Origin of the sequence: Thermoanaerobacterium sp. CMT5567-10, assembly GCF_030534315.2 — a bacterium.
Classification (GTDB): domain Bacteria; phylum Bacillota; class Thermoanaerobacteria; order Thermoanaerobacterales; family Thermoanaerobacteraceae; genus Thermoanaerobacterium.
The window spans coordinates 2,121,543-2,352,228 of sequence record NZ_CP130558.2 but is presented as its reverse complement, the minus strand read 5'-3'; the positions used below and the strand labels follow the sequence as shown (position 1 = coordinate 2,352,228).

225 protein-coding genes, 3 tRNA genes, 5 pseudogenes, 3 riboswitches and 2 other annotated features (1 of these 238 running past the window's edge) are annotated in these 230,686 nt (G+C 33.6%); of the genes and pseudogenes, 35 read left to right on the top strand and 198 right to left on the bottom strand.

The window, feature by feature from the left end:
- The 29 genes and pseudogenes from Q2T46_RS11895 to Q2T46_RS11755 form a co-directional block, all read right to left on the bottom strand.
- On the bottom strand, positions 1-651 hold the 5' portion of the coding sequence (locus tag Q2T46_RS11895; protein WP_311062251.1) for a D-2-hydroxyacid dehydrogenase. Its footprint begins 300 nt before the window's first position; 651 of the gene's 951 nt are visible here — the first part of the coding sequence; it begins with the start codon at positions 649-651; the stop codon falls past the left edge of the window.
- Positions 652-805: 154 nt separating this feature from the next.
- The gene (gene tsaD, locus Q2T46_RS11890) at positions 806-1,819 is read right to left on the bottom strand and encodes a tRNA (adenosine(37)-N6)-threonylcarbamoyltransferase complex transferase subunit TsaD (RefSeq protein ID WP_303265305.1); all 1,014 of its coding nucleotides are present in this window, start codon (positions 1,817-1,819) and stop codon (positions 806-808) included.
- Between the two features lie 11 nt (positions 1,820-1,830).
- Positions 1,831-2,276, bottom strand: a pseudogene (rimI, locus tag Q2T46_RS11885) (ribosomal protein S18-alanine N-acetyltransferase).
- A 24-nt stretch (positions 2,277-2,300) separates the two neighbouring features.
- Positions 2,301-2,984 carry a tRNA (adenosine(37)-N6)-threonylcarbamoyltransferase complex dimerization subunit type 1 TsaB gene (tsaB, locus tag Q2T46_RS11880; RefSeq protein ID WP_303265306.1) on the bottom strand — a complete coding sequence of 228 codons (684 nt, stop codon included), beginning with the start codon at positions 2,982-2,984 and terminating at the stop codon, positions 2,301-2,303.
- Positions 2,984-3,442 (bottom strand): tRNA (adenosine(37)-N6)-threonylcarbamoyltransferase complex ATPase subunit type 1 TsaE, encoded by a 459-nt coding sequence (gene tsaE / locus Q2T46_RS11875; protein WP_303265307.1) that lies wholly within the window; start codon positions 3,440-3,442, stop codon positions 2,984-2,986. Before tsaE ends, tsaB begins: the two co-directional genes overlap by 1 nt.
- 122 nt (positions 3,443-3,564) lie before the next feature.
- Positions 3,565-4,149 carry an ECF transporter S component gene (locus tag Q2T46_RS11870; protein WP_303265308.1) on the bottom strand — a complete coding sequence of 195 codons (585 nt, stop codon included), beginning with the start codon at positions 4,147-4,149 and terminating at the stop codon, positions 3,565-3,567.
- A 61-nt stretch (positions 4,150-4,210) separates the two neighbouring features.
- Positions 4,211-4,337, bottom strand: a riboswitch (FMN riboswitch).
- Positions 4,338-4,400: 63 nt separating this feature from the next.
- Positions 4,401-5,357 carry a carbamate kinase gene (arcC, locus tag Q2T46_RS11865; RefSeq protein ID WP_303265309.1) on the bottom strand — a complete coding sequence of 319 codons (957 nt, stop codon included), beginning with the start codon at positions 5,355-5,357 and terminating at the stop codon, positions 4,401-4,403.
- A gap of 113 nt (positions 5,358-5,470) precedes the next feature.
- Positions 5,471-6,412, bottom strand: a complete 942-nt coding sequence (argF, locus tag Q2T46_RS11860) for an ornithine carbamoyltransferase (protein WP_303265310.1) — start codon at positions 6,410-6,412, stop codon at positions 5,471-5,473.
- Between the two features lie 45 nt (positions 6,413-6,457).
- A complete protein-coding gene (locus Q2T46_RS11855) occupies positions 6,458-7,615 on the bottom strand; it encodes an amidohydrolase (protein ID WP_303265311.1) in 1,158 nt (385 codons plus the stop codon).
- 84 nt (positions 7,616-7,699) lie between these two features.
- Positions 7,700-8,389 carry a TVP38/TMEM64 family protein gene (locus Q2T46_RS11850; protein WP_303265312.1) on the bottom strand — a complete coding sequence of 230 codons (690 nt, stop codon included), beginning with the start codon at positions 8,387-8,389 and terminating at the stop codon, positions 7,700-7,702.
- Between the two features lie 36 nt (positions 8,390-8,425).
- Complete coding sequence (prpE, locus tag Q2T46_RS11845) at positions 8,426-9,169, bottom strand: bis(5'-nucleosyl)-tetraphosphatase PrpE (RefSeq protein ID WP_303265313.1); 744 nt, start codon at positions 9,167-9,169, stop codon at positions 8,426-8,428.
- Between the two features lie 36 nt (positions 9,170-9,205).
- On the bottom strand, positions 9,206-11,344 hold the full coding sequence (locus Q2T46_RS11840; RefSeq protein WP_303265314.1) for a Tex family protein: 2,139 nt from the start codon (positions 11,342-11,344) through the stop codon (positions 9,206-9,208).
- Positions 11,345-11,426: 82 nt separating this feature from the next.
- A protein-coding gene (prfB, locus tag Q2T46_RS11835; protein WP_303265315.1) for a peptide chain release factor 2 occupies positions 11,427-12,525 on the bottom strand; the annotation gives its coding sequence in 2 pieces (ribosomal slippage) (positions 11,427-12,455 and positions 12,457-12,525; 1,098 coding nt in all).
- 28 nt (positions 12,526-12,553) lie between these two features.
- On the bottom strand, positions 12,554-15,241 hold the full coding sequence (secA, locus tag Q2T46_RS11830; RefSeq protein WP_303265316.1) for a preprotein translocase subunit SecA: 2,688 nt from the start codon (positions 15,239-15,241) through the stop codon (positions 12,554-12,556).
- Positions 15,242-15,411: 170 nt separating this feature from the next.
- Positions 15,412-15,819 carry a bacteriohemerythrin gene (locus tag Q2T46_RS11825; RefSeq protein WP_398504069.1) on the bottom strand — a complete coding sequence of 136 codons (408 nt, stop codon included), beginning with the start codon at positions 15,817-15,819 and terminating at the stop codon, positions 15,412-15,414.
- A 62-nt stretch (positions 15,820-15,881) separates the two neighbouring features.
- Positions 15,882-16,394 carry a transcription repressor NadR gene (locus Q2T46_RS11820; RefSeq protein WP_303265317.1) on the bottom strand — a complete coding sequence of 171 codons (513 nt, stop codon included), beginning with the start codon at positions 16,392-16,394 and terminating at the stop codon, positions 15,882-15,884.
- A gap of 43 nt (positions 16,395-16,437) precedes the next feature.
- The gene (locus Q2T46_RS11815) at positions 16,438-17,001 is read right to left on the bottom strand and encodes a DUF5317 domain-containing protein (protein WP_303265318.1); all 564 of its coding nucleotides are present in this window, start codon (positions 16,999-17,001) and stop codon (positions 16,438-16,440) included.
- On the bottom strand, positions 16,991-18,274 hold the full coding sequence (locus Q2T46_RS11810; RefSeq protein WP_311062250.1) for an HD-GYP domain-containing protein: 1,284 nt from the start codon (positions 18,272-18,274) through the stop codon (positions 16,991-16,993). Before Q2T46_RS11810 ends, Q2T46_RS11815 begins: the two co-directional genes overlap by 11 nt.
- Positions 18,275-18,472: 198 nt before the next feature.
- Positions 18,473-19,114: a hypothetical protein gene (locus Q2T46_RS11805; RefSeq protein WP_013298613.1), complete on the bottom strand. Its 642-nt coding sequence runs from the start codon at positions 19,112-19,114 to the stop codon at positions 18,473-18,475.
- Between the two features lie 126 nt (positions 19,115-19,240).
- A complete protein-coding gene (gene hpf / locus Q2T46_RS11800; RefSeq protein WP_303265320.1) occupies positions 19,241-19,780 on the bottom strand; it encodes a ribosome hibernation-promoting factor, HPF/YfiA family in 540 nt (179 codons plus the stop codon).
- Positions 19,781-19,933: 153 nt separating this feature from the next.
- On the bottom strand, positions 19,934-20,656 hold the full coding sequence (locus tag Q2T46_RS11795) for an amino acid ABC transporter ATP-binding protein (protein ID WP_303265321.1): 723 nt from the start codon (positions 20,654-20,656) through the stop codon (positions 19,934-19,936).
- A complete protein-coding gene (locus Q2T46_RS11790; protein ID WP_303265322.1) occupies positions 20,643-21,305 on the bottom strand; it encodes an amino acid ABC transporter permease in 663 nt (220 codons plus the stop codon). Before Q2T46_RS11790 ends, Q2T46_RS11795 begins: the two co-directional genes overlap by 14 nt.
- A 27-nt stretch (positions 21,306-21,332) precedes the next feature.
- Positions 21,333-22,109 (bottom strand): basic amino acid ABC transporter substrate-binding protein, encoded by a 777-nt coding sequence (locus Q2T46_RS11785; protein ID WP_303265323.1) that lies wholly within the window; start codon positions 22,107-22,109, stop codon positions 21,333-21,335.
- A 192-nt stretch (positions 22,110-22,301) separates the two neighbouring features.
- Complete coding sequence (locus tag Q2T46_RS11780; RefSeq protein ID WP_013298618.1) at positions 22,302-22,496, bottom strand: zinc-ribbon domain-containing protein; 195 nt, start codon at positions 22,494-22,496, stop codon at positions 22,302-22,304.
- A gap of 144 nt (positions 22,497-22,640) precedes the next feature.
- Complete coding sequence (gene flgN, locus Q2T46_RS11775; protein WP_303265324.1) at positions 22,641-23,108, bottom strand: flagellar export chaperone FlgN; 468 nt, start codon at positions 23,106-23,108, stop codon at positions 22,641-22,643.
- A 6-nt stretch (positions 23,109-23,114) separates the two neighbouring features.
- Positions 23,115-23,501, bottom strand: a complete 387-nt coding sequence (gene fliS / locus Q2T46_RS11770) for a flagellar export chaperone FliS (RefSeq protein WP_303265325.1) — start codon at positions 23,499-23,501, stop codon at positions 23,115-23,117.
- A gap of 37 nt (positions 23,502-23,538) precedes the next feature.
- Positions 23,539-25,086 carry a flagellar filament capping protein FliD gene (fliD, locus tag Q2T46_RS11765; protein ID WP_303265326.1) on the bottom strand — a complete coding sequence of 516 codons (1,548 nt, stop codon included), beginning with the start codon at positions 25,084-25,086 and terminating at the stop codon, positions 23,539-23,541.
- Positions 25,087-25,097: 11 nt separating this feature from the next.
- On the bottom strand, positions 25,098-25,427 hold the full coding sequence (locus tag Q2T46_RS11760; RefSeq protein ID WP_303265327.1) for a flagellar protein FlaG: 330 nt from the start codon (positions 25,425-25,427) through the stop codon (positions 25,098-25,100).
- A 76-nt stretch (positions 25,428-25,503) separates the two neighbouring features.
- Positions 25,504-25,686: an aspartyl-phosphate phosphatase Spo0E family protein gene (locus Q2T46_RS11755; protein ID WP_303265328.1), complete on the bottom strand. Its 183-nt coding sequence runs from the start codon at positions 25,684-25,686 to the stop codon at positions 25,504-25,506.
- A gap of 217 nt (positions 25,687-25,903) precedes the next feature.
- On the opposite strand from Q2T46_RS11755, the gene Q2T46_RS11750 reads away from it, so the two are divergent.
- Both Q2T46_RS11750 and Q2T46_RS11745 read left to right on the top strand, forming a co-directional pair.
- Positions 25,904-27,178: a putative DNA modification/repair radical SAM protein gene (locus tag Q2T46_RS11750; protein WP_303265329.1), complete on the top strand. Its 1,275-nt coding sequence runs from the start codon at positions 25,904-25,906 to the stop codon at positions 27,176-27,178.
- 21 nt (positions 27,179-27,199) lie between these two features.
- Entirely contained in the window at positions 27,200-27,934 is a 735-nt protein-coding gene (locus Q2T46_RS11745) for a TIGR03915 family putative DNA repair protein (RefSeq protein WP_303265330.1), read from the top strand.
- Here the strand turns inward: Q2T46_RS11745 and Q2T46_RS11740 are convergent, their stop codons facing one another.
- From Q2T46_RS11740 to Q2T46_RS11625, 24 genes and pseudogenes are all read right to left on the bottom strand, one after another.
- Positions 27,935-29,236, bottom strand: coding sequence for an SH3 domain-containing protein (locus Q2T46_RS11740; RefSeq protein ID WP_303265331.1), 1,302 nt, complete (start codon positions 29,234-29,236; stop codon positions 27,935-27,937).
- Between the two features lie 47 nt (positions 29,237-29,283).
- Positions 29,284-30,312, bottom strand: coding sequence for a UDP-2,4-diacetamido-2,4,6-trideoxy-beta-L-altropyranose hydrolase (gene pseG, locus Q2T46_RS11735; protein WP_303265332.1), 1,029 nt, complete (start codon positions 30,310-30,312; stop codon positions 29,284-29,286).
- Between the two features lie 11 nt (positions 30,313-30,323).
- Positions 30,324-31,376 carry a pseudaminic acid synthase gene (gene pseI / locus Q2T46_RS11730; protein ID WP_399388622.1) on the bottom strand — a complete coding sequence of 351 codons (1,053 nt, stop codon included), beginning with the start codon at positions 31,374-31,376 and terminating at the stop codon, positions 30,324-30,326.
- Between the two features lie 60 nt (positions 31,377-31,436).
- Positions 31,437-31,982 carry a UDP-4-amino-4,6-dideoxy-N-acetyl-beta-L-altrosamine N-acetyltransferase gene (pseH, locus tag Q2T46_RS11725; RefSeq protein ID WP_303265333.1) on the bottom strand — a complete coding sequence of 182 codons (546 nt, stop codon included), beginning with the start codon at positions 31,980-31,982 and terminating at the stop codon, positions 31,437-31,439.
- A gap of 20 nt (positions 31,983-32,002) precedes the next feature.
- Positions 32,003-32,725 (bottom strand): 3-oxoacyl-ACP reductase, encoded by a 723-nt coding sequence (locus tag Q2T46_RS11720; RefSeq protein ID WP_303265334.1) that lies wholly within the window; start codon positions 32,723-32,725, stop codon positions 32,003-32,005.
- 42 nt (positions 32,726-32,767) lie between these two features.
- Positions 32,768-33,508, bottom strand: coding sequence for a glycosyltransferase family protein (locus Q2T46_RS11715; RefSeq protein WP_303265335.1), 741 nt, complete (start codon positions 33,506-33,508; stop codon positions 32,768-32,770).
- An 8-nt stretch (positions 33,509-33,516) separates the two neighbouring features.
- Positions 33,517-34,707: a UDP-4-amino-4,6-dideoxy-N-acetyl-beta-L-altrosamine transaminase gene (gene pseC / locus Q2T46_RS11710; RefSeq protein ID WP_303265336.1), complete on the bottom strand. Its 1,191-nt coding sequence runs from the start codon at positions 34,705-34,707 to the stop codon at positions 33,517-33,519.
- Positions 34,708-34,724: 17 nt separating this feature from the next.
- Positions 34,725-35,732, bottom strand: coding sequence for a dTDP-glucose 4,6-dehydratase (locus Q2T46_RS11705; RefSeq protein ID WP_303265337.1), 1,008 nt, complete (start codon positions 35,730-35,732; stop codon positions 34,725-34,727).
- A gap of 15 nt (positions 35,733-35,747) precedes the next feature.
- Positions 35,748-36,743 carry a UDP-N-acetylglucosamine 4,6-dehydratase family protein gene (locus tag Q2T46_RS11700; protein WP_303265338.1) on the bottom strand — a complete coding sequence of 332 codons (996 nt, stop codon included), beginning with the start codon at positions 36,741-36,743 and terminating at the stop codon, positions 35,748-35,750.
- Positions 36,744-36,759: 16 nt separating this feature from the next.
- Positions 36,760-38,535 (bottom strand): motility associated factor glycosyltransferase family protein, encoded by a 1,776-nt coding sequence (locus Q2T46_RS11695; RefSeq protein WP_303265339.1) that lies wholly within the window; start codon positions 38,533-38,535, stop codon positions 36,760-36,762.
- Positions 38,535-38,888, bottom strand: a complete 354-nt coding sequence (locus Q2T46_RS11690) for a hypothetical protein (RefSeq protein WP_209453749.1) — start codon at positions 38,886-38,888, stop codon at positions 38,535-38,537. Before Q2T46_RS11690 ends, Q2T46_RS11695 begins: the two co-directional genes overlap by 1 nt.
- Positions 38,889-39,222: 334 nt before the next feature.
- Entirely contained in the window at positions 39,223-41,928 is a 2,706-nt protein-coding gene (locus Q2T46_RS11685; protein WP_303265340.1) for an AAA domain-containing protein, read from the bottom strand.
- A 169-nt stretch (positions 41,929-42,097) separates the two neighbouring features.
- On the bottom strand, positions 42,098-42,925 hold the full coding sequence (locus Q2T46_RS11680) for a flagellin (protein ID WP_303265341.1): 828 nt from the start codon (positions 42,923-42,925) through the stop codon (positions 42,098-42,100).
- A 123-nt stretch (positions 42,926-43,048) separates the two neighbouring features.
- Positions 43,049-43,276, bottom strand: a complete 228-nt coding sequence (gene csrA / locus Q2T46_RS11675) for a carbon storage regulator CsrA (RefSeq protein WP_094396896.1) — start codon at positions 43,274-43,276, stop codon at positions 43,049-43,051.
- A complete protein-coding gene (fliW, locus tag Q2T46_RS11670) occupies positions 43,257-43,706 on the bottom strand; it encodes a flagellar assembly protein FliW (protein ID WP_303265342.1) in 450 nt (149 codons plus the stop codon). Before fliW ends, csrA begins: the two co-directional genes overlap by 20 nt.
- A gap of 21 nt (positions 43,707-43,727) precedes the next feature.
- A complete protein-coding gene (locus tag Q2T46_RS11665) occupies positions 43,728-44,285 on the bottom strand; it encodes a DUF6470 family protein (RefSeq protein ID WP_099253690.1) in 558 nt (185 codons plus the stop codon).
- Positions 44,286-44,297: 12 nt separating this feature from the next.
- A complete protein-coding gene (flgL, locus tag Q2T46_RS11660; RefSeq protein ID WP_099253691.1) occupies positions 44,298-45,188 on the bottom strand; it encodes a flagellar hook-associated protein FlgL in 891 nt (296 codons plus the stop codon).
- A gap of 17 nt (positions 45,189-45,205) precedes the next feature.
- A complete protein-coding gene (gene flgK, locus Q2T46_RS11655) occupies positions 45,206-46,642 on the bottom strand; it encodes a flagellar hook-associated protein FlgK (RefSeq protein ID WP_303265343.1) in 1,437 nt (478 codons plus the stop codon).
- Positions 46,643-46,675: 33 nt separating this feature from the next.
- Positions 46,676-47,152 (bottom strand): flagellar protein FlgN, encoded by a 477-nt coding sequence (locus Q2T46_RS11650; protein WP_303265344.1) that lies wholly within the window; start codon positions 47,150-47,152, stop codon positions 46,676-46,678.
- A gap of 14 nt (positions 47,153-47,166) precedes the next feature.
- Complete coding sequence (gene flgM, locus Q2T46_RS11645) at positions 47,167-47,445, bottom strand: flagellar biosynthesis anti-sigma factor FlgM (protein ID WP_303265345.1); 279 nt, start codon at positions 47,443-47,445, stop codon at positions 47,167-47,169.
- A 45-nt stretch (positions 47,446-47,490) separates the two neighbouring features.
- Positions 47,491-47,898, bottom strand: a pseudogene (locus tag Q2T46_RS11640) (TIGR03826 family flagellar region protein).
- An 8-nt stretch (positions 47,899-47,906) separates the two neighbouring features.
- Positions 47,907-48,596 carry a ComF family protein gene (locus Q2T46_RS11635; RefSeq protein ID WP_303265346.1) on the bottom strand — a complete coding sequence of 230 codons (690 nt, stop codon included), beginning with the start codon at positions 48,594-48,596 and terminating at the stop codon, positions 47,907-47,909.
- A gap of 111 nt (positions 48,597-48,707) precedes the next feature.
- Positions 48,708-50,921, bottom strand: coding sequence for an ATP-dependent RecD-like DNA helicase (locus tag Q2T46_RS11630; protein WP_303265347.1), 2,214 nt, complete (start codon positions 50,919-50,921; stop codon positions 48,708-48,710).
- A gap of 67 nt (positions 50,922-50,988) precedes the next feature.
- A complete protein-coding gene (locus tag Q2T46_RS11625; protein ID WP_099253697.1) occupies positions 50,989-51,558 on the bottom strand; it encodes a hypothetical protein in 570 nt (189 codons plus the stop codon).
- A 244-nt stretch (positions 51,559-51,802) separates the two neighbouring features.
- On the opposite strand from Q2T46_RS11625, the gene Q2T46_RS11620 reads away from it, so the two are divergent.
- Positions 51,803-52,408: an HD-GYP domain-containing protein gene (locus Q2T46_RS11620; RefSeq protein ID WP_099253685.1), complete on the top strand. Its 606-nt coding sequence runs from the start codon at positions 51,803-51,805 to the stop codon at positions 52,406-52,408.
- Between the two features lie 112 nt (positions 52,409-52,520).
- Here the strand turns inward: Q2T46_RS11620 and metK are convergent, their stop codons facing one another.
- Complete coding sequence (metK, locus tag Q2T46_RS11615) at positions 52,521-53,708, bottom strand: methionine adenosyltransferase (RefSeq protein WP_099253684.1); 1,188 nt, start codon at positions 53,706-53,708, stop codon at positions 52,521-52,523.
- A 72-nt stretch (positions 53,709-53,780) separates the two neighbouring features.
- A riboswitch (SAM riboswitch) is annotated at positions 53,781-53,883 on the bottom strand.
- Positions 53,884-54,136: 253 nt separating this feature from the next.
- Here metK and Q2T46_RS11610 point away from each other — a divergent pair.
- On the top strand, positions 54,137-55,849 hold the full coding sequence (locus tag Q2T46_RS11610; RefSeq protein ID WP_303263384.1) for an IS1634 family transposase: 1,713 nt from the start codon (positions 54,137-54,139) through the stop codon (positions 55,847-55,849).
- Between the two features lie 228 nt (positions 55,850-56,077).
- Here Q2T46_RS11610 and Q2T46_RS11605 read toward each other — a convergent pair whose 3' ends face one another.
- The 5 genes from Q2T46_RS11605 to Q2T46_RS11585 all read right to left on the bottom strand — a co-directional run bounded on the left by Q2T46_RS11605 (position 56,078) and on the right by Q2T46_RS11585 (position 57,678).
- On the bottom strand, positions 56,078-56,581 hold the full coding sequence (locus Q2T46_RS11605) for a rubrerythrin family protein (RefSeq protein WP_099253683.1): 504 nt from the start codon (positions 56,579-56,581) through the stop codon (positions 56,078-56,080).
- 23 nt (positions 56,582-56,604) lie between these two features.
- Entirely contained in the window at positions 56,605-57,105 is a 501-nt protein-coding gene (locus tag Q2T46_RS11600) for a peroxiredoxin (protein ID WP_099253682.1), read from the bottom strand.
- A gap of 275 nt (positions 57,106-57,380) precedes the next feature.
- A tRNA-Tyr gene (locus tag Q2T46_RS11595) sits at positions 57,381-57,466 on the bottom strand.
- Between the two features lie 54 nt (positions 57,467-57,520).
- A tRNA-Val gene (locus tag Q2T46_RS11590) sits at positions 57,521-57,596 on the bottom strand.
- Between the two features lie 6 nt (positions 57,597-57,602).
- Positions 57,603-57,678: transfer RNA gene (locus tag Q2T46_RS11585), tRNA-Pro, on the bottom strand.
- 269 nt (positions 57,679-57,947) lie between these two features.
- Here Q2T46_RS11585 and Q2T46_RS11580 point away from each other — a divergent pair.
- Positions 57,948-60,317 (top strand): phosphodiester glycosidase family protein, encoded by a 2,370-nt coding sequence (locus tag Q2T46_RS11580; RefSeq protein ID WP_303265348.1) that lies wholly within the window; start codon positions 57,948-57,950, stop codon positions 60,315-60,317.
- Positions 60,318-60,341: 24 nt separating this feature from the next.
- On the opposite strand, the gene Q2T46_RS11575 is transcribed toward Q2T46_RS11580, so the two are convergent.
- Positions 60,342-61,010, bottom strand: coding sequence for a hypothetical protein (locus Q2T46_RS11575; protein WP_303265349.1), 669 nt, complete (start codon positions 61,008-61,010; stop codon positions 60,342-60,344).
- A gap of 74 nt (positions 61,011-61,084) precedes the next feature.
- Here Q2T46_RS11575 and yyaC point away from each other — a divergent pair, with 74 nt between their 5' ends.
- The gene (gene yyaC / locus Q2T46_RS11570) at positions 61,085-61,630 is read left to right on the top strand and encodes a spore protease YyaC (RefSeq protein ID WP_303265350.1); all 546 of its coding nucleotides are present in this window, start codon (positions 61,085-61,087) and stop codon (positions 61,628-61,630) included.
- A 13-nt stretch (positions 61,631-61,643) separates the two neighbouring features.
- Here yyaC and Q2T46_RS11565 read toward each other — a convergent pair whose 3' ends face one another.
- The 3 genes from Q2T46_RS11565 to Q2T46_RS11555 all read right to left on the bottom strand — a co-directional run bounded on the left by Q2T46_RS11565 (position 61,644) and on the right by Q2T46_RS11555 (position 65,282).
- Positions 61,644-63,098 (bottom strand): Gmad2 immunoglobulin-like domain-containing protein, encoded by a 1,455-nt coding sequence (locus tag Q2T46_RS11565; RefSeq protein WP_311062249.1) that lies wholly within the window; start codon positions 63,096-63,098, stop codon positions 61,644-61,646.
- 102 nt (positions 63,099-63,200) lie between these two features.
- Positions 63,201-64,595 (bottom strand): ATP-binding protein, encoded by a 1,395-nt coding sequence (locus Q2T46_RS11560; protein WP_303265352.1) that lies wholly within the window; start codon positions 64,593-64,595, stop codon positions 63,201-63,203.
- A gap of 9 nt (positions 64,596-64,604) precedes the next feature.
- Complete coding sequence (locus Q2T46_RS11555; protein WP_303265353.1) at positions 64,605-65,282, bottom strand: response regulator transcription factor; 678 nt, start codon at positions 65,280-65,282, stop codon at positions 64,605-64,607.
- Positions 65,283-65,395: 113 nt separating this feature from the next.
- Here Q2T46_RS11555 and nagA point away from each other — a divergent pair, with 113 nt between their 5' ends.
- Positions 65,396-66,538, top strand: a complete 1,143-nt coding sequence (gene nagA / locus Q2T46_RS11550; RefSeq protein WP_303265354.1) for an N-acetylglucosamine-6-phosphate deacetylase — start codon at positions 65,396-65,398, stop codon at positions 66,536-66,538.
- Between the two features lie 9 nt (positions 66,539-66,547).
- On the opposite strand, the gene Q2T46_RS11545 is transcribed toward nagA, so the two are convergent.
- From Q2T46_RS11545 to Q2T46_RS11535, 3 genes are all read right to left on the bottom strand, one after another.
- Positions 66,548-67,558 carry a LacI family DNA-binding transcriptional regulator gene (locus Q2T46_RS11545; RefSeq protein ID WP_303265355.1) on the bottom strand — a complete coding sequence of 337 codons (1,011 nt, stop codon included), beginning with the start codon at positions 67,556-67,558 and terminating at the stop codon, positions 66,548-66,550.
- Between the two features lie 129 nt (positions 67,559-67,687).
- Positions 67,688-67,822 carry a hypothetical protein gene (locus Q2T46_RS11540; RefSeq protein WP_303265356.1) on the bottom strand — a complete coding sequence of 45 codons (135 nt, stop codon included), beginning with the start codon at positions 67,820-67,822 and terminating at the stop codon, positions 67,688-67,690.
- A gap of 64 nt (positions 67,823-67,886) precedes the next feature.
- Positions 67,887-68,708: an HAD family hydrolase gene (locus tag Q2T46_RS11535; protein WP_303265357.1), complete on the bottom strand. Its 822-nt coding sequence runs from the start codon at positions 68,706-68,708 to the stop codon at positions 67,887-67,889.
- Positions 68,709-68,910: 202 nt separating this feature from the next.
- On the opposite strand from Q2T46_RS11535, the gene Q2T46_RS11530 reads away from it, so the two are divergent.
- Together Q2T46_RS11530 and Q2T46_RS11525 are read left to right on the top strand one after the other, a co-directional pair.
- The gene (locus Q2T46_RS11530) at positions 68,911-69,582 is read left to right on the top strand and encodes a DUF421 domain-containing protein (RefSeq protein ID WP_094045446.1); all 672 of its coding nucleotides are present in this window, start codon (positions 68,911-68,913) and stop codon (positions 69,580-69,582) included.
- A gap of 5 nt (positions 69,583-69,587) precedes the next feature.
- On the top strand, positions 69,588-69,971 hold the full coding sequence (locus Q2T46_RS11525; protein WP_303265358.1) for a DUF4363 family protein: 384 nt from the start codon (positions 69,588-69,590) through the stop codon (positions 69,969-69,971).
- Between the two features lie 36 nt (positions 69,972-70,007).
- Here Q2T46_RS11525 and Q2T46_RS11520 read toward each other — a convergent pair whose 3' ends face one another.
- On the bottom strand, positions 70,008-71,177 hold the full coding sequence (locus Q2T46_RS11520; protein ID WP_303265359.1) for a hypothetical protein: 1,170 nt from the start codon (positions 71,175-71,177) through the stop codon (positions 70,008-70,010).
- A gap of 95 nt (positions 71,178-71,272) precedes the next feature.
- Complete coding sequence (locus tag Q2T46_RS11515; protein WP_303265360.1) at positions 71,273-71,851, bottom strand: HDIG domain-containing metalloprotein; 579 nt, start codon at positions 71,849-71,851, stop codon at positions 71,273-71,275.
- 179 nt (positions 71,852-72,030) lie between these two features.
- On the opposite strand from Q2T46_RS11515, the gene Q2T46_RS11510 reads away from it, so the two are divergent.
- From Q2T46_RS11510 to Q2T46_RS11500, 3 genes are all read left to right on the top strand, one after another.
- Positions 72,031-72,381: a BlaI/MecI/CopY family transcriptional regulator gene (locus Q2T46_RS11510; protein WP_303265361.1), complete on the top strand. Its 351-nt coding sequence runs from the start codon at positions 72,031-72,033 to the stop codon at positions 72,379-72,381.
- A gap of 9 nt (positions 72,382-72,390) precedes the next feature.
- Positions 72,391-73,497 carry a M56 family metallopeptidase gene (locus Q2T46_RS11505; RefSeq protein WP_303265362.1) on the top strand — a complete coding sequence of 369 codons (1,107 nt, stop codon included), beginning with the start codon at positions 72,391-72,393 and terminating at the stop codon, positions 73,495-73,497.
- Between the two features lie 98 nt (positions 73,498-73,595).
- Positions 73,596-74,585, top strand: coding sequence for a hypothetical protein (locus tag Q2T46_RS11500; RefSeq protein ID WP_303265363.1), 990 nt, complete (start codon positions 73,596-73,598; stop codon positions 74,583-74,585).
- A gap of 25 nt (positions 74,586-74,610) precedes the next feature.
- Here the strand turns inward: Q2T46_RS11500 and Q2T46_RS11495 are convergent, their stop codons facing one another.
- Together Q2T46_RS11495 and Q2T46_RS11490 are read right to left on the bottom strand one after the other, a co-directional pair.
- A complete protein-coding gene (locus tag Q2T46_RS11495; protein WP_274893363.1) occupies positions 74,611-74,799 on the bottom strand; it encodes a DUF86 domain-containing protein in 189 nt (62 codons plus the stop codon).
- Positions 74,800-74,804: 5 nt separating this feature from the next.
- Positions 74,805-75,233, bottom strand: a complete 429-nt coding sequence (locus Q2T46_RS11490) for a type VII toxin-antitoxin system MntA family adenylyltransferase antitoxin (protein ID WP_245301122.1) — start codon at positions 75,231-75,233, stop codon at positions 74,805-74,807.
- A 350-nt stretch (positions 75,234-75,583) separates the two neighbouring features.
- On the opposite strand from Q2T46_RS11490, the gene Q2T46_RS11485 reads away from it, so the two are divergent.
- Genes Q2T46_RS11485 through panD form a run of 4 tightly spaced genes read left to right on the top strand, consistent with a single transcriptional unit; the run spans position 75,584 to position 78,447 of the window.
- Entirely contained in the window at positions 75,584-76,429 is an 846-nt protein-coding gene (locus tag Q2T46_RS11485; protein WP_303265364.1) for a Rossmann-like and DUF2520 domain-containing protein, read from the top strand.
- Positions 76,422-77,246 (top strand): 3-methyl-2-oxobutanoate hydroxymethyltransferase, encoded by an 825-nt coding sequence (panB, locus tag Q2T46_RS11480; protein ID WP_303265365.1) that lies wholly within the window; start codon positions 76,422-76,424, stop codon positions 77,244-77,246. Before Q2T46_RS11485 ends, panB begins: the two co-directional genes overlap by 8 nt.
- Positions 77,243-78,094 carry a pantoate--beta-alanine ligase gene (gene panC / locus Q2T46_RS11475; RefSeq protein WP_099252634.1) on the top strand — a complete coding sequence of 284 codons (852 nt, stop codon included), beginning with the start codon at positions 77,243-77,245 and terminating at the stop codon, positions 78,092-78,094. Before panB ends, panC begins: the two co-directional genes overlap by 4 nt.
- Positions 78,094-78,447 (top strand): aspartate 1-decarboxylase, encoded by a 354-nt coding sequence (gene panD, locus Q2T46_RS11470; protein WP_099252635.1) that lies wholly within the window; start codon positions 78,094-78,096, stop codon positions 78,445-78,447. The genes panC and panD overlap by 1 nt, the downstream gene beginning before the upstream one ends.
- Positions 78,448-78,525: 78 nt before the next feature.
- Here the strand turns inward: panD and Q2T46_RS11465 are convergent, their stop codons facing one another.
- The 19 genes from Q2T46_RS11465 to Q2T46_RS11375 all read right to left on the bottom strand — a co-directional run bounded on the left by Q2T46_RS11465 (position 78,526) and on the right by Q2T46_RS11375 (position 100,013).
- Positions 78,526-79,608: a CapA family protein gene (locus Q2T46_RS11465; RefSeq protein WP_099252636.1), complete on the bottom strand. Its 1,083-nt coding sequence runs from the start codon at positions 79,606-79,608 to the stop codon at positions 78,526-78,528.
- Between the two features lie 117 nt (positions 79,609-79,725).
- Positions 79,726-80,943 (bottom strand): tyrosine--tRNA ligase, encoded by a 1,218-nt coding sequence (gene tyrS, locus Q2T46_RS11460; RefSeq protein ID WP_099252637.1) that lies wholly within the window; start codon positions 80,941-80,943, stop codon positions 79,726-79,728.
- A gap of 56 nt (positions 80,944-80,999) precedes the next feature.
- Positions 81,000-81,590, bottom strand: coding sequence for an HD domain-containing protein (locus tag Q2T46_RS11455; protein ID WP_099252638.1), 591 nt, complete (start codon positions 81,588-81,590; stop codon positions 81,000-81,002).
- 86 nt (positions 81,591-81,676) lie between these two features.
- Positions 81,677-83,599 (bottom strand): aconitate hydratase, encoded by a 1,923-nt coding sequence (locus Q2T46_RS11450; protein WP_303265366.1) that lies wholly within the window; start codon positions 83,597-83,599, stop codon positions 81,677-81,679.
- Between the two features lie 18 nt (positions 83,600-83,617).
- On the bottom strand, positions 83,618-84,769 hold the full coding sequence (gene nifV, locus Q2T46_RS11445; protein ID WP_303265367.1) for a homocitrate synthase: 1,152 nt from the start codon (positions 84,767-84,769) through the stop codon (positions 83,618-83,620).
- A gap of 132 nt (positions 84,770-84,901) precedes the next feature.
- Positions 84,902-85,408 carry a PRD domain-containing protein gene (locus Q2T46_RS11440; protein WP_303265368.1) on the bottom strand — a complete coding sequence of 169 codons (507 nt, stop codon included), beginning with the start codon at positions 85,406-85,408 and terminating at the stop codon, positions 84,902-84,904.
- 74 nt (positions 85,409-85,482) lie between these two features.
- A complete protein-coding gene (locus Q2T46_RS11435; protein ID WP_303265369.1) occupies positions 85,483-87,129 on the bottom strand; it encodes a methyl-accepting chemotaxis protein in 1,647 nt (548 codons plus the stop codon).
- A 113-nt stretch (positions 87,130-87,242) separates the two neighbouring features.
- On the bottom strand, positions 87,243-88,538 hold the full coding sequence (locus tag Q2T46_RS11430; protein ID WP_303265370.1) for a pyrimidine-nucleoside phosphorylase: 1,296 nt from the start codon (positions 88,536-88,538) through the stop codon (positions 87,243-87,245).
- Between the two features lie 15 nt (positions 88,539-88,553).
- Positions 88,554-89,723: a phosphopentomutase gene (locus tag Q2T46_RS11425; RefSeq protein ID WP_303265371.1), complete on the bottom strand. Its 1,170-nt coding sequence runs from the start codon at positions 89,721-89,723 to the stop codon at positions 88,554-88,556.
- A gap of 34 nt (positions 89,724-89,757) precedes the next feature.
- Positions 89,758-90,159, bottom strand: a complete 402-nt coding sequence (locus tag Q2T46_RS11420; protein ID WP_303265372.1) for a cytidine deaminase — start codon at positions 90,157-90,159, stop codon at positions 89,758-89,760.
- Positions 90,160-90,175: 16 nt separating this feature from the next.
- Complete coding sequence (locus Q2T46_RS11415; protein ID WP_303265373.1) at positions 90,176-90,898, bottom strand: GntR family transcriptional regulator; 723 nt, start codon at positions 90,896-90,898, stop codon at positions 90,176-90,178.
- Positions 90,899-90,906: 8 nt separating this feature from the next.
- Positions 90,907-91,830, bottom strand: a complete 924-nt coding sequence (locus Q2T46_RS11410; RefSeq protein ID WP_303265374.1) for an ABC transporter permease — start codon at positions 91,828-91,830, stop codon at positions 90,907-90,909.
- Positions 91,827-92,882: an ABC transporter permease gene (locus tag Q2T46_RS11405; protein WP_303265375.1), complete on the bottom strand. Its 1,056-nt coding sequence runs from the start codon at positions 92,880-92,882 to the stop codon at positions 91,827-91,829. Before Q2T46_RS11405 ends, Q2T46_RS11410 begins: the two co-directional genes overlap by 4 nt.
- A gap of 2 nt (positions 92,883-92,884) precedes the next feature.
- Positions 92,885-94,411 carry an ABC transporter ATP-binding protein gene (locus Q2T46_RS11400; RefSeq protein WP_303265376.1) on the bottom strand — a complete coding sequence of 509 codons (1,527 nt, stop codon included), beginning with the start codon at positions 94,409-94,411 and terminating at the stop codon, positions 92,885-92,887.
- A gap of 51 nt (positions 94,412-94,462) precedes the next feature.
- Positions 94,463-95,518: a BMP family protein gene (locus Q2T46_RS11395; RefSeq protein WP_303265377.1), complete on the bottom strand. Its 1,056-nt coding sequence runs from the start codon at positions 95,516-95,518 to the stop codon at positions 94,463-94,465.
- Between the two features lie 207 nt (positions 95,519-95,725).
- Positions 95,726-96,361, bottom strand: coding sequence for a cyclodeaminase/cyclohydrolase family protein (locus Q2T46_RS11390; RefSeq protein WP_303265378.1), 636 nt, complete (start codon positions 96,359-96,361; stop codon positions 95,726-95,728).
- Between the two features lie 61 nt (positions 96,362-96,422).
- Positions 96,423-97,319 carry a glutamate formimidoyltransferase gene (gene ftcD, locus Q2T46_RS11385; protein ID WP_303265379.1) on the bottom strand — a complete coding sequence of 299 codons (897 nt, stop codon included), beginning with the start codon at positions 97,317-97,319 and terminating at the stop codon, positions 96,423-96,425.
- Positions 97,320-97,506: 187 nt separating this feature from the next.
- Positions 97,507-97,962, bottom strand: a complete 456-nt coding sequence (tnpA, locus tag Q2T46_RS11380; protein ID WP_303265380.1) for an IS200/IS605 family transposase — start codon at positions 97,960-97,962, stop codon at positions 97,507-97,509.
- 182 nt (positions 97,963-98,144) lie between these two features.
- Positions 98,145-100,013 (bottom strand): DUF4914 family protein, encoded by a 1,869-nt coding sequence (locus Q2T46_RS11375; protein WP_303265381.1) that lies wholly within the window; start codon positions 100,011-100,013, stop codon positions 98,145-98,147.
- A 595-nt stretch (positions 100,014-100,608) separates the two neighbouring features.
- On the opposite strand from Q2T46_RS11375, the gene nifJ reads away from it, so the two are divergent.
- The 6 genes from nifJ to Q2T46_RS11350 all read left to right on the top strand — a co-directional run bounded on the left by nifJ (position 100,609) and on the right by Q2T46_RS11350 (position 108,437).
- Positions 100,609-104,136: a pyruvate:ferredoxin (flavodoxin) oxidoreductase gene (gene nifJ, locus Q2T46_RS11370; RefSeq protein WP_303265382.1), complete on the top strand. Its 3,528-nt coding sequence runs from the start codon at positions 100,609-100,611 to the stop codon at positions 104,134-104,136.
- A gap of 158 nt (positions 104,137-104,294) precedes the next feature.
- Entirely contained in the window at positions 104,295-105,506 is a 1,212-nt protein-coding gene (locus tag Q2T46_RS11365; RefSeq protein WP_303265383.1) for an NADP-dependent isocitrate dehydrogenase, read from the top strand.
- 98 nt (positions 105,507-105,604) lie between these two features.
- Entirely contained in the window at positions 105,605-106,552 is a 948-nt protein-coding gene (locus tag Q2T46_RS11360) for an AEC family transporter (RefSeq protein WP_303265384.1), read from the top strand.
- A 186-nt stretch (positions 106,553-106,738) separates the two neighbouring features.
- Entirely contained in the window at positions 106,739-106,921 is a 183-nt protein-coding gene (locus Q2T46_RS11355) for a hypothetical protein (RefSeq protein ID WP_303265385.1), read from the top strand.
- Between the two features lie 93 nt (positions 106,922-107,014).
- Positions 107,015-107,122 (top strand): FMN-binding protein, encoded by a 108-nt coding sequence (locus Q2T46_RS15590; RefSeq protein ID WP_399387262.1) that lies wholly within the window; start codon positions 107,015-107,017, stop codon positions 107,120-107,122.
- 229 nt (positions 107,123-107,351) lie between these two features.
- Complete coding sequence (locus Q2T46_RS11350; protein WP_303265386.1) at positions 107,352-108,437, top strand: VIT1/CCC1 transporter family protein; 1,086 nt, start codon at positions 107,352-107,354, stop codon at positions 108,435-108,437.
- Positions 108,438-108,441: 4 nt separating this feature from the next.
- Here Q2T46_RS11350 and Q2T46_RS11345 read toward each other — a convergent pair whose 3' ends face one another.
- From Q2T46_RS11345 to Q2T46_RS11250, 20 genes are all read right to left on the bottom strand, one after another.
- Entirely contained in the window at positions 108,442-108,948 is a 507-nt protein-coding gene (locus Q2T46_RS11345) for a hypothetical protein (protein WP_303265387.1), read from the bottom strand.
- Positions 108,949-108,960: 12 nt separating this feature from the next.
- Positions 108,961-109,572 (bottom strand): J domain-containing protein, encoded by a 612-nt coding sequence (locus tag Q2T46_RS11340; RefSeq protein ID WP_094045533.1) that lies wholly within the window; start codon positions 109,570-109,572, stop codon positions 108,961-108,963.
- The gene (locus tag Q2T46_RS11335) at positions 109,548-110,450 is read right to left on the bottom strand and encodes a DUF5685 family protein (RefSeq protein ID WP_303265388.1); all 903 of its coding nucleotides are present in this window, start codon (positions 110,448-110,450) and stop codon (positions 109,548-109,550) included. The genes Q2T46_RS11340 and Q2T46_RS11335 overlap by 25 nt, the downstream gene beginning before the upstream one ends.
- Positions 110,451-110,528: 78 nt before the next feature.
- Positions 110,529-111,020: a QueT transporter family protein gene (locus tag Q2T46_RS11330; protein WP_303265389.1), complete on the bottom strand. Its 492-nt coding sequence runs from the start codon at positions 111,018-111,020 to the stop codon at positions 110,529-110,531.
- Between the two features lie 66 nt (positions 111,021-111,086).
- Positions 111,087-111,482, bottom strand: a complete 396-nt coding sequence (locus tag Q2T46_RS11325; protein WP_303265390.1) for a PIN domain-containing protein — start codon at positions 111,480-111,482, stop codon at positions 111,087-111,089.
- Positions 111,472-111,687, bottom strand: a complete 216-nt coding sequence (locus Q2T46_RS11320; RefSeq protein WP_094045541.1) for a type II toxin-antitoxin system VapB family antitoxin — start codon at positions 111,685-111,687, stop codon at positions 111,472-111,474. Before Q2T46_RS11320 ends, Q2T46_RS11325 begins: the two co-directional genes overlap by 11 nt.
- 104 nt (positions 111,688-111,791) lie before the next feature.
- Positions 111,792-112,553 carry an adenosylcobinamide-GDP ribazoletransferase gene (cobS, locus tag Q2T46_RS11315; RefSeq protein ID WP_303265391.1) on the bottom strand — a complete coding sequence of 254 codons (762 nt, stop codon included), beginning with the start codon at positions 112,551-112,553 and terminating at the stop codon, positions 111,792-111,794.
- Positions 112,554-112,569: 16 nt separating this feature from the next.
- Positions 112,570-113,139 carry a bifunctional adenosylcobinamide kinase/adenosylcobinamide-phosphate guanylyltransferase gene (cobU, locus tag Q2T46_RS11310; RefSeq protein ID WP_303265392.1) on the bottom strand — a complete coding sequence of 190 codons (570 nt, stop codon included), beginning with the start codon at positions 113,137-113,139 and terminating at the stop codon, positions 112,570-112,572.
- Positions 113,140-113,163: 24 nt separating this feature from the next.
- The gene (cobD, locus tag Q2T46_RS11305; RefSeq protein WP_303265393.1) at positions 113,164-114,213 is read right to left on the bottom strand and encodes a threonine-phosphate decarboxylase CobD; all 1,050 of its coding nucleotides are present in this window, start codon (positions 114,211-114,213) and stop codon (positions 113,164-113,166) included.
- 5 nt (positions 114,214-114,218) lie between these two features.
- Positions 114,219-114,959 carry a hypothetical protein gene (locus Q2T46_RS11300; RefSeq protein WP_303265394.1) on the bottom strand — a complete coding sequence of 247 codons (741 nt, stop codon included), beginning with the start codon at positions 114,957-114,959 and terminating at the stop codon, positions 114,219-114,221.
- 12 nt (positions 114,960-114,971) lie between these two features.
- Positions 114,972-115,457: an ECF transporter S component gene (locus tag Q2T46_RS11295; RefSeq protein ID WP_303265395.1), complete on the bottom strand. Its 486-nt coding sequence runs from the start codon at positions 115,455-115,457 to the stop codon at positions 114,972-114,974.
- Between the two features lie 2 nt (positions 115,458-115,459).
- A complete protein-coding gene (gene cbiB / locus Q2T46_RS11290) occupies positions 115,460-116,413 on the bottom strand; it encodes an adenosylcobinamide-phosphate synthase CbiB (protein WP_303265396.1) in 954 nt (317 codons plus the stop codon).
- A gap of 2 nt (positions 116,414-116,415) precedes the next feature.
- Positions 116,416-117,930: a cobyric acid synthase gene (locus tag Q2T46_RS11285; protein WP_303265397.1), complete on the bottom strand. Its 1,515-nt coding sequence runs from the start codon at positions 117,928-117,930 to the stop codon at positions 116,416-116,418.
- Positions 117,920-119,302: a cobyrinate a,c-diamide synthase gene (locus Q2T46_RS11280; RefSeq protein WP_303265398.1), complete on the bottom strand. Its 1,383-nt coding sequence runs from the start codon at positions 119,300-119,302 to the stop codon at positions 117,920-117,922. The genes Q2T46_RS11285 and Q2T46_RS11280 overlap by 11 nt, the downstream gene beginning before the upstream one ends.
- Positions 119,295-120,095: an ABC transporter ATP-binding protein gene (locus tag Q2T46_RS11275; protein ID WP_303265399.1), complete on the bottom strand. Its 801-nt coding sequence runs from the start codon at positions 120,093-120,095 to the stop codon at positions 119,295-119,297. Before Q2T46_RS11275 ends, Q2T46_RS11280 begins: the two co-directional genes overlap by 8 nt.
- A gap of 1 nt (position 120,096) precedes the next feature.
- A complete protein-coding gene (locus tag Q2T46_RS11270) occupies positions 120,097-121,086 on the bottom strand; it encodes an iron ABC transporter permease (protein ID WP_303265400.1) in 990 nt (329 codons plus the stop codon).
- Position 121,087: 1 nt separating this feature from the next.
- Positions 121,088-122,038, bottom strand: a complete 951-nt coding sequence (locus Q2T46_RS11265; protein WP_303265401.1) for an ABC transporter substrate-binding protein — start codon at positions 122,036-122,038, stop codon at positions 121,088-121,090.
- A 150-nt stretch (positions 122,039-122,188) separates the two neighbouring features.
- A riboswitch (cobalamin riboswitch) is annotated at positions 122,189-122,361 on the bottom strand.
- Between the two features lie 373 nt (positions 122,362-122,734).
- A complete protein-coding gene (locus Q2T46_RS11260; protein ID WP_303265402.1) occupies positions 122,735-123,397 on the bottom strand; it encodes a hypothetical protein in 663 nt (220 codons plus the stop codon).
- 85 nt (positions 123,398-123,482) lie between these two features.
- A complete protein-coding gene (locus tag Q2T46_RS11255; RefSeq protein ID WP_303265403.1) occupies positions 123,483-124,331 on the bottom strand; it encodes a hypothetical protein in 849 nt (282 codons plus the stop codon).
- 257 nt (positions 124,332-124,588) lie between these two features.
- The gene (locus tag Q2T46_RS11250) at positions 124,589-125,428 is read right to left on the bottom strand and encodes an Rpn family recombination-promoting nuclease/putative transposase (protein ID WP_303265769.1); all 840 of its coding nucleotides are present in this window, start codon (positions 125,426-125,428) and stop codon (positions 124,589-124,591) included.
- A 176-nt stretch (positions 125,429-125,604) separates the two neighbouring features.
- Between Q2T46_RS11250 and Q2T46_RS11245 the strand changes: the two genes are divergently transcribed.
- Entirely contained in the window at positions 125,605-126,045 is a 441-nt protein-coding gene (locus Q2T46_RS11245) for an HTH domain-containing protein (RefSeq protein ID WP_192404432.1), read from the top strand.
- A gap of 168 nt (positions 126,046-126,213) precedes the next feature.
- On the opposite strand, the gene Q2T46_RS11240 is transcribed toward Q2T46_RS11245, so the two are convergent.
- The 21 genes from Q2T46_RS11240 to Q2T46_RS11140 all read right to left on the bottom strand — a co-directional run bounded on the left by Q2T46_RS11240 (position 126,214) and on the right by Q2T46_RS11140 (position 145,058).
- On the bottom strand, positions 126,214-126,717 hold the full coding sequence (locus Q2T46_RS11240) for a hypothetical protein (RefSeq protein ID WP_192404434.1): 504 nt from the start codon (positions 126,715-126,717) through the stop codon (positions 126,214-126,216).
- Positions 126,718-126,978: 261 nt separating this feature from the next.
- Positions 126,979-127,782 (bottom strand): Rpn family recombination-promoting nuclease/putative transposase, encoded by an 804-nt coding sequence (locus tag Q2T46_RS11235; RefSeq protein ID WP_192404447.1) that lies wholly within the window; start codon positions 127,780-127,782, stop codon positions 126,979-126,981.
- 422 nt (positions 127,783-128,204) lie between these two features.
- A complete protein-coding gene (locus Q2T46_RS11230) occupies positions 128,205-128,849 on the bottom strand; it encodes an ATP-binding cassette domain-containing protein (RefSeq protein ID WP_303265404.1) in 645 nt (214 codons plus the stop codon).
- 12 nt (positions 128,850-128,861) lie between these two features.
- Positions 128,862-129,659, bottom strand: a complete 798-nt coding sequence (locus Q2T46_RS11225; protein WP_303265405.1) for a hypothetical protein — start codon at positions 129,657-129,659, stop codon at positions 128,862-128,864.
- Between the two features lie 2 nt (positions 129,660-129,661).
- On the bottom strand, positions 129,662-130,462 hold the full coding sequence (locus Q2T46_RS11220; protein ID WP_303265406.1) for a hypothetical protein: 801 nt from the start codon (positions 130,460-130,462) through the stop codon (positions 129,662-129,664).
- Positions 130,455-131,279, bottom strand: coding sequence for a hypothetical protein (locus Q2T46_RS11215; protein WP_303265407.1), 825 nt, complete (start codon positions 131,277-131,279; stop codon positions 130,455-130,457). The genes Q2T46_RS11220 and Q2T46_RS11215 overlap by 8 nt, the downstream gene beginning before the upstream one ends.
- Positions 131,280-131,362: 83 nt before the next feature.
- Positions 131,363-131,755 (bottom strand): hypothetical protein, encoded by a 393-nt coding sequence (locus Q2T46_RS11210; protein WP_094396948.1) that lies wholly within the window; start codon positions 131,753-131,755, stop codon positions 131,363-131,365.
- Positions 131,756-132,067: 312 nt separating this feature from the next.
- A complete protein-coding gene (locus tag Q2T46_RS11205) occupies positions 132,068-132,772 on the bottom strand; it encodes a hypothetical protein (protein ID WP_303265408.1) in 705 nt (234 codons plus the stop codon).
- Between the two features lie 15 nt (positions 132,773-132,787).
- Positions 132,788-133,423, bottom strand: a complete 636-nt coding sequence (locus tag Q2T46_RS11200; protein WP_303265409.1) for an ATP-binding cassette domain-containing protein — start codon at positions 133,421-133,423, stop codon at positions 132,788-132,790.
- Positions 133,424-133,437: 14 nt separating this feature from the next.
- Positions 133,438-134,238 carry a hypothetical protein gene (locus tag Q2T46_RS11195; RefSeq protein WP_303265410.1) on the bottom strand — a complete coding sequence of 267 codons (801 nt, stop codon included), beginning with the start codon at positions 134,236-134,238 and terminating at the stop codon, positions 133,438-133,440.
- A gap of 1 nt (position 134,239) precedes the next feature.
- Positions 134,240-135,013, bottom strand: a complete 774-nt coding sequence (locus Q2T46_RS11190; protein WP_303265411.1) for a hypothetical protein — start codon at positions 135,011-135,013, stop codon at positions 134,240-134,242.
- Between the two features lie 17 nt (positions 135,014-135,030).
- On the bottom strand, positions 135,031-135,843 hold the full coding sequence (locus Q2T46_RS11185; RefSeq protein ID WP_303265770.1) for a hypothetical protein: 813 nt from the start codon (positions 135,841-135,843) through the stop codon (positions 135,031-135,033).
- Positions 135,844-135,998: 155 nt separating this feature from the next.
- On the bottom strand, positions 135,999-136,652 hold the full coding sequence (locus tag Q2T46_RS11180) for an ABC transporter ATP-binding protein (RefSeq protein WP_311062248.1): 654 nt from the start codon (positions 136,650-136,652) through the stop codon (positions 135,999-136,001).
- Between the two features lie 219 nt (positions 136,653-136,871).
- A complete protein-coding gene (locus tag Q2T46_RS11175; RefSeq protein ID WP_303265413.1) occupies positions 136,872-138,089 on the bottom strand; it encodes a transposase in 1,218 nt (405 codons plus the stop codon).
- Positions 138,090-138,213: 124 nt separating this feature from the next.
- Complete coding sequence (locus tag Q2T46_RS11170; protein WP_303265414.1) at positions 138,214-139,017, bottom strand: hypothetical protein; 804 nt, start codon at positions 139,015-139,017, stop codon at positions 138,214-138,216.
- Positions 139,007-139,852 (bottom strand): hypothetical protein, encoded by an 846-nt coding sequence (locus Q2T46_RS11165; RefSeq protein WP_094044468.1) that lies wholly within the window; start codon positions 139,850-139,852, stop codon positions 139,007-139,009. The genes Q2T46_RS11170 and Q2T46_RS11165 overlap by 11 nt, the downstream gene beginning before the upstream one ends.
- 1 nt (position 139,853) lies before the next feature.
- On the bottom strand, positions 139,854-140,273 hold the full coding sequence (locus Q2T46_RS11160) for a hypothetical protein (protein ID WP_218822735.1): 420 nt from the start codon (positions 140,271-140,273) through the stop codon (positions 139,854-139,856).
- Between the two features lie 600 nt (positions 140,274-140,873).
- Positions 140,874-141,512: an ABC transporter ATP-binding protein gene (locus Q2T46_RS11155; protein WP_303265415.1), complete on the bottom strand. Its 639-nt coding sequence runs from the start codon at positions 141,510-141,512 to the stop codon at positions 140,874-140,876.
- 3 nt (positions 141,513-141,515) lie between these two features.
- Entirely contained in the window at positions 141,516-143,882 is a 2,367-nt protein-coding gene (locus Q2T46_RS11150; protein WP_303265416.1) for a DUF1430 domain-containing protein, read from the bottom strand.
- 77 nt (positions 143,883-143,959) lie between these two features.
- Positions 143,960-144,097 (bottom strand): hypothetical protein, encoded by a 138-nt coding sequence (locus Q2T46_RS11145; RefSeq protein ID WP_303265417.1) that lies wholly within the window; start codon positions 144,095-144,097, stop codon positions 143,960-143,962.
- A 211-nt stretch (positions 144,098-144,308) separates the two neighbouring features.
- A complete protein-coding gene (locus Q2T46_RS11140; protein ID WP_303265418.1) occupies positions 144,309-145,058 on the bottom strand; it encodes a LuxR C-terminal-related transcriptional regulator in 750 nt (249 codons plus the stop codon).
- Positions 145,059-145,347: 289 nt separating this feature from the next.
- Between Q2T46_RS11140 and Q2T46_RS11135 the strand changes: the two genes are divergently transcribed.
- Complete coding sequence (locus Q2T46_RS11135) at positions 145,348-145,905, top strand: RNA polymerase sigma factor (RefSeq protein ID WP_303265419.1); 558 nt, start codon at positions 145,348-145,350, stop codon at positions 145,903-145,905.
- Positions 145,902-146,654, top strand: a complete 753-nt coding sequence (locus Q2T46_RS11130; protein WP_303265420.1) for a DUF4367 domain-containing protein — start codon at positions 145,902-145,904, stop codon at positions 146,652-146,654. The genes Q2T46_RS11135 and Q2T46_RS11130 overlap by 4 nt, the downstream gene beginning before the upstream one ends.
- A gap of 296 nt (positions 146,655-146,950) precedes the next feature.
- On the opposite strand, the gene Q2T46_RS11125 is transcribed toward Q2T46_RS11130, so the two are convergent.
- The 3 genes from Q2T46_RS11125 to Q2T46_RS11115 all read right to left on the bottom strand — a co-directional run bounded on the left by Q2T46_RS11125 (position 146,951) and on the right by Q2T46_RS11115 (position 150,526).
- Positions 146,951-148,411: an amino acid permease gene (locus Q2T46_RS11125; RefSeq protein ID WP_303265421.1), complete on the bottom strand. Its 1,461-nt coding sequence runs from the start codon at positions 148,409-148,411 to the stop codon at positions 146,951-146,953.
- A gap of 164 nt (positions 148,412-148,575) precedes the next feature.
- Positions 148,576-149,715 (bottom strand): class I SAM-dependent RNA methyltransferase, encoded by a 1,140-nt coding sequence (locus tag Q2T46_RS11120; RefSeq protein ID WP_303265422.1) that lies wholly within the window; start codon positions 149,713-149,715, stop codon positions 148,576-148,578.
- Positions 149,716-149,791: 76 nt separating this feature from the next.
- The gene (locus Q2T46_RS11115; protein ID WP_303265423.1) at positions 149,792-150,526 is read right to left on the bottom strand and encodes a class I SAM-dependent methyltransferase; all 735 of its coding nucleotides are present in this window, start codon (positions 150,524-150,526) and stop codon (positions 149,792-149,794) included.
- 161 nt (positions 150,527-150,687) lie between these two features.
- Here Q2T46_RS11115 and Q2T46_RS11110 point away from each other — a divergent pair, with 161 nt between their 5' ends.
- The 3 genes from Q2T46_RS11110 to Q2T46_RS11100 all read left to right on the top strand — a co-directional run bounded on the left by Q2T46_RS11110 (position 150,688) and on the right by Q2T46_RS11100 (position 153,276).
- Positions 150,688-151,545 (top strand): DUF2156 domain-containing protein, encoded by an 858-nt coding sequence (locus tag Q2T46_RS11110; protein ID WP_303265424.1) that lies wholly within the window; start codon positions 150,688-150,690, stop codon positions 151,543-151,545.
- A 79-nt stretch (positions 151,546-151,624) separates the two neighbouring features.
- Positions 151,625-152,113, top strand: coding sequence for an Lrp/AsnC family transcriptional regulator (locus tag Q2T46_RS11105; RefSeq protein ID WP_303265425.1), 489 nt, complete (start codon positions 151,625-151,627; stop codon positions 152,111-152,113).
- Positions 152,110-153,276, top strand: a complete 1,167-nt coding sequence (locus Q2T46_RS11100; RefSeq protein WP_303265426.1) for an aminotransferase class I/II-fold pyridoxal phosphate-dependent enzyme — start codon at positions 152,110-152,112, stop codon at positions 153,274-153,276. The genes Q2T46_RS11105 and Q2T46_RS11100 overlap by 4 nt, the downstream gene beginning before the upstream one ends.
- 16 nt (positions 153,277-153,292) lie before the next feature.
- Here the strand turns inward: Q2T46_RS11100 and Q2T46_RS11095 are convergent, their stop codons facing one another.
- Genes Q2T46_RS11095 through Q2T46_RS11085 form a run of 3 tightly spaced genes read right to left on the bottom strand, consistent with a single transcriptional unit; the run spans position 153,293 to position 155,514 of the window.
- Positions 153,293-153,445, bottom strand: a complete 153-nt coding sequence (locus Q2T46_RS11095; protein ID WP_303265427.1) for a FeoB-associated Cys-rich membrane protein — start codon at positions 153,443-153,445, stop codon at positions 153,293-153,295.
- A gap of 16 nt (positions 153,446-153,461) precedes the next feature.
- A complete protein-coding gene (feoB, locus tag Q2T46_RS11090) occupies positions 153,462-155,252 on the bottom strand; it encodes a ferrous iron transport protein B (protein WP_303265428.1) in 1,791 nt (596 codons plus the stop codon).
- Positions 155,253-155,286: 34 nt separating this feature from the next.
- On the bottom strand, positions 155,287-155,514 hold the full coding sequence (locus Q2T46_RS11085) for a ferrous iron transport protein A (protein WP_013298737.1): 228 nt from the start codon (positions 155,512-155,514) through the stop codon (positions 155,287-155,289).
- A 226-nt stretch (positions 155,515-155,740) separates the two neighbouring features.
- Here Q2T46_RS11085 and Q2T46_RS11080 point away from each other — a divergent pair, with 226 nt between their 5' ends.
- Genes Q2T46_RS11080 through Q2T46_RS11065 form a run of 4 tightly spaced genes read left to right on the top strand, consistent with a single transcriptional unit; the run spans position 155,741 to position 158,684 of the window.
- Positions 155,741-156,169 carry a Fur family transcriptional regulator gene (locus Q2T46_RS11080; protein WP_303265430.1) on the top strand — a complete coding sequence of 143 codons (429 nt, stop codon included), beginning with the start codon at positions 155,741-155,743 and terminating at the stop codon, positions 156,167-156,169.
- The gene (locus tag Q2T46_RS11075; protein ID WP_303265431.1) at positions 156,166-157,047 is read left to right on the top strand and encodes a metal ABC transporter substrate-binding protein; all 882 of its coding nucleotides are present in this window, start codon (positions 156,166-156,168) and stop codon (positions 157,045-157,047) included. The genes Q2T46_RS11080 and Q2T46_RS11075 overlap by 4 nt, the downstream gene beginning before the upstream one ends.
- A 48-nt stretch (positions 157,048-157,095) precedes the next feature.
- The gene (locus tag Q2T46_RS11070) at positions 157,096-157,869 is read left to right on the top strand and encodes a metal ABC transporter ATP-binding protein (protein WP_303265432.1); all 774 of its coding nucleotides are present in this window, start codon (positions 157,096-157,098) and stop codon (positions 157,867-157,869) included.
- Positions 157,870-157,883: 14 nt separating this feature from the next.
- Positions 157,884-158,684 carry a metal ABC transporter permease gene (locus Q2T46_RS11065; protein WP_303265433.1) on the top strand — a complete coding sequence of 267 codons (801 nt, stop codon included), beginning with the start codon at positions 157,884-157,886 and terminating at the stop codon, positions 158,682-158,684.
- A gap of 68 nt (positions 158,685-158,752) precedes the next feature.
- Here Q2T46_RS11065 and Q2T46_RS11060 read toward each other — a convergent pair whose 3' ends face one another.
- From Q2T46_RS11060 to Q2T46_RS11010, 12 genes and pseudogenes are all read right to left on the bottom strand, one after another.
- Entirely contained in the window at positions 158,753-158,950 is a 198-nt protein-coding gene (locus Q2T46_RS11060; RefSeq protein ID WP_303265434.1) for a hypothetical protein, read from the bottom strand.
- Between the two features lie 43 nt (positions 158,951-158,993).
- On the bottom strand, positions 158,994-159,209 hold the full coding sequence (locus Q2T46_RS15585) for a VanZ family protein (RefSeq protein WP_399388617.1): 216 nt from the start codon (positions 159,207-159,209) through the stop codon (positions 158,994-158,996).
- A gap of 121 nt (positions 159,210-159,330) precedes the next feature.
- Positions 159,331-159,552: a hypothetical protein gene (locus Q2T46_RS11055; RefSeq protein ID WP_303265435.1), complete on the bottom strand. Its 222-nt coding sequence runs from the start codon at positions 159,550-159,552 to the stop codon at positions 159,331-159,333.
- A 459-nt stretch (positions 159,553-160,011) separates the two neighbouring features.
- Complete coding sequence (locus tag Q2T46_RS11050) at positions 160,012-160,758, bottom strand: endonuclease/exonuclease/phosphatase family protein (RefSeq protein ID WP_303265436.1); 747 nt, start codon at positions 160,756-160,758, stop codon at positions 160,012-160,014.
- A 27-nt stretch (positions 160,759-160,785) separates the two neighbouring features.
- The gene (locus Q2T46_RS11045) at positions 160,786-162,537 is read right to left on the bottom strand and encodes an ABC transporter ATP-binding protein (RefSeq protein ID WP_303265437.1); all 1,752 of its coding nucleotides are present in this window, start codon (positions 162,535-162,537) and stop codon (positions 160,786-160,788) included.
- Positions 162,538-162,568: 31 nt separating this feature from the next.
- Positions 162,569-163,588, bottom strand: coding sequence for a S8 family serine peptidase (locus Q2T46_RS11040; protein WP_303265438.1), 1,020 nt, complete (start codon positions 163,586-163,588; stop codon positions 162,569-162,571).
- 199 nt (positions 163,589-163,787) lie between these two features.
- Entirely contained in the window at positions 163,788-163,937 is a 150-nt protein-coding gene (locus Q2T46_RS11035) for a hypothetical protein (protein ID WP_303265439.1), read from the bottom strand.
- Positions 163,938-163,973: 36 nt separating this feature from the next.
- Positions 163,974-164,636: an ABC transporter ATP-binding protein gene (locus Q2T46_RS11030; RefSeq protein WP_303264761.1), complete on the bottom strand. Its 663-nt coding sequence runs from the start codon at positions 164,634-164,636 to the stop codon at positions 163,974-163,976.
- 69 nt (positions 164,637-164,705) lie between these two features.
- The gene (locus tag Q2T46_RS11025) at positions 164,706-167,273 is read right to left on the bottom strand and encodes an ABC transporter permease (protein WP_303264762.1); all 2,568 of its coding nucleotides are present in this window, start codon (positions 167,271-167,273) and stop codon (positions 164,706-164,708) included.
- Complete coding sequence (locus tag Q2T46_RS11020) at positions 167,266-167,451, bottom strand: hypothetical protein (RefSeq protein WP_303264763.1); 186 nt, start codon at positions 167,449-167,451, stop codon at positions 167,266-167,268. The genes Q2T46_RS11025 and Q2T46_RS11020 overlap by 8 nt, the downstream gene beginning before the upstream one ends.
- Positions 167,432-167,605: pseudogene (locus tag Q2T46_RS11015) on the bottom strand (ABC transporter ATP-binding protein); the annotation flags it as partial. The gene Q2T46_RS11020 and the pseudogene Q2T46_RS11015, both read right to left, overlap by 20 nt.
- 107 nt (positions 167,606-167,712) lie before the next feature.
- Positions 167,713-170,298 carry an ABC transporter permease gene (locus tag Q2T46_RS11010; RefSeq protein WP_311062247.1) on the bottom strand — a complete coding sequence of 862 codons (2,586 nt, stop codon included), beginning with the start codon at positions 170,296-170,298 and terminating at the stop codon, positions 167,713-167,715.
- A gap of 22 nt (positions 170,299-170,320) precedes the next feature.
- On the opposite strand from Q2T46_RS11010, the pseudogene Q2T46_RS15580 reads away from it, so the two are divergent.
- Positions 170,321-170,957 (top strand): annotated as a pseudogene (locus Q2T46_RS15580) (transposase); the annotation flags it as partial.
- A 275-nt stretch (positions 170,958-171,232) separates the two neighbouring features.
- Here Q2T46_RS15580 and Q2T46_RS10995 read toward each other — a convergent pair.
- The 31 genes and pseudogenes from Q2T46_RS10995 to Q2T46_RS10845 all read right to left on the bottom strand — a co-directional run bounded on the left by Q2T46_RS10995 (position 171,233) and on the right by Q2T46_RS10845 (position 204,413).
- Positions 171,233-171,397, bottom strand: a complete 165-nt coding sequence (locus Q2T46_RS10995; protein ID WP_013298752.1) for a hypothetical protein — start codon at positions 171,395-171,397, stop codon at positions 171,233-171,235.
- Positions 171,398-171,471: 74 nt separating this feature from the next.
- Entirely contained in the window at positions 171,472-172,491 is a 1,020-nt protein-coding gene (locus Q2T46_RS10990; protein WP_303265440.1) for a radical SAM/SPASM domain-containing protein, read from the bottom strand.
- A complete protein-coding gene (locus Q2T46_RS10985; RefSeq protein ID WP_303265441.1) occupies positions 172,484-173,734 on the bottom strand; it encodes a radical SAM/SPASM domain-containing protein in 1,251 nt (416 codons plus the stop codon). Before Q2T46_RS10985 ends, Q2T46_RS10990 begins: the two co-directional genes overlap by 8 nt.
- A gap of 153 nt (positions 173,735-173,887) precedes the next feature.
- The gene (locus Q2T46_RS10980; RefSeq protein ID WP_303265442.1) at positions 173,888-174,670 is read right to left on the bottom strand and encodes a LuxR C-terminal-related transcriptional regulator; all 783 of its coding nucleotides are present in this window, start codon (positions 174,668-174,670) and stop codon (positions 173,888-173,890) included.
- A 456-nt stretch (positions 174,671-175,126) separates the two neighbouring features.
- The gene (locus Q2T46_RS10975) at positions 175,127-175,666 is read right to left on the bottom strand and encodes a hypothetical protein (protein ID WP_132776144.1); all 540 of its coding nucleotides are present in this window, start codon (positions 175,664-175,666) and stop codon (positions 175,127-175,129) included.
- A gap of 32 nt (positions 175,667-175,698) precedes the next feature.
- Positions 175,699-176,142, bottom strand: coding sequence for a polymorphic toxin type 35 domain-containing protein (locus Q2T46_RS10970; RefSeq protein WP_303265443.1), 444 nt, complete (start codon positions 176,140-176,142; stop codon positions 175,699-175,701).
- Positions 176,143-176,291: 149 nt separating this feature from the next.
- A complete protein-coding gene (locus Q2T46_RS10965) occupies positions 176,292-176,633 on the bottom strand; it encodes a hypothetical protein (protein ID WP_303265444.1) in 342 nt (113 codons plus the stop codon).
- A 299-nt stretch (positions 176,634-176,932) separates the two neighbouring features.
- Entirely contained in the window at positions 176,933-177,652 is a 720-nt protein-coding gene (locus tag Q2T46_RS10960; protein WP_303265445.1) for a polymorphic toxin type 35 domain-containing protein, read from the bottom strand.
- Positions 177,653-177,859: 207 nt separating this feature from the next.
- Positions 177,860-178,024 carry a hypothetical protein gene (locus Q2T46_RS10955; RefSeq protein ID WP_253667107.1) on the bottom strand — a complete coding sequence of 55 codons (165 nt, stop codon included), beginning with the start codon at positions 178,022-178,024 and terminating at the stop codon, positions 177,860-177,862.
- 121 nt (positions 178,025-178,145) lie between these two features.
- Positions 178,146-178,430 (bottom strand): hypothetical protein, encoded by a 285-nt coding sequence (locus Q2T46_RS10950; protein ID WP_303265446.1) that lies wholly within the window; start codon positions 178,428-178,430, stop codon positions 178,146-178,148.
- Positions 178,431-178,626: 196 nt separating this feature from the next.
- Positions 178,627-179,109 carry a hypothetical protein gene (locus Q2T46_RS10945; RefSeq protein ID WP_311062245.1) on the bottom strand — a complete coding sequence of 161 codons (483 nt, stop codon included), beginning with the start codon at positions 179,107-179,109 and terminating at the stop codon, positions 178,627-178,629.
- 300 nt (positions 179,110-179,409) lie between these two features.
- Positions 179,410-180,705, bottom strand: a pseudogene (locus Q2T46_RS10940) (ATP-binding protein); the annotation flags it as partial.
- A 185-nt stretch (positions 180,706-180,890) separates the two neighbouring features.
- The gene (locus tag Q2T46_RS10935; protein WP_303265447.1) at positions 180,891-181,673 is read right to left on the bottom strand and encodes a YiiX/YebB-like N1pC/P60 family cysteine hydrolase; all 783 of its coding nucleotides are present in this window, start codon (positions 181,671-181,673) and stop codon (positions 180,891-180,893) included.
- Positions 181,674-181,729: 56 nt separating this feature from the next.
- The gene (locus Q2T46_RS10930; RefSeq protein ID WP_303265448.1) at positions 181,730-182,488 is read right to left on the bottom strand and encodes a TSUP family transporter; all 759 of its coding nucleotides are present in this window, start codon (positions 182,486-182,488) and stop codon (positions 181,730-181,732) included.
- 31 nt (positions 182,489-182,519) lie between these two features.
- Positions 182,520-183,491, bottom strand: coding sequence for a tRNA dihydrouridine synthase DusB (dusB, locus tag Q2T46_RS10925; RefSeq protein WP_303265449.1), 972 nt, complete (start codon positions 183,489-183,491; stop codon positions 182,520-182,522).
- 156 nt (positions 183,492-183,647) lie between these two features.
- Positions 183,648-185,702 (bottom strand): 5'-nucleotidase C-terminal domain-containing protein, encoded by a 2,055-nt coding sequence (locus Q2T46_RS10920; RefSeq protein WP_303265450.1) that lies wholly within the window; start codon positions 185,700-185,702, stop codon positions 183,648-183,650.
- A gap of 377 nt (positions 185,703-186,079) precedes the next feature.
- The gene (gene murQ, locus Q2T46_RS10915) at positions 186,080-186,991 is read right to left on the bottom strand and encodes an N-acetylmuramic acid 6-phosphate etherase (protein ID WP_303265451.1); all 912 of its coding nucleotides are present in this window, start codon (positions 186,989-186,991) and stop codon (positions 186,080-186,082) included.
- 4 nt (positions 186,992-186,995) lie between these two features.
- Positions 186,996-188,078: a DUF871 domain-containing protein gene (locus Q2T46_RS10910; RefSeq protein WP_303265452.1), complete on the bottom strand. Its 1,083-nt coding sequence runs from the start codon at positions 188,076-188,078 to the stop codon at positions 186,996-186,998.
- Positions 188,079-188,117: 39 nt separating this feature from the next.
- Positions 188,118-189,491, bottom strand: coding sequence for a PTS transporter subunit EIIC (locus Q2T46_RS10905; RefSeq protein ID WP_303265453.1), 1,374 nt, complete (start codon positions 189,489-189,491; stop codon positions 188,118-188,120).
- Positions 189,492-189,611: 120 nt separating this feature from the next.
- Positions 189,612-190,094, bottom strand: a complete 483-nt coding sequence (locus tag Q2T46_RS10900; RefSeq protein WP_303265454.1) for a PTS glucose transporter subunit IIA — start codon at positions 190,092-190,094, stop codon at positions 189,612-189,614.
- Positions 190,095-190,105: 11 nt separating this feature from the next.
- On the bottom strand, positions 190,106-190,948 hold the full coding sequence (locus Q2T46_RS10895) for a MurR/RpiR family transcriptional regulator (protein ID WP_303265455.1): 843 nt from the start codon (positions 190,946-190,948) through the stop codon (positions 190,106-190,108).
- Between the two features lie 382 nt (positions 190,949-191,330).
- The gene (locus Q2T46_RS10890) at positions 191,331-192,740 is read right to left on the bottom strand and encodes a glycoside hydrolase family 1 protein (RefSeq protein WP_303265456.1); all 1,410 of its coding nucleotides are present in this window, start codon (positions 192,738-192,740) and stop codon (positions 191,331-191,333) included.
- 48 nt (positions 192,741-192,788) lie between these two features.
- Positions 192,789-194,267, bottom strand: coding sequence for a family 1 glycosylhydrolase (locus Q2T46_RS10885; RefSeq protein ID WP_303265457.1), 1,479 nt, complete (start codon positions 194,265-194,267; stop codon positions 192,789-192,791).
- Between the two features lie 69 nt (positions 194,268-194,336).
- Complete coding sequence (locus tag Q2T46_RS10880) at positions 194,337-195,650, bottom strand: PTS transporter subunit EIIC (protein ID WP_303265458.1); 1,314 nt, start codon at positions 195,648-195,650, stop codon at positions 194,337-194,339.
- 246 nt (positions 195,651-195,896) lie between these two features.
- Entirely contained in the window at positions 195,897-196,196 is a 300-nt protein-coding gene (locus tag Q2T46_RS10875; RefSeq protein ID WP_096230757.1) for a PTS sugar transporter subunit IIB, read from the bottom strand.
- Between the two features lie 88 nt (positions 196,197-196,284).
- Positions 196,285-196,614, bottom strand: coding sequence for a PTS lactose/cellobiose transporter subunit IIA (locus Q2T46_RS10870; protein WP_303265459.1), 330 nt, complete (start codon positions 196,612-196,614; stop codon positions 196,285-196,287).
- 217 nt (positions 196,615-196,831) lie between these two features.
- Entirely contained in the window at positions 196,832-199,534 is a 2,703-nt protein-coding gene (locus Q2T46_RS10865) for a sigma 54-interacting transcriptional regulator (RefSeq protein WP_303265460.1), read from the bottom strand.
- A 452-nt stretch (positions 199,535-199,986) separates the two neighbouring features.
- Entirely contained in the window at positions 199,987-201,621 is a 1,635-nt protein-coding gene (locus Q2T46_RS10860) for a peptide ABC transporter substrate-binding protein (RefSeq protein ID WP_303265461.1), read from the bottom strand.
- Between the two features lie 194 nt (positions 201,622-201,815).
- Positions 201,816-202,430 (bottom strand): DUF47 domain-containing protein, encoded by a 615-nt coding sequence (locus tag Q2T46_RS10855; RefSeq protein ID WP_094045858.1) that lies wholly within the window; start codon positions 202,428-202,430, stop codon positions 201,816-201,818.
- 13 nt (positions 202,431-202,443) lie between these two features.
- On the bottom strand, positions 202,444-203,442 hold the full coding sequence (locus Q2T46_RS10850; RefSeq protein ID WP_303265462.1) for an inorganic phosphate transporter: 999 nt from the start codon (positions 203,440-203,442) through the stop codon (positions 202,444-202,446).
- A gap of 104 nt (positions 203,443-203,546) precedes the next feature.
- Complete coding sequence (locus Q2T46_RS10845) at positions 203,547-204,413, bottom strand: aldose epimerase (RefSeq protein ID WP_303265463.1); 867 nt, start codon at positions 204,411-204,413, stop codon at positions 203,547-203,549.
- Between the two features lie 139 nt (positions 204,414-204,552).
- On the opposite strand from Q2T46_RS10845, the gene tlp reads away from it, so the two are divergent.
- Complete coding sequence (gene tlp / locus Q2T46_RS10840; RefSeq protein WP_303265464.1) at positions 204,553-204,822, top strand: small acid-soluble spore protein Tlp; 270 nt, start codon at positions 204,553-204,555, stop codon at positions 204,820-204,822.
- A gap of 52 nt (positions 204,823-204,874) precedes the next feature.
- On the opposite strand, the gene Q2T46_RS10835 is transcribed toward tlp, so the two are convergent.
- The 3 genes from Q2T46_RS10835 to leuS all read right to left on the bottom strand — a co-directional run bounded on the left by Q2T46_RS10835 (position 204,875) and on the right by leuS (position 208,466).
- Entirely contained in the window at positions 204,875-205,198 is a 324-nt protein-coding gene (locus Q2T46_RS10835) for an AzlD domain-containing protein (RefSeq protein ID WP_303265465.1), read from the bottom strand.
- On the bottom strand, positions 205,180-205,878 hold the full coding sequence (locus tag Q2T46_RS10830) for an AzlC family ABC transporter permease (RefSeq protein WP_303265466.1): 699 nt from the start codon (positions 205,876-205,878) through the stop codon (positions 205,180-205,182). The genes Q2T46_RS10835 and Q2T46_RS10830 overlap by 19 nt, the downstream gene beginning before the upstream one ends.
- A gap of 143 nt (positions 205,879-206,021) precedes the next feature.
- Positions 206,022-208,466, bottom strand: a complete 2,445-nt coding sequence (gene leuS, locus Q2T46_RS10825) for a leucine--tRNA ligase (RefSeq protein ID WP_303265467.1) — start codon at positions 208,464-208,466, stop codon at positions 206,022-206,024.
- A 46-nt stretch (positions 208,467-208,512) separates the two neighbouring features.
- Positions 208,513-208,706, bottom strand: a binding site (T-box leader).
- Positions 208,707-208,943: 237 nt separating this feature from the next.
- On the opposite strand from leuS, the gene Q2T46_RS10820 reads away from it, so the two are divergent.
- Positions 208,944-209,456 carry an ECF transporter S component gene (locus tag Q2T46_RS10820; RefSeq protein ID WP_303265468.1) on the top strand — a complete coding sequence of 171 codons (513 nt, stop codon included), beginning with the start codon at positions 208,944-208,946 and terminating at the stop codon, positions 209,454-209,456.
- 12 nt (positions 209,457-209,468) lie between these two features.
- Here Q2T46_RS10820 and Q2T46_RS10815 read toward each other — a convergent pair whose 3' ends face one another.
- The 16 genes from Q2T46_RS10815 to kduD all read right to left on the bottom strand — a co-directional run bounded on the left by Q2T46_RS10815 (position 209,469) and on the right by kduD (position 230,469).
- Positions 209,469-210,662: a M28 family peptidase gene (locus tag Q2T46_RS10815; protein ID WP_303265469.1), complete on the bottom strand. Its 1,194-nt coding sequence runs from the start codon at positions 210,660-210,662 to the stop codon at positions 209,469-209,471.
- 166 nt (positions 210,663-210,828) lie between these two features.
- Positions 210,829-213,402, bottom strand: coding sequence for a transglycosylase domain-containing protein (locus tag Q2T46_RS10810; protein ID WP_303265470.1), 2,574 nt, complete (start codon positions 213,400-213,402; stop codon positions 210,829-210,831).
- 152 nt (positions 213,403-213,554) lie between these two features.
- Positions 213,555-214,724: a pyridoxal phosphate-dependent aminotransferase gene (locus tag Q2T46_RS10805; protein WP_303265771.1), complete on the bottom strand. Its 1,170-nt coding sequence runs from the start codon at positions 214,722-214,724 to the stop codon at positions 213,555-213,557.
- 125 nt (positions 214,725-214,849) lie between these two features.
- A complete protein-coding gene (locus Q2T46_RS10800) occupies positions 214,850-216,010 on the bottom strand; it encodes a sugar ABC transporter permease (protein ID WP_303265471.1) in 1,161 nt (386 codons plus the stop codon).
- A gap of 3 nt (positions 216,011-216,013) precedes the next feature.
- A complete protein-coding gene (locus tag Q2T46_RS10795) occupies positions 216,014-217,531 on the bottom strand; it encodes a xylose ABC transporter ATP-binding protein (protein WP_303265472.1) in 1,518 nt (505 codons plus the stop codon).
- A gap of 63 nt (positions 217,532-217,594) precedes the next feature.
- Positions 217,595-218,689 carry a sugar ABC transporter substrate-binding protein gene (locus tag Q2T46_RS10790; protein WP_303265473.1) on the bottom strand — a complete coding sequence of 365 codons (1,095 nt, stop codon included), beginning with the start codon at positions 218,687-218,689 and terminating at the stop codon, positions 217,595-217,597.
- A gap of 189 nt (positions 218,690-218,878) precedes the next feature.
- On the bottom strand, positions 218,879-219,841 hold the full coding sequence (locus Q2T46_RS10785; protein ID WP_399388614.1) for a sugar ABC transporter substrate-binding protein: 963 nt from the start codon (positions 219,839-219,841) through the stop codon (positions 218,879-218,881).
- Between the two features lie 97 nt (positions 219,842-219,938).
- On the bottom strand, positions 219,939-221,540 hold the full coding sequence (locus Q2T46_RS10780; protein WP_209453426.1) for a response regulator: 1,602 nt from the start codon (positions 221,538-221,540) through the stop codon (positions 219,939-219,941).
- Positions 221,537-223,042, bottom strand: coding sequence for a sensor histidine kinase (locus Q2T46_RS10775; protein ID WP_209453425.1), 1,506 nt, complete (start codon positions 223,040-223,042; stop codon positions 221,537-221,539). Before Q2T46_RS10775 ends, Q2T46_RS10780 begins: the two co-directional genes overlap by 4 nt.
- Before the next feature lie 11 nt (positions 223,043-223,053).
- Positions 223,054-224,061 (bottom strand): substrate-binding domain-containing protein, encoded by a 1,008-nt coding sequence (locus tag Q2T46_RS10770; RefSeq protein ID WP_209453424.1) that lies wholly within the window; start codon positions 224,059-224,061, stop codon positions 223,054-223,056.
- A gap of 156 nt (positions 224,062-224,217) precedes the next feature.
- On the bottom strand, positions 224,218-224,745 hold the full coding sequence (locus Q2T46_RS10765; protein ID WP_209453423.1) for a tryptophan transporter: 528 nt from the start codon (positions 224,743-224,745) through the stop codon (positions 224,218-224,220).
- Positions 224,746-224,834: 89 nt separating this feature from the next.
- Positions 224,835-225,066 (bottom strand) — a binding site (T-box leader).
- Between the two features lie 138 nt (positions 225,067-225,204).
- Positions 225,205-225,369: a hypothetical protein gene (locus tag Q2T46_RS10760; protein ID WP_013298800.1), complete on the bottom strand. Its 165-nt coding sequence runs from the start codon at positions 225,367-225,369 to the stop codon at positions 225,205-225,207.
- Positions 225,370-225,505: 136 nt separating this feature from the next.
- Positions 225,506-226,498, bottom strand: a complete 993-nt coding sequence (gene mglC / locus Q2T46_RS10755; RefSeq protein ID WP_303265475.1) for a galactose/methyl galactoside ABC transporter permease MglC — start codon at positions 226,496-226,498, stop codon at positions 225,506-225,508.
- A gap of 16 nt (positions 226,499-226,514) precedes the next feature.
- Positions 226,515-228,032, bottom strand: a complete 1,518-nt coding sequence (locus tag Q2T46_RS10750) for a sugar ABC transporter ATP-binding protein (RefSeq protein WP_303265476.1) — start codon at positions 228,030-228,032, stop codon at positions 226,515-226,517.
- 91 nt (positions 228,033-228,123) lie between these two features.
- The gene (locus tag Q2T46_RS10745) at positions 228,124-229,212 is read right to left on the bottom strand and encodes a galactose ABC transporter substrate-binding protein (protein WP_303265477.1); all 1,089 of its coding nucleotides are present in this window, start codon (positions 229,210-229,212) and stop codon (positions 228,124-228,126) included.
- 477 nt (positions 229,213-229,689) lie between these two features.
- A complete protein-coding gene (gene kduD, locus Q2T46_RS10740; RefSeq protein ID WP_303265478.1) occupies positions 229,690-230,469 on the bottom strand; it encodes a 2-dehydro-3-deoxy-D-gluconate 5-dehydrogenase KduD in 780 nt (259 codons plus the stop codon).
- Positions 230,470-230,686: the final 217 nt, after the last annotated feature.

Genomic DNA, 230,686 nt, shown 5'->3' with positions numbered 1-230,686 from the left:
ATTTTTAAAGAAATCTTTGCTCAGCAGATGATATGTTTCATCAGTCAATGGAAGGACACAAATTACATAATCAGCTTTTGAAACTGCAAAAATCATATTTTCGTTTGTGTACATCTCGTCTATAAATTTGCTCATATTACCTGACTTTCTGACACCTATTGTCTTCATGCCAAATTCTCTGGCTATTCTGGCTATTTCTTCGCCTATGCTTCCGACACCCAATATACAAACAGTCTTGCCATATAATTCTGAAACTCTTACAGACTTGTTCCATTCCCTATTCATTTGCTTTCTAATAAAGTAATTTAATCCCCTTTCAAATAAAAGCATGTATCCTAAAACTTGCTCTGATATCTGATACTTATGAACTCCTTTTGAATTAGTCAATATGATTTTTCGTTCTTTTAATACATCAAACGGCATTGCATCAGCACCGGCGCTTAACAGGTGAATCCACTTAAGATTTTCGGCGTTATGTATAAATTCAGCGTCTGCATCACCATCAAAACAAACTAATACTTCTGCGTTTTTTATATACTTGTAAGCATCTTTTTTATCATCCAAGCAAATCACATTAAACTGTGGCGCAATTTTTTGCATTTCTTCTATATACTTGCTATTTACTTTTGATAAAAAGAGTATGTCTTTCATCATCAACGCTCCTTTTTAATTTCCATTTCATTACATAATATCCAATGTATTTAAGTTAGTCACAGTATCCACAAAGTTATCCACAGTCTTAAAGCACCACTGTCTGATATTTAAAGACAATTTTCCACAATATGCACAGATTTTTCGCCAACAATCAAAAAAGTTTTAAATATGGAATGGCATTCAAGTCTAATCCTGAAGTTTTCCCACGAATATAGTCAAAATATCCCGCGCTGGCTATCATGGCACCATTATCTGTACAGTATATTTGCTTTGGGTAGTGAAGCATAAATCCCTCTTCACTGGCTAATCTTGAAAGCTTCTCTCTTAAAAGGCTGTTGGAAGCAACCCCCCCTGCTATCGATATCTTATTTATATTCTTATATTTGGCAGCTTCTATAAGCTTAGAAGTCAATACATCCACAACATTCATCTGAAAGCTTGCAGCATAATCTGCAATGTCTATCTGACTGCCTTTCTGTTTCTCTTTGTGCAGTTGATTTATGACTGCCGTCTTTAAACCACTGAAACTGAAATCAAAATTGTCTTTTCCCATGAAAGATTTAGGAAAATTATATTTATATGGATCTCCTTTTTTAGATATCTCATCGATCTTAGGCCCTCCCGGGTACCCTAGTCCCAATGCTCTTGCCACTTTGTCAAATGCCTCACCTGCAGCATCGTCCACTGTCCTTCCTAAAACTTCATATTCGCCATAATCTTTTACGAAGACAATGTGACTGTGCCCTCCTGACGCTATCAAACAAATAAATGGCGGTTCAAAATCGCCATCAAGGTAATTAGCTGAAATATGACCTTCAATATGATTTACACCCACAAAAGGAATTCCTTTTCCATATGCTAGTGCCTTTCCGTACGAAAGTCCAACCAGCAATGCCCCCACAAGTCCTGGCCCATATGTTGCTGCAACAACATCTACTTTATCAAGGTTTATAGATGCCTCATCTAGTGCCTCCTTAACCACTTTGCCAATTGCTTCTATGTGATTTCTAGATGCAATCTCTGGAACAACACCGCCAAATTTCTTATGTATATCTATTTGCGAATATATTACATTTGACATGACCGTTTTCCCATTTTTAACTACGCTTGCAGATGTTTCATCACAAGATGTTTCAATTCCTAAAACAATTATATCTTTTTTCATATAATCTCTCCTTACATATCGTACTTCCACATTATTATTGCATCTTCATTGTTGTCCTGATAGTAACCCCTTCTTCTGCCTACAGGTTTAAAGCCGTATTTTTATAAAGAGATTGCGCAATTAGATTTGATGCCCTCACTTCCAACGTCATAGATGTTATACCTTTTTTCTTTGCCAAATCAATAAGTCCCTCAACAATTGCAGATCCTACCCCTTTTCCTCTGAAATCAGGATGAACGGCAATATTTGTTATATGACCTTCATCTATTACGACCCAGAATCCACCGTATCCAGCTATTTTCTCATCTGCTTCTGCAACTATATAGTGAGCACATTTATTTTTTGTGACTTCCATTGTAAAAGATTCTTTAGACCATGGAACAGAAAAACTTAAGTTTTCAATTTCAATCACATCATCGATATCGCTTTTTGTCATAGGGCGAATTTTAATAACCATATATTATATTAACCCCCAACAATATTAATTTATATTTTCCAAAGCCGCCGGCTTTCTTATATAATATGGCTTAAAATCAATATATGTGCTTAATTCGCCCCTTGCTATTTTTTCTAATGCTATCATCCCAATTGATGACGCCCTCGAGATATTGTTGACAGATGATGCAAAAAACACCTCTTTCGAAGATTCCCTGTTTAAGACATCTTTGTATGGAATTACGCCATCTCCTATGTATATAACATCATCGTTGTATTTATTTACAATGTCTGGCAGTGACTGCACTTCCTTTAATGTTACATCTGATAAAGATGTTAATTCAGCACCGCCTCTATATAAAGATGTATAGACATAACCTCTCAGTGCATCGACTACAGGACATATAATTCCTCTAAATTCCCTTACATTAAATGCAAGGCCATCAAGAGATGATACTCCTACAATCGGTACATTCATCGATTGTGCTAAACCTTTAGCAGTGGCAGCACCTATTCTTAAGCCTGTAAAAGATCCGGGACCTTCACATACAGCAATGTGAGTTATTTCTTCTTTTTTTATCTCAGCCATTTTTAAAAGCTCATCAATCATAGGCATCAATATTATAGAATGCCTTAAATGATTTATTGAAAATTCACCTATCACACCAGTTTCATCTACGAGTGCAGCCGTCGCTGTCTTTGACGATGAATCTATTGCAAGTACCTTCATCACTTCATCTCCTTAACTACTTCATCATATTTTTCGCCATGTGATTCAATCTCTATTGTTCTCTCATCAAAAGTATCACCCATATTCATGCGTATAAATATATTTTCCTTTGGGATAAGGGGCTTTATTTTTTCAGGCCATTCAATAACACATACGCCATCTCCATAAAAATATTCCTCATAACCTATATCGTATAATTCCGTATAATCTTCTATCCTATAGACATCAAAATGATACAGTGGAATATCTCCCAAATGCTCATTTACAATCATAAATGTAGGGCTTGTCACATAATCATCAATTCCCATTCCTTTAGCTATCCCTTTCGTTAAAACTGTCTTTCCCACGCCTAATTCTCCAGATATTAATACAATGCTGCCTCTTTTTAGTAAATTTCCTAATTTAAAACCTATCTTTTCTGTCTCAATAGGACTTTTTGTTTTAAATGACATTTTCATTCGTAACACCACCGTGAAATTTATACAATTATTATATACCAAGTATACCATAAAACAAACGCATAGTAAGTTAGTATTTAAGGCAAAAAAATAACGGATTAATTTCCGCTATTTTAAACACATTACATTTTAAGCATTGGCGACAATTTCTTGTAAATTAGAAATGTTATAATAGATATTACAAATCCTTTTAATATGTTGAATGGGAAAATCCCGTACGCTATCAATGTCCTTAAATCAACTATATGACTGTTTACTGCTTTCCCCATTCCAACAATAGCGCTTAATGGCCATCCCATTATCTTCTGGTACAAGGGTAAAAATACATAGTAATTCAAGACTGATCCAGCAATAGCCATAGCAACTGTTCCAATAATCATTGAAAATATTGCTGATTTCTTTGATTTGTTTCTCATGTATATTACACCTACTGTATACACGTAAATGGAACCAACCACAAAATTTGCTACTTCCCCAATACCAGCAGACTGGCTTACAGGCAAGTGTATCACGTTTTTTACAATTTCTACAAAAATCCCGTATACAGGTCCTAATGCAAATGCTGCTAGTAGTGGCGGTATATCACTGAAATCAAATTTTAAAAAGCCTGGAAATAGTGGTAGCTGAAATTCTAGATACATAAGTACAAATGCTATTGCAGAAAGCAATCCTACAGTTACAATTACTTTCGTCTTGCTGTGTTCCATAAACAAACACCTCCATAATCAAAAATCCTGAAGAATTATCTTCAGGACCATAACAACAAAAATAAATCTTCTTCCATCCAGACTTTACTGTCGGCCTTGGAATCTCACCAAGTCCACCGCATATGCGGGTCGCGGGCTTGCTTACGCTTACCGCCGGTCGGGAATTTCACCCTGCCCTGAAGATATTCTTCACACTTATTAAGTTCTAAATAATATGATGTCATAAAAATATCAATTTGTCAAGTAGCTTTTTAGTCTTTAGCTGTTTTCTCTATGATAACAGTACCTGTTTTCCCACATAAAGCATCATATGCTTTTTCAAGAGATGTTATTATTGCACGCCTTCCATGTTTTGAGTTTGCAAATCTTATTGCAGCCTTAACCTTCGGCAGCATGCTTCCTGGTGCAAAATGGCCTTCTTCTAAATACCTCTGTGCTTCATCACTTGAAATTACATCCAGTGATTTTTCATCTGGCTTTTTATAATTGATGTACACTTTTTCCACAGCAGTTAAAATCAAAAGTATATCTGCATCTAAATCTTCTGCAAGCTTCTCAGACGCAAGATCCTTATCTATTACGGCAGCAACACCTTTTAAGCTGTCATTTTCTTTTACAACAGGTATTCCTCCTCCACCTGCTGTTATGACTACAACACCATTATTTTCAAGCAATTTAATTGTACTTAATTCAACTATTTCCTTTGGCTCTGGAGATGCTACAACTCTCCTGTATCCTCTGCCGCTGTCCTCCACCATTTCATATCCTTTATTTTTTATAAGCATCTCTGCTTCTTCCTTTGAGTAAAAAGGCCCAATTGGTTTTGTTGGATGCAAAAATGCAGGATCATCTTTATCAACAACTACTTGTGTCACTATTGTTGCAGCATCTTTATCTATGTTTCTCTCCTTAAAAACTTCGCCTAAACACTGCTGTATCATATAGCCTATCATACCTTGACTTTCCGCACCGCATATGTCAAAAGGCATCGCAGGTATTATGTTAGAAGCCGTCTCATTTTGTATGACTATATTGCCAACCTGTGGGCCATTGCCATGTGTCACAATCACAGAGTACCCTTCTTCTATGATATCTGCAATATATGAAGCTGTCTTTCTTATCGCATTTAATTGAGATTCTGCGGTGGGCACCATATCTTTATCTTGCAGTGCATTTCCCCCAAGCGCTATAACTACTTTTCCCTTCATCGTATCCTCCTACTTAAGCAAATAATAACATTTTACATTATATCATTTTATTCATGATTTGAATAGTAGGCGAAAATTAAGCCAAGGCATATAAATTTACCTTGGCTTAATTACTATAAAATTGTGGCAATCATGACAGCTTTTATAGTGTGCTTTCTGTTCTCTGCCTCATCCCAAACTCTCGATTGCTTCCCTTCTATTACTTCATATGTTACTTCTTGCCCTTTTACTGCAGGTAAGCAGTGTAAAAATATCGTATCAGATCTTTTTGTCTTTTTCATCATCTCATCATTTACTTGGAATGGCCTTAGAAGCATTTCCCTTTCTTTTTGCTTAGATTCTTCTCCCATAGATGCCCATACATCTGTGTAAATTGCGTGTGCACCTTCCAATCCTTCGCCTGGCACATCTGTTATTGTAAAGCTTCCTCCATTTTCTTTTGCCATATCTTTGATTTCTTTTATGTATTCTTCTGATGGCCAAAGCTCTTTAGGTGAATTTATCACATAATCCATACCCATTTTTGCACATCCAACCGCTAGCGTATTTGCCATATTATTTCTCCCATCGCCTACAAATGCCAATTTTGTACCTTTCAGATATCCAAATTCTTCTTCTATCGTCATTAAATCGGCCAAAACTTGCGTAGGATGATATTCGTCAGTAAGCCCATTGTAAACAGGCACACCAGAATATTTTGCAAGTGCTTCTACAGTCTTTTGATTGAATCCTCTAAATTCTATTGCATCAAACATCCTGCCAAGAACTCTTGCTGTATCCTCTATCGATTCTTTTGCCCCAAGCTGTATATCATCTGTTGACAAAAAAACCGGGTGCCCACCTTCCTCGCCAAAAGCCGTCTCGAATGCACATCTAGTTCTGGTGGAGCGCTTTTCAAATATCAATGCAATAGTCTTTCCTAAAAATCTTTGATGAACTATCCCTGCTTTTCTCTCAGCCTTTACCTGTTTTGCTATATCAAGAAGATATATTATCTCTTGTGGTGTATAATCTTTTAACGTCAATAAACTTCTACCTTTTAAATTAAATGCCATTTATTTTCCTCCTCATTATTGATAATACAATTGCTTATGTTTTTATTATGCTTCATAGACTAATTGTCCATTTACAAATACATACTTTGTCTTTGTTTTTATCTCAATTGGGCTACCGTCCAATACAGCTATATCTGCATCTTTTCCCTTCTCAATGCTTCCTACCCTGTCAGATATGCCTACTATTTTTGCTGGATTTATAGTAATTGCTTTCAGAGCTTCCATCTCATCCATTCCTTCTCTCACTGCAAGACCTGCGCAGATGGGAAGGTAATTTAAAGGAATAACTGGATGATCTGTCATAATAGCCACATCTAACCCGGCTTTTGATAAAATTCCCGGAGTTTTAAAAGTAAGGTTTGAAAGCTCAACTTTTGACCTTTCAGAAAGTGAAGGACCTACAATGACTTTTGCATTCTCCTTCACAAGATAATCCACTATAAGGTGCCCCTCAGTGCAATGGTCCAGCGTTATATCGACATTAAATTCTTTTGCTATCCTTAAAGCAGTGAATATGTCATCTGCTCTATGGGCATGGGCTTTTAATGGTATTTCCCTCTTTAATACTTTAGCCAAGACTTCAAGTCCAAGGTCCCTTGAGGGCCTTTTCTCATCATCGTCAGCGTACTTCTCCATATCCTCTATGTACTCTTGCGCTTTTATGAGCTCTTGCCTCAGCAGTGCGGCTATGCCCATTCTTGTCATAGGCATTTTATGCTGCTCATTGTACACAGATTTTGGATTCTCACCAAAAGCCACTTTAACCGCAATCGGTTCTTTTATGATCATATCATCAATTCTTTTGCCATATGTCTTTATGGCTGCAAATTGACCTCCAATTACATTGGCACTGCCAGGACCTGTTACAGCCGTCGTTACACCTGCCTCATATGCTTCTTGAAAATATTTGTCCATAGGATTTATCCCATCTATTGCTCGCAATTGAGGAGTTATGGGATCCGTCTCCTCATTTCCATCTGCACCTTCAAAGCCAACAGCATTTTCCCACATACCTAGATGACAATGTGCATCTATCATGCCAGGCATCACTGTAAGGCCTGAAACATCAATCACCTCAGCATCAAGCGGTGCTATTATTTCTTCTCCAACGTCCAAAATCTTTCCATCGTCTATAAGAACATCTGCTTTATCGTAATTTTTTCCTGCCATCGTCAAGACTTTGCCGCCCTTTAAAAGATACACCGTAAAACCCCCCTGTCTTAAAACTTATCATAATAAAAAAAGAACCTAAAAGATATTATACTACACTGATAAAAATAGTAAACATCATTCATCAAAGTGATTCATCTTTTTCATTATCTTATCCTTATTAATAATGCCAATAACAAATAAAATTACCGCAATTACTGATATTACCGCTGAAACTATGTAATTTTTATGCTCAATATTTGCACCTATGTACGAGGAAATTACTATGCCAGGAAGTCGCGCTGCTGCCGTTATAAGAAAAAAATTTAAAAATTTCACCGGCGTCAATCCTGCGACGTATGACAAGGCATCCTTAGGGAGGCCTGGCAGTAAAAATACCAAAAAGAGTCCAAACTCCCCTTTCTTGTTGTTTATTAAATAATCAAATTTTTTTAGCTTCTCGTCTGACAGCATTCCACGTACAAATTCATATCCCAATACTCTTGCTATTGTAAAACACAAAAGAGAACCGATAGTAATTCCAATCAGAGAATACAGCGAGCCCAAAAAAGTTCCGTAAAGGTACCCTCCAGCTATTTGAACAACTTCACCAGGTATTACAAATATTAAAACCTGTAATATCTGTACTGCGATAAAAATCAGAATACCTTTTGTGCCAAAGCTCAAGATCCATTTTTCAAACTTAGCAGGATCTTTTAATAGATAAGTTAACTCATCTCCATATCGAAACAGTACCCAAATAAACAAAAATACAAATGCTGCAATAAATAGGCCATTTATCACAAGCTTCTTTTTATTTCTCTTCACCTAATTTATCCTCCTAAAATCCACATATTACAATATTCAGTCATCTAGATCTCTAAATCTACTTTCATCATAAGGCATAGAAGACTTTACGCTAGATACCTTCATCTCAGGATAGCTTAAAGCTGTAAGAGAGCCTCCAAATACGCATCCTGTATCGATATTGACAGTGTTATTTAAAAATCTTGGCTCCTTTACAGGCGTATGGCCGTAGACAATCAAAGATGGGCCTCTATAGTTTTTCGCCCAATCAAGCCTCATAGGCGTGCCGTCAGGATTTTTCTCACCCGTTATATCGCCGTACAAAACAAACCGCCTAACATTTTTTCCATAGTATCCTATGTATTTTTCAGGTATTCCCGCATGTGCTACAATTAACTTTTTATTGTCTAAAATAAGGTACATAGGTGAATCCTCGTACAACTCTTTAAACTGTGAAACAATTCTTTTTCTATGTGAATCGCTTAAAGCATTTAGCTCTTCCACAGTAGTCTCAAGTCCATGTATGATTTTAACATTGTGCCCTAACAAATACCTGTAAAGCTTATTGCAGTGATTACCTGGCGTGTATAGAGCTTTCCTTGATTTTACATTTTTATACACCAATTCTATAACACTTATAGAGTCAGGCCCTCTATCTGTAATATCCCCCAGAAATACAAGTTTTCTATCATCTTTATGTACATATATTCCGTCTTTACATGTGTATCCCAAAATATCGATTAATTTTGTCAGTTCTTCATAACAACCATGAACATCGCCAATAATATCATACGCCGTCAAATTAAAACCTCCATAATATTTAGATCACACCATATATTATTTCATAGAAAGAGATATTCTATTTCTATCTATGTCCACATCAATGACTCTTACCTTTACTATATCACCTACAGAAACAACATCTAAAGGATGTTTGATGTAATTTTGAGACATCTCTGATATGTGAACAAGGCCATCTGTATGAACGCCAATATCTACAAAACATCCAAAGTCAACAACATTTCTAACTGTACCCATTAATTCCATGCCCGGTTTCAGCTGTTCTATCGTCATCACATCTGACATAAGAATAGGCTTTGGAAGCTCTTCTCTAGGATCTCTTCCAGGCTTTTTTAGTTCGCTTACGATGTCATTAAGTGTAGGAAGCCCTATGTCGTATTCTTGTGATAGCTTTTCAAGGCCATATTCCTCCAGTTTATATGCAAATTCCCTCAAAGCCTTTGTATCTAATTTATTAATATCATAATCAAATTTTTTGAGAAGATTCTCTAATATCTCATACCTTTCTGGATGAACACCTGTTGAGTCAAATATATTGTCACCGTTTAATATCCTTAAAAACCCTGCACACTGAGTAAAAGTTGCATCGCCAAGTCTCTTTACATTCTTTAATTCGTTTCTATTTCTAAACTGTCCCACTTCATTGCGGTATTCAACGATATTTTTAGCTATAGACGCATTTATGCCTGACACATACTTTAAAAGCGATACTGATGCCGTATTTAAATCGACACCTACGCTGTTCACGCAATCTTCAACAACGCCATTTAAAGCTTCTCCCAACATCTTCTGGTTTACATCGTGCTGATATTGGCCGACTCCAATAGACTTAGGATCGATTTTAACAAGCTCTGCTAATGGATCCTGCAGCCTACGAGCCATAGATATTGCACCTCTTAAACTTACATTGATGTCAGGAAATTCTTCTGTTCCAAGCTCTGATGCAGAATATACTGATGCACCAGCTTCATTTACTATGACATACTTTAAGTCCCTGTCAACTTCCTTAATAAGCTCTGCTATAAAAAGCTCACTTTCTCTGGAGGCTGTTCCATTTCCCAGTGAAATCAAACCGACATTGTACTTTTCTATCAAATCTTTTAATATCGCTTTTGCTCCATCTACATCATTTTGTGGAGGCGTAGGATATACGGTAGCCGTATCAAGCAATTTTCCAGTCTCGTCTACGACTGCGATTTTACAACCTGTCCTGTAGGCAGGGTCAAACCCCATAACTACATAACCTTTTACAGGTGGCTGCAAAAGAAGGCTTTTCAAGTTCATCTTAAATACTTTTATAGCCTTATCCTCAGCTATTTCAGTGAGTTTATTTCTTATCTCCCTCTCAATAGATGGCTTAATAAGCCTTTTATATGAATCATTTATTGCATTAACATGATAATCTTTAAAAATTGAGTCATTAATAACATTTGACGCAACTATGTTATTTATTATTTTTTCATCATCTACATCTACTTTAACAGAAACATACTCTTCTCTTTCTGCCCTGTTTATAGCCAATATTCTGTGTGGAGGTATTTTCTTTATAGATTCCTTGTAGCTATAATACATCTCATATGGAGATTTTTCATCTTTTAATTTTTCCGTCACAAGAAGTCCATTATTCCATATATAGTCTCTTATGTACTTTCTTATCTCAGCATCGTCTGATACGTCTTCCGCTACTATGTCCATAGCACCTTGATACGCCTCTTCAAGAGTTAAAACACTGTCATTTAAAAATCTTACAGCATAATCATCCGGGTTTCCTTCTCTTAAGTCACCATCAGCAATTAATTTTGCTAAACCTTCCAATCCTTTTTCTTTTGCAGTAGTTGCTCTAGTCCTTCTCTTAGGTCTAAATGGTCTATAAATGTCATCTATTTCCTGCAGTGTTTTACTATTCTCAATCTTTTCTCTAATTTCGTCAGTAAGTTTTCCCTGCTCATCAATCAAGCGTATAGTATCTTCTTTCTTTTCTTCTAAATTTCTTAAATACGTAAGCCTTTCATAGAAGTTTCTCAAAACTTCATCTGATAGGCTTCCTGTTGCTTCTTTTCTGTATCGAGCAATAAATGGTATCGTATTGCCTTCATCAATAAGCTTAATCGTATTTAAAACCTGAAAATCCTTTAGATTGAATTCCTGCTTTAATGTTAAAGCTATCCTATCCATAAAATCTTCCTTTCATTTATTAAACTTAAAAGCCATCCCAAGCTAAATGAATTTAAAATAAGGGATATCCGTTAGATATCCCTTAAGACACTTTCTGCTTTAGGTATGCATTGATAAATTCGTCAATATCCCCATCCATTACAGCGTTGACATTCCCTACCTCAAAATTTGTTCTGTGGTCTTTTACTAGCGTATACGGCTGAAATACATACGACCTTATCTGATTTCCCCATCCTGCTTCCTTGTGTTCACCTTTTAAGTCTTCAATCTTTTCTTTTTGCTCTTTTATCATAAGGTCCATCAATTTAGCCTTCAGCATCTTCATAGCAGTCTCCCTGTTTTGCATCTGTGATCTCTCTGACTGACACTGAACGATAATGCCTGTCGGTATATGAGTTATCCTTATGGCTGATTCCGTCTTATTTACGTGCTGACCGCCTGCGCCAGAGGATCTGTACGTGTCAATTTTTAAATCCTCCGGCCTAATATCAACTTTTATATCATCGTCTATTTCTGGCAAGACCTCAACTAATGCAAATGATGTATGTCGTCTTCCAGCTGCATCAAAAGGGGAAATCCTTACTAGCCTGTGTACACCAGCTTCGCCCTTAAGATACCCATAAGCAAAGGCGCCTTTCACCATTATAGTCACACTTTTAACACCGGCATCATCACCAGGTAGATAGTCCACTGTTTCAACTTCATAATTTTTTGAAGTTGCCCACCTCATATACATGCGAAGCAACATTTCAGTCCAGTCTTGCGCTTCTGTTCCACCTGCACCGGCATGTATTGAAAGGATAGCGTTATTTCTATCGTAAGGTCCGCTTAAAAGCGTTTTTATCTTCATGTCATTTATACTCTTGGTAAGAGACTTATATTCATCGTGAACTTCTTGAGTAAGAGACTCATCTCCCTCCTCAAGTCCTAACTCAATAAGTGTATTAAGGTCTTCCCATTGTTTTTCTAAAGACTCATACTCTGATATGAGTTCCTTCAAATCTTTCAATTTTTTAGACAATTCTTGTGACTTTCGCAAATCATTCCAAAAGTCCGGCTGTGACATCTCTTCATCTATTTCTGCTACTTCTCTTTTCAATCCTTCGATGTCAAAGAGAAGCCCCCATTTCTTTTATAGTGTCTATCAAATTTAAAACTTCTGTCTTATAATCTGCTAACACTGCTTCATCTCCTTATCATTGAAATTTTTTAAAGATTAGCGCCGCAGCATTTTTTGTACTTCTTTCCGCTGCCGCATGGACATGGATCATTTCTTCCAACTTTTTTCTTCTTAACGATTGGCTTTTTAGGTTCATCGTTGCCGCTTTGATTTGTCGCAACAGGTTTCGCCACCTGCTCTCTATGTGGCATATTGTCATTCCTTATTTCTATATGATACAGGAATTTTACTGTATCCTCCTGAATGGAGTTAACCAAATCCTCAAACATATCAAAGCCAATCTTCTTGTACTCAATTACAGGATCTACCTGGCCGTAAGCTCTCAAACCTATTCCTTGGCGGAGCTGGTCCATTTCATCGATGTGATCCATCCACCTTGTATCGACTACTTTTAAGAGAACAACTCTCTCGATTTCCCTCATCTGTGGACCTATTTGCTGCTCTTTCTTCTCATACTGTCTTACAGCTTCTTCATAGATTATATCTGTAAGCATCTCCTTGTCAAGTCTGCCAAAATCCACATCTATCACTACGCTGTCTTTTTCAAGGAACAAATCATATAAATGGTTTAGCAGTCCATCTATATCCCACTCTTCTGGGTATTTACTACCTGCTGTATATATTTCAACATTTCTGCTTATGATGTCTTTTACCATATCGAGGATGTACTGTCTTAAATCTTCGCCCTCTAATACCTTTCTTCTCTCTTTATATATTATCTCCCTCTGTTTATTCATCACATCATCGTACTCAAGGACATTCTTTCTGACGTCAAAGTTTATACCTTCAACTTTCTTCTGTGCCTGTTCTATCTGCTTTGTCAATATCTTGTGCTCAATCGGCTGGTCATCTTCTATACCTAGCGAATTCATCATATTTTTGATTCTCTCAGAGCCAAAAAGCCTCATTAAATCATCTTCAAGGGAAATATAAAATCTAGACTCACCAGGATCGCCTTGTCGTCCAGCACGTCCTCTTAACTGATTGTCTATCCTTCTGGATTCGTGCCTTTCAGTGCCTATTATATAAAGCCCGCCAAGCTTTACGACCTCTTCGTGCTCTTTTTCCGTCTCCTTCTTTATCTCATTTAAAAGCTCTTGGTATCTCTCTCTGGCCTTTATCAATTCTTCGCTGTTTAGAGGGCCAAACCCTGATGCCTCAGAAATAACATCTGAAGCATAGCCTTCTTCTACCATCTTTTTCTTGGCTAAAAATTCCGGATTACCACCTAAAATGATATCCGTACCACGTCCAGCCATATTCGTAGCAATGGTGACAGCACCTTTTCGTCCTGCTTGTGCGATTATCTCAGCTTCTTTTTCATGGTACTTGGCATTTAATACCTGATGCTTTATGCCCAGCTTTTTAAGCATATTGCTTAGCTTTTCTGACTTTTCTATAGTAATAGTGCCTACAAGCACAGGCTGACCTTTCTTGTGATGCTCAACTATATCATCAACAACCGCTTTAAATTTTGCTTCTTCTGTCTTATATATCACGTCAGGATGGTCTATTCGTATCATCTCTTTGTTTGTGGGGATTACAACAACATCAAGGCCGTATATCGCCCTAAATTCCTGCTCTTCCGTCTGAGCTGTACCAGTCATACCAGCTAGCTTGTCGTACATTCTAAAATAATTCTGAAATGTGATTGTAGCAAGAGTCTTGCTTTCTCTCTCTACTTTTACGCCTTCTTTTGCTTCTATAGCTTGATGCAGTCCTTCGCTGTATCTTCTACCATACATTAATCTTCCAGTAAACTCATCAACTATTATGACTTCTCCATCTTTTACAACATAGTCCTTATCTCTCTTCATTATGGCATGGGCTTTCAATGCCTGATTTATATTGTGTGAAATTTCTATATTTTCAAGGTCTGCTAAATTGGCCAAATTAAAAAATCTTTCAGCCTTTTCAACACCTTTTTCAGTCAAGCTTACTGCCCGTGCTTTTTCATCAATCGTATAATCTTCCTCATTCTTTAGTGTCCTTACAAAAGTATCTGCCCTTTTATAAAGGTCTGTTGATTTTTCTCCTACACCAGAAATAATAAGAGGTGTCCTAGCCTCATCTATCAATATGCTATCTACTTCGTCAACAATAGCGTAATTTAGATGCCTCTGCACCATCTCTTCTTTGTAGATAACCATGTTGTCCCTTAAATAATCAAAGCCAAATTCATTATTTGTACCATACGTTATATCAGCAGCATAAGCCTTTTTTCTCTCTTCAGAGTCCATGTCGTGAAGAATCACACCAACACTCATGCCGAGGAATTCGTAGATCTTCCCCATCCAGTCTCTGTCTCTTTTTGCAAGGTAGTCATTGACTGTAACAATGTGAACCCCTTTTCCTTCAAGGGCATTTAAATAAGCAGGTAATGTCGCAACAAGCGTTTTTCCTTCGCCTGTCTTCATCTCTGCTATCCTGCCCTGATGCAATACTATACCGCCTATTATCTGAACCCTAAAATGTTTCATCTTTAGAGTTCTCCAAGCTGCTTCTCTTACAACTGCAAATGCCTCTGGCAATATATCATCAAGTGTTTCACCATTTTTCAGTCTATCTTTAAATTCCTGTGTTTTTCCTCTCAATTCATCATCAGAAAGCTTTGACATCTCTTCCTCATATGACAAAACCTCATCTGCTATCGGTTCGATCCTCTTTACTTCTCTCTCACTGTAACTGCCAAATATCTTCTCTAAAACTCCTAACATCTAATCACCTTCTCAAGGTTATTCTCATTCAAGTATATATTATAACATTTTGACGAATATATATCAACAAAATGAATTTTGATTTAAAATACCTGTATAAAATCACCATTAAACAAGTAAAAATAAAAAAGCCCATGTAATTTTATAACCTCAACATGGACCCTTTCATTTCAATCAATCGGATGTGTTTTTATGTATTCACCGTATTTTTTATCTACTTTGCTTATATGATTTATAAGCCAATCGACTAACTTGCGGTTTAAAGTAGTGATTATTGACACACTTACGCCATTTTCTTTTACATCATCTTCTATCTCTTTTATGTCGTTTACGAAGTTCTCATGAAGTTTTCTATGCTGAGGTAATTCTGGATATTTGTACTTCTCCAGAAGTTTTTCTTCGTCTCCAAAATGTTTTACTGTGTACTCTTTTAGAAATCCCAGTATCTCATAGATTTTTTCCTGCCCTTGCTGCTTCATACATGCATCAAAAACATCATTGACTCTTTTAAATAGCTCTTTGTGCTGCTCATCTATCATGTCAATACCTACAGACAAAGATTGCTGCCACTTTATCAATTCAATTTCACCTCTCTTAAATAAAAAAAATAATTCTTACATAATAATTATATTACATATTTTTATTTAATCAAAAATCCTTTTTCTCCAAGTTTATCTTCTATCCTTTCCAATATTTCATTTGAGTCTGCCTCAATTGTATGCAAATGGACACCCTCAGTAAGAGTAGATAAAAGTAAAGCCTTACCATCCCTTACACACTCCATAAATTTCTCTACGTCATACCTTGAAGAAAGCATCAGAAGTCCTTTTAGTTCTCCGTAGTAAGGATGCTCTACAATCACATCTAGCACCTTTCCACCATTGTCTACAATAATATTTAGCTCTTCTTCCGTTCTGTCAAAATAATGCTTGCATGCTATTACTTTTTTATATCTATTCTTTTCTGCCACATCCAGTATATATCCCTGAGGTGTTGATAAAATCTTCAAACCTTCTGCTCTCAATATCGCTATATCCTGAACTATTACCTGTCTTGTAACATTCATCATTGATGCAAGATAAGTGCCTTTAACCGGCTCTTTTGTTTTTTTAAGTATTTCTTTGATTTTTTTTCTTCTGTCTGACGAATTCATAAAACATCCACACCTTACAAAAATCCATTTTACATATACTATATCATATTTTTACTTTTTTTGAAGCTTTTATCATGGCATTTGAAACCATCAGAAAAATCCCAGTTGCTATAAATAGGTCGCCTATGCTAAAAGTTTTAGGAAGTGGATACGGCTTTGGCAAATAAAGAATATCACATAAAAATTTAAGTTTTGTTGCTGCTGTCATAGCTTGGTGCGTCGGAATCACATTTTTTTGCAGCCCAGGTATTAGATAGCTGATGCCGGCTGCATTAAGAGCCTTTATAGAGACGGGCATCCTCCCTCCATTTGCAAATATGACAATGAAATTTAAGATGATACCAATAGCTATTACTTTCATGTACTTGTTGTGCCTATTGTACCACAGACCAATAAAAAGCATAAGATAATCCAGAAAATGTATATATGCTCTATATGTCATTATTATCGGATACTTATCTGTCAAATTAAGAACTCCAAACTCCAATGCAAACCCTAAAACAAAAAAAATAGGCTTCTTTATGTCTATATCGGCTATACCGCTTAATTTTCCTCTTCTTATTAAAAATCCATATATAAATGAAGCTCCAAGAGAATCAAAAATCATGCTTAAAATCCTCCTTGTTCTTTTCGTATGCTCTCTTGAAGAGTCTTATCACTCTTGGACTAAACTGTGTCCCCTCGCTGTCGACAATGATTTTGTACGCTTCCTCTCTTGTATACGCATTTCGGTACGGTCTGTCAGACACAAGAGCGTCAAAAACATCAGCAACAGAAAGTATCTCAGCCTCCAGCGGTATCTGTCTTCCGCTTATGCCGTCAGGATAGCCATTTCCGTTATACCACTCATGATGATACCTTACCCAATATCTTACATTTTTTAGAAATGGTACATCCTTCAATATCTCGTACCCGCTGACTGGATGCTGTTTTATATAATCGTACTCTTCTTTTGAAAGCTTACCAGGCTTATTCAAAATATTTTCTACTATGCCTATTTTACCTACATCATGCAAAAGAGCAGCTATACGTACCATCTCCGTATGTGCTTCGCTGAATCCAGCTTCTCTGCAAAGATATACAGCTAATTTCTCAACACTTTTAGAGTGTCCCAAAGTATACCTGTCTTTTGCTTCCAATGCTTTTGTAAGAGCGTTTATAGTATCATAATAAGACTGTTTTAACTCCATATTTAATTTAAACATATATCTTACCATGATAAGTGGAACAAAAAAGATTAAAAGTGCGATATAACCAAATTTAACAAACACTGATGTCATTAATATGCCTATAAAGGCAAGAAACAAGAAGTTTTTCAACATCCAACTAAAGTCTTTTGTCCAAGTTTTTAAAAAGGGTTTTTCTAACAAAATTGCAATCAAATTAGTTACCAATAAATTATTTAGAAAATAATATGCAGTAGCTGCAATTATTGATTGAATAATGTAATTTGGATAAACATCACTGCCTATTTTACCGCCCAAATATTCATATACAAAACCACCAACAGCAACGCTTATTGCAATTTGCGATATATTAAATAAAGTTTTATAATACGGAGTATTTAATACATATTTTATTTTCCCATTAAAATTTCTAATCAAAAGCAAATTGCCAATTGAAGCTATTAAAGCACCTTCATAAGGTCCAAACAAAAGCAATGCCATTAAATCTACTGCATAAGCAACTGAAACAGAAACATTTGTATTTATGTATATAGGCAATGATTCACAAACAGCAGCAAAAATAATTAAAATTACGACATCTGGAATATGGTGTGGATTTACCTTAAATATAGAATAAGTTATAAGTGATATACCACATGCAACAATAAACGATATATATAAAATTAACTTTTTACTCACATTATCATCCTCCATAAAAATATACCCAAACCTGTATTACCCCCATGTTAAGTTTGCACCACCAGCAAGTGCTAATGCCAATAAACCAAGAAGTACTTTTATAATTGTTGCTTTTTTCATCCTGAAACCCTCCTTTACCAAAGAAGCTCCTCAGCTCTCAAGCTTCAGGCGAAACGCTACGCTTAATAAAGGTTTGGGTAAAAAGTAAGCTATTTAATTATCAAGTATTGAAATGACACGCCTGTTTAAAGCGTCTAATGTCGCTTTTATCAACGCTTCCCCATCATCTTTTTTCACAATGCTGGAACCTACAAGAAGTTCTTCGTTTTGAGGTGTAGCGTGTGTGACAGCGACAACTGCAATGCGCTTTTTGGCAAAAGAATATATATCAACATCTTCTAAAATGAGATTGTGATCTTCAGGAAGTATTTTAGATACGCATTCAAGTGTAGCATTAACGATTATCCTATTTCTATTTCTCTCAGTGTTGACGCCTTTGTAAACACCTTCATATATTTCTGAACCTTTTGTCAGAGTCACTGTAGCTTCTAAATTTACTCCATTATTGGCAAATGTAAGATTTGTAAACGCAATTCTTTCATCGTTAAAAAACCTACCGCTTGTCTCAATCTGAGCAACGCTTATTATTTTATAATTCACATCCACTTTAAATTCTGCCATCAATACTGATTGTACATCCCTTGCAATTTGTTTTGCATTTCTAGAATTATCAGCCAAAACGTGAATTTCAGCTATTTGATTATTTTCAGCAACAACTCTGCTTGAGATGACGCTTTGTACCCTATTTATCAATTCTTCCATAGAATTGATAACTTCTTTTGTTAATTCAGTCAATGTGCTCACACTCCATTTATTCAATCCATTTTACACATACAGGAATAATATTCTACAAAAAATTCTATTTTCCTTCTTTTACATAAAAAAATTTTGAGGGTTATAAAAAACCCTCAAAATTTTTACTCACATTGTCGGCTCTATCAAGCCATATTTGCCATCTTTTCTCTTATACACAACTGTAAAATCGTCTGTATCAGAATTTGTAAAAACAAAGAAATTATGACCAAGAAGATTCATCTGCAGAATAGCTTCCTGTACAGACATTGGTTTTACAGGAAATCTTTTTGTCTTAACTACCTCAAACTCAGTTTCTTCTGATAAGTCATTTTTTATGTAATCTTGCTGAACGTCAAATCTAATCGATTCTACAGCAAAATTATTTTTTAATTTCGTCTTGTACTTGAGTATTTGTTTTTCAAGCTTATCAACAACGTTATCTATAGATGCATACATATCATCACTTACTTCTTCAGCTCTAAATATCATTCCCTTAAAAGGTATCGTAACCTCTGCAATCTGATTATTCTTTTGAACGCTCAATACTACTCGCGCTTCTGTGTCTTCCGTAAAAAACTTCTCAATTTTGCTTAAGCTTTTCAATGCCGCATTTCTTAACCCATCTGTTATCATTATTCCATTTCTTCCGCTTACTGTTATCCTCATATGATACAACTCCTTTCTTCATGTCTATATTATTATAATTCTACATAAAGAGTAATATTCCTGCATAAGTTCCCATTATATTTTGTGAATTTTGCAAAATATAATTTTCAATTGAAATTGAATAAAAAAGGGTGCCAATGCACCCAGCGATACTTACAGTATTTTGCTGAAAAACTCTTTTGTCCTAGGGCTCTTTGGATTTTCAAATACTTCCTTTGGTGTTCCTTCCTCAACAATTACACCGTCATCAACAAATATAACTCTATCAGCAACTTCTCTTGCAAATCCCATCTCATGTGTTACAACAATCATGGTCATTCCTTCATTAGCCAGTTCCTTCATGACATTTAAGACTTCCTTTACCATTTCTGGATCCAATGCCGATGTTGGTTCATCAAACAGCATCACATCAGGCTGCATAGCTAGTGCCCTAGCGATGGCAAGCCTCTGCTTCTGACCTCCTGACAGCTTAATAGGATAAGAATCCCTTTTATCTTCAAGTCCAACTTTTTTTAGAAGCTTAATTGCAATATCTTCTGCATCTTTTTTATCCATCTTTTTTACCTTTACAGGCGCTAATGTGATATTATCGATGGCTGTCATATTTGGAAATAAGTTGAAATGCTGAAAAACCATACCTACCTTTTGCCTTATTTTGTTTATATCAGCCTTTTTATCGTTGATTTTTTCACCTTCGATGTATATATCGCCTTTTGTAGGCTCTTCCAATAGATTTATACATCTTAGTATTGTACTTTTCCCGGAGCCACTTGGGCCAATGATGACCAAAACTTCACCCTTTTTCACTTCCAAGCTAACGCCTTTTAGCACTTCTAAATTTCCAAAATTTTTATGGAGGTTATCAACGCGTATCACCGGACCTCAACCTCCTTTCAAACTTGCTTAATAGCCTTGAAAATACAAGTGTCATTATGAAATATATAGCAGCTATTATTATAAGGGGTTCAAAAGCCCTATAAGTCACACTTGATACTATTTCTGCTTGTCTTGTAAGATCTGCAAAGCCTATTACAGATACTATAGATGACTCCTTTAACATGACGACAAATTCGTTGCCAAGGGCTGGCAGTATGTTTTTTATTGCCTGGGGAATTATGACATACCTCATAGCCATGCTGTGAGACATTCCAAGTGAGCGAGATGCCTCCATCTGCCCTGGATCAACTGCCTGTATACCTGAGCGGATAATCTCTGCAACATATCCAGCACTATTCATTGATAGTGCTATTATACCTACTACAAATCCGGGAAATTTTATGCCAAACTGTGGCAATCCATTGTATATTATAAGTATCTGCACCAGAAGAGGCGTCCCTCTTATAATCTCTACATACGCTGAGCCGATAAAGCTAATCACTTTCACGCTGGACATCTTCATCAAAGCTACAATCAATCCCAATACTGCACCAATAGCAACAGATATGAGTGTAAGCTCTATGGTCATTATGATGCCATTTATAAAAAGCTGAGTGTATTGTGGCATACTTGAAAAATCAAGATTCATTAATAATTTCTTCTCCTTTCAAGAGATCTATTTTCCCATCCATTTGTTCAACATCTTGTCATATTCACCGCTATCTTTAAGTTCTTTTATCACACTGTTTATTTGATTTACCAAATCTTGATTCCCCTTAGCGACAGCAACAGAATATCCGGGTACTGCTTCATTTATCTCTTTAATGTGTAGCATTTTCATGTCCTTATACTCTTTTAAATATGCATTTGCTATTGTACTTTCCATCAATATTGCATCGACTCTACCATTTTCCAATGAAAGAAATGCATCACCTAAGCGATTTAATTCATTTAAGTTTATCCCTTTTATCTTCTTTGCTGCATCATCAGATGTAGTACCTAGCTGTACCGCAACAGTCTTTCCATTTAAGTCTTTTAGATTATTTATTGAACTGGAGCTTTTGACAACTAAAACCTGCTCTGAATTGTAATATTCATCTGAGAAATCGACGTTCTTCTTTCTATCTGGTGTTGCATTCATGCCTGCAATAGCCATATCAATCTGTCCGCTCTGAAGTGCTGGTATCAATCCTGTAAAGTCTATATCTTTTATTTCAAGCTTTACGCCTAATTTTTTTGCAATAGCATTTGCCAAATCTACATCAAAGCCCATTATGGTATCTTTTCCGTTGACAAGTTTGTGAAATTCAAATGGTTGAAAATCCGCACTTGTGCCCATAACAATGACACCCGATTTTTTGACTCTGCTTAATGTAGATTGTTTTGAGCATCCACTTAAAATGATAGATAACATAACTATCAGCGATAATGATATGATTAGAACTTTTTTCATACTTTCTCCTCCCGCTATATGGATAATTTACTTAATAATTATACTATCACATGTATAATATTGCAACATATTTTTTAATATTACAAAATAATCTTTTGCGGAAGATTTTATAAAAAATTCTATAAATGATTAAAGGGCATTCGCGATTGAATGCCCTTGATAATCCTCTTTACTTCTTACAAGTGAAGGGGATTACTTATTTGCTCCAGCAGCTCTTCCTCTTCTGGAGTTAAACTGATTGTTCCTCTGCTTCTTAGCATCTCTACATGCTTTGCACCTTACTGGTGCGTTTTGAAAACCCTTTTGTGCATAAAATTCTTGTTCACCGGCAGTCCACACAAACTCTGCTCCACAGTCTTTGCAGACCAATGTCTTGTCTTGATACATAATAAATAATCCCCTCACTTTGATTATTAATTTACTGTACAGTCCTATAGACTATACAGTAATATTATACCACCAAGAAATATTTTTATCAATAAATTTAAAAAATTTTAAAATTGTATAAATATTACTCTAAAAATATATGTCTCAACGTTTTTTGTCTACAAAATAGCTGCCGGGTGTATAGTACTTTAAATATTCTATGTATCCTTTTTTCCCTTTAGATAAGTCGCTTAACTTATCTTCAAGATTTTTAAAAGCACTATTTATATCTTCAATATTTTTATCTTCTACATCTTTTATCCTCTCGAGAGTTGACCTTATTTCAATTAATATTCCTTTTAATACGCTTTTTTCTGTGTTATTATTAGGTGTATTAAAAATGCTATCAATCCTATTTACTTTTTTGTATAAATTATACATTGGTATAAATTCCTTGTCTATTTTATCAATATTATTTATAATGTCTTGCTTTCTTCCCAATATGCTTTTTATATCATCAAGATTTTGGGAATTTATTGCTTTATTTAACTCATTATTTAATAAAAGCATGTCATTTAGATATTTTAATTTATCTTCAGCTAACTCTATAAGCTTTTTTACATCACTAATCATATTCTATCAACCTTTTGAATAAACTTTTGCTCGAACTTTATCCATCGCTTTTCCCCACGTATCTTTAAGGTCGCTTACTAATGATTCCACTTCATCCAATGCAACTTTATCTTTTTTTAAATTTGCTTCTATAAGCCTTCTTGATATGTAATCATAAATACTATATAGATTCTTTGATATATCATACTGCATATCAAGAGTTGACATAAGCTCCAATACAATATCCTGTGCTCTTGTTATGCTGTTATGGGCTCCTTCGATATTCTTATCATCTATTGCCTGTTTCGCTTCGTTCACAAAACGGATAATGCCATTATACAGCATCATAACTAGCTCTTCCGGACTTGCCGTCATTATGGAATTCCGTTTGTATTCCAAGTATGGATCAATCATTTATCAATTCCCCTTCCTGCCTATTGCATCAACTTTATTAGCCACTAAGTTGTTGGCTTAACCACTGGCTCTGCGAATTCATCTGTGCCATATACGTCTCTAATTGAGTAAATTGATTATAATACTGCTGCTCAAGCGTATTTAGGTGATCCTGCATATCTGAAATTCTCTGATTTAAATCATTAATCTGTTGTCCTATAAAGCTATTATCATATAGTTGATATTGCCCCCCACCAGCTTCCTGTGTGATAGAGTTTATACCATTATTCACTATGTAGTAAAGCCTTGCTGCTATGCCGTCATTTTGACTGGAGCCAGGTGTCGCATTTAATTCCGTGGCAGAATCAATTTTCGTAAATAAATCCATTACTTCCTGCGGATTTTTTTGTATTGCATCTTTAAGCTTCGTATCATCTATGTAGAGCTTACCGCCTTCATACCACTGCCCAGTAGTTATCCCAATAGAGCTTAAAGTCATCTTCGTCCCGTCAGAAGCAGTCACAGTGCCTGATATGGCATTTCTCAAAGAATAATATATAGATGTAAGTGTACTATTGCCGTTCAAATCACCGCTTCTCGCCTTCTGCTGCCACAGTGTAATGTCATTGTCATTCATCTGCTCTTTCTGCGCATCTGTAAGAGGCTTATAATCATAATACCTCTCCTCTGTTAACTTTGAATTTATCTGAGTAATCACATCATTATATGCATCAACAAAACTTTTTATGCTGTTGTATATCGTATCTGTATCTGTTTGAACGGAGAGAGTTGTATAACCTTTGCCTGTAAGATTAATGTTTATTCCTGCAACTGTGACATTGTTTGAAGATGTAGTCATGTTTACATCGTTAAAAGAAAATGAAGCATCTGTACCAGTGACAGTAGATGTATTTAATTTCAATGTATTCGTTAAAAAGTTAAGAGCATTTGAATCTGTCCCGCTAAAATCGATCTTTGCATTTGACCCTGTTGAATTTGTTATTAAGAATAATCTGTCTGTAGTTGTATCATAAGTCGCATTGACACCTGTTGCATTGCTGCCAGTATTGGCACTATTAATTGCTGAAACAATATCATTTATTGTCCAATCCTTGTCACTACTGCCAAGCGTGATTTGCTTACCATTTAAATTTAATGTATACGTAGTTCCTGAAAGAATTAAAGTTTTATATGTTATACTGCCATCAGAGTTTTTAGTATAAGCACCGATTGCAGAAGTGCTGGCAGAAGTTGCCCCTGTTGCTAATTGATTAACATTTAATGTATACGTCCCATTGACAGCATTTACACCCGCTGTCGCTGTCGCTATAGATGTATTTGATGAAACAGTCTTTGCAAGATACGTCCCTTGCAGTTTCATCTTAAACAAAGTGTTATCCCTAAGGGACAAAAGCTTTGTATTTATGTCCTGAAGATCTTCCTGCTGCCACTGAAGCCACTGCTTTTGCTGTTCCAATTCATAAAGTGGCTGGCTTGCAGCCGTCATAAGCTGCTTCACTATAGAATCCGTATCGATACCTGATGCAAGACCGCTTATCCTCAGTAAATTGCTTGTAGTAGAATTTTGCAAGCTAATAGGATCCATAATATTACCTCCTAAATTTTTCTATCGACAAATAAACCTGCTATTTTCCACAAACCCGCCACTAAATCTAATATTTTTTCCGGCGGTATTTCGTCTATAACTTGATCTGTTTTACTATCTATAATCTTCACTACTATTGTATTTGTCGGCTTATGCACAGAAAATTCAAAATACGTCCCATCGCTAGTCTTTATCTTATTGTTAACGTCATTGATCTCATCTTTGATAGACTTTTCATCAACTGGATTTTTCAAGATATTTTTTACATCATTTAGATTGTCTGTCGATAAACTGTCATTGAACTTTGCCTTTCCTCCTTCTAGCGAAATACTTTGAATCATATATGATACCTCCCAAAATATTTACATTAGTACGTTATTTTCTATATCGGCAAAATATTTGAAAAAATTAGCGAATTCACTTTGAGCTTTTCTTTGTATCACTAGACATATATTCTACAATAAGCTTGTCCAGTTCTTGGCTTATTTCAAGTGCTTTAGGCTTATCGACGATATGCTTATCCAGTTCACTTTTTAATAACTTTATTTTCTCCTCAACAAAATCATTTTTATAATAGTGTTCTTTTATAACCTTTGCCATTTTCCCCTCCATATAAGCTACTTTAACATTTATCCCAAATCTATATATCGGCTTTAAAACAATATTTATTAAATCTTTATCATATTTTTTGATGCTTATTTCAAGTATACTATTTCCAAGAAATTAATCAATGCTTACTTTATGCAAAAATTGTTATTTTACTGAACGTATGTTTGTGTTATAATATTTATATAAATTTATGTCAGAGGTGCGAAATATGGAGCTTTATGATAAGATAAGGATATTAGCTGATGCTGCAAAATACGATGTCTCTTGTTCATCCAGCGGAAGCAATAGAGAAAATAAAAATGGCGGTATCGGGAATGCATCGTTTTACGGAATATGCCATAGTTGGTCTGATGATGGAAGGTGCATATCACTTCTTAAAATATTATTTACAAATATATGCATATACAACTGCTCATATTGTGTCAATAGATGCTCAAATGACATAGAAAGGGCATTATTCACACCTGATGAGCTTGCTGACCTTACGATAAATTTTTACCGCAGAAACTACATAGAAGGATTATTTTTAAGCTCAGCAGTTTACAAAAGCCCGGACTATACAATGGAGCTTCTGATTAAGACAGTCAAAAAACTTAGAGAAGATTATAATTTTAATGGTTACATACATTTAAAAGCCATACCTGGGGCAGATATAAATCTGATAAGATTAGCAGGGCTTTATGCCGACCGCATGAGCGTGAATATCGAGCTTCCATCCGAAAAATCTCTAAAGCTATTGGCACCTCAGAAAACAAAAGAATCAATAATAAAGCCCATGAGCTTCATACACAATCAGCTGCTGGAAAAAAGTGATTCAAAAAAATTAATGCGCTACTCAGATAAGTTCGTACCTGCAGGACAGACAACACAGCTTATAATAGGTGCAACACCTGAAAGCGATAGAACTATACTGAAATTATCAGAAAATCTATACAAGCTTTACAGCCTTAAAAGAGTATATTATTCTGCCTACATACCTGTTTCTAATGGCAACAATATTTCTGGAGTGACATCGCCGCCTCTTTTAAGAGAGCACCGCTTATACCAAGCAGATTGGCTTTTGAGGTACTACAACTTTACCGCAGACGAATTATTAAATGAAAAAAATCCAAATTTCAATATATCACTCGATCCCAAAGTCGATTGGGCACTTAAAAATTTAAGCCTTTTTCCTGTAGAAGTAAACACTGCAGACTACAATACGCTTCTTAGAGTCCCAGGTATCGGCGTCAGAACAGCCAAGCGGATAATCTCAGCAAGAAAAGCATCTTCTTTAAGCTATGACTCTCTTAAAAAGCTGGGAGTCGTATTAAAAAGGGCAAAGTATTTTATAACTTGCAACGGAAAATACTATGGTGGATGTGAAATAGAAACTAACAAAATAAAAAATAAACTTTTGCCAAAAAGCAATGTCTTAGAAGGCCAGCTCAGCATCTTTGACTCATTTTACAAAACAGAAAATAATCTACCTATAATCGTATGATTTTAGATAGGAGTATGTATAATGGTAAACTACATTTTTGATGGGACATTTGACGGGCTTATGACAGTCATATATGTGTCATATTATAATCATCAAGTGCCAAATGATATTTTATCAGAAAACAGTTATCAAAAAAATTTTCTCGGAGATGACATATACATTTCAACTGATATAAATAAATCTAATAAAGTGCAAAATGCAATCAAAAACAAAATATCAAAAGAAGCTCTCAAAAATATTTACTACGTTTATCTGTCTGAACTAGAATCATCATACATGTTGATATATAAATATGTAAGATTGGGATTTAAGATAGGACGAAAAATTAATTATTTTCTTCAAAATGACATAGTGAACGATGTGATTAAATTAAGTCAAAGAATTAATCATGAAGCCTATAAAATGATAGAATTAATAAGATTTAAAGAGATAAAAAATGGATTATTTTATGCTAAAATACACCCTGATTACAATGTGCTGCCTCTCATTGTGCCTCACTTTGCTGAAAGATTTCAAGACCAATATTTTGTGATACATGATGTGAAAAGAAATTTATCAGCAGTTTATGACAAAAAATCTTGGATAATAACTGACATATCTCCTGAAAACACATTGATTACAAAAGAGGAGGAAGATTTTGAAAATCTCTGGAAAATCTACCATAAAAATATCTCTATAGAAGAAAGGAAAAACCTAAGGCTTCAAAGACAGCACATGCCAAAGAAATACTGGGACATACTGATTGAAAAGCAATAACTACATCTCAAACTGAATGGCAGAAGAAAATCTCTCTATAAATGCTATGCCACTTGATGTAGGTAGAAGTGATGATGTAACCATGACTTCATTAACTGGTATGAAGTCATATTCATCTCCATTTTTTTCACCATATCCAGTAAAGTCGTGTATGATGTACGGCACTCCACCATCCATTCCCACGTACATCATAGCATGACCGGGCATATAAATAGCAGCACCGGGCTTAATCTTATCAAAAACCTTTATTCTCCCATCTAATGATAATCCATCAGAAAATTTATGGACTATTCCTAGACATTTTTCCTGCTCATCAGCATTTCTTGGAAGCTTTAATCCAAATGTCTTGTATACATACATGATAAAACTAGAACAGTCCCTACCATTGAAGCTGTCTCCCCATCCATATCTATCTCCTATTAGCTTAAAGGCCTGATTTAAAACATTCGCCCTTGTATATGGAATGTAACCTCGCCTCACATCTTCTTTTATCGATATTAGCCCGTCTTTAAAGACTAGATTGCCTTTATCATCCCTTGACGGCAGCTTTATCACATAATTGCCATAAGTAGATTGATTTGCTACACTATCAGGCATATCCGTTTCCAGTGGTATTCTCGTACCCATGTCAAACTGAATTTCAGATACATCGTCATCATATGGATTTGACTGTGTCATAACATGATTTCCTGTAACAACTATGAAGTCATCTGTATCAAGATAATCAAATACTTCCTCTTTATCTTTTGCAATTGCTATATCAGTAGCTTTCACCCAACCTCTGTAGTTGTACATCTGTACAAAATACCACTTTTTATCTTTACTTTCATAAAGTACGATAACAGGCTCTATCGCATGACACGATGTCTCTTGAAACCTGTCAAATTCGATATCGCCTTTTCTGCTGTATACCGCTATTTCCGTAGGAAAGCTTCTAAGAGATGTCTTTCTTATGGTAATGCCGTACTGTACTGGATTGACTTCTTTTATTTCAGTGATATTTAAATTGTCAGTTATATGATGATAAAAATCTCTTTTTACTATTTCACCATTTCTTAAATACATCTCTTTTTCTGGCAACTTATATGCCCTTATCAAAGACAACAATTCATCGTAAGTAAAACTATCCCTATAGCTTTTTAAATCATAAACGCTATCACATTTTTCTACAATTCTCTTGTTGAACTTCACAATATCATCCTGTGTCATTATAAGGCTATCAGCATCGGCTATTTTCTTTATCCAGTATTCAGCATCAAGCATCTCTAACTTTGTTCCGGGTATAATATAGAACACCTCCATATGTTATTTTTGGTTTTATCAAAATGGAAATATCAAATTTTTTTATATTAACCTACTAATATACTTTTTTCATGTATTATTTTATTTGCACAAATTTTTGCCCCATTCCCGTTTACTAATTTTTGGCACTTTGAACTTATCTCTCTTCTTTTCATGTTATCATATGATAATTTATTAAAGTTTTCTAATAATATATCTTTATTTACTTCAAATCCTAAATTAAGTATACATTCTACTTTTGTCATGTATTCTACATTTTTAATTTGATTATCAGCAGCTATTATAACAATTGTAGGAACACCCGCTGCAGCTAATTCATATAACGTACTTCCACCGGCTGAAATTGCGATATCAGCTTTTATCATTAATTCTTTCATGATCTCCGCATTAACATTGTAATACATTGATATGTTACCATTCATTTTAACAAGTTCGTTAATTTCATTAACCAATTTATCTTCAAAAGACGGTCCTATCACTACATCTATCTTAAGATCTCTTCTTTCTTTAATAATCTCCAAAATTTTTAATGTGAATCCGTTATGGTCACTTCCACCCATAGTTATTAAAATATTTTCTAAGGTATCTTTAATTTCTTTTGGAGGTATATTTCTAAACTCTTTTCTCAATAATGTATATTTAGTACCTAATAAAAATTTTGTTTGTCCATATGTAGATGTATAATTTAGATCTTCTGCATATATATTCCCATTAATTACAATGTCAGATGGATAACTTTCTAATAAGTTTAGATCATCTACGGTTACTAAAAATATACCTCTTTTTTTGATTTCATCAAGATATTTAAAATCAATATCATAAGAATCTGTTATTAAAATATCAAATCCCTTTATTTTTTCTTTCATATAAATAATTTCTTCTGTTTGCAAATCAGACAAAGCAATAAATTTAAATTTTTCTTCTATAAGCTTCTTAGTTACTGCTTCAATATTTTTAGTAATAAAAGTGATATCACAATTTTCATCTTTAAGCTCCTCTGCTAAAGCCAGACATCTGGTTATATGTCCCATACCTATTTTTGATCCACCATCAGCTCTAATTGCAACTTTTAACATATTCCATCATCCTAATCAATTAAATCCCAATTTAAAGGTGTTCCTTTATCTATATCTTTTGCTGCTTTTTTACCCAATATATATTTGTAATATTTAGGGTGTAATCCGAAACCTGGCCTTATTGAGCGCACATTTTCTTCTGTGAATATCTCTCCTTCTTTAACATCCTTAACTACAAATAAAGATCTTGAGAATTCTCTACTCTTCATAGATTTATCAGATAATTCATATGAAACGTCCCCTAATGCTTTCTCTACTTCTCTTACTGACCTAACCATTTGACTAAATTCTTCTGGCTCAAGTGAAAACGCGGCATCTGGTCCTCCCATAGATCTACTTAGTGTAAAATGTTTTTCTATAATTTTTGCTCCAAGTGCAACTGCAGCTACTGGCACAGAAATACCTAATGTATGGTCTGATAAACCAACAATTGTTTTAAAGGTTTCAATCATATTAGGAATTGTCTTTAAATTTACTTCATTTAAAGGTGAGGGATATTCGCTTGTACATTTTAATAATGCTATCTGCTTATTATTCATTCTTATACATGCATTAATAGCTTCTTCTATATCCCCAAGTGTAGCAATTCCTGTAGAGATTATTACTGGTTTACCTTTTGAAGCTATGTATTCTATAAGCGGTATATCAGTAATTTCAAAAGATGCAATTTTATATGCAGGTACGTTCATTTTTTCCAAAAAATCTACTGCTGTTTTATCAAAAGGTGATGAAAAACATATTAAGCCTTCATTTTCTGCAATTTCTTTGAGTTTAGGCTGCCATTCCCAAGGAGTATATGCTTCTTTATAAAGATCGTAAAGTATTCTCCCGTCCCAGATGGTTCCTTGCTTTATTTGAAAAAACTCATTATTACAATTTATTGTAATGGTGTCTGGCGTATATGTTTGCAGTTTTACAGCATCTGCACCAGCTTTTTTTGCTTCTTTGATAAGTTTTACTGCATTATCAAAGTTTTGGTTATGATTAGCAGATAATTCTGCAATTATGAATACTGGATCTATGCAACCTACTTTTTTATTTTTTATTTCAAAATCTGGTTTTATATTAATAACCTCCCTCTCTTATCATAATTTTTCTAAACAAAATAATTATTAAACTTAAACTTATTCAATTTTAATATTCTCATAAACATAGTTTTTTCTTATATTATTCCATTTATCTTTTGTAATACCCATAGTAATCACATCATAAAATTTACCATTCTTAAAAATATGTTGTTTTAATACACCTTCTATTTCTGATCCAAACTTTTTATGTATTGATATTACTTTTTCATTAAAAGATAATACTTCACAACATAACTTATTAAGCTCTAAAATATAAAATACATAATCATATATATTACATTCTAATATTGTAGCTATACCTTTACCTCTAAAAGATGTATCTCCAATATAATAAGCCCAATAGCATCGCTTATTTTTATAATCAATATTATTCAAACTAATTAATCCAATTTTTGCATTATCAAATTTTATTATCCAGTATTTGGAATCATTATCATTAATTATTTGATTAAACCACACCAATTGAGTTTCCATTGTTAGAATCGGATCTGTATACATATATTTTGTTACTTCAGGTTTCATTCTCCAATTCATTATCAATTCTAAATCATCTTGATTAATTTTTTTTAACTCTAAACCCATTATATTCACCTTCTTATTATTTAATAATACCCACCATTAATATTGAAAACTTCTCCAGTGATATAATAACTTTCCTCTCTAACTAGATAAGCTATTAAATTTGCTATATCAATCGGTTTTCCAAATTCTCCAATAGAAATTTTTTTCTTTAATTCTTGTCTTATATTATCTGGTATCTCTTTAGTCATATCTGTCTCAATATATCCAGGTGCTATAGCGTTCACAGTTATGCCATTTTTAGCAACTTCTAATGCTAATGATTTTGTAAAACCTATTATTCCGGCCTTTGATGCCGCATAATTTGTTTGTCCAAAACCTCCCTTTATTCCTATGACAGAAGATATATTTATAATTCTTCCAAACTTTTCATTTATCATTATTGGTAACAGCTCATGAGTAAAATTATATATAGACTTTAAATTAGTATCTATTACAACATCCCATGTTTCGCGATCCATTTTCAAAAAAGTTTTATCTCTAACAATTCCTGCATTATTAATTAGAACATCCACTTTTCCAAACTGGTCTAATATCATACCAGATACTTCTTTAACTCTTGAAAAATCTCTTACATCACATTGAAAGGCTCGAGTATTTTTATTGTTTGTTTCAACTATCTTGGCACCTTCTATATTTCTTAAAAATGTAAAGCAAACATAATATCCTTCTTTAACTAATTTTTCAACTATCGCCTTACCTATGCCTTTATCTCCACCTGTTATTAAAGCAACTTTTTTATCCATGTATTAAATATCCTCCAAATATTAAGTATGCTTTTTTATTTGTCAAATTAATTTCTTTTGTTCAATATTTTTATTTATCTCTGATATTTCCGGATGTTCTTTTATAAAGCTAATTATATCTGTAAAATAAAACAATCTATCTTTGTCATATAAAGCTTGATATATACTTTCTATGACTTTAAAGTCTTCTATCGTATCTAATGTCCATCTATAACTTGAATAATCTATATTATTTTTAAATCCCCCTATTTTAAATATTTCTGGATTTTCATAAATATATGGTGTTACATGCTCTCTCTGGTAAGATTTATCTGCTTCTATAAATGCTTTTTCCAATGATTCAAAAGTAAATATTTCTACATCTAAACCTCTCGGGTACGTTCTTTTTATTGTGTTACTCATATAGTCTATATTATCTTGTTCATATAATTGCATAAATTTATAAATCATATCGTCAATAATTTTCGGATCTATAACAGGACAATCTGACGTTATTCTAATAACTATATCTGCATTGTTTTCTTTTGCTGCATAATAATAACGGGAAAGTACATCATTTTCACTGCCTCTGTAATATTTCACATTTAATTTTTGAGCTTCCTCCACAATAATATCATCTTCTTTTTTAGTGGTTGTCGCTATTATTATGTCATCTATTTCTTTTGAAGCTTTTACTCTGTTTACTACATGTTCTATTACTGGTTTATCCATTATTATTTTCATTACTTTTCCAGGTAATCTCGTTGAACCCATACGCGCTTGTATTATTGCTACTTTTTTCATATCATCACCTATTTTTTGTAATAATTTATTACTTTTTTTACTGCTTCTATAACATCGTTTATATCTTCTTCGGTCATTTTAGGAAATAATGGTAATGTTATTATTCTTTCGTATAAATGCTCAGCATTAGGGCATAGTCCTTTTTTATATCCTAACCTTTGATAGTATGGATGGTAATATACCGGGATATAGTGTACATTTACACCTATATTTTCTTTTAAAAGCGCTTCATATACTTCTCTTCTGCCTACTTTAAGTTTCTCTAATCTTAATTGAAGCACATATATATGCCAGCTTGAATTTGTATAAGGTAATTGATATGGAATTATCAATTCCTCTATATCTTTAAATGCATCATTATACATTTGTGCATACTTCCTTCTTAATTCGAGAAACTTATTCAATTTATTCATTTGACTTATGCCAAGCGCAGCTTGTATATCGGTCATTCTGTAGTTATATCCTAAATATTGTTGTTCGTAGTACCATGGTCCTTCATTTTTTGTTAGTAAGTTCTCATCTCTCGTTATTCCATGTGTTCTAAAAAGCTTTAGTTTTTCATAAAAGTCTTTGCTGTTTGTTAATACCATGCCTCCTTCTCCTGTTGTTATATGTTTTACAGGATGAAAGCTTAATGTCATCATATCAGATTGCGAACCAACTTTTTCCCCTTTATATTCTGCTCCTAAAGCATGTGCACCATCTTCTATAACAATTAAACCATATTGTTTAGCAATTTTGTTTATCTCATCGATATCCACTGGCTGCCCTGTATAATGAACTGGTATTATAGCTTTTGTCTTTGATGTTATTTTTCTTTTTATATCCTCCGGATTAATATTATATGTTTGTGGATCTATATCTGCAAATACTGGTTTTGCCCCACAATATAATATACAATTTGCAGATGCCGCGAACGTCATAGGTGTGGTTATAACTTCATCTCCAGGTCTTACACCTGCAGCAAAGCATGCCGCATGTAATGCCGCAGTTCCATTCGATATTGCAACTGCGTATTTGGTGCCTGTATATGCTGCTACTTTTTCTTCAAATTCTTTGATTTTTGGTCCTGTCGTTATGTAATCACTTTTTAGTGTTTCTATAACTTCTTCTATGTCCTCATCATCTATCCATTGCCTTCCATATGGAAGATATGTTTTTCTTACTGGTTTGCCACCTTTTATAGCTAATCTATCCATAGTCAATACCTTCTTCTCTATGTATTATTTGATTTTATCCATTCTTCTGTCTCTTTAATTCCTTCTTCTAATGAATATTTTGGTTCCCATCCTAATAATTCTTTGGCTTTTTTATAATTACATTTTAATTTAATTATTTCACTTTGCGGATGTATGTGCTTAACATGATTAATTTTTACTCTGCCTTTTGATATCAATTTTGCTAATTCATTTATAGATATATCTCTTCCTGTTCCTGCATTGATTATTTCACCATTTGCTTTATCATTATATCCAGCCATTACAATGAATCTTGCACAGTCTTTTACATATAACAAGTCTCTTGTTTGCTCTCCTGTACCATAGATATTTAAATCTTTCCCATTAAGTGTATTATTAATAAATATTGAAACTACGCCACCTTCACCACCTGTTTTTTGAAAAGGTCCATATGTGTTAAACGGTCTTATGACAACCGTTGGCAACTTATATGCATAATAAAATGATAAAACCATGTTTTCAGCCGCAATCTTACTTCCTCCGTATGGTGATACTGGCTTTGTTGGATGAAATTCATCTATTCCTTCTTCTCCAGCCTTATCATAAACCATACATGTACTCATAAATACGACTTTACATGGATGTGTTACTTCATTTTTATCATTTACGCATTTATCTCCTATCATCTTAGCATTTTTGCCAAACATTTGTGTTTTTGCTTGCAATAAAATATTGAATGTGCCAATAGTATCATTATAAAATGTTGTTTTTGGATCATCAATACTATCTTGTACGTTTATGCTTGCCGCTAGATGATAAACTATATCAAATTTACATTTATTAAATAATTCTGATAAAACTTCTTTATCTTTGATATCACCTTTAATAAGACCTTTAAATAATGAATTAGTACGAAACTCTTCAATATTTTTTTCTGAACCGTTCGAAAGATTATCAAGTACCCATACTTCATGCTTATCATCCAAAAGGTATTTTACTACCCATCTTCCAATAAAACCAGCGCCACCGGTTACTAAAACCCTCATTAAAATCCTCCGTCCTTATATGATATCTCTTATTATATTTTTTATTTCTTCTTTATTAAGTGGTAACTCATCATTTGATGAATAAGAATTTTTATGTGGTCTATTTTGGTATTCGTTTAATATTTCTAATTTATGTACAGGAATTATGGCAAACATGTCTTCATATTCAATTGATTCATTTATTTCTTTACAGCTCATAAGCTCCTCATACATTTTTTCGCCTGGCCTAAGCCCTACAACTTTTTTCTTTATTTCAGCTTTATTTATATCATATTTATAGCATACTTCATCAATCACTTCATCAGCTAAATCACCTAATTTTATAACTGGCATTTTTAAAATGAATATTTCACCACCATTTGCCAATTCACAAGCTTTTAAAACAAGACTGCTTGCTTGATCTATAGTCATCATAAATCTCGTCATGTCTGGATGTGTAATAGTTATTTCTCTTTTCTCTTTGATTTGTTTTATCCACAGTGGTATAACTGATCCTCTTGACCCTATTACATTTCCAAACCTAACACCTGCAAATATTGGCCTATCTCCGCCTTTATAATAATCTGCAGAAGCAATTAACCTTTCAGCTAATAATTTTGTAGCTCCCATCGTATTAGTTGGCGAAACAGCTTTATCTGAACTTGTAAATATTACTCTTTCTACCCTATTTTCTATTGCACATTCAATAACATTTTGTGTACCAATTACATTTGTTTTGACAGCTTCAAATGGATTATATTCTGCAGCAGGGACATGTTTTATTGCTGCCAAATCAAATACTATATCTACTCCTTTCATGGCCCTATTTAATCTCTCTTTATCTCTTACATCTCCTAAAAGAAATCTTAAGTTTTTGTGTTCTATAAATTCATCCTGCATGATAAATTGTTTATATTCGTCACGACTATATATTCTTATTACTTTAGGATTATGCTTTAATAACTTTCTTACAAGAGCTTGTCCAATTGTCCCAGTACCACCTATAATAAGTATTTTTTTATCAAAAAACATTACTATCCCTCACAAATTATTTTTCGTTATTCAAATTATTCATCTTTATTAATAACTTTTCTAATCCATTTTCTGACTTTTCTATCGCCTCATATATTCCTTGATAAAGTGTATATGACATCATTGCAATTCTGAGCTTTTTTTGCTTTTCAGTCTCATCTTTTTCAGGTTTAAACCCCTTTAGAACTTTTGTAGTAACTACATTTAATATAGAAGATATATACAAAAAATCATCTTTTGAGTTTTTTAATCTTTTATCTATTTTATCTAATATAGATATTATATGAGACACGTCTGCACTAACATCCTTCTGATATTCATTATACATTCTTTTTGATAGTTTTGCAGCACGCATACAGTCATTTTTTATTTTTTCTAATTTTTTGATCGCATCTCCAAATTCTTTCGCAAAATCATCTATCTGCCTTTTATCTAATTTAATCTTTCCATCTTTCAATATACTGTCTATCTTATTTTTTACATTTATTTCTCTATTCATAAATAGCTCTATTACTTCTTTAAATCTCATTATTTTAGTTCCTTTTATAAGTGCACCACCTTCTGTCGCATTTATGTATGTCCTATCTGGATGCCCATATATATAATTTTCAAACCATGTCTTAAACGAAAGCAAAACGCGATCGGTCAAAACTTTTTCTTCAAAGTTGCCTTCAACATATATATACTCCTTTTCGTCAGAATTCTCTTTTATTCTGTCCTTTTCATAAGTTGTTCCAGATGCATGTGTCCTATTATCTAAATACGCTAAATCTTGACCTATAAAAACAATAGGATTGCATCCTAACATATATGCAAAATCCAAAGATAAATTAGCAACTGATGGTCCTGTACTTAACTTTCCAAAATCTAACGATAATCTATCACTAAGCAATTTCGTATATGTTGATGCAATCTCTGCAATGATAAATGATCCCCCATATTCTTTTAATATTTTAGGATATAAAGTCAAATCGTACACAAGTGGAGATTTGACTTTATATCCATCAAAATGCTCAAAATTCTTCTCTCCACCATCTATTGATACAACAAAATCCGGTTCAATATTTTTTTGCAAAAGTGCTTTTAAAGCTGTCCCAACACATATAATGACACATTTACCCTTTGCCTCTTTTAATTGCTCAATGTTTTTGTCAAGTGATGGACCAGCAGAAACTATTACTGCAGGAATATTTTTAAATACACCAAAAAAAGATTTAACCGGTACGCTCTTAAAAACATATTCCAAATTCTCCATGAAATTTGATTGCCATTGCTCAGCAAAGTAAAGTGCTGTATTTCTGTTAATTCGCATCGAATTTATCGTTTCAATTAAACATTTGTTAAATATTTCATAATATTTGTTAAAGACCTTAGGATATTGCTTAAATTCCTTATATATAACATTTTCAAAGTTATCCCATGGTATATAAGACTGTAGTATTACATTTAATTTTTCTTCTGATTCTTCACTTATAAAATATAAATTCTCCCTATTTTTAAATCTATCGTAGTATCCATTATTTAGTGCAAATTGAAATATTTCATTTGATGGTTCAACCAATATCAGCCGATTATTGGGTGATAATCTACTTAAAAGATAATTAATATGATAGCCTAATCCTATACCATAAATAATTAATATAGACTCATCACTAATCTCAATAGTATCAACCCATTCTTTTGCTTCTTTGTCTGGATAATATGAACTATGCAAAAAATACCTTTTTCTTTCATTCATATATACCAAAGTATCATTGCCATCTTTTGCTTTAGAAATTTCAAATGAACTCATCAGTTAAGCTCTCCTTTTTTGCAGTGATTCATATATCCATATAATATATCCTTAATCTCATAATTCAGTGAATCGGATATTAATTGATAATCTGAGTTTTCAATTCCATTCATCAATGCACTTAAACTTTCATTCACCTTTACAACATCCAAATCGAAACCATGAAAAGGCATGGTCAATGTTATTGCTTGTATTGACCAATTAAGCCCGTCAATAACACTTATAAGCAACGAATTTGCTTCTGCATACATGCCTTCGTCTATTAACCTTATAACATCGTCGACACCATCAATAAGCCTCGGCACATACTTAAGGCTCTCTGCTACAGTTTCTTTCATCATATCATTAAGCATATAAACCCACCTAACATTTTTACATTTCTACAATGATTATCGGCTTGACAGAATAAAAGTTTAAACTTATATAAATTAACTTCTGAAATGTAGCTAATATTATTATGTACTTATGTTAATCAGGTACAATTAACATAATATCAATGTCATCCTTATTAATTTTAAGCGAACAATAATTCATAGGTCTTAAAATACATCTATAGTTATTTATAAATAAAATACGAATATTATTTATACAATATCTAGTTATAGGCAGACGCGTCCACTTGCGGGGCGTATAGTGTTTTTTTATTAGTACATGTTACATCAATATGCTTTTTCATAAAATTAAAAATCATTTTAATCCGACAGTTCCATTACAATATGGATAACCACTACATCCTAAAAATGTGCTGTATTTTCCTTTTCTGATTATCATTGGTCTTCCGCACTTAGGACACTTTTTGTCAACTACATCGCCAATTCCGTTTGATTTATTTAATTCTAAATTTTTTATGATCTCTTCTGTAACAAATTGACCTTCGTATCTCATCATCTTGCCTTTAACGTACTTACCAGAGAATATATTTACATCACCTTCCCAAATTATAGAGTCAATAATGTATAGATTTATCTCTATTTTTTCTCTTTCGATTACCATTACACCTATTTCTTTAATTTTATCTATTGTTTTTCTGTCATTTATACTATTTTTCTTATATGTCGGACTAGTATATAAAGTTATTTCGATACCGTTTTGTATCATATCTGTAAATCTTGGGATAAATCCATTTATTAACTCATCTAAAACTTCAGGACATATAACAATAAATCGCTTTTTAACTTTAATAAAATCATTAATAAAAGCCGCTAAAAAATCATCTTTAATATTTTCAACTAACTTTGAATCATTGTTAGCTATTAATCTCACTTTGTGTAGATCTAAAATCTCTTCTGACTGAATCAAATTAGCTTTATCTAACAAATAAGAGATGACTTTTTCTACTTTTGAATTTAGAATCAATCTGGACTTTAAATATGCGATATTTCCGACAAAACAAAAATTCATTTTAGCTCTTGTCAATGCCACATTTAACAGTAAATCAGCATTTGTACTATGGTTGAAATCATTTATCAATGGTGACAAGTCTACACCTTCACTGTCAGATAAATCATATATTATAACATCACATTCACCGCCTTGAAATCTATGGACAGTGCTTGCCATTAATTTACCAGATATTTTTTTATCTCTAATTATTTTATTTATAAGACGCGCCTGTGCAGCATAAGGTGTTATAATACCAATTTTCAATTTTTCATTTTTTTCTAAAATTCTTTCAGCAACTTCGATACAAATGAATGCATTGTATATATTAAACCTACTTTTCTTTGCTATCTTATAACATCTAGGATTGGTATTTGATGTATCTATTATTGATATAGTTGGCATTGAATAATCTCTTGTTCTTAAAATGACACTTATATCATCTTTTAATCTTCCATTGTAATAAAATTTATTAGATATTGCAGATAATTCCGGTACCATCCTATATTGTGTATCAAGTAAGCACACATACGGATTAATTATTGCTTTATTTACCTCATCAATTCCAATTATATTAAAAATATTTTTGCCAATTATTTCTTTGGCAAATTGATTATCAGTAATGCATATAGGTGGAAGTTGCAAAAAATCTCCTGCCAGTGTAATAAATCCATAAAGTTTACATCTGCTGAAAACCCAATATAAATGTGGCAGCTGAACCATGCTAACTTCATCAATAATTAAAACATCAAATTTTTCTTTAGCCAATTTATCATCACAAAATGTCTTTGTAACAGTAGTAGCAATTAATTTAGCTTCAGCAATTATCTCTTTTCTTTTTTCTATGATTTCATTGTCTATTTTGCCTATTTTCTCATTAATATCATATATTTGCCTATCAATCTCTTTAAGTCTATCTTCTAACAATTTAATTTGTTTTAATTTTGATTTAGATTCTTTAATTCTTTTGGTTAATTCCATATTTTCTAATTCTTTTTTTTTAATTGTATCTATTAATTTTTCTATGTCTTCATCGGAATTACGATTTTTGCATTCATTAAGATGTGTTTTTAGCACACTTAAGCTTAATTCAATTTTATTGCTGTCATCTTCCAATTCCATAGAAATTTTTTCATAATCTGATATTATCTTATTTATTTTCTCTTTTTCAATAATAAGTGTTGAAATATTATTTTTATAAAGTTCTTTACTTGATAATAATAAGCCGCATTTTGATTTCAATATATTCTCAATCAAAATGTTTTGATAGTTTTCACTATAATAATCATAAAATCCATTTTGTGGATAACCATATCTCAATATTTTCCCTTGATTATATATTTTAAGTTTTTTAAGATTTTTCATAGCATTTTTCATAGCTTCATCAACAGCATTGTTTGAATGAGATATCAGCAATACTCTTCTACCCAATTTTAAATGTTCTTCTATTATTTTTGCCAATGTCTTTGTTTTACCAGTTCCTGGTGGTCCCCATATTATATTGAATTGCTCTGACAATGATTTTTTAACTGCTTTTATCTGCGCATCATTCAAACCACTCTTTGAAAATTTTACTTCATCTGTATAAATTTTTTGAGGAATATTTCCATCAAATATCATATTGCTTAATATAAAATCGCAATTAATTGTACTTTCATCGCAATTTTGATATCTCTTTTTTAAAATTTCTAGCAAATACCATAACCTAAAATCAAGTATTGCTTCTTTTATATTGTGACCCAAAAACTCAGGTATGCTTATTTCTACTTTAGAATCTATCACAGACAAGATTTCTGCTGAATAAACCTCACCGTTTACAGTTATCTTAGCTTTTATTTCCTCAATATCGTAAAACTCATTTTCAAAAGAAAATTTATAAATATTGTTTGATTCATCGTTACGAATATATTTGCCATCATATATTTTTATCACACTTGCTTCATTTTCTCTTTTCATAGCCTTTATTTCTTCCTCTATGGCATATATAAACGAATCTATATATTTTACTGCCACAATAATCCCCCATTTCTACCCATTATATATTATCGAAAATTTTTCATATTTATTGAATAATATCACTATAATTTGGCTAGAAAATTATTAATAATTGGGGCATCGTATGGAAAATAAGAGATCTAAAATCTAAGAATATGATTTAAGGGAGGCTCTGCCTCCCTCTTTATTATCTCAATAATTGTAATACTGTCTGTGGTTGTTGATTTGCCTGAGCAAGCATTGCTGTGGCTGCTTGGTTTAGTATGTTGTCTTTTGTGAATTCCATCATTTCTTGAGCCATATCTACATCTCTTATACGTGAATTTGCAGCCGTCAAGTTTTCTGATGCTGTACCAAGGTTGTTTATTGTATGTTCAAGTCTGTTTTGATATGCACCTAAATCAGCTCTCTGACCTGAAACCTTATCGATAGCAGTATCTATTGTTGAAATTTGATTTGATATGTTCGTTGCTGTAACACTAGCTCCAGCTGATCCCACAAATATCGAATCAACACCTAACGCTACTGCACTCATTGTGCCAATAGCAATAGAAATAGTCTGACTTGCATTAGCTCCAATTTGCAATGTAACATTAGCACTACCAGTTAAAAGATTTTTTTTGTTAAACTGTGTTGTAGAAGCTATTCTATTAATTTCATTTTTAAGTTGTTCAATTTCTTTTTGAATATTAGCCTTGTCTTCATTCGTATTTGTATCATTAGCTGCCTGAACTGCTAATTCTCTCATCCTTTGAAGTATCGATGTTGTCTCATTTAATGCACCTTCTGCTGTCTGCAAAAGTGAAATACCATCTTGCGCATTTCTTTGAGCTTGATCCAATCCAGCTATCTGCGCTTTCATCTTTTCAGATATTGCAAGGCCTGCTGCATCATCTGCTGCACTGTTGATCCTGTAGCCTGATGATAATTTTTGCAATGCTTTTTGTGTGTTTGTGTTGTTTGTCTCAAGTGCTCTCCATGCGTTTAAAGCACTTAAATTTGTGTTGATTACCATATTTTCTTCCTCCTTGAATTTTTATTTGGCATCCATGCCATATCGACCACTAGATTTTTCACAGTTGGCCAACTGTTTATCATTTGTTTTACACTATATATATCGATTTATCTTTTCTTTAGTTTAGTCTTTTTTTATAAGTTTTTCTAATTTTTTAAGTGATGATTTATCTATAAGGGCTGCTTTCTTGTTCTCATCTTTTACTTCTAAAAGCTCTTTTCTCACTACTGATACATCCTTTGGAGCGGATATGCCTATCTTTATATTTTCGCCATCGATGCCTACAACCTTTACTTCAATGTCATCCCCTATAATCAGAGACTGCCCTATTTTACGAGTGAGTATCAGCATTTTTTAGCTCCTTAAGTATAGGATGCTTTATCATGTAATCATCATTGTCAAGAAGTATCTGCATCCCTTTATTGTTTTCTGCATTTATGATTATAGGGGCTTTTAGGTTGGCAGTCATCTTTTCAATTTCATCAGGTATTACGACGATGGCATAAACAAGTGCATGGTTTATATCCTTTATTTCCAATAACTTTGCAATATCTTCATCGATTTCCACTTTATAATCCTTAACTACAACTTTAGGATCGATTATCACAAAAGCTATGTCTGTATCATCGAGGGACTGCAGCCACTTAAAGGGGGTATATTCATCAACGCTTAAAAGAATGAAGCTTTTAAGTCCCTCGAAACCCGGTATACCATCATCAAAGTGAAGCACATCTTCTTCGTTGTAGCTGACAAGCCCAAAGTTTTTCGTCTCTATATCCATCACTCAACCTCTCTTTCAAATTCAAACTATTGTATCCACATTCTGACCTATATAGTCGATTTTTATAGACGGATACTGAAGCATATATATATTTACATTTGCCCTTGTTGCGTATATCTCTGGCTTTTGCGGCTTAACATTTACAGAAACATTTCCCTTCTGCCAATTTATATTCAAATATCCATCAAACCATATCTTAGGCCTCGACTTAGGCATAAGGTCTACATTGAAGTCGATATTCTCTACACCTGCCTCAAATGCCAGCTGTGGTATGACATTCTGATGGTTCTCTATTGATGCCAAGGCATTGCCATCGTCGACGATTTTGGCTATTGCTTCAAGGCCTACTTGATAGCTTCTTTCTGCCTCGTCGTGTATAAGGTCAAATACGCTTTTAAGGCCAGACTCGTAGAAACATTGATATTGATCTATATGAACCTGTGGCAACTTCTGTTCAATCTCTACCTTAAGCATCTCCTGATGTATATTAAGGTCTGCATTTTGATTGTGTATATTAATTACGGCAGGAGTAGTGTCTATACCTATCCTGCCGAACGTTTGATTTATTACTATATCCATAGTACCATTCCTTTACCTCAGGAAATCTACTAGTGATGGTTGAATGATCATGGCACCAGCAGCTAAAGATGCTCTATAAACATTATCATCCATCTTAAGGTTTGTGATAACTTGTGCTATGTCTGCATCTTGATTTTTGGAAAGCAACGCTGTGAAGTTGTAGTTGTCATCACTTAGCCTATTTGCAGTCAAATCAATTCTATTTGCCTTTGCACCTGCATCCGCTCTAATCGCAAGAACATTTTGCAATTGGTTGTCTATATCACCAATTATATTGCTGACAGTCTGATTATCACCCGATTTTAATGCATTTGACAGATTATCCATGACATTGAGAAGCTTAGATGTGCCGGAAGTTACATCAAACACTTTATCGCCTGTCACATTTACTTGAAGAGTATTACCTCCTGCGCCTATCTCAAACTGTATCACACCGTCATCACCAGCGTAGCCATTGCTGCCGTCGCTAAATGGCTTAGTATCAGTCTTATATCCTGCAAATATGTACCTGCCGTTGTACTGTGTATTGCCTACCTGAATTAGCTGCTGTTTAATCTGATCCACTTGTGCTGCAATGCTCTGCATGTCGCTTTGTGTCATCGTACCATTAGACCCTTGCACTGCTAGTTCTCTTGCATTTTGAAGCAAATCTCCTATCTGCCCCAATGCTGTATCAGTTAAACTAAGCCACGACTTTGCATCATCCGTATTCTTTGTATATGCATCATTTCTAGCAATCTCTGTTTTTATCTTTAAAATATTTGCAACTGCGACAGGATCATCTGATGGCTTGCTTACTTTTTTGCCTGTGGATAGCATATTTTGATCTTTTTGCAATCTCTCAAGATTGCTGTTGTAATCACTCATAAAATTCATAACAAGCATATTATTTGTAACACGCATAATCTACACCTGCCTTTTTACGTTACACCCATTTTGTTTATCAATGTATCTAAAAGCTCATCCATAACTGTAATCATCCTTGCTGACGCTTCATACGACTTCTGATACTTAAGCATGTTTGTCATCTCTTCATCAAGGGATACACCAGACACCGACTGTCTGTTGTAGTCCACCTGTTTTACCATAGCGCTTTGATTTGTCTGCATCATGTTAGCCTGCTGCGCATCAACCCCTAGATTTGATATCAATGAGCTTACAAAATCATCAAACGTCCCTCCGTTTAATCCGCTAATTTTTGCATCTCTAAGGGCTATAAGGTTTAAGATATTTGTATTATCTCCAGGTAATGAATTGGGATCAGATGCTGCAGCGATCTTTTGAAGTCCATCATCTGCAAGTATGTCTGACGAAACTTTAATATTTTTTGCATACTCTGCTGTAGGATCATATGTAGAATCCGTGATATTAAAGAAGTTAACACCAGTACTGCCGTCAAGTCCATATCCTGCAGCATGCTGTGCATTAAAAACCGTCGCAATATTATATGCAAGCTTATTCAACTGCTCTTTATAATACGGTATGCCTTTTACACCGTTTGTTCCATCGCCGTCCCTCATGTCAATAAGCCCTTTTAATATACCTCCCGTTGGATTTACAGGCGTACCTGCAAGATCCCACTTTACTGTTCCTGTACTGTCTACGCTCATCGTATACGCATTATTGCCATCAACAAGAGCCTGTCCGCTTATATCTATCCTGAAGTTTTTATTTGAATCCTCATAAGTAGTTATATTGACTATCTCTGAAAGCTTATCTACCAGCAAATTCCTCTGATCTCTCAGGTCATTGGCAGTTTGCCCCGTAAGTTCAAAACGGTATATCTCATTGTTAAGCTTTGATATTCTATCTGCATAAGAATTAATTTCCTGTACGCGACTCTCTATCGTACTGTTTAGTTCATTTTCTTTGTCATCAAGATGCTGGTATACTGAATTAATAGTATCTGTCAAAGCCACGCCATTTTCCCTGACTTCTGCTCTTACCTCAAGGCTTTCTGGATTTTTCGACAGGTCCTGAAGTGAATTAAAAAAATTATCTATGACAGTTGTAATTCCTGTATCAGACGGCTCGTTAAATATGCCCTCTATCGCTGATAAAGTATCTGATTTAGTCTCCCACTCGCCAAGTGTGGTATTTTCTCTTCTGTACTGTTGATCAAGGTACTGATCTCTTATTTGACGGTAACCATCAACATTAACGCCGCCTCCTATGGCTTTACCCCATTGATCGGCCATGCCATAAGTTGTAGGCGGTGCAATGGCAGATAAGTCTATCACTTGTCTCGTGTAACCCGGTGTATTTGCATTCGATATGTTGTGGCCAGTCAAATTTAGTGCCTGCTGACTTGCAAATAGGCCTGTCTTGGCTATCTCCAATCCTTGAAAAGTGGACAATGCGCTCTCATTCCTTTCATTGCAATATTTCATTTAAGCTTTTCTATCAATTATGCTGCTAACATGTTTTACAGAACCATTATCACCATAAATTCCATTATCTTCTATTAAATTATTAGATATAATGCTAAGAGAATAATTAACAAATTCAATCGACTGCTGTAAAAGCGATTTATTAAGGTCATTTCTGTCATTAAGAGCTTTAAGTAAACTTTCAAACTCTTTCTGAATCTTTTTTAATTTTTTAGCATCATCTTCCGGCAACATCTTGCATAATTCACTTATAGTTATTTCACCAGTATCATCGTAGCCACTCAAAATTTTCTCTCTTTCTTCTTCCAGCATTGACAGCTTACATATTATGTTTCCCTCTACTTTTGTCATATTATCAAGTTCTTGTATTTTTCCGTGTATTATCACATCAGTCTTTTTTGTAGATATATCAAGCAGATCTTTATACAAAAGCATTTCCCCATCTAACACGTCAAAGAGGTCATTTATATTTGGCATTGTCTATACCACCCTTATACTTTTTTATCTAGAAAGGCTCCCTTAAGTATCGACTCGGCAATATCATCCGATTTCACATAATATGTCCCGCTATCAACCTTTTCCTTTATATCCTGCACTTTTTTCTCTCTTATCTGTTCATATTCTGCAAAACTTTTATTTATCTTTGACGCATTACTTGATATCTCTACTTTATCAATATTATTTGTCTTTTTTGCATCTACAGCCTTTGAACTTGCTGATTTATACATATCGTAAATATTATTAATATTGATATTGTTGTAAATTTTCATTCTTTCCCACCTTCCCAATATTATATCGGCTAAATAAAAATTCTTTTAATAATTTTTCTTTTGATTGTCTCTTATATATAGCTTTTCATATCTCGAATCTTTTTCTGTAATCCCATCGTTTAATGAACTTCTAAGCGTTTTTTCAAGCTCTTTCGAGCATGATTCGCAATACCTGCCCGATAAAATTTGTTTGCCGCATCTCTCACAAATCAATGTAATATTGGTATTTTTAGAACCCAATATCAGCCTTCCTTCTTTTAAAAAATCCAAAATCTTTTTAACTTCAACTTCTGTTGCTGCTGACACTTCTGCTACTGTCGCCTATGGATTTTTTTCAATGTAATCCCTTATCTTGACAAAATCTTCCTCATCTTTGTTAAAGCATTCAGGGCACAAGTCAAATCCAGTATAGTTGTACAGTTTTCCACATCTTTTACAATTCCTTATATTCATAGTACACCTCACACATTCCTTCCTGTAGCAATTGTCGTTGCAAAAACATCTTTTGCACCGCCTTCTTTTAAGACTTTTGCACATTCATCAAGTGTGGAGCCAGTTGTTAAGACATCATCGACAAGCAGTATAGTCTTATTCTTAATCATATCTTCATAGACCACTTTAAATGCACCTTTTAAGTTCTTTGTCCTCTCTTCTCTGCTTAATGCTGTCTGTGACTTTGTATTTCTGATACGCCTTAAAGGCTTTGACATCATTATGTCAAATCTGTAGGATAGCTCTCTTGCCAGAAGCTCTGCTTGATTGTAGCCTCGCTCATCTAACTTCGTTCTGTGAAGTGGTACAGGTACAATTACATCAAATTTTATATCAGCATCTTTAATGTATTTGTACATATACTCTGCAAAAAACTCAGATAAATTTCTCTCTTTGTAATATTTAAACCTGGCTATCAATGATTTCATAGTTTCATCATATTCAAAAGCACTTATACTGCGGCTAAAAATATGTTCATGCTCCATGCAGTCAGGGCATTTCTCGCCTGTATCAATTGGTTTTCCACATACGATGCACTTATTGCCACTTATAAATGGCAGCTTGCCTTCACAGTCGTCGCATATATTTCCTTCTTTTATCATCTTGCCGCACAGTATGCAATTTGTCTTTGGTGGAAATAACAGATCGAGAAATATCATAGTGCATCCTTCCGTTCAACTATTTAACTTTTATATCGACATATTTTTAAATTTATTTAACTTCTATGAAAAATATTATCTATAAATAGAAATACTGCATGTATTTAACAATTAATTTTTTATCATGAATCTAAGCGCCTTTTTAAGTTTTGGCAAAAGGCCGGAGTATCTCTTTGATATAAGATTATTATCTATCATGTTTTTTAAATATTTTTCTTGTCCCACAATGACAACAAGTTTTTTTGCCCTTGTCACAGCCGTATACAAAAGATTCCTTGTTAAAAGCATTGGCGGGCCATAGCTCATTGGCATGATTACAGCCGGAAATTCGCTGCCTTGACTCTTATGAACAGTTACACAGTATGAGAGGCTTAATTCATCAATATCTGCAAAATCATAAGTAGCCTGCTTATCATCATCAAATAAAACAGTGAGTTCCTGTGCATCATTATCTATAGATTCAATGATTCCCATATCGCCATTAAAAACGCCTTCGCCTTTCTCATCCCCTTTTGTCCACTTCATCTTGTAATTATTCTTTATCTGCATGACTTTGTCCCCGACTCTGAAGGTAAAATCCTTCATTTGCCTTTCATTCAATCCTTTTTTTGGTGGATTGAGACATTTCTGCAGCTCGTTGTTGAGATTTATCACACCGATTAAGCCCTTTCTCATGGGACTTAAAACCTGTATGTCTGAAAAAGGATTAAAGCCGTAGGCCTCCGGCAGCCTCCTTTTGTTGAGATCCAGTATTATTTTCAATATTTCTTCTTGTGTAGCGGCATTTATAAAGAAAAAATCATTTTCTCTATCATTTAATACGGGATATTCACCATTGTTTATCTTATGCGCATTTACTACAATTAGACTTTCTTTACCCTGCCTGTATATTTTATTAAGCCTTATTACCTTAACTAAACCGCTATCTATTATATCCCTCAAAACATTGCCTGCTCCTACAGATGGCAACTGATCAACGTCTCCCACAAGTATCAATCTAGAGCTTAAGGGAATCGCCTTAAGCAAAGCATTCATCAACAATATGTCTATCATAGATGCTTCATCAATTATGATGACATCCTCAGACAATGGGTTTTTATCGTCTTTTGCAAATCCCCTGCCCTCTTCTTCCGTGTAAGAATATTCAAGGAGGCGGTGTATTGTCTTTGCTTCAAAGCTTGTAGCCTCAGTCATTCTTTTTGCAGCTCTACCCGTTGGAGCAGCCAGAGCAACTGATTTTCCAAATTTCATAAATAGCCTTATTATGAAATTTATTATCGTGGTTTTTCCTGTGCCAGGTCCTCCAGTTATTACAAGGATTGAATTTTTTACAGACTCTTCGACTGCAAGCCTCTGATTATCTGCAAGCTTAATACCCATATCAGCTTCTATCTTCGATATTTCGTTTTTTATATCGATGTCACCAGGATTCACATCTGTCAATGTCATATTCATTATCTTATCTGCTGTATTGTTTTCTGCCGTATAATATGGTATATAATAAACACCGTGAGATCCATCCTCAAATGTCTCAAACATTGCCTTGCCGCTCTGAGCCAAAAACACAAGGGAATCATTCACTTCCTCTTCAGATACATCAAGGAGTTTAGCCGTTTCCTTTGATAATAAGTCAAGAGGTACATATGTATGTCCATTTGCAGCGTACTGCATTAAAACGTATTTCGTCCCTGATGAAATTCTGTAGCTTGAATGTGCATCAACACCCATTGCAAAAGCGATTTTATCGGCAGTCCTAAATCCAATTCCAAATATCTCATCAGATAGCCTGTACGGGTTTTGCTTTATAAGATTTATTGAATCATCTCCATACTGTTTGTAAATTTTTATGGCATTTGTGGTAGATATACCGTACCCCTGCAAAAACACCATCACATCTCTTAAGCCTTTTTGCTTTTCGTAAGACTCAGTTATCATCTTGACTCGTTCTTCGCCTATACCCGGTATTTCCATTAACTTCTCAGGATGTGTTTCTATTATATTAAGTGAATCGAGTCCAAATTTTGAGACAACCTTCTTTGCCATAACAGGTCCTATGCCTCTTATAAGTCCTGATGAAAGGAATCTCTCCATGCCGTACAATGTTGATGGTGCTATCATTTCATACTTTGATACTTTTACCTGTTCCCCATAATCAGGGTGTGTCATCCATTCTCCTTCAATCTTTAAAGTCTCACCGATTCCCACGTACGGCATATAGCCCACAACAGTAATAGAATCTGTTTTAGAATTAAGCTCTAATACAGCATATCCATTTTGTTCGTTTTTAAATATTATCTCCTCAACCGTACCTACTATTTCCACCATTCTTATCCCTACTTTGCCTTATTCTATTAACATTGTATATTATTTTTAATTATATTTGAAGCACATATCACATTTTTTCAATTTTAAACTTTATCTTAACGATCTCTTCGTATAAAAGTGCTATATCTGCCTTTGTTGCAGGAAGATTGTACATGGCTTTGTCGTCATAATTTAACGAATCTAAATTAGCAAAAAACGTCTTCATCATAGAAGCATCTCTCATGTGTTTCTCTATTGATGCCTTCTTTTGATAAACTTTTATATTGCTTTCACCTACGTATATTAAACTAAATGATGCACACTCTTCTATCTTCCTTATTTTTTCATAACATATATATCCGTAAGCAGTGTCCTTTGCTACCTTAGGGATCCTCACCTTTAACTGTATCAAAGTAAAGTCACGAGCTAATGGAATTGGAAATGAATTTCTTATGCCAAGGCTTTTCGCATACTTTTCTCTTATAGCACTTAAGTCTACAGCATATCTTTTTAGCGTCTTATTTAAGCAACTTTTTACACTGCACTTTATATACGATACATTACCATCCAAGTCTATAAGTTCTGTTCCATTTCCGTATTCATCTATATAATAAGGTAAAATAGCAAGGTACACATCTGGCATCTCAACATTTCTCATCTCCATTACTCCTTTGTGCGAACTTATGTTTGTATTTATTATATAAGATAATTTTTCCAAAGTCAATAAATAATTATCAAGAATTAATCATAATTTTCTGATTTTTTTTTTTTTTTTTTTTTTTTTTTTTTTTTTTTTTTTTTTTTTTTTTTTTTTTTTGAATTTTATTACAACATATACATTTATTGACTGTTATCAAAATTTATAATATAATAGAAAATGTCGAAAAAAGGAGAAAAAGAATATGAATTATGATGAAGATAAACTTATATCGCATCTTTTGATGTCACTAAAAAACTATAATTATGAGACATACAAACACAGTCTAAGAGTTGCAAAATTATCTTTTAAGATTGCTAATATAATTAGATTGGAGCCAAAGGAACAGATATCAATATATAAAGGTGCACTTCTGCATGATATAGGCAAATTGATGATACCAATTAGCATTTTAGCAAAGCCAGACAAACTTACAGATGCAGAATACGATCTTATCAAATTGCATTCCAGTTACGGTGCAAATATGCTGGAAGTGCTGCCTCCACTTATGTATTTAATACCTGCTGTTTTATACCATCACGAAAGATTGGATGGCTCGGGGTACCCTTACGGTCTTAAGTTTATCCCATTAAGTGCTCAAATAGTAGCTATTTGTGACTCTTTTGATGCTATGACAAATAAAAGACTATACGCTTATAAAAAGGTAAAAAGCTTTAAGGAAGCAATTCAAGATTTAAGAGAATGCGGTACAAAATACAATCAGATGTTAGTTTCAGCGCTGGAAAATGTATTAAAAAACAGCAAATCATCTCTTGATAAAAATAATCATAATAAGGGAATTGCCATCTAATAGATTTTTTAAAATTATGTGTTATAATATTATTAGCGTAGCGTACACATTATTAATGCGGCTATAGATATATAAAAGTGCCGCAAGCCCGGAATTTTTCCGGGCTTAAAATTTATTTATTGAAAGCAAGTTTCTTTAGTATTTCTACTCTATCAGTTCTCTCCCATGTAAGGTCAAGGTCTGTTCTCCCAAAATGTCCGTATGCAGCAACTTGCCTATAAATAGGCCTTCTTAAATCAAGATCTCTTATGATTGCAGCAGGTCTTAAATCAAATACTTTCTTTACAATATCTGATATTTCGTCATCAGGAATCTTACCAGTGCCAAAAGTATCAATATTTACTTCTAATGGTGTAGCAACACCTATCGCATACGCCAGTTGAACCTCGCACTTGTCAGCAAGGCCAGCAGCAACAATATTTTTCGCAACATACCTTGCAGCGTATGCAGCAGATCTATCAACTTTTGACGGATCTTTGCCAGAAAAAGCTCCACCGCCATGCCTAGCATATCCGCCGTAAGTATCAACTATTATCTTTCTACCTGTAAGCCCACTGTCGCCTTGTGGCCCACCGACAACAAACCTTCCTGTCGGATTTACGTATATCTTCGTATCCTCATCAATTAGCTCTGGCGGAACAATTGGCTTTATGACATATTCTTTTACATCATTTTCTATCTTGTCATGGTCAACATCAGGTGAATGCTGTGTTGATACGACTATCGAGTCTACTCTCTTCGGAACATCGTCAATGTACTCTATTGTTACCTGTGTCTTTCCATCAGGCCTTAGATAATCTAATGTACCATTTTTTCTGACCTCTGCCAGTCTACGAGCAAGTCTATGAGCGAGCGATATAGGAAGTGGCATAAGCTCAGGAGTCTCTGTACATGCATATCCAAACATCATGCCTTGGTCCCCAGCACCTTGTTCTTCTAGGTCATCATGTGAAATACCTTTTTTTACTTCCAATGCTTTGTCAACTCCAAGCGCTATATCAGGAGACTGTTCATCAATAGATGTAAGAACAGAGCATGTACTTGCATCAAAACCATATTTTGCGCGAGTGTACCCTATCTCCTCTATGACTTTTCTTGCGACTTTAGGTATGTCCACATAACACTTGGTAGAAATTTCACCCATAACTAAAACCATTCCTGTTGTTACAGCCGTCTCACATGCTATCCTTGCATATGGATCATTTTTAAGTATTTCATCAACTATTGCATCAGATATTTGGTCACAAATTTTATCTGGATGTCCTTCAGTTACAGATTCTGAAGTAAAATATTTTTTCATTTATATCCTCCTTTTTATCTCATAAAAGACCTTAAACAAAATAAAACCTCTCCAAAAGAAGAGGCACAATCACCCTCATCTTTCAGAAGTTACCTTCTGCGAGAATTAGCACCTTGTCATAAAGACAGGTTGCCGGGCTTCATAGGGCTCCTCCCTCCACCTCTCTTGATAAGAGTTTTCGTTATTTAACTTAAAATATAATAACACAGTATATTTAAGAAGTCAACTTAAAAAATTTTAGTCTGCACGTAAAAAGTGCTTGAGTACCCTAGTTTTGCAGCAAAATTTTATGTAGCGTAACCCGGAACCAGCAATTTTACTAACGATTCCGGGTAAAATTTTTTTAAATTTTTGTCATATTTTGGTTGCGGATTATTATGGATTGTGGTATAATATAGTTATATTGAATTTTATTGGGGGAGTTTAATGTGTATTTAAAGAAAAGCAAACGTAGTTCCGGAAGAATATACTTATCTATTGCAGATGGATATCGCGATAAAGAAAGAGGGCATACAAGGACTGTTACTATTAAATCCCTTGGATACCTCGATGAACTTCAAAAACAATACGATGATCCTATCGCTTTTTTTGAACAAAAGGTTAAAGAATTGAATGAACAAAAAGCCATGAAAAAGGCTCCAATTGCTCTTAATTTTTCTCCTAATGAAAGACTTTTGGTTAATACGGATAACCGTAAAAACTTTGGCTATGCTGCATTTAGTAAGATTTATCATGAGCTTGAATTGGATAAATTTTTGAAAAACAGGCAGCGTCATTCAAAAGAAGAGTATGATGCTAATGCTATTATGAAACTTCTCGTATTTTCACGCTTATTGTATCCTGCTTCAAAGAAAAAGACTTATGAGAATAGAGATATATTCTTTGAGAGGTCTGATTTTTCTTTGGATGATATCTACAGATGTTTATCTTTTTTCAATAAGCATAGTGATGCTTTGCAACTTTGGGTTCATGAGCATATTAAGTCTTTATATGAACGAAATACTAATCTAGTTTATTACGATGTTACCAATTATTATTTTGAAATTGATGAACAAGATGAATTGCGTAAAAAAGGCGTTTCTAAAGAACATAGACCAGATCCAATTGTGCAGATGGGATTATTTATGGACACCAATGGTATACCTATTACATATAAACTTTTTCCTGGTAATGCTCTAGATAAAACTACACTTATGCCTATGTTAAGGAAAATACAACATGATTATTCTTTGGGAAGAATTATTGTAGTTGCTGATAAAGGCATCATTACTGGCGATAACATTTGGTATACTTTATCTGCTGGTAATGGTTATGTATTTAGCTATTCTGTTCGTTGTGCGGATAAGGAATTTAAGAAATATGTCCTTGACGAAAATGGATATACATACAGAGGAGATAGCTTCAAGATAAAATCCAGACTTTATCCAAGAGAAATATTAGTAACCACCACTAAAGGCAAAAAAATGAAAAAGGTAGTTGATGAAAAACAGGTTATTTTCTATAGTGAAGAGTATGCCTTAAAAGCAAAATATGAACGAGCTGCTACAATAGAGAAAGCAAAAGACCTAATTAAAAATCCAGCAAAATACAATAAAGCTACATCTTACGGTGCTTCCAAATATGTAAAGAATCTCATTTTTGATGAAGAAACTGGCGAAATATTAGAAAGTGCTCATCAACACTTAGCATTTGATGAGGAAAAACTAAAAGAAGAAGAAAGATTTGATGGATACTATGCAATAGTTACTAGCGAATACAAAGAATCTGATGATAAAATTATTGAAATGTACCGTGGCCTTTGGAAAATAGAAGAATCTTTTAAAATAACTAAAAGTGATATCGAAAGCAGACCGGTGTATTTATCACTAAAAGAGCATATTGATGCTCATTTTCTGATATGCTTTATATCACTTGTAATTGTGAGGATACTTGAATATAGATTAAATGGAAAATATTCTGTTTCAGCTATACTTGAGAGTCTAGCAAAAGCATCCTGCAGTTACATACAAGAAAATTATTACCTGTTTGATTTTAATAATGATGTTCTTGAAGATATAGGTAAAGAATTAGGTATTGATTTTGGGAAAAAGATTATGACATTAGGAGAGATTAAAAAAATTTTAGGAGAAGTAAAAAAATGACATTTCCACTACAACTTATTGACAAAAACAGAAAGCCCGAAAGCCTTCATTTTAAAGGGCTTATGGGCTTTTTTTATCCTTTTTTGCTGCAAAAGTCAGGATATAATAACACAGTATATTTAAGAAGTCAACTTAAAAAATTTTAGTCTGCACGTAAAAAGTGCTTGAGTATTCCCAAGCACTAATAAATTAACTATATATGAATAATGAAGGGGTTATTTTTGCCTTTTAGAATTCAACAAACTTATCTCTTGATACACCACATACAGGGCATTTTTCTGGTGCTGTATCAATTGCAGTATAGCCACATACTGGGCAAATATAAACTTTAGAAATATTTATGTCTTCATTTTTCAATGCTGCAGCTTTTGCATCTGTGTACATCTTTGCATGTAATTTTTCAGCTTCCAGCGCTCCATGAAAACTTCTGTCTGCAGATTTCTCTTCTTGTAAATCTGCAACAGCTCTATATGCAGGATACATCTCTTCTACCTCAAACGTCTCACCTGCTATAGCTTTGTCAAGATTTGCTACAGTATCTCCAATCTCTCCTAATGTCCTATAGTGATTTGTAGCGTGAACCAGTTCTGCGTACGATATAGCTCTAAAAAGCTTCGCTATGTTTGGTTTGCCTTCCTTCTCTGCAACATCAGCAAATATTTGGTACCTCATATGTGCCTGGCTTTCACCAGCGTAAGCATCACTTAGATTTTTTGTCGTCATTTCTCTCATTTCAAATCTCCTCCTTAATTTTTTTAATCTAATACTTTATCCCCCGGTTTCCAGCCGACAGGACAAGCATGGCCTGTTTGAAGTGCGTTAAGCACTCTTAGTATTTCATCGACATTTCTGCCGATTACTGGCTCATGTACAACTTCATAATCAATAATTCCATCTGGGTTAATGATAAATGCTGCTCTTAAAGCAATACCAGCATCTTCAATAAGTATACCATACTGTTTGGTGACTTCTTTATTGTAATCAGATAAAAGCGGAAAATCGACTCCCCCAAGGCTTTCTATCCACGCCTTATGGGAATAAACGCTATCTGTGTTTATGCCTAATAACTCAGCATTAAGTTTGTCAAATTCAGGCTTCATCCTATTAAACTCTGGTATCTCAGTAGAACATACGGACGAAAAGTCGAGTGGATAAAAGAACAATACAACCCATTTCCCTTTATAATCGGATAGAGATATAGGACCTTTAGTGCTGTCTAATTTAAAATCAGGAGCTTTTTTCCCCACCAAAGACATATGTAACCACACCTCTTCACATAAGTTATTATTTAACTACTAAAATTTCGTAAACATACAGGGAAAACTATTAATATCGCCTTTCCATTAATAATCATTTTCCCTTCACAAGTACTATTATACACCATTTATTTTTGATGTCAATATGTTTGTTGAAAATATTTATCACTTGTGATAAAAAAATATCTTCTTAGAACATTTTATTTGAGATTTGAAAATTAATGATAGCAGGAAAAAATGACAAAATAAAAAAAGGCCTTACAGCCTAACTTCTATGGTGGAGGGAGATGGATTCGAACCATCGAAGGCATGAGCCAACAGATTTACAGTCTGCCCCCTTTAGCCACTTGGGTATCCCTCCATGAAATATTATATTCTAAACCAATAAAATTATCCTCTATCGACTTAATAAAAATGGTGGTCGCAATAGGGCTCGAACCTATGACCCCCTGCTTGTAAGGCAGGTGCTCTCCCAGCTGAGCTATACGACCATGTTATGGTCGGGGTGGAGGGACTCGAACCCCCGACCCCATGCTCCCAAAGCACGTGCGCTACCAACTGCGCTACACCCCGGCGTCTTGCGACATATTTGATTATAGTAGAAATCAAATAATTATACAAGATTTATTATTCTCCATTTTGGGCGATTTTTGATAAATAACTCGCTATTTTTTGATATTTTTCAATTATACTCGTTATTGCTCTGACATCATTATTATACTCAAAAATGGCAATAATAATATCAGTTTTTATTATTAATTTATCAAATTGTAACATTGCTGTAATATATAAAAGGTACAATATGGTTATATAAAAATGGAAAATTTTTAGGAGGGATTTCATTGAACTGCCGAAAGCTGATAAGTTTAAGTTTAGTCTCACTACTCATATTTTCTTCTGTTATTATGCAGAGCATTTCTGCAAATGCGTATTCTGTAATCACTACAAATGAGAACCAGCAAGTACTCAGTAAAGGAGTTACACAAAAAAATATTACATATTTCACTACAGATGGTTTTATAAATGTCAATGTTCTTTACATTGACCTAAATGACAGCAATACATCCATATCAACCATCTTCAATCCATCAGGTTTTAAAGATAGGATGAATGTTGAAGACATGGCAAACGGAAATGGTGCAATAGCAGCAGTAAATGGCGATTTTTTTGATACAAAGCAGGGATTTATCATAGGTGCATCAGTTAAAAATGGAAACCTTTTGACTGTTCCTTATTACAAAGGAAACTACGCCACGTTTGCAATTGATAAAGACAACAATCCATCTATAGGCTATTGGAAAAGTACTTCATTAAATATAACACTTCCAGATGGAAGTCAAACACCCATAAGTGCATTAAACAATATTGGTTCATTAAGCAATGGCACATCATGTGTAATCTTTACAAAAGATTGGAATTCAAATACGCCCGGTGTCAGCGATAATTACAAAGATCTTGTTGAAGTTATAGTTGATAGCAACAACAAAGTCGTAGATGTAAGGCAAGGGAAGGGACCCACTTTAATTCCTGATGGCGGCTATTCAATAGATGCTACTGGCAATGTCGCTTCAACTTTATTAAATCTTAAATATGGTGATACTGTAATCAAAAATATATCTACAGACCCTCCATTTGACAATTTCAAAATGGCTGTAAGCGGTGGGACTATTCTTGTATCAAACGGGTCTATCCCACAGCAATTTACTGATAACGTAGACGGCATATACGCAAGAACAGCCATAGGGTATACGCAGGACAGGAAACATGTAATTATAGCGACAGTCGACAATGCAAACACAAGAGGAATGACAGAAAAAGAATTAGCCCAATTGATGATCAATTTCGGTGCGTATGATGCAATGAATTTAGATGGCGGTGGCTCAACTCAAATGGCAGTTAGAGAACTAGGGGACAGCCAGGCAAAACTTCAAAATACCGTACCAGGTTATGAAAGAAATGTTGCAAATGGCGTAGGCGTATTTAACACAGCCCCAGCAGGAAACCTTTATGCACTAAAATTAGAAGCTGACAGCTCAAATGTCTTTGTAGGTACTCACAGATCCATCACAGTAAAAGGTTACGATGAAAATTATCAGCCAGTAAAGATAGATCAAAATAACGTATCATTTTCTATAAATGGCATTGCGGGAAAATTCGACGGAAATGAATTTTTAGCAGAAAGTGCTGGTGATGGCGTAATCACTGCAAGAGTGGGAAATGTTACAGGCACATTAAAAATAAAAGCATTAGATACGCTTGCAGACATTAGATTTAACCCTTATTCATTAAATATAAATAAAGGTTCTACAGTATCTATTTCTGTAACAGGTAAAGATTTAAACGGATATAGGGCACCAATAGAAGACAGAGATATAAATTGGACAGTGTACAATAACGTAGGTACTATAAGTAACGGTGTCTTTACAGCATCCAATGGAGACGTATCAGGTGCATTATCAGCAAATATAAATGGTAAAGTCGGAAATCTTCTTGTAAAAGTCGGACAAGGGTCAGATTTTGACGCATCGCAACTTCCAAAGCCATTAGATTTTGTATCACTTGACAGCAGAAATAAAGAAATGGATGTTAACAATACCAATAATTCATTTAAATTTATGGTATTTGGTAACACAGATTATGACACACTTTTAAGACTTCAAATTTCATTAAAAGCTGCAGATACAGCCAACAAAGATTATCCTCTTATAGTTTTTACAGGTGATGTAAATGACAGAGTTCTAAAATCGTTGAACATTCAATACATAAAAGCAGGTAATTCATACGGAGTATACGATTTTCGAAATTCTACATTTATAACGCTAGATGACACAAAAGGCGGCTTGCTTTCATCAAACAAAGACCAGTGGAGCTGGTTTCTAAATGCGCTAAACAACGTAAAAGGTGATAATTTATTTATAGTTTTGCCTAAACCTGTATGGGGCTCTGATGGATTTAAAGATACAAGAGAAGCTCAGTTGTTTGAAGATACCCTTCAAAAATTCAGAGAAAATACAGGCAAAAGTGTGTGGATAATATATAACGGTAGTGCTCCTTTTTACACAACATTAAATGACAACATAAGGTATATATCGAATTATGGTACAAATTATGGTGGAGGAAAAATGGATATATATACTGATGCAAGGTATATCTCAATAATGGTCAATGGAAAAGATATTTACTATCAAGATAAAAACTTATTCACAAAGTAGAAGATGCGTTTTAAAGCGCATCTTTTACTTTGTGTCTGTAAAATACTTATTTGCAATGCTTTTTAAAAAATTTATATCATCTTCTGAGAGGTGTTCTTTTAGGATATCCATCATTTTATACCCTTCTTCGGCAGTTACCCCATCTTGAGACATCTTCATAATCTCACCAATACCTGATGGTCCTAATTTCATCAATATGCCTATGGCCTTAGATTTTGTGGTAAAATCCATTTCTTTTTGTACGCTTAAAATTTTCTCAGGTGTAACTACAATCCTATTCATGTTTAAACTCTTGTCATTTTCTGTTACCGAACTATTTTCTGTAATCTTCTCAAAATTTCTCTCTCTTTGCTGAATAAGCTTATCGAGAGATTTTTCATTAAAATTCCTTAAGTCACTTTCTTGATTATCTTTTTCTTTTGAATTTTCTTGTTTAATATCAATGCTCTCATTTACATTTTTCACTTCAGAATTATTACTTTTCTGTGATTCATAAGGCGTACTGTTAAACACAGTTTTCTGCAAGTCGTTTTGCTGATATTCTTCAACAGGCAAAGTATATGCATTTTCCTGTGCATAGGTATCCTTTATATGTAATATTGGCTGTTCTTTTATAAAAAGATCCAGCATAAATATAATACTGACAGCCGTAACAGCGAAAATAAATAAAATGTAGGCAATGGTTTTTCTCACGCAATCACTCCCTTCGAATAATTTTATTATTTCTTTCTGCATTGCTTTTAATACAATTTTTGGAGGAAGATTTTATGGATGAATTGCGGGTAAAATATGATGATAGAAATGCTATAAAGCTTATTTCTGCATACTTAGCAGAATACTTAAATTTCGATTCTGTGATACTGTGCATAGGTACAGACAAATGCATAGGTGATTCTTTAGGTCCGATTGTTGGAGATATGCTTTCAAAAATGGTAAATGGCATAAATGTATATGGGACCTTAAAAAATCCTATACACGCCATAAATCTTGAAGAAAACATTGCATACATAAAGAGAAAGCATCCTTACAGCAATATAATAGCTGTCGACGCTTGTCTTGGAGACAAAGATAATATTGGTAAAATATCAATAAAAAAATCACCAATATATCCAGGAAAAGGTGTAGGAAAAGTGCTTCCTGCTGTTGGTGACATATCTATAATAGGCGTCATAGACGCTTTTGATATTATTCCTATACATAATACAAGGCTTGGATTTGTATTTGAAATGGCTGAAATTATCGCAATGAGTATCCATAGAGCCTTTTACTTAAAAGCTTCTATAATAAATAACTCTGACATAAGTCAGAGTTAATTTAACTATTTATTTACTTAAGGTATAAAGGTATAGATACTAGATCTTGGACAGAGCCATCTTTTGGGCTCAAAGAAAATACCTGTAGTGTACCATCCTGTGGTGTCGACAATGGCTTATACTGTATGTCTGCCTCAAAATCTCCCCACGATGGTGCACCTGCACTTGCCTGGACAGATGTCTGGGATAAAATATTTCCATTCGAATCCAAGATCCTAATATTCACAACTGCTTCATAAACTCTAGCCTTCCCTACTACTTTAACAGGACTTGATACGCTATTATTTTTCATAGGTGATAAGACGATTATGTTTGCATTTTGACTAGCAGCAGTAGTAATACTACTTTTATCAGAATCAATAATAGCTCTTGCCTCTTTATTTTTTGTCAAAATCATGCCAAGCTCATCGCCTACTTTTATGTCAGAAAAACTCATATCTGTTTCAGAATATTGGTATCCTCCTTGGCTGTCGTACCCAACTTTCGCTTGGCGATGAATTATAGCATTCGGTAATACCTTAATATCCGGACCTGCTTCATTATTTATATCTCTGGAATCTTGATATTCCCTTTCTATAGTCACGACTCTCGTATCGTAATTTATAGCTTTAACTATACCATAGATAAAAGTTTCTCCTTTTGTCGGATCTGCTTCCGGTATCTTTGTAAACTTAGCTTTGACATTACTTATTACCCATATATTGCCATCCTTATCACCTTCAGGTTGGATAAGTGTTATCATATACGATTTGTTGTCATGTGTAGCATTTATCAAGGCTATGCCATCTTTTTTAGAATCCAACGAAAAATCATCATCAGGTGAGAAACCAACAACTCCGCCTTCCTCTTGCATGACTTTTATTGGATCCAGCCTCCAGGACTCCTTTCCAAGAGATACATTCTCTTGAAGCTTTTTAACTCTTTCCTTGTCGATATAGACTTCTCCTGTTAGCACAGTTCTAGTTAATGGATCTAATCCTATTTTATACCCATACAATGAGTCTATTTTGTTTCCTTCAACTAATATCTGAACACTATTTACATTCGGCAACCCTGTCAGTGTATTTACAAGTGCAGCCACCATATATTTCGCTGTACTTCCATCTATATCTGTTGCTGACATATAATCTTTAGAAAAGTTTACATAAGCAGTTGTATCCTTCAACTGAACAGACAAAAGTTTAGTACTATCCGGAATAATTGGCTTCGAATACTGGTCAGTAGGTCCTTTCATCAATTCAGATATAACTTGTTTCAAAATATCGGCATTCTCCGATATGTTTCTTGTTTCCATATTTAATCCCGACATTTTGCTATTTAGAAAATACAATGAAACTTCTTTAACAGCCTGCACGGTAGATTTCGGACTTATAGGGGCATTTTGTTCCGTTTTATTTTTTGGTTTGTTAAAACATCCTGTTAACGAAATTGCCACGACTAATATCATAATAAGAAACATCTTTTTCATCATTAATCCCCTCCTCAATTATATGATACAGCATTTTTATTACAACTGTATTAACAGAATCTTAAAATTTCTTAAATTTTAATAAATAATCAATATAAATATTTAAACATTTTTAATAGGAACTGTTATGTAAAATTCAGTACCTTTCCCAACAGTACTTTTAACATCAATATGTCCTTTATGAAGGTCTACAATCTCTTTTACAATAGCCAACCCAAGACCAAAGCCACCAGTTTTTTGTGACCTTGCAGTATCCCCTCTTGAAAACCTCTCAAACACCTTAGGAAGTGTTTCCTGACTTATGCCTATTCCTGTATCGGAAATAGTTATGTAGACATTTTTATCATCAGAGTTAAGATTTAGTTTCACAGTACCACCGCTTGGAGTATATTTTATGCCATTTTCAACCACATTATATATCATTCTGTAAAATCTATCTGCATCTACGTCAGCAAAAATATTTTTATCGCTTTCAAATATCAAAGAAACACCTTTTTGCTTTGCTATTGCTTCAAGGTTTTCTACGACATTGTAAGCTATCTCACTAATATTTTCCGTTTTGTTTTCTATTGAACGAATTTTATCAATTCTAGCTAAGACCAGCAATTCATTTACAAGCCTCGTCATTCTATCTACTTCTGAATTTATATCTTTTAAAAACTCTTTATAAACAGATATATCCACATTATCACTGGATATAAGCGGTTCAACAAGAGCCTTTATAGCAGCAAGCGGCGTCTTTAACTCATGTGATGCGTCTGATACAAAACGCTTCCTTTCATCATCAATCTTCATAAGCTTTGTACTCATATCGTTAAATGCATCCGCAAGCTTCCCAATCTCGTCATTTCCGTTCACATCTACTTTGTAATCAAATTTTCCTTCTGATATTACTTTAGTAGCATCTGTAAGCCTTTTTAAAGGCTTTGTAATAAAGGCGGCTACAATCAAGCTTAGTATACTTACAATAGAGCCTATAGCCGTAAATGTATAAATCATCTGCATCTTTATTGAGTACAAAAAATTCATAACATCATCAATTGAAGTAGATAATAAAACACTTCCTACAATTTCGTTTTTTATAGTCACAGGAACTGCCGAATACATTGTCCAGCCAGAACCAGTAATATAATGTATACTAGTAGAGCCGGTGCCTTTAAGAGCTGATTTAACGTCACTATAGCTATTTATATCTTTGCCTTCAATTCCTCCATTGCCAGCCGAATCAACAATTACTTTTCCATTGACATCAGTAAAAAGAATCCTTGAATTTATCTGGTTGGAATAGTCCACAATAGTTGGCTCAATCAAGTACGATGAAACGCCTATAAATTTTGAAACCAAATTAGCAATCATGTTGGCCTGCGTCAAATTAGTGACTCTTTCGTTTGCAAGATAACTTTCATAAATATTATTAAAAAGATAAATGCCTGTCGATGCAAGTGAAACAATAAGAATAATAAAATAAACCGAAAAAATCTTCCATCTTATACTCAATTTATCACCCTATTTCATGTAGTAGCCTGAACCCCACTTTGTAAAAATATGTTTTGGATTTGCTGGATCATCCTCTATTTTCTCTCTAAGCTTTCTTATATGAACATTTACCGTATTTGTATCGCCATAAAAGTCAAATCCCCATATAAGATCCATCAATTTGTCTTTCGAAAACAACTTTCCGGGATTTGAAGCCAGTAAAACTAATAAATCAAATTCTTTATTAGTAAGATCAATGTCCTTGCCATTTTTCTGCACTATTTTATCAGGAACATTGATGGTTATATCGCCTATCTTTATGATATCATGTTTTTTAACAAAAGGTGATGTTGTTCTTCTGAACAAAACTCTGATTCTGGCTATGAGCTCTCTGGTGTTAAACGGTTTTGCCAGATAATCATCAGCCCCCATCTCTATTCCTACAATTTTATCTACATCTTCGCCTTTGGCAGTAAGCATTATTATAGGTATATTTGAAAATGACCTTACTTCCTTGCAGAGAGTAAGACCATCTATCTTAGGCAGCATTAAATCAAGTATTACTAAGTCAAAATTACCGCTTTTGATTTTTTCCAATCCTTCTTCTCCGTCATACGCATAATCAACATAATAACCTTCTTGAATAAGAGACAACCTCAAACCTTTGACAAGCATCTCTTCATCATCAATAATTAAAATGTTTTCCATAGCTAAATACCTCCTTTTTTTAGTATATCATATTCTATGCAAAAATAGTATATATGTATAAAGTTAATTGATTTTATGATTAAATAAGCCTACAATTTAATTGAGGTGATAATATGAGCATATTAATTATTAATGGAAGATTGCTACTTGACAACAATATCGTAGATGACAAAGACTTATTAATTGAAGATAACAAAATTGCCGCAATAGGAAAAGGACTTTCTGGCGACAATGTCATTAATGCCGATGGCAATTACGTATCACCTGGATTCATAGACATACATATACATGGATCTGCAGGCTATGATACGATGGATGGAACTTTTGATGCAATAAATGCCATCTCAAAGTCTATTGCAAAGCGCGGTACTACGTCATTTTTACCTACTACAATGACAGAAGATAAAAACAAAATAAAAAATGCCATTAAAAATGTATATGAAAATAAAAATCATGTTGAAGGCGCCGAAATTTTAGGCATCCACATGGAAGGGCCTTTTATAAACCCGAAGCAAAAAGGCGCACAGGATGAAAAATTCATACTTAAACCTACAATAGATAATTTCCTTGAACTTTGTGGGGACTACTTGGATATTGTAAAACTTGTTACAATCGCACCAGAAATAGAAGGTTCGCTAAATCTTATAAAATTTTTAAAAGAAAAAGGCATAATTGTGTCAGTTGGACATACCGATTCCACTTATGATGAAGTAGCTGCCGGGTTTAAAGCAGGCATAACTCATGCGACACACGTCTTTAACGCAATGAGAGGCTTCCATCATCGCGAAGTAGGAACTTTAGGAGCGATCTTCGATCTTGATATAAGCACCGAATTAATCGCAGATGGCATACACTCTGTCTCCCCAGCCATAAGGACAGTTTTAAAGCTAAAAGGCAAGGAAAACACAAATCTCATAACAGATGCAATGATGGCTGCAAATCTAAGCGATGGAGTATATCAATTAGGTGGTCAGGATGTATATGTGAAAGACGGAGCTGCCAGATTAAAAAGCGGTGTTCTTGCAGGAAGCACTCTTACATTAGATAAAGCTGTAAAAAATATTTTGGCAAACACCGACTTGTCACTTTACGAATCAGTTGCACTCGCATCATATAACAGTGCAAAAGTCATAGGAGTACATGACAGGAAAGGTCTTATAAAAGAAGGATATGATGCGGATATAGTAATTTTTGATGACGATATAGACATTAAAAAGACCATCGTTGGCGGGAAAATAGTTTATGAAAAAAAATAGCCTAAGTGGCTATTTTTTTTCTTCACCATATCCTGTAGATTCCCTAACAATAAGCTGATGAGGCAAAATAACATGCATGTCATCTATTGGTTCTTTCGCAAGAAGTTTCGTCATAAGCCTCATGCTAACAGCACCTATATCGTATGCTGGCCTTTGAATTGTAGTTATCGTAGGCCTAAACATATAAGATAGATATGTGTTGTCAAAGCCAATAACATGAATATCTTCTGGAACGCTGAAACCTGAATCAAATATAGCATTTATTGCGGCAGCAGCCATTTCATCTGAAGCAGCAAAAACTGCATCAACATTGTTCTCCAAAAGTTTTAGCATCGCAAGGTATGCTTGCCTTGCTTTGAAGTTACCCTCTACTACAAGAGAAGATTTAAATCTAATCTTTGCTTCAGATAGAGCTTCTTTGTATCCACTTGTCCTCTGAACGCCTCCAATAGGATCATCAGAAGGGCCTGATATCATACCTATTTTTTTGTGTCCTAAAGAAATTAAATATTTTACAGCATCGTACGAAGCTTTTTTATTGTCTATATTGACATTAGGAAACTCAAATTCTGCATCCTCTGTACCAGCTAAAACTATCGGTATCCCTACATCATGAAGCTGCTGCTTTACTGAATCTCTAATAATATCCCCCATATATATGATACCATCAACCTGTTTTTCGCTTAAAATCTCTATATAATTCATCTCTTTGTCTTCTTTTTGGTCTGTATTGCATAAAAATATATTGTAGGAATACATACTAGCAATGTCCTCAATCCCACGTACGACTTCAGGATAGAAAGGACTTGATATGTCAGGCACAATAAGCCCTATTGTGTGAGTCTTCTGTATCTTTAAACTTCTAGCGAGAGCATTCGGTTTATAGCCTGTCTTTTTTATAGCATCCAATACTCTCTGTTTTGTCTCATCAGTAACAACAGCACTATTATTTAAAACTCTGGATACTGTAGCTATAGAGACTTTTGCTTCTCTAGCTACATCTTTAATTGTAGCATTCACTATTAACCACCTCTAAGTTATCGTTTTCTCATACCTTATGGATATTTTACTTTTTTAATGTAAATTTGTCAATAGATTTTCGCAAAAAATTTACATTGTTTTTCATAAATCAACAAAAAAAGACGAAGATCATTTATCTTCATCTCCATCTTCATCTTTCTTAGAATCTTTTAAAACAAGTAAGGGAATAAACGACATGGCCATGTATATAATGCCTACAACCAAAACTACAAGAATGCTAAGTTTTACAATCAACTGCTCCACAAAAAACCACCTCCGGCACTATAAAACTTAATATATTATATGCACAAGGTGGTTTTCTGATATTCTACACCGCCAAACTTTGTTGCCTTGCAAAAATTTTGTTTATCGCAACAGCAACACCATTATCATTATTTGACTTAGTAACAAAATCTGCCTTTATTTTGACAAGTTCCGGTGCATTTGCCATCGCAATGCCAAATCCAGCATATTCTATCATAGATAAATCATTTAGATTGTCACCAACAGCTGCAACAAGATCTCTTTTTATATTGTACATATTTGCCAGCGTCTTTAATGCATTGCCTTTGCTAACTCCTTTTGCATTTATTTCCAGATGACCGCCTCCTGATGTGGATACCAAAACTATTTTTGATAACTCATCATAAACCTCAGGTTCTACAGGGGCAGGATTTTTTATGTCGCCTATAGCATATATTTTTGCAGTGCCTTTGCCCGTTTTTCTGATGTATTCAGCAAGATCACCAACAGCATCTACTTCAACCCTATTAAAAGACAAATACCATTCTACTTTTTCGTTAATCTCTTCTACAACTAACCTGTCATCAATATAGAGATTTACCTGATAGCCACTATCCTTTAATATATTGATGACCTTAATAGCATCCTCAGACTGTATTGGATTATAATAGTAAACTTTTTTAGTATAGGCATCTTTTATAAGTGCTCCATTGAAGCATATGACAGGTGCATTCACTTTAAGCTCCAAAGCATATGGTAATATTGATGAAAACATCCTACCTGTGGCAATTGTGTAAATGATTCCCTTTGATCTTAACTCGTTTATAGCATTAATATTTGCTTCAGATATTTTATTATTGCTATCTAAAAGGCTACCATCAGCATCTGTTACAAATAATTTACACATATATTTCAACCCCTATATTTATTTTTCTATACTATATTATAACAGTTTGTAAATTTACATACTATATCATAATTTAACATAAAACGTTAACACTGAAAATTTTACATTTTAATTTTTTATTTAACGAACTTTTCTACAATGTATATTTTACGATATTACTCTCAAAATATATTTATGACACATTAAAAGAAAGGATGGGATTATGCTTATAATATTTTTTCGCACGCTAATCCTTTATTTCTTGGTAGTAGTTGTCATGAGAATAATGGGAAAGCAGCAAATTGGGCAGCTTCAGCCATACGAATTAGTGGTAGCAATAATGATAGCAGATCTAGTTGCCGTACCGATGCAAAACAAAGGCATACCGCTTTTGACTGGTATCATACCTATTTTCACTCTGCTTATATCACAGCTTTTTTTGTCGTATATTTCAATGAAAAGCCTTCGTGGTCGGGAAATGATTTGTGGTAAACCTACGGTTTTAATAGATAAAGGTAAAATTTTGACAAAGGAGCTTCAAAAAGAAAGGTACAACATCAATGACCTCTTGGAAGAACTGCGAGTTATGGGCTATCCAAATATTGCTGATGTTGAATACGCAATTTTAGAGACAAATGGCTGTTTAAGCGTAATACCCAAAGTAGACAAAAGACCTGTAACGCCAAATGATTTGAATATAAAGCCTCAATACGAAGGTCTTCCGCTGCCCATCATAATCGATGGAAATATTATACATCAAAACATGAAAATTGCTAATGTAGATATGAAATGGCTCAACGATCAATTAAAGATGTGGAACGTAAATAACATAGAGAATGTAATACTGGCATCGCTTGATCCAAATAAAGTATTGACAGTATATAAAAAGGAGTGACATAGATGAAATATGTAGTTCCATTGATTGTAATGATAATTATATTGATAATCTTCGTAGACATAGCTTCATATAAATACCTATACACTTCATCAAATAGCATGGAGGAAAAACTACATGTTATAGAGAAAGATATAAAAAATGGCAACTGGAAAAGTGCAGAAACATATGTCAATGATTTAGAAAAAACATGGGGCAAAGTAAGCAGCAAATGGGCAATTTTAATTGAGCACAGGGAAATTGATGACATAGACATGAGTCTTTCAAAGCTTAAAAGCTTCATTGACTCCAAGAATAAAGATTTAAGTCTTGCAGAACTAAAAACTCTAAAAGAATTGTACAATCATATACCATCAAATGAAAAACTTACCCTTGAAAACATACTATAAAAACCCGGCATTAAACCGGGTTTTTGAAGAATATACTTAATTTTGTGTTGGAACCGTCAATTCCTTGGCATTTTTCGCATCGTCAGGTAGCACTACATTGACATTTCCGTTAACATTTGAATAAACCATTGAGCCGCTTACCATTTCCCATTTCAATGGCATCTCGACTCCTCCAACTTTTGCTCCTTGCTTATAAGCTATTTTAAAAAGCATATCAAGCTTAAATACCGTATTTGTATTAGTATCTATGTAGTAGACGTATTTTCCATAAACTCCATCAACTAAATCGCTGTACGTCATGCCATTCAAAATATTTCCAAGCCCAAGGGTATTTATCAAATCATCCACTTTTGACATGTCCGTAATTTTAGTGTATGCATATACCACATCTACTGCTTTGCCGTTTAAATAGGTTGTTCCTGCATACCTATAAAGAACATCTTTACTAAAAAGATTATTTTGTTGCTGTAATTTTTCCAAATTCATGATGTTAGACATGCCAGGAACACTCATATAACTCCACTCACCATCAGGTGATTTTACATAAACCTTATCACCCATCATGTACTCTTCAACTGTCATCGATCCGGCATTTTGGATACTCATGCTTATTACTTCATGGATTCCCTGTTCTAAATTATAGTCGGCATATACTTGTGTGGAAACTGTGTCAAATGGCAATGCTACATCATTGTTAAAACCAACATTAACTTTCATATTGCCATTTAAGCTACCACTTTTAACCGTTGTATTCTTAGTACCATCTATCAAATCTTTGACTTTGCTATAATTGTCAAATATCTTTGACAATATCTGCTGTCCTTCATCCTCCGTGACTTTTTCATTCAGCGGAGCATCTTGAGGAATCAAGCCATCTTCTAACGCATAGACATATTCAGGTCCTTCTATTTGATGTGCATCTATCATGGACAGCCCATAAAATCTGCTTAATATAGTAGCCATTTGCCCGTAAGTGATTGGGTCTGAAAGCATCAAGCTTCCTTTTCCATCACCTTCTAATATATGATTGTTTTTCACGTACTGTGAAATATCTTGTCCAGATAAATCAATTCCATATCCTTTTACAAGATCACTTACAAACTCTTGTCTTGTCATGTATGATGACGATGTCTGTGCTGCTAAGCCAAATACTGGTATGGCTGCAACCAACATAACTACTAAAAAGATAGTAATAAACTTTTTCAATAGTACTCCTCCTTGACTATTTTGTTAAGTTTTAATCAACTATATTTTACCACTTTACCATATTTTAATCAATAAAAATTTTCTAAATTTTTGAATCATAGATTGCCTTTTAAACCTATCTCATCTGCCACATTTCTCATGCCTATGATAGTTTCTTCTATCACTTTATCTAAATCCATACCCAATAACTCTGCACCTTCTGATATAACATCTCTATTTACTCCTGCTGCAAAACTTTTCTGCTTCCACTTTTTCTTTACAGATTTAACCTCTAAATCAAGTATGCTTTTGCTGGGGCGCATAAGCGCTGTAGCTGTAATAAGTCCAGTCAGCTCATCAATTGTGTACAAAACCTTTTCCATTTTATGTACGGGTTCTACATCTGTACACAGCTTCCACCCATGGCTTTCTATTGCATGAATGTACTCTTCAGGCCATCCACGTTCCTCCAATATTTCTCTTACCTTTTTACAGTGCTCATTTGGATACATCTCATAGTCAAGGTCATGCAAAAGTCCTATGATTCCCCATTTTTCTTGGTCCTCGCCAAAAAGCTCAGCAAAATGCCTCATAACTGCTTCAACAGCCAATGCATGTGTGATAAGGCTTTCGCTTTTGTTGTACTCCTTTAATAACGCATACGCTTCTTCTCTATTTATAACACCATTCTCCATAATGCAATACCCTCTTTCGTTTAATATTATTTTTAAATAAAATTATACCATAAGGAGAGCTGTTATCAAAATTATATGAATATATAAAAAACATATTGACAAATTAATCTACACGATGTAGAATAAAATTAAACTACATCATGTAGATTCGAAAGGAGTATTTCGAGAAGATGCAAAGAATGTCAGATTCTGAAAAAAAGATAATGGAGTATATTTGGACTGCTGGGCATCCTGTAACAACTTCTGAAATAATTAAAAATCTGCCTGAAGCAGCAGAATGGAAACAGAATACAGTGATCACTTTTTTAACTCGCTTAATAAGAAAAAAAATTCTCAAAGCGACTAGAGTGGGCAAAGCTAATCAGTATGAGCCTTGTATTACTGAAGAGGAATACCGTAATTTTGAAATAAAGCAATTTATAAAAGATGTCCATAAAAGTTCTATATTAGGTTTTATATCCTCATTATGTGATAATGGCGATATAACAATGGAAGACATAGAAAGCCTAATGAAGCGTTTTAAAAAGTAGGTGTTACTTATGATTAGGATTATATATAATCAACTGCTTATAATGTCAGTTGTGGCTGGAGGACTATATTTGATTTTAAAAATTATAAGTCTATTTACTTTTAAATATCTTACTTCAGCCTGGCATTATTACAGTTACATATTTATGTACATGTTTTTCCTAATACCATATCACAGGTTGATATCATGGCTTAATTTGAGCTTTTCACAATACTTATCTTGGTTTATAAATTCTGCTGCCAATGGTATCGTTGCATCAAGACATGAAATACACGCATTATCGCTTTACCTTGATTATATCCCATATATATTGATGGCAGGAACAATAGTAGCAACAATTATAACTATTGTTCAGAATTATAGCCAATACAAACATATTTCAAGCATGTGCCGTTTGACCAATGATACTAAGACTTTAAATGTACTTTCAAAATGTAAGCAAGAAATGTTAATAACAAAAGACATAAAAATATACATCTCTTCCTGCATGACTACACCCTTTCTGTATGGCATCTTTCAGCCTCGCATCGTTTTGCCTGACATTGAATTTACCAAAGAAGAATTGAAACATATTTATCTTCATGAACTTACCCACTGGAAGCGCCATGATCCATGTCTAAAGATTTTATTTTTACTCATTAATTTACTCCATTGGTTTAACCCTTTGGCATATATTGCAAGGCATGACATTGAAAATCATTGTGAACTCTCATGTGACGAAAGTGTTGTAAAATCAATGGACAGCTATGAAAGGAGGCGATATTGTGAGTTAATACTAAATGTGCTCTGGAATGTGGCAAATCAAAATGTCAAGCTGTTTTCCGCATTCAGTGATAAGCAGAAACAGCTGGAAAGGAGGTTAAATAAGATTTTGGGCGAACAAAACTCACCTTACAAGCAAAAGAAAAGATGGGTAGCCATATCTGCAATCTTAATAACATTGATAATAGCAATAATCGGCACAGGTATGGCATATGCCACAGATGAAGTCATTTCTGTGGCAGGAGAAACATCAATCTTTGTACCCAGTGGTGGAGTGGAAGTAACACCTCAATCCCACACTGACATGCCTTTTCTTGTAGAAGGAGAAACATCAATTTCTGCCCCATCACAATAAACAAATAATTTTTCTCCATAATAAGATGTGGTAACTTTCTTCCACATCTTTTTTAAAAAATTGTTATATTTAATATAGAAACGAGGATGATAAATTTGATGAAAAAAAGATTAACAGTTCTATTTTTTATCGTAATTATTATTTTATCTGGTTGTAGCAGTTTCAATAAAAATATTCATAAATGGGATAATTCAAAATACAAAAATTTTCCCAACAGTATAGGAATAAATGTTTATAATGAAAATAGTTTTAATACAGGAATAGAAAACGATCCTAATAGCTATAAAGCAAATCATACATTATATATTTCTGATTTAACCAAGCCAATTACCGTTATGTTTAACAATAATGGAAAAGACAGAAAGTTTATAATGAATGTCTATTATGATTATGAACAAATAAAATTTAAAATAAATTCAAATGGAAAATTTGACCAAAAATATATTTTTAATTTAGATGATGGCTATGAAATTGAACTGCCATTATATCTTCCTCAAAATTTGACTAAGTCTGGATCTCACAAATTGCTTATAACTTTTTGTATTGCCCCGGATTTACACTCATCTGACTTAAATCAAACCATAGACTGGTATGGAAGTGCAACAATTCAAGATATTATTTTTAGTTCGGAAAATATTAATTTTGACAACACAAAAGAATTCGAAGTACCAAAAAATCTTATTAAATCCAGTTATAATTATACGTTAAACCAAGACTATGATTATAGCATACTTAAAACGAAAATCTTGCCTAATCCTCCAGTTGTTTTCACAGTAAAACCAAATCAAAAGTTTAAATTAATCTATAACGTCTCTTCCCCTCCTGCGAAGGAAAACAGTCAAGTTTTATTATTGACAACCATTGGATACAAGCAAGCCTTAATAAATAATAAACCTTATTTATTACTGGAACTTCCAAAAGGCAGTACAGGAATAGGGGAAATGGAATTGACTGCTCCCGATAAACCAGGATTGTATGAGATTATTAGCTATAGCGTATGTAGTCCTTTCAATAAATTTGACGGAAAAAACCTTTTATCTTTCAACATAGAAGCAAGTCAAAGATTTACTTTAAGAGTTAAAGAATGAAACTAACAATTATCAGCATGGCTTCTCATACGCCTATGTACCTGCTTATTATATCCACATATTTGCTAAAATCCTCTATTGCCATCTTGACACTGTTGTACACAATTTTATCATCAATTTTTTCATACTGGTGTACTAGTCTATTTCTTAAACCAGAAGCTGGAGCAATCTTAACTGCAAAATCTACATCCAAAACTCCAGCTTCACGTATCACCCATTTTATTCACCCCTCAACAATTTATCTATTTCTTTTCTCAGATACTGTCTCCTTTGCTCTCTTAAAAACTGAGTATCGGCATACCTGAAAGATGCATAACACTTAAATTCCACAAAATTCTCTGATGAGCCGTAAAGAGGCTTCCCATATTTTGCAATCTGATACAAAAGCAATGGATCGGCCTTTTTAATATTGACAAGATCCACTTTTTCGGTTCTAAAATATAAAGATAAATTTAAAAGCAATTTCATCTCTTCATCGTATGATAATACCTCATAGCTTTCAAAGGCCAGATCTATATCGCTGTTTTCATGATTTAAGCCTTTTGCATAAGAGCCAAACAAAATTAAAAGCTTTAAATTGAATTTTTTTGCTATTGCCTCAATCTCATCATTATTGTCAAAAAGTAATTTTTCATCTATTTTATTCAAACTAACACTTCCCTGATGATAGTATAATTGTAATATTCTAAATTTTAAATCCATCTTTTACAATTAAATCTTACCATTTTCCTTGTATACAATCAATAAATTCGTTGCTATATTAGATGAAATTTTACCATGCAAGTCTTAAGACAAGCAAATTTTCTTGACTTTATTGAATCAAAGTGCTATTTTTATTATGATGGTATCCATAGTGGAACCATACATAAGGCTAAAATTTTAAAAGTTTATACCTCGCCAGGATCATATGACCGGGACGGGAGATAAAATGGTGTATTATGCCTTCCGTGCGGAAGGTTTTTTTGTTATCTCCCACATTTGAAGGGAGTGTTGTTTAAATGAAAGTAGGTTTCATAGGTGCAGGAAAAATAGGCACAGGGCTGGGTATCTTATTATCACATTCTTCAATAAAAGTCTCTGGATATCTAAGTCGAAGTGTAAATTCATCATTGAATGCATCTTCACTTACAAATTCTGCTGCTTTTTCAAAATACGAAGACATTATAAACGCATCGGATGCAATCATAATAAGCACAAAAGACGACTGTATAAAATCCATCGTGGAAGAAATCATAAAGTACAAATCTATTATAAACAATAAAATCTTTGTGCTCTTAAGCGGCTCAATATCTATTGATGTACTAAAGCCTCTTAAAGAATATGGACACACGATGATCATGCATCCTGTTCAAACATGTCCGTCAATAGAAGCTGCAGTTTCTCTGCTTCCCGAAAGTTACTTTACAATTGAAGGAGATGACATTGCTGTAAATGCCGGAATAAACATCGTAAAGGAAATAGGGGCAAAGCCAATAGTGATAGACGGTATTAATAAACCCCTTTATCACGCAGCATGTGTCATGGCTTCAAATTACCTTGTTACACTTATAAAAGCTGCCGATGAACTTTTAAAAGCTTCTGGATTTCCTTTTGACAAGCATCCAGATTTACTTTTGCCGCTTATAAATGGAACTTTGAAGAACATAAGTGAAAAAGGATGTAGTGCATCATTGTCAGGTCCCATTGCCAGATGCGATATAGAAACGGTCAAAAAACATGTGGAAAACATAAGCGATGACGAAATTTTAAAGCTATACAAAGCTATGGGAAATGCCACAATAAAATTTTTCAAAAATCCAGGTAATGCAAAAATGACTGAATTGGAGGAGATATTTAATGAATGATAAAGTTACTGTTTCTACTCTAAAGAAATTTAAAAAAGATGGCATAAAGATAACTGCATTGACTGCCTATGATTATCCGACAGCAAAGATATTGGACGAAACCGGTATTCATTTTATACTTGTAGGCGATTCTCTCGGCATGGCAGTATTAGGATATGAAAGCACCATACCTGTCACAATGGATGACATGGTACACCACACAAAAGCTGTCGCAAAAGCAGCGAAAAATGCTTTTATTGTGGCTGACATGCCATTTATGACATACAACATATCTAAAGAAGATGCGCTTAAAAATGCTGCCCGCCTTTTGGCTGAAGGAGGCGCACAAGCCGTAAAGCTGGAAGGCGGCGTCGAAATAGCTGAAACAGTAAAGGCGATCGTAAATGCTGGCATTCCAGTAGTAGGTCACATAGGCCTCACACCTCAATCTGTAAACAAATTAGGTGGATACAAGGTTCAAGGCAAGGATGATAAAACAGCATCAAAGTTAAAAAGCGATGCAAAATCATTAGAAGATGCCGGTATCTGCGCTCTTGTCTTAGAATGTGTACCGATGGATCTGGCGAAAGAAATCACTGAATCTCTGTCAATACCTACAATAGGCATCGGAGCAGGGCCATACTGCGATGGTCAGATACTTGTACTTCACGATATGCTGGGGCTTACTCAGGGCCATAAGCCAAAATTCGTAAAGCAGTACGCAAACATCAACCAAATAATAAAAGATGCCGTAGGAAGCTATATATCCGATGTCCAAAACCAATCCTTCCCAACTGAGGAATACTCATTTACTAATAGAAAGAGTGATGAAAAATGATAGTCGTTGAAAAGATACAAGATGTAAGGGGAATCATAAAATCGCAAAAAAAGCTTAACAAGAAAATCGGGCTTGTGCCGACCATGGGTTACCTTCATGATGGTCATCTTTCCCTTATAAAAAAAGCTAAAGAAAATTCGGACTTCGTATGTGCCAGCATATTTGTAAATCCAATCCAGTTCGGCCCAAATGAAGACTACAACAAATACCCAAGAGATATTGAAAGGGATATTAAACTGTTGGAAAATCAAGGTTGCGATCTTGTTTTCATACCATCAGTAGAAGAAATGTATCCAAATGAAAGGCTTACGACAATAAGTGTAAGTAAAATCACAGATAAACTTTGTGGCGCATACAGGCCGGGACACTTTGACGGCGTATGCACTGTAGTTGCAAAGCTTTTTAATATATTTACTCCAGACATAGCAGTCTTTGGTCAAAAAGACGCACAGCAAGTAGCTGTAATTAAGAAAATGGTAGAAGACTTAAACATTCCTGTTAAAATAATTGCATCACCTATTGTAAGGGATGAAGATGGATTAGCCTTAAGTTCAAGAAATACTTACTTAAGTGATGAGGAAAGGCGTGCTGCACTTATTTTAAATAAATCGCTAAAGGAAGCTGAAAAGATTCTTATAGGAGGTGAAAGAAGCCCAGAAAAAGTCATAAATACGGTAAGAAATATTTTAGAAAGTGAGCCACTGTGTAAAGTTCAATATGTATCATGCGTTCATCCAAATACACTTGAAGATTTAACGGCAATAAACGACAAAGCATTGATTGCAATTGCATGTTATATAGGAAATACAAGATTGATTGACAATTTACTATGGGGTGTTGATGAATAATGCAAAGATTCATGATGAAGTCAAAGATTCACAGAGCAACTGTTACAGATGCAAACCTAAACTACATTGGCTCTATAACTATTGATAAAAGGTTAATGGACCTTGCCGACATTCTGCCAGGCGAAAAAGTGCAGATCGTAAATAACAACAACGGTGCACGCTTTGAAACATACGTCATAGAAGGAGAGGAGAATTCAGGCACTGTATGTTTAAATGGTGCTGCGGCAAGATTGTGCGTCCCTGGTGATATTGTAATCATAATTTCATATGCAATGATGGATGATGAAGAAGCTAAAACTTATAAGCCAAAAGTCGTATTTGTTGATGAAAAAAATAAGCCTTTAAAAGACTGATCGTTCGCTTTTGATAGATTTTTTCAAAATATATGCTTTTAAAAGAGCAGTGTAATTTCACTACATTGCTCTCTTATTTTATTTAATCCCGTTTGATAGATCCATGATCTTTTCTAATACCCTTTCTTTTTCGCTGCCTTCAAGTATTATAGGTGTAAAATCATTTCTCTCTTTTACAGACGATATGGATATGGGTATCAAGCTCATGTTGGATGACCCAATTAATTTTTTCGTTTCATCAAATGTAAAAGTCTGTTGAAAAATAAATGCATCCTTGTCTGAAGGATTTCTATTGCCGCCAAAGATGAAATTGCCTAAAGAATAGACTATGTACTTGCCATTGTATTTTTCTATGCCTTCAATGACATGTGGATGTGTTCCCAAAACAAGATCTGCACCTTCATCCACTGCATAATGTCCTATTGCAATCTGAGTCTTATTAGGATAGTACTTACCTTCATCGCCCCAGTGAAAACATACAACCACTAAGCTGACTTGTTTTTTCATATCATATATATCCGCCTTTATTTGCTTTTTTAAGTCATTAGGGAAACTCCATCCCGTATATCCAAGGATACCCACTTTTATTCCCTTTATATCTTTAATGTATTTATATCCATACCCAAAGTAACCTAATCCCGCTTTTTTAAGTGTATACACAGTATCATCAAATCCTTGCCTTCCATAATCAAAAGAGTGGTTATTGGCCAGATTTACAGCATCGATTCCGCCATCTTTCAAAATATTCACATACAGTGGATTACCTTTGAATTTGTACTCTTTGTCAGCTTCTTTTACTGCATTTGTAAATGTTCCTTCCAGATTGACTATTGTAAGGTCATCCTTTTTAAAGATGTCTTTCACATTTTGAGTAAAATATCCGTAATCTCCATTATGGTTTTTAAATTCAGAGTCAAATGTATACTCATCGCCAAAGCTTTCGTCAGATCCCAATGTGGTGTCACCTGCAGCACTTATGGTTATCTCTACACTGCTATTTTTATCCTTTTCATTGTTAAGTAAAGAGGAACTGTAAAAGGACTTACTACCTTTTAATTTAGAAGCTTCTTTGGCCGCATTTCCCTGTTCTCCTATTGTTATCTCATACGATATTGCAAAGGCGATAATCATTATTAACAAAGAAACTATGAATTTTTTCATCAATGCACTCCCCTTTAATCCCTCATTCCCATTATATAATATTTTACAAATCAGTAATAATTAATAAAATATTAAATTTATAAAAATATGAGCGTACACTTATGTACGCCCATGTACTTACTGAATGACTATTTTGTTATATGATTTTTTCCCTTTTCTAACAAGCATGTAGCCTTGTTTAAACATATCTTCCGTCACTACAGCATTTATATCTTTTACATTCTCATCATTTACATAAAGACCGCCTTGAGTAATCAGCCTTCTTCCTTCACTTTTTGAAGGAATTATGCCAGTCTTTACAAGTACGTCCAACAAATTTGATCCTAACATACTGCTTGTAATTGTCGATGTTGGTACATTGCTTAAATCTCCACTGCCTTCAAACAAGGCTTCTGCCGCTTTTTGGGCTTTTCTAGCTTCATCCTCACCGTGTACAAGTTTTGTAACTTCGTACGCTAGAACTTTTTTAGCTTCGTTTATCTCCTTATCTTTTAAAGAACCAAGCCTTCTTACCTCATCCATCGGCAAAAATGTCAATAGTGAAAGGCACTTTTCAACATCCGAATCATCTACATTTCGCCAGTATTGATAAAAATCATATGGAGGCGTCTTTTCGGCATCAAGCCATACTGCCCCTTTTTCAGTCTTGCCCATCTTCTTTCCCTCGCTGGTAGTAAGAAGTGTAAATGTCATGCCGTACACCTGTTTTCCTTCTTTTCTTCTTACTAGATCGACACCTGCTAATATGTTGGACCATTGATCATCGCCGCCCATCTGAAGTACGCAGCCGTACTTCTTATTAAGCATCAGAAAATCGTACGCCTGCATAAGCATGTAATTAAACTCTAAGAATGACAGACCCCTTTCAAGTCTCGTCTTGAAGCATTCCGCTGTAAGCATCTTATTTACAGAAAAATGTACCCCTATATCTCTCAAAAATTCTACATAATTAAGATTCAAAAGCCAGTCTGCATTATTGGCCAGTATCGCTTTGCCATCAGAAAAATCTATAAAGCGGCTCATTTGTTTCTTAAAAGCCTCGGCATTGTGTGATATCTCCTCTTTTGTAAGCATTTTCCTCATATCTGTCTTGCCGGTTGGATCTCCTACCATGGCAGTTCCACCGCCAATGAGTGCAATAGGCCTGTGTCCTGCTCTTTGCATATGAGCCATTACCATTAGCTGCAAAAAATGTCCAACATGCAGACTATCTGCTGTTGGGTCAAATCCTATGTAAAAAGTCACCTTCTCTTTCTCAAGCAACTCCTTTATCTCATCTTCATGCGTCATCTGCTGTATAAAATTTCTCTCTTTCAATACATCAAAAACCGACATCAAATTGACCTCCTGTTTTTCTTTATATTTTATCAAAGATTTTATGCAAGTAAAAGCTATCTTTCAATATATCCCTTATTTATAGAGTCTTCCAATATATCATTGATAAACTTCCATAATTCCGGTGCAATTTCACTTACAATTTTATTTCTCTCAAGCACTTGATGACTTTTAACGCCGTGCTCTCTCCATGAATGTCCCTTCGTATAATAATTATGTATTATTGGCTGCATTCTATCAAGGGCAGATGCAAACTTCGCATCAGGCGTTTTGCGCTCCTCAAATTCATCCCATAAAGCTCTTATCTCATCTGCCTGGTCTTTCGGCAAAATATTAAATATCCTCTCTGCCGCTTTCTTTTCCCTCTCTGACTTGTCTTCATATCCTTTTTCATCATATACAAATGTATCACCAGCATCAATCTCCACTATATCGTGTACAAGAACCATCTTAATCACATGGCTAACATCGACTTTCTCCTTTGCGTATTCTGAAAGAACCATCACCATCATTGCAAGGTGCCACGAATGTTCAGCATCATTTTCGTGCCGCGTGCCATCGATAAGAAGAGTCTGCCTAAAAATTTGCTTTATCTTATCGATTTCCTTTAAAAAGTCTATTTGTTTTTTAAGCCTTTCATTATCCATCAACATTAACCCCTTTTCATGCATATATGTTTATTATATACCAAAGATTTGATGAAAAAAAGCATGCCTAAGCATGCTTTTTTTCATCAAACTTTATCTTTTTTCTTAACGTAATTTATGAGTCCGCCTTCTATCAAGATTTCACGATTTCTGTCGGTGACATCCAGATCCACTTCAAATTTATATCCTTTTGTCACATTATCTACAACAATCTTGCCTTTTGACATAACTTGATTTACAGCATCTTCAATCTTTAGCACATCGCCTTGGTCGATTTTATCATAATCTTCATCATTTACAAATGTAAGCGGGAGAATGCCGCTGTTTATAAGGTTTGCCTTGTGTATCCTCGCAAACGACTTTGCTATTACAGCTTTGACACCTAGTTGAAGCGGTGCTAATGCTGCATGTTCTCTGCTGGAACCTTGACCGTAGTTGTTTCCTCCAATTATAATACCGCCGCCATTTTCTAAAGCTCTCTTTGAAAAGTCAGGATCTATCGTCTCAAAACAATGCTTCGAAAGCTCAGGTATATTTGATCTCAATGGCAAAAGTTTCGCATTTGACGGCATAATATGGTCTGTCGTTATGTCATCACCTACTTTTATCAAAACAACCTTTTCGATGTCAGATAGATGCGTATTCAATGGAAAAGGCTTTATATTTGGACCTCTTACCACCTCAAATTCATCTGCGTTGACTGGTGGCTTTATAATCATATTATCATTTACTAAAAACTCACTTGGCATCTCAACATTTATTTCATCACCTAGCTCACGAGGATCTATAAGGTATCCAGCCAATGCCGATGCCGCAGCTACTTCTGGGCTTACTAAATATACTTTTGCTGACTTTGTACCACATCTACCGTAAAAATTCCTATTAAATGTTCTTAAAGAAATAGCATTTGTAGCCGGTGCCTGCCCCATACCTATGCATGGACCACAAGCTGTCTCTAGTATCCTTGCGCCGGCTGATATCATATCTGATAAAGCACCATTCTTTGCAAGCATGTTGAGAACCTGCCTTGAGCCAGGAGATATAACTAAACTAACCCCCTCAGCTATAAGACCACCCTTCAATATCGCTGCAACCTTCATCATATCCATGTACGATGAATTTGTGCAAGAACCAATGGCTACCTGATCAACTTTTAACTTACCCGCGTCTTTTGCCTTTATGACATTGTCAGGACTGTGAGGCAGAGCAACCATCGGCTCTAATTCGTCAAGATTAATTTCTATCACACCATCGTATACCGCATCATCATCTGGCAACAATGCTTCAAAGTCATCTTCTCTCTTTTGGGCTTTTAAAAATTCATACGTCCTGAAGTCAGATGGAAAGATAGATGTAGTTGCTCCTAGCTCTGCTCCCATATTTGTGATTGTAGCCCTTTCAGGTACAGATAGCGTTGCAACACCATCTCCAGAATACTCAAATATCTTGCCCACTCCACCTTTTACAGTAAGCCTTCTTAAAAGCTCAAGTATAATATCTTTAGAAGATACCCACGGTTTTAGCTTTCCTGTCAATCTGACGTTTATGACCTCTGGCATTATTAATCTATAAGGCTCACCTGCCATAGCCAGCGCTACATCTAATCCACCTGCACCTATTGCCAACATACCTATACCGCCGCCTGTCGGTGTATGGCTGTCAGAACCTAAAAGAGTTTTGCCTGGTTTACCAAACCTTTCAAGGTGGACTTGATGACATATGCCATTTCCAGGCCTTGAAAAGTATATTCCGTGTTTTGCAGCAACAGTCTGAATGTACTTATGATCATCTGCATTCTCAAAGCCTTCCTGCAGCATATTGTGGTCAACGTATGCGACAGAAAGCTCTGTCTTGACTTTGTCAACTCCTAAAGCTTCCAGCTCCAAATAAGCCATTGTGCCTGTAGAGTCCTGTGTCAGCGTCTGATCTATTTTAATAGCTATTTCATGACCTTTTATAAGTTCACCATCTACTAAATGTTTTTTCAATATTTTCTGCGTTAAATTCACTTGCCATCCCCCTTTACGCTAAATTGCCTTTATCTTAGATATATGCTCTTCATACAGATATATCAATTCTTTATCAAAAAGCGGCCTCTTAAGCTGAATTGACAAACTTCTCACATATGGTAAGAGATCTTTTGCTTCATTTTCAGGCAATGTCCTGCCGTATTCTTTAAATTTATTTATAAGTGCAGCCGTACCTGAATGTTTACCTATCACTATCTGTCTCTCAAGACCTACTTCATCTGGATCAAAAATCTCGTAAGTATGCGGATCTTTCAATGCACCATCAACGTGAATTCCAGATTCATGTGCAAAAACATTGGTACCCACAATTGCTTTCCACGATGGAAGCGGTCTACCTGAAGCGGTAGATACGTACTCAGATAATTCTCTAAATTTCTTCGTATCTATTCCGATATCATACTTATACACATGCTTTAGAGCCATTACAACTTCCTCTAATGCTGCATTTCCGGCTCTTTCTCCAAGTCCATTTACCGTAACACCTATAAAATCAGCCCCGGCTTTAAAACCAGCAAGAGCATTTGCCGTCGCCATCCCAAAATCGTTGTGGGTGTGCATTTCAATATCTATATCGATAGATTCTTTTATCCTTTTTATTATGTCGTATGTCGTAAATGGATCCAATATGCCTACAGTATCGCAAAATCTTAGTCTATCTGCACCGGCCTCTTTTGCACATTTTGCAAATTCTATGAGAAAATCTATATCTGTCCTTGATGCATCTTCTGCATTTACAGATACATAGACGCCTTCTTTTTTAGCAAATTGGACAGCACTGGTCATGTGATCCAAAACCCACTGCCTTGAAGTCCTAAGTTTGTGCTCTATGTGTATATCTGATGTTGATATTGAAATCGCAACGGCATCAACACCGCATTCTAATGATTCTTTTACGTCATCTATAACTGCTCTGTTCCATGCCATTATGCTGGCATTCAGTCCAAGTTTTGCAATTTTAGCAATTGTTTCTTTCTCGTCGCCACCCATCGTTGGAATTCCGACTTCCAGTTGATTTACACCTATTTCATCAAGCATTTTCGCAATCCTAATTTTTTCACTATTAGCAAAAACGACACCTGCAGTTTGTTCTCCATCTCTCAGCGTTGTATCTACTAGGTACAATTTCCCATCCTCTTTTTTGAATTTCATCGAACTTCCCCCTTCATAAAACAAAAAAACTTATGTATATATTTTATTCGTATAAAAAAATAAAGTCAATAGTTTTTGCAATTTTTTATATATAAAATTGCAAAAACCAGATTACATATGCTAATCTGGTTTTTATCGATTATTTATTAATCTTTGAATGTGTATGGCAAGATAGCCTATTTCATCTTCTGGTACATCCCTATCTAAAGAATTTCCTATGACTTGTGCAACATTTGTCGCTATTTTATATGCTTTTTTAAATTTTCTCTTAATTTGTAAAAGAAGTTCATTTGATATTGGCATACCTCTCTCTATTCTATCAATTGCAAATTTCAAATGCGTAATAAGCCTCATATAATCAATAGAATCCGTCTCAATCTTCCTGTCTATCATATCTTCTATATTTCTCATAAGTTCTGAAACAAGTCGCGTATTTTTCATGGTAACTGACACACCAGAATTTTCAAATGCTGCATGAAGGTGCAGCGCAATAAAACCTGCTTCATCTTCAGGAAGCTTAATATTTAGTCTATCACTTATGATATCAATTGCTTTAAGTGCTATTTTATAATCATCTTTATAAAGGGCACTTATCTCTTGGTTAAAAATTAAAAAGCCGGTAAGGTAATAAAACCTCACCGGCTAATGCCTGCATTGCAGTTACACGCCTTCTTAATCTTATAATATCAAATTTACACAAAAATGTAAAGCATTTATAATTTTTTAACTGCATTTGTTATGCTTTCCATGTTAGCTTTTTGCTCCTCAGTAAATGCTACTTGATTATTTACATAATCCAAATTCTTTGTATTGTTCTCATCAACTTTGTTTATTAAGTCAAGCAATTGCTCAGAAGATGCCAAAAGCTCTTCAACTTGTGCAGATATATTTTGTGATGCACTCATTACGCTTTTAACCGCCTGAACTGTTTTATCAGAACCAGCAGCAGTTTCAGTAGTTACATCTGATATATTGTTTATAACCATCGAAATCTCATCAAAGCCCTTCTTAACATCATTGAATATATCAAGAACTTTATTAACTTCTGATGCCGCCTTTGTAGAATTGTCTATATCGTTTATGACGCTGTCAATAGTTACTCCTGTATAACTTGTTATATTTTCTATTATTTCACCAATCTTTACAACACTATCTGTAGACTGCTTAGCCAGTTTTCTTATCTCATCGGCAACAACAGCAAAACCTTTTCCATATTCGCCAGCTCTTGCCGCTTCAATAGCTGCATTGAGAGATAAAAGATTTGTCTGATCCGCAATTTCAGATATAGCAGACAGTATTTCTTTTATTCCTCCCATCTTCTTATCCAGCTCTTTTAGCTCATTTGAATTAACTTTTGAATTTTTAAGACTTTGATTCAAAGTATTAATAAGGTTTCTTACTACATCTCCTTGATTCTTGACATTGTCTTCTATCTCTCTTATTTTATCTATAGCCTTATTCATATCATTCAATAAATTCTCAGAGGATCTAGACAATTCTTCATTTGCCTCAGAAACATTTGTTATCGACAAAGCAACTTCGTTTGCATTCTCCGCAATGGTATTTATACTTTCTGTAAGCTGTTCGACGCCATCTCTTGACATCTTGATATTTCCGGTGTTTTCCTCAGCCATTCTTCGCAATTCGATTGAGGAATCGAGAACCTTTTCAGAGTGCTCCATCGATTTGCTTACTTCGCTATTTATAATCCTTGAAAGTTTCCTCAGTTTTCTAACAGTTATAAGCGAGTATATTATGATTACGACAATGCAAATAGCACTTATCACTACCGATATCTTAAATGTTCTGTCATTCTGAGCTATCATGTCGTTAAACATAGGCAAAAAACCTTGAGAATACTTGTTGCTGAAGTCTGTCATGTTATTCTGAATCTGCGTCGCATAATAGCTTATTTTCAAAGTCTTATCGCTGTCTTGATCAAGATTATATGTGTCATTTAAGCTGTCTATTGCAGTACTAATATTTTTTATACTATCATTTATGCCATCTACATCAGCTTTTAACTGCTTATACAAGCTCGTACCTTTAAAGTCTTCCAATGCATTACCTATGCTATTTATATTTTGTGTGATGTTATTTAAATCAGTCTTTAAGGCACTTTTAGTATTCTGTCCCGTCGTGTAATTATTTACATCGTTCAGAAGAACACTGCTGTACTGCGCCAACTGCACCTGTGAGTTTGAAATGTAAAGTACCTGGTTGATGACAAACTTTTTTAAATTGTTGATGTTATTTTTTGTGTTTATCATCCCAAAATTAACAGTAAAAGATAATACCAAAAGCAAAATACCGATTGCTACAAAAGCTCTTATAAGTTCACCCCTTAATGTTTTTGTCATTTACACCCCTCCATAGATAAAACGTTTTGTTAACTATATCGGCTCTTATTTGAAAATGTTAAATGATTGCAAAAAAAAAATTCCTCCAAGAGGAATTTTTGCATATATAATTTTTACATATATATCAATTCTGGCCTTTCGACGTATTCGTCTGTAATTATTATAAACTTTTTTATTTCATTTAAAGCCCATTCTAGCTTATCTCTATCATTTGCATATATTGTTGCTATAGGATCACCCTTCCTTACCATATCTCCGATTTTACCGCCTAACATTATACCTACTGATAAATCGATAGAGTCTTCTTTTGTAGATCTCCCAGCACCTAATTTCATAGCAATAAGTCCTAAATCTAAAGCATATAAATCTTTTATATATATATCTGTATCAGCACACCATGATTTAACATATTTAGCCTGAGGAAGCAGTGATATGTCATCTACTATCCTGGCATCTCCACCTTGCGCACTAATGAACTCTTTGAATTTATCCAGTGCTTTACCGCTTGTCAAAGCCTCTTTCAACATCTCTTTTGCTTCATCCGTATCTTTTGCAACCCCAGCGATTGTAAGCATATCAGCACCTAAGACCATACAAACATCCAGAAGATCTTTTGAACCATTTCCCTTTAATACATCGATGGCTTCTACTACTTCCAATGAATTGCCAATTGCAAGCCCCAGCGGCTCATCCATGTTTGTCACATGGGCAACCGTCTTCCGTCCTACAGAATTTCCTATTTCAACCATGAGATTTGCAAGCTTTTTGGCGCTTTCAATATCTTTCATAAATGCACCACGTCCAACTTTTACATCCAAAACTATCCCGTCGGCACCAGATGCAATCTTTTTGCTCATTATCGAGCTTGCTATAAGCGGTATTGAATCAACTGTTGCAGTAACATCTCTCAATGCATACAGCTTCTTATCTGCAGGTGTCAAATTGCTTGACTGTCCTACAACAGCAATGCCGTGCTTATTTACATTGTCTATGAATTCTCTTTCACTTAGCTCTACTCTCATGCCTGGTATTGATTCAAGTTTGTCTATTGTACCACCTGTATGTCCCAGACCTCTTCCTGACATCTTTGCAACAGGCGCACCACAAGCTGCAACAAGAGGTGCTAATACTAACGTGGTGGTATCTGCAACACCTCCAGTGGAATGTTTATCAACCTTAATACCTTTTATTTCAGATAAATCCAATACATCTCCAGAACGTGCCATAGCCATTGTTAGATTTGCAGTTTCTTCGTTTGTCATGCCATTAAAGTATATAGCCATCAAAAGAGCGCTCATCTGATAATCAGGTACATAATCTTTTGTATATGATGATATAATAAAATCTATCTCGTCTTTTGTAAAAGTACCACCATCTCTTTTCTTCATTATAAGATCATACATTCTCATATTAAGCCCCCCTAACTAAAATGGCAGTTCATCAAGGAATGATGTCCCATGACCTGTACCTTTAACGTTGAACACTTCAGCAATAGTAGCAGCAATATCAGAAAATGTTTGTCTCACTCCCAAGTTTGTGCCATGTTTAAATTTTGGACTGTATACTATAAGTGGTACATATTCTCTAGAATGATCTGTGCTGGCTGTAGTAGGATCATTGCCATGATCCGCAGTTATAATCAGTAAATCATCATCAGCTAGCTTTGCCAGTATTTCTGGAAGATGATTGTCAAAATATTTTAATGCATCTGCATATCCTTGCGGATTGTTTCTATGCCCATAAAGCATATCAAAGTCTACTAAATTTGTAAATATAAGCCCATTTTTAACTTTATCTAAAGCCTTTAAAGTCGCAATTATACCGTCTTTATTATTTGTAGAATGATCTTTTCCTGTTATGCCACACCCCACAAATATGTCCTCTATCTTACCTACAGCAAATACTTCGTATCCAGCTTCCTTAAGATTATCCAGTATCGTTGGGCTTAAAGGCTTTAATGAAAAATCTCTTCTATTTTCTGTCCTGACAAAATTGCCGGGCTTTCCTACGAATGGTCTTGCTATGACTCTACCTACAGCAAACTCGCCATTTAATATTTCTCTAGCAATTTCACACATTCTATAAAGCTCGTTAAGCGGTATTACATCTTCGTGAGCAGCAATTTGAAATACGCTGTCTGCCGACGTATAGACAATAGGACAACCTGTTTTCACATGTTCTTCTCCAAGCTCTTCAATTATCTCCGTTCCTGATGCAGGTTTATTCCCTATCACCTTTCTGCCTATTTTCTCTTCAAAAGGCTTTATTACTTCATCCGGAAATCCATTAGGAAATGTTGGAAAAGCTTTGTCTATCCAAAGTCCCGCTATTTCCCAATGTCCAGTCGTCGTATCCTTGCCAGCAGAATGTTCTTGCATTTTCCCATATGCACCTATAGCAGAATCATCAGCTTCCACGCTTTTAAGCGGCAGTATATTTCCCAGCCCTAATTTACCTAAATTCGGAAGCTTAACACCTGTCACATCGCATATGTGTCCAAGCGTATTTGAACCATCATCACCATATTTATATGCATCAGGAGCTTCACCTGCACCAACGCTGTCTAGCACTATCAATACAACTCTCTTAATCATCTAATCACCTCTATATAAAATACGTTTCACAAATTTAAACATTATTTTCATCGCATAAAGAAAATGCATATGGAAGCAGATCTTTAGCTTTTTTTACCACATAATCACCTTTCATATTTCCTAAAATGACTGTCAAATCTTCACCGCCTAATTCGTACATCACCTGTCTACATGAACCGCACGGTGAAACAGGTCCATCAGTATCGGCTACTACAGCAATCGCTTTTATCTTTCTATCTCCATTGGAATACGCATTAAATAACGCTGTTCTCTCCGCACAATTCGTAAGTCCGTATGAAGAATTTTCTATGTTACATCCTTTATAAGTATTCCCATTATCTGTAATGACACATGCACCAACTTTAAAATGGGAGTAAGGCACATACGCCTTCTCCCTTGCCTCTTTTGCCATTTCCAATAATTTCTGATAATCCATGGACTCAACCTCCTAATCAATCACGCTTTCTTATGATATAAAAATCAAACTTATCTGCATTGAAATAGTTAGAAGAAAAAAGTATTGGCATATTGTTTTCATCATAATGAACCTGTTCAAGCAAAAGCACAGAGCCATTTTTTCCTATATTAAGCTTCTTTTCTATCGTAAAATCATGTTTAACAACTTTAATACTTGAGACTGCATAGGTTATCTTGATATTGTATTCCTTTTCTAAAAATGCAAACATTGACTCCTCAAATCCACTGAACTTATCTCCTACTATTTTACGAGGTAGTCTATCAACACAGTACACAACAGGTATGTCATCTGCCGTTCTAACTCTCTCGACTTTATATATTTCATCACCGGGATTAAGTTTTAATTTTTCAGCTTCATTTTCCAGCGCCGGCAATTTATAAAATGTAAAGTCTTTTGTACCAGGCTTCATTCCCTGCCGTTTAATAAGCGCTGTAACGCTAAACAATTCCTCAAGTCCGCTTCGTATAATTGGTTTTCTGCGAACAAAAGTACCTACACCTTGCTGCTTAGCTATCAAACCCTCATCTTCCATTATTCTCATCGCTTCTCTAAGTGTAGCCCTGCTAATGCCAAATTCTTTTGAGAGAGAAGCCTCAGAAGGAAGTTTCATTCCTTCCTTCCATACCCCTGTCTTTATAAGCTCCTCCATCTTATTTAAAGCCAACTCATAAAGTGGCTTTTTATCTGGTACTAACATATTAAGCCTCACTTCTTAGGTGTATATGGCACACCATCTGCAGCAGGAGATACACTCTTGCCGCCAACCCCGACCAGAGCCAAAACAGTGAGAATATATGGAAGCATCATAATTATATTTTTTGATATTGCACTATTTTGTAGCTGCATGCTTAAAGCTGTCGCAAATCCAAAGAGAAGCGCTGCTCCAAAAGAACCAAATGGCGTCCATTTGCCAAATATCATAGCTGCCAATGCTATATATCCTCTTCCACTGGACATATCAGTGCTAAAGCTGTTAAGAAGGCCTATTGAAAGGTATGCACCACCTATTGCTGAGAATAAACCACTTAAAGCGACACCAAGGTACCTTAACTTTATTACGTTAATACCAGCTGTCTCGGCTGCCTCAGGATTTTCTCCAACAGCCCTTATTCTTAATCCTAGATTTGTATGAAACAAGAAGTAATTTGATGCAAATGTCAAAATTATCATAAGATATACTATAACGCTATTGCCACTTAAAATTTGTCCTATAAATGGTATATTTTTAATAACTGGAATATTTATATTTGGAAGCATTGGCGTATCTGTCGGCGTACCGCTGAAACCAAAGATTGTATTTAAAAGATATGCAGTAAATCCTGATGCAAATATATTTATTGCCATACCGAGAATAACTTGATCAGCAGTAAGTGTCACAGCAGCCCATGCGAAAATAACAGCTACTATCATGCCTGCAACAATCGCACCTAATAGACCCAGCCAAGCACTTCCCGTTAAATGTGCAAACAGTACAGCAAAAAAAGCAGCAATAAGCATAATACCTTCCATAGCAATATTGACAACACCTGATCTCTCAGAAAAAGTTCCTCCAAGTGCTGGCAGTGCTAGAGGTGTTGCCATAGCAAGTGTAGCTGACCACAACTGAGGATTTAATAAAATCTCTTTCATGACGCTAACTCCTCCTTCTTCTGCTTCTTAAACATGCTTTTCAATACTTCAATAATCTTGTCAGCAGCAACAAAGAATATAATAAGTCCTGTTATAACATCAGCAAGCTGGCCAGGTACTTGCGCATTTAACTGCATATACTGTGACCCTGTTCCAAGCGCAGCAAATAGAAGCGCCGAAAATACAACACCAATAGGATTATTCTTTGCCAGCAGTGCAACGACTATTGCTGTGTAGCCATAGCCTGATGTAAAGCTATCGTAAAGCCTGTGCTGCACACCTAAAATTTGAACACCGCCTGCAAGTCCTGCAAATATTCCACTTAAACTCAGTGAAAGCACGATATTAAACGGCACATTCATTCCGGCATATTTTGACGCTCTCTGATTAAATCCGACAGCTCTCATTTCATATCCCCAAACCGTCTTGTACATGAGCCAATACACAAACAAAGCTGCTGCTATAGCGATAAATATTCCGTAGGATAGCTGTGTATTCCTTAAAATAGTAGGGATAACAGCTGAATCCTTAATAAGTGGAGACTGTGGAACAGATCCTTTTTCCATCATAGGACCAAATTCTAAAAGATAATGGCTAAAATATATTGCAACATAGCTCATCATCATTGTTGTAATTACTTCATGTGCTCCTGTATACGCCTTTGCAAATCCCGGAATTATTCCACCCCAGAGTCCTGCGGCAATCATTGCTCCAATGAGTGCAAATGGTATGTGGATATACCATGGCAAACCTTTGAAAGAATAGCCAATCCACGTAGCCACTATAGCACCAATCCAGTACTGCCCCTCAGCACCAATGTTAAAAAGTCCTGCATTAAATGCTATTGCAACACCAAGACCTGTTATGATAAGAGGTACTGCATTTGCAAGTGTGTTTGCTATATTAGGTAGTGTCCCAAATGCGCCGATAAACAGCGATGCATACGCTGCTAGAGGATTAAAACCCGTCACCAACATTATAATAGAACCTATAATAATAGCGATTATTACTGCAAGTATAGGCATGTAAATGCTTTTTAATAATTTTTTCATAATCACACCTCGACTTCCTTAGCCTCAATTTGAGAACCTGCCATAAGTAGTCCAATTTTTTCTCTTGTAGCAGATTTACCGTCAAGTACATCCATAATCACACCGTTATGGATAACCCCAATCCTGTCTGACAAGGACATTATCTCCTCAAGCTCTAAAGAAACAAGAAGTATAGCAGAACCTTCATCTCTTAACTGAAGCAATCTCTTATGAATATACTCAATAGCACCAACATCCATTCCCCTCGTAGGCTGGACAGCTATCAAAAGCTTTGGATTTGAACCGACTTCTCTAGCAAGAATTATCTTCTGCTGGTTGCCGCCTGAAAGATTACCTGCCAAAAGATTATAATCATTTGGTCTTATATCAAACTCCTCAACTTTCTTAGAAGCATTTTCAAATACTCTCTTGTACTGAATAACACCATTTTTTGAATACTGACTGTTTTTGTACTCCTTTAAAATCAAATTATCTGCCACACTGAACTTCATAATAAGCCCTTCTTGTTGCCTGTCTTGCGGAATATATGATATACCAAGCTTATACCTTTCACGAGTTGGCAACTTTTCAATATTATTATTGTTATACTTAATAATACCTGATTTTATTGGCCTTAACCCCATCAATGCCTCAATAAGCTCTGTCTGGCCATTGCCATCTATACCTGCCAATCCAAAAATTTCCCCGCTTCTAATGTCAAAGCTTACATTTTTAACTTTTTCTATATTTTGCTCATCTGATACAGTTAAGTCTTTTACTGACAAGACAACATCACAGGGATTGTACTCTGATTTTTCTAGTTTTAATACAACTTCCCTGCCTACCATCAAATTAGCCAATTCTTGCTCATTGGTTTCTTTTGTATTCAGAGTACCTACCGTTTTACCTCTCCTCATTACTGTAATTTTATCAGATATCTCTTTAACTTCATCTAATTTATGGCTTATGAATATAATCGATATGCCTTGATTTTTCAAATTCCTCATTATTCCAAAAAGTTCTTCCGTCTCCTGTGGTGTAAGCATCGCTGTAGGCTCATCCAATATAAGAAGCTTTGCATGCCTGTAAAACGCCTTCAATATCTCTACTCTTTGTTGAAGTCCTACCGATAAGTCTTTAACTTTAGCGTCAGGATCGATTTCAAGATGATAATTTCTTGATATCTCGCGAATCAATTCGTTGGCTTTTTTCCTGTTATACGAAATACCACCTGGTTCAGCACCAAGGACTATATTTTCCGCAACTGTCAAAACTGGTATCAGCATAAAGTGCTGATGTACCATCCCTATGCCTTTTTCTATTGCTTCATGTGGACCGCTAAGATTTAAAACTTCACCATTAAATTTTAATTCACCTGAATCAGGCCTATAAAGTCCATAAATAATATTCATTAAAGTAGATTTTCCTGCACCATTTTCGCCTAGAATAGCATGAATTTCTCCCTCTTCTACCACGAGATTTACTCCGTCATTTGCCCTGACCTTCGGAAATATTTTTGTAATATTATTGACTTCTAATAAAGCACTCATTAATACACCTCCTAAAAAGGGGCTGAACTCCGTCAGCCCCTAAGTTAGCCTTTATTTCTGCACTTGATCCGAAACTTTTATAGTGCCATCCTTAATTTGCTTTGCATATTCATCCACTTTGTCGACTATAGATTGTGGTACATCTTTTATAGGCTTCGCATATCCTATACCATCATTAGCTAAATCAAAGTATACAAGACCGCTCTTAAAATTATTGTCAAGAACACTCTTTATAGTGTCAAAAGTTGCTGTATCTACTTTCTTAAGCGCTGATGTCATTACTGTATCTGGAGCCATGTAATTTTGATCTGCGTCAACACCAATTGCATATATATTCTTTTCCTTAGCTGCATTTATAACGCCATCACCAGCTTGTCCTGCAACACCAAACACTATATCAGCACCTTGGCTTATTTGTGTCAAAGCCATCTGCTTTCCTGATGCAGGGTCATTAAAATTACCTGTGTAGCTTACAAGCACTTTTGTATCAGGATTTACGGCTTTTACACCTTGTTGGAAACCTGCAATGTAGCTGTCAACAGGTGGTATCTGCATTCCACCTATAACACCTACGACGTTTTGGTCATTTAACTTCGCGTTCTTTTCTTTCTCCATCAAACCTGCCATTACACCTACTAAGTATCCGCACTGCTCTGTTTTAAAAGTAGCAGATGCAACATTTGGCCTGTCTGTTATATCTGAATCGATTATCAAAAACTTTGTGTCCGGGAATTCCTTCGATACCTGCTCAACAGCATCTTTCATAAGGTATCCAACTGCGATTACTAAATTGTACTTCTGCTGAGCAAACTGTGTAAGATTTGTCACATAGTCTGTCTGCTGTTTTGACTGAATAAAGTTAACTGTAACACCAAGCTCATTTTTAGCTTTTTCTAAGCCTTGATATGCCAATTGGTTAAAGCTGTGATCATTTATACCGCCAACGTCTGTAACAAGCCCTACTTTAAAGTTTTTGTTTTTTGCTGCTTGGCTTGTGCTATTCGGCTGTGACGATTGCTGTTTTGTCTTTGAAGTACAACCTGATAAAAGCGATAAAGTCAACACAAATGCCAGCACCAATGAAAGAACTACACGTAATCTTTTCATGCCTTCATCCTCCTATTTTTTGTTATCGTTTTCGACTATTTAGCCTTCTAAAACTTTAGTTGTTGTCTGACATCTAACAACATTATAGTTCTAATAAGCGATGTTGTACAACTTTTTCTATGGTTGGTATTTGCAGTTTATATCATGATTACTATGTATTTCTTTATTTTTCTCACTTTTAAATATACTTATACTTTAATAAAAATATCATAAATCTTTCATAGAGATATTCAAAATCTCATCTCTTATAGGTTCATATCTTTTTATTAAATCATCACATTCGCTAAGGACACTATCAACAAAAGATTTATCTTTTATGTATTTCGCATTTACTTTCACATTTATCATAGCACTTTGAAGTCCAGCAAAGAGAAGCAAAGCGCCGACTGCAGCATCAGATACTGCATTTGGGTTTCCGTACTGTGCTATAAGCAAAGTCGGAGCAAATCCCTCACTGCACAGACGAGCTAACTTAAGTGGTACATTTATAGCTTTCATATAGGCTTTCTCAAGTTTTTCACTTCTTTTGACTTTATCTTCATCAGTATCTTTAGGCATTTTAATTGCACTTATGACTTCTTCATATGCTTTTTTATCTTCATCCACTAATTCCATAACCTCTGACAGAAGCCTTTCGCAAATCTTAAGTCCGCTTTCTAACTCATCTTTAATGTCATTATCGTATTCGTCGTAAAATTTCCTGCCTATTGTAAGATTGTATACCATCGAAGACAAAGCCACGCCTAAACTTGCCACTAATGCTGATACACTGCCACCACCAGGAGCTGGCTTTGAAGATGCAACTTCTTTTACATAGTCATTTAACGTATAGTTTACAAGCATAAAATCATCTCCTTTTATTACTATTTATTTAATTATATCTTATTTCCACTTTATTTAACAATTACTCGTACAATCTATATTCAATAACTTTATCGTAACTGAAATTTTCCATCATAAGATAATACTCTGCTGTATCATACAATGCTTTAGCAGGAATCAATCCTATAAGCTCACTGCCAACAATATTTACTCCATATCTAGCTGCTTCTCTTTTAATCACCTCAAATACCCTGAATACAGGTGTTTTTTCGTAATTTGTAAAATTCATTGAAACTTGTACAATATTTCTCTGTTTTAAATCTACTCCCATCGCCTTTAAGTATCTAAACCCACCACTGGAAAATCTTACAGCCTTCGCTATCTTTTTTGCAATATCTATATTGTTTGTCCCTAAATTCACGTTATAAGCAATAAGAAAGTGTCTTGCTCCGATGACAGTAACACCACTTTTTTCATTCATCTCATGTGGTCCAAAGTCTGGAACCCATTCAGGCATTTTAATCTTTTCAAAAAAATGTTCATACTCACCCCTCCTTATGTCTTCCAGATTCTTTCTCTTCGGATTTGGTTGAGCTTCCTCGTATAGATACACCGGTATATTAAGTTCATCTCCGATTCGCTTTCCTACTTCTTTTGCTATTTCTATACATTCCTCCATAGTAGTATTTTTCAAAGGCACAAAAGGCATAACATCCAAAGCTCCAATCCTTGGATGCTGACCTTTATGATAGCGCATGTCAATAATCTCTGAGGCTTTTTTAGCAACATTAAAGGCAGCCTCTTTTATTCCCCCCACGTCACCGCAAAATGTTATTACCGACCTATTGTGATCACTATCCATAGAGTAATCCAAAAGTTTTACACCTTTTACTGATACTACCTCAGATACAAGCTCAGCTATTTTATTTGCGTCTTTACCTTCACTAAAATTCGGTACACATTCTATTATCTTATTCATAAGTATCCCTCCACTTTAGTTTCATCAGCGATTTATAAATCATAACCACCCGTAAAACGGGTGGTTTGCTCTGAGGCTATAAGCCTCTATTACTAGCCAGCGTCTAAAGGCGCTGGCTTTCACTTTGTTCAAGCCACCATGCATTTGTCACTTTTGCTCGTCCCTAAAGGGACAAATGTACTACGGGCTACCCCTTAAAGGGGTCCTCATATTCTTTTACACTTAATTTGTCCAACATAATATCTCGCTTTTCTTGTTCCTGAATGTATTTCTTTATTGTTGCCTCATTTAGTCCTACAGTGCTTACATAATATCCTTCCGCCCAAAAATGTCTATTGCCAAATTTATACTTTAGATTTGCATGCCTGTAAAATATCATCAATGCACTCTTCCCTTTTAAGTATCCCATAAAACTAGATACACTAATTTTTGGTGGTATACTCACTAACATGTGTACATGATCCGGCATTAGATGTCCTTCTATTATTTCCACTCCTTTGTATTTACATAGTTCTTTTAATATATCCCTTATACTTTCTTTGTATTGATTATATATTATTTTTCGTCTATACTTAGGAGTGAACACAATGTGGTATTTGCACATCCATTTTGTGCGTGCCATTTCATCTCGTTTATTAGCCATTAAATCACCTTTCCTTTTGTTATATATAGTAGCTTGAACAACTCTATTATAACGGAAAGGTGATTTTTTGTATAACTTCTGTCGCGCACCCGCATAGCGGGTGGTTTTTTGTTTCGCTCGCTTTGCGAGCTCAACAGGCTAAAGCCCAATCGAATAAAAATACGGACCTTTAAGATCCGTATTTATAAGAGATTTATATAATCGTCAAGCGTTCCGTCATCAAGACAGCACTCTATTATCTTCTTTCCAAGCTGTGACAGATCTGGTGTAAGATATTTTTTAAGCTCCTGTTTGAAGAAATCAGTTAATATCTTTGCACCTTTCTGGAATGCCTCTTCACCTACCTCAGGCTGCAAATAAACCTGCAGGAAGTGCTTCGGCATAAATTCACCATCTATTTTAAGCGATTCTAGTGAATACCCCAAAAGAGAGCATTTAGACTTTGTCAATTGATCCGGTCTGAATTTCGCACCGCCGCGCCTCGATAAGTATTCTCTAGCAATCCATTGTGGCATAAATCCGACTTTATATGCACCGATATGCTGATTTGGTATTAATACATATTTTGTAGCAGGTGTATTTTGAATCTGCTCTAAAATAAGATTAGCATGTCTTACCATCTTTCCAGTAGCAAATGGCCAATATGAGCCAACACCTTCGCTGCTTAATCCTCCTGTGTCTATTATGCTTGGATTTGCATATCCTCTTGGAGCTACAAGTCTCCAAAGCCAAGCAATAGATGGTGGAAGTACGTGCAGTAATCCCAATATACCATATGATGGACTTTCCTTGGTACATGGAGGCGTTCTTACCCCAAAACTCCTTATATCAACTTCAACAGCTTCATTAACAGTATTGGATATGAATCCCCTTGGCATTATAACTCTCGGGTTTGTACATGGCTTTCCTGGACTATCTTCTATGTGTTCCCAAATAAGGCATGTAGAATTAGGAACACCATCTATATTTAAAAATAACAATGGCTCTTTAGGATGTATACATAATTTCTCAAGATCTGGGCTTGACCCATACTCTGTAACATGATCCAATCGTATAAACCAACCATCTTCTGCATCTTTAACCACTAATTTCTTACTTGCATCTTGATAAATTGGATGGCAAAGGGCCATATCGTCTGTAACAGGCTGTAATTCACTGTTTTCTTTTAATTCCATGTAAAACTTCTCTTTCGTTACGATATTAGTGCCGAAGTGAATCCTTCCGTCTAATTCCCTTGGAAGCTGCTCAGTCATCTCACTCTTTCCACCGCCACTGGCACCTTCATGCATAATAGTCATTATATTGTCATACGGCGTTATTACTCTTACCGTAGAAGCGTGCGCTGTTATCCATCCTTCCTTTTCTCCTATATCTAAGAGAACACTGTAAACACCTTTTTTTGCACTCGGACCCGGGTACAAATTATATGAGAAAAGCTCTTGCATATTTTCAAGTCTATTGTGAACAACAACCTGCTTGCCACCAAAGTGTGTATGTCTAAAAGGAGGTGCCACAAATATTATAGAAAGAGGTTTAAATTCTTTATTTATCTTGCCTTTCGGTATAAATCCCTGTATATCCGCAAGCGCAAGAACAAAAAAACCAGCATTTTTTGGTGCAATAACTAGTGATGAATATCCCAAGCTTTCATCCCCAGCCATAAATGACATAACAATTAAGTCTTGCCCTTTCAGCCATTGAAATGTCTGTACCCTTAAAGGCTCAAAATCTTCACCGAATCTGTCTTTATATCTAACTTTATCAGTGTCTTTATCATCGGCTATAACCATACAATTTGGTTCCCTGCGCCTCATGTAAGGTTCAGGATAATTTATAGCAAAGCCATTTTTGCATTTTGTTACAGTCGCCTCAACAACTTTGCCTCGTCCAGGCACATCGTATGATACCTCAAATGTATCATTCTTGCCGCCACCAATAGTCAAATTTAGCAGTTCTTCCCTGCTTTCAGGAATAATTATCTCTTTCCCGCTTTTTAAAATCTCTAAGACATCATCAGGCAATATGAAGTAATTCAAAATATCATTTTCCATCTCTTATATCCTCATTCCTTTCACTATGCATCCCGCAGAATTTTTTGAAATATTAGATATGAAATAATGCAGAATTAAATGTTTTTAATATTTTATAAAAGCCACTATCTATCTATTGCGCTAGATAAATACTGGCTAAACAACGATGATACTGAAGATATTCACAGAAACCCCCTATTTAATTTCCTTCAATATAGAAAAAATTCGTGTAATTTATTCTATCATTTTCAAGCATTAAAGTCAATCCTAATTTAACAAAATACACAATTAGCCGATAATTTTATTTGTAGATATGTTTGTTAATAACATTATATCACATAATATGACCAGCTCATAATATTTTAAAAATTTTTTGCGAAAAAATGAATAAATTTTGACAAAAAATATTTTTATATTTTGATTATCTGTGATATAATTATCATGGAACTGTTATATAAAGTCTAAAGGTATATATATAAGCATTTTCAAAAAACTGTTATATAATCGCTTAACCGCTGTTGTATAACAGTACATGTTTGTTTACACTGTATTATAATAGTTTGCTTATATATCCTTAGATTCAATATAAAATTATATAAAAGAGAGGGGAAATACGATGTCGAAGGTTATGAAAACCATGGATGGCAATACAGCCGCTGCACATGTGGCATATGCTTTCACAGAAGTAGCTGCCATCTATCCGATAACTCCATCATCACCTATGGCAGAACATGTTGATGAGTGGAGTGCCCATGGTAGAAAGAATCTATTTGGGCAAGAAGTAAAAGTTATAGAGATGCAGTCAGAAGCAGGTGCTGCTGGTGCAGTTCATGGATCTCTTGCTGCTGGTGCGCTAACTACAACATTCACAGCATCGCAAGGTTTATTATTAATGATTCCTAATATGTATAAAATTGCTGGTGAGCTTTTGCCAGGCGTATTCCATGTTAGTGCTCGTGCACTTGCATCACATGCATTGTCTATTTTTGGAGACCATCAGGATGTTATGGCATGTAGGCAAACAGGATTTGCTCTACTTGCATCTGGCAGTGTTCAAGAAGTAATGGATTTAGCTGCTGTTGCACATTTATCAGCTATAAAAGGTAGAGTGCCATTTTTGCATTTCTTTGACGGATTTAGGACATCACATGAGTATCAAAAGATTGAAGTAATGGATTATGAGGATTTAAGAAAGCTTTTGGACATGGATGCTGTAAGAGCATTCAAAAAAAGAGCATTAAATCCAGAGCATCCCGTAACAAGAGGAACAGCTCAAAATCCTGACATCTACTTCCAGGAAAGAGAAGCATCAAATAGATATTACAATGCTATTCCTGATATAGTAGAAGAATATATGAATGAAATAAGCAAGATAACTGGCAGAGAATATAAATTATTTAACTACTACGGTGCTCCTGATGCTGAACGCATCGTGATTGCAATGGGTTCAGTTACAGAAACTATCGAAGAGGCGATTGACTACTTACTGAAAAAAGGCGAAAAAGTAGGTGTTGTAAAAGTACATCTATATAGGCCGTTCTCATTCAAGCATTTCTTGGATGCAATACCAAAGACAGTAAAGAAGATCGCTGTATTGGATAGGACAAAAGAAGCAGGTGCATATGGTGAACCTCTTTACGAAGACGTGAGAGCAGCTTTTTACGATAGTGAATTAAAGCCTGTAATTGTGGGTGGCCGTTATGGTTTAGGTTCAAAAGATACAACACCTGCACAGATACTAGCTGTATTTGACAACTTAAAATCTGACGCACCGAAAAACAACTTCACAATAGGTATAGTCGACGATGTTACAAATACATCACTTCCTGTCGGTGAAGAAATTGAAACAACACCAGAAGGTACGATAAGTTGCAAATTCTGGGGATTTGGCTCAGACGGTACAGTCGGTGCAAACAAGAGTGCTATACAGATTATTGGCGACAACACTGATATGTATGCGCAAGCTTATTTTGCATATGACTCAAAAAAATCAGGCGGTGTTACAATATCACATCTGCGTTTTGGTAAGAAGCCAATAAGGTCAACATACCTTATAAACAATGCTGACTTTGTGGCATGCCATAAACAAGCTTATGTGTATAACTATGATGTGCTTGCAGGACTTAAAAAAGGTGGTACATTCTTACTAAACTGCACATGGAAGCCAGAAGAACTTGATGAAAAATTACCTGCGTCCATGAAGAGATACATCGCTAAGAATAACATCAAGTTTTATATCATAAATGCTGTTGATATAGCTAAAGAATTAGGTCTTGGAGCTAGAATCAACATGATAATGCAATCTGCATTTTTCAAACTTGCAAATATCATCCCTATAGAAGATGCAGTAAAACACTTAAAAGAAGCTATTGTTAAATCATACGGCCATAAAGGCGAAAAAATAGTAAACATGAACTATGCGGCTGTTGATCGTGGAATAGATGCACTTGTAAAAGTTGATGTCCCAGCATCATGGGCAGATGCTGAAGATGAAGTCAAAGAGGAAAGGAATGTTCCTGATTTCATAAAGAATATTGCAGATGTAATGAATAGGCAAGAAGGAGATAAATTGCCTGTAAGTGCATTCGTCGGCATGGAAGATGGTACATTCCCTATGGGTACAGCAGCTTATGAAAAACGCGGTATCGCTGTAGATGTGCCTGAATGGCAGATAGACAACTGCATACAGTGTAATCAATGTGCATATGTATGTCCACACGCAGCAATAAGACCATTCCTTTTAAACGAAGAAGAAGTAAAAAATGCACCTGAAGGATTTACTTCAAAAAAAGCAATAGGTAAAGGGCTTGAAGGTCTCAATTTCAGAATTCAGGTAAGTGTACTTGACTGTACAGGCTGCGGCGTATGCGCAAATACATGTCCTTCAAAAGAGAAATCCCTCATAATGAAGCCTTTAGAGACACAGTTAGATCAAGCAAAGAATTGGGAATATGCTATGTCCCTTTCACATAAAGAAAATCCATTGGGTACAGACACCGTAAAGGGAAGCCAGTTTGAAAAGCCTTTGTTGGAGTTCTCAGGTGCTTGTGCAGGATGCGGTGAAACACCATATGCAAGACTTGTAACACAACTATTTGGCGACAGGATGCTCATTGCAAATGCTACAGGTTGCTCATCAATATGGGGTGGCAGTGCTCCATCTACACCATACACCGTAAACAAAGACGGTCATGGCCCTGCATGGGCAAACTCTCTCTTTGAAGACAACGCTGAGTTCGGATTCGGTATGGCATTAGCTGTAAAGCAGCAAAGAGAAAAACTTGCTGACATAGTAAAAGAAGCATTAGAATTAGATTTAACACAAGACTTAAAGAATGCCTTAAAGTTATGGCTCGATAATTTCAATAGCTCAGAAATAACAAAGAAAACAGCAAATATAATAGTTTCTTTAATTCAGGATTACAGCACAAATGACACAAAGATTAAAGAAGTATTAAATGAAATACTTGATAGAAAAGAATACTTGGTTAAGAAGTCTCAGTGGATATTCGGCGGTGACGGTTGGGCATACGATATAGGTTTCGGTGGTCTTGACCATGTACTTGCATCTGGTGAAGATGTAAATGTGCTTGTATTTGATACAGAAGTATATTCAAATACTGGTGGACAATCATCAAAAGCAACACCAGTTGGTGCAGTCGCACAGTTTGCAGCAGCTGGTAAAGCAATCGGAAAGAAAGATTTAGGCCGCATAGCTATGAGCTATGGATATGTTTATGTGGCACAAATCGCAATGGGTGCAAATCAAGCTCAAACAATTAAAGCGCTAAAAGAAGCAGAAAGCTATCCTGGCCCATCGCTTATAATAGCTTATGCACCTTGCATTAACCATGGCATCAGATTAGGTATGGGCTGCAGTCAGATAGAAGAAAAGAAAGCAGTTGAAGCTGGTTACTGGCATCTATACAGGTATAACCCATTGCTTAAAGCCGAAGGCAAGAATCCATTTATCCTTGATTCAAAAGCTCCAACAGCTTCATATAAAGAATTTATCATGGGTGAAGTTCGTTATTCATCCCTTGCCAAGACATTCCCTGACAGAGCAGAATCTTTATTTGAAAAAGCTGAAGAGCTTGCAAAAGAAAAATACGAGACATACAAAAAGCTTGCTGAACAAAATTAATTTACATTTATTAATGATATTAATGAGCGAAATTTCTTTCGCTCATTAATTTTTATACATAAGTAAGCATCCACCATCTAATAAATTTTTTCTCTTGTTTATCTATTTAATGTTTTATATAATTAATGTTATAAACTACAATTTAAGGAGCGGATGATATGAGCGAAAAAATCAAAATGGCAAATCCCATTGTGGAGCTAGATGGTGACGAAATGACCAGAATTATCTGGCAGATGATTAAAGAAATGCTTATAGAACCTTTTGTAGATCTGAATACAGAATACTACGATCTAGGCTTGAAAAATAGAGATCTAACAGATGATCAGGTAACTATTGATGCTGCATATGCAATAAAAAAGCATAAAGTCGGTGTTAAATGCGCAACAATAACACCAAATGCTCAGCGAGTGGAAGAATATAAATTAAAAAAGATGTGGAAAAGTCCAAATGGAACTATAAGAGCCATACTAGACGGAACTGTTTTTAGAACTCCTATACTTGTAAAAGGAATAAAACCCCTGGTTAAAAGTTGGACAAAGCCTATAACAATTGCCCGTCATGCTTACGGAGATGTATACAAAGACGTAGAATACAGGCTTGAAAAGGCTGCAAAAGCTGAACTCGTTGTAACTTACAAAGATGGTGACGTAGAAAGGCAGACTATTCACGAATTCGATGGTCCGGGCATTCTAATTGGAATGCACAACCTAGATAAATCAATAAAAAGTTTTGCAAAAGCATGTTTTAACTATGCATTAAGCCAAAAACAGGACTTATGGTTTGCAACTAAAGATACCATATCAAAGATATACGACCATACATTTAAGGACATATTCAATGATATGTATGAAAATGAATATAAAGATAAATTTAATGAAGCAGGTATTGAATATTTTTACACACTTATAGATGACGCAGTTGCACGCGTAATAAGATCTGAAGGCGGAATGATATGGGCTTTGAAGAACTACGATGGAGATGTAATGTCAGACATGGTGGCAACAGCCTTTGGAAGTCTAGCCATGATGACATCTGTGCTGGTATCTCCAGAAGGTGATTTTGAATATGAAGCTGCCCATGGGACAGTAACACGCCATTATTACAAATATTTAAAAGGCGAGGAAACATCCACTAATCCGATTGCTACTATATTTGCTTGGACAGGCGCCTTGAAAAAGCGCGGACAGCTAGACAATAATAAATCCCTTGTGAAATTCGCCGAAAAGTTAGAAGAGGCGTCATTAAAAACTATAGAAAGCGGCATAATGACAAATGATCTAGCTGCAATTTCTGAGCTACCAAATAAAAAATCGGTAAACACAAAAGAATTTTTAAACGAAATTAAAAACCATCTGGAAAAACTAATATAAATCACCGGAAAAATGCTCTTTAGTACTTAAAGAGCATTTTTGACTTTTATTTCTACATGTATTATTATAAATGTATAATTTTCTCTGGGGGAATAACATTGGTTTTCTTAAAAGGAATTGAAAGTATTTTGCCGATCGTCTTTATAATTATAATCGGGTACGTGCTCGCTATGAAAAAATGGTTTGACGAAGACGCATCTGAATTATTTTCAAAAATTGTAGTAAAAGTTTCGCTTCCCGCTCTAATGTTTTATACAGTTATTGAAAACCTTCAAAAAAATCAACTATCCCATATGATATTAGGTTTAATTGCTGCCTTTGTAAGCATTTTTGCATCATATACCATTGCGTATTTCTTAGTCATATTTCTTAAATTAGACAGAAAAAAAATCGGTTTATTTTCTGCAATATTTGCTTTTTCTAATACGATATTCGTTGGACTTCCTATAAATCAGGCTCTCTTTGGAAATAAAGCAGTACCATATGTGCTTCTATACTACGTTGCAAACACCACACTATTTTGGACGATGGGGCTTTACAACATAAGAAAGGATGTAGAAAGTTCTCAAGGAAATTTCTCTCTATATCAGGCTTTTAAGAAAATCTTCTCTCCTCCCCTTTTAGGTTACCTGATGGGGATATTTTTCATTCTAATAGGATTCAAGACACCACAATTCATTGCAGATACAGCTAAATACATCGGACAACTGACGACACCCCTTTCAATGATCTTCATCGGCATATCAATATACCTTACAGACTTAAAAGATTTTAAATTCGACAACACTGTTGTATTCTTGCTTTTAGGAAGGTCTATAATAACACCGTTAATCACAATACTGGTACTTCACTTTTTTAAGCTCAATATATTGATGGAAAAAGTATTTGTAATTCAAAGTGCGCTTCCTGTAATGACGCAAATTGCAATTGTAGCACATGCCTACAATAGCGATCAAAAGTATCCATCGATTATGATAGCCGCAACAAATCTATTAAGCTTACTTATAGTTCCAATCTACATGTATATAGCAAGTGTAGTATTTTAAGAATAGAGGGCAGATAATCTCCCTCTATTCTTTTATAAATTGGACTGCGTATTTGTGTTGCTTGTATCACTTCCAGATTTGTCCTTGTTACCTTTTAAGTAATTTAATATATCTTGTTTTTGGTTTTCTGTTATATCAATAATTTTAATTGCAATTTTCGCATTAAACCTTGTATCTTGCAAGTCAATGACAAAACCTTCAACACAAAAACCTAAACCTCAAACGATGCCTAAAGTATCGTATAAAGATGGTACATACACTGGATCCGGGCCAAAATGGTCTGAAGGCAGCGAAGATGCAACAGTAGTAATAAAAAACGGCAAAATAACAAGTATAACTTTAAGGCGATTAGACAAAAACGGAAAATAAATCAACTACGACAAATGGACAGGCAAAAAAGACCCACAAACTGGTAAAGTCTATCCAAATTTAAAAAAATTCAGAGTGGATATGGCAAATGAAATGATTAAAAAACAAACATACAATGTAGATACTATAGCAGGTGCGACAGAAACGACTACAAACTGGAAAATAGCTGTTAAAAATGCCCTTGAAAAAGCCAAAAAGTAATACTTAAAAGCATATAATATAAAGGATATTATCAAGCGTAGTTAATCATTCACTTATGATAATATCCTTCCTTATTATAATTCGCTGAAGCCTCTAAATTTGAAAAATATTATTATAGGCCAACGATTAATAAAGATATCATAATTAATATTTTACCAAATTACTAGAGGCTTCTTCTTGTATATTTATATCACATATTATAAAATAAGATTTAAGGGAGTGAGTAGAAATGAACGCACTAGATAAAGCAAAAAAATTTTACTACGATGAATTTGAAGCAAAACAGCTTTATTCTTACTTGGCAAAAGTAGAATCTAAAAAAGAAATACGCGAAATATTTGAGGAACTTGCAAAAATTGAAGCAAAGCATACAAAATTTTGGTATACATTTTTAAGCGATAGAGGCGTAAAAGTCAGCTCTAGAATACACAACCGCAGTTTGTGGTTTTATAAAGTATTAAGGACATTGCTGGGAAGCAAACTTTTTATAATTCTTTTAGAAATGAAAGAATCAAACAGCACTGATGAATACTATAGCTATTACAAGGATCCTATATTAACTGAAAAAGAACGCCAGATACTGTCTCAGATAATAGAAGATGAACTGGAGCATGAGAAGAATTTAGGAAATCAAAATAAAGAAGCAAACTTTTCAAATATACGTGATTTCATATTAGGAATGAATGACGGGCTTGTAGAGATATTGGGAACTGTAACAGGGCTTTCTGCCGTATATCAAAATAAGCCGCTGGTTGTTGGCACATCAGGTCTTGTTGTAGGAATAGCAGGTGCTTTATCTATGGCTATTGGTGCATATACATCTGTAAGATCACAAAGACAAGTCAATGAAGGCATCAAAAGAAAGATGGAGCTTTTATTTAATGTATCAAAAGGCAGGGCGAAAGAAGAGCTTCTAAACAAGTTAAATGATTCTGGCATACCTGAAGATATAAGCAGAGAAGTTGTTGAAAAACTTGGTGACAATGAAAATGCCATGGCAAACTTGCTGGTGGAAGAAGTAAAAGAAAATGAAATAAAATCGGCTTTATACACAGGACTTGCATACCTAGTAGGACTCATATTCCCTGTTATACCATACTTCTTTATTTCTTCATCATCGATTATAGCTTTAGTATTCTCCGTGATTTTTGCAACTATTGCGCTTTCAATTGTAGGCGGTATTGTTTCAATTGCATCAGAAAGTTTGTCAATTAAAAATAAAATAATCGAAATGGTGCTGTCAGGAATAGGTGCTGCCGCACTGTCATATCTATTTGGAACGCTTGTACAGTTTATATTTGGCATTAATGCGTAATGGCTTAATGCCTTTTTGCGTTTTTATAGTAAAAGGATATAAAGACAGTATATACATAATCATATACCAAAAATGATATTTGCGATAATATAAAAATTGAAATAAATGGTAAACCAGTTGCAAATACCCTCATCATAAAAATTCTGCTAAATATGATGTAAACAACAAATAACGATATATTAAACACAATAAGTTTAAGCGCTAATTCCATATACATTCTAAAGCGCTTTTTTTCTATGTAAGATTTTATGATACCGTAAAATCCAAAAAAGCATATGTAATAAACAGATATTAACTTATTAGGAATCAATATTAGCGATAATATCGATGTGGCCAAATAAAATACAAATCCTCCCATACTACCTGTCTCTATCACCATTATTGAAATAGCAAATGACGATACAACGAGAAAAAAGAGCCTGCTGGTAGGCATAATCGATGCAATAAAAAGTATAACTATATTTAAAGCTGCAATCACGCCACCCAATGACAGTGATTTTGCATTTAACATAAAATCAGCTCCTTAAAAACATCTAAACATGTCTCCACCCATGCATTCGCAGCAGGTATCACATGCCCATATAGTAAAGAGGGTCTGACAGCAATCATCATTCATGGTCCTCCTGTAGACATCCCCTTGATACACACCTCTTTGCATTTCCATGTTGTTTAAAGCTTCACGGTACTCCATATTATTTGGGTCCATGTTGACAGCCATCCTAAAGCAGTTGTACGCTTCTCCAAATCTTCCCCTTCTGTAATTTATATGACCGTACAAATAATACCACTGTGCACTTCTGTCTCTCATATTATTTAATATGTTCTCTGCTGCATATAAATCATTTCTATTGAGGGCATTTATCACTTCATAGTACATAGATTCATTATCACTGTATGTCGTATTTCCACTGTTATAACTTCTGTCATGGTTGTAATTATTAGAACCAGCATATCCATCCATTATCGCTTTATATGCATCATTTATTTCCCTCAATTTTTCTTCTGCAAGGTCTTTTAATGGATTATCAGCATACTGATCAGGATGATACTTCTTCACAAGTTCCCTATAAGCCCTTTTAACTTCCTCTATTGAAGCCCCTTCTTTTAATCCTAAAACTTCGTACGGGTTTTGCATGATTTTTCTCCTTCCATAATTCTCATAAATTCCATGTACAGTCCTATTCTAAAAATATTATCAATAATGCCTATATTTTTCTTGAATTTCAATTGTTCATACAATTTCACTATTGTAGAAAGAGTGAAACTTAAATTAAATTTCGTCCACTCTTTTATCTCATCGATTGTATTATTAAGCTCTATTTCACTGTCATCTTTGTCGATAAGATTATACTGATATATAAACGGATTGTAATTTCCACTTTTTATATCGTCTTTTAAATCATTATACGCATCTAAAATGTATATATATCTTCCTAAATGATATGCAATCTCTTCAACCTTTTTACAATCTTCTTCATCTATATTCAGATTTTCATAAAGAAAAACTTCACGCAAAATATTCGCAAATGGCTCTGCAGATTCATCCACAGAAGAACATTTCCCCTTCTCAAGATTCTGCAAAGTTTCTAGGTATTTTCTCATATTTTGTGCCTTTTTCGTATGCAGCTTATATGATTTTTTAAATTGCTTTCTAAATAAAACCTCCAAAAAAGAACTGGCAGTGGCTTTCCCATCTGCTTTGTCGTCTATAAATTTATAATAGACTAGTATTGCATTCATATCAGCAGCATACTTTACAAATGGATTTTCTTTTATGACAGGCTTCTTCTTAAATGGATTTATAATACAGCCTTCTAACTTCATATCAACTTTCTCATCCGATAAACCCGATAAAAAGATTGCCAGATAAGTAAGCTCATAGTTTAACGTTAAGCGGCTTGTCTCGCCATATCTTCTGCCTATCTCCTTGCAAAGGCCACAGTAATATGCTTTAAAAACATCATAGTCTTTCATCTTCATTTCAGGTTTGTACGGCTTTACATATCCAAACATAGCATCTTCCTCAAAAAAATAATCCTGATACTATTTTATCAGGATATAAGCTGTAATTCAAATTAAACAAATACCAACTTATCTAATCATTTCTTTTATTTTCTCATTTTTGTCTATATACAAAAGAAGAGGCAATCCCAATACATAGCATGCAATCATCTCACCCAATCCAACCCATAGCATTGAAGCTACAAGGGGCAAATTAAATACAACATTCAATTCTATGCCTATAATGACTGCATTTATTATAACAGGCGGTAATGGCGCCAAATATCGCTTATATCTAAGATTGGATTTGCCAATATAATACGTTATTACAGCGCTAATTAAAGTCGCCAACGAACCAAATACGACATCAAATATTCCATTGCCTCCAACCATATTCGCAATTATACATCCTACAAAAAGTCCTAAAATGGAATATGATGAAAAGAAAGGCAAAACCGTAAGTGCTTCAGCTACTCTAACTTGGATCTGTCCGTAGCTTATTGGTGCAAGTGCTATTGTCATAACTGCGTACAAAGCAGCGATCAATGCACCATAGACTATTTTCTTTGTTTTTTTGTTCAATTTTATCTCCTCCGTAGTTTTGTTTATAGACAGGATTTTGCGAACTGTCTTTACTTCATTATACAGTTAAATGGTCTTGGGGTCAAACAATTTAACGCCGTCTATCATTTTAAAATGTTGATCAAATGAAAATATCATCATGTTATTTTTAAGCGATGTAGCAGCAATTAGCACATCCAATAAGGGAATAGTCTTGCCATCTCTCGTCAATTTAAAAGAAAGCCTTCCCGCCTCTATCCAATCTTTGTCATCACATGGTACTATCGGAATCGAATCAATGTACCTCTCAAGCATCTCCAACTCTTTTTTTGTCTTTACTCCTTGAAGAAGTTCAGCAATTATAAGACCCATTATATAAACTCTGTCTTGCATCAGCATATTGTCGATAATCTCAGCAATTCCTTGTTTGTTTCCAAAATATTCTATCCATACAGATGTATCAACAAGTATTTTATCTCTCATCTATTTCCATGCTCCTTAATTTTTCGATGTCTGAAGAATCTATTGCGAAATTTATCTTTCCTTTAAGTTCCATCAAATGCTGCAATTTTTTTATCCTTATGGCATCCTTCAACGCCTCTTCAACTGCTTTTGACCTGTTGTTTGTTTCATACAGCATTTCAGCTTCTTTGAGAATATCTTCAGATATATTTATCGTTGTGCGCATACGATCATCTCCTTCATCCTCATGATACATCAATTTTTTATGATAATCAATATGATAAATTTAATCTTAAAATTATTCATACCAGATCTAAACTTTTTAAGCTTCTACAATTTTGTGATGCTTATTAAATACATCAAAGTAGCAATTATAAGCTCTGTAAATTCATTTACTGCACCTAATGTATCTCCGGTCATCCCGCCTATTCTCAATGAAATGTACCTTGTGGTCGCGTACGCGATAATAGATGAAACAGCTAGAAGTTTCAAAAATACTGTGAATTGGACGAATAAAAAGCCAACAATCGATGTAAATAAAAAGCCCAGCAAAAGCTCTGCAGTAGATATCTTGCCGATGATGAGGCCTCCAAGCCCTTCTCCGCCTCTCGCTGATTTTGATGCGTACGCTGCTAAAATTATCGAAAAGCGTCCAAGAAGAGGCATCAATATTAATGTCGAATAAACAAGGTTATCTTTTATGTGGGACAAAAACAGTATTTTTAAAATTACTAAAAATACTAAAGCAAGAACTCCGTTTGTACCAAGCCTTGAATCCCTCATTATTTCAAGCATTCTATCTTTGCCTTTATTGCTAAAAAGACCATCAAATGTGTCTGCAAACCCGTCTATGTGCATTGCACCTGTTAAAATATACAATGACACTATGGCCATTGTAACGGCTATTTCCCGGGGAAATATATTTTTCACAGCATAAAATATAAAACATGCAACGGCACCAATAAGTCCTCCTACAAAAGGGAAATATTTAGCCATCTTGTGAAAATCATTTCTGTCTACATCAATTTGAACGTTAATAGGTATTCTTGTCATAAATTGAAATGATAATATAAAAGCTTTTATCTCATCCATCATGTTCACCACATTATTATAAGCAATTATTTTTACTTTTTATTTCTAAAGGTATGCCTGAAACCATAAAATAAACATAATCTGCATTTTCTGCAATTTTCTTATTTATCCTGCCTGAGATGTCTCTAAATATTCTTCCCAGTTTATATTCAGGCACAAGTCCCATACCAACTTCATTTGTGACTACTATGACATCTTTGTTGCTGGCTTTTGAGGCATTAATCAAACCGTCAACTTCTTTAGTTATTTTTTCTTCAGCTCTATCTACATCTTCTAAATCTTTCTCTTCCCAAGTCATATCGATTTCTAAAAGCAGGTTTGACACCATTACCGTCAGGCAATCCAAAAGAACAGCTTTTTTATTTGTGCTTCTTATAATGTCAGAGATGCCATTATAAGCCTCTACTGTTTCCCACTCCTCCGGCCTTCTTTCTCTATGCCTTCTAACTCTTTCTTTCATCTCGTCATCAAACGGTATAGATGTAGCGATGTAAAGGACGCTGTAACCACCGTCTTTCATTGCAAGGCTTTCTGCAAACTGGCTTTTGCCAGATCTTGCGCCGCCTGTCACCATAATCAAAGCCAATAAAAACACCTTCTTTCAGAAAAATCACTTAAAAACTTCTTTTATAGCTTCTATCAGTTTTACATTATCATCATGACTTTTTACAGCCACTCTAAAATACCTATTATCCAAATACCTGAAATTTGATGCATCTCTTATCAGTATCCCTCTTTTTAATAATTCTTCTTTTAAGTCATTAACACTCTGATGCTTCAGCTTTAAAAGCATAAAATTAACCTGCGTATCAAACACGACTAATTCATCTATCTTTTTAAGCTCATTCATCAAATAATCTATTTCTTTTTTTATATATTTTCTCGTATTTCCCATAAATTTGACATCATCAAAAATCCTTCTTCCTACTGCATCAGCAAAAGCATTTACCGTCCAAGGCTCTTTATAATCTTCCAATCTCTTTATCAAATTTTCACTTCCAAAACCGTATCCTAAGCGCAACCCCGGAAGCCCAAAAAATTTAGTAGCAGCTCTTACGACAAAAAGATTATCGTAGTCATTTATGAGATCTAAAGACTGGTATTCTTCATAATCGTATATGAATTCTATAAACGCCTCATCTATCATCACCGGCAAATCAAGATTTTTCGCTTCCTTCACTATGTATTCCACATCTTTTCGCTTTATTCCCTTGCCTGTAGGATTATTTGGATTTCCTATGATGACAGAATCCACTTCTTTGAAGCGATTTACTATTTTGTTCGCATCAATCACGTATCCATCTTCTTCTGAAATCTCGTAGTACAAAGGATTTCCTCCTGATAATGTGACTGCCCTTTCGTATTCCAAAAAAGCAGGAGATGGAATAAGCGGCTTTTTCAGAGAAAATGCCCGCACAAAAAGGTAGATAAGTTCCGACGCACCATTACCGACTATTATGTTCTCATTTTTTAGGCCCACATATCTTGAGATAGACCTTTTCAACTGGGTATAGTTTATGTCAGGGTACTTTGTTAAAACTGCAATATCAATGGAATCTCTTATACATTCGGGGAAGCCAAGAGGGTTTATGTTTGAGCTAAAGTCTATTACATCTTCATTGTACACATAAATATTGCCGCCATGCTCATATTTATCCACTTATTTCACCTTCCATCTATGAGTCTACCTAAACGTACAAACGGTTTGTCTAAGAGATTCTCAATTTTTCGCCTATCACCCTCTTTGTAAACTACAATGCAACACGTGGAAGGGCCCCCTGACTTTTCATCATCAATCTCGTTATCGTATTCTCTTAATAAATTTAGTCCAGAAGTAAATTTGAGCACATCAAGTTCATATTTTATCCCTCTTGACCCTACGGGAATCGCTTCTACTATTTCGCTACATCTAAATATTTTTACATAATCTTTAAGCGTAAGAATATCATGAAAGCGCAAAACCTCTTGTCCAACACGGGGGTAACCTATTAAGCCTACCTCCATGCCTGCCATAGCCTTTCGCACTTTTAAATCTTCTTTCGCTGCCTTTCCAATTGCTGTCACGCCAACACCAGTCATTGTTGATGGAAAATTTTCCTCCGTGCTACCAGTTAAAGCGACATCATATATCCCGTTGTCATTTAGCTCTTTTCTTATGCCATCTATGATTTTAATTCCAGTTGGGTTCATCTCATTTGACAGCGTATCCGATATGATGATTGGCCAAGCTCCAATGCACAAAAGCTCAGATACTGCGACCTTTGTCACGGTCCTTCCCACTATCTCCTCATCTACCTTCAATATGTCGCCTTCTTTATTTCCAATTGCACCGATGCTATCGCAAGCTATTGCATATACAGTATCACTTTCATATATTATTAAGACATCTCTATATCTCTCTACCATATCTCATCCTCATTACCTTTTTATCTTAGTTGAGATGGCTTTAAAGATGACTGCCGCTAGAAAAACATTAGCAAACGATGCAATAGTAAGCGGAAATACCATCTGTACAAAAAAGCCCCAACCATATTGAGGAACAAAAATAAGTGTTGCAACAGGTCCATTTAATATAGTACCAACAGCAACTGCTACATAGCTATTAAACTTTTTATACGCAAGTGAATAAAAATATGCACATACAGCCATCGATACAGCAATGATGATATGGTTAGGTATTCCAAGTGGAAAACCAGATGTAAGTGCAGTAAAAATATGTCCTAAAGAAATAACGATTGCTCCTATGTAGCTTCCAAAATAAAGGGATGCAAAATACCCAGGCAATGAATCAAATGCAACTGTATTGTAGATTTTAATCATGGCACCAACAGCACTCATGGCTATAAGCATAGCCACAAGCGTCAAAGTTTTTACATTTTTTAATGGCGATGTCTTTATATGCATTATTAAATACCTCCATTCAAAATAATTAATTTTAATGCAAAAAACAAAACAAGTCCCAGAAAAGATGTCATATACATTATCTTTACGCTGTCCTTAATATGTTCTAATTTAAGTGCCTCTTTGCCATCTCCCAACTTCGGTTTTAATTCAGGCTTTCCAAAATAATAGTTAAGCCCTCCCAACTCTACATTTAGCGCACCCGCAACAGCAGCTTCCCCATGTGCGCTGTTGGGGCTTTCATGCTTTAATCTATCCCTTTTTAAAATGCGAAAGCTATTTTTATAGTCGTATCTCAGCAAAAAAGATGATGCTACAATCAAAAGCCCTGTTATCCTGGCTGGCAAGAAATTCAATACATCGTCAAGCTTTGCAGAGGCATATCCTATTTCTGCGTATTTTTCATTTTTATAACCAACCATTGAGTCAAGTGTGCTGGAAGCCTTGTAAGCTAATGCCAACGGTGCACCGCCTATAAAAGCATAAAATAGAGGCCCAATTATCCCATCAGATATGTTTTCTGCCACCGTCTCCACAACACCTCTTACAATGTCACTGTAACCTAAGTTTTCCGTATCACGGCTTACGATGAAAGACAACATCTTCCGAGCTTCAACAATGTTGTCGTTTTTAAGAGGGCTGTATACTCTCATGGCTGATTTTGCTAAATCATTTGTGGCAAGACACGTGTAAATGAGAAGCATATCTAAAATCTTTCCTAAATACACATTTAATTCTTTCAGCAAGTAAATGATAAGATACCCACTTATGTAGCTTGTAAAAACAACTACAGCACACAAGAAATAACCCGCGATTCTTTCCTGTCTTGCGGTTTTGGCTATTTCCCTAAATTTACGCTCCAAAAAGCTGATTAATTTTCCCATAAGTCTCACTGGGTGAGGGTATCCTTCTGGATCGCCTATCATTAAATCTAAAAAATATGCAGCTATCACTTCCATATTCAAATACTGCCTTTCATTATCTTGTAAATTTTATTCATATCCAGGCTATTTCTGACTATATCTGCCAGCCTATCGTACTCTCTTTCCTTAAATTCCCTGTAATCTTCAATGTAATCTATCTCTTTGAAGCCTTTTGATTTTCTGACGATATTTATAAGCCTCCTTGTGAAGTCCGTGTTTTCAAATATTCCATGCATATACGTGCCAAACACCTTTCCATCACTGCTTACACACCCATCACTGACAGATATTTTTTCCTCATTCCTCACTAAAATGTTGGAAAAACTTTTTTCTCCCGTAGAGCTTATCCCCATGTGTATTTCGTATCCATCTACAAACAGTTTTCTAAGCGGTGATAAAAAATCAGGCAAATCATCGGAAATTTGAGCTTTAACCTGCGTCGTAATCTTTTCATCTGAAATAACTGTCTCTATGTCTAATAGTCCTAAACCTTCCATCTCACTAACAGGCCCTTCTATGTGTTGTGGATCCCATATCTTTTTCCCCAACATCTGATATCCACCGCATATACCGATTATAAGCTTCCCTCTTTTTCTTAAATTCAAGATCTCATGGTGCATTCCAGCATCTTTAAGTGTTTTAAGATCTCCTATCGTGTTTTTCGTACCTGGTATTATCAATACGTCGCAATCACCGATTTTTTCGCCTCTACTTACGTACCTTACATTTACATCTTGAATCTTTTTTAATGGCTCAAAATCAGTAAAGTTAGATATATGGGGGAGATTTAAAATCGCAATATCAATGGCTCCACTGCTTTTTCTCCTGTAATAAGAATCCGTTGCACTATCCTCTTCATCAACATAGACGTCTATGTACGGAACAACTCCAATGACATCTTTATTAATTATGTCCTCCAGCATCTTTATCCCCGGCTTTAATATTTCCATGTCTCCTCTAAATTTATTTATTATGACGCCTTTTACTCTTTTCCTCTCATCATCATTTAAAAGCAATAGTGTGCCTGCAATAGACGCGAAGACACCGCCTTTATCTATGTCGCCTACTATCAATACTGGTGAATCAACGAGTTCAGCCAATCCCATATTTACAACGTCTTTTTCTCTAAGGTTTATTTCGGCAGGGCTTCCAGCGCCTTCAATCACTACTATGTCGTATGACTGGCTAAGCTTATCAAAATCCTCTTTTATCATACCTAAAAGTGTCGGCTTAAATTTCTGATAGCAAGATGCATCCATGCTGTCATAAACTTTTCCTCTTAGTATAACTTGACAATTTTTGTCTGAACTTGGCTTTAAAAGTATGGGATTCATAAGTACCGATGGTTTTATGCCTGCAGCTTCAGCTTGTACAGCTTGTGCTCGCCCCATCTCAAGCCCCTCATCTGTTATAAAGGAATTAAGCGCCATATTTTGAGACTTAAATGGTGCAACTTTATATCCATCCTGTCTGAATATCCTACAAAGAGCAGCAGTCAATAAGCTCTTTCCGACAGATGATGCCGTACCTTGCAGCATTATCTTAAGTGCCATTTTTATACATCTCCTGTGTATAATTTTTGCATTTATTTATAAACCTAATTACAGCATTTGGATATTTCAATAAGTTGATGTGAACATAGGTACCTAAACAATTTTTGTACACATATCCGCATGACCACTTGTCTTCAGAATTAGGCTTATGCACTTCATACGCAAAATCATCGTGTATCCCCGACATCTTCGAGTTATGAAAAACATGACCAAAGATGACATCTCCTTTTTCAAATAGCACATTATCTTTTACCACATCTACCTTGGCGTAACCAAAATTGATTAATCTTTTCGTCATTATGGCATCTAAATCGAATATTCCTACCATATGGTGTCCATCTCCATTTAGATCCACGATTTTTTTCGCAAGGTACATAAGACCACCGCATTCTGCATAGACTGGCATTCCCTTTTCAATACTTTCTTTAATTGAAGATAACATGGAATGATTTTTGCTTAATCTTTCAGCAAAAACCTCAGGAAATCCTCCACCTAAGTATATTCCTGACACACCTTTTGGAATAGCATCATCACGTAGAGGACTAAATGGGATTAACTCTGCTCCACGCTCCATCAATGAATCTAAGCTATCTTGATAGTAAAAATTAAATGCTTCGTCGTATGCAAGTGCAATTTTGACAGTTTCTCTTATTCTTACTGACACTTTTTCTTCAATTAAATCATCTTTCTTAAAATCTACATCACATGCATCGAGAATGCCCTCTACGTCTATGAATTGCTCTATGCTATCGTACAAAATGCTAAAATTGTGATTTTCCTTTGTCTCAAATATAGGCATAAGTCCAAGATGCCTCTCAGGCAAACTAACCCTATCATCCTGGGGAAGATATCCAAATGCTTTTATGCCTAAATCTCTTTCTATGCATTCTTTTAAAAGCTTGTAATGTTTTTCACTGCCAACTCTGTTGAATATTACTCCTACAATATTGACATCTTTATCGTATTCTATATAGCCTTTAACTAAGGCAGAAACACTTGCAGCCATTCCAGATGCGTCAACGACAAGTACGACAGGTAAGTTTAAAAGTTTTGCCACATGTGCACTGCTGCCATAGCTTGTATTATTGATTCCATCGTACATACCCATGACGCCTTCTACGACTGTCACATCTCCAGATAAAGCGTGCTTTAAAAAGGACTTTTTCACGTAGTCATCTCCAAGCATGTAGACGTCCAAATTGTATGAGAAATTGCCAGATGCAAACCTGTGATACGCCGTGTCTATGTAATCAGGACCAACTTTAAACGAAATGACCTTGTATTTTTTAGAAAGATATCCTATTACACCAATAGTAATGGTCGTCTTACCTACGCCAGAATGAGTTCCGGCTATCATAAATGCTTTACACAATTTTCAAATCATCCCCTTGCTTTTTTGAGAGAATAATAAGCGGTGTATCTGTAATAGGATTTCTGATTACATCAGCATCGACAGAAAAAGCCATCTTTATATTTTCTGCAGTAAGGACTTCATTTGGCGTCCCCATCGATATAATCTCTCCATCTTTCATAAGTAGAATAAAATCGCAAAATTGAGATGATAAGTTGATGTCATGAAGAACAGCAAACACAAGTATATCTTTTGCGGTCAACTGCTTAAGTATTGAAAGCACTTCTATTTGATATTTTACATCTAAATGTGAAATCGGCTCATCCAATAGCAAGATCTTAGGCTCTTGAGCCAACGCTCTTGCAATGTAAACCCTTTGCCTTTGCCCACCACTTAATTCATTTACATATCTATCCTTAAGATCCCATGTGTTTGTAAGAATCATCGCTTCTTTTACGATGTTTACGTCTTTTTTAGTCTCTCTTTGAAATCTCCTTAAATAAGGAGTCCTTCCCATCATAACAACATCATAAGAGGTAAATTCAAAGTCAGAATACACATCCTGCGGAACATAACCGATAAGCATCGCTTTGTCCTTTGATTTCATGCTGTATATGCTCTTCCCCGCTATAGACACATTTCCTTTACTTGGCTTCAAGTACCCTGATAAGTTCTTTAAAAGAGTAGTCTTTCCAGACCCATTACTGCCTAGTATCCCCACCATTTTATAGTCATCTATCTTAAAATTTACACCTTTTAAAGCCTGAATCATACCATAACTAAAATGAAGATCTTCCACATTTACGATCGCCATATTATTTGACCTCTTTATTTTTATTTTTGACAAGAAGATATAAGAAAAATGGTCCACCACAAGCGGCAGTTATTATGCCAACTGGTATTTCTACAGGAGCCATCACAGTTCTTGCCAGCGTATCAGCCAATACCAAAAACGCTGCACCTACTACACCGCTAAAAGGAACTAAAACTCTGTTGTCAGAACCTATAATAAGCCTTGATATGTGAGGCACTATAAGCCCTACAAAGCCAATTATTCCACCTGCTGAAACAGAAGACGCGGTGATTAAAGAACCTACAATCAATATGATTTTTTTAACTCTTTCAGTATCAATCCCTAAATGCTCAGCTATTTCTTCACCTGTCATTATCACATTAAGATCTCTCGAAAACGTGTATAATGCAATACATCCAATCAATATTAGTGGTACTGTGTAAAAAACCTGGCTCCAGCTAATAAGACTAAATCCCCCCATCGTCCAAAAGACTATCTGTGACATCTCATTATGATTCAAAAGCATCATGAGAGAAATAACTGAAGACATAAAAGCACTGATGGCAATGCCTGCAAGAAGCATCGTCTGCATTTTAATATACGGTCCTTTTTTAGCCAAAATATACACTACGTAAATAGTCATAAGAGCAAATGCAAATGCAAAAAATTGAAGACCAAAAATGCCTAATCCTAAGACAATTGCGATGGACGCTCCGAAAGCTGCTCCCGATGATATACCTAAAACATAAGGATCTGCCATAGGATTCTTCAAAAGTCCTTGAAAGAACGTACCTGCCACAGAAAGTCCCATCCCAGTAAAAGCAGCTTCAATAATCCTTGGAAACCTAAGATTTAACAATATCATCTTGTCTGTGCTGTTGCCATCACCAAATATGACATCAACAATACTTTTCAATGGCATTTTGACTGCACCAACTGATGCAGAAAACATCAGCGATGCAATCAAAATCACAATAGAAATTAGCAAATAAAAACCTTTTTTCACTTTCAATTTATTTAAATGCCTCCGGATGTAAATCTTTTGCAATTTCTTCTAAACCTAAGACGATTCTGTTAGATGGCTTAGTGACAATGTCATCGTTGGATATTACAAATATTTTGCCATCCTTTGCCGCTTTTGTATCTTTATAACCTGCCATATTTTTTATTTCATTGGCATTTGCAGCATGTGGTGATGTAATTATCACATCAGGATTCTTCTGTATCAATTTTTCCATGCTGTACTGCGCCCATCCGTTTGCATCACTGGCTACATTATTTCCACCAGCCAATGTAATAAGTTCATCGATAAACGTACCCTTGCCAGCCGTCCAATTTCCATTTGTATCAACAACATAAAACACATTTACTTTTGGCAAATCCTTCACTTTATCATTGATTTCTTTGATTTTATCCTTCATGCTGCTTATTATTTCATTTCCCTTTTCTACATTACCTGTGATTTCAGCTAATATCTTTATTGAATCATATATCTGGTTTATGTTCTGAGCTTCCAATACCACCACCGGTATGCCTGATTTCTCGATTGTCTCCATATGGTCTTTTCCAGAAAGATTTGATGCAAATACGATATCTGGCTTTTGTGCCAATATAGTTTCAATATTAGGCCCTTCATATCCTCCAACTTTTGCAACACTTTTTACCTCTGGTGGATAATCGTCGTAATTGGTAACGCCGACAACATCTTTGCCAGCGCCAATTGCGTAAATCAGCTCTGTAGTTGATGGAGACAAGGAAACAATTCTTTTCGGCTCCTTTTTTATCGTCACTTGCCTACCCATAAAATCAGTAATCTTCAATGGAAATGTAGCCTTAACTTCAGTTTTCGTAGTATTGTCATTTGTTGCTGTCTTTTCTTGAGTTTTTTGAGAACATGAGACAAGGCTTAATGAAAGAACTGCTATTATGATGAAAACTACGATATTTTTAATCCACTTTTTCACTTAGATCTCTCCTCCTAAATTATTTATAAAGATTTGAAACATAACCAAAGCGCTTAAACAGTAAACCTAAAAAATTAAGGCATACCGAGAAGGTATGCCCCATATTTTTCAATGCAAATATGTACCACATTACCAACCTCCCCTCCGAAGGTGTTTTTCACATCTTAAGGCAGGTCTCCTGGCTTGCAATTCATCTTTAGCTCAACCTTCCCGGTTTCACCAGTGGTTTTTTGAGCCTCATCATCGCTTACAGTAGCGGGGGCTGCAGCGGCTTCTCACCGCTTTCCCTATTAACCTTTCGGACCTTAAGACCATATTTAGTTTAACTATATTATATCTTTAATGCAAAATTGCGTCAATGAAAATAAATGGCCTTTTTTTGCAATAATTTGTCATGAATCTATCATCTCAACCCATATAAACTTTTACTACTGTAATATCCAATATAACAAACATGATGAATACCGCTAAAATAATTGAAATCAAAATAAATGCCTGCAAGATAAACTCCCTGTACCTTTTCATCCCACACTCTTCCTCCAATTTCTATAAAGCAAATCGTTTTTTCCTTCTTTATATATAGACAAATTTCTTCCTCATTTTGTTACAGTTTTTTTAAAAAATTTTTTATGTATAAAAAAATAGCCCAAAGGGCTACTTATCAAATGAAGCGTGTGGTATCAAAAGCATACTGTTTTAATGAGCTTCAAAACGCAAATCCGATGTAATCTCGAAACTATCATAGTAAAAGTACAATATTCCTGATTTAGTATCCAAGAAAAACAGCTTATTAGTCATATAATTAGTTCTAAAAGAAGTCGAATCTTTTTGCTTAGTATTTGTATATAAATAATAGTATCCATTCTCTTTTACTTTTGGAAATGGATATTTTTCCCCAAGCGTTAAGTTAGGTTGTGGCAATGATTTTGCTAATGAGTACGGTATCACAGAACCAAACTTCCATCCTTTTTCTTCTGCAGATTTGATGAAAGCATCCATTTGGGACTTATCGAACTTCATAACGATGTAATGTAGCTCTTGGTCCCTATCGCCTGTATAGTTATTCTCCAGTATATTAACTGATCTTGGAATGTAGATGCCAATTTGGGAGGCGACAAAATATTGAGGTCCAGAAAATATCTTAGAAAAAATCAGTATGCACAATCCCAAAGCAAAAAAAATACCAACTGTTATTCCCCACCATTTTATGAGATTTCTATTTCCAGATCGTCTCCATTTATAAACTGAAAAGCCAAGCCAAACAATCATTAATACAGCTACATTAATAAGAAATATTTCATATATGTAAATCATGCGATTGCCTAAATTCCCTAAGTATAATTGCGTATGTAAATTCATTGATATCACCTCACATCTTATAGCAAATGTAGTAACTGTTTAAGTATCTAAACAAGCTACTACATTCTTCAAATTTTTGATAATATTACTTAGTATCAGGGACAGTTATGGAAATATAGTATGGTACTACCGCTCCTACAGACTGCGCATATGCACCATAATTATTAATTAGTGTTACCGCTGCATTGGGAATTCCGGATCCATACCCACTCCAATTTTTAGGTTGGAAATCATACGTATCTGTAACATATGAAGTTATTGATTTGCCTGATGAATAGCTATACATTGTAGTATTATGTAAAGCTAAATATAAATCCCAGTTTGAATTGCTTGCCGTAAATACTGGATAGCTTATTTGACTTGTACTGCTAGAACTCTTAAAAGGAGCAATAGCATTTTTATATGCTTGAGTACCCTTTATCTCAGGTACTATCGAATCGCTCGATGGAAGATATTCATCACTGGGATTATCTTGTAAAGAATGCTGCAAGAAAAATGATGCTTTAGGAACTACGATTGAAGCCAATTCTGCAGCCGTCCACAATTGAGCTCTTACAAGAGATTTTGTTATCCCAACTGACTTAATCGATACTTGTGATGATGAAGTTTTTAAATTCATTATCTCGTTTATATCAAGTAATGGTCCTTCTAATTCCCCATTAGACACTTTTTGATTATGGTATTCAATCGCACATTTTAATAAGAATGCATCATCTGACAGCGAACCTTGCTTTGATCTTTGATCTTGAATAAATTTTTTAAAGTTATTGACATCTTTAAGAAACCTGTCATACTCAATAGCACTCTTTTGCTCTGCATCAATTGATGAAATCTTTGGTAACATATTGCTGGTAGGAACCGCAAAAGCAGAACTAAAACTTGAAATTGTAAAAAGCACAACAATTAGAAGCAGTGAAATTAGTTTTTTTAACATACTTTACATCTCCTTTTTGTAGTCAATATGCTTCTCGGTACCAAAAAGCATATTAACTACGATTTTATCTGCAGGAAATGGCGCCAATTTCTGTTAATATTATTATAAACCAATTATTCTCATCTGGGAAGGTGCTAAATTAGGTCAATTTTTCTGTCATACTTTGTCAATCTGTGTAATATATTGTCGAAACCGCGACCGTTTTTCGGTCATCAATAAACTTTAAAAAAAAACAGGCATTAAGCCTGTTTATGATCCTAATTCATCAATTTTTTTATCTCCTCTTTTGACAACTCTGTAATCTCTGCTATTCTGTCGATGTCCATACCTTCTTTTAACAACTTTTTTGCAATTTTTATGCTTTTCTCTTTTTCGCCCTTTTCAATACCTTTTTCAATTCCTTTCTCAATGCCTTTTTCTATTATCATCTTGTACGTTTCAGATTCTTCAATCCTAAACATTTTTATCACCTCCGAAAAAACTTTCTCAATAACTTCTCTTTTATATATGATGCCCGATAATATTTCAGCCTTAAATGCTATGTCTTTCTTCTTGTTTATGTCCAATGGAATATCTTTTATAGCCTCAACACATCTTTCCAGATATTTTTCTCCTTCTTTTTTCCTTCTATTTTTGTCCATCAATGGAAGCAGTGAATACAAGTCATAATAGTCTGTCTTTAAAACATCAGTATATTTTATGTCGCCAACATTTATTATCTTATATTTATAGTCTAATGTATTTTGTTCTCCAAAGTTATAATTTAAGCTATTTGCCATTTTTACATTGTCTTTGCCTATATATACGACTATCTGATATGGTAGGAGATCATGTTTTTCCATTATCTCCAGTGAATATCTCAGCATTCTATAAGGCATTTTTTCGTCATTTTCTGATTGAAATTCTATATGCACAGCCACATTTCCTTTGTCAGTAGTACATTTGAATATCATGTCGCTGTCTCTGCGTTCTACTCTTGCAAATTCTATATTTAGTTCATCAATCTTTGTGTATTGTAGTCCAAGAAAATAACTCATTATGTCATCAGCCATATCTGAAAAAATATTTTTCATAGTTATATCGTATTTTTGGCTCATACTTCTTCCTTCCATTTCTCTTCATCTTACCTTTATTATATCATACGAATATTAAAAATACAGATTATTGTCATATTATTTTTATATCAAAATTTTGTAGCAATAGGTCTTCTTGCTATTATGCAATTTATATTGTAAAATCTTATTAAATTAAAATAAAGAAAGGAAAGCGGTACATGAAAATTGTAAAATATGATAGTGAAGGAATTAGAAAAAAATTACTGTATGTAATTGACAAATACAAAATCACATTAAACACTTTAAGTAAAGTAACAGGTATTGATATTAATTGGCTTTCAGATTATATAAATGGAAAAAGAGAAATAGACGACCTATCAGATAATCTAAAAGGCTTCTTTTTTACCGATTTAATCTTTCTTCTGTCAGACGGAATGGAAATTGATAAAGATGAAAGAATAAAAGGAGTTATTGATGTACTAGTACAAATATTCGACCTCAAATATGAAACTATATCACTTTATGCAGGATTAGAAAAACAAGATATCGAAAACTTTATGAATGACACTAACTCAATTAACTATGAAAAAAAATATAAGTTAGCAGCAGCTTGTATGATGCTTCATTATATATTCAAACAGCCAATAATATATAAATAATCGACCATCTAAAAATGTTTTACCCTAAAGCAACGACTTTTTATCGCACCGATCATTATTTAAAAGATTATAACTTGCATATTATCGATAAATTGATTTCAGAATCAAACAATAAAAGAGGACTTCCCAATTAAAATTTAGAGAATGTCCTCTTTTTCTATATTACTTTCAGTTTATCCAAGTTATATAGTTATTACCTGTTTTTGCTACTGGCACAGGGCCTAAATAAGCTATGCCACTCAGTGAAGCACTATATTTATGCCCCGAGATATTAGAAGTAGGAACAGAACCACTAAAACCAGATACGGGAGTATATCCACCACCAAAACCGGAAGTTAAATCCGTTATATGCATTAAACCCGTAAAACTTGTAGCTGGAATATCCAGTTTTATTGAGTAATAAACAGTACCTTTTGATACCCACAAACTCAATACTCCTACATCACCAATAAAATCTTCATTTGGAAGGATTGCAGAATTATCTTTTATCAATGTAAGCGGTATTTGGGCTTTTTCACCTTCTTTTAATTCTACTGCTGTTTTATAAGTAAGCTTATATGTATTAACTACCTTAACTGGATCTTTCTGTGCTAAAGCCGTTACCGAGGTGGAAAATAGCGTAACTAACATGAGAACAATTATGAAGATCTTTTTAGCTAGTTTTTTTAACATACTTTACATCTCCTTTTTGTAGTCAATATGCTTCTCGGTACCAAAAAGCATATTAACTACGATTTTATCTGCAGGAAATGGCGCCAATTCCTGTTAATGTTATTATAAACCAATTATCCTCATCTGGGAAGGTGCTAAATTAGGTCAATTTTTCTGTCATACTTTGTCAATCTGTGTAATATATTGTCGAAACCGCGACCGTTTTTCGGTCATCAATAAACTTTACAAAAAAAAAAACAGGCATTAAGCCTGCTTATTATCTTAATTCATCAATTTTTTTATCTCCTCTTTTGATAATTCTGTAATCTCTGCTATTCTGTCGATGTCCATACCTTCTTTTAACAACTTTTTTGCTATTTTTATGCTTTTTTCTTTTTCGCCTTTTTCTATTATCATTTTGTATGTTTCTGATTCTTCAATCCTAAACATTTTTATCACCTCCGAAAAAACTTTTTCAATAACTTCTCTTTTATAAACTATACCCGATAATATCTCTGCCTTAAATGCTATGTCTTTCTTTTTGTTTATGTCCAATGGAATATCTTTTATAGCCTCAACACATCTTTCCAGATATTTTTCCCCTTCTTCTTTCCTTCTATTTTGGTCCATCAGCGGGAGAAGGGAATATAAATCATAATAGTCTGTCCCTACAACATCAGCATATTTTATGTCGCCAACGTTTATTATCCTGTATCTATAGTCTAATGTGTTTTGTTCTCCAAAGTCGTAACTTAAGTTATTTGCCATTTTTACATTGTCTTTGCCTATATAAACAACTATCTGATATGGTAAGAGATTATGCTTTTCCATTATCTCCAGGGAATATCTTAGCATCCTATAAGGCATTTTTCCGTCATTTTCTGATTGAAATTCTATGTGCACAGCAACATTTCCTTTGCCTGTAGTACATTTGAATATCATGTCGCTGTCCCTTCGTTCTATTCTTGCAAATTCTATATTAAGTTCATCGATTTTCGTATATTGTAGTCCCAAAAAATAACTCATTATGTCATCAGCCATATCCGAAAAAATATTTTTCATCGTTATATCGTATTTTTGGCTCATACTTCTTCCTTCCATTTCCCTTTATCTCACCTTTATTATATCATATGAATATAAAAAATACAGATTATTTTTCTTTATACTTCTCTATCACTTTAATTTCCTATATATTATATTCTCATTGCATGACAGCCAAAATAATCTCCATATATAAAATAAATTTCCCATGAATTTGTTACAGTTTTAAAAATCTTTTAGTCATAAAAAATAGCCATTTGGGACCATCAAAGGTCCAAGACAACCGCTGCTATTAAACATAAGATTATTTTTAAAATCACCTCCAGCATATTCTTCAGTTATCTTGTCCCACATATGATAATTATACTCAGCTTGTTGAATAATCTAATTCGATCATAGTATGCCGTAACATCAATATAAATAGACAAATATATATATCATATAAATAATGTGTTCAAAATCAGAATTTATAACATTTTGACCAACGTACTATTATCAAATTCAAATACTTCATCACATAGTAATCTAATGTCTTCACTTATATGACTTGCAATTAATATTGTTGTACCATTTTTCTTGAGGTTAAAAAGCAAATTTCTTATATTGGCAACACCATTTTTATCCAGACCATTAAATGGTTCATCCAATATTAAAATTTTTGGATTTTCCATTATTGCTTGCGCTATTGCCAGCCTCTGTCTCATTCCAAGTGAATATTTCTTTACTTTCTTATTGCTATCATTTTCCAAGCCAACTAATTTTAATACATCTTTTATCTCTTTTTCACCTATAATATTCCTTATTGATGCTAAATATTTCAAATTATAATATCCGGAATAGTCATCTAAAAATCCCGGACTTTCTATAATAACTCCTAAATCAGGCGGAAAATCTATATCCTTTCCTAATTTTTTATTGTGTATAAAGACATCGCCGTCAGTAGGTAACATTAGACCAGACAGAATCTTAAAAAGGACCGATTTACCACATCCATTATAGCCTGTAAATCCGTAAATTTTCCCTTTTGTCAATTCAAAATTTACATTCTCGAATATAACTTTATCTTTGAATCTTTTGCTCAGATTTGAAACTTTTATAACTATTTCATCCATTTTATCAACTCCTTAATCAATATCGATAATTGTTTCTTTATTTTTGATTGTTAAAAGAATAAGCAAAATACTAAATATAATATTAACGGCGAAAAATAAATATAATGGCAAATGGTTGTAATTGTTAGAAAGAACATTCAATTTTGTTATTAAAATATGCTCGCCCAAGTAAAAATTCAATTTCGGCAGCGAAAAATTTAAAATGTAAATAACGAAGACAACAACAAATCCTATATAAAGTTTTCTTGTAATTCTTGTAATATATAATTGCACCATAGAAATAGTAAATGTACCTATAATTTGTGCAAAATACATATTAAACAATATCCTATATATAGAGTACAAATTTTTGTTGTATTTTGTATAATCATAAAATACATTGCTTATCCATGTGCCACTAAATATTAAACTTGATATTCCGTATAAAACCACATCATATATGAAAAAAAACATCACTATGACTATTAACATCGAAATAATATTCGATGTATAAAATAATTTATTGTTCATTATCCTTGGCAAAGTAAATATAGCATTTTTCCCCATCATATTATCCATATACATTTCTATTACCATCGCTATCATAATATAAGGAAAAAATGCCAGCATCGTCTGTATTATGTTTATATTTTCTATATTATAGCCACCAAAAGATAATACAACCGAATCAAGTATCGTTATATTTTGAAAATAGGAATTATAAACAACATTAAATATTGATAATGCTAAGGATAAGAAAGCAAAGATAAATAGCTTTTTATATATATATCTTAGGTTATAATTGAAAACTAACAATCCCAACTTATTCATTTCTATTTCAAAACAATCTCCTTTAAATTATATTTTAACAAAATATGTATGGCTACAATCATAATTAATAGGTGAAAATTGTTAGACACAATAAACTCTATTAGATTATAATTTGAATTAAACGAAAAAATATATATATTTCCAATATCCAGTAAATTAATAACAGGTATGTTTCTTAGATTCAATACTACAGTACTTACAAGCGCTATAATTATGCTTATAGCTAAACTTAAACCATAATTAACTGAAGTAAATCCTATAGCCAAAGCCATCTCCAACATGCCCAGCACAATTAAAGACAGGTGAAACCTTATATAATAAATAATAATGCTACTAAAAGGTGTTAAATTTTTTGCAAACAAGGTGTACAAATCATCACCATTAATTGAGCTGCTGCTCCAATTTGGGCTATAGCCAAGATTTAGATATGCGCCAATATAAACGCTGAAAATAATTAAAATCAAATAGATAATGCTTGTAATAAATATCAATATATATTTTGATATAAGCCAATTTATTTTATTATCTAATCTTGTATGAACAAATGGTGTTATATTGCTATCATTACATACATTGTAAATTAATAATAAAAATGTTGTCAAGAAGAAAATTCCATATATATAATGGCTTCCTAATAAGTAAAACACTCCATTCCAAAAATTATCTTCTCTACTAAATACATTTGTCTTTATAGCCAAATACGGAAATATCATCATGTATAAAAAAATAATATATATACTTTTTTGCTTAACAACTCTTTTTAATGTAAAGTTTACATAACCTTTTATAATACGTTTATCCATTCTTTAGCACCACTTTATAGTTTATATAGTATGTTATTATTCCTATTGCCAATAGTCCTAAATTAAGAATTATAAAATGCAATATGTCATAGCTTTTATTGTAAAAAAAATTGTAGGCATTTGTCATTGAATAATTTTGATTAATATTAAATATGGCTATTTCATAAATTATAAAAAATATATATGGCAATGTGTAAATAATGTATTTTTTATTAAAAAAACTTGTAATACCAGCAGAAAACCCCGCAAAAGAAAATCCTAAAATAAAATGCATTATAAATACAATAAATATGTATTTATTTGGATCTTTAAAAAATATACTACTATATAGTCCATCTGGTGCGCCTCTTGAACGCAATATTGATATTGGCAAAATCTCATTTCTTGCAAATAATAACAAAATTATATAATAAATTAATTCGGGCAAAACCAATGCGATTCCACCCATGATACCATTCACAATAAATTTGATCTGATGATATTTTTTTAAACCTATTCTGGATATACTGAAATAATTAAATTTTTTATTCCTCTCGTATATATATGAATAAGTAAAAGGTAGAATTATCATAAACACAAAAAAAGTTTTAATAAGATAATAACTCTGACTCCAAATTAAATACGCATTCTGTCCAGGTCTTATTACATTTTCATAATACAACTTTTTATCTGATATATCTGGTGAATTTATATTGGCAAATGCAGCCGGTTTTAATATAGACTGATATGCAGATAAAAATAATAATAAAAGCGAAACTAATACTACGAATAATAATTTTTTATCAAATAAGGCTCTTTTAAATTCTTCTCTCAACATATTTACCACTCCCGATTTTTTGCATATTAAAATACAGTAATGACAAAAGGAATAAGATATTCCAATTGCCATTACTAAAAATATTAGTATTCGTCAGGATTCCAATAACCCGTTAAATTATATCTAACAAAGTCCGAGCCATTTATTGTCCATGCTTTAACACGATATTTATAATTTTGTTGCATTCCGTAATTTTTAAATAAGTAACTTCCAGGTGAATTAGTTATATAATGATCAGTTCTTTCTTCGCCATTTGAATTAACAACAACAAACCCTGTTCTTACAGCCGATTGTATATAGTCAACTTTTATCACTGCACTTTCATTCGTTGTTACCTTATAAGCATACTCCGTATAAGCTGGTATTCCGAAATATCCTGTATTCATGTCAAAATGAAATTTATAATTATATGCATATGCAAAAGATGCTGTTACCACTAACAATGCAGTAAAAACTAGCAATATAGTTTTTTTCATAATTTTATTACCCCTTTCTCTTTTGATTAAATCGTACGATTTTATCATTTTTGATAATTTACCGGTAATTACCTTATTTTTATATTAACTCTCTTATGCAAACATGTCTACTGTCCAAAAGTATCAATTTTATTCAAATTTGAACCTATTTTTGTACTAAAGTACAAATCAAGAACAAATTTTATACTTTTGGATAGTTATTGTTATATGATTGCATATTTACCACTCCCGATTTTTTGTTTTGTAAAATAACTTACAAAGAATTTGCTCTCATGAAAAAGATTTTTGAAAATTAGCCTTGAATATGCAGATCTATTTATATTTTCTTAATACTTCGTTTTTTATGCTTTCATACCTATTTGCAACATCGCTATCTGACGTTATTATATCCAAATCTTTAACATCACCATATTTTAATCCTTGATCTATTTTTTTCTCATCTACTGTGACAACTTCTCCTGTATCTTTTAACTTGTATTTGCCATAAGGCACCGAAGTAAACAAAAAACTAATGCCTTCATTGTTTTTATAATGATATCCCTGTGGAGCCTTTATCTTCCTTAAAAAAACGATATATTCATCGTTGCTGTGCATAAAATTGTAACCCCATTGAGAATAAAATGTTTTGTTATACACATCAAAAAAACAAGGTTCATAAATATATACATAATTTTTGCCTTTTAAATCATTTCCTTTGTATATCTTAACAACATTTACTTTTGTATACAATGTATTATTTAATGTCTTCCTATCATCTTCTACTCTCACTTTTAAAATATAATCAGATTTAAGTTCAAGATCTGATAGGCTTTTTATGTTTTCGACATAAAAATTTTTATAAAATACCCTATCTGAATCAACATCTCCCACAACTATTTTATAATCATCTATATTATTTGAAATTCTAGAGAAAGAAACATTGTCTTTGTATGAAAACCTCGTAAAAATTCCTACCACAACACTGATTACAACCAAAGATACAACAATCGAGATCAAAACCTTATCTAATTTCTTCATTCAACACACCTCTTTTTATGATTGTATTACCGAACCATCGTCAACTTTGTATTTAACATCTGATAATATATCTATGTCGTCTTTGTTGTGGCTTGCAATAAGTATAAGCGCACCCCTCTTCTTCTCTTCTATCAATATTTCCCTTACAAGCTGGACGCCATTTTCATCAAGTGAATTTGTAGGTTCATCTAGAATTATGATATCAGGTCGTTCCATAATAGCTTGAGCAATTGCAAGGCGTTGTTTCATTCCTAAAGAATATTTTTTATATATTCTTCTGTCATCTGGATCTAGACCAACTCTTTTTATAGATTTTCTAATATCTTCATCACCTATTATGTTTTTTATTGATGATAGAACTTTTAAATTCTCGAAACCTGTATAATGATCCCAAAACCCCGGTGATTCAATTATTACGCCTATACTCTCTGGAAAAGACATATCTCTATGCAGAACTTTATTATTTATTGTTATCGTACCAGACGTCGGCTTGATCAAGCCACATAACGCTCTAAAAAGCATTGTCTTTCCAGACCCATTTCTGCCAAAAAAGCCATATATCGTACCCTTTTCAAGATTTAGATTAATACTTTTTAATATCTCATTTTGTCCTATATTTTTGCTAAGGTTTGTTACTTCTAAATATCCCATTCTACATTGCCTCCTCATATTATATCTTTATGTTGAAACGCATATATTCCATAAATCACAATAATAAAACATGATAAAATTAAATATGAAATTGAATCAATTATTGAAAAATTCTTTATGCTAAATTCAAACATGTACAAATTATTATACATGCTATTCATACTGTGCCATGCCAAAATTCCATGGCTAACTGGAAGTAACTTTATCAAATAAATTTTCATTTTGAAATATTCATAAATGAATGAAGACAGCAATAGTGAAAATATATCTACAAATAAAGCTATCAGAAAGCTGTATATTACATCCATTTTTAACGATAAAATATTTATTATCAATATATATTCATAATTTAACAGTACCGTTAATATAAACATAGTCAGTATTAACTCAATTCCTTTGTAAATATATAACATTTTATATCCAACAACAGTACCAATTATGTACGTTATTAAAAACACTATAAAGTAAAATAAAATGACAAATTTAAATAAATCGTAAGTCTTACCAATAACCCATTTGCCTCTTCTATTAGTACGAGTAAAAATATAAACACCATTCTTGTCTAATTCACCAGCAACAAATTCCTTTAAAATCCACATCAATACCATTTGAGGTAAAACCCATTTTAAAAATGGCGTTACATATTTAATGGTCCTAATATCTACAAAACCGTATACTGCAAAAAATAAGCCTTCCAACGAATTAATCCCATATAAATTTGTTAAATAAACATTGTATAAACCAAGCAAAAGCGCAGTTATTGAACCGTATATTATTATTTTTTTATTTATTTCGTTTTCTAATAATTTCCTCACATTATTCACTCCAATATATATCCATATGCTTACATACACAATATCCATAAATATATAGAATTACGTAGATTAGCAAAAACCATAATACATAAATCAAATCCATATAATCGAATACGAATCTATTTGTATTGAATTTGTATACAAGAAACATATAATATTCTACTGATCTTATCTTCAAAGGAAAAATCTGCTGAAATGAAAACTGCTGGATTACATATACTAGCAATATAATGCCATACGTTAAAACATATCCAATCCACGTTTTTTTCATGATTAGTGTAAATATTTCATAAAGCAGTGAAAAAATTAAAAAGCCAAGTAATTGCAACAAAAAACCTGTAAATAAAAATATAAAAAAGTTTGAATCTAATTTTTCACCGTTGCCGCTAAAAATTACATTTGCAATCATCACTAAATTAATTATTGTTACATATATAAATGAATACAAAAACATTCCAAAATTTTTATCTCTCCACCATCTTTTTATGTCATTGTACTTGAGTATTATTTTATACCTATCAAAAATATCAATATTAAATTCTAAAATTGATAAAAACAGCGGAATAATAACTAAAAGCACAATGTTTACCTTAAAAAAGTCATTGTACATATAATATAAAAAGTCTTTATGTTGCACTTTATTTACTTGGTTCATAAAATCTCCGCTGTACTTTAAGGCATTGTATATGCCTAAAACTATCAGTATAGATATTATCAAATACAATCTCTTGCTTCTTAACAACATCTTTATCATCAAACTGTGTATTATTTTCATTATACCTGCTCCCATCGCTATTTAACTATATCTATTTCATACTTAAATCCCTTTAAAATAATTATCGAAAGACTTACTGATAGCAATAATACTATCCATAATACTAACGCTATATATGAGCCTTTCGATAAACTGTATAAATACTGCTCTATGGAATATTCGTAATAACCTGCAACCGAAAGTACAAAATTTAAAATTTGAAGCACTATAAACATTCCTGCTATGACAAAAACTCTGCTTTTATTAAATACAAAAAATAGAGAATAGCCAAATAGTGCAAATAATGACGCAAATAGACTATCTAAAGCCATATATATAAAATCATATAATAGTGGCCATTGGATTCTCACAAAATCAAATAAATACTCCTTTTGATAACCTAAATCAAATGGAGGTAATGCTGAATTGTTATCAAATCCGACTAGTGGAAAAGCAATAAAAGTCAGCAACTGATTTATTAGCAATGGTATAAAAAATGTAAAAAAAGTCACCAAAAATATTACTATACATTGCGATAATATATAAATTTTTTTATCCGTTCTTGTTAAGATGTTTTTATAGGTACCAATTCTGGCATTTGTATAAAATGAATCAGAATATATTATTGTAGCGAATACCGGCAGCAATATGATTTCAACATTTAACAACAAACTGGAATAATTGCCTCTGATAATGCCTGATTCATATGCAGATCTAACAAAACTTAATGCATGGCCGTAAAAAATATAACATGTCAACAAAAATGCACTTATAGATATTAAAAACAATGCCATAAAAACAATTTTAAATTCTTTTCTATTAATACAATTTTTCAGCTCAAATAAAATCATATTTCTCAAAATATCACATCCTAATTGGCAATTATTAATTATCTAAAAACTTAAGTATAATAAAATTACAAACAATCACAATCTGCTGATGACTACCTTTATTTTTTATGTTAAAGTACTTATTAAAACTTGTCAATTGTCCAAAAGTATCAATTTTATAGCTTACTCAAGATACCATTATCTATTTCATAAACTTCATCACATAATAAGTTTATATCTTCTGAATTATGACTAGCCATGAGAATTGTCACATTATTCTCTGCATTTAATGATTTTAGTAGTTCCCTTACTGATTCAACTCCTTGTTTATCTAATCCATTCATCGGCTCATCTAATATCAATAATTTAGGTTTTTCCATTATAGCTTGCGCTATTCCTAGCCTTTGTTTCATACCTAACGAATATTTTTTAATCGGTTTTTTATCATTATAATCCAATCCAACTATTGTCATTGCATTTTTAATCTCATCATCATTAATAATATTTTTTATAGAGGCTAATAATTTAAGATTTTTATATCCACTGTACTGCGGCAAAAAACCCGGATGTTCAATAATTGCCCCAAAATCTTTAGGAAAACTCACATCTTTTCCTATAACATCACCAAAGACTTCTACTCTACCCTCTGAAGGATAAACTAATCCGGAAATTATTTTGAAAAGCATACTCTTTCCAGAACCATTACGACCTACTATGCCACATATTTTACCTTTTTCTACGGATAAGTTTATGTTTTTTAAAATACACTTGCCTTTGATAATCTTTGTTAAATTGGTTATTATAATAGCTTTATCCATGACTTTAATCATCCGTTCATAATATCAAAAATTTCAATATAAAATTTCCCTTTTTTTTATGTGAGGAAATTGCACAATTAAGCTTTTAATTTTTGAACCAAAAAAGGCAATAGCAAAGCTAAGCATATTAATGCCTGTGGATAACTTATGAACTTTGAAAATTTAACAAAAATAGTTTATAAAATAATTTTCATCCCATGGTTATACAGCTGGTTAAACACAGGTAGTTAATTAAGCTACTTTTGGCAATGATTTAGTAACATTAACAGCAATAGTACCTGCAACAAGTGTAATACAGTTTAATAAAGCAAAGGTTTTAGCTTTCTTAATACCCGCTGAGCGCAGATTGTCAGTATTTAAATAGTCTTTTAATCGGCTGTTACATCTTTCAATAGAAGTTCTAAGGTTATATATCTCTTGCCACTCATCAGAACTCCTTATTGGAAAGCTAAAATATCTGTTATTTTTCTTGTAATTGATTTTAAGGCAATACCCATAGTTTGAATTGCTGCACCAAGAAGAACCATGAGGACAATCTATCTTTCCTAATACATGTGGACATCTGAATTTTAAATAATCACCGTCCTTACCCCAATATACAAGTTCATATCCCATAGAACAAATTGGGTGAAGCCTTTCATTTAATCCTTCTGGTGGAGCAAAACTTCCTCTTTTGTTGTAGGCTATGATTGGTTGTGCATGAAATTCGTTCATAATATAATCGTAATTTTCTTTTATATCATAGCCTGAATCCATAATACAGTGTTTTACATCAAATGTATTGCCGTAGAACTCTTTTAGCTTCTTTAATAAGGGTATTGCTAAAATACTATCATTTACGCTTGCAGGAGTAATTTCTATGGCAAGTGGAAGTTCACTTTTGCAGTCGGCTATTATATGTAGCTTCCATCCAAACCATTTTATATCATTGCCATCAGTATCTTTTTTCTTTCCCCAGTTAGGAGATTTACCATCATCCTTTAGTTTGGATTTAGGTTTTGGTTTTTCAAAAGCGTTCAATTTAGTTGAATCAATAGCTATATTAGTGCTATCAATTATGTTGAGGTCTTTAGCTTTAAGTATTAATTGCTTAAAGTCTTCCTCAAGAGCTTCCGACTTTGATATTAGGTTTAAAAATCTGCTAAAGGTTGATGCAGATGGAGTAGGACCAAATACACTAAAGCCACAGTTATATCTAAATACAGGGTCTGATTTTAATCTATCTACAAGCTTTGCTATATTGGGAATTTTCTCAAGTTGCATAGCAACTAAGGCATAAAGCAAAGGCAGTGGATCATATCCTTTAGGTCCTCTTTTATATTCAGATCTTGATAGTGAAAGCACAACATTTGAGAAATCAAGTTGTGAAAAAACCATTTCAAGTTTTGTCTCTGGTTGAAATTTTATTAATTCGTCGAAGGAAAATAAGCATTCTTGTCGAATATACATAAGTAGGTTCACCTCTTTTGTTAAAATTGGGTTGCTACTTATATATTCGACATTTGGGGTGAACTTCCTTTTTTTATCTTTTAAAAAGTTAAGAATATCAAGCTATTTAAAATATGAAATTCGCTCATATGTAATTAAAGCCAAATATTATCAGTAAAATAATTAAAGCGATAACGTAAGAATATGACCAACTGATAGAAATTAAATCATTTCTACCAGATATATTAAAAATATTATGTCTCATAAATATGCCATGATTTGACGGAAACCATTTAAATAGGCTGCCTTTTGCAAACCCGGCATGAATCGATATTACATTTAACATTATTATACATATCAAGCCTACCATGGCATTCTTAAATATCATGCTTATCAATAATTGAAAAATACTCAATAAAAAGCTTGTAAGCCACAGTAAAAAAAACATATTAAATATTATTTTTGCATTGTAAACAATGGTTACATTTTTTTCGTTAACAAACGTTTCAACTATTACTTTGCTAAAATTATTGTTTACTGGATAATTTAAAAAAGCTAAAATAATTACAACAAAAAATTCTATAGTAAAATATATAAAAGTAATAACAGAGAGACTACCTATCTTGCTAAACCACCATATTTTTAGCGAAGATATTCTTGGCAATAAATATATATTTCTCTCTTTTAATTCAAGATCAATAAGATAAGTTAATACATATGATAAAAATATTTGTGGTAATAACCATTTAATTTCATCTATGATTCTAAATGCATTTTTAAATGGGCCTCCTAATGCTAGTAAAATAAAGTCAAATAATCCAATATTTTTATACATATAGAATTCACTTGCATTAGCAATGTACAAAATTATAAACATAGATAACAATATTAATGCTCTTTTAAAAGAGAAAATACTACACATATCATTTTTAATAATCCTAATAGTCATTATTATTACCTCCAACATCAAAATCTTGTCTTTTAAATAAAAATAATCCTAATATATAGGTTATAACGATGATACTGGCCAAATAGATAAATGAGTATGGAATAGTCGGCAATGTATTAGCCCGTCTGAAATTATGATTAAATAACAAGATATTATCTGCCAAAAGATATTTTGTATATTTTATCAAATTCATATATTTTGCAGCTATACTCATAATAATGATAAATGATGATGTAATAAAACCCATATATACCTTTCTAAAGCATATTATCCCTATATAAAATACAGTTCCTAAGATCGTAAAATTAAATATTAAAAACAAAGATGAAATTAGAACTGCTGTTAATGGTGACATATAACTTATAATTTCTTTAGGCATTTTATTAAGTTCTTTGCTTATTGTTTTGCTGCCGTCACTCCATAAATTCTGAAAATCCAAATTTAAACATCCTATGAGTACATTTATTATGATAATGCATGCAACAAATATAAGAGCTAAAGTGAATATAGATAAAAAATTCATAATGAACCATTCATCTTTAGAATTACACCTTATAATTCGTAAATTATCATTGCCATGTAAAAACATATTTCCTATTAAAAATAAAAATAAAAAATTTAATGCAAACATAACTTCATGAAAATTACTCATGTTTGACAAAAGTAAGTCATATATATTAAACGTCGTCTTATAAAGTCTTGTATATGTAGCTATATTGGATAATTTATATAGACTAATAAGAAATGATATCGCTAAAACAGCAAAAAAACGCCTTCTATGCAGTATTTCAGAAATATTTCCCTTTACTAAAACTATCAATGCCTGATTAGACACATCAATCACCTTTTCTAAATACACCTTTATAAAAACTTACAGTGCTTATGATTAACAACAATCCAAGTTGTATAAATATCATACTTTCAGTAGTATTGACATTAGCATGTGGTATTAATGTTGTAGACGGCTCAATAGCATCTAAGCCGAAAATCGGAAATATAATAGCAGGTATTAAATAAACAAAAAACGGAAAAACGATAGCCAGATATTTATTATTGGTAAATGCTGATATAGCCAGCCCAATTGTTGCATATATCATTCCGAAAATAAAAGACAACACAATAAGTATAAAAATGTACATAATTTGCGACTTAAAAAATATATTTGCAAAGGCTCCAACTACACTACCTAAATATGCAGGCTTAATTGGGAAAAATATGCACACAGAAATAAGTATAATAAGCAACGGTAATGCCAACACTACTCCTCCCGCTAAAGCATTTGATATTATTCTTGAAATTGCATATTTATGTTTCGTTTCCCTAATATATATATAATTTAAAAATCCGCTTTGTTTATCAATGCAATATGAATACGAATAAGGAATAGCCGCGATTAAAGGCGCTATTAATGAATATATACTTGTTGATCCTACGCTATGTGCATAAAAAAATAGACGTAATGCACCCGAATCATTTGCATATTTTATATTAGGATACATTCCAAAAATACAAGACCCAATTGTTAAAAAAAAACCTAACCAGAACGAATATGAACGAAATACCCTATTTAAATCTTGTTTCAAAAAATTATTCATTATAGCTTCCCCTTTATATAATATAATTTGAATTGCTTAGTAAAATTCATTCTTTGAATTTTGCTTAAATCACCAACCCTTCTGCGAAATTAGACTTCTTTTTTGTAAACAAGCGTTGTTGTAGCTTAAGTCAAATTTCCTCACTATAAAATTAAGGTATTACCGGTAATTACCTTATTTTTATAATAAGACACTTATGAAAGCATGTCTACTGTCCAAAAGTATCAATTTTATTTAAAAAGGGCAATTAATATATTTGTTTTACAAATTCACAGTTCTACTACATACATTAGTAACATGCTTATCATGTGTAACTATAATTATTGTTTTTCCTTCTTCATTTAAATTCTTTAATATTTTCATTATTTCATCCCTATTATCGGCATCTAATGACCCTGTTGGTTCATCTGCTAATATTAGTTCACATGGCTTTAATAAAATTCTTGCTATTGCCACCCTTTGCTGTTCTCCACCGGAAAGTTCATATATTTTTTTCTTTAATGGTATATCTAAACCGACTTTTTTTAATGCATCTATCTTCAACTTTTCTTTTTCTTTTTTGGTTTTTTTGGAATATATGAGTGGGATTTCAAGATTATAACCTATTGTTTCATTATCAATAAGTGCATAGTTTTGAAACAAATACGATATTTTTGTCCTTAATATTCTTATCGCTTTACCTGAACCGATTTGTGGATTTACCTCATCAAATAATTTGATAGTACCGCTTGTTGGTCTCTCTAGCAATCCTATTATATTTAGAATTGTTGTCTTTCCAGAACCACTTCTCCCTGTTATTGCTACCATCTCTTTCTCTTGAACATTCAAATTCATATGGTTTAAAACTACATGGTCACCATAAGCTTTAGTTATATCTATAAGCTCACATACATTTTTCATTTATTAAGCCCCTTTCTTTATTATGTTCACCTTGTTTCTATTCTCTATTACCGTAAGTGAAATAGCAGATGCTATAATCTCTACAAAAATAGGTATAAATGCTATAATTAGGTATACTACAATATTAGGCACGTTACTCTCTATGTGTATATTGAACAATCCCAATATAAAAGCTAAAATTTTGTTCAAGTTCATGAAATAGCAAATTACATAGCCAATAAATAACAGTATTATCCATGTTGCTAAAAACAATAAGAAACATTCTTTATACGTTCTGAAAAAGCCTGTACCAAATATTCTTCGCACAATAAACTTATATTTATATTCGCTGAAAAAAATTATCACATTTTGTACTGCAAGTACTATTATAGCAGCTAATATTACTATCAGTTCCATAATACTCATATTTAAACTTTTTTCTGCACTATATATTTGTTTTAAATAAAATTCACCTGGCAATACTAGTTGTTTTAAACTATCGTCCAATTTTAATTTTTTTATTGCGGGTTTCAATGTTTTATATGTAAGCAAAGCATCTCTATTGATAAGCCTTACTTTCATCGGGTCACTTAAACCTCCACCAGAAGCACTAGCCTTATCATCCATAGTGCTATTCTTTTCTGTCATGACTTGTATAATTGGATCAACTATAACATTGTGCGCCTTAGGAGCTACCTCTGGATCAAAGCTGAATATCTTTTGATTATTAGCAGTCCAAATCACTTTGATATTTTGATTCTGATGATTCTGTATATTTTCTGGAATCATTCCATCTGGAATCTTTTCATTCTTATGATTTTTCTCTATATATTCAAACATCACTTGTAATGTAAGTTTTCTATTTTTTTGAATAATGCTTATTATCTTATCTGCATTGTACCGATATTTATACGGTATTAATACTACCCAATCAGTCGTATCCTCCCGTACATAAACAGGCTCTTTATTTACATCCATCACAGGAAATTGCTTTAAGTAATTGGGATTAACTGTTATTGTCTTAATAAGTTTAGGTATGTTTTTTTCTTTTTCTATTCGTTCCCTTTCTTGCTGTACTTCCGGTGGCAACTCTTGATACTGTGCAGCACAAATGTATATTGAGCCCATCTTATTAAGTATTGGATAAAGCTTACTATATCTCTCTATAAATCCTTCTTCCCAATGACCGTAATCCTCACCAGGTTCTAGTATGCCTCCAATCGGATAAAACACACCATAATCCTTTATCTTTTCCCAGTTTTTCATCTCTTTTTGATTTTTTGATATGTACATGATTTGATTAAACGCAGATAGACCTATTATGATCGCCAATACAGAGCATACAACTTTAAGCACTGTATTTATTGTAAAGATGCCAAAAGTATTTTTATAATTTTTTATTGTATCGCTTATTTTAATCCTTGAAATATAAACGTAAGAAAAAAGCGAAACAATTGTTATTATGATATATATCTTAAGCTGATTCATAATGGTTTTATACAAAAATTGAGCTGTTGTATCTTTTATAAATGCGATAAGTAATAGCGATATGGTTTCAGAAAGAACAAGCATGGTTAAAAGCAGTTTTCCAATCAGCAAATACCATATTCTAATATTTGATATGCCATGCATTTTTACTATTCCTATTCTTTTTGATTCGTTAAATATATAGTATATAAATAATATTAATACAATAATTAAAATTACATCATTGTAATTTTTAAAAACTCCACCTGCCCCTCTGTCTAAATCCTTTATACCGCCTTGATCGGTATTTTTAACAAGATTTTCAGAATTGATTCTTTGCTTAGGAATTTCCTTAGAGAGAACTTCATTAAAGTTATCAGTTAAAGTATTTATAAATTTATTAAACTCATCGTCGTTTTGCACCTCTACGTAATAATTGTCAGCCACAGGGAATTCATCGTAAGATGATTTAAGAGACTTTATTTCAACAAGATCGTTACCGCCAAATTCTTTTAAAACTCCTACTTGACTTGTAACTTTACTATCTTTTGTTGAAATATAAAAGTTACTATTCTGTGTATCATCAGCAGTTAAAAATCTGCCACTTTTAAGTCTAAAAACATCAAAAAAATGAGTTTTATCTGTTAAAAGCACGTATTTTTTGATTTGTGCTTTGTCATTCTTATCAAAAGTTACCTCTGTTCTAAAGATGTTGACATTGCATTGCTTTGCAGTTTTTAAAATTATAGGATAAACTAATTGTGGGCTAGCCAAAGCACCTGCATCAGGAATAACAAATTCTCTTGCAATATTCTTTTCTACATATGCCATTTTACTAAGCTCTTCAGCTCTGGTTTGGTAAAATACTGTAGAAAATGAAATTATACATGCTAAGAGGAGAAAACCTATTATTGCTTTTTTCATATCATTGATCTCCTTTAATAGTACTATAAAATATGAGGAGTATAATTTACTAATAAAATTAGCAAATTATACTCTTTTTAATTTAAGTAAGTTAATACACACAGCATAGAAGAAAAATTATTTGATAATGACCCTGATGCTATTGCCGTAATTCCAAGTGACAGAACTAGCATTACACTAATCATCATTGTGACTATGATACGCTTCTTTGACATAAAACTTACTCCCCTTTAATTTTAACTTAAAATTTTGCATGCCAGACATTTAAAGTAATTTACAGGGAGAAATTACCGGTAATTCTCTTATCTTTAGAATAGTACACATAAGTTTATATGTCTACTGTCCAAAAGTATCAATTTTATCTAAACTTGAACCTATTTTTGTACTAAAGTACAAATAAAACAAAAATTTTGTACTTTTGGATAGTTATATGACTCCAATTTTTGTGGCTTTATATATGCAATCTCTTATAGATTTTGCATCAAATATTTTTCTTAATTTATTCTTGTGATATTTTACATTGCTTATTGAAACATGTATTCTTTTTGATATCTGGCTATCTGTATACCCATATGCCAATAATTTTAATATCTCTATGTCAATTGCATCTAATCCATTTAATATTTCTTTTGCGCTTAATTCATAATAATCTGATTCTATAGTCTTTTTTAAAAAGAGCAATAAAACTTTATGTACGTCATTTATTTCTTTATAAGTCGTTATATCTATTACTCCTAAAATATTTGAATCTTTATCATATATAGGAGCAGCTATACAAGACAAATCTTTAAAACATTCTATATAATGCTCTCCTTTTTTTACGATTGATATCTTGCCAGTATTTAATACCATTGTAATAGCATTTGTGCCAGCATTTAATTCATCTAAAGTCATTCCTGTTTTCATTAAATAGTTTACCTCTGCAGATTTATCAAATGATTTTATATCTAAAACAATACCATTTTTATCTGTTATAATGAGTACGCTGTCAGTTAATGCTATTGTTCCATCTAATTTCTCTACTATATTTTTAAATGCATCAGCCAAAAGATTATCTTCTAATTGAATATGATTAATATTAGGTAGTATTGATTTATTAAGTCCTCTTTTTAAACACCTTCCCCAAGATCTTTCAAATGCATCTCTATCTTTATCAGCGCTTACGATGTCAATCATCTCTCCTCACCTATAATATCTTTATTTTTATGCCTATAAAGTCATATGATGAACATAACCATTCCCAAAATATATAACAAATTTATTGCCTATTTTGTTACAGTTTTTATAAGAATTTTTTAAGCATAAAAATTAGATCTTAAGCTAAAAAAGCTGCCAATATAAATTTAAGAATGCATTCTACATGCAGAAATTTTTGTTAAATATCTCACAGAAAAAGTTTTATGATATAATCTATTTGACATGCTTTAAATTTTGTTCACAAGCATGAGCAAGGGAGGGAAAAAATTTGCTTATCTTATTTGACACAATTACAGATGAAAGTCAAAGAAAAAAAGTCGAAGATATGTATGTAAAGTACAGCAGAGATATGTTTAAAGTGGCATACAACATTTTAAACGACTATCAATTGGCACAAGATGCTGTCCAATCTGCTTTCATAAATATTATCAATTACATTGAAAAAATTTCTGATTATGACTGTAACAAAATAAGGGCATTAGTTGTTATTATAGTTAGAAACATCTCAATAAATATGTACAACAAAATAAAGAGGCAAAAAAATTTATTTATTGAAGATGCAGACGAGTTTTTCCATGATGACTCAGAGCCGTTTGATGAGAAAATAATAAACGGTGATATTTTTAGAAGAGTATCTGAAAAAGTAAAAGAGCTAAAGACAGAGTACGCAGACATTATCTCTCTAAAATACTACTACGGATACTCCAATAAAGACATCGCAAATCTTTTAAACATCACAGAAGACAATGTAAGAGTAAGACTGTATCGTGCGCGGCAAAGCCTTAAAGATGCTTTATACCAGTATAAAGGAGATGTGGAAATATGAAAGACCTTTATGATGAAAAGCTAAAATCTGAAAGTAAAATATTTGAGGCATTGCTGGAATATGCAGGGGCTTGCCATGTAAACAACATAATCAATGATCTGGAAGAAGCCAATGGTGAAGAAATACTTTATCCTAAAGAATTAGGCATTAAAATCAGAAAAATGCTAAAACATCATAAAAGAAAAGAAGCAGCCAAAAAATTCTTTATATCGGCGAAAAGAACCTTCCCAAAAGTCGCGATATTCTTCTTTGTGGTTTTTATTGGCTTCACTGTGGCGATAACGACTGTTTCTGCTTTTAGAGCTCGCGTCTTTAACCTCATAATTGAAATCAAAAAGGATTATACAGACATAAAATTAAAAGAAAACTATGAGCCTAATGCATCTTCTTCCACATCGCTTGTCCCATCCAACTGGGAAAATGAATATTATCTTTCATACGTGCCACATGGGTTCAAGATAAGCAAGATAGATTCACAGGAGGTAACCAAAATCATTCAATACACAAATGATAAAGGCGATTTCATAGTTTTCAGCCAAAGCTCAAATGAAAACACTGACATGATGGTTGACACAGAAAATGCCGTAACACAAAAGATCGATATAAACGGCTATGAGGGCATTTTGATTCAAAAAAATGGTTTAAACACCGTCATCTGGAGAAAAGATCATAATTTGTTCTCTCTGATGTCAAAAATCGATAAGAACGAACTTATAAAAGCTGCCAATAGCATCAAACTAAAAAAATAATTTGTTTTTAGTGTAACAAAATGCTTACTTATTTGTTTATATATATAGAGAAAAGCAATAAATAATATAGAGGGGATTTAATGTTGAGGAAGAATTTTATTAGAGCTGTTTTAATATTTTGCCTCATAGTATTTGTGAATTTTGCAGTATTCTACGGTATATTTTCTCTATATACGGCAGTTCATCCTTAATTACTTGCTGGTGCATACTGCTAATATATAAGCATGACTAACAACACAATACATATTAATTAGTCGTGCCTAAGAAAAAAGCCTTGGTTGTCCAAGGCTTTATCGTCATACTTCTTTATAAAGGCTTTCCACTTTAGTACCTTTGTAGTCATTTTGTGCTAGCTTGCTGTGCCTATATCCATAAAAGAAATATATGATAATACCCAGCACAAACCATACTATAAACCTTATCCATGTCTCCAGAGGCAGCGAAATCATCAAAAATACAGTTGAAGCAATGGATAAGATAGGTATTAAAGGCACAAGCGGACATCTGAATTTTCTTGGAAGTTCAGGCTTTGTATACCTCAATACAATAACTGCCACTGATACAAGGACAAATGCAAACATCGTTCCTATATTCACAAGCTTTGCAAGTTCATCGATGGAGAAAAATCCAGCAACAACCGCTGCAAATAATGCAACGATTATCGTACTTGCAACAGGCGTTTTATATTTTTCGTGAAGTTTTGAAAGAAACGGTGGTAAAAGTCCATCTCTTGACATGGCAAAGAATATCCTGGTCTGACCATACATCATAACCAATAAAACTGTTGTGATTCCTGCGATAGCACCAAAAGAAACTAATCCTGACGCCCAGTTAATGCCTAAGCTAGTTAAAGCAAATGCCACAGGCTCAGGCGTATTAAGTTTCGTATATGACACGACACCTGTAAGAATTGCAACAACAGCTATATACAAAAGTGTGCTTATGCCTAATGACCCTAAAATTCCTATTGGCATATCTCTTGCAGGATTTTTTGTCTCTTCTGCTGCAGTCGATACAGAGTCAAAACCAATGTAAGCAAAGAATATTATAGCAGCGCCTGAAAATACTCCTTTCCAACCATATGGCAAAAATGGTTTCCAATTAGAAGGATTAACATGCCCTACAGCAACAGCAATGAAAAATAACACAACCGTTATCTTAAAGATGACTGCAATATTATTTATTATAGAGCTTTCTTTAGTGCCAAAAAGCAAGATTATTCCCAACAGCAAAACTATGCCAATAGCGGGTAAATTTATGATTCCACCAGGAGCGGAACTTGCTGAATTTGCAGCCCAAGCAGGTATATTAACGCCAAAACTGTGAAGCAAACTTGTGAAATATCCTGACCAACCCAATGCTATAGTAGGTATTGCAAATGCATACTCCAATATTAAATCCCATCCAATTATCCACGCAAATATTTCGCCAAGTGCCACATAACTGTAGCTATACGTAGATCCCGCCGCTGGAAATGTCGATGCAAACTCTGCATAACTCAATGCAGCAAAAGTACAAGCAATACCTGAAAGAACAAATGATAATATAAGACCTGGTCCCGCATACTTTGCAGCCGCAACACCAGTCAATACGAAAATACCTGTACCGATTATGGCACCAATCCCAAAGAGAATAAGGTCAAACCATGAAAGAGATTTTTTTAATGCATTTTTTTTATCATTTGCATCTTCTATTATCATATCAAGCGATTTTTTTCTTAATATATTTGAACTTCCGCCATTTTTCTTGAAAGTCATTTAACAGTATCCCCCAGTTTTTTTAATTGTAATTAATTAAAATACACTTTTTGTTGAATTTAAAACAATTTATTATATTATAATTAAAATTCAATAACGTCGCAAATAATTTTTTATAAATGTTAAAATTTTTTTATAAATACAAAAAAACGACGCTTAAGCGTCTAAATTTTCCTTGGAGGCCTTGGCCCAAAATATTGATAATAAGTGGTTTTTATCATGCCGTTGTAAAGCTTTCTCCTTTTTGTTGCTTTTTTACCAAATAACTTCTCAAAATTTTCATGAGATGTTATTATATAGTATGACCACGTATTAAGACTTGTAAAGATTCGCCCCATTTCTCTATAAAGCTTTTCTACTTCTTTTATCTCACCCATCCTCTCGCCATAAGGTGGGTTGCATATTAAGATTCCATACATATCATCTGTTCTCAAATCTTTTAGCGGTTTGTTGGCAAATTTTACGTACTGATTAACACCTGCTTTGTGTGCATTGTTAATGGATAACTTAACTGCAGATTCATCAATATCATATCCTCTTATATTGAGTTCAACATCCATCTTAATTAAACTATGAGCCTCTTTTCTTATATCAAGCCACAACTTCTTTGGTATCTGTCCCCATTTTTCTGATGTGAATTTGCGATTCAATCCGGGTGCAATGTTAGCGCCGATTAAAGCAGCTTCAATAGGAATAGTTCCTGAGCCACAAAATGGATCTATGAGTGGCCTATCATATCTCCAGTCACTAAGCATAATCATGGCAGATGCTAAAGTCTCTCTCAAAGGCGCTATATTTGACATGGCTCTATATCCTCTTTTGTGCAATCCTTCTCCGGTGGTATCTATCATAAGCACTGCCTTATTCTTCATCAATGAAAACTTTATTTTATAGAGAGGCCCATTTTCATCAAACCATTCCTTTTTATACTTTTTCTTAAGCCTCTCAACAACAGCCTTTTTTATTACTGATTGGCAGTCAGGTATGCTATGCAAATTTGATTTCAGTGAATACCCATCAACGGGAAACTGGCCATTTTCTGGAATCCATTCTTCCCACGGTAGCGATATTACTCCTTCAAAAAGTTCGTCAAACGTAGATGCCTCAAATTCCCCAATTTTAACATATATACGCTCTGCAGACCTTATCCACAAGTTAGCTTTGCATATAGCAGATATATCACCAATAAATGTAACTTTTCCATCTTCAACCTTTATGTCTTCATAACCTAAAGATCTTATCTCTTTAGCCGCCACTGATTCAATCCCAAAAAGTGTAGGTGCTATTAATTCTATCTTAGACATATCACTATCTCCCATTTATTAATTCCAACATTATATTGTTGCACTAAATTCTATTTAATCACATCTCCACATTTTATTAAATGCTGCAGAGAATGAAAGCCCTATCTAAACTATATATGTCTTCAACCACATCAAATTTTCTATTCATTATTCTGATATCCTTAAACCCTGCACACTTTAGTTCATCTACTACTGCATCTAATGAAAAACTCGATTCCTGAACTGTTTCCTCATATTCTTCATATAGCCTGCCTTCTTTCTTTAAAAAAGCAGTAAATGTTATAAAAGCATTGTCGCCAAATGATATACTTTTGGAAATATAGTAATCGCCGTTTGGATACTTCCTTATATGGATATTATTCCAATTATCATTTAAATCTTTCAATGTATTCATATCAAACATAAATACGCCCTTTTCATTAAGGTGATTCTTTACACAATTAAACATAGACTTCCATTTATCAAATTCAGTCATGTGATTTATGGCGTCAAATGTACATGTTATAAGATCATATTTTTTCCCAAGGTGGAAGCTACTCATATCGCCATGATGGAACTTAATATCAAAACCAAAACTTTTTGCATTTTCAACCGCCTTTTTAAGCATCTCTTCTGATATATCAAGTCCTTCAACAATTATACCATCTTTCAATGCACCTATGCAAAAAGTGCCTGTTCCACAAGCCAAATCAAGCATAGTTTTTGGTTTAAACCCCTCTTTATCTAAATATTTTTTAAAATCAGGCCACAACTCCTTTGCATAGGAATCCCAGCCCAATCTATCGTAAAATTTAGCAAATTCATCGTACATAAAAACACCTCTTAAACAATATTTTCTGTATTATTATCCTTATATATTATATTATTACATAACTTAAGTCAATTTTGTTATTCAGATGCTATATGTTATAATATTAACACGCGCAAATAACCATATTCAATAAATAATTGTTATCCAAGAGGTGAACGACATTGAAATCACTGACAATTAACGATAAAAGCGTATTTGATGAATACTTCTCTAATTTTCCGCCGGAAATATCGGAGTACACATTCACGAATCTTTTTATGTGGAATCATGTGTACGACATAAAGTACGAAATAATTGATAATTGCCTATGCATATCATCAGGCAACAAAATCTTGCCTCCGGTAGGGCCTAAAGAAAATATTTTGAATGCTTTTGATAAATTTTGTAAAATGATGCGAACGTATCATTCTGAAATTTACCTTGATCGATTTGATAAAGACAGCGCCTGTAAAATTTCAGAAATGTACAAAGTTGAGATGACACCAGATGAAGATAATTTTGATTATGTCTACAATACAGATGATCTTATTAATCTTTCTGGAAGAAAATACCATAATAAGAAAAATCATATAAATAAGTTTTTAAAAACATATGATTATACTTTGGAGGCATTGTCATCTGATAATGCTTTAGAATGCTTGAAATTCACTGAAGAATGGCTTTCGTCAAAAGATATAAATGAAAATCCCGGTGTTCTTAAAGAGTTTGATGCTATAAAGAAAGTACTGAATAACTATGAGTTTTTTAAACTAAAGGGAATTGTTTTGAAAATAAGCGGAAAAATTGAAGCGTATTCATTTGGAGAAAAACTAAATCCATGTACGGCAGTAACACATATAGAAAAGGCTAATTCAGACATAAAAGATGCATATGCATTTATAAATATGTCCTTTGCAAAAATGATGTCAGAATTCAAATACATCAATAGAGAGCAAGATTTAGGAATTACGGGCCTTAGATATGCGAAACAATCTTACCATCCAGTAAAGATGATTTTTAAATTTAAGGGAAAGTTATAAACTTAAAACTTTACTAGATTGAATTATTATAATAATTATATTATAATGTGCATAACATTAATTTTTAGGAGGTGTTATGATGTCTAAAAAAATGGATATTATTGAACTTCTTAATGAAAACAGCCGTCTGACAGACAAGCAGATCTCTGTAATAACAGGGCTTAGCGAAGATGAAGTAAAAGATATAATAAAAAATCTTGAAGAAGAAAAAGTTTTATTAAAGTACAGCACATTAGTTAATTGGGAAAAAACTGAAAAGGAAGTCGTACGCGCACTTATCGATGTAAGAGTTACACCACAGCAAGGACAGGGCTTTAATGCAATAGCTGAAAGAATCGGTCAATATGATGAAGTAAAATCAGTATCTTTAATATCTGGAGGATACGATCTGTCTGTAGAAGTCGAGGGAAAAACGATGAAGGAAATCGCTATTTTTGTAGCCGAAAGGCTAGCACCTATAGATGGTGTATTAAGCACCACAACACATTTCATACTTAAAAGGTATAAACAGGACGGCGTATTTTTTACAGATGGTCCGGAGGATAAAAGATTGGTGGTAACGCCATGATAGAGGACAAATACATTTCAGACATAGTTAAAAATATACCACCATCCGGAATAAGAAAATTTTTTGACCTTGTTACTAATTCACGCGATATTATCTCTCTCGGTGTAGGAGAGCCAGATTTTGTAACACCTTGGGTAATACGCAAAGAGGGCATAGATGTCTTAGACAGAGGCAGCACTACGTACACATCAAATCTCGGCCTTAAAGAACTGCGTGAGGCTATATCATTTTTCTTAAAAAAACATTATGACTTAAATTATGATCCTGAAAGGGAAATTATGATAACTGTAGGAGCAAGTGAAGCCATCGATCTTGCGCTTCGCTGTCTTTTGAACAATGGCGATGAAGTGTTGGTACCGGCGCCAAGCTATGTATCGTATTCACCGTGTATTGAGCTTACAAGGGGAATTCCCGTCTATGTACCAACAGATGAAAAAAACAACTTTGTAATAACGCCTGATGATTTGAAATCAAAAATAACCAACAAGACAAAAGCACTTATACTTCCATATCCGAATAATCCGACAGGTGCCATTATGAAAAAGGAAGACTTGGAGGAAATCTTAGACGTAATAATAGATCATGATTTAATAGTCATTTCTGATGAAATATACAGTGAGCTTACCTATGATGGAAAGCATGTTAGTATAGCATCGCTACCCGGCATGAAAGAAAGGACTATACTTCTCAATGGATTTTCTAAAGCATTTGCCATGACTGGCTGGAGACTAGGTTATATAGCAGCAGAGCATGGTTTTATAGAAGCCATGAATAAGATACACCAATATACAACGATATGCGCTCCAATCATGGCTCAATATGCTGGTATAAAAGCTATATACGAATGTGAAGCAGATATAGAAAAGATGCGAAAAACTTACGATCAAAGAAGGAGATTTATAGTAAACGGATTTAGAGAAATAGGCTTTGATTGCTTTGAACCAAAGGGCGCCTTTTACATCTTCCCTTCAATTAAAAAAACAGGATTAACTTCACAGGAATTCTGTGAAAGATTGTTAAAAGATGAAAGAATCGCAGTTGTGCCAGGAGATGCTTTTGGACCAGGCGGTGAGGGTTACATAAGGGTTTCATATGCATATTCCATAGATAAGATAATGAAAGCACTTGAGAGAATAGAAAGATTCGCTAAGAAAATATTTTAAAAAAAGTAGGTTTTGCCTACTTTTTTTGCTTTACTGTGGAAAATTTAGGACAGCTTGAAGAACAATTGCCGCAATTGCATTTGCCAGAAGCACTCTTCTTTAAATTCTTGTAAAGCATAAATACAGCAGCAGCTACTATTGCTACAGTTATAATTACTTCAATAATCATAGGACCACTCCTTTAATTAAAATATTCTTAAGATTAAACTTCCGCCATTAAAGACTATAAAAGAAACTATCCACGCTAAGACAAGCTGATATATTACAGAAAAGATGGCCATTTTACCCCCATATTCTTTTTTCATGGTAGCTATAAGAGATATACATGGCGTGTACAAAAGCACAAACACCAAAAAGCTAATTGCTGAAAGCGGAGTAAATACCGTAGGCAATACTTTTGTCAAATTTCCACCATAAATAACTCCCATCGTTCCTACTACTACTTCTTTAGCCATTATTCCCGTAAGAAGAGCTACTGAATTTTGCCATGAAGCAAAGCCTAAAGGAATAAAAATCGGGCTTATAAACTTTCCGATGGCTGCTATGAAACTAGAATTAATTTCCGTCATACCGGAAAAATTAAAATTTGACAATACCCAAACTATTATGGATACAGAAAAAATTATAGTTCCTGCCTTCCTTAAAAACCCCTTGCCTTTTTCCCATGTATGAATTGCTAGAGATTTGATTTCAGGCAGCTTGTACTCGGGGAGTTCGATAATAAAAGGCTCATCGTCTTTTTTAAATATAGTATTTTTAAAAAGTATTCCAATTAAAAATGCTATTATTACACCTAATGCATATAGTGATGCAACAACAACAGCTTCATGGCCTTTAAATAAAGCACCTGCAATTATGAGATAAACTGGAAGCCTCGCATTGCATGACATAAGAGGAACAAGAAGTGCTGTCATCTTTCTGTCTTTTTCACTCTCTAAAGTTCTGGTAGACATAACTCCTGGAACTGAACATCCAAAACCAATTATGAGCGGAATAAAAGCTTTGCCGGATAAACCCATTTTTCTAATAATTTTGTCCATTAAGAAGGCAACCCTAGCCATATACCCACTATCCTCTAAAAAGGATATACACAAAAATAGCGTCAAAATCACAGGCAAAAATACTATAACAGAACCTACACCTCCTATTATGCCATCCACAATAAATGATTTGAACCAATTACTAGTGCCTGAAAGCACCATCTGAATATGTGGCACCAGCCAGTCATTGACACCGCTATCCAATAAATCTGCAAGAGGTTGACCAACCCAGCTAAAAGTAAACTGAAATATGAAGTATATAATTGCCAGAAAAATCGGATACGCTAAAAATTTATTTATGAAAATCTTATCTAATTTTTCTGTCACTGTGACTATGTTATCAGATGTGTATGTCAGACATTGACTTAAAATTTGTTCTATATATTTATACGTTTCAGCTTCACTTTTGAAATGTAAAATATTATGATAATGAGAATTATTATCATTATATGTTTCTAAAAAGTCACCTTTCGCTAACAGCTCTTCAAGTTTGTCAACGCCTTTTCCTTTTGCAGCTATTATTGGAACCACCAAAACATTTAAAAGCTTTGACAATTTATCATAATCTATTTTTACACCTTTGCTCTCAGCAACATCCACCATATTTAAAATTAATACGATAGGTTTATTAAATTCTTTTAGCTGCATAGTTAAGTACAAATTTCTTTGTAGATTTGACGCATCAACTATATTTAGTATCAAATCTACATCTCCACTCTCTAAAAATGCTTTTGAAATTTTCTCTTCATTTGAGTAAGTATCCATCGCATAAATGCCTGGCAAATCCACAAGCTTTACATTTTCGCTGATAAAACCCTCTTTTTTTTCAACTGTAACACCGGGCCAATTTCCAACATGCTGGTTAGAACCAGTAAGCAGATTGAAAAGTGTAGTCTTTCCTACGTTTGGATTTCCAATTAAAGCTGCAGTAATCATACGTTTCCTCCCTTGTTTATATTAAGCCATATACTTACAATACATTTTTCACAACAATATTTTTCGCATCTCTTTTTCTAATAGCTAAATCAAACCCCATGAAATTTATTATTATAGGATCTCCTAAAGGAGCAAAACTTTTGACTTTCACTTTAGCCCCTTCAATAGCCCCCAGGGCCCTTAGCCTCTTTGCCAATCTTTCATTGCCTAAAATATCGCTGACTATAGCAGTTTGGCCCGGTTTCAGATCGTATATGCTCATCATTACCACTCCTTCATTGATAATCATTCTCAATTCCTGATTATATGGTACCATACATTATCCTTAATGTCAACAAAACTGAGAAATAAAAAAATAAATACAACCCTTTATGTCTTTATAAATCTATGCCAGTTTATGAAAAAAATTAAAATTTCTTGACAAAGAAAGCAAATAATTATATAATCCTAAATAGTAAAATATTCTTATTTAAAAGGAATGAGAAATTATGACAAAGGAAGATATTTTAAAAACCATAAAATCCAACAACTATAAGATAACTCCTCAAAGAGAACTTATCATAAACATAATGTTAAATTCCAATGGTTACTTATCTGTAAGAGAAATCTACGAAAAAGTAAAAAGCTCATTTCCGCAAGTGAGTTTAGATACTGTATACAGAAATTTAAGCCTTCTAAAAGATATAAATGTATTAAGTGAAGCAACTATAGGCAACAATATTATGTATGAAATTCATAAAGACATGCACGAACACATAATGAAATGTCTAAACTGCGGAAAAGTTTATGAACTGGATATATGCCCTATAGATCTTTGTAGAAACACGTTGGATGGTTTTGAAGTTGTAGACCACAAAATCGAGATCACTGGATACTGCAAAAATTGCAAAAATAAAATGGAGGAAGATAATAAATGAAACGACTTATTTCGATTTTCTTAGCGATTTTGATTGTGTTTAGCTTAACGTCCTGTAACACAAAGATTTCAAAAAGACCTGACAAAATGATAGTTTACGCTTCTTTTTACCCTTTATATGATTTAACAAAAAAGATTGCCGGAGATAAAGCAGTCGTACAAAATATAATACCACCCGGTGTGGAACCACATGACTGGGAGCCAACAACACGACAGGTGGCTGATATTGAAAGAGCCTCTGTAGTCATATATCTTGGACTCGGCATGGATTCATGGATAAATAAAGTCGAAACATCAGTTTCAGGCCCTAAATTTATAAATGTATCAACTGGCATAAACGCGATAAAAGTTGGAAATGCTGTAAATCCTCATGTTTGGTTGTCTCCAAAAGAAACACAGATATTGGCGAAAAATATCAAAGATGCTTTAGTAAATGCTGACAATAAAAATGCAAAATACTATGAAAGCAATTATAAAACTTTGTCAAGTACATTGAAGCAGTTAGACAGCGAATACACTGAAAAACTTAAAAACACTAAGACAAAGACGTTTATAGTCTACCACAGTGCCTTTGACTATGTAGCGAGAGATTACGGTTTAAACCAAGTATCTATCGTCGGCATGAGTGATGAAGCCGAAGCAAGTCCTGCTAAAGTTGCCAAAGTCATACAGCTTATAAAAAAGGAAAACATCAAGTACATCTTTACAGAACCATTGACATCACCTAAACCGGTCCAATCAATTGCCAGCGAAACAAGTGCAAAGGTATTACCGCTAAATACTATTGAAGGACTTACTAAGGACGAGATGAATAAAGGATACGATTATATATCTTTGATGAGGCAAAACTTAGACAACCTCCAAAAAGCATTAAATTAGAATCAAAACTAACAAACTTCATTTTATATTATTGAAAGGAATTTTTATATGAGTAAAATTGTTGAACTTAAAAATGTCAACTTTTCTTACAATGACAAGAAGGTTTTAAACAATATCAATCTAACTATCGATGACGGCGAATTTGTAGGTCTTATTGGTCCTAACGGTTCAGGTAAAAGTACACTCGTAAAGATCATGATAGGAGATCTTACGCCTTCATCAGGAGAAGTCCTTATAAACGGGATAAATGTAAAAGACATAAAAAACAGATCTATAATCGGGTATGTCCCTCAAAAATCTTATTCATTCAACGCTTCTTTTCCAACAAGTGTAAAAGAAGTCGTCTCAATGGGACTTTATGGAAAATTAGGGTTATTTAAAAAACTTTCCAAAGACGACTGGGAAATTGTAAATAACGCTTTAAAGACTGTCGACATGATTGATTATAAAGACAGGCTTATCGGAAATTTATCTGGAGGACAACAGCAGAGGGTATTTATAGCAAGAGCGCTAGTCAGCGATCCTAAGATTCTATTTCTAGATGAGCCTACAACAGGTATTGATGCAAAGTCAGAAGACACGCTCTATAAAATACTTGATACTTTAAATAAGGAAAACAAAATAACGATTATCATGGTCACTCATGATGTTTGGGCAATAACTGACAAGGTATCTCGAATCGTATGCATGGGAAATGGCAAATTATATGATAGATGCGACACACTGGACTTTTCGAAAAAAGAATTAGCGGAAATATACGGATACCCTGTCAAACTGGATATGCACCATCACCAAAGTGAAAATGTCAATAATCGACTTTAGATTGAGGTGTTATAATGCTTAATATTTTTACATACGACTTTATGATCAGGGCGTTTTTGGCAGGCGGATTTATATCGATAATAGCACCATTAGTCGGCAGTTTCTTAGTGCTAAGAAGGCTATCGCAGATGGGTGATACGCTATCCCACGTAGCACTGGCAGGCGTAGCAGCAGGATTTCTCATAGGTATAAATCCTACAATAGGCTCCATAATCTTCGTGATACTGTCATCTTTTGGTATTGAACGCTTGAGAAAATCTTACTTTAGATATTCAGAAATATCTATTGCAGTTGTCATGTCTGCAGGAATGGCAATTGCAGTAATACTTCTAAGCTTATCCAGCGGAAGCCCAGCAAACATAATGAATTATCTCTTTGGAAGCATAATATCAATTAACAACACCGACGTTTTGATTTCATTCATGCTAGGCATAGTCATAATAAGCGTTATTTACATCTTCTACAAAGAGCTTCTATACATTACATTTGACGAAGAAGCTGCTTTGATATCAGGTATTCCTGTCAACTTGGTGAATATAATATTTACCATGATTGTCGCCATAACTGTAGCGGTATCCATGAGAATAGTGGGAGCTTTGCTGGTATCAGCATTGATGGTGATACCTGCAGCAGCCAGTCTTAAAATCGCCAAAAACTTCAGACAGACTATTTTTTATGCTATACTATTTTCCTTTATATCTGTATTTGTAGGCATAATACTATCTTTTTATCTCAATCTCTCGCCTGGCGGCAGCATTGTAATAGTTTCCCTCATAATCATGGGTTTAGCAAGTATAAAGAAGGCAGGTAACTAACCTGCTTTTTTGTTTTTAGCTGGGATAATAAAATGTACTGACTTTAAGATTTTCGTTTAAGTCTTTCTCTATTGGCTATATCTTAAAAATATATATCCCACATACAAAAATAACAAAGTAGCAATTACATCTATTATATTAGATATATTTGCAAAAAGCTCTATGTCCATAGATACAATAGATTTAATGATGGCGATAATGCAAAATAAACCAATGATGATAAATAATATCCCGACAATTTTTAACAATCTCTTTTTTAAATCCAACTATTAGAACCTCCTAACTGTGAAAATATTTTCTCAACAATAATTATTGAAAGTCATGCTGTGGCGATTCACAAAATAAATGATTATCTTTTTTGAATATAGGTAGCAAAATTTTAAAAGATATATAACCAATTAATGCTCCAAATACGTTTAATATAAAATCATTTATATCACAAATTTTATATGCAAAACCGTATATTAGTGAAACAAGCAATTGTGTTATTTCGATACAAAAAGATGTTATTGTACATAAAGATATATTTTTCTAAATGAAATATACTTATAGTTAATAAAAGGCATTAAAAATGCCAAAGGCATCAAAAGTACAAAATTTCCTATTATTTGTATATTTGTATAACGCAGCATTGGTAATAATGGAACTAAATTAAATGATTTATTTTTGTGCCTTTTAAAAACTGAATCATATCACTTTGTATTGGTATAGGAAAAAACACGGTATTTATTAAAACTGCAATATAAGCAACTAAAACCGCATATATAATATATTTTTCAAATTTAGCTTTTTTATAATATAATTTAAGAGCTATTATTACATAAATAATAAAAAATAAAACTTTAAAAAGAATATTAAATTCCAACATATCGCAAGAGCATCCTCCATTTTAAAATTATTGCAGGATCCGTCATCGAACTTGTAAGCCCCGCTTATACGCATCTTTTGTATGAATAAAGTATTTCATCATATATTTTCATATTTCCAATATAAATCCCCACGCAAAACTTGTAAATTCATTCTCTCACAATATAAAACAAATTTCTAAGGAATTTGTTACAGTTTTTTATAAAAATTTTTTATATTTTTTTATAATAAACAATCAATTGTATCTTTGTGAACAAGTACACAAATTCCCACACCTTTTCGCGAATATCTAATTCTATGAAAATCCTTTACCTCCTCAAACAGAAAATTCCCCAAAAAATAAGTCTGCGGAAACATAAAGCACACTTCAATATTTAATTAAAAATCTTTAAAGCCTTTGATTTCAACCTATTTATTCTTACTTTTATTAAACATAAATCAAATATCTTTCTTGATTTTTTTAATCATTTATATAAGCCATCACTGGGCGGTGATCTGAAATATCCACTTGCAATACTTTGCTTTTTGTTGCATCAATCGAAGTTCCACAGTTAAATAAAAAATCAATCTTTGGATTATTAGAATTATTATAGCATTCCAGTGTGCATATACCTGCAGGTCCGCTATCAACCATAGAAAAAACATTATTGAGCATTATATTATAGGTATCTGAGTTTTCTCCATCGTTCAAATCACAACCAATAATCAATCTTTCATTTGAAAATCCATTATTATTTAATTCATCTTTAATCTTTTGTGCTTGAATCACTTGATCACCGTTTAAGCCTAGATGGGCAGTTCCTACATAAAAGTAAGAACTGCCAAAATCAACACGTACAAGAAGAAAGCTGCGATTTTCTGAACTATTTACCTTAGACAAGTAAACTCTTAAAGCCGTTGTCAAAGAGCAACTACTTATAATTGCATTACCATAATAACCTGGATTCATATTAATAGATGTAATATATTTATAATTCCAAGTCGTCCCAGTAATCGCGGTAAGTTTATTAGAAATATACTCTGCCTGATGAATATTTGTGCCAGATCGTATAGTATATGCATCAACTTCTTGAAGACAGACAATTGAAGCTCCCGAAGTTTTAATTTCATCCGCGATTTTATCCAGATTTTCCGTTTTCGGATCTGGATAACCGCCATCCTTGTTTTGTCCAGCTTTAATATTCCACGTAAGAATATTTATTGTCATAATTATTCCCCCTATACTTTTTTAATTTTATGCAATAGAATCGATATCTGCTTCCATATTCTGCTCTTTTATAAAGCTGTAAAAATACCCTCCTTTTTCCACCAGTTCTTCGAAGTTTCCCTCTTCTACAACTTTCCCCTTATCAATTACATATATTGTGTCTGCATCTTTTATTGTCGATAACCTATGAGCTATTTTAACAACAGTTTTATCTTTCAAATATTTGTCTATATTTTCCGATATATGCTTCTGCGATAAGCTATCCAAAGCAGATGTTGCTTCATCGAAAATTACAATTTTCGAATCACTTAAGATTGCTCTGGCGATGGCTATCCTTTGCTTTTGTCCACCTGACAATTTTACTCCCTTTTCTCCAACAATAGTTTCAAATTCTTGAGGCAGATTTGTAATAAAGTCATAAATATCCACCTCTTTGCATATTTGGTCTACATAATCTCTATCTATGTTCCTATTCAATGTTAGATTGTTTAATATGGTATCGTCAAATAATAATAAGTCCTGCGTCACTATCGAAATCTTACTTCTTATGTGTTTAAGATTATATTCATTTATAGGTACATCATCTATTGTTATGTTCCCCTCATCAACATCCCACAATCTATACACCAATTTCGCAATAGTTGATTTTCCGCACCCACTTGCGCCAACTAGTGCTGTTACTTTGCCATTTTCAAATTTTAAACTTATTTTATCCAAAATCTTATTATTGTCTTTATATGAGAAGCTAACATCATTAAAAGAGATATCTCCCTTAAAATTATCGCATCTATAGCCTTTATTGTCCTGTTTTATAGATATGGGTTCATCTACAATATTGAATACACGATTTATTGATGCAACTGATCTTTGAATCATAGTATTTGATCTTATTATTCTCAAACAAGGTCCTATAAGCATTCCAATATACTGTTGAAATGCTATGAGTTCGCCGAAAGTCATTTCTCTATTTATTATTTTATAGCCTCCATAACCATAAATAAAAGCTGTTATTAGTCCGCCTAAAGAACTTCCTATTGCCCCGTTGCCAGAAATAATAACATCTAACTTTATAAATTTATTTATAATATCTTTTTCTTTCTTTAAATAATTTTTGAAAAATTTAAAAATAGATTTTGTAATAACTACATTCATTATATTGGAAATATATTCCTCAATTATATTTGATATATTTCCCGCATCATTTCTGATTTCCAATGTCTTTCTCGATATGATTTTATTAAACTTTGATTGAGAAAATATCAGTAGTATCTGCAGCACAATGACCAAAATCAACAAACTTGATTGCATCTTTATCAAGAAAAATAATGCCATTATAGCCGTAAAGGTATCGACTATCACAGAAAACAGTATATCAACTCCAAAACTTTCTATTGTATATATATCGTTTTCTACCATACTTAATATATTACCGGTTTTTATATTTGTAAAATAATCGCCTGATAATTTTGGTATATGCTTCAATAATTTTATTTTTAAATTAATCGAAACTCTCTTTTTCATTTTAGAATACATGTACTGTAATATTACATTTAATAATGAAGATAATATACTTATTGCTCCATATATTGTTGCAAGCTTTATTAATAATTCTATATTGCTATTTTTTATAGCATCATCCAATATCATTTTGGTTAATTGGGGTTGTAATAAGCCAAAAATGGATACTGTTAACATTATAAAAAATGCTACACATAAACCAAGTTTGTTGTGTCTTAACAGTATTTTTATAAATCTTCTTATGTTTTTTTTATTGTTCATATTTTCATCTCCATATTATATACAACGGAAACTATGAATTTAAAATATTTTTTGCCACAAGGTCTGTTAATGTTTGTATTGATACAAAATCATATCTTGATATACTTAAATAGTCAAACTTTATGTCAAACTTTTCTTCCAATTTCTTTAACACTTCATAACAGTTATCATTGTTTAACCCAATTTTTCTATTAAATAAACTGTATTTATAAATGTCATCATCAGACTTATTAAGTTTTAACACTTCTTTTACAACATTTGCTGTACCTAAAAGGATGCTATTGTCTTTATCATATAAGCCTTCTTTAAAATCAGGATACCTTTTGCTGGCTAAAAAATCCTTATCCTCCCAATCATTTTTCACTGCAAGATTCTCAAGCTCATTGTTCAGCTCCTCAAACGTTATATCATGCTTTTTTGATAATATTCTGGCAATTATGCCTGTTAACTTCGCAGTCGACTGACTATTACATTTCCCAAATAGTCTGTATGAATTATTGATATTGCAATTCATATATGGATTGTTATCCATTATGCATTGAATTCTTTTATCCTTGTTGTACCAAAACGAATTTTCGCTTTCCAAAATAAAACCCTTGACACCTATGACATTGTTAAAAACAGCAGGATAGCTTTCTTCAAATCCGTTAGCAAGGGAACATACTATTATTTTTCCTTGCCGATACAATTCATCGCATATTTCATGCAAATCCTGAATCATTTCATTTGTTGTAACTGACAGGCTTAAATTTATCAATCTAATGTCCATATTAAGAAGATACTTTAATGCTTCCTCAAATATTTGTCTACTTGTTCTTCCATTTTTGCCTAATACTTTCACTACAAATATTTCAACATCATCAAATTCTCTCTTTATACTAGATGCGCAAGAAGTTCCATGTCCATTCTCATCTTCATAATTGTCTGTGGCTATTATATAATCATTATCACACTCAAAAGATATTCCACCGATTATATTACCCTTTAGATAATCATGGTTTATATCTATGCCTGAATCTACCAATGCTACTTTTACTTTGTTATTCAACACCTATCACCTTGCCTCATAAAAACATTAATTCATCTGCCATATTTTAGGCATCAATGTTCTTTTCATAAAATTGCAATTGTAGTCAAAAGCTCTTTTATCACTTAACAGTGTGTATACTTTTGCAGGGCATACTGTACAAAATAAATTTATTTTACAACTTTTGCAGTGTGGAATATTTCTAATTTTTATATTATCAAAATTAGAAAAGCTGGTTTCTGCTCTGGCTTTCAAATATAACGTTAGTACCAAATACAAGCATTACTGCCAAGGCGACACCTAATACTAAAGCAATCGTCCTTCCTCTTTGTTTTTTCAGATATGCTAATGCTAAATGTATATATACATTCATTTCTATCCTCCAATTAAAATTTGAATAATATTATCTCTATTGTATTTCTCCATCAACAATAGATAATATTCTGTCTGCACTTTGTGCTATATTTTCATTATGTGTTATCAATACAAGTGTCTGATTATATTTTTTAATAGAACTTTTTATCAGGTTCATTACTTCACCTGTCGTTTTTGTGTCTAAATTCCCCGTGGGTTCATCTGCTAATATTATACTGGGCTTTGCTGCCAATGCTCTGCCTATTGCCACTCTCTGCTGCTGCCCTCCTGAAAGCTGATTTGGTAAATGTCTTTGTCTTTCTGTTAACCCTAAAAATTCTATCAAATCATCTATATATTCTTTATCTGGTATTTTTTTATCTAGTCTTACTGGCATTTCTATATTTTCTCTTACATTTAATACTGGTATCAAATTGTACTGCTGAAATACGAATCCTATATTTCTCCTCCTGTATATAGCTAATTTGTCCTCAGATAGCTTATATATATCCACACCATCTATCTCAACTGTTCCTTCTGTTGGTTTATCAAGTCCTCCTAATAAGTGGAGCAATGTTGATTTTCCACTTCCGCTTGGTCCTACGATTGCCAAAAATTCACCTTTTTCTACATTTATGTTTATATCCTTTAGTGCGTGTACTTTATTTTCACCCTTTCCGTAAACTTTGTTTAAATTTATCGTTTTTAATATAACCATATATAAAGTGCTCCTCTCCTAATTTATTATGCTGATAGATTCTACTATACTCATACGCTTAACTTGGAGTCATTGATCATTTTTGATCATATCAACTACTGCTGTTTTTCTTATATTCATAGATGATAGGTATGTTGTTGCAATTGTTACTATAAAATTTATAATGATAACAATCAAATATTCTCTGTATTGTATCTTAAAGATGGGATTTATATATATAGCTAAATATTTATTATATAAAATATATTGAACCAACACTCCAAAGATAATTACTACTACACTTGATATAGCTCCATATAAGAACCCTTCAGCTAAAAACATCTCTTTCAGGCTTTTGTTTGTAGTGCCGACAGCTCTTAACATGCCAAACTCTCTCATTCGCGATGCAATATTATATTTAATATTGTTTGCTATATTAAATACTCCCATAATGAACAGTATCATTACAATTGCATTTATAAATCTGTGCTTATTTTCATTCAGTATATTAAAATTTTCTATTTCTTTATCTAAATCTCTTAAAATTACTCCAGGTTTCTTATCAATTATTGATTTAATCTTTTTATATAAGACATTATGATTTACTCCTCTTTCTTTGTTGATGCTTATAATCTTATACTGAGTTATCCCCGTATCCTTTTTAAATATATCCGAGGATAGGACAACATCAACGCTGTTATTTACAGTATAATAATTATCGTAATCCAACAGATTGTTTACTATTGCCGTCACAGTATATTCTTTATATTCATAGCTATCGTCATTATAATTAATTTTCCAGCTTTCCTCAGAATTTGTTCCCTTGTTTGAAAAAGCAACTCTTATTTTATCTCCCACTTTGAAATTTGCAACGTAAGGCCTTTTATTTTCTGTATTTATGGGATTGGGTATCCTCACAATGGCAAGATTTTCTTTTTTCATCCTGTCAATATCAATTTTACCTTTTACCAAATATTTTCTTAACTTGGCAAGAGATTTATCATCATAACCGTACATATTATCTTTTAAAATATATTCTTCCAATTTATCCGTCGCCTTTAAATTTTTGACTAACATTCCATTCATCAAATCTTTTATATATGGAGTGCTGTTTAAATTTTCAAAGTACATAGGTTCTGATATATGTTCACTGCTTAGCATAAGTCTTGAATATATTACCTGTATAGCTGATAAATCCCTTACTCCGTTTAATGACCTTATTCTCTCTAGTTCTTTGCTGCTTAGCCCGTCGGTTTTTTTCGCACCGGGTACAAGATTTATTTTATAGTCGGAATTATACCCTATGCTATCTGCTATATTGTCTACTTGCCTTTCTTCTAAAAAACTTAAGTAGCTTGCATTTATAAAAAGTATGCCTGCAATACTTATTGATAGTATAATCATTATAAAGCTTCTGCTGTTAGAAAGAATATTCCTTATAGTTACAATTGAATATATGGACAGGTTTTTCCCTGAGGCTACTTTCTTATATATTTTTTTATTGCATTTTTCTCTTAGTCCTAAATTTTTTCTTATAGCTTCTATAGATGATATCTTTGATATGGTTATATAGACTGCAATAACAATCAAAAGTATGACGGCTGCTGTAACAATTACAGGTATAATAAAGGCTTCCTTAGTTATAACAAGCCGGCTTATGTTGACAGCTCCTTCAGTAAATACATTTCCAACTAAACCGCTTAACAGCTTTGAAACGATCAGACCTAATATAATACCTATAGGGACACCCATTGCACTCAATATAAGCAATTCATATAATGTTATTTCCATCAATTGCTTTCTACTGCTACCTATAGCTAATAAAATTCCGTATTCTGATATTCTTTGAAGAATTGATATGCTGTATATTCCATATATAACTATAAAAGAAGCTACCAATATTACAAGTAATGAAAAAATATTGTTTTTATATATATTATTTAATTTCCCATATGCCTCTATTAGCGTCGTGTTTTTAACTATGTCATCGCTCTTCACATTCAATTTCTTTGCCAGTAAAGACGTCAATTTATTTATATTGTTTTCATCTTTAAATGTCACCATAGAAATATTTCTGTTTCCTTTAAAATCATCACTAATAGGCAAAAATGCCTGTAAGGTCATACTTCTTTTAAATTCTGGTCTGTCTTTCAATATTCCCACCAATTTATACGTTTTTGTTTCCCTTCTGTCTTCCAGCTTAAGTTGCAAGTCACTGCCAACTTTAGGTTCTTTCCCAAGAACATTTAAGACCCACTCTTCAACAGCAATTTCATTATCTTTCTCTGGATATCTTCCTTCTTTGATAAATGAATTACCACTGAAAGAGCTTCCTAATTTTATGTATTCTTTATCTGCCCTTAGAATATTCAAATAAAAATCATCAGTTAAGGCAACCGAATCATAATACTCTGCAAATCCTCTGTCTTTTATTGATTTATCCTTTTTTATTTTCTCTATCTGATCATTGTCTAATTTTGTAAAAACCGCATGGTAACTTCCTTCGTCATATTTTATACTATCAATATTTGCCTGGTTGGCACTTTGGCCCAATATTATTATACTTGCAATAACAGCAACACTTAGGATTATAGCCACCAACACAGAAAAAGTCCTTTTTTTGTAATGTTTGATATATTGTAATGATAATTTAAACATGTATTATATGCCTCCTAACTAAATGCACCCTTAAATATTTGTCTATTTGTTCTTGCATCTTGCCTAATACTTTTACCACAAATATTTCAACATCATTAAATTCTCTCTTTATAGTTGATGCGCAAGAAGTTCCATGTCCATTCTCGCCATTATTATCTTTATCGTATTTCTCCGTCAACGATAGATAATATTCTGTCTGCACTTTGTGCTATATTTTCATTATGTGTTATCAATACAAGTGTCTGATTATATTTTTTAATAGAATTTTTTATCAGGTTCATTACTTCACCTGTCGTTTTTGTGTCTAAATTCCCCGTGGGTTTATCTGCTAAATACTTTATGTTTATATCTTTTAGCGCATGTACTTTATTTTCACCCCTTCCGTAAACTTTGTTTAAATTTATCGTTTTTAATATAACCATATATAAATGCTCCTCTCCTAATTTATTGTGCTGATAGATTCTACTATACTCATACGCTTAACCCTTCTTGATACAATAAATGTAGCTGAAAATCCTAAAAGGATATTTACTATTATGATGAAAAGATATATTTTCCAATCAATTGTAAATTTTGGAGTGATTAAATTTGGACCTAAGTATTTAAATAATATTACCTGTCCAGTCAGTCCAAATATCACAGACAAAATACTTGAAAATATTCCATATGTCATACCTTCAAATGTTATCATCTTTCTGAATTCTTTGTTTGTAATGCCAACGGCTCTTATCATGCCAAACTCATTTACTCTCGATATTAAACTGTAACTTACATTATTGATTATATTTAAGAAGCTTATGGCAAATAGTACTATTACTATGGTATTGATAAATATAAGCTGATTTGTCGCAAATGCCTTTATCTTCTGCTTTTCATTGCTTAGATTTAAAACTGTCGCTCCTTGTGTTCTTTTAGCAATTTTTAAAATCTGATTGTACAATTTTTCACTGTTATAACCTGGTTTTACATTTATATCAATGAGTCTGTAATTTTTAAATCCGCTTATTTTCTGTAAAATATCGTTAGATATGACAACTTGAACACTATTATTGCCTGCATAATAATCGGAAGAATCTATTAATTTTTCTACTATTGCTCCTACAGTAAATTCTTCCTCTTTAAATTGTGCATTTGCATCTTCCATTCTAAAAAATTCTTCTCCTGTATCCCCATCTTTTCTAAAACTTTCCGTTATCTTGTCTCCAACTTTTAAATTCACCACATTAGGACTTAAATGTTTAGTGTTCATTGGATGAGGTATAGCAATGATAGCAATTTTTTCCTTTTTCATTTTTTCTATGTCTATCTGTCCTTCTTTTACATATTTTTTCATCTCTTTAAGAAGCTTATCATCATATCCATAAATATCATTTTTCAATATGTACTCGTCACTATTTGGTTCTTTAACAAGCAGGCCATTAAGTACTTCTTTAAAATAAGGAGAGTCATTTATCTGTTCAAAATATAAAGGCTCAGCTATATTTTCTTTTTTCAGTTTCATTCTCCCGTATATCGGCTGTATTGTTTTAACTTCTTCTACACCTTCTAAGTTTTTTATTTCTTGGATGTCTTCAAGGGGAATACCCACTGATAAATTTGTACCGGGTATTATTTCTATTTTATAATCGGTATTTATCTTTGATGTTTCGGCCTCTTTATTTATTTGAGCTGCTGTAAGCTCTGCATAAAAATTTGATACTATGAATATAGTGCTCCCCAAGCACATAGATAGAATTATCATATAGAAACTTTTTTTATTTCTAAAGATGTTTCTAAATGAAATATATTTTGAAAATGGTAGAATTCTATATAAGAAATCTGTCTTAATTAATACTTTTTTGTATTTTATATCCGTGTTTAAATTTTTTCTTATTGAGTCAATAAGCGTTAGCCTTTTTACGCTTCTATATGTAACCAAAGTAACTATAATTATAGAAATAAGGTTAATTATTATGGACATCAAGAAAACTCTCGGAGATAGAACTATATTTTTTATGTCGACTTTTCCTTCTGTGAATAGATTTCCTGCTATTGAACTTAAAAGTTTCGCTCCCGCAAGACCACCCACAATTCCGATTGGTGTGCTAATAAATAGTAAGGTTAATAATTCATAAAAAAGCAGCATCAAAATTTGTAAGGAACCTGCTCCAACTGCCCTCATTATTCCATATTCAGATAGCCTTTGTAATATGGCTATATTGAAAATGCCTAAAATTACTATTAATGATACTACCCCTGCAACAAGTGATATCAATAAAAAAGTAGGATCTATTTTTTTGCTGCTTCCTAATGATTCCAAAAGCATATTGTTTTTTCTAACATATTTATTATCTATTTTCAAGTGCTCGGTTATGTTTTGTATATCTTTATTTATGCCAGTATTTTCATCAAACTTTACATAAACTTGTGCATCTTTATAAGAATCATTTTCATTTAGATTAAGGATGGCTTCCATCTGCCCTGATGATTTTAACCGTGGCCTGTCTTGTAAAATCCCGGTTAAAATGTATGTTTCGTTAGTCTTTTTTCCATATAAATTGAAATTAATCTTAGTACCTGGCTCCGGATTTACCCCCATGTTTTTTAAAACCCATTCTTCTATAGCTATTTCATCATCTTTTACCGGAAACCTTCCTTTTATTACCTTAGAATTAGTTAACTGTACATAATCTTTATTTGCCTTTATTATATTTAGAATTATTCGCCCATCAGGTACAGTAGAATCGTAATATGAAGAGATGCCAACTTTCTCAACATTCGGTTCATTTTTTATCATTTTGAGTTTTGATTCATCTATATCGATATTATACCTAACATGGTAGATTCCGCTTTCATATTTTGTTTTAGTTACATTAGCATGCTTGGCACTATCAGCTAGAGTTCCAACTCCTACTATTAATGCTGTACATAAGATAATGCCAAGACAAATAGCTAATGATCTTGATCTATACTTTTTTATATATGCTGAAATTACTTTAAAAAGATATTTATTCATTTTTATAATCATTCCTTTCGCTTCGCTCAAGGCACAAAACGTAATGAAATGTGCCATGCTAAAAAAACTTCCTGAGCTTTATCGCTGTTGATGGTTATATTACGCCTGAACAAGCTGGAAAATTAAAGATCATCAAATGACATTTTGAAGAGGAAAGAATAGTTAGAAAAACTGATTCTTGCGCTCGCTGCACCTTATCAACAAGAACTAGACATAATTCTAACCGCTTCATCGTTTAAAAATATTTTCTCGGCTATTACTGTAATATCTGAAATCGGTATAAATATGGAGGCTTTTCCTTCAGCGAAACACTTATGCTCATGGGCTGGACTCACTCCAACTAACAATAAGAGTACAGGCAAGAAAAAATCTGCCCGGATTTCCAAAGCAGGATATTACATTAAGCCGCTTCTTGTGCAGTGTGCTACTGACGTAGTTAAAAGCGAAAAACACCATAAAATTCATAACCACTATTTGCACATCAAAAGCGTAGCGGCCACAGGAAGGCAATCATTGCTATTGCAAGAATGCTTCTTACAGCATTATACAGCATGTTGAAGAAGAAAAAACCATATAATGCTGAATTATATAAAAATCTGATGCTTTTCCCACAAAACGCGAGATTACGGTTGAGCAAGCTTATACTATTAGCTCAACTTCAAGGCTATAAAATAAAGCCAGCTATTTAGCTTTAACACTTACTTCGATATTTAATTTTTTAAAAGTCATCAAAGATGGCTTGTTTGCTATTCTATTTTATTCTTATTGCAATTTGTACATTTAATTTCAACCTTTGCCTCCACAATTGATTTATCTTCAAAAGAATATTTCCAAAATTATTTTGTCTAATATTATTCTATCAACTTCTCTATTAGTTTATAAAAATACAAAAATCATCTTTTAAATATGGATAAGGCAATAGATAATGTTTAATTGTCTATTGCCTTACCTGTACTATCAATTTCTAAGTCCATTGACTTTCCCAGTAACGTGGTTTGTCGTAAGCAGTGCAATCTTGTAAACAATCTTGACCAGGCTGATAGTAATAAGGTGCTCCGGGTTTTGTGCAATTATCCTGACCCACTACTATTTTTGTTTCTTTGTCTTCAATTTTGTTGATCTTTAACATTTCAATACCTCCTTTCTTGAATATTTACTAATTAAATTAATTATATTAATTTAATTAGTCTTCACTTTAATTTTTTAAGTGGCATACATTTTATATTGCAAATTTTCTAATGCGCAAACCATATAAGGTGGAATACAGTAGTTATTTGTTATTAACTTATTAATGATTTTACATCTTGGTCCATCACAATAATTATATATTTTACAGCCATGACAAACTTGATTTAATTGATATGATTTTTCTAGTATATTATCCCTTTTTTTATAATCAATACCATTATATATGTCTCCGATTTGAAATTCATCATTACCCGCTGATACTATGCAAGGATATATTTTTCCATCAGGATATATTTGAAAATGTGTTTTACCTCCTTTACACGTGATCTTGAAAAAATATTTTTTATTTTCAGTTAAATTTATAAACGTATCATTAAAACTCGCCTGATATTCTTTTATGTATTTAATTTGTTCTTCTAAATTATTTATATGTTCAGTATCCCAATTCTTATCATATAAGTTAGGTATCGCTACTATAAATCTAAATCCTAAGTCCATCAAAGATTTTACATCTTCATATAAATTATATACTGTATTACTGTCAAAGGTCATCCGTACCCTTAAATTTGGTAAATATTTAAGTAACTTTAAACTATTTTTTTTAACTATATCATAACTGCCTTTTCCATTTTTAAAAAGTCGCATCTTATCATGGGTACTTTTAGTTCCATCTAAACTTATAGTAATATCCGGTATTTCATTTACAATAAATTCTATTATTTCCTCATTAAATAAAGTTGCGTTCGTAGTTGCCGCAAATAAAATATTAATATTATTCCTTTTAAAAATTTTCTTAAATTTATATACTAAATATTTTATTTCATCAAATGCTAAAAATGGCTCACCTCCATGTATGTTTAGATTAAACTCAGTTATATTCTGAAAATCAAAATAATTCATTATAAACTCAATAGATTGATCAATTATGTTTCTATTTACTGTTTTATTAGCCCTATTTATACTTTCATAGCAATATCTACAATTTAAATTGCAATCTGTTGTTACCCATAACGTTACATACATTACTTTATTCACTCCCCCAAACTCTTTTATATAATATTGGCTTTAATTTATTACATCTATCTTCAAAAGCTTTAATATTTCCCTTATACTCTTGAAAACTTCCCGGGCATGTCCAGCAGAACAAATTTACTTTACATTGTTTACATCTTTGTTTGTATTTATAATCTAAAGATTGTAATACAGTATTGAAATCTATAAAATCCATAGTTTTTTTTACTACTTCACTTAAGCTTTTAATTTCCAATACACTACCCAATTTGAATTTTTGACTAGATAGAGACATACATGGATATATGTCACCATTATATCTTATTAATAATTCTCTAGTCCCTGCTCCACATGAAGACACTCCAATAGGTTTACTATAATCATCGCTAAGAAATTTTTTTGAAATAAAAACTTTATCTAATCCATCATCAGTAAAAGCAAGATAATTGTCCCTTCCTCTTCCTACAGGTGAAAAATCTCTAATTAAAGGAGTTGTTCCTAATGATTTATTCAATTCATAAAATTTACCTTCTAAATGTTCAGTTTTCGGACTTATAGTCATTGAAACACTTATCCTCTTAAAATTATTCTTTTTTAGTAACTGAATATTTTTTATCACTTTATTAAATACCCCATGTCCTCTTATCATTGAGCAAGATTCTTCATCTGCACCATCTAAACTAATAGACATAGAAGTAACGCACTTTGTTAAAATGTCAACATTCTCTTCGCCTATTAAAAGCCCATTAGTAGATAATATTATATTTCCATTATAAATAGATTTTAAATATAATAACAATTCAAAAAAATCTGTCCTCACCATGGGCTCACCACCACTTAGCATTATTGACTTAGGATTCCATTTACTCATTTTATTAATAATGTCTTTGCATATTTCTGTAGATAAGTCTTTGTCCTTGCTATTTAAAGTATCAGCCGAAACGCAACAATGGATACAATGTAAATTACATCTATGTGTCATTTCAAATGATACTAATTTATTATAAGCAATATTTTGGTGAGTATCATCTTCAATTATTCCAAGCATGCACATGTTTTTGTATAATGATTTTAAGTAGTTTTTATCATCGTTATCATATAAACAGTTAATTAATTCACTTATGGATAATTTATTTTTTATACCCATTTCCAAAATATTATATACTTCCCTAGATATCCTTATCCATTCACCATTTAATCTATTCCCCAAAACAACTTTATTATTATTTTCTACTATTTGTGTATATTTACTAAAGTGATAAATCATTATTATTCACCCCCTTTGATATTAAATACTTAATCAATTCTTTAACAAATTGATTTCTCTATTTTCATTTTACAATGATAAATTTCCAATGTCTACTATATCTTTGTATAGTTTTTACAAAACCAAAAAAACTATACAAAGATATAGTCTAGTTTAATCAATATCTATTAAATTTAACTTTGTTGCCTTTACTATTGCTTCTTGAATGCTTTTTACACAAAGTTTCTCAATTATTTTCTTCTTATGATATTTTACGGTAACTGGTTTAATCCCAAGTTCTCTTGATATTGTCAATTCTTTATAGCCTTTTGCAAGCATTATCAATATTTTTATTTGTTTGTCTGTAAAATCTATATTTTTGTTTACTAGTTCAGAATTCTTTAAACAGTTTTTATATTCATTGGCAATTTTATCTGAAAGCAATTCGACAACCACATTCATTTCTTCTGTCATGTCTCTTTCTATCGTTGAAACATCTAAATATCCTATTATTTTTTCATCTATAATTATTGGAGCAGCAATGCAATGCCATTTTTTTAAAATGTCACAATAATGATACTGGGGTTCCAAATATACTAATCTTTTTAGTTTCATCACTATTGATATGGCATTTGTACCTATGGATTCTTCTTTAAAAGATATGCCAATTGAACAGTCAAAATTGATGTGACATAGGATTTTCTCATGACACATCGTATCCAAAAGATATCCTTCATCGTCAGTTAATAAAAATATGTATTTACCCTTTAAGCTCCTTAAAATATTGCCAACAACATTTTTAAATGTCTCAATTAATATCATGTTTTTCTTTAATCTGATTTGCAAATCATTTCCTCTTGAAATTATTGCAGGATCCGTCATCGAACTGGTAAGCCCCGCTTTTACGCATCTTTTATATGAATGAAGTATTTCATCATATATTTGTATATTTCCCATATAAATCCCCCGTAAAACTTACAAATTTATTCTCTCATAATATAAGACAATTTTTTAAAAGATTTGTTACAGTTTCTTACAAAAAAATTTTTTTATATTTTTTTATAATAAACAATCAATTGTATCTTTGTGAACAAGTACACAAATTCCCACACCTTTTCGCGAATATCTAATACTGTGAAAATTCTTTACCTCCTCAAACATAAAATTCCCCAAACAATAAGTTTGCGGGAACATAAAACACGCTTCAATATTTAATTAAAAATCTTTAAAGCCTTTGATTTCAACCTATTTATTCTCTACCAACATGACTGTCTCAACATGTGTTTTGATAGAGAAATGATAGTATTTCGCAAAATTAAAGAGGGTATTTTAATTTTACCCCCATGCATTCAAAATAAAAGCTTATGACTTTCTCTCCAATAGAAAACATTTTTTATTTATATTGGAAGTATTCTATTTCTTATCCTCAGACTCTATCAGTTCTATCATTCTAATAAAATAATCATATACTTCTGTACTTTCATTAAACATATTTTCTAAGTCTTTTTTCCCTTTTTCTAAAATATCTTTTTCTAAAAACTTTTCGTTAAAGATAATTGCTAAAGGATATTGCCTTCGTGAAGCTACATTTAACATTTGTTTGCCAGCATTTTCTGCTTTTAAATAATCAGAATATATTGATAAAAAGTGTTCTGGAAAAACACTAATTAAATAACCATAAAACCACAAATAATCTTCGTCTTTTGAATATTTCTCTGTTGCTATTTTGAAGGCATCTATTAATATGTGTTCTGCCTGGTCTAAACATTTTTCTAATTTAGGTGATAATCTTCCCCATTCAGCCATAACATACCAAGTGTAAAAAGAAATTCTGAAAAGATTATATTTCCCAATTGATTTTAAATAATCTTCATTAATAGTATTTAAAAGTTCTATAAACTTATCCCAATCTTCTTCATTTTTTATAATTCTATCTAATTTATCTAAATCCATCGTACATCATAACCTTTCAAATAATGTTCTATTTATTCCTTATTTACCCATGCATCGCTAATTTTCCATATATTATCGCTTACTTTTTGAAATGTTACTGTTACTGTTTCTTTACCAACCTTTAAAACTCTTTTATATGCAGAACCGTATCTGCTTTCTGTTCCTTCTTTCATAACTTTTTCTATTGTATTTCTTACTTTTTCCCATGTGATTGTCCCCTTAATAATTTTATCCCAATCATGTTTTAGATCTTTTATATGTCTTTGCTTATTTAAGGCTTTGTCAATTATTTTCTCTTCCGCTCTAGCTTCAAACCAATCAACAACTTTTTTATACAACCAGGTACCTGCTGCTATTACTGTACCACTTATAATCACTACTCCCGCAGCTGTAACCACCACTTCTCCAACCCCTGGAATCCACCATGTTCCTGCAATAAGAGCTCCTGTAGCACTTTGTACACCTACACTTCTCATTGCACTATTATTCTTTTTAATTCAGTTTTATCAACTACTACTGCAGTATCAAGAAGTTTGACAAACTGTTCTTGTGTATAATAAACATCATTAATATATACACCATCATCTGTAATAACAATATTATTTTAGTCTAATAATAACATAACCTAATTACCTCTCAAAACTTCTTTTACCCATTCTGTATATTTTTCATCATTGTTATATTGAATAGCCTTTTTTGCAAATTCTAATGCTATATTTTCCGAATGAGGTGGAGTTAATGCAGTAAAAACATAATAAGAAATAAGATAACATATATGTGCAACTTCTTTATTTGCATCTTGTTGCTTCAAAAAAATATATTGATTAAATAAATGAAAAAAAACATTCATCCTCTCTATATCTGTACTATTTGCATATAGATCATCTAAATCATTTTCTGATAATTCCATAACACTTTCAATTGGAATTACCGAACTATAATAATCAAAATATTTTTTGATATCCATATATACTTCACCTCACAATAGTATTATATAGTTCTTTTGAAAAATCCTTAATGCATTGCTTTATTTAGATTAGATCTCTTTTACTTATGACTAAGTAGTCGAAGAAACTATCATTGCTAAATGGGTTAAAGAACTTCGTTCTAATCCTTTCTAGTTGTGATATAAAATTCCATGAGTTAAAGCTTAAAAGATCTTTTCGTCATGTTCTTTTTTTGATTTATTCTCAATTTTTTGTATTAATAGTATTGCGTTAGATATTATAGCTAAATGAAAATAATTATTTTTCAACTATACTAATATTATTCACACCATGCTGTACTAATATATTTAACATGTCCTGCTGCATCTTTAATAAATCTAACAACTACAGTTTCACCTTTATAGGTAAGTGTACGAATATATTGATTGTTCTTTTCCCAAGTTTCTGATCCATCCTTTAAAACCTTAATAAGAATAGGAGCAGCATCACTCCATTTTGGATCTTTCTTAAACTTATTCCAATTATGTTTTGGATTCATTATATGATGTATTTTATTATCATCACAACTATTTACAGCTTTCTCTGCTGATTTATTAAAAGCTCTAGCTTCAAACCAATCAACAACTTTTTTATACAACCAAGTACCTGCTGCTATTACTGTACCACCTATAATCACTACTCCCGCAGCAGTAATCACCACTTCTCCAACTCCTGGAATCCACCATGTACCTGCAACAAGAGCTCCTGCAGCACCTTGTACACCTACACTTCTCATTGCACTATTATTCTTTATAGTATCATCTTTTAATTCAGTTTTATCAACTACTACTGCAGTATCAAGAAGTTTGACAAACTGTTCTTGTGTATAATAAACATCATTAATATATACACCGTCATCAGTAATAACAATATCACATTTATTAATATTTGTATTTTTATAACTTGATTCAGTTTCACTTGCAAATGCTGAAATGCCTATATTAGATACCATCAGTATCATAAGTATAAAACTAATGATTTTTCTTGTCAATTTTTTCATAATTTGCTCACTCCTTAAACTTTCCCTTAGATAATTCTATCAAATCCATAAACAAGCTTGTTTACAGTAATTATTCTACTCCAACATTCCAAATTTGTAAATAATTTCATTTCAAATATTTTCTGACATAAATTGACAGAATATATAACGTTATTGTTTCAAACAAAAAATAATCAAAGCGACTCTACATCACTTCAACTGTCATATTCATAATCTATATAGTTCAGAGTTTTTTAAACAGCTCTTATATTCATTAGCAATTTTATCTGAAAGCAATTCAATAACTACATTCATTTCTTCTGTCATGTCTTTTTCTATCGTTGAAACATAACATTTTCTCATGACACATCGTATCCAAAAGATATCCTTCATCGTCGATTAATAAAAATATGTACTTACTGGTTTTTTGAGTGAATCTAATATCTTTTTCCTTTCGTCAGTACCAACTTGGGAGATATTTGTCAATAATGCAGATTTACTAACATCAAAACAGTTATCTTTTCACTTTTTTATAATACAGTTTAATAGAATATTTTAAAATTACGAATATGATTAAGACAGAAAATAAAAATATATCAACTCTAAAGCTTATTTTAGTAATGTTATTCAAAGAAAGTAATTCTAAACTATTATTTGGTATATTATAATCGTAGTACTCTAAAAATTTGAAGGGTAATCCTAATCCGTGTTTAAAGTTTGAATAATCTTTAAATTTATCAAAAAATATTGTTGCTAAAGTGATAGTTATACTAATAACCAATAATTTAGAATTTTTCATTATAACACCCCTTACTTTCGCTTCGCTTAGGTACAAATACTATACAAAAATATAGTCTTAAGTCCAATCAATTCAATTTATTTGCCTTTACAACTTTTAAAGCGTACCGATGTCTTCCTTTTATGTTTTTAACTAGGATAATAAAAGATACCAAAAGAAAACTTTGGATCAGGTTTGGCAATCATCTAACAAAAATTTATGGGAAATACACATTTCGCTTTAAATATATTTTTTTGCCCATCACTTCTACCGCATTATCACTTAATTTCTTTACTGAAATATCATAAACATGATCTTTACGAAGTAAATTTTTAACAAGCAAAACACCTTTTATGACTTCTTTTTCCTGCCTGACTGTTATTCCAAAATCTGTTGTAGCACCGTAATTTGTTCTATAAACTACAACAGAACTTGATTCAAACCTAATATTATGAATTGGCATAAATGCCTCATTTACATTAAGAGTAAAAGTGGCAAATAAAATAATGGCTGTAATTGTTGTACTTATCAATATTAATATTATTGAAAACACACTATTCACTATCTTTGCAGAAATATGTTTAAATCTAAAGCCATTTATTAACAGCATTAATGGAATTATCTGAATACACAAAGAAAAAATATCGTTTAATTTTAAAGACTTAAATCTTATAAAAGGATAAAAGTAATCTAAATTCAATATCCATAAAATATAAATAGCCAATAGAGTCATATGGATAATGTATTTATTATTTCGAATTAAACTATTCACTAATATCACCTATCTTTTATACTGAATTCAATATCATTCTATCCAATCTAAAACAGATGGAAAAATGCAATCACATCCTTTCCATGTTTGCAGTATTTATCAATTGGACCAAATTTATCTTGCAAATTACTTTCTCACAATATAAGACAAATTTCTGAGAAATTTGTTACAGTTTTTTATAAAAAATTTTTTCTTAAATAGTTCTCATATTCTTTTGAAAAAAATAAGTTAGCGTCTTCCAAACAAATACAAAAATACATAAGCAGGAATTTTTATTATTGGTACCTTTGTCGAAACCTTAACTTTCCCATAATCTTCTGGTCTTTTTGTTACTAATATTGCTGAATCAATATTTTTTTCTTTTTGGCTCATCTCAACAATGGCATCATTCTCGGAAAGTGTCGTATCTTCTCTGAATTTCACTTCGATTAAGGATTTACTATGTGGGAATTCAACCACTACGTCAATCTCTTTTTGATTGTCACTAGCTTTTCTAAAATAACCTATTCTAGCATTTGTTTGCAGGTAAAAATTATAGATATGTTTAAAAACTGCTGTTTCAACCGTTATTCCAAGTTCTTTACTGTCTAAGAGTATATTGTCTATCATTAAAACTGCATTTCTTAGGGCAGGATCGGAAACGTAAATTTTGGGTTTTGCTTTTAGAACTTTTTTCCCGCCTAATTCTATAGGTAAACTTTTATAAATCAAATTTACATTTTCAAGAAGATAAATATAATTTTCTACTGTTATTGTTGAAACATCTCCAATTTCTTTACTTAGCGTTGAAATACTTATAACATTTGCAGAATTAAAGCATAAGTACAAAAAAACCTTCTCTAACACTGCTAAATTTCTTACATTAAACAAGGAAGGTATATCTCTTTTAATAACTTTATCAACCACATCTTCTCTTAACATTCTTTGCACTAAAAATTGGTCTTCCGAGAATACAAATTCGGGAAATCCTCCTATTGTTAAATACTTATTAAAGTACTTTTGCAATGGCATAAGCAAAAACATAAGCTCATTTAATTGAGAGTCATTTAAATTTGAAATTTCATTTAAGTTTAAATTTGGCAGATTGCTTGGTCTTTCTGGAACACCAAGTATTTCGCAAAATTCATAAAAAGAAAGAGTAGGTACAGAAATCACAGTCCAGCGGCCAACACCACTTTCTTTTGTACCTTCAATAAGTGCAGGAGAAGCTGAACCTGTAGCAATAATTCTCCAGTTTGGTTTGGTGTCATAATAGACTTTTAACCATCTGTCCCAATCACTTGCATATTGAATTTCATCTAAAAATATATAAGCCTCTTTTTCTTCATTTATGGTGGTTTCATAAAGATTAATAATTTGGTCAAAAGAACTTAATTTAAACAAAGGATGATCAAAAGATATATATAGTATCTTTTTTGGGTTCACTTGATTTTTTAAAAGGGTTTCTATCATTTGATATAAAATTGTAGTTTTACCTACACGACGTGCACCTGAAAGTATAACATATCTTCTGATAGTTGGATGCTAATATTATAACATATACTTTATGTTTTTATACAAAAAATATGAAGTATACTTTATATTTTTTGTATGTTTTTAAAAACTATATTTTAAATTATCGATTCACCATCTTTATATAAAAAATAAACTGGCGTTTGAAATCTTCAAGCCAGTTTATATTATTCATCTAATTTAATTTTGCATTATATTTATGAATTAGAATATTCAAATACCTCTGTTTCCTTTGAAGTAAAGATGTCAATTGGCAACACCCAAAAGCCTCCATTTCCATCTATATCTATTCCTGATGATTTTTTGTATGCCGCCCATGGAACTTTTGAGCAATACCAGTTATCATCATCGTTTTTATCAGCCCTCCAACTGTAAGGTTTTCCAACAAACTTAGATACTTCATCAACGGCTTTGATTCTCTCTTCTATTGTCGCCTTTGGAACTGTTAGCCCCCATGCCTCACTGAAATTTTCTCTGTAAAATCTTATGGTCTCATAAATCACACCTTGGTCTGGCTCTGCCGTTAAAAGGCATTTGTCATCTATGCTTCCATGATACCTTCTGCTGTCAAATATTGCAGCATGTCTTATTGCACCTTGCACGTGAAATCCCTGACTTGTAGCAACTATTATGTCTCCTATCGTAAACTTGTCAAACGATATGCTGTTTTTATAAACTGTCTTTTCACTGCTTCTGGAAGGAAACTTCACACCAAATACTTCTTCCGAGTTGATGTTTTTAATTAAATCGTATAAACTTACATAGAATTTATTTACTTCCCCAGCTTCAAATGGTTTCGATATCATGATGGCTCCATTTAATGTAAGAAATCTCTTATAAAAGTCCTCTTTTTTAAAGAGGCTTTTTTTCTTTAAGTTTTCTTTAAAATTAAACTCTTCAATATTAATACCGGATATTTCAATTTGTTTTGAAATATCATTGCCACTTGATATGTGTTTATTGTTAGGTATTATGAGCATTCCTACATCCCCCTTCTTTTTAGTCTATGCTACTGTAGAAGGGTTTTGTGTATGTCTCATTTTATAATATCAAATGCCATTTTAATAGCATATGCTATAGTAACACATACTAGTATAGGTCGTATTAACTTAGCGCCACTTTTTATTGCCACTTTCGTACCAAATCTGGCACCAATTATCATAGCTATTGCCATAGGAATTGCTGCAGAATAAATTATCTTACTGCTTATAGCAAATAGGACCAATGATGTAACATTGCTTACAAAATTAAGTATCTTTCCATTCCCAGCACTTATTCTGAAGTCATACCCCAATAATATTATAAACAAAAAAATGTAAAAAGAGCCTGTGCCAGGTCCAAAAAAGCCATCATAGAAACCCAAAACTATAGATATAATAAGTCCAATTACTATCGTCTTTTTATAAACACCTTTAAAATTATTTACATTTCCAACATTTTTCGATAACAATGTATATATTGCAACAAATATCATTAATATTATTATGATGATTCTCAATTTTGAACTATCTAATAACAAAACCGCCTTAACACCTAAAATTGCTCCTATTAATGTCCCGAAAACAAGGTATTTCAATAAATTGATATCATATACTTTGTATTTTATGAAAGTCATAGAACTTGTAAAAGACGCACACGTTGATGCGAATTTATTGGTCCCAAGAGCATATGCAGGAGGCACGCCTAAAACCATAAGCCCTGGAAGGCTTATTATGCCTCCCCCACCTGCTATAGAATCAATAAATGCAGCAACAAATCCTATTACACATAATGATAGTATATATTCTAATGACAAGATATCTTCCTCCAAATTATATGACTTGATTCTATGTAAAACTTTTAACACTAAGTAACAGGTCTTTAACCTCTTTATAGTTAGACATCGTAAATACCATTTGCTTTATCTTAGATGCTCCGCGGATACCTTTTAGATACCATGCTATATGCTTTCTCATCTCCAATATTCCAACATGTTCTCCTTTGTAATCTATCATCATGTCAAGGTGCTTTAAGATCATGTCAATTTTTTCGCTTACGGTAGGCTCTGGCAGAATTTCACCTGTATTTAGATAGTGAAGAATCCTTTTAAAAATCCACGGATTCCCTTCTGCCCCTCTGCCAACCATCACCGCGTCACATCCCGTCTCATCTATCATCCTTTTTGCATCTTCCGGTGTAAATATATCTCCATTGCCTATTACAGGTATTTTTAGATTATCTTTCACTTTCTTTATAATATCCCAGTCGGCGCGACCTGAGTAAAACTGTTCTCTCGTCCTGCCGTGTATCGCAACCGCTTTTACGCCGCAGCTTTCAGCCATTTTAGCAATCTCCACAGCATTTATGTGATCATCGTCCCATCCTTTTCTTATTTTTATAGTGACAGGCTTAATAGAGTTTTTCACTACTGCTTTAATCACGCTTTCTGCCACATCAGGATGCATCATTAAAGCTGAGCCATCACCATTTTTTACTATTTTCGGAGTTGGGCATCCCATGTTTATATCTATTGTCTTTGCATTTGATGTATTTAATCTCTTTGCAATTTCACCCATTATATAAGGATCAGAGCCAAATATCTGCAGTGCCACATTTTCGTCATCATCTATGTCTGTAAGAGATTCTGTATTTTCACTCCCATAATAAAGACCCTTAGCACTGACCATTTCAGTGTATGCAAAACCACAGCCCATATCTTTGCATATGCGTCTATATGGTTTATCTGTAACACCTGCCATAGGAGCCAAAAACACATTATTTTTGATTTCTACATCGCCAATGTACAAGCTTGCTTTCATTCCCTTCTATTTAAGTTCATATATCATGGTCAACACTATACATTTTTCAATCACTTATTATTCTATCATTATATTTGCCTCTATCCAACTATTACTTATACTAAAAAAGGAAAGCTGCGCTTTGCCAGCTCTCCTTTATAAGGTTATTACAGTCTTTCATTTTGTATATTTTGCATAAACAAACCCATATCCACCGTTATACTGTATCTGATACCACCCATTATACTCACCGACTACTTTTAATTCTGCGCCATACGGTACTGCCCCTATCTTTCTTGCAGCAGTTGAACTATTCACTCTTACATTTAATCCACTTCTAGCAGTAACTTTTACAGTCTTAAGCACAGTTATATTTGACAGATTAGATGTCACTGCTACGTATTTACCATATACGTATCCTGTCTTACCATTGTAGTCAATCTGATACCAACCATTCGATTCACTAATCAAGTTTACAATATTTCCTGCATGGAGTACTCCTATAACTTTGCTTGAGGTACTTGCACCTGCTCTTACATTAAGTGCAGATACAGTTACTATTCCATAATCGTATTGAGGTGTTGGGGTTGGCGCAGGTGCTGGTGTCGGCACCATCTCGCCAAATAAATTTTGTGATGCCGGTGCAATTCTATTATCAATCTTAGCCGTTACAGTTTTTTGATTCTTAACTGCTTCTATAAAGGCATCTCTTACGAGCTTATATGTGTCAATATAACTCTTTGCAACATCAGGGTCTGTAAACCCTTTAAACCCGTCGCCGCCAGTACCCATGAAGTTATTCGTTGCAACAAGATATGATGCATTCATGTCTATTGGTGTGCCGTCAGATTTTTTCATGTCAAATACTCTCTGCATGGAAGGCATAGATGGGTCATATTTGAATGAAAGCCCTGCCACCTGTATGCCTTTGCCACCATCCTGAACAGCCTGCTCAAGAACAATCTTTATCTGGGCACCAGTCATTTTCATTGTAGCTATTGTATTGTCAAAAGGCATCAATTGATATATCGTTCCAACTGTTATATTGCCCTTTGGAATGTCAATTCTTAATCCACCATTGTTAGCAAAGCCAAAGTCTGCCCCTACCGCATCTTTTGTTACCTGAGCCGCCCAGTTGCCAAGAATAGAATCTCCATAAGGCTGTGCACTTTGAGCTCTTGTTAAATCAATTGCAGCTTGACCTATTACTTCATTAAATATAGGCCCTACATCTTTATTTGCTTTATCAACTATAGACTGAACTTCAGCGTCAACTACAGGGTTTGCCGTCTGGTATAAAGGAATATTGTTATTGTATTTCATATCTCCGGCTGTAACAGTACCGTCAGCATTTAATGTTATCTTCAGGTCAATAAATCCGTTGCCATAGCTTCCTGCTACACCAACAGGAATACCATTTACCTTTGTCTTAATTATTGTGTGTGTATGTCCGCCGAATATCGCATCTACACCTTTTACCTGCTTAGCAAAATCTATAAGGTTACCTGTTATAGCATCTGTAGTTTTATCCTGATTCGCGCCCATATGTGCTAAAACAATAACTATCTGTGCACCCTGTCCTCTCAAATCCGTTGCAAGCTGATTTACAACTGGCACAGGATCTTTAAAATCAACATTTTGTATATATGCAGGCATTATTATATCAGGAAATTCTTTGTTATCTACAATACCTATTATGCCAATTTTTACTCCGTCTCTTTCAATAATTACATAGGGCTTTGTATAGCTTACAGGTTTACCAGTTGTTTTGTCATAAACATTTGCCGCAAGAACCGGAATTGTAGAATTTTTCAATGTTGCATTTTGTGTATCAATTACTGAGTCGATTCCCCAGTCATACTCATGGTTTCCAAGTGCCATTGCGTCAAAGCCGATATTTTTCATCATGTCAATGACCGGCTGTCCTTTTAAAACATTGGACATCGGCGTTCCCTGGAACATATCTCCGCCTGACAGTATAACCGTATTAGGATTTGCTGCTTTCATGTCCTTTATCTGTTTTGCAAGTACTCCGCCTATCTGTTGCGTTATTGCCGTACCATCGCTTAATTTCTCGGCGCTTTGCAGGTATCCGTGGAAATCAGTGACTTCTACGAAATCAAATGTTTTCGGTGTTGCAGCAAATACTGCTTGTGGTATGTAGGTAAAAAACATACTAAATATCATCAATGCTGTAACAAAAATACCAGTTATCCTAGACCTTCTAAACATTTAAATCCTCCTCTTAAAAATATTTTATCCATTTGATAATAATTAATTTAGTTATCACCTCCGGATTTACTCAAGACTTTCAGTACAAAAATGGGATTTTTAGATTTAGAATAAGTATATAGCATTGATGTTAACTTGAAGTTATGTAATTATTAATTTTGTGTAAACTATTATTATACATCAGATGTCAGACAAGTCCTAAAATAATTATATAAAACTCTTTTATGATTTTTAAAACATGATATTAGACAAAATAAGCGACTTAGCGATAGTTAATAATTATTTCCTGATTTTTTTATATTTTTACAGCAATTTTTAGCATTTTTGAATTTATAACAAGAAATCCCTCTTTAATATAAAGGGATTTCTTAAAAAATCTATACTTTCACTAAATTATAACACTTCAATGCCTTCTCAATATAGCCTTCTGATCTATTTAAAAGCTTTTGGGCTTCATACTTTTCAAGTCCCGTCAGGATCATCAATATTGTTAGTTTGACGTTATAATCAGTCTCGCTTAATTTCTGTTCTATAATAACATCATCAGCTCCCGTTGCAAGTTTAACTATCCTTCTTGCCCTGTGAACTAATTTTTCGTTTGTAGCCTGTACATCAATCATTAGGTTGCTGTATACTTTGCCAAGCTTTATCATAACACCTGTAGATATCATATTTAATACAAGTTTCTGGGCAGTTCCTGCCTTCATTCTTGTAGACCCCATTATCACTTCAGGACCAACAACAGGCACTATCATTACATCAACTAACTTTTTCATCTCACAGTTGAGATTACATGATATGCCTATTGTAGATGCTCCGATTTCTTTAGAATATTGAAGGGCTCCTAATACATAAGGTGTTCTGCCGCTGGCAGCAATGCCTACAACAATATCCTTGCTTGATAAATTCCTTTCGATTAAGTCCCGTTTGCCTAATTCACTGTTATCTTCGGCGCCTTCCACTGCTTTTCTTATAGCCGTATCTCCTCCTGCAATAATTCCCTGTATCATTTCAGGATCTGTTCCATATGTTGGAGGACATTCTGACGCATCTAATATTCCAAGCCTTCCGCTTGTACCCGCGCCTAAGTAAATAAGCCTGCCGCCTTTTTTTAACCTTTCTGCTGCAATGTCCACAGCTTTTGCTATATTAGGAATTTCCTTTTCTACAGCTAACGGAACTTTTTTGTCTTCATCGTTTATTTTTCTTAACATATCTTCAGTGCTTAATTTATCAATGTCCAGAGTATCTGGATTTCTTCCTTCAGTTATAAGTTTTTCTAAGTTCATAGTATCAGCCCTTTCTAAATCTGAATTTCGTACCCGGTTTGATTAAATCTGCCAGAATGTGCTCTTCTTCAGGTATATATCCTACTACATTTACCCTTTCATCTTTAGGTAAATCAACCATGCAGATATTAAGCTCTCCAGAATACCTTTTGAAATTTTCATTATCTATTGTTACACAATATTTTTTTCTCTCAACGCAGTTGTGTGCTTTTATTTCTTTCCCTATATTTGCATAACCTCTTGATTCCTCTGATCTTACAATGTATTCAGGTGAATCAGGCCTATTTGTATGGACATGATTAAAAATTATATCTTTTTCATTATCCATAATATCTTCAACTAAATTAATTTTTAATTCGATTACATCCTTATCTATTGATGTAACATTTTTTATCTCATCTACAGTGGCATATGCATCTCCAAAGTATACGTCATCTATTCCTGAATAGATTAAATGCCTTGCTGCCGTATCAGGTTTTATATTTCTATGAATTTCAAGAGTCGGTAATCCTTCATATATTGGACCCCTTCTGCCTTTTAGAGATGGGATAAATGCCGAAACTTTAAGTCCGTAATTTTTTATCATGGTAGTTTTTTCTTTAAAAAATTCATATGAAAGCCCCGTATATGGTTTGGGATAAAAGTTATGACAGGTTCTTAATTTATTCAAATCAGCCTTTTGGCTTATTAATTCATCTATTTGTTCTTTTGTTATTGTACTTGCATTTAATTCTATTTTTATATCGAACTCGTTGTTTGTCATTTCAGCTATTTCATCATTTGTAAATCCATAATCAAGTCTTAAGCAATCTATTCCTAAATTATGAAATTGTTTTAGATTATTTGGTGATGAATTTAATATATTCATCGTAACAGGTGAAATATCTATCGTCAGCTTCATATTTAATAATTTAATATGATTTATTAAATCTTCAATCTCATTCATTTTTTTATCATAATCAACCTCTGGCATATGCATCGATGTAAAAACCATGCTTATGCCATTGTCTTTTGCAGTCTTTATATATTCTTTATTTTTTTGATGTGGAAAATCTTCTAAAGTATATACTGAAATTCCGAAATCCATATAATCATCTCCTAAAAGGGGCAAACTGCCCCTTTTTATTTATGCATTAAAGCTAAATGGTTGAGTATCTTTTACTTCTTCGTCTGCAGGATCCTCAAACCCTAGTAAAAACGTTGCTATAAATCCCGCAATATATGATATAATCAAACCGATGATATAATATATAATTTTGTTTGGTTCAATAATTGCAGCAAGAGGGATTCCGGATATACCTAAACCTCTTGCGCCAACTACTTTTAATGCCTCAAATGCGCCTCCAAAAGCTGCACCAATACAAGCTCCAATGAATGGTCTTCCAAGAGGTAATGTAACACCATAAATCAACGGTTCACCAATGCCAAGAATACCAACAAGTATCGAACCTTCTATAATCTTCTTAAGCTGTTTGCTCTTTGTTTTAACGTATACCGCAATTGCTGCACCAACCTGACCTGCACCTGCCATTGCTAAGATCGGAAGTAATATGGTAACACCGGTTGATTGTATTAATTGCATGTGTATCGGTGTCAAACCCTGGTGTAAACCTGTCATAACTAATGGTAAGAAAGTTCCTGCAAGTATAAATCCGGTAAATACACCAGCTTTACCAGCAATTGCAACAGTCACTGCCTTGCCAATAGCATCAGCTATATATCCACCCAAAGGTTGTAATACATAAAGTGTCGCAAAACCTGCTATTAAAATTGTCAACAAAGGTGTTGCAAGTAATTCTATACTATTCGGCATTCTTTTTCTAATATTTTTTTCAAGCCAGCTTGCAAATGCGGCTGCAATTAATACAGAGATTATTCCGCCTCTACCCACAACAAGAGCACTACCGCCAATTTTAATGTCTGCCAAAACAGGATTATAAATAATACCTGCAAGTATGCCACCAAGTGTCGGTGAACCTCCAAATTCTTTGGCTGTATTCATACCTATCATAATACCCATATAAGTAAAAATTGTACTTCCAAACAAGCTTAACATAGCAAGTAAATTCTTATCTGCTATCCAATTAAACTTTGTCGCAACATTGGTTATGCCAAGTATCAATCCGCCGCCTATTAATCCAGGAATCAAAGGAATAAATATGCTTGCAATCCTTCTTAAGAGAAGTTTAAACGGCGTTCTATTTTTTTCACTGATTGCAGCCTTGATTTCCTTTGCGTCTCCAAGTTTTACGCCAATTTTTTTAGATGCTTCACCTGCAACTTTAGATACAAGTCCAGGTCCTAAAATAACCTGTAGTTCTCCTCCTTCTTCGTTAACTTTAATAACACCGTCAATTTTCCTAAGTGATTCCATATTAACCTTATCATAATCCTTTACAAGCACTCTTAACCTCGTCATGCAATTTGTAATTGATATGATGTTTTCTTTACCGCCTAATTCCCTGATGATGCTTTCAGCTATGTCTTTTTCTCTTGACATTTTCCATCCTCCTTTTCTATATTTTGTAAAAAATTGATTGTTAATCAGCTATCCCCCTTTCATGTTATATTATTTCATAAATATATCATATTTATGAAAATTTATTTCATGTTTAAGTAATTAAATAACTGCCTCAATAATATCTGTTTTTCCAGCAGTTGCTTTGCCAATAATTTTTCTGAATTCTTTAATTTTTCCCATGTTCGTTATAATTATAGGCGATATAAGTGATTTGGCTTTTGACTTAACAATCGCCATATTTATCTGTAACAATTTATCTCCGATTTTTACTTTATCACCTTCATTTATAAATGTAGTAAATCCTTCGCCATTTAGCTTTACTGTATCTACACCAACATGAATCATTATCTCTATTCCATCTAAAGTTTTAATACCTATTGCATGCTTAGTCGGAAACACAGTTGTTATAACGCCATTAACAGGAGATACAAAAATATCTGATTTAGGATTTACTGCCACACCATCACCCACAAGCTTTTGGGCAAATACTTCATCTGGAACTTGTGCTATATCTACTATGTCACCATCAACTGGAGCCTTTATTAATAGTTTCTTGCAATTCTTTTTGAATATATTAAACATATGGTCCTCCTTCAATATTTTCTTGATGAAACGGCTTCGCTTGTATTTTCTAAATATTTTATTATATCTTCATATTTTTTACATGCTATTATAGAAAATAATATATCTATCACATTGAGTTGTGCTATCCGTGACGCCATCGCACCACTTCTAAAAATTGCTTCTGTAGAATATACAAAGAGTTTTATATCCGAAACCTCTGTTATAGGCGAATTGCCGAATCTTGTTATACAAATTGTTGTAGCTCCCGAATTTTTTGCTATCCTTAGAGCATCGACAGTATCAGCTGTTTGTCCGGAATATGAAATACCTATTGCGACATCACCATCACTAATGTTGGCTGCAGATGCAAGCTGCATATGCGAATCACTGTATGCCGTACATGATTTATTTATCCTCATAAATTTCTGTAGCATATCTTGTGCTACAATTGCGGATGCCCCAACACCATAAATATCTATTTTATTCGCATTTAATATAGCATTAGCAGCTTTTTCCATTTCATTTCTATCAAGCATATCCATTGTTTTTTCTATTGATTGCATATTATTTTTGGATATTTTAACAACAATAGCATTTATATCATCATTTATATTTACAAAACCTTGAATGCTTTTTGTTCTATACGTATAATCTGCAGAAATCTTTATTTTTAAGTCTTGATAGCCTCTGTACCCAAGGCTCTTGCAAAATCTAACAACGCTTGCTTCACTTGTACTGCTGTTTTTTGCAAGTTCTCCTATTGACAAATCCGAAATCTTATCAGCATTTTTAATTATATATTCGGCAACCTTCTTTTCCGACGGTTTTAAATTATTTATAACTGCTTTAATTTTTTCTATATCTCCTGCCATGTTAATGTTTTCACCTCTTTCTATTCATAATTATATTACATATGAAATAAAATTTCAAGTGTTTTTTATTATTTTGTAATTTAGTTTCATGTAATATTTTAAAGTGTAAATTAAATTTCTTAATAGAATTGTTACATAGCATATATAAAAAAAAGAAGCCGGAAATTCCGGCTTAAAATTTACTTAATTTCATTTATATTGCGGCAGAAAATCTTTATTTTCATCAATTATATCATCCAGAATTTTTTTTGCCACTGTCGCAGATGGTACAAGCGGATGTATTGTTGTATTTGTATCATAAATGCATGTTATTTTAAAACCTTAATAGTAATAAACGTGGAAAAATTTATATATGCTCGTCATAAAATCAAAAGTCAATTAATTATAGCTTATCTCCATTAGATTCTATAACATCTTTGTACCAGTAAAAGCTCTTCTTCTTTATCCTTCTTAAGTCCTTTAAATCAAATTCGTCTCTATTGACATAGATAAAACCATAACGCTTGCTTATACCTTGATGTGTGCTGACAAGGTCAATTGCTGACCAAGGACAATATCCTATTAAGTTTACACCATCAGTTATCGCCAGCTTAGCTTGTTCTATATGTTTGCGTAAAAAATCAATCCTGTAATCATCATTTACTTCATCGCCTTCCTCTAATTTGTCATAAGCACCTAATCCATTCTCTGTTACCAATAAAGGTAAATTATATCTTTCATTTAATTCACGCAATGTACTGCGAAAACCTATAGGATCGATTTCCCAGCCAAATTGTGTTTTTTCTAAATAAGGATTAGAAACTCCTCTGTATACTCCAGGTTCTCCAATTGCAATTTGCTGATCTCCCGTTGAATTCTTATCAGATGAGTCGTTCTTGATTTCAGCTACAGTTGATGTTGAATAATAGTTAAATGCGATAAAGTCAGGCTTCCCACTCTTTAAGATTTCCATATCTCCTTCTTGAATGACAGGTGTATATCCTTTCTCCTCCAAGTAGCTCCATGCTATACTATTGTATCGCCCAAATACAGCTGCATCTAAGTACAGCCAGTTGCGGATTGACGAGAAGTTTGAAGCAGCAATTACATCTTCAGGCTTAGAGCTAGCCGGATAGATTGATATGATATTTGGCGCAGGACCAATTTTTGCATTTGGACACATCTCATGGCATAGTTTCATCGCTTTTGCCTGGGCCAAAAGCATATGGTGGTTTTGCTGATACAATTCTTTTTGTGGATTTTCTATTTTAGAATCAACAGTTCCAAGAACTGCTCCGTATAAAATCATCATATTTTGTTCATTAATTGTTAACCAATATTTCACGCGATCGCCAAAATATTTAAATAAAGTTTTAGCATAGTTTTCATAAGCATCTATCGTATCTCTATTTGACCAACCACCCTTTTCTTGCAATGCATAAGGTAGATCAAAGTGATACATTGTGACAATAGGTTCAATATTATGTGACAGCAATTCATTTATTAAATCGTTATAAAAGGCAATACCTTTTTCATTTATTTCCCCTGTGCCTTTCGGATAAATTCTTGTCCATGCAATAGAAAAGCGATAAGCTTTAAGACCCATTTCTGCAAATAAAGCTATATCTTCTTTATATCGATGATAATGATCACTTGCTACTTTAAAATCTGATGTTCCTTCAGGATACTTTCCCATATCAATGACAGATGGTCCTTTCCCGTCTTCATCCCATGCCCCTTCTACTTGATACGCTGATGTGGATGCTCCCCATAAAAACCCTTTTGGAAATGATTTTAATTTTGAATGGATCATTGTAAATCTCCTTTCTCAATATAAATATACAATAATCAGCTTTTCCAATTAATCTAAATCTTCCCCATTTGTTTCAATCACCTTTTTGTACCAATAGAAACTATCTTTCTTGCTTCTTTCCAATGTTCCATTTCCCAAATCATCACGATCAACATAAACAAATCCATACCGTTTCTTCATTTCTCCAGTTCCAGCAGAAACCAAATCAATACATCCCCACATCGTATATCCCATCAAATCAACGCCATCAATATTTATAGCGTCTCTCATTGATTTAATATTTTTGCGCAAATAATCGATACGGTAAGTATCATGTATGCTTCCATCTTTCTCTTTTTTATCATCCCATCCAATGCCATTTTCTACAATCCATAAAGGTTTATGGTAACGATCATATAAAGTATTTAATGCAATTCTTAAACATGCTGGATCAGTAGCCCATCCCCATGCATTTGTCTCTAAATATGGGTTTTTTACTCCCATCATAAAATTACCGCCGCTTTTAACAGCATCTTCATGTGTTGTAACTGTAGTTGAACCATAACAAGAGAAACTTAAAAAATCGGCTGTATACTTTTCAATAAGCTCAAAATCTTCAGGTTCTGTATCCAGTACAATACCTTCTCTTTCATATTTTTTCAACCGATAAGCTGGATAATGTCCGCCTGTCTGTACATCTGAATAAAATAATGTTGCCTGAGTCATTTCCATAACCTTTAATTGATCATTAGGATCACATGTATAGGCATAAATTGGCTGATACGCCAGCATTTGTCCAACTTTTATATTCTTATTAATTTCATGTGCAGCTTTCACAGCCTTTGCACTTGCAACAAATTGATTGTGAGCTGCTTGTGCTTTGTTTTGAGGTGACGGATCAGACAATCCACCTGCAACAAAAGGAGCGAACTCCATACAATTTATTTCATTAAATGTTAACCAGTACTTAACTTTTCCTTCATAATGTTTAAAAACTGTCTTTGCATAGTTTTCAAAAAAGTCTATACATTTTCTATTTGACCAGCCTCCATATTTAATTGTCAATTGAATTGGTGTCTCATAATGTGATAATGTTACCAGTGGTTCAATACCATATTTTGCACATTCATCAAAAACTGCATCATAAAATTTCAAACCCTCTTTATTAGGCTCTGCATCATCACCATTTGGGAAAATACGTGCCCAGTTCATACTTAAACGAAAGGCCTTAAAGCCCATCTCGCCCATATATGCTATGTCTTCTTTATATCGATGGTAAAAGTCACTTGCAACATGGCTTGGATAGTATTCACCATCAATAACTGCAGGAATACAATCTTTAGGAAATTGTACATTCCCAAATGCAACCACTGAACCCGTTTCACCAGTTTTTACATTTTTATAAGTCACTCGACGAGGAACCGTAATAGAACCTGCTGTCATGACGTCTGCCGTGTTAACCCCTTTTCCTCCTTCATTCCATCCACCTTCATATTGATTGGCAGCAGTTGCACCGCCCCATAAAAAATCCTTAGGAAAACCTTCCATGATATATTCCTCCTATCATTTCTTATTCTAAAGCACCAGCAGAGCTGGTGCTTTTATTTAAAGTTTTCTCTAACTATTCATATTTTCATATTTTGCTTCTTCTAAAGCAGCAGCTTTTTCTTTTGCCACTAATTGCCTTTCATAAATCTTAAAGAACGGATACCAAACAATTGCTGAAGGAATTAACATTAAATAATCCCAAATTGCATTTTGCCATCTTAATGTCGATAAATATGAACCAAATCCCATTGGAAGCAAAGCTGTGATAGGTATCCATGCGGGTTGCAAGAAACCAAATTTATATCCCAGATATGTGCAAAACATAACAACAGGGATATTTAACACATAAGGAATGGCAAGAATAGGATTGTACATGATCGGCATACCAAATGTAACAGGTTCATTAATTCCAAACCATCCAGGAACAGCACCAATTTTTGAAACCGCCTTAATTTGTTCTGATTTAGAGCGTAATCCCATTAACACAAGCGGTAAAGTGTTGCCTGTCCCACCAGCAATAGCTATTGTCAAAAATAATGTGACTGGATAAAATACTAATGGTTTGCCAGCTTGATGTAATGCAGCATTTGAAGCTGCCGCTTGAATAATTAAAGGTAAAATAATCGAAATAACAATCATTGTGCCATGAATTCCAAAAGTCCATAATAATGCAGCAAAAATACCAAGAATAAACATACCTGGAAGTGAAGTTAAAGCATTTAATGGAATTCCTAATACTTTCATAAATCCAGAACACACATTATAAGCCCCTCCAGTAGCTACAGAAACAATTGTAGAAACTGATAAGAAGAAAATGACACTGAATAACAATGGTATAATTGATGCAAAACCGTCTTGTAGGAATGGAGGTACTACATCAGGCATTTTTATGCGAATATTTTTGTCAGCACAGAATTTTTCAATATGCACAGATATAAACACAACCGCAAAACCTACAAACATACCTTGTGCACCAAGATAAGTCATGTCAATTCCTGTAATTCCTTGTTTATTTGTAATTAAAGTACCAGCTACCAATAAAAAGCTTACCAATGCATCAACAGCATTCATTATAGGTGATTTCATTTTTAAATTTTTAGCATAATTATATGCTAATATTGCAACAACCCACAATGATAATGAATTCATTGTAAATTGATACGGCAGATAGAGAATTGAATAAATCTTGCTTTTTGTACTAAAAAGATTTAACATGCTTTCACTGCCTACCGAAGAAAGAATTTGGAATATAGCGCCAACCATGATGATACCCATTAACGACATCATGGCTGCTTGAAGAGCAGTTAAAAACTTATTTTTCCCTAGCTTCTGTCCAAAGTCCTGAAGTTTAACCATAAATTTGCTTTCTAATAAATGTTCCATTATACCACTCCTTTTCATATAATTTATTTTTGCATTTGTAAAACCCTATAATAATTTAAACACGGGTTTTACTATATTTATAAAGGATTAACCTCCAATTTTGACATTTAATATATAATGTGTTATATTAACACATAGGAGACATAGGAGGTATCCTTATAAAACAAGCTTTTAATAACCATTTTACGTTTTTTATGATAATTTTATATTGTGCATGTCTTTTTCTTTTTTTGCTTCAAATTTAATCTATTTTTTTGAATATAGGTCTTTAGCTAACTTCATAATATTAGGGCAGTTTCCAACAGCATAATCAAATGATGGAATTGCAGCACATGGCAAACCGGTATTTTCCTTTATTTCTTGTAAACGATATGACACTTGAGGACCAACTAGAATTATATCATAATTTTGATATACATCTTGATACTCTCCCAAGCCTACTGCTTTAATATCAAGTTCTTCCCCAGCCTGCTTCCAATAACTTTCCATCTTTTTCATTAAAATGCTTGTCGACATCCCGCCAGCGCATACTAATAAAATTTTCATACTTTTCTCCTCCTTTTTACTAACTTACAAATTTTTTTAACATTTGACATCTATAAACATATTTATCATGATATTTTTGAATAGTTAATTACTTTACCTTTTCATAACTATATAGTTTTTTGTAAAGGAATATAATTTCTTTAATAAGTTCGTACGCAAGCATACTTGTCATAAAATGATCTTGTGCATGCACAAGCAATACATTAATTTCTTGTTTCTCGCCGTTAGCCTCCTTAAATAGCAACTCAGTTTGCGCTTTGTGAGCTACATGTGCTACTTCTTCTGATTTAGATAATAATTCTTCCGCTTTCTCAAAATTTCCTGCTTTAGCTTCCTTTAATGCTTGAAATGCAAAAGAACGTGCATCTCCTGAGTTTGCAATGATTGTCATCGATACCAAGCTGATTTCGTCATCCATATATTATCCCTCGCTTTCTTAGAAAAGTAATGTTTCTTAAGTCAAAATCACTATTACAAATATTTCAATAATGATTTCTTTGCTTTTTATTTATGCAAAAATCATGCCAAATTAAAATTAGGTATGTGATTGCAATATCAGTAAGCCTTTTCACTTATTAATATTAATGTGTATTATTGTGTATCGCTTGTAACCGTAATCAATACACATATGTGTATTAAAGTGAAAAAACTATCATCATTATGCTGACGTATTCGTCATCTGATAAAGTCACGTTAAATGCTTCGTTTACAGGTTTTATGGAGTTTTTTATCATTTCGTATTTTGATGCGTTGTTTTCTATGATTGATTTGCAATTTTTTATCCGTATTAATTCTCCACCTTTTAATACACGTTCTATTGCACAAGCCAGATGCAGTATTAACCCGATTATTTTGTCGTTGTCGAGGCTTACTTTGTTTCCCGCGATGTTTAGGTAAAATTCTTTAAAAGCTTTGATGTATTTATCAGCATCAATATCTACGTTTTCTGCGATTATCTCTTTCATGTTGTTTATGGTGTCCAGTGCGTCTCTTGAATCAATCATAGCCTTTAAAGAGCTTAATTTCCGATTGTCAAACACATCAGTAGTTGAAATGTATTTAAGTGTATCATCGCCTGGATCAAATGCGCTTACTACAGCTAATACGTTTTTCTCTGTTTTTATATTTTGCAGCTTTCGTTTAAACTCTCTTTTATCCTCTATATTTAAAGGTATGATATCAATTCCTGCTGATTTTAAATCAAGTTTTTTTTCTAAGATGGATTTTAATTTTAATGCAGTACCTTCACCTGTAATGCAGGCAGTTATTATGACGTCATTTTTAAAATCATTTTGTATCTCAAAATTGTCCTTATATATTCTTCCAATATAAGGACTTAAATTTAAAGCAGAATCATAAACTTCATCAAGTGATGCATTTAATAAGGCTTTTCTTCCAGCCTCTAATACCATAGGAGTAGATGCCATTTCAACTGTCTTAACTGGAATACCTGTTTTTTCGTATACCATATCACCAAAGAATACTAATGAGCCCATGTCTACTAACAACAGCACGCCTTTCCCTTTATTTGTCTTCTTAATTAAATCACATAGGTTATTAAGTGCAATTTCAGGTTTCTGGTCAAGTGGCATATTGTACCCTACGACAAAATTTTCTCCCAGCAATCTATTTGAAACATCTGCAATAGACGTAGCTGTTGATTCACCGTGCATAGCAACTATAACGCTAACTTTTTCTTCGTCTTTTTCTTGTTTAATATCAAGACACAAGAACATGGTTATGAAGCCTACTTCATCTTCTGGAACCTCTATATCAAATTCTCTCTCTATCAATTTTTTAAGCTCTTTAGAAACTTCAAACTCATCTTTGTATATCCTTTTTATATCATCTAATTGATGATTTTCTATTTTCTTTCCACTTAATATCCTCTCAATAGAGCTTGCAACATGCATAGAAAGTCCGTACAGTGTCTTTTCACTAAACTCCCTCTTTAATATTTTTCTTGCATGATTCAGAAAATTATCCACAATATCGACAATTCTCTTGTCGACAACTTTATAAAGCTCTTCCAAATTATATCTTTTTGCTTCGTTAATATATCTTTTTAAATATGTTTCAATATCGAGACTCATAATAAGCTTTATATCCTTTTCACTTATGCCCTTTTCTTCTAAAGACCTTCTTTTCTCTTCCAACGCCTCATAAAAATTAAACGCTTTGCTGCCCTCTGATGAAATGATGTCGTTTTTATCTGTCGAAAATCTTATCTTATCATCTTTAATGAATTTATCAATTTTATCTTTTTCTTCTTTATACTTAAAAAGTCCCCTCTTTATATACTGTGGAAGATCCTCTGTGTGTATTACAACTTCTTTATCCCTATTCATCATGAATCCTAGGTATGCCTTTGCTGCACAAAGCTTTATATCACTTTTTAGCTGACCGATGTTATTAGGGCAATCATAAAGAAGAAATGCCTTCATTGCATTTGATGTGATAAATATGTCATTTTTGATAACGGATGCCTCATCTATCATAAAATTTTTTATTATTTCGAATCTTTCTTCGTAACTTCTTTCTTTTAAAGATGGTAAATTTATCACCATTGGAATGCGTCGAGTAAAAGTTTTAAGGAGAATTGATTCTACATTCTCTGTTGTGGCACATATTATAAGCACATCCACCTTATGCTGTGCATCTGTTTCACCCAAGTGTCTAAACATTCCTTTGTCCATCAGGTAAAAAAGCATTTCTTGACCTTCTGGTGGCAGCCTATGGACTTCATCAAGAAATAATATCCCTTTATCCGCTTTTTCTACTATTCCAACTTTGTCTCTATCTGCACCAGTGTACGCCCCTTTTTTCACTCCAAAAAGCTGTGCCATAAGAAGCTGTGGGTTATTTGCATAATCTGCGCAATTAAACGTTATAAACGGTGCATTTGTCTTAAGCCTTCCTATCTCTTTAGCGTATTCATACATTGTCTCTGCAAGCATTGATTTGCCTGTACCTGTTTCTCCCAATAAAAGAGTATGAAGGCCATGTGGTGGATACATAATTGCTGCTTTTGCCTGCTGTACTGCATTTTTTAAGCTTAAATTTGAGCCTATGACTCTACTAAAAGCATCTGTCTCAATTGGATTAATATTTTTATTTAACTCATCTGATTTTATGCAGTATAAGACAGGTTTCCCTTCAATTTTACTGACTTTCCCGTCTTTAAATAATTTGTTTAAATCGCTGGAAGCATTTGACCTGTGAATGCTGAGTTCTTTTGCTAAATCTATTGCCGAGCATCCTGATATCTTACCGTCATTCTTTAACTGTTTCAAGCAGATATCCCTGAGTTTCTCGTAAACTTTATCAATCCTTTTCATAAAAAATACCTCCTACGAGGTTATTATATCATATTATAATACACATCAAAACACTTTAATTTTTATATTCTTCAAATAATGCATTTTGTACGCCACTTATATCCCTCCAGTTTAAAGTATGGATTCATTCAGATTGAATATTTCATATTGCTTTGGATATCATTGTATTTCTAATCTAAACATTACCTCAACTGAAGTACAAATTAAAATTTTAAATATGTTGATTTTATAAAATTCTTTTTTATGCAAAACATATACATAGATGCTTTACTATCATTCTTTCAATCATACCACCTGCAGGGATGGAATTAGGAAATCTCTTGTGGTACGAAGTTAAATTAGTTGGCGGAACGCTTTTGTTTTTGATAATAGGCTATCTAATATATAGAAATTATGAAAAAAGAAACGTACAGCATTAAAGGCATTCCATAATATGGAATGCCTTTAATGCTTTAATGATTTTCTATATAGGTCCACTTCCAATCGCTGTCAACACCGACAGAATGCCTTACCCATCCTTTTACATAGTCTCTCTGAACATAAGCTGTTGCAGAATAGAATAAAGGTCCAACAGGCATATCATCCATCAAAATTTTCTCAGCTTCTTTCATTTTCTCCATGCGGACCGCATTATCATTTGTAGATTTTGCCTCTTTTATCAGCTCATCGTATTTCGGATTTGAGTACTTTACGTTGTTATTGCCTGCATTTGTAGTCCATAAATCTAAAAATGTCATAGGATCGTTGTAGTCAGCGCCCCATCTTGTCAAGCAGACATCATACTGCTGTTTAGAAAACATCTGAAGCCTTATCTTGTATGACACATTCTGGATAGTTACATCTACCCCAAGATTATTTTTCCAAAATTGCTGAATTGCCTGGGCTTCCTTCTTTGCAACATCTGTGTCATCTGCCAGTAAAGTTATCTTAGGAAGTTTTGTTATGTTGAGCTCTTCCATTCCCTTTTTAAGAAGGCTTTTCGCCTCATTTACATCTTCTTTAAATAAAGCTTCACCGGCTTCCTTCCTAAAGTCTCCATTCAATCCTGTGATGCCATTAGGCACAAAAGCATATGCAGGGATAGAGCCATCCTTCAAAACATTCTCCGTAAAAGACTTCCTATCTATAGCAAGTGTAAATGCCTTCCTGATATTTGCATTTTTAAATATTGGATTTAAATTGTTAAAACCTAAGAAATATGTGAATCCATTTGGATGGACTTTAACCTGATCCTTGTATTTAGGAACATAATCACCACTTATATTGATTTCATCATATTGACCCGAATCATAACCCTGTGCTACTGTATTCAAATCTTTTACCATGTCAAAATCGATCTCACTTAATTTCACATTATTTTTATCCCAGTAGTTGTCATTTTTGACAAGAACTATATTTTGCTGATGATTCCATGTTTTAAGAACAAACGGACCACTGTACACTAAATCAGAAGGGCTTGATGCTAATTTATCTCCTTCCTTTTCTACAAATGATTTTTCAAGCGGTAAATAGGTAATAAACGCAGTCAAACTCAAAAAATACGGCGTCGGCTCCTGAAGCTCAACCTTAAGAGTCTTATCATCCAATGCCTTTACACCAACTGAGTCGGCACTTGCCTGACCTGAATTATACGCTTCCGCATTCTTTATAGGATACATTATGTATGCATACTCAGATGCTGTCTTAGGATCCAATGCCCTCTTCCATGAATATTCAAAATCATATGCTGTTATAGGATTTCCATCGCTCCATTTTATATTGTCCTTCAAATGAAAAATATAAGTCAATCCATCATTAGATACTTCCCAGCTTTTAGCAAGACCTGAACCCTCCTTAGGCTTTTCATCAGCTCCAAGCCTCACCAGACCTTCTAACACTGAATTTAGTATCTGAAAAGAGACGCCATCAGTTGATTTTGCAGGATCAAGCATCGGTGGCTCATCACCAAGATTTAGATGCAAAACCTGCTTAGTTGAATTTGACTTGCTCTGGGCAGTTGATGAATTGCTTCCATTGTTGCCGCAGCCAGTCAAAATGCTTGCCGCTAAAAAAGTAAGCACAAAAAAATAAATCAAAAATTTCCTCACTTGTATTCCCCCCATATACAATTTATTAAAATTATACCATCATATGAATAATAATTCAAAATAAATTATTAATATTATTAATTTATTTTAATAATTAAACATTTATTGGAATACTCGCTGCCTTATCTATCGCCACTACGAATAATTATGTAAAAAAATAAGGCATACAATAAGCATGCCAGACTGTATAAAAGTCAAATCTCCTTGACGAGGATATGTCCCAGTATATCTCCTGCTAAATCCATCTTGTCAGCACAGTTGCTTAAATGCCTGTAAATCTCTCTCATCTTTAAAATATATTTTATATCATCACTTTTTATAAGCTCAGCCAAATATCTCCTATAGTAAAATTCCATTTCATTCTCCAGTTTTTTCGCTTTCAGCGCATAATCCATCGCTGTTTTTTTATCTTTATCCAGATTATAGACACTTTTATCTATAAGCTGTGTTCCTCTTAATATGACATCTACCATCTCTTTTAATTCACTTGTCGGACTAAGTTCATATATTTCCATTTCTTTAACAGTTGTCTCGCAATAATCAAGTATATTATCTATAGCACTTGACAGTTCATATATGTCTTCTCTTTCAATAGGAGTTATAAATGTGTTGTCCAGTTCGTCTATAAGTTCTTTCCGCTTGTTATCGGCTTCTTTTTCTATTTTAATGACTCTATTGCCGTCATCTTCTGCACCAGTATCCATGTACAGTGCAAGTGCCTGTACACCTTTTAGTGCTAAATCAGAATGCTCTTGCAGTAGTTTATAAAAATCGACACCTTTTGAAAAAAGCCAGCTTAAAATACCCATTCACATCCCTCCTTTAGATGGATTTTACAATTATAAATATTAATGAAGATAAGGCAAAAGACGCTGGAATAGTAATAATCCAAGCAGTAAACATTCCCTTTGCAAACTGCCATCTCACTGCAGTTGGCCTCTCTTTAGCTCCAACGCCCAGTACAGATGAGTTTATTATCTGCGTTCCGCTGGTTGGCAAGCCAAAAACCGCTGCAGTTATAACTATAAATAGCGACGATATCTGCGCATTAAATGAATGAAATGGCTTAACCCTGTATATCCTCGTTCCAACGCTTTTAATCATTCTAAGTCCTCCAAAAAACAATCCAGAAGATATCATAACTGCTGATAAAATTTTGACCCAGTGAGGCAGCATAAAGCTTTGTGAAATCCCGCCTCCCATTAAAGCAATTGATATAAGTCCCATGCCTTTTTGCGCATCATTAGCACCTTGACCTGCATTTAAAACAAGCAGCGTTATATATTGAAGTTTTTTTAACACAGTATTAACTCTTGGTCCCGCAGCTCTTAGAAAATTACTTGTAACATGCATCACTAAATATCCTATAAAAAATCCCAGAATTGGTGATAAAAAAAGAGGTATTATCACCTTAAGCAATATTCCAAAAACATTTACTGATTTAAGCCCATATTGGGCTATAAATGGTCCTATCATACCACCCACTAATGCATGGGATGAACTGGACGGCATGCCAAAATACCACGTTATCAGATTCCAAATTACTGCACCAAGTAAGCCTGTAAATATCATTATATATAAATTATCTCTATTTATATTCAGATAATTTAGACGCAACACGTCTCTGCTAATTGTAGAAGCCACAGTTGTACTTAAAGTGGCTGTACCGATGAATTGAGCTAAAGACGCCGTTATAAATGCACTTCTTATGCTCATAGATCTAGAAGATATGATGGTAGCTATGAGATTTCCTTCATCATGAAAGCCTGTAATAAAGATATATATAAATATAAATGCAATAAGAATCAAGTATAAGTTCATTTTGACACCTCATAACAATATGGTACATTATATTATGCTTAAATGAAGCATAATGTTAATGTACCATTGATTAACTACATATATTTTTTTAAACGCCATAAATATTATTCCATAGACGCACTTATGCTAAATAAAGTTTTTAGATCCTCACCTGGCTTTAAAATTTTAATATCTTCTTTTGTGTTCATGGAGTCGGGCTTAGCCATCCAAGGCTCAATACATATAAACTCTTTATCATGTAATGACCATACAACTACGTATTTAAACACTTCATCGTATTTAAGAGTAATCTTCATATTCCTTTTCTTATCTACTGCATGACACTCATTTGATTTCGGCTCAAAAATAAGATTTACTTCAGGCTTTTTAGAGTCAATCTTTCCATCGAAAATAAGCTGTTTTTTATCTATTGCATCGTAGCATACATCTGAATCAACAGATATTAAAGCATCGTCCTTATTCTCAATGTAAAAATACGGGTGAAATCCAGAGTAAAATATCATATTTTTCTCTGACATATTTATATATTGTTGTTCTATTGTCAGCGTTCCGTTTTTGAGAATGTATGTAAAAATAAGTTCGAAATCGAAAGGGTATATTTTCCTTGTCTCGCTACTGCTTGTAAACTTTAATGTTATTGACGCAGAATCATCAACACTTGTCTTAGCTACATCCCACTTATAAAGCCTTGCAATACCATGCTGTTTCATATTGTACTCTCTGCCATCTATTGTATATTTCTCATCTTTTAGGTACCCACAAATAGGAAAAAGGATTGGTATGCCTCCTCTTAAATTCTTTGTCGTATCATACAGTGTTTCTTTGTCAAGGTATAAAATCTCATTTCCACTATATACAAATCTCGTTATAACTCCTCCACGCTCTGGCACGACTTCAAAAAACGAATTGTTTTTTAAATCGTAAAGCCTATATGTTTCAAATTTATCCATATATTTCTCCACTCTATACATTTTCAGCACCTCTTTTATTATTTTGTCTATAACTTATTATACTATAATCGCCATCATCTTTTCTAATTATTTCAATACATATAATCAACATAAAAGTTAAAAATAATTTTGAAAAATACTTTTTAGGAGTGTGATAGAGATGGCAGATGAAAAAGATCGTTCCAAAAATCCTCCAAAGCCGGACGATCGTTCTGATAATGTCGGCAAATTGCAGGATATGATTCATGATACAATAGAAAATTATAGAGAAGCAGAAGACTACTTAAAACTGCATGCTGAAGAGCTTTCATCGGAAGAAGTAGCAAGAATCAAAGAAAAAAATCGCCACAGGCTTGAAAGCATCCACGGCATGAGAGATGAAATCGTAGATGAAGTTGACGCTGGAAACGGTGTGGACAAAAAAGACTAATTAAAATCGGAGGCTATAATTTTTAACGCCTCCCGATTTTATTTTATTATATTTAATTTATTACAAGTGAAGTCAATATATAACTTATAATCCCGACTATTACAGGAGAAAAAAGTTTCCTCGATTTATAAGCTACCAGTACAGTTGGTATTGAGGCCATTAGAAATATATTTTTATAACTTATAAATAGATGATTGCCTTTCATAAAAATTGTCGGAAAAAGCAATGCAGATAAAACAGCTACAGGTATATATTCTAAAAAGGATTTAATAAAATTAGGCATTTCAACTCTTGACAGCCCAAATACCGGAAGAAAGCGCGGAACATATGTTACTAAAAACATGCCTAAAACAGAAATTACGAATTTTTTGTCCATATATCAATTAACCCTCCAATTCCAGCACCAATTACAGCAGACACAATAACATTTATATTTCCCGGAAGAATATACATGAGTGATATAGATAGTAACCCTGAAAAGATACTAATAAATACCTTTCTATATCCTGATATTTGCATTAACAAAAGTGCAATGTACATTGCAGGCAGTGCAAAATCGAGCCCTATATTAACTGATCCATTTAAAAAAGAGCCAAACATAGCACCAATAAATGAAGAAATTACCCACGTAGTATATGACACAAAAAAAAGCTGATAAAAATATTTCTCGTTATACTCGTTATTTCCCTTTAAATCTGTAATTGAAACTGCATACGTCTCATCAGTTATAAAAAATGATAATATAGGAATATGCTTCCTATTGATTCTTTTCATGTACTGTGAGAGCGACGTACTGTATAAAAAATGCCTTAAATTTACTATGAATATTGTCATAATCAGTGTTATAATATCAGTACCGCTGCTTAAAAGACTTATAGCTATAAACTGAGCAGATCCAGCGTAAACAAAAAGTGACAATGCCACAACTTGTAAAATAGAAAAACCACTTTTTGTTCCTAATATGCCATAAGCAAAACCTATGGGAAGATATCCTAAAACTATTGGAAAAGAGCTCTTTATGCCATTTATACTGTTTTTAGTCTCATTTACTATCATTCACATCACCATCACATTGTAATAAAATGATATTTATCAAAGTTAAATTGTATCTGTGTATATCTATAAAACCTTTTGAATATTATATCATAATTATTTTCATATAAACAATATCTGTAAAAAATAGGCAGCTTATACTCTGCCTATTTTACAACTATATTCACAAGCCTGTTTTTTACAACTACCACCTTTTTAATCTCTTTACCTTCTATAAATTGCTTAATGCTTTCAACCGCTAGAGCTTTATCTTGAATTTCTTTTTCAGTTGCACCTGACGGAATTTCAAGGCGCCCTCTTACTTTGCCGTTAACCTGAATTGCAATCTCAACAGTATCCTTTACTAAGGCCTTCTCGTCATACTCTGGCCACTTTTGATTGAACACTGAGTAGCTGTATCCCATTCTCTCCCACATTTCTTCTGAGAAATGAGGAGCAAATGGTGCTAAAACCCTTATAAGATCTGCAATGGTTTCTTCATATAGTTTCATATTCTTATTCTCAACTTCTCCATCGTATTTATAAAGGGCATTTACAAGTTCCATTATCCTTGCTATAGCAGTATTAAACTGGAACTTCTCAGCATCGTCTGTCACGCTTTTTATCGTATAATTTCTTATATAATTAAGTTCTTTTTCATCTTTAGAAATTTCATTCTTACCTGATTTACCTTTGTCTTCTGTGAATTTATCTATAAGCCTTTCAATTCTCTGTATGAAGCGGGACATCGCTTTTATACCGTCATCATTCCATGGGCCACCTTCCGTAAATGCAAATCCAAACATCAAGTACATTCTAAATACATCTGAGCCGTATTCATTGATGTATTCATCAGGGGATATTGTATTGCCTCTTGATTTGCTCATTTTATTTCCATCAGGCCCTAAAATTATTCCCTGATGTATCAGCGATTTAAAAGGCTCATCAAAATCAAGATACCCTAAGTCTCTCAATGCTTTTGTAACAAATCTGGCGTATAAAAGATGCATGCATGCGTGCTCGGCACCGCCGATGTACTTATCTACAGGCAACATTTTGTCTATTAATTCTTTATTGAAAGGCTCTTTGTCATTTTTGTTGTCAGGATACCTTAGGAAATACCACGATGAATCAACAAATGTGTCAAGTGTATCAGGATCTCTCAATGCTTTGCCGCCGCATTTAGGGCATGTGGTATTCATAAATTCCTCAGATTTTTTAAGCGGCGACTCACCGTCTGGAGAAAATTCAACATTATACGGCAAAAGAACCGGAAGGTCTTCTTCAGGCACAGGTACCAAACCGCATTTCTCGCAATGAATTATTGGAATTGGAGCACCCCAATACCTTTGTCTTGATACAAGCCAGTCCCTAAGCCTGTAATTTACTTTAAGGCTTCCCTTGCCTTCCTTCTCAAGCATCTTCACTATTTCTATCCTTGCATCTTCAGATTTGCTTCCTGTAAAATCTCCGCTATCTACGAGAATGCCGTATTCAACAAATGGCAAAGAATCGTCTACTCCATCTCTTCCCTTTATAACCCTCTTCATCGGTAAATCGTACTTTTTTGCAAACATGTAGTCCCTCTCGTCATGGGCTGGAACCGCCATAACACAGCCTGTCCCGTATGTAGCAAGTACGTAATCAGATATCCATATAGGGAGTTTTTCTCCAGTTATAGGGTGTATAGCATACGCTCCCGTAAATACGCCTGTCTTTTCTTTTTCCGTCGAAAGCCTCTCTATCTCGCTTTGCTTTCTTGCATACTCCTTATATTCCTCTACATTTCTTCTATATTTATCAGTTGTGATTTTATCTACTATCTCATTTTCCGGCGCCAATACCACGTATGTGACACCGTAAAGGGTATCTGCCCTTGTTGTAAAAACTTTAAACGATATGTCTTTGCCGTCAACTTTAAACTCTATTTCGGCGCCGTCTGATTTTCCTATCCAATTTCTCTGCATCATCTTCGTCTTTTCAGGCCAGTCAAGCTCGTCAAGCTTCTCTAAAAGCTCCTCTGCATAATCGGTTATCTTTAAAAACCACTGCGTCAAGTCTTTCTTGGTCACTTCAGTCCCGCATCTTTCACAAGTTCCTTCCACAACCTGTTCATTTGCAAGGACTGTCTTGCAACTGGGGCACCAATTTACGGGCGCTTTCTTTCTATATGCAAGTCCTTTTTTGTACAGTTGGAGAAATACCCACTGTGTCCACTTGTAGTAGTCTGGTAAACAAGTTATAACCTCATAATCCCAGTCAAATGTGGCACCCATCTCTTTAAGCTGTCTTTCCATCGTTTTTATGTTTTGAAGCGTCGAATCTTGAGGATGTATGCCTGTCTTTATGGCATAGTTTTCTGCAGGCAGTCCAAACGCATCAAATCCCATTGGGTGAAAAACTTCATAGCCCTGCATCCTTTTCATCCTAGCCCATGAATCAGCAGGGCCGTAGTTATACCAATGCCCTGCATGAAGCTTTGCACCAGATGGATACGAAAACATCTCAAGACAGTAAAGTTTTTTGTCAATGTTCTCTGGGTTAAACTTGTATAGTTTTGTATCTTCCCACTTTTTTTGCCACTTTCTATCAATATCCCTTGAATAAGCCATCTTCTCACTCCTATTAATATTTTTGCATAAAAAAGGCTTCACATCATAAAGAGACGAAAGCCAAGCTTCCGTGGTACCACTCTTTTTGACGCAAGCCCACTTGTTTCATATAACGGTTTAACCGTGCATACTTTTAATATGCATGCTCAATGGCGAGTTCAGCTAACACAATGCCTTTTTCCACCATAATAAGGCTCTCTGAAAAAGTCTTAGCCTACTACTCCACATCATTGCAATAGCTATATATACTTATACATTATTTTATTACAAACGCTTTTAAAATGCAATAAGATAAATTACCACTGGCGTCCAGGATCATCTGCCATAGAATTTAATGTGGCTCTTGGATACAACACATTTACATGATCTACAAGATTTGTGGCGTTGGATATGACAAATTCCAATTAATATTTGCTTAACAATATTCATCTGGAGTGTTAAAATATAGTTAAATATATTGATGTTGGAGGTGATAATATGCCGAATAACTCATCAACTAAAAAATTTGATACCAGATTTATAACTAGGACCGCTATCTTGCTGGCAATTACAATCATAGTGCAGTTTATAAAAATGCCACAGCTTGTAACAGGCTCAATCGTAAATGCAATGCTTATAATCTCTGCATACTTTGTTGGAATCTGGTCAGGTGTGTCAATAGGCCTTTTGACACCAATCATCGCTTTTTTAGTAGGACTCATGAGCTTTCCTATACTTATACCTTTTATAATGATAGGTAATACACTGTACGTAATGCTATTTAAAACTGTAAAAAACAACATAATAGGCATGATTGCAGGTGCAGTTGTAAAATTTTTGTGGCTGGCAGCTTCAGTAAAATATATTCTGACTTGGTTTAATGTCAACGTACCGCAAAAGATCGTTGCAGCGTTTACACTTCCGCAGCTTGCAACAGCCATCATTGGTGGCATACTATCTATATTCTTAATATTTATACTTACAGGTTATTTTAATAAATCAAAGAAGTAGGTATCCCTACTCCTATTTTACTGCTTCAACACTTTTTGCACTGCTTATCCTCTTTGAAACTCTCAATATATATTCTATCAAAAAGCTTTCTTCATATCTCAATAACTTAGAATCGACATTGTCTATAGTATCTGTAAACCAATGATAGTTCTTTATCTTTCCATTTTCATCCATAGATATAAACGTTATGCCGCAAAAGCCATTTGCCAGCACAGGCAGTGCATCTGTCGGCAAAAGTAGATTTTTCATTTTCTGCACTACTCCATTAGGATATTCTTTCCTCATCTCGTCAGCAACATTTAATAGCATTTCACCTGCTTTTTTATAGAATATCATTCCTTCTCCCTCAAGGTATGTCAATTTTCCAGCACCGAGATTATCCAATACTACAAATTGAGTATCTTTGTTTAATAATCTCCTATATCTTCTCAAGAAATATTTCATTCCTCTTTCGCCTGTCTCTTCGCTTCCTGTAAAGAGGAAAATCACTTCAACATCATCTGGAAAATTTTCTTTATTGTTAATGTAATAATCTGCTATTGCCAAAGCCAACGATGCCCCTGAACCATTATCATTGGCACCATTTGTATATTTCCCACCCAACTCACATGTCAGCAAAAATACAATCATAGCAAAAGTTATTAAAAGGCCAATTCCAAGCACGATATATGAAATTAGATAAAGATGAAACAGTCCAAAGACTATGCCGACAGGTATCAGTGCAAATCCCAAATAGCCGATATTATATATCATTTTCAGTTTGTCAACGATTTTAGGGCTAAACATCAAACTTCCTTTTTGAGTATCAATGTGTGCAGATACAATTATCTTCTTTTTATCGTTTTTCTCAAATTTTGTAAAGACATTTTTTGAACGATGTTTTGGCATTATGCTTGTCTCAAAAGATTTCCCACTTAGTTCTAAAATCAACAATCCTATTGAAATTAATGAAATAATCAATTCTAATGCATTTAGAAATTTATCGTAGAAAAATGACGCAGCACCCATTATAAATAAAAAGATACCAAACTGAAGAGGCAAAATGTACAGGTTGTCACGAGTTGTTTTAAATTCCTGCTTAACTGCTTCATATCCCATATCCTCAAGCTTATTAGCAATGTAGTCAGCAGCCTTTCTCTCATTTTTTGTTGCCGAGCCACGATGCTCAAATTTTGAAAGCTTTTTTAGATAATCAATACTTTTCATTATAAACGCCCCCTGCTTATTTATTTCTACAAGAATGCCAATATTCCTTCAATAATTTTTTCCTCATTTCATATCTATATGCATGTCTGGATGAATTTAAACATATACACAAGATAAAATCAAAAAAAAGACGGCTACATCTTAGTTATAGCCATCTTTTTTAATCCTAGTTGCCAATTATTGAGTTTATTATATTTCCTATTCCCTTTTGGCTAGGGGTGGAATTGGTTTGCCCACTAATGCTCTTTTGATTTCCATTCATTCCGCTGTTTGTACTTTGTCCATCGGTGCTGCTAGAACCGTTGCTTTGCCCTCCATTATCAGTTGTCGTTCCGGGCTCTGTACCATTTACTGGAGCAGTATTACTGCCGTCACTATTTGTTGTACCGCCGTTTTGATCAGTATTTCCACCCTGATTATCCCCTGGCTGAATTTGATTTTCTGTATCTACTTCTGTCGGCACAACGTATTTTCCGTCAGCAGCGTACGCATTTTGCTTTGCTGTTCTTCCTGGTGGATTTATAAACACTTTTTCTTTTACAAGGAATGGCAGTGTCCATTCAGATGCCAATTTGCCAGTCAGAGTATTTATCTTTGCAGATACATGAACTGTGCAATATTCTGTCGGCTGTGTACCTACAGCAAACATTTCAGTATATGTCCTGTCTCCTCTTGGATCTTGTCTACATAAATCAGTAGGCAGTTTTCCCGAATCTTTACAGACTGTTTCATACACTATTCCAGATGGTTTATCAGTAAAGCGCTTAGCTGGAAGATTCTGATGTATCTCAGACATTACTGTCTTCCACATCTTTGCCGGAAATGTTCCGCCAACCTGTGGTACACCATAATTTTTAACAGCATTATTTGATGATGGATACCCCATCCACACTGTTCCAACATAATATGGTGTGAAGCCTGAGAACCATATATTACCTGAATTTTCAGATGTGCCAGTCTTTCCGGCCACGTCCATGTTTGACAGCTTTGCTGCTGTACCTGTACCGTGATTTACTACATCCATCATCATGCTTCTCAATATATATGCATTCTGCTCACTCAGCACCACATGTTCCTCAGGTTTATTGTCAACCAATACTTTTCCAGTTGAATCTTCAATCTTTGTAAATGTAATAGGGCTTATATACATGCCTTTGTTAGCAATAGCACCATAAGCAGCAGCTTCCTGAATAGGTGTTATCCCATGACTTAAACCACCCAACGCTAATGCTGGCAAATACATATCATCTTTAGTTATATCAAGCCCAAATTTCTTTCCATAGGTTGCCGATACATTGATGCCTATTTTATTTACGACCTGCACAGCAGGCACATTCAAAGAATCTGTTATAGCTTCCCTCAGAGTCACCAATCCATGGTAATAATTACTTTCATAGTTGTGAGGTGTATATGGCTTTGCACCAGGAAGTGTAAATGTCGTAGGAACATCATCCACAACTGTCGCAGCAGTAAGGCCGCTTTGTAAAGCAGGCCCATAAACCGTCAAAGGCTTTATAGATGAGCCAGGCTGCCTTTTTGAATCAGCGAAACTTATACCTCTTGTAACATATTTGAAATCATTTGTATTTCTGCCACCTACAATGCCTTTTATCTCGCCAGTCTTCCAATCTATTACAACCATTGCACCCTGCACAGACTCTTTTGTAGTTGGATCAACAGGGAACAACTTAGGATTTTTAAATGCATTTTCCATTATTGTCTGAATGTTTGGATCCATTGTAGAATATATCCTAAGCCCACCATTGTATATTTTATTCAAGGCTTCAGACTTAGTTATGCCAAGCTTCTTGACAAGAGCGTCAGTAGCATCATTTATGACCTGATCTATAAAGTAGCCATGGCTATACGTCGACAAATTGAGGTTTTTGAAAACGAAATTAAGCTTTTCATTGATGGCACTATTATATTGCTCTTGTGTGATAAATCCCTGTTTTAGCATCTCACTTAAGACAAGATGCTGCCTCTCTGTAGCTTTTTCCACATTTGAATCAGGTGAATACATGGATGGATTATTAGTAATGCCGGCAATCATAGCCGATTCAGCAAGGTCCAGTTGGCTTACATCTTTGCCAAAATACTGTAGTGCTGCCGCTTGAACACCATATGCATTTATATGCGGTCCACCTAAATATATTGTATTAAGGTATGCTTCAAGTATCTGTTTTTTAGTATACTTCTGTTCAAGTTGCCAAGCCAGTACGGCTTCTTGTATTTTTCTTGTCAATGTCTTCTCATCTGTCAGCATCGTATTTTTTACAAGCTGCTGTGTTATAGTACTTGCACCTTCTATTGGCTTGCCTCCTGCTTTTAAGTCAACCAAAAGTGCACCTATTATCCTCTTAGGATCGATACCTAAATTATTTTTGTAGAATCTCTGATCTTCTATTGCAACAACAGCATTTTGCAAATTCTCTGGTATTTTATCTATGGATACCCAAAGTCTATTGTCAGAGCCATGTAAAATAGCTGCTTGGCTCCAACTTCCATCACTGTTTTTCACGTATACTATTGATGACTGTTTTATCTTTGTCAATGCATCTTGCGATAATGGCGGCGTATTTTTAATTATTGCTAAAACCTTGCCACCTGCAGCGCCAATGCCTGCCAGAATTAATATCAATACACCCCACAACACAACATTGAGAGTCTTCCTTAAAGCGCTCTTATTTTTTTTCTTTTTATTTCTATCACTTCGCCTAAGTTGTGTATTATTCTCCATAACATATCCCCTCAAAAAATAGTTATATTAATATTATACCACATCATATTATATCATAAATGAAATGCAGGCAAGTGACGAAATTATTAAAAAATAATTAAAATATATTAAAAAAAACATGGAACTTTTATTTACTGTTCCATGGGTTACTCCTATTTAAAATTTCGCATAAATTTTTCTATCCTTTTTACCGACTCCTTCAGATTGTCCAATGATGTGGCATATGCCATCCTTACATGACCTTCTCCATGCTCTCCAAATGCGCTGCCAGGAACAACTGCAACTTTTGCATCGTATAAGAGCCGCTTCGCAAACTCAGTCGACGTAAGGCCTGTCTTCTTGATTGATGGAAATATGTAAAATGCACCTTTAGGTTCAAAGCATTTAAAGCCCATATCAATTAAGCTGCCGTATAAAAACTTCCTTCTCTCATCATATTTTTCCCTCATAAATTTGATGTCATTCTCACCATTTTTCATGGCTTCTAATCCTGCATACTGGGACTGTGTCGATGCCGATGTCACATCGTACTGATGTATCTTCGTCATGTGCTTTACAAAATACTCTGGTGCCGCGATATAACCAAGCCTCCAGCCTGTCATAGCATATGATTTAGAAAAGCCGTTTATTAAAACAGTTCTCTCCCACATATTTGGCAACGATGCGAAGCTGACATGCCTAAATCCTTCATATACAAGTTCAGAATATATCTCATCTGTTACAACAAGTAAATCATATTTTTTCACTATATCTGCTAATTTAACCATTTCTTCATATGGCAACACCGCTCCTGTTGGATTGTTTGGATACGGCAATACCAAGACCTTTGACTTATCAGTAATATATTTTTCCAGTGTCTCAGCTTTTAAGACAAAATTATCTTCTTCATACGTAGGCACAAAAACTGACTTGCCGCCTGCCAGTTTTGTACACGGATCATATGCTACAAATGAAGGCTCCGGTATCAATACTTCGTCGCCATCTTCTACAAGCGTGTTTAATGCAATGTAAATAGCTTCTGTTGCACCGATTGTTACAAGTATCTCTCCATCAGGCCTATACTCTACACTGTAATTTCTTTTGAGATATTTTGATATCTCTTGCCTTAACTCTATAAGCCCAGCATTTACAGTATATCCAGTTTTGCCTTCTAATAATGATTCATACGCTGCATCAATTATGTGCCTTGGTGTGACGAAATCCGGTTCTCCAATCGTCAGCGATATGGCACCAGGCACATCTTTTACCATATTAAAAAAATACCTTATTGTAGATATCTCTATAGATTTTGCACGTTTCGAAACTCTGTCTTCGAAATCCACCATGCTCCCCCACTTTCAATAAAAACTCTTGATTCAATTATAATACACAATTTCATCAATTTAAAGCATCATAATTTTTCCGTAAAACAAAAAAGCGGGAATAACCCGCCATTTCGTTTAAAATTTTATCCTCTTTTCTTTGTAGATATATCAACCCATACAGCAACCACAAGAACTAATCCTTTTACTATCGTAAGTATTGAATAGTCTATATTCATAAGGCTCATACCATTGTCAATGCTAGCCATGATGAGAGCACCAAGTATTGCTCCTGGTACTGTGCCTTCTCCACCTAAAGTGCTGGCACCACCGATAATAGCAGATGCTATTGCATCAAGTTCAAACAAATTGCCGGCACTAGTTGTTGCTGCATTCAATCTCGACGTTAAGACAATACCGGCAATAGCTGACAAAATGCCCATTATCAAGAATATGGTCATATTTGTCTTCACAACATTTATTCCTGAATATATTGCTGCTTCTTTATTGCCACCAATTGCGTATACATACCTTCCAAAAGTGGTGTTGTTTGCCACAAAAGTCAAAACTAATACCAGCACAAGGACAATAAGGACTGGAACAGGTATACCTTCGTATGAAATCATAACACCAGTAAATAGAGCAATCAATGCAATCACGCCAATAATTTTAGAAATCTCTATGCTTAAACTTGGGACGCTTAGCCCGTATTTTATGCACGATTTGCGATTATTTATGTCTATTATTATATACACTACAGAAGCAATTACTCCTAAAGCTATGCTTAGGGATGGCGGAATATATCCCTGTCCAATAATACCAAAATCTTGATGTAGCGGAGAAATAGTCACACCTTTTGTGATAAGCAGTATGCCTCCTCTAAAGACCAACATAGAACTCAGTGTCACAATAAAAGCCGGTACTTTCCTATATGCTATCCAGAAGCCTTGCCATGTTCCAATGATAAATCCTACCAAAAGTGTAATTATGATGGTTGGCACCGTATTCCAATGGTATATTACCTGCAGTATTGCAGCCACAGCACCTGTAAATCCCGCAACAGAACCGACTGAAAGGTCGATATGCCCTGCTACTATTACCAGAACCATACCTGTCGCAAGTATTGCTGTTATTGACATTTGCCTTGCCAGCATGGATAAATTCCTAGATGACAAAAAATCACCATGTGTAAGTACTGTAAATATGACCCATATACCAAGAAGAGCCAATATCATCGTATACGCTCTTATATCAATATTTAGACTTCTTTTTTCAATTGTTTCACTTTTTGCTTTGCTTTGTATCATAATTTAATTACCTCCAGTTGCACAGTGCATAATTTTTTCTTGGTCAGCTTCTTCAATCAAAAATTCGCCGTTTATCTTGCCTTCATGTATGACAAGTATCCTGTCGCACATACCAAGTATTTCCGGAAGCTCTGATGAAATAAATACTACACAGACACCCATATCTACAAGTTCATTCATTATATTGTATATCTCAAACTTCGCTCCAACATCAATGCCTCGCGTTGGCTCATCAAGAAATAAAACTTTAGGATCTGACATGAGCCACTTGCCCAAAACGACTTTCTGCTGGTTTCCACCGCTTAAATTTCCAACTCTTTGTGCGAGAGATGGCGTTTTTATCTTAAGTTCATTTACATACTTTTCTGCATACTTTACTTTTGCATTGTTGTTTATAACGCTAAACTTGGAAATACGGTCGTAGTTGGATAATGCGATATTTTCCTGCACATCCATAAGTGTAACAAGTCCGAATCTTTTCCTGTCTTCAGAAAGATATGCTATGCCATTTTTTATGGCTTCATTAGGATTATTTATCGCTAACTCCTTGCCCTCTAAGAAAACTTTCCCTTCTTTCCTACCTTTGTAAGCTCCAAAAATGCTTGAGAAAAGCTCAGTCCTGCCTGCTCCCATAAGACCCGCTATGCCTAAAATTTCTCCTCTTTTAACATAAAAGCTTACATTGTCAATTATCTTTTTGTTAGGAATTTCAGGATCATAGACTGTATAATCTTTGACTTCAAGGACTACTTCACCTGCATTATGCTGTACTTTAGGAAAGCGCTGTGTAAGTTCACGGCCTACCATTAACGATATAACCTTATTCATTGTAAAATTCTCTTTTTTATCAGATGTGATGGTTTTGCCATCTCTTAAGACTGTTATGGTATCTGCTATATCAAAAACTTCTTCCAATTTATGTGATATATATATGCATGTGACACCTTTTGATTTTAAGTCTCTTAATATATTCAACAAATGCTCTGCTTCACTTTCTGTAAGAGCTGATGTCGGTTCATCAAGAATCAATATTTTAGCTTTTTTTGAAATAGCCTTAGCTATCTCAACCATCTGCTGATGTCCTATACCTAAATTCATTACCTTAGTATATGGATTTATATCTATCCTCAATTCTTTCAAAATCTTGCTTGACTCAGAATAAACCTCCAACCAGTCGATAACTCCATTTTTTACTGGTTCTTCACCAAGGAAAATATTCTGCCCTACTGTCATATATTTTACAAGTGTTAGCTCCTGATAAATAATAGCTATTCCATTTTTCTCACTATCTTTAATATTGCTGAAATGTTTTTCTTCACCATCAATAATAATCTTTCCAGAATACGTCCCATATGGATAAACACCACTTAATATTTTCATTAATGTCGACTTTCCAGCACCGTTTTCACCACACAATGCATGAATCTCGCCCTTTTTAACCTTTAAATTGACATTATTAAGAGCGATAACACCTGGAAACTCTTTTGTTATATTTTGCATTTCCAATATATATTCACTCATAATATACCTCCAAGGCACTATGTCGTAAAGGGGAAGGCCCGAAGCCTACCCCGATAGTGATTTTTAATTACCATACAAGTCTGATTTTTTGAACCATCCACTGTCAACAAGCTCTTTATCAATGTTATCTTTTGTAATTACAACAGGAGTTAAGAGAAGTGACGGAACATCAATTTTCTTGTTATTCACTGTCTTATCAACCTGCGCTAAATCTTTTACTTCTTTCCCCTGTGCTAATTGAACTGCGATGTCAGCTGCATTTTTAGCTAAAACGCGCACGTCTTTAAATATTGTCATTGACTGTGTTCCTGCGATTATTCTCTTTGCTGCTGCTAATTCAGCATCCTGCCCTGTAACTGGAACTTTTCCATCTAGTTTTTGTTCCGCTAATGCTTGAATTATGCCACCTGCTGTACCGTCATTTGGAGCAAGTATAGCATCTACTTTGTTTTTATTAGCTGTTAATGCATTTTCGGCTAATTTAAGCGCTTCATTTGGATCCCAGTCTTTTATAGCTTGGTCAAATACTATCTTTATGTCGCCTTTATCTGCTAATGGTTGAATATACTTCATGGCACCTTGCTTAAACAGTGTTGCATTGTTGTCTGTTGGAGCTCCTGCAAATACAAAATAGTTGCCTTTTGGAACTAATTTCGTTAAATACTCTCCTTGAAGCTCTCCCACTTTTTCATTATCAAAAGAAATGTAAACATCTGGATCAGAATTTAAAATAAGTCTGTCGTAAGATATAACTTTTATTCCTGCTTGATGTGCTTTATCAACCAATGTTGCCGCAGATTCCGCATTTTGTGGGTCTAATACAAGGACATCTATGCCTTGCGTGATAAGGTTTTCTACTTGGCTGTTTTGAAGATTCTCGTCGTTATTTGCGCCCTGTGTCAAAACTTCTGCACCTAATTTCTTAGCTTCTTCTTCAAAAGCAGCCTTATCTTTTTGATATCTTTCTTCCCTCATAGTTGGTAGAGAAAAGCCTATCTTGATTTTTTTCGAAGTATCTGTTGATTTGTTTGAATTAGAAGAATTTGAAGAAGTCGTCGTACTGCCGTTATCTTTTGTGCTTTGGCATCCAGCAAATATCACTGACGCCGCCAATACAAAGACCAGCAAAAATGCTAATAGCTTCTTTGATTTAAACATTATACATCCTCCTCGTATTTATTTTCGCTATATATATTCTACAAACATTTTCATTTCGCCTCTAAACCATTTTTCCTTCTTATGTATTTTTTGGCTTTAAATTAGTTTATTCAAAATTTTATCTGGATTATTTTGAAGCAAAAAATTAAAGGCCTGAGGCCTTAAGAAGTTCAAATCATAGTTTTTAATTTACTTTACATATCTATATACATCATCACGGCTGTGAAAGCCATCTTTTATGACTGTGTCATCAATATTGCTTTTATCAACAGCAATTGGCTCCAGCTTATAATATGGGACATTGTACTTCCCATCGTAAATTGTATTGTTGACGTTTAACTTTTCTCCTTTTGCCAATTTTACTGCCAATTTAGCTGCATCACCTGCCAGCTTGTCAAGAGGCTTGTATACAGTCATAAGCTGAGTGCCTTCTATAATCCTCTGGCAAGCAGCAAGATCTGCATCTTGAGCTACAACAGCAACTTCTCCTGCTAATCTGTGCTCAGACAGTGATTCGATTATGCCATTAGCAAGTCCATCATCTCCAGCAATGATTGCATCTATTTTATAATTCTTTTGTATATATTTTTCAGTAGATTGAAATGCGTACTCTGACATCCAGTTTGGCGACCATTCTTCTCCTATTATATTTATATCACCGCTTTTAACCTTGGGAAGCAATACGCTGTCATACCCTTCTTTAATCATCTTTGTGTTATTGTCATTTGTTGCACCGTTTATTATGAGGTAGTTGCCTTTTGGATACCTTTCTACCAGATATTCTGCCATTAACTTTCCGACCTTTACATTGTCAAATGAAATGTATAAATCCACGTTTGAATTCAAAACAAGCCTGTCGTAAGATATAACCTTAACACCTGCTTTTTTAGCCATCTCTACCGCTGCAGAAGCTTTTTTAAGATCGTTTGGAACAATGACAAGAATATCGATTTTCTTGTCCAGCAAATATTTCACTTGCTTTAACTGATCTTCATCGTCATTATTGGCATTTTGAACAAACACTTCTGCCCCAAGCTCTTTCGCTTTTGCCATGAATATGTCTCGATCTTTTACCCATCTTTCTTCTTTTAAAGTACCTAGAGAAAATCCTATTTTTATTACATCACTATCATTTGAAACTTCCCGATCCAACTTACTTGCAACATAAAATTTGTAGACCTTGCTGCTTATTAAGATCAGCAAAAACAGTAAAACTAGGATAAGCAAAGCCAAAATCACGTTTTTAAACTTAACACTCAAACGCAACACCTCCCTCCGAATTTTTACTCTTGTACTCTGTAGGAGTCATGCCGGTCTCCTTCCTGAAAATCCTGCTAAAATAGTTTGGATCATTATAGCCTACCTTAAAGCAGACTTCTTTCACACTTATGGAATCATCTAGCAAAAACTCTTTTGCTTTATTTATCCTGACTTGAGTAATATAATCAACAAAATTGCACTTTGTCTCCTCTTTAAACGTCTTACTGAAATAGTAGTAGCTGATATTCAGCATCTTTGCCACATCGTACAGCTTAATATCTTTATCATAATTTTCATTTATAAACTCAATAGCTTTCGCAATAAGTCCTGTGTAATATCTCTCTCTGTTTTCATGCAGCTTCAATACTATATTTGATATAAACTGCGAAAAAGTCTTTTTAATGTTTTCAATTTCATTTGTCCTCAAAATTTTAACAATCATATTCTCTTCTAATTCGGAAGTTACATCGCAATACGAACTAATCTTAGCAATTATTTCAATAGATAAACTCAAAAGTTTTGATTTAAATAAATTCATATCATCTTTATAATGAAGCAGCAATTTTTGAAATATGCCGTTGACTTTAATCAGAGCCGCATCAATATTGTTCGATATAATATTATTTATCAGTTCTTCATCATCATTGCTTAAAATCAGCTCTCCATTGTCAGACAATTTAATATCATCAAAATGTGTTATGCTGTCTATACCCATCTTTGCAGCAAAATCAGCCTCATCGTATGATTTTGAAAAATAACTGGTTTGATATGGTCTGCCTATTCCAATCCTGACTTTTGAATCTTTGCCATGTGTTTCTTTTAAAATTTTTTCCGCAAAATCTATTGAAGTATTTTTAATTGTAAACAGATCTTCATCACTTTCAACTGGAACAAATACAATTATCCTATCAAGCAAGATACCTGCTAAGCAAGGCCCTGTGTTTTTTATAAATTCTTTAATGTAGATTAATGTTTCCTGCATCTTGACATTACCAGCTAAATTGTCTAAGTGACTCTCATTATCATCCTTTTCAAATAAAACCACTAAAGCATATCCAATATTTAGATTCATATTGAAGATACTTCCATAGAAATCAATGTTTTCCTGCCTAAATGTGGCTGATGCCAGTGAATATATCATTTCACTTTCAAGATGTGGCAGTATCATTATCATTTTCTCTTTCATCTCAAGTTCCTTCATCATGTTTTCCCGCTTTGTTTCTACGATTTTTTTGACTTTTAAAACCGTATCGATTACCTTATTTTTATTCATAGGTTTCAACAGATAATCGACTACATCCAGTTTTATCGCTTCTTTTGCATAATTAAAATAGTCATAAGCCGTTATTATTACAAACTCAATGTCATTGTGGATTTCTTTAATCCTTTTGATAGCTTCCATGCCATCTATGCCTGGCATCCTTATATCCATAAAAATCACATCAGGCTTCAATGCATCAGCTTTTTCAATTGCTTCTCTTCCCGATTTTGCAAAACCAATAACATCTACATCGTGGCAGTTATTCTCGATGATAAATTTTAAAGAGTCAAGGACTATCTGCTCATCGTCAGCAATCAACAACTTTATCACGCTGCATTACCCCTTCCCATAGGAATCTTCAATGTTACTCTAGTTCCATATCCAATGCGGCTTTCAATCTCTATGACGTCATTGATATCAGCTATATTGTAATATAACCTTAAACGATTTATTACATTGTGCATTCCAATGCCTGTGACATGCTTATTTTCATCGTTGTCAGGATCATCTGCAGAAAGAATTTTATTGATGCTTTCATGACTCATGCCCATTCCATCATCTATAACATCAATGTGTATACTGCCGTCGACCTCTTTTATTTCAATGCGGATAATACCTTTCCCTTCTATCTCCTCTATGCCGTGTATAAAGGCGTTTTCAACAACAGGCTGTATAATCGTGCAGGGAACTTTGAGATTTAAAAGGCTTTCATCTATGCTTGTTTGAAATTCTACTTTTTCGCCAAATCTTGTTTTTAATATATACATGTAGTTAAACACATTATCAACTTCTTCTTTCAATGTCACCGGCTTGTCTAGCTTTCTCAAGTTGTATCTGAATAGATCTGCTACTTTTTCTATAAACTCTGACGATTTTTCCGCACCCTCCATCATTGCAATCTGTGATGCCGCATTTAAAGTATTAAATAAAAAATGTGGATTTATCTGTGACTGAAGTGCTTTTAATTCAGACTCTCTTAATATATTTCTCATCTTTAGGTTCTGCATCTCTTGCTCTTTAAGCCTTTTTTCCACTTTTGCCTGCATCTTTATTTCATCAATATAGTTTTTAATGTTTGTAACCATTTTATTAAACGCATCAGCCAGTATATTGACCTCATCATCTGTCTTGATTCTTATAGGCTCGATGTCAAAATCTCCTTTTGAAATCCTTTCGGCTGTATCAGAAAGCTCAGATATTGGCCTAGTTATCCTGTAAGTATATATAATGGCTAACACAATATTTAAAACTACAGATATTAATATTAGAAAAATATTTAAAAAGCTTATAAAAACCATATTTTTTGATATTTTATTGTACTTTAACGATCCTTCTTGAAGCTTATTGTATATGAGATTATTAATGTACATCTTTATATAGTCATTTATCTTATTTGCTCTAGTAAAGTATTCTATATATTCGCTGCTTATTCTGCCTCTTTTCGCATTTACTGCTTTATCAGTTTCTGATAGTAAGCTCATTATCATATTGCCAATGTCTTTTTGCATGAGGCTGTCATTATCATATGTCACTATGTTTATCATGTCTTCAGCACTATTGTTTAGTTTGTTGCTAATCGTATAATAATTAAGAAGCGAATCGGAGGATTTTGTGGAAAGATATTTTTCCACTTCTGTCTCTAGAGAATTTATATCGTTATTGAGATTGTTTAAGTAGACGTAATCTGTAAATATTGATTTTAATCTATCAATTACAATCTTGGCATTGTAATAAGAGTAAATACTGGTTATACCCATTATCAACGTAGTTATTAAAAGATGTGCAAATATTTTTCTCCTTATGCCTTTAAATTCAAATAAACTTTTATTCACAATAACACCTACTAATCTTTTTGTTTTATCTTATCCTCATACTCTTTTACATTGCTTTTTGTAATAATATTTACGCCTGTATCTATGAATGTAGAAACCTCATTATTTTTCTTGATTTCCATCATTGCCTTAACGCTCTCATACCCCATCTTATATGGGTCGCTCATAACTGTACCATAAATAATACCTTTATCAACATATCTCAAAATATCCGGTGTATCACCGTACCCAACTATAGATATTTCACCTACTTTGCTGAAATCCACCACAACTTGAGCTGCACCTATCGTATCAACCGAATCCGTTATATATAATGCGTTTATTCCTTCACCGCCGTTTATTATTGACTGAGTTATTTCTTCAGCACTTAGGGCTCCTAACTGCGACGTATATACTTTTGATACCTTCATTTCTGAAGTACTATTAATAACACCTAAAAATCCACTTAGCTTTAAATTTTGGCTTGCCGTATCTTTTCCCACATCGTTGCTCATGATAACTGCTATATTTGCTTTACCACCTGTTGCCAACTTCATAAGCTTCCCCGCTTCTTCTCCCAATATAAAGCTGTTTGCACCAACAAATGATTTCCTTTTGCTGTCTTTTAAATCATTTTCAATTGTAACAACAGGTATTTTGTTTTCATATGCTTCATTTATTAAAGTATTAAAATCTCCATCATAAGAAACATGCGTTATGATGCCATCAACTTTCGACAGAACTGCAATATCGAGAAATTCTAGCTCTTCATCTAAATTATTAAATTTAGGAGCATTAAATTCAACAGCAACGTTGTAAAATTTTGCAGCATCTTCGGCACCTTTTTGCACTTCTTTCCAGAAAGGATCGACAGAATTTTGTGCGACCAAATAGAAATGATAAGACGGTTTTCCTGCTAAAACTGGTTCCTCAATTTGCTGAAATTTATATAAAAAAATGCTGAGTACCGCAATCAAAGTCATCAATATCAAAATTATATTTCTTTTCAAAAAAGCGTAAACTTTCTGTAACGTTTTCACAATAGCCCCTCCATAACTTCCTTCTCGAATAAAATATTACGATATTGCTAAAACTTTTTCAATAGAAAGATATTAAGTTGATGTCACACATCATTTTAATTCTACACAAAAATAAAAAATCCTCTTGCGAGGATTTGCATTGACAAAATAAAATTTTTATTTATTGACAACTAAAGTAGATTTTGAAACCTTCTTGATAATATAATATCCAATCACAGTAACTACTGTATTTACAATTGCCGTCGGCAAAACAACTGTCAGCATGAGAAGGTAAAATGGTCCCGGCAGTCCTGCTATAATTGATACAACACCTAAAAATACAGAACCTGATATGATCGTTCCAATGATACCTACAATTCCAACGATTATTCCTTCGTTTACTCTATTTCTCAAAAGCTTAAGCATAAAAATTATAATGGTTGATGTAACAAGTTTGTCTATAGGATTAGCAATCTGACCGCCAGGCATCGATCCTGTTAGAGCTGTCAGTATACCTGCTATAATCGCTGTAACGTAATTTATCTTTAAATCATCAACAAGCATTAAAGATATAAAAAGCATAGATAGCATAAAGTCTGGTCTCATATTAAGCATAAATGCAGGAGTAATAAAGTGCAGAACAACGCCAATCGCCATAAGAAGCGCACAAAGTATAAACTCTCTCAATGTCTTTCTTGAATTCACTCCCTTCACCTCCTTTCCACTCAATCAAGTAATCTGTCAAATTGAACTTAAAGATAAATTTGAGTAATAAAAAAACCTTTCACCCCAAATGTAGGGGCGAAAGGCTACGCTTCCACGGTGCCACCCTTCTTAAGACAATATGTCTTATCTCTAAGCACACTAACATGTGCATCACATATAACGGTGCTTACCGGCTCGGCTACTAAACTTCACCTCGCATCTCACAGGCCCATTCACAAAAGCTATAATAATCAGGCTCCCACCATCCCTGACTCGCTTGTATTAATCGCTAATGCTACTATTCCTGATCATCGAAAAATCTTTTATTTTTTTTACTATTATACAGCAGTAAAATAGCTCTGTCAATAGTTTTTTCAATTTTTGGACAATACATGTAATTGAAATTTTATCGCAATAAAAAAATCCCCTCAGTAAATACTGAGGAGATATTGTGCTATGCTATCTTTGTACTGTTGGTCTAAACATATCTAAAACGCCAAGGACAACATGAGCTAAGCCAAAACCAGTAATTCCAGCTCCAATCATACCACCAGTCATAAGTCCTGCAGCTGTTACAGCTGCACCAACTCCGGTAACAACCCAGCTTGTAGTTCTTCCATTCATAGTAAACGCCTCCCCAAATAATATTGTTTGTAAAAAAAAGAAAAAATATAACCTTCTTCATTTTTTAAAGAAATTGTAAAAAATATTCATTATAAAAAGCTTTCTGTAAAAAGAGAGCCTTGCATATAATCTAATTTTATTTTTTTGCTAAATATTTCCTTATATCTACAGCAACTGCAGAAACAATAATCAAGCCTTTAATAATTAATTGCCAATAAGGATTCATACCTATAAATGTTAAACCATAGTTAATGACTGTAAAGATAAACACACCCACTATTATTCCTGGTATCGTTCCTACACCACCAGATACTGACCATCCACCGACAACACAGGCAGCTATGGCGTCTAACTCATACATATTGCCATATTCACTGGTAGCTCCACCTGTCCTTGCTGCTTCTAAGAAACCTGCCAGTGCATAAAGCGCACCTGCTATTGCAAACATCAATAAGATTCTGCGTGTGACATTAACACCGGAAACTATTGCCGCTTCTCTGTTTCCACCAATTGCGTATAAATCTTTACCAAAACTTGTTTTGTTTAATATTATCCACATAATTATTGTCATTAATGCAGCAATGATAATCAAATATGGAACTCCGAATATACTTCCTGTTCCAATGTGAGTAAAATCACTTCTTAATCCAGCTATAGGCTGTGAATTATTTGGTGGTTGACTGAAATAAATATTATCAGCACCATAAATAACTACCATGGAACCTAAAGTAGCTATAAATGGTGGTACACTAAACTTCGATATTACAAAGCCATTCAATAATCCGAATATGAAACCAACAGCTATCGTTATCAAAAGAGGCACAATTATGGGCAATTGTGGTAATCCAGGGAAAAATCTATTTGGATAATTAGCTGTCTGCAATAAAGAAGCAGAAATTACAGCTGCAAAGCCTACCATACGTCCAGCAGATAAGTCTGCACCACCTATTAAGATAGCAAACGAAGCACCAAGTGCAACAATAATCCTTGTAGAGCTTTGTGATAATATATCTCTAAGAACCCTCAATGAAATAAAAGCAGGATTTTTAATAGCAATTACTACAATAAGTAACAATAAGACAAAGTAAATTGCATATTGTGATAAATAATCTTTAAACTTATTTTGCATCCCTATCTCCTCCGTATTAATCTGTATATTTACTTGCCAATCTCATTATTTTCTCCTCTGTTGCATCATTTTTGTCTAAAATACCAGATAGATGTCCTTCACACATAACCATGATCCTGTCAGCCATACCAAGAAGCTCAGGCATCTCAGATGAAATCATGATTATGCTTTTCCCTTCTTTTGTAAGTTCATTCATAATCGTATAAATTTCATACTTTGCGCCAACATCAATACCACGTGTTGGCTCGTCAAGAATAAGTATTTCAGGTACAGTTAGAAGCCACCTTGCCATAAGAACTTTTTGCTGATTTCCACCAGATAAATTTTTTATTAAGGTTTTTAGTGAAGGGGTCTTTACCTTCAAAGCATCCACCATTTTTTTAGTGTCATCTTTTCTTTTTTTGTCATTTAAAAGCATAAAACTGCCCCTGTATCTCTTTATATTAGCAATTGTAGAATTCTCTAATATATTCAGCTCAGGAAAAATACCAGTAGACCTTCTCTCCTCTGTCAATAAAGCCATACCATATTTTTTAGCATCTATAGGAGATTTTATGACAGCTTCCTTGCCATGAATATATATCTTCCCTGATTCAATAGATCTCAATCCAAATAATGCTTCCACTAATTCTGTTCTTTGTGAACCAACCAATCCACCTATACCCAGTATCTCTCCTTTTCTAAGCTCAAATGAAACATTTTTAAAAGACTTTGGAAACGGAGACGATAAATTTTCAACTTTTAATATTACTCCATCAGGAACAACGTCCCTTGCAGGAAATCTATTTGTCAGTTCGCGACCAACCATTTTTGATATTATTATATCTTCTGTTAATTCACTGGCTTTCCAAGTTCCAATCATCTTTCCATCTCTCATTATGGAAACCTCATCTGAGATCTGGAATATCTCATCCATTTTATGTGAAATATATATTATAGCCACACCGTTATTTTTAAGATTTTTAATCAAATTGAAAAGATGGTCAACCTCATTTTCAGTCAAAGAAGATGTAGGTTCATCCATAATTATTATTTTTGCATTGTACGATAGAGCTTTTGCAATCTCTATATACTGAATTCTAGATGCAGATAAATTCCTGACAATCTCAGTCGGCTTTATGTCTACATCTATGCTTTTTAAAAGCTTTTCTGTATCTTCGTACATCTTTTTTTCATCTATCAGCTTGACAACTCCATAATTTTTCATTGGAAACCGTCCAAGCCAGATATTTTCCATAACATTTCTAAATCTCACAGGATGCAGCTCTTGATGAATCATAGAAATACCATGATCTAATGCCTCTTTTGAATCTCTAATATTTATTTTCTTACCGTTTAATATAATTTCACCAGCATCAGGTTTATATATACCGAAAAGACATTTCATTAATGTTGACTTTCCAGCACCATTCTCGCCCATTATTGCATGAACAGTTCCTGCTCGAATTTTAAGAGTTACATCGTCAAGAGCCTTTACTCCTGGAAATTCCTTGGATATATTGTTCATTTCAAGAATAAATTCATTTGCGCCCATGTCTACGCCTCCTGACTTTCGTCATCATAATAATCAATAAAATTTTGTAAAGCAAGGATTTTTTAGTCCCTGCTTTACAAGTCATGAGTTTTTATTGTTCAGCATCACCTATGTTGTCTTTTGTAATCTTTTTATAAGGTATCCAAACATATTTTCCATCTGTAATGTCATATCCAATATTGTCTTTCGCAGGTGTTAAGCCTTGCGCAAGTACATATGCTAAATTAAATGTAGCTTCTGCCTGATTCTTAGCATCATTTAATACTGTTCCTAACATTGTACCATCTTTTATAGCCTGTATTCCAGGTGCCGTAGCATCAACGCCAACAACAGGTACATATTTATTTCCTGTAAAATATCCTGCTGATTTAAGCGCCTCAATTGCTCCTAATGCCATATCGTCATTATTAGCAAATACTACTTCTATCTTATCACCAAATGACGACAACCACGCAGCCATTTTATCATGTGCTGTTACTCTATCCCAGTTAGCATAGTCTTTTGCTAACTCTTGGACTTTTATTCCAGCATCTTTCACTGTTTGTACAGAATACTGAGTACGAAGTATTGCATCTTGATGTCCAGGTTGCCCCATTAACATAACGTATTGAAGTACCCCATCATGATTTTTATCTGCTTCAGGATGTGATTTCCAGTAATCTGCTATAATTTCTCCTTGCAAAACACCTGACTGTTCAGCTTTTGCACCAACATAGTAAACTTTATCCCATTTATTCATGTCATCTGCTAGTGGTTCCCTATTGAAAAATACAACTGGAATATTAGCAGCCTTTGCTTTTTCAATAATTGTACCTGCTGCAGTTCTGTCAACTGGGTTTATAGCAAGTGCATCCATTTTTTTCGTTATAAAGAGATCTACTTGATCATTTTGCGTAGGCTGTGAGTTCTGACTGTCAACCATGTTTAAATTTGCCTTTCCTTGTGCTGCTGCAACCATTGCATTACGAACACCTGTCATGAAAGTATCATCGAATTTATATATTGCTACACCTATATTGGGCTGTTTTGTACTACTGGAATTTGAAGCTGTCTTGCTTGATTGCTGTGAACTGCTGGATGAATTATTTGATGAAGTATTGTTGCTTGTATTTCCGCATCCTGTAAGTAATGCTGAAAGAACAAGAACTACTAAAACTAAATAAGTTAAAACCTTTTTCATAAATAAATTCCCCTTTCTTTATTTAATGTATTTTGTAAAAATTTAGACAGTAAACGCTTAGACAATAGCAGCTATGTGTATCACCTTCTTTCAAAAATTAAATTTTACGTTTACTTAATTGAAAAACATTTTTAGTTGTTCAACGTTTCCACAGAAATTAAATTTAATCTAAGTAACTTTCTGTAATTGTATATTACCTGATATTTTAAACTTTTTCAACATAAAGATATTAATATTTTGTCACAATTAGGTTTAATAATTAGTTAAAAACATTAATTTATTAAAACGCATACAACACCCCACTTAATTAAATGTTCTAATTAATCGTACAAATAAAAACTTTCATTGTATATTCTCAACAAAAATAATCCTTTCTCTTAAGAGAAATTGTATCATCTTTATCATCGAACGTCAAGTATTTAATTAAAATTTTTTATAAAGCACCCAAAAAAGGCACGGCATTTTGCCATGCCTTTCCTATCTTACAAGCCAACCGCCATCTACAGCTAATATATGCCCATTTACGTAGTCTGAAGCTTTACTTGCCAAAAATACTAAAGCGCCCATCACGTCAAATGGATAACCCCACCTTCCTGCAGGTATCCTTGAAAGTATTTCTGCGTTTCTATTTTCATCAGCCCTTATTGGAGCTGTATTGTTTGTCTCAATATATCCTGGTGCTATTGCATTTACCTGTATATTTTTATCAGCCAATTCATTCGCAAAAGCTTTTGTTATACCCGCTACGCCGTGCTTTGATGCTGTATATGACGGAACAAATTTTCCACCTTGAAATGAAAGCATTGAAGCTATGTTTATAATTTTGCCGCTGCCTTGCTTTACCATAACTTTTGCTACCTCATGACTTAAATAATAAACTGCATTCAAATTTATGTCGAGAACTGCCTTCCAATCTTCATCTTTGTACTCAAGAAGCGGTGCTCTCTTTATTATACCTGCATTATTGACAAGCACATCTATCTTACCATAAGACTCAAGACACTTGTCTACAACTTCATTTATATTCTCTCTAACCGATAAATCTGTCTGGAAGAATTCTACCTTTCGGCCTTCTTTTTCAATAAGTTCCCTCGTTTCATCAAAGCGGTCATTATGAGTAACGATGAATAAATCAGCACCTGCCTTCGCAAGTGCAACGGCATATCCTTGCCCTAATCCGGTATTGCCACCTGTAACTATGGCAACTTTGCCATCTAGTCTAAAAAAGTCCATTGAAAAGTCTGTAATATTGTACATGTTTTACCTCCTCGTATAATTATTTTCGTAGACAATAAATTTGTCTCACTTCTTAAAATTTAATAAAGCACATTGATAATTGGAAATTACCTTTTTTGCTTTAAACCACCATTTTGAAATCACATCTATTGCCATGTATCTAAAATATCAAATTAAGTACATGGCACAGGCCGCCACATCTTTTATTTTACGGCCTTTATGTTTACTTTTGAGATAA

Bases quoted from the DNA above. Each gene is read 5' to 3' on its own strand.
- Q2T46_RS11080 (WP_303265430.1), top strand. From the start codon at position 155,741: ATGACAAAGGAAGATATTTTAAAAACCATAAAATCCAACAACTATAAG.
- Q2T46_RS10865 (WP_303265460.1), bottom strand. From the start codon at position 199,534: ATGAAAAGGATTGATAAAGTTTACGAGAAACTCAGGGATATCTGCTTG.
- Q2T46_RS11510 (WP_303265361.1), top strand. From the start codon at position 72,031: ATGTCAGATTCTGAAAAAAAGATAATGGAGTATATTTGGACTGCTGGG.
- Q2T46_RS11175 (WP_303265413.1), bottom strand. From the start codon at position 138,089: ATGTATATTCGACAAGAATGCTTATTTTCCTTCGACGAATTAATAAAA.
- Q2T46_RS11300 (WP_303265394.1), bottom strand. From the start codon at position 114,959: ATGGTAGAGAGATATAGAGATGTCTTAATAATATATGAAAGTGATACT.
- Q2T46_RS11070 (WP_303265432.1), top strand. From the start codon at position 157,096: ATGAGTAAAATTGTTGAACTTAAAAATGTCAACTTTTCTTACAATGAC.
- Q2T46_RS10905 (WP_303265453.1), bottom strand. From the start codon at position 189,491: ATGTCAAGAGAAAAAGACATAGCTGAAAGCATCATCAGGGAATTAGGC.
- Q2T46_RS11715 (WP_303265335.1), bottom strand. From the start codon at position 33,508: ATGAAAAAAGTAGCAATAATACAAGCGCGTATGGGTTCAACGAGATTA.
- csrA (WP_094396896.1), bottom strand. From the start codon at position 43,276: ATGCTGATACTCACTCGTAAAATAGGGCAGTCTCTGATTATAGGGGAT.
- Q2T46_RS11095 (WP_303265427.1), bottom strand. From the start codon at position 153,445: ATGATTATTGAAGTAATTATAACTGTAGCAATAGTAGCTGCTGCTGTA.
- Q2T46_RS10980 (WP_303265442.1), bottom strand. From the start codon at position 174,670: ATGGGAAATATACAAATATATGATGAAATACTTCATTCATATAAAAGA.
- Q2T46_RS11230 (WP_303265404.1), bottom strand. From the start codon at position 128,849: ATGGATGAAATAGTTATAAAAGTTTCAAATCTGAGCAAAAGATTCAAA.
- Q2T46_RS10875 (WP_096230757.1), bottom strand. From the start codon at position 196,196: ATGAAAATTTTATTAGTATGCGCTGGCGGGATGTCGACAAGCATTTTA.
- Q2T46_RS11785 (WP_303265323.1), bottom strand. From the start codon at position 22,109: ATGAAAAAAGTTCTAATCATATCATTATCGCTGATAGTTATGTTATCT.
- Q2T46_RS11780 (WP_013298618.1), bottom strand. From the start codon at position 22,496: ATGTATCAAGACAAGACATTGGTCTGCAAAGACTGTGGAGCAGAGTTT.
- Q2T46_RS10745 (WP_303265477.1), bottom strand. From the start codon at position 229,212: ATGAAAAAGGTTTTAACTTATTTAGTTTTAGTAGTTCTTGTTCTTTCA.
- kduD (WP_303265478.1), bottom strand. From the start codon at position 230,469: ATGTACAATATTACAGACTTTTCAATGGACTTTTTTAGACTAGATGGC.
- Q2T46_RS10900 (WP_303265454.1), bottom strand. From the start codon at position 190,094: ATGTTTAATATATTCAAAAAGAATTGCAAGAAACTATTAATAAAGGCT.
- Q2T46_RS11145 (WP_303265417.1), bottom strand. From the start codon at position 144,097: ATGTCAAAGAAGCGTATCATAGTCACAATGATGATTAGTGTAATGCTA.
- Q2T46_RS10800 (WP_303265471.1), bottom strand. From the start codon at position 216,010: ATGATACAAAGCAAAGCAAAAAGTGAAACAATTGAAAAAAGAAGTCTA.
- Q2T46_RS10995 (WP_013298752.1), bottom strand. From the start codon at position 171,397: ATGTTAAAGATCAACAAAATTGAAGACAAAGAAACAAAAATAGTAGTG.
- flgM (WP_303265345.1), bottom strand. From the start codon at position 47,445: ATGAAAATTTACAACAATATCAATATTAATAATATTTACGATATGTAT.
- Q2T46_RS11170 (WP_303265414.1), bottom strand. From the start codon at position 139,017: ATGACTATTAGGATTATTAAAAATGATATGTGTAGTATTTTCTCTTTT.
- Q2T46_RS11625 (WP_099253697.1), bottom strand. From the start codon at position 51,558: ATGAGAAATGTTGAGATGCCAGATGTGTACCTTGCTATTTTACCTTAT.
- Q2T46_RS11790 (WP_303265322.1), bottom strand. From the start codon at position 21,305: ATGAATCTTGATTTTTCAAGTATGCCACAATACACTCAGCTTTTTATA.
- pseH (WP_303265333.1), bottom strand. From the start codon at position 31,982: ATGGGTTTAGAGTTAAAAAAAATTAATCAAGATGATTTAGAATTGATA.
- Q2T46_RS11420 (WP_303265372.1), bottom strand. From the start codon at position 90,159: ATGGATTATCAGAAATTATTGGAAATGGCAAAAGAGGCAAGGGAGAAG.
- Q2T46_RS11840 (WP_303265314.1), bottom strand. From the start codon at position 11,344: ATGGATAGGATAGCTTTAACATTAAAGCAGGAATTCAATCTAAAGGAT.
- Q2T46_RS11295 (WP_303265395.1), bottom strand. From the start codon at position 115,457: ATGCATATAAAGACATCGCCATTAAAAAATGTAAAAACTTTGACGCTT.
- Q2T46_RS11205 (WP_303265408.1), bottom strand. From the start codon at position 132,772: ATGAAGAAATTAGATAAGGTTTTGATCTCGATTGTTGTATCTTTGGTT.
- Q2T46_RS11140 (WP_303265418.1), bottom strand. From the start codon at position 145,058: ATGATTGACATCGTAAGCGCTGATAAAGATAGAGATGCATTTGAAAGA.
- fliD (WP_303265326.1), bottom strand. From the start codon at position 25,086: ATGGATCCTATTAGCTTGCAAAATTCTACTACAAGCAATTTACTGAGG.
- Q2T46_RS11630 (WP_303265347.1), bottom strand. From the start codon at position 50,921: ATGGTGGAAATAGTAGGTACGGTTGAGGAGATAATATTTAAAAACGAA.
- Q2T46_RS11500 (WP_303265363.1), top strand. From the start codon at position 73,596: ATGAAAAAAAGATTAACAGTTCTATTTTTTATCGTAATTATTATTTTA.
- Q2T46_RS11620 (WP_099253685.1), top strand. From the start codon at position 51,803: ATGAATTATGATGAAGATAAACTTATATCGCATCTTTTGATGTCACTA.
- Q2T46_RS11275 (WP_303265399.1), bottom strand. From the start codon at position 120,095: ATGGCGATCGTAAATGTGGAAGATCTTCATTTTAGTTATGGTATGATT.
- Q2T46_RS11410 (WP_303265374.1), bottom strand. From the start codon at position 91,830: ATGAAAGAGATTTTATTAAATCCTCAGTTGTGGTCAGCTACACTTGCT.
- Q2T46_RS11425 (WP_303265371.1), bottom strand. From the start codon at position 89,723: ATGATTAAGAGAGTTGTATTGATAGTGCTAGACAGCGTTGGTGCAGGT.
- Q2T46_RS10910 (WP_303265452.1), bottom strand. From the start codon at position 188,078: ATGGATTTCGGAATTTCAGTATATACTTTAGAAGATTTTCCACATCAA.
- Q2T46_RS11050 (WP_303265436.1), bottom strand. From the start codon at position 160,758: ATGACAATAAATATTCTTACGTGGAATATTAAAGCTGGACAAAACAAG.
- Q2T46_RS11565 (WP_311062249.1), bottom strand. From the start codon at position 63,098: ATGAAAAAGATGTTTCTTATTATGATATTAGTCGTGGCAATTTCGTTA.
- Q2T46_RS11240 (WP_192404434.1), bottom strand. From the start codon at position 126,717: ATGTTAAAAAAACTAGCTAAAAAGATCTTCATAATTGTTCTCATGTTA.
- Q2T46_RS10950 (WP_303265446.1), bottom strand. From the start codon at position 178,430: ATGAAAAATTCTAAATTATTGGTTATTAGTATAACTATCACTTTAGCA.
- Q2T46_RS11810 (WP_311062250.1), bottom strand. From the start codon at position 18,274: ATGGAGGATGATAATGTGAGTAAAAAGTTAATTTTATATATATCGTTT.
- Q2T46_RS11355 (WP_303265385.1), top strand. From the start codon at position 106,739: ATGACAAAACCTTCAACACAAAAACCTAAACCTCAAACGATGCCTAAA.
- Q2T46_RS10835 (WP_303265465.1), bottom strand. From the start codon at position 205,198: ATGGACAAAAAATTCGTAATTTCTGTTTTAGGCATGTTTTTAGTAACA.
- panB (WP_303265365.1), top strand. From the start codon at position 76,422: ATGAATGATAAAGTTACTGTTTCTACTCTAAAGAAATTTAAAAAAGAT.
- tsaB (WP_303265306.1), bottom strand. From the start codon at position 2,984: ATGAAGGTACTTGCAATAGATTCATCGTCAAAGACAGCGACGGCTGCA.
- Q2T46_RS11720 (WP_303265334.1), bottom strand. From the start codon at position 32,725: ATGGATAAAAAAGTTGCTTTAATAACAGGTGGAGATAAAGGCATAGGT.
- Q2T46_RS10815 (WP_303265469.1), bottom strand. From the start codon at position 210,662: ATGAAAAGTATTGATTATCTAAAAAAGCTTTCAAAATTTGAGCATCGT.
- Q2T46_RS11600 (WP_099253682.1), bottom strand. From the start codon at position 57,105: ATGTCTTTGGTGGGGAAAAAAGCTCCTGATTTTAAATTAGACAGCACT.
- Q2T46_RS11055 (WP_303265435.1), bottom strand. From the start codon at position 159,552: ATGTTGGAATTTAATATTCTTTTTAAAGTTTTATTTTTTATTATTTAT.
- Q2T46_RS11045 (WP_303265437.1), bottom strand. From the start codon at position 162,537: ATGAACAATAAAAAAAACATAAGAAGATTTATAAAAATACTGTTAAGA.
- pseC (WP_303265336.1), bottom strand. From the start codon at position 34,707: ATGGATAGATTAGCTATAAAAGGTGGCAAACCAGTAAGAAAAACATAT.
- Q2T46_RS10970 (WP_303265443.1), bottom strand. From the start codon at position 176,142: ATGAGAAGTGTAGGTGTACAAAGTGCTACAGGAGCTCTTATTGCAGGA.
- Q2T46_RS11130 (WP_303265420.1), top strand. From the start codon at position 145,902: ATGAAAGACCTTTATGATGAAAAGCTAAAATCTGAAAGTAAAATATTT.
- Q2T46_RS11745 (WP_303265330.1), top strand. From the start codon at position 27,200: ATGGTAAACTACATTTTTGATGGGACATTTGACGGGCTTATGACAGTC.
- Q2T46_RS10955 (WP_253667107.1), bottom strand. From the start codon at position 178,024: ATGAAGGATATCTTTTGGATACGATGTGTCATGAGAAAATGTTATGTT.
- Q2T46_RS11395 (WP_303265377.1), bottom strand. From the start codon at position 95,518: ATGAAAAGATTACGTGTAGTTCTTTCATTGGTGCTGGCATTTGTGTTG.
- Q2T46_RS11075 (WP_303265431.1), top strand. From the start codon at position 156,166: ATGAAACGACTTATTTCGATTTTCTTAGCGATTTTGATTGTGTTTAGC.
- Q2T46_RS11025 (WP_303264762.1), bottom strand. From the start codon at position 167,273: ATGTTTAAATTATCATTACAATATATCAAACATTACAAAAAAAGGACT.
- Q2T46_RS11375 (WP_303265381.1), bottom strand. From the start codon at position 100,013: ATGGAAAATGATATTTTGAATTACTTCATATTGCCTGATGATGTCTTA.
- Q2T46_RS11755 (WP_303265328.1), bottom strand. From the start codon at position 25,686: ATGGCAAAGGTTATAAAAGAACACTATTATAAAAATGATTTTGTTGAG.
- Q2T46_RS11100 (WP_303265426.1), top strand. From the start codon at position 152,110: ATGATAGAGGACAAATACATTTCAGACATAGTTAAAAATATACCACCA.
- Q2T46_RS11350 (WP_303265386.1), top strand. From the start codon at position 107,352: ATGAACGCACTAGATAAAGCAAAAAAATTTTACTACGATGAATTTGAA.
- Q2T46_RS11605 (WP_099253683.1), bottom strand. From the start codon at position 56,581: ATGAGAGAAATGACGACAAAAAATCTAAGTGATGCTTACGCTGGTGAA.
- Q2T46_RS11225 (WP_303265405.1), bottom strand. From the start codon at position 129,659: ATGAATAAGTTGGGATTGTTAGTTTTCAATTATAACCTAAGATATATA.
- Q2T46_RS11690 (WP_209453749.1), bottom strand. From the start codon at position 38,888: ATGCTTAATGATATGATGAAAGAAACTGTAGCAGAGAGCCTTAAGTAT.
- arcC (WP_303265309.1), bottom strand. From the start codon at position 5,357: ATGAAGGGAAAAGTAGTTATAGCGCTTGGGGGAAATGCACTGCAAGAT.
- ftcD (WP_303265379.1), bottom strand. From the start codon at position 97,319: ATGAATAAGATAATAGAATGTGTACCGAATTTTAGTGAAGGTAAAGAC.
- Q2T46_RS11105 (WP_303265425.1), top strand. From the start codon at position 151,625: ATGTCTAAAAAAATGGATATTATTGAACTTCTTAATGAAAACAGCCGT.
- Q2T46_RS11125 (WP_303265421.1), bottom strand. From the start codon at position 148,411: ATGACTTTCAAGAAAAATGGCGGAAGTTCAAATATATTAAGAAAAAAA.
- Q2T46_RS11705 (WP_303265337.1), bottom strand. From the start codon at position 35,732: ATGAGGGTTTTAGTAACCGGTGGCGCTGGTTTTATTGGAAGATGGGTA.
- Q2T46_RS11345 (WP_303265387.1), bottom strand. From the start codon at position 108,948: ATGTTAAATGCAAAATCACTGTCATTGGGTGGCGTGATTGCAGCTTTA.
- Q2T46_RS10850 (WP_303265462.1), bottom strand. From the start codon at position 203,442: ATGAACTTATACTTGATTCTTATTGCATTTATATTTATATATATCTTT.
- Q2T46_RS11285 (WP_303265397.1), bottom strand. From the start codon at position 117,930: ATGGCACTTAAGATAATGCTGCAAGGTACGGCATCATCTGTCGGAAAG.
- Q2T46_RS11740 (WP_303265331.1), bottom strand. From the start codon at position 29,236: ATGGAGGTGTTCTATATTATACCCGGAACAAAGTTAGAGATGCTTGAT.
- Q2T46_RS11150 (WP_303265416.1), bottom strand. From the start codon at position 143,882: ATGAAAAAAGCAATAATAGGTTTTCTCCTCTTAGCATGTATAATTTCA.
- Q2T46_RS11400 (WP_303265376.1), bottom strand. From the start codon at position 94,411: ATGAGTGCTTTATTAGAAGTCAATAATATTACAAAAATATTTCCGAAG.
- Q2T46_RS11215 (WP_303265407.1), bottom strand. From the start codon at position 131,279: ATGTTGAGAGAAGAATTTAAAAGAGCCTTATTTGATAAAAAATTATTA.
- mglC (WP_303265475.1), bottom strand. From the start codon at position 226,498: ATGCAAAATAAGTTTAAAGATTATTTATCACAATATGCAATTTACTTT.
- secA (WP_303265316.1), bottom strand. From the start codon at position 15,241: ATGTTAGGAGTTTTAGAGAAGATATTTGGCAGTTACAGTGAGAGAGAA.
- Q2T46_RS11680 (WP_303265341.1), bottom strand. From the start codon at position 42,925: ATGGTAATCAACACAAATTTAAGTGCTTTAAACGCATGGAGAGCACTT.
- Q2T46_RS11435 (WP_303265369.1), bottom strand. From the start codon at position 87,129: ATGACAAAAACATTAAGGGGTGAACTTATAAGAGCTTTTGTAGCAATC.
- Q2T46_RS11340 (WP_094045533.1), bottom strand. From the start codon at position 109,572: ATGCAAAACCCGTACGAAGTTTTAGGATTAAAAGAAGGGGCTTCAATA.
- Q2T46_RS11120 (WP_303265422.1), bottom strand. From the start codon at position 149,715: ATGTCTAAGATAGAATTAATAGCACCTACACTTTTTGGGATTGAATCA.
- Q2T46_RS10870 (WP_303265459.1), bottom strand. From the start codon at position 196,614: ATGGATGACGAAATCAGCTTGGTATCGATGACAATCATTGCAAACTCA.
- Q2T46_RS10895 (WP_303265455.1), bottom strand. From the start codon at position 190,948: ATGGCAGGAGATATAGAAAAAATTAAAGCAGTTATAAATAATTTAAAA.
- panC (WP_099252634.1), top strand. From the start codon at position 77,243: ATGATAGTCGTTGAAAAGATACAAGATGTAAGGGGAATCATAAAATCG.
- yyaC (WP_303265350.1), top strand. From the start codon at position 61,085: ATGGATGAATTGCGGGTAAAATATGATGATAGAAATGCTATAAAGCTT.
- Q2T46_RS10820 (WP_303265468.1), top strand. From the start codon at position 208,944: ATGCCGAATAACTCATCAACTAAAAAATTTGATACCAGATTTATAACT.
- pseG (WP_303265332.1), bottom strand. From the start codon at position 30,312: ATGTTAAAAGTTGCAATTAGAGCTGATGGTGGATCAAAAATAGGTATG.
- hpf (WP_303265320.1), bottom strand. From the start codon at position 19,780: ATGAGGATAACAGTAAGCGGAAGAAATGGAATAATGATAACAGATGGG.
- Q2T46_RS11235 (WP_192404447.1), bottom strand. From the start codon at position 127,782: ATGAGCCAAAAATACGATATAACGATGAAAAATATTTTTTCGGATATG.
- leuS (WP_303265467.1), bottom strand. From the start codon at position 208,466: ATGGCTTATTCAAGGGATATTGATAGAAAGTGGCAAAAAAAGTGGGAA.
- cobS (WP_303265391.1), bottom strand. From the start codon at position 112,553: ATGGATGAGATAAAAGCTTTTATATTATCATTTCAATTTATGACAAGA.
- tsaE (WP_303265307.1), bottom strand. From the start codon at position 3,442: ATGAAAATGTCATTTAAAACAAAAAGTCCTATTGAGACAGAAAAGATA.
- Q2T46_RS11870 (WP_303265308.1), bottom strand. From the start codon at position 4,149: ATGGAACACAGCAAGACGAAAGTAATTGTAACTGTAGGATTGCTTTCT.
- Q2T46_RS11210 (WP_094396948.1), bottom strand. From the start codon at position 131,755: ATGAAAAAAACTATATTGCTAGTTTTTACTGCATTGTTAGTGGTAACA.
- Q2T46_RS11220 (WP_303265406.1), bottom strand. From the start codon at position 130,462: ATGGATAAACGTATTATAAAAGGTTATGTAAACTTTACATTAAAAAGA.
- Q2T46_RS10975 (WP_132776144.1), bottom strand. From the start codon at position 175,666: ATGGATTTAGATAAATTAGATAGAATTATAAAAAATGAAGAAGATTGG.
- nifJ (WP_303265382.1), top strand. From the start codon at position 100,609: ATGTCGAAGGTTATGAAAACCATGGATGGCAATACAGCCGCTGCACAT.
- cbiB (WP_303265396.1), bottom strand. From the start codon at position 116,413: ATGGAAGTGATAGCTGCATATTTTTTAGATTTAATGATAGGCGATCCA.
- Q2T46_RS10920 (WP_303265450.1), bottom strand. From the start codon at position 185,702: ATGTTTAGAAGGTCTAGGATAACTGGTATTTTTGTTACAGCATTGATG.
- Q2T46_RS11190 (WP_303265411.1), bottom strand. From the start codon at position 135,013: ATGAAAATAATACACAGTTTGATGATAAAGATGTTGTTAAGAAGCAAG.
- Q2T46_RS11085 (WP_013298737.1), bottom strand. From the start codon at position 155,514: ATGAGCATATACGATCTGAAACCGGGCCAAACTGCTATAGTCAGCGAT.
- Q2T46_RS11335 (WP_303265388.1), bottom strand. From the start codon at position 110,450: ATGTTTGGATATGTAAAGCCGTACAAACCTGAAATGAAGATGAAAGAC.
- Q2T46_RS11365 (WP_303265383.1), top strand. From the start codon at position 104,295: ATGAGCGAAAAAATCAAAATGGCAAATCCCATTGTGGAGCTAGATGGT.
- Q2T46_RS10960 (WP_303265445.1), bottom strand. From the start codon at position 177,652: ATGAAAAAATTGACAAGAAAAATCATTAGTTTTATACTTATGATACTG.
- Q2T46_RS11065 (WP_303265433.1), top strand. From the start codon at position 157,884: ATGCTTAATATTTTTACATACGACTTTATGATCAGGGCGTTTTTGGCA.
- Q2T46_RS11695 (WP_303265339.1), bottom strand. From the start codon at position 38,535: ATGAGTTCATTTGAAATTTCTAAAGCAAAAGATGGCAATGATACTTTG.
- Q2T46_RS11815 (WP_303265318.1), bottom strand. From the start codon at position 17,001: ATGATTTTTGATTCTCTTGGAGCTTCATTTATATATGGATTTTTAATA.
- feoB (WP_303265428.1), bottom strand. From the start codon at position 155,252: ATGATTACTGCAGCTTTAATTGGAAATCCAAACGTAGGAAAGACTACA.
- Q2T46_RS11465 (WP_099252636.1), bottom strand. From the start codon at position 79,608: ATGAAAAAATTCATAGTTTCTTTGTTAATAATGATTATCGCCTTTGCA.
- metK (WP_099253684.1), bottom strand. From the start codon at position 53,708: ATGAAAAAATATTTTACTTCAGAATCTGTAACTGAAGGACATCCAGAT.
- flgL (WP_099253691.1), bottom strand. From the start codon at position 45,188: ATGCGTGTTACAAATAATATGCTTGTTATGAATTTTATGAGTGATTAC.
- Q2T46_RS11700 (WP_303265338.1), bottom strand. From the start codon at position 36,743: ATGTTTTTTGATAAAAAAATACTTATTATAGGTGGTACTGGGACAATT.
- Q2T46_RS11485 (WP_303265364.1), top strand. From the start codon at position 75,584: ATGAAAGTAGGTTTCATAGGTGCAGGAAAAATAGGCACAGGGCTGGGT.
- Q2T46_RS11750 (WP_303265329.1), top strand. From the start codon at position 25,904: ATGGAGCTTTATGATAAGATAAGGATATTAGCTGATGCTGCAAAATAC.
- Q2T46_RS11650 (WP_303265344.1), bottom strand. From the start codon at position 47,152: ATGCCAAATATAAATGACCTCTTTGACGTGTTAGATGGGGAAATGCTT.
- Q2T46_RS11530 (WP_094045446.1), top strand. From the start codon at position 68,911: ATGCTTATAATATTTTTTCGCACGCTAATCCTTTATTTCTTGGTAGTA.
- Q2T46_RS11430 (WP_303265370.1), bottom strand. From the start codon at position 88,538: ATGAGAATGTATGATCTTATAATGAAGAAAAGAGATGGTGGTACTTTT.
- nagA (WP_303265354.1), top strand. From the start codon at position 65,396: ATGAGCATATTAATTATTAATGGAAGATTGCTACTTGACAACAATATC.
- Q2T46_RS15590 (WP_399387262.1), top strand. From the start codon at position 107,015: ATGATTAAAAAACAAACATACAATGTAGATACTATAGCAGGTGCGACA.
- Q2T46_RS10760 (WP_013298800.1), bottom strand. From the start codon at position 225,369: ATGAATGGAAGAACTACAAGCTGGGTTGTTACCGGAGTTGGTGCAGCT.
- Q2T46_RS11505 (WP_303265362.1), top strand. From the start codon at position 72,391: ATGATTAGGATTATATATAATCAACTGCTTATAATGTCAGTTGTGGCT.
- Q2T46_RS11760 (WP_303265327.1), bottom strand. From the start codon at position 25,427: ATGATTCAAAGTATTTCGCTAGAAGGAGGAAAGGCAAAGTTCAATGAC.
- tlp (WP_303265464.1), top strand. From the start codon at position 204,553: ATGGCAGATGAAAAAGATCGTTCCAAAAATCCTCCAAAGCCGGACGAT.
- Q2T46_RS11255 (WP_303265403.1), bottom strand. From the start codon at position 124,331: ATGTTAAAAAAACTAATTTCACTGCTTCTAATTGTTGTGCTTTTTACA.
- Q2T46_RS10885 (WP_303265457.1), bottom strand. From the start codon at position 194,267: ATGGAAGGTTTTCCTAAGGATTTTTTATGGGGCGGTGCAACTGCTGCC.
- Q2T46_RS11250 (WP_303265769.1), bottom strand. From the start codon at position 125,428: ATGAGCCAAAAATACGATATAACTATGAAAAATATTTTTTCAGATATG.
- Q2T46_RS11535 (WP_303265357.1), bottom strand. From the start codon at position 68,708: ATGTGTAAATTATTTGTAACAGATGCTGATGGTAGCCTTTTAGATAGC.
- Q2T46_RS11185 (WP_303265770.1), bottom strand. From the start codon at position 135,843: ATGATTTTATTTGAGCTGAAAAATTGTATTAATAGAAAAGAATTTAAA.
- Q2T46_RS11555 (WP_303265353.1), bottom strand. From the start codon at position 65,282: ATGGAAAACATTTTAATTATTGATGATGAAGAGATGCTTGTCAAAGGT.
- Q2T46_RS11035 (WP_303265439.1), bottom strand. From the start codon at position 163,937: ATGAATGTATATATACATTTAGCATTAGCATATCTGAAAAAACAAAGA.
- Q2T46_RS11405 (WP_303265375.1), bottom strand. From the start codon at position 92,882: ATGAAAAAATTATTAAAAAGCATTTACATGCCTATACTTGCAGTAATA.
- Q2T46_RS11525 (WP_303265358.1), top strand. From the start codon at position 69,588: ATGAAATATGTAGTTCCATTGATTGTAATGATAATTATATTGATAATC.
- murQ (WP_303265451.1), bottom strand. From the start codon at position 186,991: ATGAACTTAGAAAAACTTATAACTGAAGGAAGAAATCCAGATACTCTG.
- Q2T46_RS10750 (WP_303265476.1), bottom strand. From the start codon at position 228,032: ATGGGCGCAAATGAATTTATTCTTGAAATGAACAATATATCCAAGGAA.
- Q2T46_RS10845 (WP_303265463.1), bottom strand. From the start codon at position 204,413: ATGTATAGAGTGGAGAAATATATGGATAAATTTGAAACATATAGGCTT.
- Q2T46_RS11030 (WP_303264761.1), bottom strand. From the start codon at position 164,636: ATGGTTATATTAAAAACGATAAATTTAAACAAAGTTTACGGAAAGGGT.
- Q2T46_RS10880 (WP_303265458.1), bottom strand. From the start codon at position 195,650: ATGGAACATTTATTAGAAAGCAAATTTATGGTTAAACTTCAGGACTTT.
- Q2T46_RS11455 (WP_099252638.1), bottom strand. From the start codon at position 81,590: ATGGATAATGAAAGGCTTAAAAAACAAATAGACTTTTTAAAGGAAATC.
- Q2T46_RS11415 (WP_303265373.1), bottom strand. From the start codon at position 90,898: ATGTTAGTACCAGATAAAAAGCCACTTTATGAGTTGGCTTTAAATAAG.
- Q2T46_RS10890 (WP_303265456.1), bottom strand. From the start codon at position 192,740: ATGATCCATTCAAAATTAAAATCATTTCCAAAAGGGTTTTTATGGGGA.
- Q2T46_RS10855 (WP_094045858.1), bottom strand. From the start codon at position 202,430: ATGGGTATTTTAAGCTGGCTTTTTTCAAAAGGTGTCGATTTTTATAAA.
- fliS (WP_303265325.1), bottom strand. From the start codon at position 23,501: ATGATTGATCCATACTTGGAATACAAACGGAATTCCATAATGACGGCA.
- Q2T46_RS11665 (WP_099253690.1), bottom strand. From the start codon at position 44,285: ATGGATATAGTAATAAATCAAACGTTCGGCAGGATAGGTATAGACACT.
- Q2T46_RS10985 (WP_303265441.1), bottom strand. From the start codon at position 173,734: ATGATTTATCACTTTAGTAAATATACACAAATAGTAGAAAATAATAAT.
- dusB (WP_303265449.1), bottom strand. From the start codon at position 183,491: ATGAAAGCAAGCTTGTACATTGGCGATGTAGAAATCAAAAATAATGTG.
- fliW (WP_303265342.1), bottom strand. From the start codon at position 43,706: ATGGATATAGAGACGAAAAACTTTGGGCTTGTCAGCTACAACGAAGAA.
- nifV (WP_303265367.1), bottom strand. From the start codon at position 84,769: ATGAAATTCAAAAAAGAGGATGGGAAATTGTACCTAGTAGATACAACG.
- Q2T46_RS11155 (WP_303265415.1), bottom strand. From the start codon at position 141,512: ATGAAAAATGTATGTGAGCTTATAGATATAACTAAAGCTTATGGTGAC.
- Q2T46_RS10810 (WP_303265470.1), bottom strand. From the start codon at position 213,402: ATGGAGAATAATACACAACTTAGGCGAAGTGATAGAAATAAAAAGAAA.
- panD (WP_099252635.1), top strand. From the start codon at position 78,094: ATGCAAAGATTCATGATGAAGTCAAAGATTCACAGAGCAACTGTTACA.
- Q2T46_RS11635 (WP_303265346.1), bottom strand. From the start codon at position 48,596: ATGATATTTCTCGATCTGTTATTTCCACCAAAGACAAATTGCATACTG.
- Q2T46_RS11325 (WP_303265390.1), bottom strand. From the start codon at position 111,482: ATGAGAGATAAAATACTTGTTGATACATCTGTATGGATAGAATATTTT.
- Q2T46_RS11245 (WP_192404432.1), top strand. From the start codon at position 125,605: ATGAAAATTGTAAAATATGATAGTGAAGGAATTAGAAAAAAATTACTG.
- Q2T46_RS10935 (WP_303265447.1), bottom strand. From the start codon at position 181,673: ATGCTCATAATACCTAACAATAAACACATATCAAGTGGCAATGATATT.
- Q2T46_RS11390 (WP_303265378.1), bottom strand. From the start codon at position 96,361: ATGCTTGTAAACTATACGTTAAATGACTATGTAAAAGAAGTTGCATCT.
- Q2T46_RS11515 (WP_303265360.1), bottom strand. From the start codon at position 71,851: ATGGAGAATGGTGTTATAAATAGAGAAGAAGCGTATGCGTTATTAAAG.
- Q2T46_RS11200 (WP_303265409.1), bottom strand. From the start codon at position 133,423: ATGGGATATTTAGAAGTAACAAACCTTAGCAAAAATATAGGACAAAAT.
- tnpA (WP_303265380.1), bottom strand. From the start codon at position 97,962: ATGGCTAATAAACGAGATGAAATGGCACGCACAAAATGGATGTGCAAA.
- Q2T46_RS11180 (WP_311062248.1), bottom strand. From the start codon at position 136,652: ATGATTAAAGTCATGGATAAAGCTATTATAATAACCAATTTAACAAAG.
- Q2T46_RS11115 (WP_303265423.1), bottom strand. From the start codon at position 150,526: ATGTACGATGAATTTGCTAAATTTTACGATAGATTGGGCTGGGATTCC.
- Q2T46_RS11820 (WP_303265317.1), bottom strand. From the start codon at position 16,394: ATGAATTCGTCAGACAGAAGAAAAAAAATCAAAGAAATACTTAAAAAA.
- Q2T46_RS11260 (WP_303265402.1), bottom strand. From the start codon at position 123,397: ATGAATTTACATACGCAATTATACTTAGGGAATTTAGGCAATCGCATG.
- Q2T46_RS10795 (WP_303265472.1), bottom strand. From the start codon at position 217,531: ATGAGTGAATATATATTGGAAATGCAAAATATAACAAAAGAGTTTCCA.
- Q2T46_RS10790 (WP_303265473.1), bottom strand. From the start codon at position 218,689: ATGTTTAAATCAAAGAAGCTATTAGCATTTTTGCTGGTCTTTGTATTG.
- flgN (WP_303265324.1), bottom strand. From the start codon at position 23,108: ATGATTAGTGATGTAAAAAAGCTTATAGAGTTAGCTGAAGATAAATTA.
- tyrS (WP_099252637.1), bottom strand. From the start codon at position 80,943: ATGTCGGTTTTTGATGTATTGAAAGAGAGAAATTTTATACAGCAGATG.
- tsaD (WP_303265305.1), bottom strand. From the start codon at position 1,819: ATGAAAAAAGATATAATTGTTTTAGGAATTGAAACATCTTGTGATGAA.
- Q2T46_RS10965 (WP_303265444.1), bottom strand. From the start codon at position 176,633: ATGGATATCAAAAAATATTTTGATTATTATAGTTCGGTAATTCCAATT.
- Q2T46_RS11320 (WP_094045541.1), bottom strand. From the start codon at position 111,687: ATGCGCACAACGATAAATATATCTGAAGATATTCTCAAAGAAGCTGAA.
- Q2T46_RS10830 (WP_303265466.1), bottom strand. From the start codon at position 205,878: ATGATAGTAAATGAGACTAAAAACAGTATAAATGGCATAAAGAGCTCT.
- argF (WP_303265310.1), bottom strand. From the start codon at position 6,412: ATGGCATTTAATTTAAAAGGTAGAAGTTTATTGACGTTAAAAGATTAT.